At 71.5% G+C, this 220,994-nt stretch carries 196 protein-coding genes and 7 tRNA genes (1 of these 203 only partly in view); 93 read left to right on the top strand and 110 right to left on the bottom strand.

The annotated features are described in order from the left end of the window. Positions 1 to 114: 114 nt before the first annotated feature. The 3 genes from secD (at position 115) to AB0J87_RS35980 (ending at position 4,096) form a co-directional block, all read left to right on the top strand. Positions 115 to 2,328: a protein translocase subunit SecD gene (secD, locus tag AB0J87_RS35990; protein WP_363972532.1), complete on the top strand. Its 2,214-nt coding sequence runs from the start codon at positions 115 to 117 to the stop codon at positions 2,326 to 2,328. Between the two features lie 52 nt (positions 2,329 to 2,380). After that, the gene (locus AB0J87_RS35985) at positions 2,381 to 2,707 is read left to right on the top strand and encodes a hypothetical protein (RefSeq protein ID WP_350726981.1); all 327 of its coding nucleotides are present in this window, start codon (positions 2,381 to 2,383) and stop codon (positions 2,705 to 2,707) included. Between the two features lie 168 nt (positions 2,708 to 2,875). Continuing rightward, a complete protein-coding gene (locus tag AB0J87_RS35980) occupies positions 2,876 to 4,096 on the top strand; it encodes a MalY/PatB family protein (protein ID WP_363972527.1) in 1,221 nt (406 codons plus the stop codon). An 11-nt stretch (positions 4,097 to 4,107) separates the two neighbouring features. Here the strand turns inward: AB0J87_RS35980 and AB0J87_RS35975 are convergent, their stop codons facing one another. From AB0J87_RS35975 to AB0J87_RS35960, 4 genes are all read right to left on the bottom strand, one after another. Further along, a complete protein-coding gene (locus AB0J87_RS35975) occupies positions 4,108 to 6,201 on the bottom strand; it encodes a SpoIIE family protein phosphatase (RefSeq protein ID WP_363972524.1) in 2,094 nt (697 codons plus the stop codon). 228 nt (positions 6,202 to 6,429) lie between these two features. Continuing rightward, a complete protein-coding gene (locus AB0J87_RS35970; protein ID WP_363972521.1) occupies positions 6,430 to 7,044 on the bottom strand; it encodes a TetR/AcrR family transcriptional regulator in 615 nt (204 codons plus the stop codon). A gap of 124 nt (positions 7,045 to 7,168) precedes the next feature. Further along, positions 7,169 to 8,572, bottom strand: coding sequence for an L-fucose/L-arabinose isomerase family protein (locus AB0J87_RS35965; RefSeq protein WP_350726985.1), 1,404 nt, complete (start codon positions 8,570 to 8,572; stop codon positions 7,169 to 7,171). A gap of 88 nt (positions 8,573 to 8,660) precedes the next feature. Beyond that, complete coding sequence (locus AB0J87_RS35960) at positions 8,661 to 9,476, bottom strand: alpha/beta fold hydrolase (RefSeq protein WP_363972516.1); 816 nt, start codon at positions 9,474 to 9,476, stop codon at positions 8,661 to 8,663. A gap of 82 nt (positions 9,477 to 9,558) precedes the next feature. Here AB0J87_RS35960 and AB0J87_RS35955 point away from each other — a divergent pair, with 82 nt between their 5' ends. Continuing rightward, positions 9,559 to 10,155 carry a TetR/AcrR family transcriptional regulator gene (locus AB0J87_RS35955; protein ID WP_363972513.1) on the top strand — a complete coding sequence of 199 codons (597 nt, stop codon included), beginning with the start codon at positions 9,559 to 9,561 and terminating at the stop codon, positions 10,153 to 10,155. A gap of 3 nt (positions 10,156 to 10,158) precedes the next feature. Here the strand turns inward: AB0J87_RS35955 and AB0J87_RS35950 are convergent, their stop codons facing one another. From AB0J87_RS35950 to AB0J87_RS35925, 6 genes are all read right to left on the bottom strand, one after another. Beyond that, on the bottom strand, positions 10,159 to 11,637 hold the full coding sequence (locus tag AB0J87_RS35950; protein WP_363972510.1) for a S8 family serine peptidase: 1,479 nt from the start codon (positions 11,635 to 11,637) through the stop codon (positions 10,159 to 10,161). Positions 11,638 to 11,674: 37 nt separating this feature from the next. Next, entirely contained in the window at positions 11,675 to 11,923 is a 249-nt protein-coding gene (locus AB0J87_RS35945; protein WP_350726989.1) for a hypothetical protein, read from the bottom strand. Positions 11,924 to 11,996: 73 nt separating this feature from the next. Next, on the bottom strand, positions 11,997 to 13,292 hold the full coding sequence (locus AB0J87_RS35940) for a xylan 1,4-beta-xylosidase (RefSeq protein ID WP_363972506.1): 1,296 nt from the start codon (positions 13,290 to 13,292) through the stop codon (positions 11,997 to 11,999). A gap of 168 nt (positions 13,293 to 13,460) precedes the next feature. Beyond that, entirely contained in the window at positions 13,461 to 14,333 is an 873-nt protein-coding gene (locus AB0J87_RS35935) for an NAD(P)H-binding protein (protein WP_363972503.1), read from the bottom strand. 47 nt (positions 14,334 to 14,380) lie between these two features. Then, complete coding sequence (locus tag AB0J87_RS35930) at positions 14,381 to 15,256, bottom strand: hypothetical protein (protein ID WP_363972500.1); 876 nt, start codon at positions 15,254 to 15,256, stop codon at positions 14,381 to 14,383. Next, the gene (locus tag AB0J87_RS35925; RefSeq protein WP_363972497.1) at positions 15,253 to 15,801 is read right to left on the bottom strand and encodes an RNA polymerase sigma factor; all 549 of its coding nucleotides are present in this window, start codon (positions 15,799 to 15,801) and stop codon (positions 15,253 to 15,255) included. Before AB0J87_RS35925 ends, AB0J87_RS35930 begins: the two co-directional genes overlap by 4 nt. Before the next feature lie 237 nt (positions 15,802 to 16,038). Between AB0J87_RS35925 and AB0J87_RS35920 the strand changes: the two genes are divergently transcribed. The 3 genes from AB0J87_RS35920 to AB0J87_RS35910 all read left to right on the top strand — a co-directional run bounded on the left by AB0J87_RS35920 (position 16,039) and on the right by AB0J87_RS35910 (position 20,389). Next, entirely contained in the window at positions 16,039 to 17,031 is a 993-nt protein-coding gene (locus tag AB0J87_RS35920) for a sporulation protein (protein ID WP_350726994.1), read from the top strand. Positions 17,032 to 17,221: 190 nt separating this feature from the next. Beyond that, the gene (locus AB0J87_RS35915) at positions 17,222 to 18,196 is read left to right on the top strand and encodes a hypothetical protein (protein ID WP_363972493.1); all 975 of its coding nucleotides are present in this window, start codon (positions 17,222 to 17,224) and stop codon (positions 18,194 to 18,196) included. Positions 18,197 to 18,325: 129 nt separating this feature from the next. Then, a complete protein-coding gene (locus AB0J87_RS35910; protein ID WP_363972490.1) occupies positions 18,326 to 20,389 on the top strand; it encodes an alpha/beta hydrolase-fold protein in 2,064 nt (687 codons plus the stop codon). Here the strand turns inward: AB0J87_RS35910 and AB0J87_RS35905 are convergent. Both AB0J87_RS35905 and AB0J87_RS35900 read right to left on the bottom strand, forming a co-directional pair. Next, positions 20,361 to 21,839: an Nramp family divalent metal transporter gene (locus tag AB0J87_RS35905; protein WP_363972487.1), complete on the bottom strand. Its 1,479-nt coding sequence runs from the start codon at positions 21,837 to 21,839 to the stop codon at positions 20,361 to 20,363. The two genes, AB0J87_RS35910 and AB0J87_RS35905, sit on opposite strands and share 29 nt — an antisense overlap. Before the next feature lie 219 nt (positions 21,840 to 22,058). Then, positions 22,059 to 22,706 carry a nuclear transport factor 2 family protein gene (locus AB0J87_RS35900; protein ID WP_363972484.1) on the bottom strand — a complete coding sequence of 216 codons (648 nt, stop codon included), beginning with the start codon at positions 22,704 to 22,706 and terminating at the stop codon, positions 22,059 to 22,061. Between the two features lie 261 nt (positions 22,707 to 22,967). On the opposite strand from AB0J87_RS35900, the gene AB0J87_RS35895 reads away from it, so the two are divergent. Continuing rightward, entirely contained in the window at positions 22,968 to 24,221 is a 1,254-nt protein-coding gene (locus AB0J87_RS35895; RefSeq protein WP_363972481.1) for a hypothetical protein, read from the top strand. Positions 24,222 to 24,924: 703 nt separating this feature from the next. Here the strand turns inward: AB0J87_RS35895 and AB0J87_RS35890 are convergent. Next, positions 24,925 to 25,548: a VC0807 family protein gene (locus tag AB0J87_RS35890; RefSeq protein WP_363972478.1), complete on the bottom strand. Its 624-nt coding sequence runs from the start codon at positions 25,546 to 25,548 to the stop codon at positions 24,925 to 24,927. Between the two features lie 124 nt (positions 25,549 to 25,672). Between AB0J87_RS35890 and AB0J87_RS35885 the strand changes: the two genes are divergently transcribed. Next, on the top strand, positions 25,673 to 26,230 hold the full coding sequence (locus tag AB0J87_RS35885; protein ID WP_363972475.1) for a TetR/AcrR family transcriptional regulator C-terminal ligand-binding domain-containing protein: 558 nt from the start codon (positions 25,673 to 25,675) through the stop codon (positions 26,228 to 26,230). 221 nt (positions 26,231 to 26,451) lie between these two features. On the opposite strand, the gene glgC is transcribed toward AB0J87_RS35885, so the two are convergent. Then, positions 26,452 to 27,672: a glucose-1-phosphate adenylyltransferase gene (glgC, locus tag AB0J87_RS35880; RefSeq protein ID WP_363972472.1), complete on the bottom strand. Its 1,221-nt coding sequence runs from the start codon at positions 27,670 to 27,672 to the stop codon at positions 26,452 to 26,454. A gap of 198 nt (positions 27,673 to 27,870) precedes the next feature. Between glgC and glgA the strand changes: the two genes are divergently transcribed. Further along, the gene (gene glgA / locus AB0J87_RS35875; protein WP_363972470.1) at positions 27,871 to 29,043 is read left to right on the top strand and encodes a glycogen synthase; all 1,173 of its coding nucleotides are present in this window, start codon (positions 27,871 to 27,873) and stop codon (positions 29,041 to 29,043) included. Between the two features lie 94 nt (positions 29,044 to 29,137). Here glgA and AB0J87_RS35870 read toward each other — a convergent pair whose 3' ends face one another. After that, entirely contained in the window at positions 29,138 to 30,319 is a 1,182-nt protein-coding gene (locus AB0J87_RS35870; RefSeq protein WP_363972467.1) for a helix-turn-helix domain-containing protein, read from the bottom strand. A gap of 91 nt (positions 30,320 to 30,410) precedes the next feature. On the opposite strand from AB0J87_RS35870, the gene AB0J87_RS35865 reads away from it, so the two are divergent. Further along, the gene (locus AB0J87_RS35865; RefSeq protein ID WP_363972464.1) at positions 30,411 to 33,746 is read left to right on the top strand and encodes a S8 family serine peptidase; all 3,336 of its coding nucleotides are present in this window, start codon (positions 30,411 to 30,413) and stop codon (positions 33,744 to 33,746) included. Positions 33,747 to 33,794: 48 nt separating this feature from the next. Here AB0J87_RS35865 and AB0J87_RS35860 read toward each other — a convergent pair whose 3' ends face one another. Then, positions 33,795 to 34,199, bottom strand: coding sequence for a nitroreductase family deazaflavin-dependent oxidoreductase (locus AB0J87_RS35860; RefSeq protein WP_363972461.1), 405 nt, complete (start codon positions 34,197 to 34,199; stop codon positions 33,795 to 33,797). Between the two features lie 141 nt (positions 34,200 to 34,340). Between AB0J87_RS35860 and AB0J87_RS35855 the strand changes: the two genes are divergently transcribed. From AB0J87_RS35855 to AB0J87_RS35820, 8 genes are all read left to right on the top strand, one after another. Further along, positions 34,341 to 35,375 (top strand): LacI family DNA-binding transcriptional regulator, encoded by a 1,035-nt coding sequence (locus tag AB0J87_RS35855; protein WP_350727006.1) that lies wholly within the window; start codon positions 34,341 to 34,343, stop codon positions 35,373 to 35,375. A gap of 21 nt (positions 35,376 to 35,396) precedes the next feature. After that, positions 35,397 to 36,662 (top strand): sugar ABC transporter substrate-binding protein, encoded by a 1,266-nt coding sequence (locus tag AB0J87_RS35850; RefSeq protein ID WP_363972457.1) that lies wholly within the window; start codon positions 35,397 to 35,399, stop codon positions 36,660 to 36,662. A gap of 16 nt (positions 36,663 to 36,678) precedes the next feature. Further along, a complete protein-coding gene (locus AB0J87_RS35845) occupies positions 36,679 to 37,602 on the top strand; it encodes a sugar ABC transporter permease (RefSeq protein WP_363972454.1) in 924 nt (307 codons plus the stop codon). Then, positions 37,599 to 38,420 (top strand): carbohydrate ABC transporter permease, encoded by an 822-nt coding sequence (locus AB0J87_RS35840; RefSeq protein WP_363972451.1) that lies wholly within the window; start codon positions 37,599 to 37,601, stop codon positions 38,418 to 38,420. The genes AB0J87_RS35845 and AB0J87_RS35840 overlap by 4 nt, the downstream gene beginning before the upstream one ends. 11 nt (positions 38,421 to 38,431) lie before the next feature. Further along, on the top strand, positions 38,432 to 39,943 hold the full coding sequence (locus tag AB0J87_RS35835; RefSeq protein WP_363972448.1) for a glucoamylase family protein: 1,512 nt from the start codon (positions 38,432 to 38,434) through the stop codon (positions 39,941 to 39,943). Beyond that, positions 39,940 to 41,724 carry a hypothetical protein gene (locus tag AB0J87_RS35830; protein WP_363972445.1) on the top strand — a complete coding sequence of 595 codons (1,785 nt, stop codon included), beginning with the start codon at positions 39,940 to 39,942 and terminating at the stop codon, positions 41,722 to 41,724. The genes AB0J87_RS35835 and AB0J87_RS35830 overlap by 4 nt, the downstream gene beginning before the upstream one ends. Positions 41,725 to 41,804: 80 nt before the next feature. Then, a complete protein-coding gene (locus AB0J87_RS35825; protein WP_363972442.1) occupies positions 41,805 to 47,867 on the top strand; it encodes a CHAT domain-containing tetratricopeptide repeat protein in 6,063 nt (2,020 codons plus the stop codon). Positions 47,868 to 47,937: 70 nt separating this feature from the next. After that, positions 47,938 to 48,483: a helix-turn-helix domain-containing protein gene (locus AB0J87_RS35820; RefSeq protein ID WP_363972439.1), complete on the top strand. Its 546-nt coding sequence runs from the start codon at positions 47,938 to 47,940 to the stop codon at positions 48,481 to 48,483. A gap of 7 nt (positions 48,484 to 48,490) precedes the next feature. On the opposite strand, the gene AB0J87_RS35815 is transcribed toward AB0J87_RS35820, so the two are convergent. From AB0J87_RS35815 to AB0J87_RS35790, 6 genes are all read right to left on the bottom strand, one after another. After that, the gene (locus AB0J87_RS35815; RefSeq protein ID WP_363972436.1) at positions 48,491 to 48,757 is read right to left on the bottom strand and encodes a hypothetical protein; all 267 of its coding nucleotides are present in this window, start codon (positions 48,755 to 48,757) and stop codon (positions 48,491 to 48,493) included. Between the two features lie 96 nt (positions 48,758 to 48,853). Next, positions 48,854 to 49,309 carry a hypothetical protein gene (locus tag AB0J87_RS35810; protein ID WP_363972433.1) on the bottom strand — a complete coding sequence of 152 codons (456 nt, stop codon included), beginning with the start codon at positions 49,307 to 49,309 and terminating at the stop codon, positions 48,854 to 48,856. A gap of 78 nt (positions 49,310 to 49,387) precedes the next feature. After that, positions 49,388 to 49,936, bottom strand: a complete 549-nt coding sequence (locus AB0J87_RS35805; protein ID WP_363972430.1) for a GNAT family protein — start codon at positions 49,934 to 49,936, stop codon at positions 49,388 to 49,390. 43 nt (positions 49,937 to 49,979) lie between these two features. After that, the gene (locus AB0J87_RS35800; RefSeq protein WP_363972427.1) at positions 49,980 to 50,687 is read right to left on the bottom strand and encodes a hypothetical protein; all 708 of its coding nucleotides are present in this window, start codon (positions 50,685 to 50,687) and stop codon (positions 49,980 to 49,982) included. Positions 50,688 to 50,850: 163 nt separating this feature from the next. Then, the gene (locus tag AB0J87_RS35795) at positions 50,851 to 51,783 is read right to left on the bottom strand and encodes an SPFH domain-containing protein (protein ID WP_363972424.1); all 933 of its coding nucleotides are present in this window, start codon (positions 51,781 to 51,783) and stop codon (positions 50,851 to 50,853) included. An 85-nt stretch (positions 51,784 to 51,868) separates the two neighbouring features. Further along, positions 51,869 to 53,209, bottom strand: coding sequence for an MFS transporter (locus AB0J87_RS35790; protein WP_363972421.1), 1,341 nt, complete (start codon positions 53,207 to 53,209; stop codon positions 51,869 to 51,871). A 93-nt stretch (positions 53,210 to 53,302) separates the two neighbouring features. On the opposite strand from AB0J87_RS35790, the gene AB0J87_RS35785 reads away from it, so the two are divergent. From AB0J87_RS35785 to AB0J87_RS35765, 5 genes are all read left to right on the top strand, one after another. Next, positions 53,303 to 53,977, top strand: coding sequence for a GntR family transcriptional regulator (locus AB0J87_RS35785; protein WP_363972418.1), 675 nt, complete (start codon positions 53,303 to 53,305; stop codon positions 53,975 to 53,977). Positions 53,978 to 53,987: 10 nt separating this feature from the next. Beyond that, the gene (locus AB0J87_RS35780; RefSeq protein WP_363972415.1) at positions 53,988 to 54,362 is read left to right on the top strand and encodes a DUF2203 domain-containing protein; all 375 of its coding nucleotides are present in this window, start codon (positions 53,988 to 53,990) and stop codon (positions 54,360 to 54,362) included. A gap of 78 nt (positions 54,363 to 54,440) precedes the next feature. Continuing rightward, positions 54,441 to 55,442, top strand: a complete 1,002-nt coding sequence (locus AB0J87_RS35775) for a hypothetical protein (protein WP_363972411.1) — start codon at positions 54,441 to 54,443, stop codon at positions 55,440 to 55,442. A 5-nt stretch (positions 55,443 to 55,447) separates the two neighbouring features. Continuing rightward, positions 55,448 to 56,428, top strand: coding sequence for a hypothetical protein (locus AB0J87_RS35770; protein WP_363972408.1), 981 nt, complete (start codon positions 55,448 to 55,450; stop codon positions 56,426 to 56,428). A 65-nt stretch (positions 56,429 to 56,493) separates the two neighbouring features. Next, complete coding sequence (locus AB0J87_RS35765) at positions 56,494 to 57,039, top strand: CGNR zinc finger domain-containing protein (RefSeq protein ID WP_363972405.1); 546 nt, start codon at positions 56,494 to 56,496, stop codon at positions 57,037 to 57,039. Here AB0J87_RS35765 and AB0J87_RS35760 read toward each other — a convergent pair. Together AB0J87_RS35760 and AB0J87_RS35755 are read right to left on the bottom strand one after the other, a co-directional pair. Then, the gene (locus AB0J87_RS35760; RefSeq protein WP_363972402.1) at positions 57,019 to 58,326 is read right to left on the bottom strand and encodes an MFS transporter; all 1,308 of its coding nucleotides are present in this window, start codon (positions 58,324 to 58,326) and stop codon (positions 57,019 to 57,021) included. The two genes, AB0J87_RS35765 and AB0J87_RS35760, sit on opposite strands and share 21 nt — an antisense overlap. A gap of 75 nt (positions 58,327 to 58,401) precedes the next feature. Next, positions 58,402 to 59,169, bottom strand: coding sequence for a VOC family protein (locus AB0J87_RS35755; protein ID WP_350727026.1), 768 nt, complete (start codon positions 59,167 to 59,169; stop codon positions 58,402 to 58,404). A gap of 173 nt (positions 59,170 to 59,342) precedes the next feature. On the opposite strand from AB0J87_RS35755, the gene AB0J87_RS35750 reads away from it, so the two are divergent. Further along, the gene (locus tag AB0J87_RS35750; RefSeq protein ID WP_363972399.1) at positions 59,343 to 59,972 is read left to right on the top strand and encodes an alpha-ketoglutarate-dependent dioxygenase AlkB; all 630 of its coding nucleotides are present in this window, start codon (positions 59,343 to 59,345) and stop codon (positions 59,970 to 59,972) included. Between the two features lie 14 nt (positions 59,973 to 59,986). Here the strand turns inward: AB0J87_RS35750 and AB0J87_RS35745 are convergent, their stop codons facing one another. The 4 genes from AB0J87_RS35745 to AB0J87_RS35730 all read right to left on the bottom strand — a co-directional run bounded on the left by AB0J87_RS35745 (position 59,987) and on the right by AB0J87_RS35730 (position 64,129). Then, positions 59,987 to 61,048 (bottom strand): oxidoreductase, encoded by a 1,062-nt coding sequence (locus AB0J87_RS35745; protein ID WP_363972397.1) that lies wholly within the window; start codon positions 61,046 to 61,048, stop codon positions 59,987 to 59,989. Positions 61,049 to 61,105: 57 nt separating this feature from the next. Continuing rightward, positions 61,106 to 61,999 (bottom strand): D-alanyl-D-alanine carboxypeptidase family protein, encoded by an 894-nt coding sequence (locus AB0J87_RS35740; RefSeq protein WP_363972394.1) that lies wholly within the window; start codon positions 61,997 to 61,999, stop codon positions 61,106 to 61,108. Positions 62,000 to 62,096: 97 nt separating this feature from the next. After that, positions 62,097 to 63,287, bottom strand: a complete 1,191-nt coding sequence (locus AB0J87_RS35735) for a glycosyltransferase family 4 protein (RefSeq protein ID WP_363972391.1) — start codon at positions 63,285 to 63,287, stop codon at positions 62,097 to 62,099. Further along, positions 63,284 to 64,129, bottom strand: coding sequence for a sulfotransferase (locus tag AB0J87_RS35730; RefSeq protein WP_363972388.1), 846 nt, complete (start codon positions 64,127 to 64,129; stop codon positions 63,284 to 63,286). The genes AB0J87_RS35735 and AB0J87_RS35730 overlap by 4 nt, the downstream gene beginning before the upstream one ends. An 89-nt stretch (positions 64,130 to 64,218) precedes the next feature. Between AB0J87_RS35730 and AB0J87_RS35725 the strand changes: the two genes are divergently transcribed. Beyond that, positions 64,219 to 65,409, top strand: a complete 1,191-nt coding sequence (locus AB0J87_RS35725; protein WP_363972385.1) for a hypothetical protein — start codon at positions 64,219 to 64,221, stop codon at positions 65,407 to 65,409. On the opposite strand, the gene AB0J87_RS35720 is transcribed toward AB0J87_RS35725, so the two are convergent. From AB0J87_RS35720 to AB0J87_RS35710, 3 genes are all read right to left on the bottom strand, one after another. Beyond that, positions 65,403 to 66,236, bottom strand: a complete 834-nt coding sequence (locus tag AB0J87_RS35720) for a carbohydrate ABC transporter permease (protein ID WP_363972382.1) — start codon at positions 66,234 to 66,236, stop codon at positions 65,403 to 65,405. The two genes, AB0J87_RS35725 and AB0J87_RS35720, sit on opposite strands and share 7 nt — an antisense overlap. Beyond that, on the bottom strand, positions 66,233 to 67,150 hold the full coding sequence (locus AB0J87_RS35715) for a sugar ABC transporter permease (protein WP_363972379.1): 918 nt from the start codon (positions 67,148 to 67,150) through the stop codon (positions 66,233 to 66,235). Before AB0J87_RS35715 ends, AB0J87_RS35720 begins: the two co-directional genes overlap by 4 nt. Positions 67,151 to 67,214: 64 nt before the next feature. Continuing rightward, the gene (locus AB0J87_RS35710; RefSeq protein ID WP_363972376.1) at positions 67,215 to 68,549 is read right to left on the bottom strand and encodes an extracellular solute-binding protein; all 1,335 of its coding nucleotides are present in this window, start codon (positions 68,547 to 68,549) and stop codon (positions 67,215 to 67,217) included. A gap of 206 nt (positions 68,550 to 68,755) precedes the next feature. On the opposite strand from AB0J87_RS35710, the gene AB0J87_RS35705 reads away from it, so the two are divergent. Continuing rightward, positions 68,756 to 70,252, top strand: a complete 1,497-nt coding sequence (locus AB0J87_RS35705) for an alpha-N-arabinofuranosidase (RefSeq protein ID WP_363972373.1) — start codon at positions 68,756 to 68,758, stop codon at positions 70,250 to 70,252. Positions 70,253 to 70,448: 196 nt separating this feature from the next. On the opposite strand, the gene AB0J87_RS35700 is transcribed toward AB0J87_RS35705, so the two are convergent. Then, the gene (locus AB0J87_RS35700) at positions 70,449 to 71,432 is read right to left on the bottom strand and encodes a LacI family DNA-binding transcriptional regulator (protein ID WP_363972923.1); all 984 of its coding nucleotides are present in this window, start codon (positions 71,430 to 71,432) and stop codon (positions 70,449 to 70,451) included. 351 nt (positions 71,433 to 71,783) lie between these two features. Further along, positions 71,784 to 72,224: a MarR family transcriptional regulator gene (locus tag AB0J87_RS35695; RefSeq protein ID WP_363972370.1), complete on the bottom strand. Its 441-nt coding sequence runs from the start codon at positions 72,222 to 72,224 to the stop codon at positions 71,784 to 71,786. A gap of 118 nt (positions 72,225 to 72,342) precedes the next feature. Between AB0J87_RS35695 and AB0J87_RS35690 the strand changes: the two genes are divergently transcribed. The 3 genes from AB0J87_RS35690 to AB0J87_RS35680 all read left to right on the top strand — a co-directional run bounded on the left by AB0J87_RS35690 (position 72,343) and on the right by AB0J87_RS35680 (position 76,448). After that, complete coding sequence (locus AB0J87_RS35690; protein ID WP_363972367.1) at positions 72,343 to 72,849, top strand: nuclear transport factor 2 family protein; 507 nt, start codon at positions 72,343 to 72,345, stop codon at positions 72,847 to 72,849. 259 nt (positions 72,850 to 73,108) lie between these two features. Next, positions 73,109 to 74,734, top strand: a complete 1,626-nt coding sequence (locus AB0J87_RS35685) for an ABC-F family ATP-binding cassette domain-containing protein (protein ID WP_363972365.1) — start codon at positions 73,109 to 73,111, stop codon at positions 74,732 to 74,734. Further along, positions 74,727 to 76,448 (top strand): ABC-F family ATP-binding cassette domain-containing protein, encoded by a 1,722-nt coding sequence (locus tag AB0J87_RS35680; protein ID WP_363972362.1) that lies wholly within the window; start codon positions 74,727 to 74,729, stop codon positions 76,446 to 76,448. Before AB0J87_RS35685 ends, AB0J87_RS35680 begins: the two co-directional genes overlap by 8 nt. Before the next feature lie 37 nt (positions 76,449 to 76,485). On the opposite strand, the gene AB0J87_RS35675 is transcribed toward AB0J87_RS35680, so the two are convergent. Next, positions 76,486 to 77,298: an LLM class flavin-dependent oxidoreductase gene (locus tag AB0J87_RS35675; RefSeq protein WP_363972360.1), complete on the bottom strand. Its 813-nt coding sequence runs from the start codon at positions 77,296 to 77,298 to the stop codon at positions 76,486 to 76,488. Between the two features lie 476 nt (positions 77,299 to 77,774). Here AB0J87_RS35675 and AB0J87_RS35670 point away from each other — a divergent pair, with 476 nt between their 5' ends. Continuing rightward, positions 77,775 to 78,047, top strand: a complete 273-nt coding sequence (locus AB0J87_RS35670) for a hypothetical protein (protein WP_363972357.1) — start codon at positions 77,775 to 77,777, stop codon at positions 78,045 to 78,047. Positions 78,048 to 78,184: 137 nt separating this feature from the next. Here the strand turns inward: AB0J87_RS35670 and AB0J87_RS35665 are convergent. The 4 genes from AB0J87_RS35665 to AB0J87_RS35650 all read right to left on the bottom strand — a co-directional run bounded on the left by AB0J87_RS35665 (position 78,185) and on the right by AB0J87_RS35650 (position 79,123). Further along, positions 78,185 to 78,259, bottom strand: a tRNA-Val gene (locus AB0J87_RS35665). Position 78,260: 1 nt separating this feature from the next. Beyond that, positions 78,261 to 78,334, bottom strand: a tRNA-Cys gene (locus AB0J87_RS35660). A gap of 16 nt (positions 78,335 to 78,350) precedes the next feature. Continuing rightward, a tRNA-Gly gene (locus AB0J87_RS35655) sits at positions 78,351 to 78,422 on the bottom strand. Positions 78,423 to 78,487: 65 nt separating this feature from the next. Next, positions 78,488 to 79,123 (bottom strand): ACT domain-containing protein, encoded by a 636-nt coding sequence (locus AB0J87_RS35650; RefSeq protein ID WP_355198235.1) that lies wholly within the window; start codon positions 79,121 to 79,123, stop codon positions 78,488 to 78,490. A 190-nt stretch (positions 79,124 to 79,313) separates the two neighbouring features. Here AB0J87_RS35650 and dusB point away from each other — a divergent pair, with 190 nt between their 5' ends. Further along, positions 79,314 to 80,477 carry a tRNA dihydrouridine synthase DusB gene (gene dusB, locus AB0J87_RS35645; RefSeq protein WP_363972353.1) on the top strand — a complete coding sequence of 388 codons (1,164 nt, stop codon included), beginning with the start codon at positions 79,314 to 79,316 and terminating at the stop codon, positions 80,475 to 80,477. A gap of 21 nt (positions 80,478 to 80,498) precedes the next feature. On the opposite strand, the gene AB0J87_RS35640 is transcribed toward dusB, so the two are convergent. Continuing rightward, entirely contained in the window at positions 80,499 to 81,278 is a 780-nt protein-coding gene (locus AB0J87_RS35640; RefSeq protein ID WP_363972350.1) for a phytanoyl-CoA dioxygenase family protein, read from the bottom strand. A gap of 56 nt (positions 81,279 to 81,334) precedes the next feature. Between AB0J87_RS35640 and AB0J87_RS35635 the strand changes: the two genes are divergently transcribed. Then, on the top strand, positions 81,335 to 82,231 hold the full coding sequence (locus AB0J87_RS35635; RefSeq protein ID WP_363972347.1) for a helix-turn-helix domain-containing protein: 897 nt from the start codon (positions 81,335 to 81,337) through the stop codon (positions 82,229 to 82,231). A 10-nt stretch (positions 82,232 to 82,241) separates the two neighbouring features. On the opposite strand, the gene AB0J87_RS35630 is transcribed toward AB0J87_RS35635, so the two are convergent. Beyond that, positions 82,242 to 83,396 carry an ROK family protein gene (locus AB0J87_RS35630; protein ID WP_363972344.1) on the bottom strand — a complete coding sequence of 385 codons (1,155 nt, stop codon included), beginning with the start codon at positions 83,394 to 83,396 and terminating at the stop codon, positions 82,242 to 82,244. 166 nt (positions 83,397 to 83,562) lie between these two features. Here AB0J87_RS35630 and AB0J87_RS35625 point away from each other — a divergent pair, with 166 nt between their 5' ends. From AB0J87_RS35625 to AB0J87_RS35595, 7 genes are read left to right on the top strand one after another with little or no spacing between them, the layout of a single operon-like run. Beyond that, positions 83,563 to 84,864 carry a glycoside hydrolase family 36 protein gene (locus AB0J87_RS35625; RefSeq protein ID WP_363972341.1) on the top strand — a complete coding sequence of 434 codons (1,302 nt, stop codon included), beginning with the start codon at positions 83,563 to 83,565 and terminating at the stop codon, positions 84,862 to 84,864. Continuing rightward, complete coding sequence (locus AB0J87_RS35620; RefSeq protein WP_350727049.1) at positions 84,861 to 85,787, top strand: sugar ABC transporter permease; 927 nt, start codon at positions 84,861 to 84,863, stop codon at positions 85,785 to 85,787. Before AB0J87_RS35625 ends, AB0J87_RS35620 begins: the two co-directional genes overlap by 4 nt. 7 nt (positions 85,788 to 85,794) lie before the next feature. Further along, the gene (locus AB0J87_RS35615; protein WP_363972336.1) at positions 85,795 to 86,604 is read left to right on the top strand and encodes a carbohydrate ABC transporter permease; all 810 of its coding nucleotides are present in this window, start codon (positions 85,795 to 85,797) and stop codon (positions 86,602 to 86,604) included. 14 nt (positions 86,605 to 86,618) lie between these two features. Beyond that, on the top strand, positions 86,619 to 87,917 hold the full coding sequence (locus AB0J87_RS35610) for a sugar ABC transporter substrate-binding protein (RefSeq protein WP_363972333.1): 1,299 nt from the start codon (positions 86,619 to 86,621) through the stop codon (positions 87,915 to 87,917). Between the two features lie 8 nt (positions 87,918 to 87,925). After that, on the top strand, positions 87,926 to 89,470 hold the full coding sequence (locus tag AB0J87_RS35605) for an alkaline phosphatase D family protein (protein ID WP_363972330.1): 1,545 nt from the start codon (positions 87,926 to 87,928) through the stop codon (positions 89,468 to 89,470). Between the two features lie 10 nt (positions 89,471 to 89,480). Continuing rightward, entirely contained in the window at positions 89,481 to 91,430 is a 1,950-nt protein-coding gene (locus tag AB0J87_RS35600; protein WP_363972328.1) for an NPCBM/NEW2 domain-containing protein, read from the top strand. A gap of 17 nt (positions 91,431 to 91,447) precedes the next feature. Continuing rightward, complete coding sequence (locus tag AB0J87_RS35595) at positions 91,448 to 93,037, top strand: beta-N-acetylhexosaminidase (protein ID WP_363972921.1); 1,590 nt, start codon at positions 91,448 to 91,450, stop codon at positions 93,035 to 93,037. Between the two features lie 10 nt (positions 93,038 to 93,047). Here the strand turns inward: AB0J87_RS35595 and AB0J87_RS35590 are convergent, their stop codons facing one another. Continuing rightward, entirely contained in the window at positions 93,048 to 93,557 is a 510-nt protein-coding gene (locus AB0J87_RS35590; RefSeq protein WP_355198256.1) for a DUF2087 domain-containing protein, read from the bottom strand. Between the two features lie 17 nt (positions 93,558 to 93,574). Here AB0J87_RS35590 and AB0J87_RS35585 point away from each other — a divergent pair, with 17 nt between their 5' ends. Further along, positions 93,575 to 94,138: a hypothetical protein gene (locus AB0J87_RS35585; protein WP_363972324.1), complete on the top strand. Its 564-nt coding sequence runs from the start codon at positions 93,575 to 93,577 to the stop codon at positions 94,136 to 94,138. Between the two features lie 263 nt (positions 94,139 to 94,401). On the opposite strand, the gene AB0J87_RS35580 is transcribed toward AB0J87_RS35585, so the two are convergent. From AB0J87_RS35580 to AB0J87_RS35570, 3 genes are all read right to left on the bottom strand, one after another. Continuing rightward, entirely contained in the window at positions 94,402 to 96,909 is a 2,508-nt protein-coding gene (locus AB0J87_RS35580; RefSeq protein ID WP_355198584.1) for a DUF3516 domain-containing protein, read from the bottom strand. 41 nt (positions 96,910 to 96,950) lie between these two features. Continuing rightward, on the bottom strand, positions 96,951 to 97,448 hold the full coding sequence (locus AB0J87_RS35575) for an N-acetyltransferase family protein (protein WP_363972322.1): 498 nt from the start codon (positions 97,446 to 97,448) through the stop codon (positions 96,951 to 96,953). Between the two features lie 73 nt (positions 97,449 to 97,521). Continuing rightward, complete coding sequence (locus AB0J87_RS35570) at positions 97,522 to 98,793, bottom strand: acyltransferase (RefSeq protein WP_363972319.1); 1,272 nt, start codon at positions 98,791 to 98,793, stop codon at positions 97,522 to 97,524. Positions 98,794 to 99,063: 270 nt separating this feature from the next. Between AB0J87_RS35570 and AB0J87_RS35565 the strand changes: the two genes are divergently transcribed. Further along, positions 99,064 to 100,299, top strand: a complete 1,236-nt coding sequence (locus tag AB0J87_RS35565; RefSeq protein ID WP_350727057.1) for a sensor domain-containing protein — start codon at positions 99,064 to 99,066, stop codon at positions 100,297 to 100,299. Next, positions 100,290 to 100,937 (top strand): response regulator transcription factor, encoded by a 648-nt coding sequence (locus AB0J87_RS35560; protein WP_350727058.1) that lies wholly within the window; start codon positions 100,290 to 100,292, stop codon positions 100,935 to 100,937. Before AB0J87_RS35565 ends, AB0J87_RS35560 begins: the two co-directional genes overlap by 10 nt. A gap of 105 nt (positions 100,938 to 101,042) precedes the next feature. Here AB0J87_RS35560 and mihF read toward each other — a convergent pair whose 3' ends face one another. The 3 genes from mihF to AB0J87_RS35545 form a co-directional block, all read right to left on the bottom strand. Beyond that, positions 101,043 to 101,348 carry an integration host factor, actinobacterial type gene (gene mihF / locus AB0J87_RS35555; protein WP_043641121.1) on the bottom strand — a complete coding sequence of 102 codons (306 nt, stop codon included), beginning with the start codon at positions 101,346 to 101,348 and terminating at the stop codon, positions 101,043 to 101,045. A 102-nt stretch (positions 101,349 to 101,450) separates the two neighbouring features. After that, positions 101,451 to 101,855 (bottom strand): heme-binding protein, encoded by a 405-nt coding sequence (locus AB0J87_RS35550; RefSeq protein ID WP_363972314.1) that lies wholly within the window; start codon positions 101,853 to 101,855, stop codon positions 101,451 to 101,453. A gap of 119 nt (positions 101,856 to 101,974) precedes the next feature. Beyond that, positions 101,975 to 103,192, bottom strand: coding sequence for an ROK family protein (locus AB0J87_RS35545; RefSeq protein ID WP_363972311.1), 1,218 nt, complete (start codon positions 103,190 to 103,192; stop codon positions 101,975 to 101,977). 23 nt (positions 103,193 to 103,215) lie between these two features. On the opposite strand from AB0J87_RS35545, the gene AB0J87_RS35540 reads away from it, so the two are divergent. After that, positions 103,216 to 104,451: an MFS transporter gene (locus AB0J87_RS35540; RefSeq protein WP_363972308.1), complete on the top strand. Its 1,236-nt coding sequence runs from the start codon at positions 103,216 to 103,218 to the stop codon at positions 104,449 to 104,451. A 30-nt stretch (positions 104,452 to 104,481) separates the two neighbouring features. On the opposite strand, the gene AB0J87_RS35535 is transcribed toward AB0J87_RS35540, so the two are convergent. Then, positions 104,482 to 104,631, bottom strand: a complete 150-nt coding sequence (locus tag AB0J87_RS35535) for a hypothetical protein (protein ID WP_363972305.1) — start codon at positions 104,629 to 104,631, stop codon at positions 104,482 to 104,484. A gap of 296 nt (positions 104,632 to 104,927) precedes the next feature. On the opposite strand from AB0J87_RS35535, the gene AB0J87_RS35530 reads away from it, so the two are divergent. The 9 genes from AB0J87_RS35530 to rbsK are packed head-to-tail and all read left to right on the top strand — an operon-like array spanning position 104,928 to position 114,374. Next, entirely contained in the window at positions 104,928 to 105,986 is a 1,059-nt protein-coding gene (locus tag AB0J87_RS35530; protein ID WP_363972302.1) for a LacI family DNA-binding transcriptional regulator, read from the top strand. Next, positions 105,983 to 106,900: a sugar ABC transporter permease gene (locus AB0J87_RS35525; RefSeq protein ID WP_355198274.1), complete on the top strand. Its 918-nt coding sequence runs from the start codon at positions 105,983 to 105,985 to the stop codon at positions 106,898 to 106,900. Before AB0J87_RS35530 ends, AB0J87_RS35525 begins: the two co-directional genes overlap by 4 nt. After that, positions 106,900 to 107,718, top strand: coding sequence for a carbohydrate ABC transporter permease (locus tag AB0J87_RS35520; protein WP_355198276.1), 819 nt, complete (start codon positions 106,900 to 106,902; stop codon positions 107,716 to 107,718). Before AB0J87_RS35525 ends, AB0J87_RS35520 begins: the two co-directional genes overlap by 1 nt. A gap of 9 nt (positions 107,719 to 107,727) precedes the next feature. Then, positions 107,728 to 109,035, top strand: a complete 1,308-nt coding sequence (locus tag AB0J87_RS35515) for a sugar ABC transporter substrate-binding protein (protein WP_363972298.1) — start codon at positions 107,728 to 107,730, stop codon at positions 109,033 to 109,035. Then, a complete protein-coding gene (locus AB0J87_RS35510) occupies positions 109,032 to 109,991 on the top strand; it encodes an ADP-ribosylglycohydrolase family protein (RefSeq protein WP_363972295.1) in 960 nt (319 codons plus the stop codon). Before AB0J87_RS35515 ends, AB0J87_RS35510 begins: the two co-directional genes overlap by 4 nt. A gap of 6 nt (positions 109,992 to 109,997) precedes the next feature. Beyond that, positions 109,998 to 110,975, top strand: a complete 978-nt coding sequence (locus AB0J87_RS35505; protein ID WP_363972292.1) for an ADP-ribosylglycohydrolase family protein — start codon at positions 109,998 to 110,000, stop codon at positions 110,973 to 110,975. Beyond that, complete coding sequence (locus AB0J87_RS35500) at positions 110,972 to 112,111, top strand: ADP-ribosylglycohydrolase family protein (RefSeq protein WP_357735971.1); 1,140 nt, start codon at positions 110,972 to 110,974, stop codon at positions 112,109 to 112,111. Before AB0J87_RS35505 ends, AB0J87_RS35500 begins: the two co-directional genes overlap by 4 nt. Beyond that, complete coding sequence (locus tag AB0J87_RS35495; protein ID WP_363972289.1) at positions 112,108 to 113,493, top strand: ADP-ribosylglycohydrolase family protein; 1,386 nt, start codon at positions 112,108 to 112,110, stop codon at positions 113,491 to 113,493. Before AB0J87_RS35500 ends, AB0J87_RS35495 begins: the two co-directional genes overlap by 4 nt. After that, entirely contained in the window at positions 113,490 to 114,374 is an 885-nt protein-coding gene (rbsK, locus tag AB0J87_RS35490) for a ribokinase (RefSeq protein ID WP_363972286.1), read from the top strand. The genes AB0J87_RS35495 and rbsK overlap by 4 nt, the downstream gene beginning before the upstream one ends. Here rbsK and AB0J87_RS35485 read toward each other — a convergent pair. The 3 genes from AB0J87_RS35485 to AB0J87_RS35475 are packed head-to-tail and all read right to left on the bottom strand — an operon-like array spanning position 114,371 to position 116,239. Next, the gene (locus tag AB0J87_RS35485) at positions 114,371 to 114,937 is read right to left on the bottom strand and encodes a dihydrofolate reductase family protein (RefSeq protein WP_363972283.1); all 567 of its coding nucleotides are present in this window, start codon (positions 114,935 to 114,937) and stop codon (positions 114,371 to 114,373) included. The two genes, rbsK and AB0J87_RS35485, sit on opposite strands and share 4 nt — an antisense overlap. A 54-nt stretch (positions 114,938 to 114,991) precedes the next feature. Next, positions 114,992 to 115,516: an NUDIX domain-containing protein gene (locus AB0J87_RS35480; protein WP_363972280.1), complete on the bottom strand. Its 525-nt coding sequence runs from the start codon at positions 115,514 to 115,516 to the stop codon at positions 114,992 to 114,994. Positions 115,517 to 115,549: 33 nt separating this feature from the next. Further along, entirely contained in the window at positions 115,550 to 116,239 is a 690-nt protein-coding gene (locus tag AB0J87_RS35475) for an FCD domain-containing protein (RefSeq protein ID WP_363972277.1), read from the bottom strand. A gap of 54 nt (positions 116,240 to 116,293) precedes the next feature. Between AB0J87_RS35475 and AB0J87_RS35470 the strand changes: the two genes are divergently transcribed. Next, positions 116,294 to 118,015, top strand: a complete 1,722-nt coding sequence (locus tag AB0J87_RS35470; RefSeq protein ID WP_363972275.1) for a 2-isopropylmalate synthase — start codon at positions 116,294 to 116,296, stop codon at positions 118,013 to 118,015. On the opposite strand, the gene pyrF is transcribed toward AB0J87_RS35470, so the two are convergent. Continuing rightward, positions 118,016 to 118,840 (bottom strand): orotidine-5'-phosphate decarboxylase, encoded by an 825-nt coding sequence (gene pyrF, locus AB0J87_RS35465; RefSeq protein WP_363972273.1) that lies wholly within the window; start codon positions 118,838 to 118,840, stop codon positions 118,016 to 118,018. A gap of 122 nt (positions 118,841 to 118,962) precedes the next feature. On the opposite strand from pyrF, the gene AB0J87_RS35460 reads away from it, so the two are divergent. Both AB0J87_RS35460 and AB0J87_RS35455 read left to right on the top strand, forming a co-directional pair. Further along, the gene (locus AB0J87_RS35460; RefSeq protein WP_363972271.1) at positions 118,963 to 119,439 is read left to right on the top strand and encodes a DUF2283 domain-containing protein; all 477 of its coding nucleotides are present in this window, start codon (positions 118,963 to 118,965) and stop codon (positions 119,437 to 119,439) included. 21 nt (positions 119,440 to 119,460) lie between these two features. Next, positions 119,461 to 120,264: an HAD family hydrolase gene (locus AB0J87_RS35455; RefSeq protein ID WP_363972269.1), complete on the top strand. Its 804-nt coding sequence runs from the start codon at positions 119,461 to 119,463 to the stop codon at positions 120,262 to 120,264. 46 nt (positions 120,265 to 120,310) lie between these two features. On the opposite strand, the gene AB0J87_RS35450 is transcribed toward AB0J87_RS35455, so the two are convergent. From AB0J87_RS35450 to AB0J87_RS35430, 5 genes are all read right to left on the bottom strand, one after another. Further along, the gene (locus AB0J87_RS35450; RefSeq protein WP_350727078.1) at positions 120,311 to 120,562 is read right to left on the bottom strand and encodes a hypothetical protein; all 252 of its coding nucleotides are present in this window, start codon (positions 120,560 to 120,562) and stop codon (positions 120,311 to 120,313) included. Positions 120,563 to 120,575: 13 nt separating this feature from the next. Then, on the bottom strand, positions 120,576 to 121,145 hold the full coding sequence (locus AB0J87_RS35445; protein ID WP_355198303.1) for a TIGR00645 family protein: 570 nt from the start codon (positions 121,143 to 121,145) through the stop codon (positions 120,576 to 120,578). A 50-nt stretch (positions 121,146 to 121,195) separates the two neighbouring features. Further along, positions 121,196 to 121,339 carry a hypothetical protein gene (locus AB0J87_RS35440; RefSeq protein ID WP_185077192.1) on the bottom strand — a complete coding sequence of 48 codons (144 nt, stop codon included), beginning with the start codon at positions 121,337 to 121,339 and terminating at the stop codon, positions 121,196 to 121,198. A 152-nt stretch (positions 121,340 to 121,491) separates the two neighbouring features. Next, entirely contained in the window at positions 121,492 to 121,701 is a 210-nt protein-coding gene (locus AB0J87_RS35435; RefSeq protein ID WP_363972267.1) for a hypothetical protein, read from the bottom strand. A gap of 86 nt (positions 121,702 to 121,787) precedes the next feature. Continuing rightward, positions 121,788 to 122,129 carry a helix-turn-helix domain-containing protein gene (locus tag AB0J87_RS35430; protein ID WP_363972265.1) on the bottom strand — a complete coding sequence of 114 codons (342 nt, stop codon included), beginning with the start codon at positions 122,127 to 122,129 and terminating at the stop codon, positions 121,788 to 121,790. A gap of 84 nt (positions 122,130 to 122,213) precedes the next feature. Here AB0J87_RS35430 and AB0J87_RS35425 point away from each other — a divergent pair, with 84 nt between their 5' ends. Further along, positions 122,214 to 122,921 (top strand): NAD(P)-binding domain-containing protein, encoded by a 708-nt coding sequence (locus AB0J87_RS35425; protein ID WP_363972264.1) that lies wholly within the window; start codon positions 122,214 to 122,216, stop codon positions 122,919 to 122,921. A gap of 105 nt (positions 122,922 to 123,026) precedes the next feature. Beyond that, the gene (locus AB0J87_RS35420) at positions 123,027 to 123,401 is read left to right on the top strand and encodes a hypothetical protein (protein ID WP_363972262.1); all 375 of its coding nucleotides are present in this window, start codon (positions 123,027 to 123,029) and stop codon (positions 123,399 to 123,401) included. A 101-nt stretch (positions 123,402 to 123,502) separates the two neighbouring features. Here the strand turns inward: AB0J87_RS35420 and AB0J87_RS35415 are convergent, their stop codons facing one another. Beyond that, positions 123,503 to 124,162 (bottom strand): endonuclease V, encoded by a 660-nt coding sequence (locus tag AB0J87_RS35415; RefSeq protein ID WP_363972260.1) that lies wholly within the window; start codon positions 124,160 to 124,162, stop codon positions 123,503 to 123,505. 33 nt (positions 124,163 to 124,195) lie between these two features. On the opposite strand from AB0J87_RS35415, the gene AB0J87_RS35410 reads away from it, so the two are divergent. Continuing rightward, the gene (locus tag AB0J87_RS35410) at positions 124,196 to 125,560 is read left to right on the top strand and encodes a hypothetical protein (protein WP_363972258.1); all 1,365 of its coding nucleotides are present in this window, start codon (positions 124,196 to 124,198) and stop codon (positions 125,558 to 125,560) included. A 25-nt stretch (positions 125,561 to 125,585) separates the two neighbouring features. After that, a complete protein-coding gene (locus AB0J87_RS35405; RefSeq protein ID WP_355198315.1) occupies positions 125,586 to 126,326 on the top strand; it encodes a sulfite exporter TauE/SafE family protein in 741 nt (246 codons plus the stop codon). Here AB0J87_RS35405 and AB0J87_RS35400 read toward each other — a convergent pair. Genes AB0J87_RS35400 through AB0J87_RS35385 form a run of 4 tightly spaced genes read right to left on the bottom strand, consistent with a single transcriptional unit; the run spans position 126,295 to position 129,023 of the window. Next, positions 126,295 to 127,059 (bottom strand): type 1 glutamine amidotransferase, encoded by a 765-nt coding sequence (locus AB0J87_RS35400; RefSeq protein WP_363972256.1) that lies wholly within the window; start codon positions 127,057 to 127,059, stop codon positions 126,295 to 126,297. The genes AB0J87_RS35405 and AB0J87_RS35400 overlap by 32 nt on opposite strands. After that, positions 127,056 to 127,883, bottom strand: coding sequence for a bifunctional 5,10-methylenetetrahydrofolate dehydrogenase/5,10-methenyltetrahydrofolate cyclohydrolase (locus tag AB0J87_RS35395; RefSeq protein ID WP_363972254.1), 828 nt, complete (start codon positions 127,881 to 127,883; stop codon positions 127,056 to 127,058). Before AB0J87_RS35395 ends, AB0J87_RS35400 begins: the two co-directional genes overlap by 4 nt. Further along, the gene (locus AB0J87_RS35390) at positions 127,880 to 128,485 is read right to left on the bottom strand and encodes a cyclodeaminase/cyclohydrolase family protein (protein WP_363972252.1); all 606 of its coding nucleotides are present in this window, start codon (positions 128,483 to 128,485) and stop codon (positions 127,880 to 127,882) included. Before AB0J87_RS35390 ends, AB0J87_RS35395 begins: the two co-directional genes overlap by 4 nt. Before the next feature lie 28 nt (positions 128,486 to 128,513). Beyond that, positions 128,514 to 129,023 carry a hypothetical protein gene (locus AB0J87_RS35385; RefSeq protein WP_363972251.1) on the bottom strand — a complete coding sequence of 170 codons (510 nt, stop codon included), beginning with the start codon at positions 129,021 to 129,023 and terminating at the stop codon, positions 128,514 to 128,516. A 144-nt stretch (positions 129,024 to 129,167) separates the two neighbouring features. Between AB0J87_RS35385 and AB0J87_RS35380 the strand changes: the two genes are divergently transcribed. Beyond that, a complete protein-coding gene (locus tag AB0J87_RS35380; protein ID WP_363972249.1) occupies positions 129,168 to 130,091 on the top strand; it encodes a superoxide dismutase in 924 nt (307 codons plus the stop codon). A 53-nt stretch (positions 130,092 to 130,144) separates the two neighbouring features. On the opposite strand, the gene AB0J87_RS35375 is transcribed toward AB0J87_RS35380, so the two are convergent. The 13 genes from AB0J87_RS35375 to AB0J87_RS35315 all read right to left on the bottom strand — a co-directional run bounded on the left by AB0J87_RS35375 (position 130,145) and on the right by AB0J87_RS35315 (position 143,550). Continuing rightward, the gene (locus AB0J87_RS35375; protein ID WP_350727092.1) at positions 130,145 to 130,909 is read right to left on the bottom strand and encodes a chitosanase; all 765 of its coding nucleotides are present in this window, start codon (positions 130,907 to 130,909) and stop codon (positions 130,145 to 130,147) included. A gap of 88 nt (positions 130,910 to 130,997) precedes the next feature. After that, positions 130,998 to 131,600: an FMN reductase gene (locus AB0J87_RS35370; RefSeq protein WP_363972247.1), complete on the bottom strand. Its 603-nt coding sequence runs from the start codon at positions 131,598 to 131,600 to the stop codon at positions 130,998 to 131,000. Between the two features lie 24 nt (positions 131,601 to 131,624). Beyond that, positions 131,625 to 132,698, bottom strand: a complete 1,074-nt coding sequence (locus AB0J87_RS35365; protein ID WP_350727094.1) for an LLM class flavin-dependent oxidoreductase — start codon at positions 132,696 to 132,698, stop codon at positions 131,625 to 131,627. Between the two features lie 196 nt (positions 132,699 to 132,894). After that, entirely contained in the window at positions 132,895 to 133,551 is a 657-nt protein-coding gene (locus AB0J87_RS35360; RefSeq protein ID WP_363972245.1) for an epimerase, read from the bottom strand. Then, entirely contained in the window at positions 133,548 to 134,120 is a 573-nt protein-coding gene (locus AB0J87_RS35355; protein ID WP_363972243.1) for a DUF4291 domain-containing protein, read from the bottom strand. The genes AB0J87_RS35360 and AB0J87_RS35355 overlap by 4 nt, the downstream gene beginning before the upstream one ends. A gap of 41 nt (positions 134,121 to 134,161) precedes the next feature. Continuing rightward, positions 134,162 to 134,899: a helix-turn-helix domain-containing protein gene (locus AB0J87_RS35350; protein ID WP_363972241.1), complete on the bottom strand. Its 738-nt coding sequence runs from the start codon at positions 134,897 to 134,899 to the stop codon at positions 134,162 to 134,164. Between the two features lie 85 nt (positions 134,900 to 134,984). Further along, positions 134,985 to 136,106, bottom strand: a complete 1,122-nt coding sequence (rodA, locus tag AB0J87_RS35345; RefSeq protein ID WP_363972239.1) for a rod shape-determining protein RodA — start codon at positions 136,104 to 136,106, stop codon at positions 134,985 to 134,987. Continuing rightward, positions 136,103 to 137,947, bottom strand: coding sequence for a penicillin-binding protein 2 (gene mrdA / locus AB0J87_RS35340; RefSeq protein ID WP_363972237.1), 1,845 nt, complete (start codon positions 137,945 to 137,947; stop codon positions 136,103 to 136,105). The genes rodA and mrdA overlap by 4 nt, the downstream gene beginning before the upstream one ends. Further along, on the bottom strand, positions 137,940 to 138,446 hold the full coding sequence (locus AB0J87_RS35335) for a rod shape-determining protein MreD (protein WP_363972235.1): 507 nt from the start codon (positions 138,444 to 138,446) through the stop codon (positions 137,940 to 137,942). Before AB0J87_RS35335 ends, mrdA begins: the two co-directional genes overlap by 8 nt. A 3-nt stretch (positions 138,447 to 138,449) precedes the next feature. Beyond that, positions 138,450 to 139,172, bottom strand: a complete 723-nt coding sequence (gene mreC, locus AB0J87_RS35330; RefSeq protein ID WP_363972232.1) for a rod shape-determining protein MreC — start codon at positions 139,170 to 139,172, stop codon at positions 138,450 to 138,452. After that, positions 139,169 to 140,392, bottom strand: a complete 1,224-nt coding sequence (locus tag AB0J87_RS35325) for a rod shape-determining protein (protein ID WP_363972230.1) — start codon at positions 140,390 to 140,392, stop codon at positions 139,169 to 139,171. Before AB0J87_RS35325 ends, mreC begins: the two co-directional genes overlap by 4 nt. A 156-nt stretch (positions 140,393 to 140,548) precedes the next feature. Continuing rightward, positions 140,549 to 140,980 carry a nuclear transport factor 2 family protein gene (locus AB0J87_RS35320; protein WP_357736056.1) on the bottom strand — a complete coding sequence of 144 codons (432 nt, stop codon included), beginning with the start codon at positions 140,978 to 140,980 and terminating at the stop codon, positions 140,549 to 140,551. Between the two features lie 41 nt (positions 140,981 to 141,021). Then, positions 141,022 to 143,550, bottom strand: a complete 2,529-nt coding sequence (locus AB0J87_RS35315) for a hypothetical protein (protein ID WP_363972228.1) — start codon at positions 143,548 to 143,550, stop codon at positions 141,022 to 141,024. Between the two features lie 63 nt (positions 143,551 to 143,613). Between AB0J87_RS35315 and AB0J87_RS35310 the strand changes: the two genes are divergently transcribed. Further along, the gene (locus AB0J87_RS35310) at positions 143,614 to 144,081 is read left to right on the top strand and encodes a hypothetical protein (protein WP_363972226.1); all 468 of its coding nucleotides are present in this window, start codon (positions 143,614 to 143,616) and stop codon (positions 144,079 to 144,081) included. Between the two features lie 26 nt (positions 144,082 to 144,107). Here the strand turns inward: AB0J87_RS35310 and AB0J87_RS35305 are convergent, their stop codons facing one another. Genes AB0J87_RS35305 through AB0J87_RS35295 form a run of 3 tightly spaced genes read right to left on the bottom strand, consistent with a single transcriptional unit; the run spans position 144,108 to position 146,847 of the window. Further along, positions 144,108 to 144,938, bottom strand: coding sequence for an aminotransferase class IV (locus AB0J87_RS35305; RefSeq protein ID WP_363972224.1), 831 nt, complete (start codon positions 144,936 to 144,938; stop codon positions 144,108 to 144,110). Beyond that, a complete protein-coding gene (locus AB0J87_RS35300; protein WP_363972222.1) occupies positions 144,935 to 145,963 on the bottom strand; it encodes a chorismate-binding protein in 1,029 nt (342 codons plus the stop codon). The genes AB0J87_RS35305 and AB0J87_RS35300 overlap by 4 nt, the downstream gene beginning before the upstream one ends. After that, positions 145,930 to 146,847: a LysR substrate-binding domain-containing protein gene (locus AB0J87_RS35295; protein ID WP_363972220.1), complete on the bottom strand. Its 918-nt coding sequence runs from the start codon at positions 146,845 to 146,847 to the stop codon at positions 145,930 to 145,932. The genes AB0J87_RS35300 and AB0J87_RS35295 overlap by 34 nt, the downstream gene beginning before the upstream one ends. 58 nt (positions 146,848 to 146,905) lie before the next feature. On the opposite strand from AB0J87_RS35295, the gene AB0J87_RS35290 reads away from it, so the two are divergent. Further along, positions 146,906 to 148,063, top strand: coding sequence for a Rid family hydrolase (locus AB0J87_RS35290; protein ID WP_363972219.1), 1,158 nt, complete (start codon positions 146,906 to 146,908; stop codon positions 148,061 to 148,063). On the opposite strand, the gene hutH is transcribed toward AB0J87_RS35290, so the two are convergent. From hutH to AB0J87_RS35275, 3 genes are all read right to left on the bottom strand, one after another. Next, entirely contained in the window at positions 148,060 to 149,610 is a 1,551-nt protein-coding gene (gene hutH, locus AB0J87_RS35285; RefSeq protein ID WP_355198351.1) for a histidine ammonia-lyase, read from the bottom strand. The two genes, AB0J87_RS35290 and hutH, sit on opposite strands and share 4 nt — an antisense overlap. A gap of 23 nt (positions 149,611 to 149,633) precedes the next feature. Then, complete coding sequence (locus AB0J87_RS35280) at positions 149,634 to 150,341, bottom strand: metalloregulator ArsR/SmtB family transcription factor (protein ID WP_355198353.1); 708 nt, start codon at positions 150,339 to 150,341, stop codon at positions 149,634 to 149,636. Positions 150,342 to 150,465: 124 nt separating this feature from the next. Further along, positions 150,466 to 151,020, bottom strand: a complete 555-nt coding sequence (locus tag AB0J87_RS35275; RefSeq protein ID WP_363972217.1) for a hemerythrin domain-containing protein — start codon at positions 151,018 to 151,020, stop codon at positions 150,466 to 150,468. 111 nt (positions 151,021 to 151,131) lie between these two features. Here AB0J87_RS35275 and AB0J87_RS35270 point away from each other — a divergent pair, with 111 nt between their 5' ends. The 5 genes from AB0J87_RS35270 (at position 151,132) to AB0J87_RS35250 (ending at position 153,516) form a co-directional block, all read left to right on the top strand. Further along, on the top strand, positions 151,132 to 152,340 hold the full coding sequence (locus tag AB0J87_RS35270; RefSeq protein ID WP_363972215.1) for a hypothetical protein: 1,209 nt from the start codon (positions 151,132 to 151,134) through the stop codon (positions 152,338 to 152,340). 131 nt (positions 152,341 to 152,471) lie between these two features. After that, entirely contained in the window at positions 152,472 to 153,197 is a 726-nt protein-coding gene (locus AB0J87_RS35265; RefSeq protein ID WP_363972213.1) for an SDR family oxidoreductase, read from the top strand. An 81-nt stretch (positions 153,198 to 153,278) separates the two neighbouring features. Further along, positions 153,279 to 153,350: transfer RNA gene (locus AB0J87_RS35260), tRNA-Gly, on the top strand. 15 nt (positions 153,351 to 153,365) lie between these two features. Further along, a tRNA-Cys gene (locus tag AB0J87_RS35255) sits at positions 153,366 to 153,436 on the top strand. A gap of 5 nt (positions 153,437 to 153,441) precedes the next feature. After that, positions 153,442 to 153,516 (top strand) — tRNA-Val (locus tag AB0J87_RS35250). Between the two features lie 413 nt (positions 153,517 to 153,929). Here AB0J87_RS35250 and AB0J87_RS35245 read toward each other — a convergent pair. Then, positions 153,930 to 155,273, bottom strand: a complete 1,344-nt coding sequence (locus tag AB0J87_RS35245) for a hypothetical protein (protein ID WP_363972211.1) — start codon at positions 155,271 to 155,273, stop codon at positions 153,930 to 153,932. 120 nt (positions 155,274 to 155,393) lie between these two features. Here AB0J87_RS35245 and AB0J87_RS35240 point away from each other — a divergent pair, with 120 nt between their 5' ends. Next, the gene (locus AB0J87_RS35240) at positions 155,394 to 156,005 is read left to right on the top strand and encodes a DUF305 domain-containing protein (protein ID WP_363972209.1); all 612 of its coding nucleotides are present in this window, start codon (positions 155,394 to 155,396) and stop codon (positions 156,003 to 156,005) included. 4 nt (positions 156,006 to 156,009) lie between these two features. On the opposite strand, the gene AB0J87_RS35235 is transcribed toward AB0J87_RS35240, so the two are convergent. Then, positions 156,010 to 156,426 carry an SsgA family sporulation/cell division regulator gene (locus AB0J87_RS35235; protein WP_103958541.1) on the bottom strand — a complete coding sequence of 139 codons (417 nt, stop codon included), beginning with the start codon at positions 156,424 to 156,426 and terminating at the stop codon, positions 156,010 to 156,012. Positions 156,427 to 156,997: 571 nt separating this feature from the next. Between AB0J87_RS35235 and AB0J87_RS35230 the strand changes: the two genes are divergently transcribed. Then, positions 156,998 to 157,069 (top strand) — tRNA-Val (locus AB0J87_RS35230). Between the two features lie 848 nt (positions 157,070 to 157,917). Beyond that, complete coding sequence (locus AB0J87_RS35225) at positions 157,918 to 158,196, top strand: hypothetical protein (protein WP_363972207.1); 279 nt, start codon at positions 157,918 to 157,920, stop codon at positions 158,194 to 158,196. Between the two features lie 196 nt (positions 158,197 to 158,392). Here the strand turns inward: AB0J87_RS35225 and AB0J87_RS35220 are convergent, their stop codons facing one another. After that, positions 158,393 to 158,953 carry a GNAT family N-acetyltransferase gene (locus AB0J87_RS35220; protein WP_363972205.1) on the bottom strand — a complete coding sequence of 187 codons (561 nt, stop codon included), beginning with the start codon at positions 158,951 to 158,953 and terminating at the stop codon, positions 158,393 to 158,395. Positions 158,954 to 159,487: 534 nt separating this feature from the next. On the opposite strand from AB0J87_RS35220, the gene AB0J87_RS35215 reads away from it, so the two are divergent. Further along, entirely contained in the window at positions 159,488 to 161,098 is a 1,611-nt protein-coding gene (locus tag AB0J87_RS35215) for a phospholipase A2 (protein ID WP_363972203.1), read from the top strand. A gap of 214 nt (positions 161,099 to 161,312) precedes the next feature. Here AB0J87_RS35215 and AB0J87_RS35210 read toward each other — a convergent pair whose 3' ends face one another. The 3 genes from AB0J87_RS35210 to AB0J87_RS35200 all read right to left on the bottom strand — a co-directional run bounded on the left by AB0J87_RS35210 (position 161,313) and on the right by AB0J87_RS35200 (position 169,792). Continuing rightward, positions 161,313 to 162,236: a hypothetical protein gene (locus AB0J87_RS35210; protein ID WP_363972201.1), complete on the bottom strand. Its 924-nt coding sequence runs from the start codon at positions 162,234 to 162,236 to the stop codon at positions 161,313 to 161,315. 107 nt (positions 162,237 to 162,343) lie between these two features. Continuing rightward, positions 162,344 to 169,093, bottom strand: a complete 6,750-nt coding sequence (locus AB0J87_RS35205; protein ID WP_363972199.1) for an NACHT domain-containing protein — start codon at positions 169,091 to 169,093, stop codon at positions 162,344 to 162,346. A gap of 111 nt (positions 169,094 to 169,204) precedes the next feature. After that, positions 169,205 to 169,792 (bottom strand): helix-turn-helix domain-containing protein, encoded by a 588-nt coding sequence (locus AB0J87_RS35200; RefSeq protein WP_363972197.1) that lies wholly within the window; start codon positions 169,790 to 169,792, stop codon positions 169,205 to 169,207. A 180-nt stretch (positions 169,793 to 169,972) separates the two neighbouring features. Here AB0J87_RS35200 and AB0J87_RS35195 point away from each other — a divergent pair, with 180 nt between their 5' ends. Next, complete coding sequence (locus AB0J87_RS35195) at positions 169,973 to 170,872, top strand: LLM class flavin-dependent oxidoreductase (protein ID WP_363972195.1); 900 nt, start codon at positions 169,973 to 169,975, stop codon at positions 170,870 to 170,872. A gap of 2 nt (positions 170,873 to 170,874) precedes the next feature. Here AB0J87_RS35195 and AB0J87_RS35190 read toward each other — a convergent pair whose 3' ends face one another. Beyond that, positions 170,875 to 172,215: a hypothetical protein gene (locus AB0J87_RS35190; protein WP_363972193.1), complete on the bottom strand. Its 1,341-nt coding sequence runs from the start codon at positions 172,213 to 172,215 to the stop codon at positions 170,875 to 170,877. 83 nt (positions 172,216 to 172,298) lie between these two features. Further along, positions 172,299 to 172,985, bottom strand: a complete 687-nt coding sequence (locus AB0J87_RS35185; protein ID WP_363972191.1) for a sulfotransferase family protein — start codon at positions 172,983 to 172,985, stop codon at positions 172,299 to 172,301. A 97-nt stretch (positions 172,986 to 173,082) separates the two neighbouring features. Between AB0J87_RS35185 and AB0J87_RS35180 the strand changes: the two genes are divergently transcribed. The 8 genes from AB0J87_RS35180 (at position 173,083) to AB0J87_RS35145 (ending at position 182,692) form a co-directional block, all read left to right on the top strand. Beyond that, positions 173,083 to 174,612, top strand: a complete 1,530-nt coding sequence (locus AB0J87_RS35180) for an AMP-binding protein (protein WP_363972189.1) — start codon at positions 173,083 to 173,085, stop codon at positions 174,610 to 174,612. A 39-nt stretch (positions 174,613 to 174,651) separates the two neighbouring features. Further along, entirely contained in the window at positions 174,652 to 176,211 is a 1,560-nt protein-coding gene (locus AB0J87_RS35175; protein WP_363972187.1) for an NAD(P)-binding domain-containing protein, read from the top strand. Next, entirely contained in the window at positions 176,211 to 177,254 is a 1,044-nt protein-coding gene (locus AB0J87_RS35170; RefSeq protein ID WP_363972185.1) for an alpha-hydroxy acid oxidase, read from the top strand. Before AB0J87_RS35175 ends, AB0J87_RS35170 begins: the two co-directional genes overlap by 1 nt. Further along, entirely contained in the window at positions 177,248 to 178,579 is a 1,332-nt protein-coding gene (locus AB0J87_RS35165) for a cytochrome P450 (protein ID WP_363972183.1), read from the top strand. The genes AB0J87_RS35170 and AB0J87_RS35165 overlap by 7 nt, the downstream gene beginning before the upstream one ends. Beyond that, positions 178,576 to 179,892 carry a cation:proton antiporter gene (locus tag AB0J87_RS35160; RefSeq protein ID WP_363972181.1) on the top strand — a complete coding sequence of 439 codons (1,317 nt, stop codon included), beginning with the start codon at positions 178,576 to 178,578 and terminating at the stop codon, positions 179,890 to 179,892. Before AB0J87_RS35165 ends, AB0J87_RS35160 begins: the two co-directional genes overlap by 4 nt. A 93-nt stretch (positions 179,893 to 179,985) precedes the next feature. After that, complete coding sequence (locus AB0J87_RS35155) at positions 179,986 to 180,663, top strand: response regulator transcription factor (RefSeq protein ID WP_363972179.1); 678 nt, start codon at positions 179,986 to 179,988, stop codon at positions 180,661 to 180,663. Beyond that, on the top strand, positions 180,660 to 181,922 hold the full coding sequence (locus tag AB0J87_RS35150; RefSeq protein WP_363972177.1) for a HAMP domain-containing sensor histidine kinase: 1,263 nt from the start codon (positions 180,660 to 180,662) through the stop codon (positions 181,920 to 181,922). Before AB0J87_RS35155 ends, AB0J87_RS35150 begins: the two co-directional genes overlap by 4 nt. 26 nt (positions 181,923 to 181,948) lie before the next feature. Next, entirely contained in the window at positions 181,949 to 182,692 is a 744-nt protein-coding gene (locus tag AB0J87_RS35145) for an SDR family oxidoreductase (RefSeq protein WP_363972175.1), read from the top strand. Positions 182,693 to 182,716: 24 nt separating this feature from the next. Here AB0J87_RS35145 and AB0J87_RS35140 read toward each other — a convergent pair whose 3' ends face one another. From AB0J87_RS35140 to AB0J87_RS35130, 3 genes are read right to left on the bottom strand one after another with little or no spacing between them, the layout of a single operon-like run. Continuing rightward, on the bottom strand, positions 182,717 to 185,935 hold the full coding sequence (locus AB0J87_RS35140) for an AAA family ATPase (RefSeq protein WP_363972174.1): 3,219 nt from the start codon (positions 185,933 to 185,935) through the stop codon (positions 182,717 to 182,719). Then, positions 185,932 to 187,215: an oxygenase MpaB family protein gene (locus AB0J87_RS35135; RefSeq protein ID WP_363972172.1), complete on the bottom strand. Its 1,284-nt coding sequence runs from the start codon at positions 187,213 to 187,215 to the stop codon at positions 185,932 to 185,934. Before AB0J87_RS35135 ends, AB0J87_RS35140 begins: the two co-directional genes overlap by 4 nt. A gap of 23 nt (positions 187,216 to 187,238) precedes the next feature. Continuing rightward, positions 187,239 to 187,940 (bottom strand): Crp/Fnr family transcriptional regulator, encoded by a 702-nt coding sequence (locus AB0J87_RS35130; protein WP_350727134.1) that lies wholly within the window; start codon positions 187,938 to 187,940, stop codon positions 187,239 to 187,241. Between the two features lie 182 nt (positions 187,941 to 188,122). Between AB0J87_RS35130 and AB0J87_RS35125 the strand changes: the two genes are divergently transcribed. Continuing rightward, positions 188,123 to 188,695, top strand: coding sequence for an RNA polymerase sigma factor (locus AB0J87_RS35125; RefSeq protein ID WP_350727135.1), 573 nt, complete (start codon positions 188,123 to 188,125; stop codon positions 188,693 to 188,695). Position 188,696: 1 nt separating this feature from the next. On the opposite strand, the gene AB0J87_RS35120 is transcribed toward AB0J87_RS35125, so the two are convergent. From AB0J87_RS35120 to AB0J87_RS35090, 7 genes are all read right to left on the bottom strand, one after another. Continuing rightward, positions 188,697 to 189,947, bottom strand: coding sequence for a hypothetical protein (locus AB0J87_RS35120; protein WP_363972169.1), 1,251 nt, complete (start codon positions 189,945 to 189,947; stop codon positions 188,697 to 188,699). Positions 189,948 to 190,006: 59 nt separating this feature from the next. Beyond that, the gene (locus AB0J87_RS35115; protein ID WP_363972168.1) at positions 190,007 to 190,321 is read right to left on the bottom strand and encodes a hypothetical protein; all 315 of its coding nucleotides are present in this window, start codon (positions 190,319 to 190,321) and stop codon (positions 190,007 to 190,009) included. Positions 190,322 to 190,371: 50 nt separating this feature from the next. Then, complete coding sequence (locus tag AB0J87_RS35110) at positions 190,372 to 190,791, bottom strand: hypothetical protein (RefSeq protein WP_192785862.1); 420 nt, start codon at positions 190,789 to 190,791, stop codon at positions 190,372 to 190,374. Positions 190,792 to 190,896: 105 nt separating this feature from the next. Further along, the gene (locus tag AB0J87_RS35105; protein WP_363972165.1) at positions 190,897 to 192,834 is read right to left on the bottom strand and encodes a beta-galactosidase; all 1,938 of its coding nucleotides are present in this window, start codon (positions 192,832 to 192,834) and stop codon (positions 190,897 to 190,899) included. Positions 192,835 to 192,845: 11 nt separating this feature from the next. Then, on the bottom strand, positions 192,846 to 193,679 hold the full coding sequence (locus AB0J87_RS35100) for a carbohydrate ABC transporter permease (protein ID WP_350727139.1): 834 nt from the start codon (positions 193,677 to 193,679) through the stop codon (positions 192,846 to 192,848). Continuing rightward, positions 193,676 to 194,599 carry a sugar ABC transporter permease gene (locus AB0J87_RS35095; protein ID WP_363972164.1) on the bottom strand — a complete coding sequence of 308 codons (924 nt, stop codon included), beginning with the start codon at positions 194,597 to 194,599 and terminating at the stop codon, positions 193,676 to 193,678. The genes AB0J87_RS35100 and AB0J87_RS35095 overlap by 4 nt, the downstream gene beginning before the upstream one ends. A 31-nt stretch (positions 194,600 to 194,630) precedes the next feature. Then, positions 194,631 to 195,854 (bottom strand): ABC transporter substrate-binding protein, encoded by a 1,224-nt coding sequence (locus AB0J87_RS35090; protein WP_363972162.1) that lies wholly within the window; start codon positions 195,852 to 195,854, stop codon positions 194,631 to 194,633. 209 nt (positions 195,855 to 196,063) lie between these two features. On the opposite strand from AB0J87_RS35090, the gene AB0J87_RS35085 reads away from it, so the two are divergent. Next, a complete protein-coding gene (locus AB0J87_RS35085; RefSeq protein WP_363972160.1) occupies positions 196,064 to 197,200 on the top strand; it encodes an ROK family protein in 1,137 nt (378 codons plus the stop codon). Positions 197,201 to 197,208: 8 nt separating this feature from the next. On the opposite strand, the gene AB0J87_RS35080 is transcribed toward AB0J87_RS35085, so the two are convergent. Next, a complete protein-coding gene (locus AB0J87_RS35080; protein WP_363972158.1) occupies positions 197,209 to 198,372 on the bottom strand; it encodes an alpha-hydroxy acid oxidase in 1,164 nt (387 codons plus the stop codon). A gap of 93 nt (positions 198,373 to 198,465) precedes the next feature. Here AB0J87_RS35080 and AB0J87_RS35075 point away from each other — a divergent pair, with 93 nt between their 5' ends. Further along, a complete protein-coding gene (locus tag AB0J87_RS35075; protein ID WP_363972157.1) occupies positions 198,466 to 199,170 on the top strand; it encodes a metal-dependent phosphohydrolase in 705 nt (234 codons plus the stop codon). Between the two features lie 91 nt (positions 199,171 to 199,261). On the opposite strand, the gene AB0J87_RS35070 is transcribed toward AB0J87_RS35075, so the two are convergent. From AB0J87_RS35070 to AB0J87_RS35055, 4 genes are all read right to left on the bottom strand, one after another. Further along, on the bottom strand, positions 199,262 to 199,525 hold the full coding sequence (locus AB0J87_RS35070; protein ID WP_350727145.1) for a DUF4031 domain-containing protein: 264 nt from the start codon (positions 199,523 to 199,525) through the stop codon (positions 199,262 to 199,264). A gap of 114 nt (positions 199,526 to 199,639) precedes the next feature. Beyond that, positions 199,640 to 200,395: an HAD family hydrolase gene (locus AB0J87_RS35065; protein WP_363972155.1), complete on the bottom strand. Its 756-nt coding sequence runs from the start codon at positions 200,393 to 200,395 to the stop codon at positions 199,640 to 199,642. 18 nt (positions 200,396 to 200,413) lie between these two features. Beyond that, complete coding sequence (locus tag AB0J87_RS35060) at positions 200,414 to 201,583, bottom strand: cytochrome P450 (RefSeq protein ID WP_363972153.1); 1,170 nt, start codon at positions 201,581 to 201,583, stop codon at positions 200,414 to 200,416. Positions 201,584 to 201,730: 147 nt separating this feature from the next. Continuing rightward, positions 201,731 to 202,015, bottom strand: coding sequence for a hypothetical protein (locus AB0J87_RS35055; RefSeq protein ID WP_363972151.1), 285 nt, complete (start codon positions 202,013 to 202,015; stop codon positions 201,731 to 201,733). A gap of 516 nt (positions 202,016 to 202,531) precedes the next feature. Here AB0J87_RS35055 and AB0J87_RS35050 point away from each other — a divergent pair. Together AB0J87_RS35050 and AB0J87_RS35045 are read left to right on the top strand one after the other, a co-directional pair. Beyond that, complete coding sequence (locus AB0J87_RS35050) at positions 202,532 to 203,773, top strand: hypothetical protein (RefSeq protein ID WP_350727149.1); 1,242 nt, start codon at positions 202,532 to 202,534, stop codon at positions 203,771 to 203,773. A gap of 11 nt (positions 203,774 to 203,784) precedes the next feature. Beyond that, positions 203,785 to 204,477, top strand: coding sequence for a DUF2786 domain-containing protein (locus tag AB0J87_RS35045; RefSeq protein ID WP_363972149.1), 693 nt, complete (start codon positions 203,785 to 203,787; stop codon positions 204,475 to 204,477). Positions 204,478 to 204,519: 42 nt separating this feature from the next. Here AB0J87_RS35045 and pgm read toward each other — a convergent pair whose 3' ends face one another. Beyond that, on the bottom strand, positions 204,520 to 206,151 hold the full coding sequence (gene pgm, locus AB0J87_RS35040; RefSeq protein WP_363972147.1) for a phosphoglucomutase (alpha-D-glucose-1,6-bisphosphate-dependent): 1,632 nt from the start codon (positions 206,149 to 206,151) through the stop codon (positions 204,520 to 204,522). A 98-nt stretch (positions 206,152 to 206,249) separates the two neighbouring features. Between pgm and AB0J87_RS35035 the strand changes: the two genes are divergently transcribed. Genes AB0J87_RS35035 through thrS form a run of 3 tightly spaced genes read left to right on the top strand, consistent with a single transcriptional unit; the run spans position 206,250 to position 209,818 of the window. Beyond that, positions 206,250 to 207,149 (top strand): TIGR03564 family F420-dependent LLM class oxidoreductase, encoded by a 900-nt coding sequence (locus AB0J87_RS35035; protein ID WP_363972145.1) that lies wholly within the window; start codon positions 206,250 to 206,252, stop codon positions 207,147 to 207,149. A gap of 60 nt (positions 207,150 to 207,209) precedes the next feature. Beyond that, complete coding sequence (locus AB0J87_RS35030; RefSeq protein WP_363972143.1) at positions 207,210 to 207,788, top strand: glycoside hydrolase family 25 protein; 579 nt, start codon at positions 207,210 to 207,212, stop codon at positions 207,786 to 207,788. A 29-nt stretch (positions 207,789 to 207,817) separates the two neighbouring features. Then, positions 207,818 to 209,818, top strand: coding sequence for a threonine--tRNA ligase (thrS, locus tag AB0J87_RS35025; protein ID WP_363972919.1), 2,001 nt, complete (start codon positions 207,818 to 207,820; stop codon positions 209,816 to 209,818). A gap of 68 nt (positions 209,819 to 209,886) precedes the next feature. Here thrS and AB0J87_RS35020 read toward each other — a convergent pair whose 3' ends face one another. Together AB0J87_RS35020 and AB0J87_RS35015 are read right to left on the bottom strand one after the other, a co-directional pair. Beyond that, complete coding sequence (locus tag AB0J87_RS35020; RefSeq protein WP_363972141.1) at positions 209,887 to 210,609, bottom strand: PIG-L deacetylase family protein; 723 nt, start codon at positions 210,607 to 210,609, stop codon at positions 209,887 to 209,889. A 376-nt stretch (positions 210,610 to 210,985) separates the two neighbouring features. Beyond that, a complete protein-coding gene (locus tag AB0J87_RS35015) occupies positions 210,986 to 211,585 on the bottom strand; it encodes an Asp23/Gls24 family envelope stress response protein (protein WP_363972139.1) in 600 nt (199 codons plus the stop codon). A gap of 76 nt (positions 211,586 to 211,661) precedes the next feature. Between AB0J87_RS35015 and AB0J87_RS35010 the strand changes: the two genes are divergently transcribed. Then, complete coding sequence (locus tag AB0J87_RS35010) at positions 211,662 to 212,192, top strand: HIT domain-containing protein (protein WP_350727156.1); 531 nt, start codon at positions 211,662 to 211,664, stop codon at positions 212,190 to 212,192. A gap of 78 nt (positions 212,193 to 212,270) precedes the next feature. On the opposite strand, the gene AB0J87_RS35005 is transcribed toward AB0J87_RS35010, so the two are convergent. The 3 genes from AB0J87_RS35005 to AB0J87_RS34995 form a co-directional block, all read right to left on the bottom strand. Beyond that, positions 212,271 to 214,355, bottom strand: a complete 2,085-nt coding sequence (locus tag AB0J87_RS35005) for a hypothetical protein (RefSeq protein WP_363972137.1) — start codon at positions 214,353 to 214,355, stop codon at positions 212,271 to 212,273. 458 nt (positions 214,356 to 214,813) lie between these two features. Continuing rightward, positions 214,814 to 216,385 (bottom strand): family 10 glycosylhydrolase, encoded by a 1,572-nt coding sequence (locus tag AB0J87_RS35000; protein ID WP_363972135.1) that lies wholly within the window; start codon positions 216,383 to 216,385, stop codon positions 214,814 to 214,816. Positions 216,386 to 216,515: 130 nt separating this feature from the next. Next, positions 216,516 to 218,657 (bottom strand): elongation factor G-like protein EF-G2, encoded by a 2,142-nt coding sequence (locus AB0J87_RS34995; protein WP_363972133.1) that lies wholly within the window; start codon positions 218,655 to 218,657, stop codon positions 216,516 to 216,518. Positions 218,658 to 218,802: 145 nt separating this feature from the next. Here AB0J87_RS34995 and pgsA point away from each other — a divergent pair, with 145 nt between their 5' ends. The 3 genes in view from pgsA to AB0J87_RS34980 are tightly spaced (each overlapping or abutting the next) and all read left to right on the top strand, a layout consistent with a single transcriptional unit that may run on beyond the window. After that, complete coding sequence (gene pgsA, locus AB0J87_RS34990; RefSeq protein ID WP_350727160.1) at positions 218,803 to 219,426, top strand: phosphatidylinositol phosphate synthase; 624 nt, start codon at positions 218,803 to 218,805, stop codon at positions 219,424 to 219,426. Further along, positions 219,423 to 220,331: a phosphatidylinositol mannoside acyltransferase gene (locus AB0J87_RS34985; RefSeq protein WP_363972131.1), complete on the top strand. Its 909-nt coding sequence runs from the start codon at positions 219,423 to 219,425 to the stop codon at positions 220,329 to 220,331. Before pgsA ends, AB0J87_RS34985 begins: the two co-directional genes overlap by 4 nt. After that, positions 220,328 to 220,994, top strand: the 5' portion of a protein-coding gene (locus AB0J87_RS34980; RefSeq protein WP_363972129.1) for a glycosyltransferase family 4 protein. Its footprint extends 464 nt past the window's final position; 667 of the gene's 1,131 nt are visible here — the first part of the coding sequence; its start codon is at positions 220,328 to 220,330; its stop codon lies off the right edge, out of view. The genes AB0J87_RS34985 and AB0J87_RS34980 overlap by 4 nt, the downstream gene beginning before the upstream one ends.

Below are 220,994 nucleotides of genomic sequence, written 5' to 3'. Positions count from 1 at the left end.
CCGGCCGCCGACGTCCCCGCCGCCCGCCGGCCGGCGGCGGCCCCCGCGCGGGGGCCTCCCTCCACAGGGTGCTGAAGATCCCCCTTTCGCACATCTGAGCCTGTGGAGGCTTTCATGTTCCGTGCGCCTGTTTGGCGTGCGGTGACGGCCCTTGCCGTCATCGCGATCTCCTTGATCCTGGCCCTGGTCAGCGCCCCGCGCCTGGGCCTGGATCTACGCGGTGGCACCCAGCTCGTCTTCGAGACGAGGGACTCGCCCACCGTCAAGGCCGACTCGGCCGCCACCGACCGCGCCCTCGACGTGCTCCGCCAGCGGGCGGACGCGCTCGGCGTGGTCGATCCCACCCTGGTCCGCTCCGGCGAGCGGCGGATCATCGTCGAGCTGCCCGGCGTGCTCGACCCGCGGCAGGCGGCCGAGGTCATCGGCCGTACCGCGCAGCTCGCCTTCCACCCCGTCCTCGGCAACGAGGGTGACGTACGTGACGAGAACGGCGGGAAGTTGCGGCTCGGGCCCGCCGCCATCACCGGCGACGGCATCGCCGACGCCGTCCAGCAGAGCGACCCCCAGCGCGGCCCCGGCTGGTGGGTGAGCATCGACTTCCGCGACGCCGGCGCCTGGCAGCGGATGAGCGGCGCGGCGGCGTGCGAGCCGGTGGGCGATCCCAAGCGCCGGATCGCGATCGTGCTCGACAACGAGGTCATCTCCTCGCCGCCGCTCGACCCGTCGATCCCCTGCCGTACCGGCATCTCCGGCGGGAGCGCCGACATCACGGGCTCGTTCACCCACGACGAGGCCCGCGACCTGGCCGTGCTGATCAAGGGTGGCGCGCTGCCCGTGCCGCTCACCATCGTCGAGCAGCGTACGGTCGGCCCGACGCTCGGCGCGGCGGCCATCGACGCGAGCGCCAAGGCGGCGATCGCCGGGCTGGTCCTGACGGCCGCCTTCATCGTCGCGGTCTACCGGATGTCCGGGCTGCTCTCGACGCTCGCGCTCGCCTGCTACGGCCTGATCTCGTACGCGGCGCTGGTGGCGATGGGGGCGACGTTCACGCTGCCCGGGCTGGCCGGGTTCGTGCTGGCGATCGGCATGGCCATCGACGCCAACGTGCTGGTCTTCGAGCGCGCCAGGGAGGAGTACGACCAGGGGCGCGGCCGCCGCGGGCTGAAGGCGGCCCTGGACCGGGGGTTCAGGAACGCCTGGAGCGCCATCGCCGACTCCAACGTCACCACCCTCATCGCCGCGGGCCTGCTGTTCTGGCTGGCCTCGGGGCCGGTCAAGGGCTTCGGCGTGACGCTGGCCGTCGGCGTGCTGGCCTCGCTGGTCTCGGCCATGCTGATCACCCGCGTGCTCGCCCACGCCGTCATCGGCCGGGTCGGGCCGCGCCTGTCGGGCCTGGGCTCGCCGGGAGCCGTACGGACCTGGCTGACGCGCAGGAACCCCCAGCTCATGAAGGCCAGAAGGCTGTGGCTGGCGGTCGCGGGCACGCTGGTGGCGGCGGCCGTCGCCGGGCTGCTCGCCCGCGGGCTGAACTTCGGCGTGGAGTTCACCGGCGGGCGGCTCGTCGAGTTCGCCACCGCCAAGCCCCTGTCGGCCGACGCGGCGGGGCAGGCCGTCTCGCGTGCCGGGTTCCCCTCGGCGGTCGTGCAGGCCAGTGGTGACGGCGTCACCGTACGCGCCGGGCGGCTCGGCCTGGACGACGTGGCCAGGATCGAGCAGGAGCTGGAGCGGCAGGCGGGGGAGGTGACCAAGCGGAGCGAGGAGTTCGTCGGCCCGAGCCTGGGCGAGGAGCTGCGCCGCAACGCCCTCGTCGCGCTCGGCGTGGCCGTGTCCATGCAGCTGGCCTACCTGGCGATCCGGTTCAGGTGGACGTTCGGCGCGGCGGCGGTGCTGGCGCTGCTGGTGGACGTGACCGTGGTGGCGGGTATGTTCGCGTGGCTCGGCAAGCCGGTCGACGGGATCTTCCTGGCCGCGATGCTGACCATCGTCGGCTACTCGGTCAACGACAAGGTCGTGGTCTTCGACCGGGTACGCGAGCTGTGGTCGCCCCGCAGCCCGTTCGTCACGGCGGTGAACTCGGCCATCCTGCAGACCATGCCGCGCACGGTCAACACCGGCCTCGGCGCGCTGTTCATCCTGCTCGCGCTCATGGCCTTCGGCGGGGACTCCCTGCGGGACTTCGCGCTGGCGCTGGTGACCGGGATCGTGACGGGCACGCTGTCGTCCGCCTTCGTGGCCGGGCCGCTGGCCGTCTGGCTGGCCCGGTACGACCGCAAGCCGCCTCCGGGGCCGCCCGTCAAGCGCCGGCGCGTCTCCGGAGCCGTGGTTTAAGTCCTTATTTGGGGACTTGAAAGTCCTCGTATGGGGATATAGCGTGATCCGCATGTATGCGATAGTCAGGCACTACAGCGCGGACGCGAGCGCGATCACCGAGATGGTGAAGCACGTGGACCGGGAGTTCGCCGACCGCGTCCCCGAGCAGGTGGGGTCGGTCCTCTACACCGCCGTCGACACCGGCGGGGGGACCGTGATGACGATCACGATGTTCGGGGACGCGGAGGCGGCCTCCCGCGCCGAGAGCGCGGTGATCGGGGTTCAGGAGAGCCTCGGGGCCCGGTTCGGGGTGCGGGAGACCGCCGTCGAGCGGGGGGAGGTGATGGTCAGCCGCGCCACGCCGTCCGTCGTCGGACGGGTCAGGTTCGAGCCGTAGGCGCCGCTGCGACGACGGGGTCAGCGGGCTGTCCGGCTCCGTCACGATCACGCCGGCCATTCACGCTGCTTATTGCCGCATTCGGCAGGAGCCTCTGGCCGGGCCGTCGGCACTCGCCTAACCTTGCTGGTCAATCATCGAGCGGGAGAGGGCCACGAGGTGAATCGGATGAAGAGGGCAGGTTCCGAAGGGCGGGCCGATCCTCTCGTGCGGCTGTCGCTCGAACAGCTACGCGAGCGCACGAGCATGAAGTGGCGCGCGCACCCCGATGACGTGCTCCCGCTCTGGGTGGCGGAGATGGACGTGCCGCTGGCCCGTCCCATCGCCGACGCGCTGCACCGAGCGATCGACCTCGGCGACACCGGATACCCGTACGGGACCGCCTACGCCGAGGCTCTCGCGGAGTTCGCCCGCCGGCGATGGCGGTGGGACGGCCTGCGCATCGAGCACACGGCCGTCGTGCCCGACGTCATGATGGGCATCGTCGAGGTCCTCCGCCTGATCACCGGCCCCGGGGACGCGGTCGTCGTGTGCTCGCCGGTCTATCCGCCCTTCTACGCGTTCGTCACGCACGACGCGAGGAAGATCGTCGAGGCGCGGCTCGGCCCGGATCTGCGGGTCGACCTCGACACCCTGGAAGAGGCGTTCGTCCGCGCGCGGAGCCAGGGCCGTCGCGCGGCGTTCCTGATGAGCAACCCGCACAACCCGACCGGCGTCGTCCACACCCGTGATGAGTTGCAGGCGATCGCCCAGCTCGCCCGAAAGCACGGCGTCCGGGTGATATCCGATGAGATCCACGCCCCGCTCGTGTTGCCCGGAGCCACTTTCGTCCCGTTTCTCGGCATCGAAGGATCCGAGAACGGCTTCGCGCTGGCCTCCGCGTCCAAGGCCTGGAACCTCGCCGGTCTCAAAGCGGCCCTGGTCATCGCGGGCGCGGACGCCGCCGACGACCTCCGGCGCATGCCCGAGGAAGTCGGTCACGGCCCCAGCCACCTGGGCGTCATCGCGCACACCGCGGCGTTCCGCGCGGGCGGAACCTGGCTCGACGAGCTGATACTCGGCCTCGACGCGAATCGCACCCTCCTGGGTCAACTCATCGCGGAACACCTCCCTGAGGCGCGTTATCGACCGCCCGAGGGCACCTACCTCGCCTGGCTCGACTGCACCTGGCTCGGCCTGCACGAGGAGGGGCAGAGCGACGAGCTCGGCGTCGTCAGCGACGTCGCAGGACCGGCGAAGCTGTTCCTCGACCGCGCCCGCGTCGCCGTGAGCTCAGGGCACGTCTTCGGCTCCGGCGGGGCCGGCTGCGTGCGGCTCAACTTCGCCACGTCGCCGGACATCCTGCGCCAGGCGCTGTCCAGGATGGGTCGCGCCGTGCGCGAACTCTGAAGGCCGGCGCCTCACGTCCTGCAGAGGAGCACCGCGATGTCGTCCATGCGCTGCTCGGCCGTGGCCTGCTTGATGAGCGACTCGGCCAGGTCGTGCAGGGGCTGGCCGGGCGAGGGCGTGAAGCGCTCGGCCAGGTCGTCGATGGCCTCGCCGATGCTGCGGCCCGGCTCCTCGATGAGGCCGTCGGTGTAGAGGGCCAGGACGGAGCCGGGCGGCATCGGCACCTCCGTGGTGGCGTACTCGGAGTCGGGGTCCACACCGAGCAGCAGCCCGGGGGAGGAGTCGATGGCCTCGGTACGCCACCCGGGCCGGCCGAACAGCGGCGGCAGGTGCCCCGCGCTGGCCAGGCAGGCGATGCGCTTGCGCAGGTCGATGTTGACGTACAGGCAGCTGGTGAACCGGTCGGGGGACAGCTCGCTGAGCAGCCGGTTGGTGCGCGCGAGCACCTCGCCCGGGCTGGCCCCGGAGGTGGCGTGGGCGTGGATGGCGGTGCGCACCTGGCCCATGAGGGCGGCCGCGGTCACGTCGTGGCCCTGCACGTCGCCGATGACCGCCGCGGCCATGGTGTCGGTCAGGCGGATGAGGTCGTAGAAGTCCCCGCCGATGTCCATTCCCGGGGTGGCGGGCAGGTAGTGGGCGGCCAGTTCGAGGCCGGAGATCTCGGGCAGCCTGCGCGGCAGCAGGCTCTTCTGCAGGCATTGGGCGAGCTGGTGCTTGACGTCGTACAGCCGGGCCCGCTCGTACGCCTGCGCGATCAGCCCCGCGAGCGCGGTCAGCGTGGCCCGCTCGCTGGTGCAGAACTGGTGCGGCCGGTTGTAGGCGAGGACGCACGTGCCGATCGGATGGCCCGAGATGACCAGCGGCAGGAAGGCCCAGGCGGACATGTCGTCCGAGCGGACGGCACCCGGGTACGCCTTGCGCAGCTCGTCCCAGGTGGAGAAGAACGTCGGCTGGCCGGCGTCGAAGGAGTGGTTGGCCGGGTCCGGCGGGATCACGGGACGGCCGTCGAACTCCTGGATGGCCTGCGGGCTGTAGCCGCGCGAGGCGTCCACGCGCAGCCGGCCGCCCTTCGAGGTCAGGATGGCCAGGGCCTGGACGTTGTAGACGGGCATGACGTGGTCGGCCACCAGGTCGACCACCTCCTGCGCGGTCACCGCCCGCGAGAGCTTGGTCGCCAGGTACAGGACCTCGTGCAGCGCGACGTTCTGGGCCGGCCGCTCGGCTCCGGCCGCCAGGTGACCCGGGCCGCGGGCGCCGACGGCCGGCGTGATGCGCACGGTGATCCCGGACAGGCCGGGGAAGAACCGGAGCGACAGCTGGCGCCCGGCGGGGTTGCGTATCGTGAAGTGGGTGACCTGGCGGCCGACGACCGCGGCGCGGTAGGCGTCCTCGTACGCGGGGTCGTTCATCCACGGCAGCGCCTGGTCCAGGCGTTTGCCGAGCAGCTCGGACGCGGAGCTGAGCAGCAGGTCGGCGGCCGGGGCGCTGAGGAGGGTCACGCGCCCGTTCACGTCCAGCGCGCCGTGGCCCTCGGGCAGCCGGTTCAGGCAGTCGAGCGCGATCAGGTCGGGTCGCGGGTCGGCCTTGCGCTTCGGGTCCAGCACCCGGGGCCGCGGCCCCGGCTTGATCGGCTGCCCCTGCTCGGCGGCCTCCTGGAGCACCTCGGCCATCTGGCCGCTGATGTCCTCGATCCGGTCGAGCTGGCGCTGGGTCAGCCGGCTCACCCGCCCCGCCGGCCACAACAGCACGAAGCCGCCCCAGACGGTGCCGTCGGAGATGAGGGGGTGCGCAGCGGACGCGAAGTCGTACGGCACGGACAGCGCCGCCGACGGGAACTCGCGCGCCAGGCCCTCCCTGTCGGGGACCCAGACCAGCCGCTGCTCGCACACCGACGTGGCGATCGGCGCGCGGTCGTTCGTCCTGACCCTGGCCCACGCCTTGGCGATCATGGGGGGAAGCCCCAGCTGACTGTCCATCTTCAGGACGTCGCCGTCCTCGTCCAGGAGGTAGAGGTTGCCGATGTGCGCCCGTGTGCTGACGACGGCTTCGACCAGCAGCTCGTCCAGGAGGGACGAACCGGTCGTCAGGGCGCCGTTCCCCCGCACCGCCTCAGCCCGTCTCGCTCACGACGTGCGAGCGCCCGAATTGTCTGAAACCTCGCATATGGGCAGAATACACGCACGCATGTAGCAGATTGCTTACGGTGTGCCAGGGTGTAGATCTAGCGGAGGGGCGCCGCGGAAGATCTCGCTTGACGTGTTCGCGAAATGTTCGTCATGAAGCGGCCCTCCCGTTCGGAGATTCTTGAAGCCCTCTCCGCGGGGCGGCGACGATCACGCGGACAGCTTGAGCGCCCGGTCGAGCAGCTGATGCATGTGCGCGCGGAAGCGCCGCAACGTGCGGGGATCGTCGGTGTTGCGGCGCTGCCCGGTCCCGTCGAGCACCCCGCTCAGCGTGAACCCGTGGATGCACCAGATCATCGTGTACGTGGTGAACTGCGCGTCGGCGTCCGCGGGCTTGGCGATCGCGTCGATGCTGTCGATGGCGCGCTGGGTCAGCGGCTGGGCGTTGAGCGGCTCCAGATCGATGTCGCTGGCGTCGGACAGCCAGCGGTGCATCCACAGCGCGGGCACCTCCGGATGCTCGGCGCACAGGTCGATGTACCCGTCCACGAACCGGTGCAGCGCCTCCGGCCGCCGCTCGGGCGGCGTGTCCCGCAGCTCGTCGGCCCTGGCCACGATGACCTCGGACAGCACCCGGTGGGCCTCCTCCATGACCGTGAGGTAGAGCCCCCGTTTGGTGGGGAAATGCGCGCTGAGGGCCGCCGTGTCCAGCCCCGCGGCCTCCGCGATCTGCTCGGTGGAGGTGCCGTCGTAGCCGAGCGCGGCGAACAGCCTGGTCGCCGTCCGCAGGATCAACTCCCGCTCGCCGCCTTCTGGAGAGCCCATGGACGCGACCCTAGATCCGGAGCGGCATGCTGCCCGTTAATCGATCGACAAGCGGAGGTAAAAGTAGTCCCTCGAACACCCTTGCCGGGCCCCGGCGGCCCGGGCCCGGCGGGGGCGCCCGGGGTCACACCTGGATGTAGTCCGTTTCCAGCAGGTGGGCCAGGGCCTTGAGCTCGGCGCCGCGGTGGCCGGTGCCGAGGGCCCAGTGGTGGGACATGCCGGTCGCGCTCCAGTCGTCGGTCCACTCGCCGGGGTCCCGGCCGAAGTCCACGCGGGACGTCGTGTTCCCGATCTGCAGGTGCGGCCCGTCCACGGTCTCGCCCTCCGAGGCCACCAGGGCGAAGCGGCCGTCGCGGCGCTGGATGATCCCGAACGCCGTCACCGGCCCGTGCTTGACGTCGAACTCCACGGAGACGCCCCAGCCCCGCTTCCCGTGGTACACGCCGAGCCCGCGCAGCAGCGGCCTGCGGGCGCTGATGGCCAGGTGGGCGGGGCCGTCGTGGCCCATCTCGACGTGGCCCCGGTGGAAGTCCAGCGCCTGGAGCTCGGTGAACGACCCGCCCGCGCCCATCCGGTCCATGATCAGCATGGCCAGGCTGGTGCGCAGCTCGAACTCGCCGGCCGCCGGGATGCCGCGCGCGGTGAGCAGGGACGCGCCCAGGATCATCCCGGCCCCCAGCCGCTCGTGCGTCTCCCCGTCCAGGCCGCGGTGATAGTACGCCAGGCTGTCCAGCGAGAAGTCCTCCACCAGCCGGTCCAGGCCGACGGAGACGCGGCAGGCCCACTCGAGGTCGACGGCGTTGACGCTGTCGGCCAGCTCGAAGATCTTCTCGGTCTCGGCGCGCTTGGCGGCGACCTCGGCGTCGGTGACCTTCTCCACGCGTACCCGCAGGTCGTCGAACTCCAGCACCTCGACGTGCCCGCCGAAGTTCGCCGAGACGAGCGTGAGGTCGGTGGAGACGTCCAGCATGCCGGGGTAGAGGTGCCCCATCAGGCCGTGCCGGCCGTGCCGCAGGGCCGCGCGGGCCCCGGCGGCCCGCACCCAGCTCGTGATGCGGGCCCAGGCGCGCTCGTCCTCCAGGTAGCCCGACACCGACCGGAACGGGATGCCGCACCGCTGGAAGGCGTTGGCCATCTCGGGCAGCGGGCAGGCGCCGCAGTAGGCGAGCCACTGGCCGGTGTCGAACGTGGCGTGCTCCATCGACTCGGTCGGCTGCAGGTTGATCAGCAGCACGGGCGCGCCGCTGCGCTGTGCGATGGGCACGAGCATGGTGGCCGTCATGTACGTGGTGAGGAACCCGACGATGAGGTCGCAGTCCGCGGCCCGCAGCTTCTCGGCCGCGACCGCGCCCTCCTGGGCGTCGGAGATGAACCCGACGTCCACGATCTCCGCGTCCAGCTCCCGCATCCGTTCGGAGACCCGGTCGGCCGATCGCTGGAGCTGGGGGAGCAGGTCGGGGAACTGCGGCCAATATGCGCCCAGCCCGCCGGCGACCAGTCCGACACGGGTCTTCGTCTTGCTTGCCACGGTGATGCCCTCCTGAGGGGTGAAGGGTGGGTGCCGGGAGAGTTTCGGACAAAAGTATAGATCTTTTCCGAAACCTCACCATAGGGCATCAAGAGTGGAGCGTGCGGTCCAGGAAGTCCACGACCGTGCGGGCCAGGGTCAGCCGGTGATCGGACAAGGCGTGGTCGGTGGGGAAGAGGTGGTGCTCCAGCCGCGGCACCGGATACGCCTCGTAGGCCCGGACCAGCGGATGGTGGTGCGTCTCGGCGGGCGTGACGGGGTCGCGTCCCGTCCCGACGAGCAGCACGGGCCGGTCGGCCAGGCGCGGCGCGAGCGTCGCCAGGCTCCACTCCTGCCCCGCCTCCTCCATCTCGGCGACCAGCGCCGCGGCGCTGGTGCCCTGGAGCGGCAGCAGCTCGCCCTCCCAGTCCCGGAGGAACCCCTCCCGCGCCGCCGGGTCCGCCAGGCAGGCCGCCGCGCCCGCGCCCACGTCGAACGCCGCCACCGAGGCGACCGCGCGGACCGCGGGGTCGGCGGCGGCCGTCATCAACGCCGCGAACCCGCCCATGCTGTGCCCCACCACGCCCAGCCGCGCCGGATCCAGCCGGGCGTCCAGGCGTACCGACTCCACCACGCGGGCCGCGTCCTCCAGAAGGTGGTGCCATGAGTAGGTCCCGCCCACGCCCCACGACCCCCGGTAGTGGAAGACCAGCGCCGCGTAGCCGGCCCGGCGCAGCGCCTGGGCCAGGTCGAAGTTGCGCTCGTTGCCCGGGAACCCGTGCAGCAGCACCACGATCGGATGGGGTCCGGGCCCGGCCGGGAGGTGCAGGACGCCGAGCAGCCGGTGGCCGCCGCTCTCGAACGTGACCGCGGGCGTGCTGGCCGGCGGCTCGAGGGTGGCGGGAGGGTCGTACACGTCGGTCACGCGGGTCTCCGTACGTCATCGAACCGGTCGTTTCGATGTGAAACTTAGCAGAGACTTGGAACCGGCCGGTACCATCTGACGCATGCCCGTACCCAAAGGCGCGTCCCTCGACCCCGTCCAGACCCGGGCGACCATCCTGCGCGCCGCCACCGGCCTGCTGTACGAGCGCGGCCTCGACGGCATCGGCGTGGCCGAGCTGTGCGCGACCGTCGGCGCGTCCAAGGAGACCCTCTACCGGCACTTCGGCTCGAAGGACGGGCTGGTCGAGGCCGTGCTGGAGGCCCGCAGCGACCACGTCGTACGCTGGCTGCGCGAGGCCGCGGAGGCGGCCGGCGACGACCCGGCCGCTCAGCTCGCCGCGGTCTTCGACGCGCTCGCCGGCTGGTACGCCGAGCCCGCCTTCCGCGGCTGCGCGATCGTCAACGCGTCCGCCCAGTGGCACGACGGCGTCCCGCGCACCGTCGCCGCCCGGCACCTCGACCGCCACCTCGACCTGCTGACGGGAATCGCCCGCCGGGCCGGGGCCCGGCAGCCGGAGGTCCTGGGCAGGCAGTTGCTGATGCTGGTGGAGGGCGCCACCGTGCTGGCCGACCACCACGGCGAGCGCGACGCCGCCGCCACGGCCAAGCAGGCGGCCCTCGCCCTGCTGCGAGGGCAGGGCGAGGGCAGCGCCGGATAGCCGTCAGCGCGGCGGCGGGAGGGTGTGGAGGTTGCGCGGCGTGACCGAGCGGGCCAGCCGGTACGCGGCCTCCGCGTTCACGAGCCCGGACCCGGTCGGCCCGTCGTAACCGTCGGTGGCTACCTCGCCCATCGCGCTCTTGCCGTCGACCACGTCCCGCGCCGACGCCTTGAGCACGGCCTTGACCAGGCTCGGCGACAGCCCCGGCTGCGCCTGCTTGAGCAGCGCGCACACCCCGGCGATCTGCGGTGAGGCCGCGCTGGTGCCGCTGATCACGGCCCAGCCGTCGTCCTTGCCCGTGCCGTCCTTGTTCGGGTAGCCGGGTCCGGCCAGGCTCGTGTCGATCTCGTCGCCCGGCTCGACGGGCAGCATGATGTAGATGGCCCGCGGCTGCTTGCCGACCAGGCCGCACACGTCGGGCACGTGCCGCCCGGCGTAGATGAGGCTGTCGAAGCTGCTGGCGTAGTCGGAGGCCTCCATCCTGAACTCGCCGTTGGCCATCGTCTCGTCCACGAAGACGCCGCCGACCGCGATGACGTCCGGCATCATCGCCGGGAAGGCGACGTGGCCGTTGCCCGCCGAGAAGCAGACGACGATGCCGCGCTCGCGTACCGCCTCGATGACCGCCAGCTCCAGCGGGCGCAGCGCGTTCGGCAGGGAGGTGACGCCGGGCAGGTGGAAGCCCCAGCTGTTGGTCATGACCGCCGGCGACAGGTCGGAGGCCGTCTTGAAGGCGAGCGTGGGGTTGGCCCCCATCTTGACGCCGACGAAGTCGATGTCGCGGGCGCTGGCGAAGATGTTCGCGGCCTCGGCGGTGCCGTGCCCGTACTCGTCGTGCTGCACCGCGGTGGCGTCGGGAGCGAGCGTGGCGTTGTAGTTGTAGCCGTGGTGGTCGTAGAAGGGGTGCCGGTAGAAGCCCGTGTCGGGCATCGCGACCAGCACGCCGCGGCCCGTCACCCCGCGGTCGTGCACCTGGTGCGCGCGCAGGAGGAGCGCCACGTCGTCGGGCACCCGCAGGTGGTGGTAGCCGACGCGGGGCGGGATGGGGGAGGGCCCGAAGAAGCGCGGCGGGGCCTGCGGGTAGGCCCGCTCGATGTACGGCTCCAGGTCCGGCGGGATCGAGAACGGCTCGCCGCTCACGTGCGACAGATAGGACACCTGGGCGCCGGTCGTGGAGGTCACGTCCGGCGGCCGGCCGGTCAGCTCGGCCTGGCGCACCTCGACGTGGGTGCCGAACGTGCTCTCCCACAGCGACCGGGGTCCCTCGCCGCTGATGGAGTACGTGCCGACGTGCCGTACCGTGAAGCCCTTGGCCTGCAGCGCGTTCGCGGTGCGCTCGGCGAGGCCGGGGGCCGGCTTGAGCTGGTCGAGGCTCGCGGTCTGCGCCGCCGAGGATTCGGCGAACATCGAGGCGCCGCTCTCCGGCCGCAGGGCCGCTTCGAAGTAGACGGTGTCCTCACGTCGCTCGGTCATCGTGGTCATGTCGCTCCTTTGCGAGATGAGACCGGTGGACGGGTCGTCAGAGGGCGTGGAAATCGGGCGGCTCCACCCGGTGCACGGCGACCACGTCTCCGCTCAGCTCGGCGGGCACCGCCGGCTGAGGCAGGCCGAACACCCGCTCCCACACGTCCCTGGGCGCGCTGACGCTGATCGTCGTCCCGATGTGGAGCACCTTGAGGCCGAGCCGCGCCAGAGCGGCAGCCGCCTGGCGCTGCCGGCCGGGCGCCGCTTCGACCTCGGCCGAGACGATGTCACCCTCAGCGGCCATGCCCTCAGGCTCCGCCCGCGGGGCACGCCGCGACACAGGGGACGGCCCAGGGATTACCCTGGGGTTGCGACCCTCAGCGGCCGGTCCACTTGATCTCGTACGCCTTGAGCGCGTACTCCTTGCCGTCCACGGTCGTGGTCACGTCGGAGTCCGCGGTGTTGACCAGCAGCAGCTGCTGCGGCTGCGCCAGCACCCTGACCTTGGCGTCCGACGAGGTGACCTGGTCCAGCTCGGCCCCGGCGGGGAACCACTTGACGAAGTTCGCCAGCAGCCGACCGGTGTCCGTCTCGGCGCCGCTGCGCGTGTCCCACAGGCACGGCCGGCAGTCGCGGTCCTTGGCCTGCGGGTTCCAGTACAGGGCCGTGGCGGCGCCGCTGCGCGCGAACTCGATCATCGAGGCGGCCTGCACCGCGAGCCGCTTGTTCTCGGGCCAGGTGGTGCCGTCCTCGGGCACGAAGTACCACTCCGACCACCAGACCGGCAGGTCGCCGACCTTGTCCCGCAGCCACTTGGTGACCGCGCCGAACTTCGCCAGCGCCCCGAACTCGTCGGGCAGCAGCTCGTGCGCGTCCGTGGGCGAGGCGCCGTCGACCACGACGAAGTCGGCGCCCTTCTTGTTCTCGAACCAGTAGTTGAAGGCGTCCAGGACGTTCTGGTTGACGACCCCCCAGTCGCCGCGCAGCTCGGAGTCGCCGCGCTCGTTGCTGTCGAAGCCGAGGTACGGGCCGCCGACCTTGGCGTCGGGCCGGGCCCGCTTCACCGCGGCGTACACCTTGTTGTACAGCTCGGTGTAGCCCTTGTAGTCCGCGGGCTTGGAGTGGTCGCGCCAGAAGCCCTTGAACTCGTTCCAGACCATGAAGTACTTGACGTCCTTGTACCGCGTGGCCACGGCCGCCGCCAGCTTGGCGAAGTCGTCGAAGTGTTCGGGGTAGGGGGCGTCCTCCAGGTGCTCCCTCCAGGCCGACTCCTCGGTGGGGCCCTGGGGGCCGCCCTTCATCCAGTCGGGGGCGCAGCAGAGCGTGAGGACGGGGACGCCGCCGGACTCCCTCATCAGGTTGATCCGGCTGTCGAGGTCCTCCCAGAAATACTGCCCCGGGTAGGGCTCGGGGTTGAGCGCCCCGAACCCCATGATGTGCTGGTTCTGCAGCATCGGGGTCTGCGAGAGCCGTCCGGCGACGTCGCGTTCGAACTGGGGGTTGATGTTGTTGGCGCTGACACCCGTATGGGTGAAGCCCCAGCGCGGCCAGCCGTCGTCCACCTTTGGCGGCGCCTCGGGCGCCGGCTGGGACGAGGCGGGAGCCTGCTGCTGCTCCTGCTGGGCGCCCGTGGTCCCCTTCTCCGCGGGCCCGGCGGTGGAACAGCCGGTCATGGCCAGTGCCATCACGGCCGCTAAGACGCTCGCTCTGCCGAGCCTCCGCAAGATCGATCCCCCGCTAGTCGATGCCACCCGGTTCTCACCTGATCCTCGCCACTGGTATACCGTCTGTAGCGTTCCATGGGTGGCCCAAAAGGGGCACATCGGGAGCGGGGTTCACAGCTAATCGTTATCCGCGAAGAGACCGGCGTGGTCCCGCGCCCACTCGGCGAACGTCCGCGCGGGGCGGCCGAGGATCTTCGTCACCTCCTCCGTCACGGGATGGGGCCGGGAGCCGCCCCTGGCGTACCTGTCCATGAGGGCCCGTACGAACGGCTGCGGCAGGCCGTTCCCGACCATGGCCCGCTCGGCCGCCTCCGGCGGGATCTCCTGGAAGCGCAGCGGCCGGCCGATCGCCTCGCCGATGACCCGCACCATCTCCTCGTGGGTCAGCGACCGCGGGCCGGTCAGCTCGACCCGGCGCCCGGCCAGGTCGCCGGTGAGCAGCGCGCGGGCGGCCACCTCGACCAGGTCCCGGTCGTCGAGCGGCGCCTCCTGGAACGACGCGTGCACGTACCGGACGGTGTCGCCGGCGCGGATCTGGGCGCTCCAGGAGTTGACCGCGTTGGACGCGAACGATCCGGCCCGCAGGCTGGTCCAGCTCAGCCCGCTGCCGGCGGCGGCGGTCTCGGCCTCCTTGTTCCGGTCGCCGCGGTAGCGGGAGGGCTGCTGGTCGAGCGGGTCGTCGATGTTCATCGCCGACAGGGCGGCCACGCGCGTCGCGCCGCGCTCCTTGGCCAGGGCGAGCAGCTCGCCGGCCGCGTCGCCGATGGCGCGCGAGTGCAGGAAGACGGCGGTGACGCCGTCCAGGTGCCGGGCCAGAGTGCCCGGCCTGGCCGGGTCGCCCTCGACGACCTCCGCCCCGGCCGGGAGCCGCGCCCCGTGCGGGGCGCGGCTGACGGCCCGGACCTCGGCGCCTTCGGCGAGAAGCAGCTCGACCAGGGGGCGCCCGATGGCGCCGGTCGCGCCGGTCACCAGGATCGTGTTCTGTGTCATGCCCCCTGAGAGGCGGCCCGGCGTCCGGAGTGTGACATCGGATCCGGTCAGAATCCGGGCGGCGGGGTGGCCGACGGGCCCGGCACCACGTGCAGGACGATCGCGCCGTCGTTGTAGGATTCCGCCTCCGCCACCCGCCAGCCGGGATCGATGCGGGAGGCGGGCACGTCGGCCTCGAAACGAACGCCCTTTTCGTCGTTCGGCAGCGGCCAGTCGAGCTCGTAGGCCACCTTCAGGTGGTGCTCGCGCACGACGCCTGCCGCCTCGGCCGCCGAGCTTCCCCGGAGGTTCACCCCGGCCAGCGCCTCGCCCGGCCAACTGGCGTCGACGGGGAAGTCGTACTTCTCCCCGGGCTTCGCCGGGCGGCCCAGCCTGACCTCCGCGGGCCCCTTGATGTCCGCGGTGACACGGAAGGCCGTAATGCAGTCTTCGACCCGCTCAGGGCAGCTGTCCCCGGCGAACGTCGCTATTGCGTCGGGGTCGGACTTCTCGAATCCGAAGACGGAGCCTGCCGGCATTCGCGGCGAAACGGGGAACAACGTCACCGTGAGGTTGTCCAGGCCGACCTTGTGGAAGGCCTTCTCCAACTCGGCGGGATCAGGATCCCCTTCGGTGAAGTAGAAGGCGTACTCGTCGCCGACGCGGTCGATCGTCACGGCCTGGCTGGCGTACACCTGCTCGGACCGTCCGATCAGGGACGGCCCGATGACGACGGCTCCCGCCAGGGCGGCGGCCACGGCCAGGCCGAGCAGGGCGCGGCGCGGGGAGGGCATGAACCGGCGCCGGGCCTGAGCGGGTTCCAGCGCGGGTTCCAGCGCGACGATCCGGGCCAGCAGCGCGTCCGCCCCCGCGGTGGACGCCCGGCCGGTCAGGTTCTCGTCCAGCACCCTCGCCCGGCTCCTGAAGATCTGGTCGTTGTTCACCGTGCCTCCTTCTCGACGAGCGGTTGCGATGCGAAACGGGCCGGCGGCCGGGCCTGCTCCAGCGCCTTGGCGAAGCGTTTGCGGGCCCGGTGCAGGCGGATGCGGGCGGCGTTGCGGGAGCAGTCCAGCACCTGGGCGATCTCGCCGGGGTCGAGCCCCTCCCACAGGGCCAGGGCGAGCAGCTCGCGATCGGCGTCGGAGAGCATGCTCATGGCCTCGTCCACGCCGTCGTGCCCGCTCTCGGGGGAAGGAGCGGCGTAGAGGTATTCGATCTCTTCCGTGAGTTCGGTGTGCCGGGTGAGGCGGCGCCGCTCGCCGCGGCGGTGGTTGGCCAGGACCCGCCGGGCCACGCCGTACAGCCATAACCTGCCGGACTCGCCGTCCGGGAGTTCGGCGATCCGCCGCCAGGCGATCACATAGGTCTCGGCCACGACGTCGGCGGCGTCCTCCGGAGAGGAGCACCGCCGTACGGCGTAGCCGAGGATCTGCTCGTGAGTTCGCCGGTAGACCGCCTCGAACCGGGACCGGTCATCTTGTTCATTCACGCGTCGTCCTCGTCAGAGCGGGGGTTTCAATTCCTACGTGTCCGCGGCCGACGGGAGAATTTCAGCGACCGCGTCCACGCCTCCGGCGGCCTCACCCCGCGTTCCGAAGGGGTGGCTTTGGGGTAAAGCGGGGCAAAGCACCCAGAGAAGCCGGGCTCCGGAACTCCAGGGACAGCGTTGATCGTTGTGGCCAGCGGCAGACAACCCAACCCGATCTTCAACAGGGAGAACAGAGCCGTGGTCTTCAAACGGATGCTGGGAGCGTTCGGCGTCGGCGCGCCTTCGGTGGACACCGTGCTGTCCACCCCGCGGACCCAGCCGGGCGGCACGCTGCGAGGAGAGGTACGGCTCAAGGGCGGCGACTTCGACGCCGAGATCGAGCACGTCACCCTCGGCCTGGTGGCGAGGGTCGAGATCGAGCACGGCGACGGCGAGCACGGCGGGCTCGGCGAGTTCGCCAGTTCGCGGGTCTCCGGGCCGTTCACGCTGCGCAAGGGGGAGGATCGCGTCATCGGGTTCGAGCTGCCGGTGCCGTGGGAGGCGCCGATCAGCGAGATCGGCGGGCAGCCGCTGACCGGGATGGCGGTCGGCGTTCGTACGGAGCTGGCCATCGCCAAGGCCGTCGACAAGGGCGACCTCGACATGATCGCGATCGAGCCGCTGCCGTCGCAGCTGCGCATCCTGGAGGCGTTCCTGGGGCTCGGGTTCGGGTTCAGGTCGGCCGACCTGGAGGCGGGTCACCTGTACGGGGTGCACCAGCAGCTGCCGTTCTACCAGGAGATCGAGTTCTACCCGACCGGCCACTACGCCGGCCAGGTGGGCGAGGTCGAGGTGACGTTCGTGGCCGACCCCGCGGGGCTCGAGGTGGTGCTGGAGGCGGACAAGCGCGCCGGCCGCTTCTCGTCGAACGACGCCATCGGCCGCTTCCACGTCAGCCACGACGACGCGCTGCGTACCGACTGGGCGGGGGAGCTGGGCCGCTGGCTGGACGGCCTGTCGCAGTACGGGCCGGCCCATCACGGCGGGCACTACGACCCGCACCACGGCGGACACTACGACCCGCACCACCATGGCGGGCACCATGGCGGGCACCACGACGAGCACCGCGGCGGTCCGGGCTGGGGCACGGTGGCCGCCGCCGGTGCCGCGGGCGTCGTGGGTGGCCTCGTCGCGGGCGAGATCGTCGAGGAGATCTTCGAGGGGGACGACGACGAGGGCGGCGACTGGTGACCCCTTAGCGCGGCTCCTGCGGCGACCGGCACCCCCGGTCGTCGCAGGCCGCGCCGGGTGTCCAAGGCGAAGCGCTCCGTGATCGTAACCGTGCAACCGGGTTGTAAGTGGGACGAAAGCCTCGACGATAGGTTGAAGATCGTTACCCGATCGATTCCGATCTGAAGGAGCCGACGTAATCAGCACCACTATGTGGAGCGAACTGCGCATCACCTCCGCGCCGCAGCTGTCGATCTCGATCTCGCCTCACCTGACCGCGCTCGCCATGATCGCCGACGCTCTCGCGGGCCGCCGCCGCGGCCTGCCGGAGCTCTGGCGCAAGGCGATCAGCTCACGAGTCAGCCCGCAGGGGCACCAGGCGGTACGCCCACTCGCCGCCCCCGGCTACTCCGTGGTCCCCGACAGCATCGTGCCGCGTACCCCCATCGGCGGGGACATCTCCGTGCAGGCCCAGATCGGCGCCCTGCGCGACCTTCCACCCGACAACCTGATCAAGGACCTGGAGCAGGCGTTCGGCCAGGGACCGCTGCCCGCGCACTGGCGCTCGGCGGCCGAGCGGCCCGACCGCTGGATGCACGGCTACACCGCCGCCCTCGGCTCCGTCTGGAACACCACCGAGCCCGTGTGGAGGCGGGCCCGCGCGCTGCTGGACAGGGAGGTCCGGCGGGTCGGCGTCGCCGCCGTCCGCGGCGGCCCCGAACTGCTGCTCGGCGCCCTCAACAGCCGCATCATGTACGGCGAGCGCGGGCTGCTCATCGCCGACGTGGAGTCGAGCACGTTCGAGCTGGGCAATCGCAGGATCGTCCTGGTGCCGATGCTGGCGGGCAAGGACGCGGTCATCGTCAGCCTGGACCACGACGAGGCCGTCTGGATCGCCTACCCGGTGCCCGGAGCGGAGACGCTGTGGCAGCGGCCCGTCGCACCGGCGCTCGACGACTTGTCGGCGCTGGTCGGGCCGGTGCGCGCGGACCTGCTCGCCGCGATCGGGCAGCCCATGACCATGAGCATGCTGGCGGCCGGCATGCAGGTCGCGCCGAGCAGCATCACGTACCACTGCGACCGGTTGAGCGCCGCCCAGCTGATCACCAGGGAGCGGCGCGGGCGCGAGGTGTGGATCACCCGCACGCAGCGCGCGGAGGAACTGCTGGAGGTGTTCCGCCGCTGAGCCGGAGGCGCGCCGGGCCACCCGCCCGGCGCGCCCGGCCGGTAGGCGGTTGACACCGCCACACCTTCACCACGAAACTCTCCCGAAACACCGCAAGGTGCGTACTGTAAACGTTTACGGGAGCGGTTGATGCGCAAACCCCGCTGGCTCGCCGTGTTCGCCGTCCTGGCGTCACTGACCTTCCTGGCCGCTCCGGGCGAGACGGAGGTACGGGCGGGCGGCACGCTGGCCGCCGGCTCCGCCCCGTCGCGGGCACTGGGCGAGAACATCGCCTTCAACGTCTACCTGCCCACCGGCTACGACCGCGGCACCGACCGCCACCCCGTGCTCTACCTGCTCCACGGCCGGGGCGACACCATGCAGGCGTGGACCCGGGTCAAGACCCTGCTCGACGACATGATCCGTACCAGGCGCATCCCGCCCGTCATCGCCGTCATGCCGGACGCCCCCTGGAGCGAGCGTGGCAGCTGGTACGCCGACTCGCGCTACACCGGCGCCGACCTGCCGGGAAGGCCGGTCGAGACGGCCCTGACCAGGGACCTGGTGGCGTACGTGGACGCGACGTACCGTACGGCGCCCATCAGGGAGGCCCGCCTGGTCGGCGGGTACTCGATGGGCGGCGCGGGCGCGCTGCGGTTCGCGCTCGCGCACCAGGACCTGTTCAGCGCCGCCGCCGTGCTCAGCCCGGCCGTCTACACGCCGCTGCCGCCGTCCGACTCCTCCGCCCGCGACTACGGGGCGTTCGGCAAGGACGGCGAGAAGTTCTCCGACGAGGTCTACCGGGAGCTCAACTACCCGGCCCTGCTGCCGAAGCTGGATCCCGACCTGCCGGTGCGGCTGTTCGTGGCGGTCGGCGACGACGAGTACGCCAACCCGGACCCCGCCGACGCCCGCCACGACCTGGACTTCGAGTCCGCCGCCCTCTACAACGCCGCCCGGCGCTCGCCCGCGCTCTCCGCGCAGCTGCGCGTCCTGGACGGCGGCCACGACTGGACGGTGTGGGAGCCCGCCTTCGAGCAGGCCATGGCCGAGCTCGGCCCGGGCCTCAGCGTCACGCCGCCGACCGGCCTGCCCGCCCCGCTGTACGGAACGGCCGGCCCCGACTGGGCCGGGGGAGTGGCGGCCCACGCGGACGGCTCCCTGACCATCGGGTACGCGGCCGGCGGGAACGCGGTCCTCACCCGCGTCGGCGGCTGGACCAAGCAGCTCGGCACCGCGGCCGACGAGCGGTTGTACGGCGTGGCGGCCCTGCCGGACGGCGGCGTGCTGGCGGCCGGCTACACCAAGGGCGACCTGGACGGGCGGCACGCGGGCAACACCACGGACGACGCGTTCGTGGCCAGCCTCGACGCCGCCGGGGCCGTCCGCTGGATCACGCAGTTCGGCGTGCCGGGCGTGGCCGACCGCCTCTACGGCCTGGCCGCCGCGCCCGACGGCGGCGCGTACGTCGTGGGCTACACCAAGGGTGCGCTGGACGGCGCCAACGCCGGCGACAAGGACGCCATCCTCGCCCGCCTCACTCCTGGCGGCGAGGTGTCCTGGATCAGCCAGTACGGCGGCGCGGGAGAGGACAAGGCCTACGGCGTCGCCGCGGACGCCTCGAACGTCTACGTGACCGGCGGGGCCGGTGCCGCTCTACCGGGCACGACCACGCCCGGCGGCTGGCTGGCCGCGTTCGCGACGGACGGCACCAGGAAGTGGGCCGCCACTGCGGGCGGCACCGCGAGCGACCGGCTGAACGCGGTGGCCGTCACCACGACGGGCCTGGCCGTGGCCACGGGCGGCGTCGGCGGGGACGCGTACACCGCCGCCTACACCAGCCAGGGCAAGCAGCGCTGGCAGCACACCCTCGCCACCCCTCTTGCCGAGGCCGGCGCCGCCGTGGTCCCGCTCGCGGGCGGCGAGGTCGAGGTCGCCGGGTACACCCGGGGCCGGGTGAGCGTACAGGCGGGCGGCGCCGACGTCCTGACGCTGCGCCTGGACGGCAGGGGCCGGCAGCGCGCCGCGGCCCAGCTCGGCACCGCCAGGGACGACGGCGTGGACGCCTTCGCCGAGCCCAACCTGTACGCGACCGCCACCCCGTCGGGCGAGATGGCGATCACGGGCCTGACCTACGGCGTCCCGAAGGGCGGCGACGCGCCGGGCAACGGCGACGTCTTCCTCGTCAGAACGTCACCAGCGGATCCCCGATGAAGTCGGCGATGAAGTTCACGAAGAAGAAGCCGAAGAACAGGAAGTTGAGCACGAGGATGACGTAGTGCCACGGGCGCGGGCGGGCCGGGCGCGGCAGCTTGCTGTTCAGGTACATGAGCAGGAACGGATAGATCAGCGCGCCCAGGTTCGACATGTTGGCCGACCACTCCACCAGGCCGACCGGCAGCGACTGGAAGATGATGATCGAGATGAGGACCAGCAGCAGGATCATGAACGGGTAGTAGAACCAGCGCGGGTCCCCCGCGATCAGGGCGCGCAGGCGCGGGCTGGTGGCGTTCGCCGCGTCGGTCGCCACCCGTACCATCGCCTCGAAGATGCCGAGCTGGGTGGAGAAGAGGATCAGCACGCCGATCACGAGCGCGGCGTAGAAGCTCACCGGCCCGTACTGGTCGCCGAGCGCGCTGGCCACGAACGTCGGCACGTTCGCCCGGGTGGGCTTCTCTCCGGCCATCGTGACGGCCTGCGCCATGAGGATCGTGGGTAACAGCATGCCGAGGATGGCTCCGACGAAGAACACGCCCCACATGTCGGTCAGCAGCAGCCGGTACCACCTGCGCCACAGCCCCCGGTTGAGCTCGTCGTCGGGGAACGTCACGCCGCTGGCCAGGATCTCGCGCCGCTCGCCGCGCAGGCCGGAGATGTAGCCGACGCGGTAGCCCATGCCGTAGCCCTTGTCGCGGTAGTGGCCCATGACGTACCAGTTCAGGCCCGAGGCCAGCGCGGTGAACCCGGCCAGGGCGCCGAGCTGCGTCGCCGTGATCCCGGCGGGCGGGGCGGCCGGGGTGAGGAAGCCGCGGATGCCCTCCCACCACTGGCTGAACGGCACCACGAGCAGGTCGACGGCCAGGAGGGCGAGGAGGATGGTGCCGACCATCAGCCAGTTCGCCAGCTCGAGCGCGCGGCTGACGCGCTTGGCCCCCGCGGTGATCAGGAACACCAGCACGAGCAGGCCGATGGCCCACCAGCGCGGCTCGAGGTCGTCGGCCGCGGGTGGGACGCCGTGGACCAGCGCGTACACACCCTGACCCGCCGACGCGGCCCATCCGCCCGCGATGAACGCGAAGATCACGATGAGCACGGACAGCGGCACCCAGAGCGGCCACCCCGGCGGCACCCGCCCCCAGCCGACCACCGGCGTCTCGCCGGTGGCGAGGACGTACCGCGAGCACTCGACGTTGTAGAACGTCTGCAGCAGCGCCGACACGACGATGACCCAGCCGACGCCGACGAATCCGTACTGGCCCACGTTCAGGGGGCCGAGCAGCCATTCACCGCTGCCGATGGAGATGCCGAGCGCGATCAGGCTCGGACCTATGGCGTACTTGAACAGTTCCTTGGTGCCGATCTTGGAGACCTTGAAGACCTCTTCCGGCGTGGGTAGGTCGGTGACTTCGAGATCCGGTCGGCTTACTCCGAGTGGGTGCGACATCTCACTGCCTCCTGCCGCCAGGGTGATCCTCAACTTGGTCGTCTACAAGACCCAAATGCATACAGAATGCGGAATGCCGAACCACGGGGCCATCAGGGTTGTGGGGTTACCGGTCGCTGACCCCTGACCCACAAGCCCTGGTTCCTGGCCTCCAAGCCTTTGCTCTCGAAGCCCGGAGCCATAAGCCCTGGGTTCTGCTCTGAACCCCGGGGCTTGCGGTCAGGCGTACTGCAGATCGGCCCGGACGATGCGTCCGTCGGAGACCGTGAAGTCGTAGTGCGCCCGCCACCCGCCGGATCCCGCGGGGGCCCAGTGGACCAGGAGCTTCTGCCCGTTCGACCGCCGCTCGGCGATGGAGACCACCTTCAGGGTGCCGCCGATCACCTCGGCCCGCGCCCACTCGCGGATGGCGTCGTGCCCGCGGATGGGACGGGTGACGTCGACGACCACGCCGTCCGAGGCGAAGGCGGCGACCAGGGCGTCCAGGTCACGAGCGTTCACGGCGTCCACGTAGGCCCGCACCTCCCGCGCCACCCCCGCATGCCCGCCAGTGGCAGCGCTCGGCAACGCGCCCCGACCCCTGGAAGGGCTTCCGGCGTCGCCGTTGCCGGGGTCGGCCTCCGAGCCGCTCGCGGGGCAGGTAGCGGAGCCCGGCGATATGGACTCCTCGGCGGCGGGGCTCTGCGATGTGGATCGGCCGGTGGCGGGGCTGGTGGCGGGGCTGGTGGCGGGGCCGGCCGTGCGGCAGGTGCTGGGAGCGGCGGCGGGGGTGGTGGCGGGGGTGGTCCCGCAGGCGCTTGCCAGTAGTGCGCAGGCGGCGAGTGACGTCGCCACCGTCCACCGCCCGCGCAGAAGTCGCGTCGTCATGGTGGCGATGATGTGGTGCCCGAGCCCCGCAGGTCCAAGACCTGGGGCCATAACCAAAAGCTATCGCCTTTGGGAACGATCTTCCCAAGATCGACATCACCGCTCAACTGGCCGCATGTGTCGTCAGCTGAGGACATACCCGAGCGATCTTGGTTGAGGACGTCGACAAAGTGACGAGAGGTTCCGGGCGTGCCGTTACGCCGCGTTACGGTGATAACTACTTAGAGTGACAAAGTCACCACGTGATAACGGGGGGAGATCATGAAAGGTAACTTCATAGCAGCCGGAGCCGGTGGTGCGTTGATCGTCGCTGCCGCGCTTGTCGGGCTGGCCGGCCCGGCCAGTGCCGCCCAGGGCGACCTTTGCGTATCCGATGCCTGGAGCACGCTGAAGATCGACAAGTGGGGCGTGTACGCCGGTCGTCGCAATGCAGACGCCTGTGACAAGCACGACGGTTCGTCCCGTAAGCAGAAGGACGACGAGAAGCAGCACGACTTCGGTCGGGACGAGAAGGACTTCGACTCGCACGACCAGGAGAAGAAGGACTACGACTCGTACGAGCAGGACGATTCCTACGAGCAGGATGACTCCTACGAGAGCGACGAGAAGAAGGACGACTTCGACCGGTACGAGAAGGACTACGACCGGGACGAGAAGAAGGTCGACGACGAGAAGTTCGACAAGAAGAAGCACGACGAGAAGTCCTACGACTCCGACGAGTCCGAGCAGTCGTACGACTACGACCGGGACGAGCAGTCGTACGACAACGACTGGTCCGAGAAGAAGGTCGACGACCAGAAGAAGCGCGACAAGAAGTTCGACTACGCCGATTACGACGAGAAGGCGTACGACAGCGACCGGTACGAGAAGGATTACGACTCCTACGACCGGGACGAGAAGGACTACGACAGCGACCGGTACGAGAAGGACTACGACTCCTACGACCGGGACGAGAAGAAGTTCGACGACGAGAAGAAGTTCGACAACGACCGGCAGGAGTGGGACTCCGACTCCTACGACCGGGACGAGAAGGACTACGACAGCGACCGGTACGAGCAGGACTACGACCGGGACGAGAAGAAGTTCGACGACAAGAAGAAGCACGACGAGAAGTCCTACGACTCCGACGAGTCCGAGCAGTCGTACGACTACGACCGCGACGAGCAGAACTACGACGATTCCTACGAATCCTCGCGTGACGAGAAGCAGCGCAACGACGGGTTCGAGAAGAAGAAGAACGACTACGACGACGAGAAGTACGACTCCTACGACAACGAGAAGAAGTACGACTCTTACGACGACGAGAAGTACGAGTCCGACGACGACGAGAAGTCTTACGACTCCTACGACGACGACCGGAACGAGAAGAAGCACGGCAAGAGGCACGACGACAACGACGACGACCACAAGCATCACCACCACTGGGGTTGGCCCTACAAGTGGGACAACACCCACGGTTGGTGGCCTTGGAACGGTGACTGGGGCTACTACTGGCCTTGGGGCGCTCGCTACTGACGGACAGTTTGATTCGGGCTCTCGGGGACGCGTCGCGGCGCGCCCCGGGACCCCACCCCGCCGCACATCCCCACCCCTGTGAACCGATCTCCGCAGCCGGGTGCCAGATCTTCGCACTCAGCGCTTGATGGGAATGTGCGCCCCTCCTCACACTTGTCCGCGCCACTGCTCGCGCAGTCGGACGTGGCAACCCTCCCCCCTGCACGGCCAGGCAAAGGGCGCTGCTCGCGCTGCCGGATGTGGCGCCTTCCGACCCCTGTACGGTTTGGGCAAGTGCATTCAGATGCCGTTTCCTCCGACGCCTGTGCGGCCAGGCGAAGAACGCTGCTCGCGCGGTCGGACGTGACGTCTTCCGCCCTCTGCGCGCTGAGTGAAGTGCAGCCAGGTGCTACGCCCTTCGGCGTTTCTGTGGCCGTGGGAAGGGTGCTGCTGCCCGTGTATTCGGATGTGACGTCTTCCGGCCTCGTGCGGCGGGCGACGTGCATTCGGGCGCCATATCTTCCGATCCCTGGTGCGTCCGGGCAGGGAGGGCTCTGTGCGGGCGGGGCGGAGGGTTGGGTGGGGCCAGCGTCCTGCGCGGGCGGGCGGATGGAGGGTCGGGTGGGAGTGCCCTGTGCGGGCGGGCGCGGGGAGGGTCTCCTGTGAAGCGGGGAGGGTCCTGTGGGCGGGCGGAGGTGTCGTGTGGGCGGGGTGGAGGGTGAGGTTATGTGGTTTGGTGGTGGGCTGTGGCGGCTTGTTCGCCGCGGCGGCCGTACCAGGCGCTCCATACCGCCACCAGCGTCAGCGTGCCGATCAGCAGGGCCGACGACAGGCCCGCCATGATGTCCACCGGGAGCAGGTAGATCAGCGGGATCCGCACCACCGACTCGGTCACCAGGGCCGCGGCCCAGGTCAGCGTCATGACCATGTACACGCGCCGGAACTTCGGGTCCGCCTGGTAGAGCACGTCCCAGCGGGCCGCGGTGGCCGCGTCGTCGGCGCCGAAGCGTTTGGCCATCCCGTACGCCGCCGGGTGGCCCGCCACGCAGGTGGCCACCAGGACGACCGCCATCACGCCGGTGGTGACGGACTTGACGGCGAGCATGAAGCGTTCGTCGCCGGTGAGGAAGGCGAGTGCGAGCCCGAGGCCGAAGATCAGGCACATGAAGGCGGCGAAGCCGTCCAGTCGGCGTTCCCGGATCCCGACGTGGGCGGCGCGCACGAAGCCGGTCAGGGAGGCGCCCAGCAGGGCGAGGTGCTCGTTCACGCCGAGGGCGCGTAAGGCGTAGTACGCGGCGACCGGAGGCAGGACGTCCCACAGGGCGACCTTGATCAGAGAACGGTTCACGTGCGGCTCCTTTCGTCGGAGCGCCGGCGGATGTGTCCGCTCGCCCCCTTAACGCGAAGAATTTCACTTCAAGGTAAACACGGTGGAAGTCCTAATGCAAGAGGTCTCGCGTTAAGGTGGGTGCATGCAACCCGCACGACGGCCCGGTGGCCGCAGCGCGAAGGTCCGCGCGGCCGTCCATGACGCGGTCATCGACCTGTTGCGCGAGGAGGACTGGGACACGCTGAGCATCGCCCGGGTGGCCGAGCGATCAGGGGTTCACCAGGCGACGATCTACCGCCGCTGGGGGACGCTGCCCGCGCTGGTCGACGACGCGGTGACCGAGCAGCTCGCGAAGGGCTCGCCGGTGCCCGACACGGGCTCGCTGCGCGGCGACCTGGAGGCGTACGCGATGCAGGCGGCGGCCGATGTGGCCGGTCCGCTGGGCCACCTGTACGTGCGGGCGGCCCAGGTCAGCACGCGCAGTGAGGACTACCAGACGTTCATGGCGGAGCGGGCTGTGCAGCTCGAGGCGATGCTGACGCGGGCGCGGGAGCGTGGCGAAGATCCGCCTGGACTGCTGGAGCTCATGGAGGTGGTGCTCGCCCCGATCTACTACCACGCGATCTTCTTCAACCGGCCGATCGGGCCCGAGCACGCCAGGACGTACGTGGACCGGTTGCTCAGACTGCGGGCCGGTTAGGTGGGCGACTGCCAAGGCTGCGGGCTGGGTGGGCGCTCAGGTGGTCAGGTGGTGGGCTGGATGGGCGTGCGTAGGCTGGCTGCTCGGCCCGTGGGTCGGCTAAGACTGCGGGTCGGGTCGCAGGCTGCTTGGGCTGTGGGCTGCTTGGGCGCGCGTGACCGGCCGGCGTAGGTTGCCGGCCGGGTGGTGTGCGTGGGGTGGCTCGGGTGTGGGCCGGGTGGTCAGCGGTCGACGATCTCGTTCTTGCCGATCACCACAACCCCTCCCCTGGTCAGGGCGAACCGGGTGCGGTCGTAGTCGAGGTCGAAGCCGATCCTGGCGCCGTCGGGGATCACGACGTTCTTGTCGATGATCGCCTTGCGGATGACGGCGCCCCGGCCGACCTTGACGTTCTCCATCAGTACGGAGTCCTCCACCAGCGAGTGCGAGTGGAGCACGACCTTGGGCGACAGGATGGACCGGATCGCCGTGCCGCCGGAGACGATCACGCCGGGCGACACCAGCGAGTCGATGGCCCGCCCCACCCGGTCTCCGTCGTTGTGCACGAACTTGGCCGGGGGCAGCGGATCGTGGCCGGTGAAGATCGGCCACTTGTCGTTGTAGAGATTGAAGACGGGATGCGCCGAGATGAGGTCCATGTGGGCCTCGTAGTACGCGTCGAGCGTCCCCACGTCGCGCCAGTAGCCGCGGTCGCGCTCGCTGGAGCCCGGCACGATGTTGTTCTTGAAGTCGTAGACGTCGGCCCCGCCCGACTTGACGAGCATCGGGATGATGTTGCCGCCCAGGTCGTGCTTGCTGGTCGGGTCGAGCGCGTCCTCCCGCAGCGCGTCGATCATCGACTGGGTCTTGAACACGTAGTTGCCCATCGACGCGTACACCTCGTCGGGGGAGTCCGCCAGCCCCACCGCGTCCTTCGGCTTCTCCCTGAACGCCACGATCCTGCGCCCCTGCGGATCGGTCTCGATCACGCCGAACTGGTCGGCCAGCGACAGCGGCTGCCTGATCGCCGCCACCGTCACGTCGGCGCCCGAGTCCTCGTGCTGCTCGACCATCTGACGCGGATCCATCCGGTAGATGTGGTCCGCCCCGAACACGATCACGTGCTCGGGCATCTCGTCATAGATCAGGTTCAGGTTCTGGAACAGCGCGTCCGCGGACCCCGAGAACCACCGCGGGCCGAGCCGCTGCTGCGCGGGCACGGGCGTCACGTAGTTGCCGAGCATCGCCGACAGCCGCCAGGTGCGCGAGACGTGCCGGTCAAGACTGTGGTTCTTGTACTGGGTCAGTACGACGATCTTCAAGAAGCCGCCGTTCGCCAGGTTGGACAGGACGAAATCGACGAGCCTGTATATCCCCCCGAACGGCACCGCCGGTTTCGCCCGATCCGCCGTGAGCGGCATGAGCCTCTTGCCCTCTCCACCTGCCAGCACAACCGCAAGCACCCTCCGGGACCTCATGCCCAGGACGCTACCCTCAAATGGCCGATCTATCGACGAATCCCGGCATGGAGACCTCCCTTCGTGTCCAGATTTGTTGCGCAATGGACGTCGGGAGATCGTCGAGCCGCTCAGGTTGACCTCTGGCGCGAAACTCGCTGCTTGTGGTGGCCCGCCGGCCGCGGCCCACCATAAGGTCGTCTCATGCGTGTTGATCTGCTCAGCCGGGAGTACCCGCCCGAGGTGTACGGCGGGGCCGGGGTGCACATGGAATACCTGGCCAGGGAGCTGCGGAAGCTGGCCGACGTACGCGTGCGCTGCTTCGGAGCCGACCGCACCGAGTCCGGCGTCTCGGCCTACCGGGTGCCCGAGGGACTGGCGGCCGCCAACGCCGCGCTGCAGGTGCTCGGCGTGGACCTGGAGATGGCCGCCGCGTGCGAGGGCGCGGACGTCGTCCACTCGCACACCTGGTACGCCAACTTCGCCGGGCATGTCGCGAAGATGCTGCACGGCATCCCGCACGTGATCACCACGCACAGCCTGGAGCCGCTGCGGCCGTGGAAGGCCGAGCAGCTCGGCGGCGGCTACACGATCTCGTCGTGGGCCGAGCGCACCGCCCTGGCGAGCGCGGACGCGGTCATCGCGGTGTCGGAGGGGATGCGCCGCGACGTGCTGTCGGCCTACCCCGAGATCCCGCCGGACAGGGTCAGCGTCATCCACAACGGCATCGACACCGCCGAGTACGCCCCCGATCGCGACCTCGACGTGCTGGAGAAGCACGGGGTGGACCCGCACCGCCCGTACGTCGTCTTCGTGGGCCGCATCACCCGGCAGAAGGGCCTGGTCCACCTCCTGCGCGCGGCGCGGTCCTTCGACCGGGACGCCCAGCTCGTGCTGTGCGCGGGCGCGCCGGACACGCCGGAGATCGCGGCGGAGGTCACCGAGCTGGTACGCGGCCTCGACCGCGGCGGGGTGTTCTGGATCCAGGAGATGCTGCCCAAGCCCGAGGTCATCCAGCTGCTGACGCACGCGACGGTGTTCGTGTGCCCGTCGGTGTACGAGCCCATGGGGATCGTGAACCTGGAGGCGATGGCCTGCGAGACGGCCGTGGTGGCGACGGCCACCGGCGGCATCCCCGAGGTGGTGGCCGACGGGGAGACGGGCCTGCTCGTCCCGATCTCCCAGGGGCCTGACGGCACGCCGTACGATCCCGACCGGTTCGCCGCCGACCTGGCCGAGCGCGTCAACGCGCTGCTGCGGGACCCGGCGCGGGCCAAGGCGCTCGGGGTGGCGGGGCGGGCCAGGGCCGTCGAGCACTTCTCCTGGGAACGCATCGCCCACCGCACCATGGATCTTTACGCGACCCTCCGGCCCTGAGGCCCCACGAGGGTTCTGGTGGGGTTGCGGCCGTGGGTTGCTACGTCACGCCGGCCGGCCGGGATGAGGGGAGCGGGACGCGCCGCCCCTGATCTCACACCAGGCCGCGGCGGCTGGCCTGGGCGCCGGCTTGGAAGCGGGTCTCCGCGTTGAGCTCGTCCAGGAGATGACGCAGCCGGCGGCGTAGGGTGCGGGGGCTGGTGCCGAGCTGGCGGGCGATGGCGTCGTCCTTGAGCCCGGCCGCGAGCAGCGCCAGGAGCCTGCGGTCCTCCAGGCTGAGTGCACCGGCCGCAGGGCTGAGGGCACCGGCCGCAGGACTGAGCGTCCCCGCGGCAGGGCCGGGCGCACCCGCAGTACGGCCGAGCGCCCCCTGCGCAGGACTGGGCGCCCCCTGCGCAGGACTGGGCGTTCCCTCCGCAGGGCTGAGCGGTCCGGCCTCAGGGTCGAGGTCGGCGACCGGTGATCCGGGATCGGTCATCTCCAGCCGCGAATCACCGAGCTCCTGCCACAGCTCCGGCCGTACCGGAAGCGCCTCCCGCCACATCCGCTCGAACAGCTCCACCAACGCCATCACCATGGTGGACCCCGTGATCAGCACGCCGCGCGTCAACGGCGAGTCCATCTGCAGAGGCATGACCGCCCGCCACCGGTCGACGATCGCCATCTTGAACGGCAGCTCCGGCAGGACCCGCGCCTCCTCACCAGCCTTGATGAGGTTGCCCACCTCGTCGAGCGCCCCCGTGTGGTCGAAGGCCTCCGGCACGTAGATGGTCCGGTAGCGGACGCCGCTGCGGAGCAGGCCGGTCTGGAGCGGGTTGTGGTAGTCCAGCACGTACGGGGGCCGGTCGAAGGTCAGCACCTCCTCCTTGGCCTCCTGCTGCAACCGTACGTACCACCGGGCCTGCTCCTCGGGCCCGGCCAGGACCTCCAGCTGACCGCCCTCATCCGTCCCCTGGCCGACCGTGCGGAAGGCGGCCTCCAGCTCGTCGGCGGTGTCGGTGAGCCGGTCGAGCTCGCCCTGCATGCCGCGCACCAGCGAGCGGATCGCGGCGCCCGGGTTCGTCGCCGTCCAGCGGGGCGAGCGTCCCCACAGGCGGCTGACCATCCCCTTGGCGCGCAGCCGGCTCAGGGACGACTGGATGCGCCCCGCGCTCTCGCCGCTGCGCCTGACCAGCTCCTGCACGGTGATGCCGGGACTGGCCAGCACCCCGCGATAGACCCGCTCGTCGAAGGCGCTGATGCCCACGACCTCCAGCGCCCGCCCCTCCTCAAGCATGCCCACGATCTTGGCCAATTCCGGCAGTTGCCGCAATAGGCCACACCAACCACCTTGTCAGCAAATTTCACTGACAATTAGAAATCGGGATGTGCTTCAAAGAACCGCCCTTCTGGGCGTCGTGGTAACGGCCCTGATCGCCGCCGCCACGCCGGCCCAGGCGGCCCCCACCCCCGCCCCCTCCGCCAAGGCGACCGCCCAGCCGGACAAGCCGTCCGGACCGCCCAAGACGATCACCCTCATCACCGGCGACAAGGTCACCCTCCGCGAGCTCCCCGACAAGCAGACCCAGCTCGACGTCAAGCCCGGCCCCGGCAGGGAGAAGGTCACGTTCGTGCACCGTCGGGGCAAGGACGGGCTCAGCATCGTCCCCACGGACGCGATGCCCCTTCTGGCCGCCGGCCGCCTCGACCCCCGGCTGTTCAACGTCACCCGGCTCGCCGCGCTCGGCTACGACGACGCCGCCAGCCCGGCGCTCCCGCTGATCACGACGTACCCGGACCAGGCCGGCGCCGCCACGCTGCGCGCCGCGGGCGGGCGCCCGCTGCCCGCGATCAACGGCGTGGCGCAGAGCGAGCCCCGCACCGGCGCGGGCACGCTGTGGAAGTCCCTGACCGGGCAGGCCAGGACGGCCGCGGCCGTGCCCGAGAAGATCTGGCTGGACGGCAAGGCCAAGCTCTCCCTCGACGTCAGCGTCCCGCACATCGGCGCGCCCCAGGCCTGGGCGGCCGGCCACACCGGCAAGGACGTGCCCGTCGCGGTCCTCGACTCCGGGTACGACCCCGGCCACCCCGACCTCCAGGGCCTGGTCACCAAGACCCAGAACTTCACCGACGAGCCCGACGTCCGCGACCTCAACGGCCACGGCACCCACGTCGCCGCCACCATCGCCGGCTCCGGCGCCGCCTCGGGCGGCAGGTACAAGGGCGTCGCCCCCGGCGCCAAGCTGCTCATCGGCAAGGTCTGCGTGCAGAGCGGCTTCTGCCCCGACTCGGCCATCATCGAGGCCATGACCTGGGCGGCCGAGAACGGCGCCCGCGTCGCCAACCTCAGCCTCGGCGAGGCCGACTCCATCGGCGTGGACCCCGTGGAGCAGGCCGTCAACAGCCTGTCGGAGAAGTACGGCACGCTGTTCGTCATCGCCTCGGGCAACGACGGCCCCCAGACGGTCGGCTCCCCGAGCACCGCGGACCGCGCGCTCTCCGTCGGCGCCTCCTACCGCGACGACGACACGGTCGCCCAGTTCAGCAGCACGGGCCCGCGCGTGGGCGACGCCGCGGTCAAGCCCGACCTGATCGCGCCGGGCGTGGCGATCGTCGCCGCGCGCGCCGCGGGCACGGGCCTGGGCTCGCCGATCGACGACTCGTACACCGAGCTGAGCGGCACCTCCATGGCCACCCCGCACGTGGCCGGAGCCGCCGCGATCGTCGCCGGGCAGCACCCCGACTGGAAGGCCGACCGGATCAAGTCGGCGCTCATGGCCTCCACCGCGCCCGGTGACGAGCTGGGCGCCTACGTCCAGGGCTCCGGCCGCGTGGACGTCGCCCGCGCCGTCACCCAGCAGATCACCGCCGAGCCCGCCAGCCTGAACCTGGGCGAGATCGAGCTGCCCAGCCCCGCGCCCCGGGAGCAGACGCTCACCTACCGCAACGACGGCGACGCCGCCGTCCGGCTGGACCTCAGCGTGATCGCCAAGGACGGCGAGGGCGCGACGGTGACGCCGTTCAAGCTCGGCGCCCCGGCCGTGGAGGTGCCCGCGCACGGCACCGCCCAGGTCAAGGTGACCGCCCAGCCGGGCCCGATCGGCATGTTCAGCGGCACGGTCATCGCCAGGAACGCCGACGTCACCGTCCGCACCGGCATCGGCATGCGGGTCGAGCCGGAGAAGCGCTCGCTCAAGCTGACCTTCACCGGCACCGACGGGCGGCCCGCGCAGGCCGCGTTCGCCGGCGTGATCGACCTCGAGGCCAAGGAACAGGTCAACTACGACATCGCCGGCGGCACGCTGGACCTCAGGCTCCAGAAGGGCCACCGCTACACCGTCGTCACCCTCATGATGGACAGCGACGGCACCATGGTGATGGCCGCCGACCCGGAGTTCACGCTCGACGCCGACCGCACCGTCGCCGCCGAGGCCCGCAAGGCCCGCCCGGTGACCGTCCGCACGGAGGAGCCCACCGCGCGGCTGGCCGTCGGCATGCTCGGCATGCTCCAGCTCGCCGAGGGCGTGCAGGCCATGGGCGTGGACGTCGACCTGGCCGGCATGTGGGGCGCGGAGCGCGTCGAGGGCATCAAGGCCATCCCGACGGCCCGCACCGTGAGCAAGAACTTCGCCTTCTACCGGTGGACGCAGTGGGCCAAGCCGAAGGCCGACGGCAGCTATGACGACAGCCCGTACTTCTACCACCTGATGAAGGCCGAGCCGCGCATCCCCGCCGACCCCGGCTACCAGCCGCGCCGCCGTGACCTCGCCGAGGTCACCTCCACGTACGCCACGCAGCAGGACGCCAAGTTCGGCGAGCGCTTCGCCCTGCCGGTGCTGTACGGCAAGGAGCTGGCCTGGATGCCGTACGGCCAGGTCTCGCGCTTCTCGCTGCCGTTCCGCAGGACCGAGTACTACACGCCCGCCGACACCGGCTGGTACCCGTCCTTCATCCAGTACCAGACGCCGCCGGACGGCTGGGACGACGTCGACCAGTTCTTCTTCGGCGACATCACCTCCTACCGGGCCGGCACGAAGACCACCGACCGCTGGAACGCCGGTGTCTTCGCGGCCGCGCTCAACCCCGACGGCGACTACAACTGGCGTGACGAGAACCTGATGCAGTTCTCGGCCGGGCTGTTCGAGGACAGCACGCCGGACCACGTCTCCTACGGCGACTACATCGCCCCGCAGGCCAAGGTCTACCGCGACGGCAAGGAGATCTACGCCGCCGACTACCTGCCGGGCTCGGTCGACGTGCCCGCCGAGACGAAGGCGAGCGAATACCGGCTGACCATGACCGCCGACCGCGAGGCGAAGCAGACCAAGGTGTCCACGCGGGTCAGCGCCGAGTGGCGGTTCAGGTCGAAGTCGGCCGAGCCGGGCAAGCGCCAGGTGCTGCCGCTGCTGACCGTCAAGATCGCCCCTGAGCTGGACGATCGCAACCGGGCGGCGGTGGGTCTCATGAGCATCCCGCTGAGCGTCCAGCGCCAGGACGGCTCGCCCGACCTGCCGCTCCGCAAGCTCACGGTGGACATCTCCTACGACGACGGCCGCACCTGGCTGCCCACGCTCGTGCACCCGGCGGGCAACGGCACGTGGGCCGCGCAGACGTGGCACCCGGTCAGCGCGCGCGGCGGGTTCGCATCGCTGCGCGTCAACGCCGCCGACACCGGCGGCAACGGCTTCACCGAGACCGTCATCAGGGCCTACCAGCTCAGATGACGTGATGGAAGCCCCGTCGCGCCCCGACCGGGTGCGGCGGGGCACCCGTCATTTGACGCGTTCGAGCACGACGACCGGGATGTCGCGGTCGGTCTTCTTCTGGTATTCGTCGTAGTCCGGCCAGGTGCGGGCCATCAGCTCCCAGAGCTCCGGCTTCTCCTCCTTCGAGGCCGTACGGGCTCGGGCCGTGAACTTGTCGCCCTTGACCTGCACCTCCACCTCAGGGTTGGCCAGGATGTTCTTGTACCACTCGGGGTGGTCGGGATCCCCGCCCTTGGACGCGACGACCACATAGTCGTCGCCGTGCTTCTGATAGATGAGTGGCGTCGTGTAGGAGCGTCCGGACCTGCGGCCCTTCGTGGTGAGGAGGAGGACTGTCGTGTTGTTCCAGTCGTGTCCCTCCTCGCCGTTGGTCTCCTGATAACGCTGTACGTGTTCCTTGCCGTAGAGCATGATCCACGACTACCCATCGAGGGCGTGACCTCACCGTTACTCGCCGGGGTCTGTACGAGAAGTTAACAACCCTGGCAGGATGCATGTGTGTAAGCGCTTACAGTCCATAGTGGAAGCGCTTACACAACAGGGAGACGCTCGATGGACGTGACCATCTACGAGGTGGCCCAGCGGGCCGGCGTGTCGATCGCGACCGTGTCCCGGGCGCTGCGCGGCACCGGCCCGGTCGCGGCCAGGACGCGCGAGAAGGTGCTCAAGGCGGTCGAGGAGCTCAACTTCACGCCCAGCCGCCTCGGGGTGAGCCTGGCCGAGGGCCGCCACGCCGCCAACGGCATCGTCTTCCCCGACCTCGCGGGCCCCTACTACACCGAGGTCCTGCTCGGCTACGAGGAGGTCGCCTCCGAGCTGGGGCGCTCCGTCGTCATCCTGTCCACCAAGGGGCGCACGCGGGTCAACGACCTGGTCAAGGACCTCGCCGGGCGGGTCGACGGCATGCTGATCTTCGGTCACACCGTCCCCGAGCCGCTGGTCGCCGAGCTGGTGCGGCTCGGCATGCGGCTGGTGTTCATCTCGCGCGACCCGCTGACCGGCGCCGACACGCTGCGCAGCGAGAACCGGGCCTCGGCGGGAGAGCTGGCCGCCCACCTGGCCGGGCACGGCTACGAGCGCTTCGCCTTCCTCGGCGCGCCCATGGCCAGCCAGGACGACGTGGACGAGCGCTGGCAGGGCGTGCGGGCGGTGCTCGGCGGCGCGATCGAGGCCGTGGACACGCGCCACTACACCGTCGAGTGCGGCTTCGAGGCCGCCAGGGACCTGCTCAAAGGCAAGGGCAGGCCCGAGGCGATCATCTGCTCCGACGACGAGGTGGCGCTGGGCGCGCTGCTGGCCGCCGAGGAGCTGGGCCTGAGCGTGCCCGGCGACCTGGCCGTGACCGGCTGGGACGACATCATGGCCGCCCGCCACGCCCGCCCGGCGCTGACCACCGTACGCCAGCCCATGCGCGAGCTCGGCGCCCGCGCCGCCCGCGCGCTCGACGAGCTGATCACCCGCGCCCGCGACCTGCCCCGCCACCAGAGCCTGCCCACCGAGCTGGTGGTCCGCTCCAGCTGCGGCGACCACCCCGAGACGTCACCGAGCCCTGACCGCCGAGCCGGAGATCCGTTCCGGCCGCGGTGACCAACCCCCAGGAGGTAGTCCGTGAACACCACCACCCGGCGCGCCGCGGGAGGCGTGCTGGCCCTCGCGATCCTGGCGGCCGGCTGCGGCCGCAGCGCAGACAGAACTCCTGAGCAGGCACAGAACGTCACGACCGGCAAGATCACGGGGGAGGTCACGGTCTGGGCGATGGGCGAGGAGGGCAAGGCGCTCGGCGCGTTCGTCAAGGACTTCGAGGCCGCCAACCCGGGCGTGAAGGTCAACGTCACGGCCATCGGCTGGGACGTGGCGCACGACAAGATCACCGCGGCCATCGCGGGCAGCGCCACGCCGGACGTGAGCATGGTCGGCTCCACCTGGTCGGGCGAGCTGGCCAAGACCGGCGCGCTGGAGCCGACCCCCGGCAATCTGGTCGACAAGTCCGTGTTCTTCCCCGGCGCCTGGCAGACGGTCGACGTCAACGGCACGGCGTACGGGGTGCCGTGGTACGTCGAGACCCGCGTCCTCTACTACCGCACCGACCAGGCGAAGAAGGCCGGCGTGGAGCCGCCGAAGACGTGGGAGGAGTTCACCGCGTTCGCCAAGGCGCTCAAGGAGAAGGGCGGTGCCAAGAACGGCTTCAACCAGAGCTACACGCAGGGCGCCTCCTGGCAGGAGGTGCTGCCGCTCATCTGGCAGGCGGGCGGCGAGATCGTCAAGGACGGCAAGTACACGTTCGACACCCCCGAGGCGCTCACGGCGCTCAAGCAGTACGCGTCGCTGTTCACCCAGAAGCTCGCCCCCAACAACACCCCGGAGGGCGCCTTCCCGCAGAGCTTCATCAAGGGCGAGGTCGGCGGCTTCTTCTCCGGCCCGTGGATGGTCGGCGTGCTGAACAACGACGGCGGTCCCGGCTTCAAGGACCAGTTCGACGTCGCGCCCTACCCCAAGGGGCCGGTCTCGGCGACCAGCTTCCTCGGCGGGTCCGACATGGTGGTCTTCAAGAAGGCCAAGAACCGCGACGCGGCCTGGAAGTTCATCCAGTGGCTGAGCGAGCCGAAGGTCCAGGCCAAGTGGTACACGACGGTGAAGTCACTGCCCGCGGTCGCGGCGGCCTGGCAGGAGCCGGAGCTGACCGCCGACAAGCAGCTCGCGGTCTTCGGCGAGCAGCTCAAGGACGCCAAGACGCCGCCGCCGTTCCCGACGTGGGAGCAGGTGGCCAGGGTGCTGGAGACCGAGCTGGAGAAGCTGGCCCGGGGCGCGCAGACGCCCGAGCAGACGCTCAAGGCGATCCAGTCGCAGGCCGACACGATCGGCACCGGTCTGTGAACAGGAGGGAGGGCCCATGAGCGTGGCGGTCCCCGCTCGCCGGGTGGCGCCGATCAGGCTCAGGGGCACGTTACGCCAGACCGGCATCGGCTGGATCTTCATCCTGCCGTTCGTGGTGCTGTTCGCGGTCTTCTACCTGGGCCCGCTGCTGGTCGGCATCGGCATGAGCTTCACCGACATGCGCAGCACCGACGTGAGCGACCCGCTCGCCGTCAACGTGGTCGGGGTCGACAACTACCTGCGGCTCATGAACGACGGCGCCATGCGCAAGGCGGCGCTCAACACCGTGGTCTTCGTGGTCACCGCGCTGCCGCTGACCATCGGGCTCGGGCTGGCCGCGGCCGTGCTGCTCAACTCGGGGATCGCCCGGCTGCCGGCCGCGTTCTTCCGGCTCGGCTACTACCTGCCGAACATCACCAGCATCATCGGCATCGCCGTGGCCTGGAAGTTCCTGCTGGAGCCGGAGGCCGGGCTGGTCAACCGGCTGCTGGAGCTGGTGGGCGTCCAGGGCCCCAACTGGCTGCAGAGCACGTCCACCGCCCTGCCGTCGATCATCGTGATGACGGCCTGGCGCAGCTTCGGCTTCAACATGGTCGTGCTGCTGGCCGCGCTGCAGAGCATCCCGAGGGAGCTGTACGAGGCCGCCGAGGTGGACGGCGCCGGACGCTGGGCCCGCTTCCGCGCGGTCACCGTCCCCTCCCTGCGGCCCGTGCTGCTCTTCTGCACCGTCTACAGCTCGGTCGGCTTCATGCAGTTTCTCGAAGAGCCGCTGGTCATGACCAGGGGAGGCCCGCTCGACTCCACGCTGTCGGCCTCGCTGGCCATCTTCGGCCAGTTCGGGGTCGGCAACTACGGCTACGCGGGGGCCGCCTCGTCCGTGCTGTTCGTGGTGATCGTGGCGCTGGCCGTACTGCAACTGAGGCTGGGGAGGCGCAGATGAGCCGGACCCGCCGCCAGCGCGCGGTCGTCTACCTGGGGCTGAGCCTGGGGCTGGCGCTGGTCGCCGGGCCGTTCCTGTGGACGGCGCTCAGCGCGGTCAAGCCGGAGCGGGAGATCAGGCGCGACCCGCCGACGTTCTGGCCGGAGACGTTCACGCTGGACAACTTCGCGGAGCTGTTCCAGCGGGTGAACATCGGCAACGCCTTCGCCAACAGCATGCTCATCGCGCTCGCGCTGGTCGCCACCAACCTGCTGTTCTGCTCCATGGTCGGGTACGCCTTCGCCAAGCTGTCCTTCCGCGGCAAGAACCTCGCCTTCGGCCTGGTGCTGGTGCAGCTCGCGATCCCGGCGATCGTGCTCGTGGTGCCGCAGTTCGTGCTGATCGCGAAGCTCGGCATGGTCAACACGTTCATCGGGATCATCCTGCCGACCGTGGTGACGCCGCTCGGCGTGTTCATGATGCGGCAGTTCATCGCCGACCTGCCGGACGAGCTGATCCACGCGGCCAGGGTGGACGGCGCGGGAGAGTTCCGGATCTTCTTCACGATCATCCTGCCGCTGTGCGGGCCGCCGCTGGCCACGCTGGGGCTGATCACGTTCCTCGGCTCGTGGAACAACTTCCTGTGGCCGGCCGTGGTCGCACAGAGCGAGAACATGTACACCCTCCCGGTCGCGCTCAACATCCTGAACGGGCACGAGGCCACCCACTACAACCTGCTGGTCGCCGGGTCGGTCGTGGTGATCGCGCCGATCCTGTTCCTGTTCGTCTTCCTGCAGCGCTTCTTCATCCAGGGCATCGCCACCACCGGCCTCAAGTAGAGGAGCCCCCCATGCGCAAGACAGTCCTGTCCGGTGTGTTCGTGCTGGCCCTGACGGTGCCGGCCACCCCCGCCCTCGCCGACGCCTCCGCGAACGCCACCCTGCTCCGTTACGCCAAGGACACCTGGCGGTCGATGGCCGCCATGGTGGAGCCGGCCACCGGCCTGCCCGCCGACAAGGTGACCGGCGACCTCGCGACCAGGGCGAAGGTCACCTCGCCCACCAACATCGGCACGTACCTGTGGAGCACCCTCGCCGCCCGCGACCTGCGCCTGATCAGCGGTGGGGACGCCGTCGCCAGGATCGGCCGGGTGATCAAGGCGCTGGAGGGACTTGAGCGGAACACGCCCACCGGCCAGTTCTACAACTGGTACGATCCCGGCACCCTCCAGTTGATCCACACCTGGCCGGAGACCGGCGATCCGGTGCGCCTGTTCGCCTCCAGCGTGGACAACGGCTGGCTGGCCGCGGCCCTGATGATGGTCCGCAACGCGACCCCGCAATACTCCGCCCGCGCCAACCGTCTGCTGACCTCCATGAACTTCGCCTCCTACTACGACCCCGCCGCCCGCCCCGACGCGGGCACCGGCCTGATCCGCGGGGGCTTCTGGCCCGAGCCGCCCGACGGCTGCCACGTCGCGAGCGACTACGCCGGCACCGGCACGACCGTCTACTCGACCTGCCACCACTACGGCGCGCCCGCCGAGACCCGCATCGGCCAGTACGTGGGCATCGCGCTCGGCCAGCTCCCGCGCGAGAGCTACTTCGGCCCGTACCGCACCTTCCCCGACAACGGCTGCGACTTCGGCTGGCAGGACCAGAAGCCGGTCGGCTCGTGGAAGAAGTACCTGGGCGTGAACGTCTGGGAGGGCACGTACGCCTACCGAGGCATGCGCTACGTCCCCAACTGGGGCGGCTCCATGTTCGAGGCCCTCATGCCGGACCTCGTGGTCCCCGAGGCGAAGTGGGCGCCCAAGAGCTGGGGCCGCAACCACCCGGTGTTCGTGCGCGCCCAGATCGAGCACGGCATGAACGAGGCCAAGTACGGCTACTGGGGCTTCTCGCCGTCCAACGACCCGCACGGCGGCTACCGCGAGTACGGCGTGGACCCGCTCGGCATGGACGAGCCCGGCTACACCACCGACCGCGAGCGCACCAGCACCGACCCCGGCTACGAGGGCTGCCGCCCGGCCAAGCCGGAGCCCACGGCCTACGGCGACGGCGTCGTGACGCCGCACGCCAGCTTCCTGGCGCTGCCGTACGCGAAGGACGCGGCCATCGACAACCTGGACAAGCTCCGCCGGAACTTCGACGCCTACGGCCCCGGCGGCTTCTACGACGCCGTCGCCGTCCGCTCGGGGGCCGTGTCCAAGTGGTACCTGGCACTCGACCAGGGCATGGTGATGGCCGCCCTGGGCAACGTGCTCACCGGCGGCGACCTGCACCGCTATTTCGCGGGCTCGGGCGTGGAGGCCAAGCTGCGCCCGGTAATGGAAATCGAGGAATGGAACGTCACTTCATGAACATGGCTGCCCACCGCGACTGGCAGGAGCGCATCGGCCAGGAGTCCGGTGCGATCACCCCGGCCTCCCGGCCCGAGCTGCCGGCCCCGACGGGCCTGTCGGCGGTCCCGGGAGCGGGCCAGGTGACGCTGACCTGGGACGCCGTGCCCGGGGCCATCGGCTACGTGGTGCACCGGGACGGGTCGCCGGCCACGCCGCCGGACGTGGACGTGCCCGCCGTCCCGTCCTGCCGGTACGTGGACACCGGACACGGAGCGGCGTCCTACCAGGTGGCCGCCGTCGCCGCCGTGGACCACGCCGGCCCGCTGTCCGAGCCCGTCCAGGCCGCTCCGCTCGAAGGGCCGGCCGGGCTGTCGGTCCACGTGGACGCGGGGCGGGTGACCCGCGAGCTGCCGCGCCCGTGGGCGTACATGGTGGGGTCGGAGCACCTGTCGCACCTGCTGAGCACCGACGAGAGCGGCGGCCGGCCCATCGGCGAGGAGCTGGCCGAGGCGCTGCGCGTCATGCGTGACGAGCTCGGCGTCCAGACGGTCAGGGCCCACGCCATCCTCTGCGACGACCTGGGCGTCTACCGCGAGGTCGACGGTCAGGCGGTCTACGACTTCAGCCGCGTGGACGAGGTCTACGACAAGGTCGTGGCGCTGGGCCTGCGGCCGATCGTGGAGCTCAGCTACATGCCGCGCGACCTGGCCGCCGACCCCTCCAGGACCGTCTTCGGCTACGACGCCGTCGTCTCGCCGCCGAAGGACTTCGAGGCGTGGAGCGACCTGGTCAGGGCGCTCGTGGAGCACCTGGCCGAGCGGTACGGGATCCACGAGCTGATCGACCACTGGGCCTTCGAGGTCTGGAACGAGCCGAACCTGGCCGTCTTCTGGACCGGCACGCCCGAGGAGTACTTCCTGCTCTACGACGTCACCGCCGCGGCCGTGAAGAACGTGCACCCGGACCTGCGCGTCGGCGGCCCCGCCTCGGCGGCCGACGGCTGGGTGGAGGAGCTGCTCGCGCACGTCGAGGAGTCGGGCGCGGCGCTCGACTTCGTCTCCAGCCACACCTACGGCAACGCGCCGCTCGACTGGCGTCCCGTCCTGGCCAGGTACGGCGTGGACGTCCCCGTCTGGTGGACCGAATGGGGGCCCACGCCCACCCACTTCCACGGCATCGGCGACGGGCCGTTCGGGGCGGCGTTCCTGCTGCACGGCATGAAGTCGGCCGCCGGCCGGATCGCCGCGCTGTCGCACTGGGTGGCCTCCGACCACTTCGAGGAGCTGGGCCGGCCGCCGCGGCTGTTCCACGGCGGGTTCGGCCTGCTGACGGTCGGCAACCTGCGCAAGCCCCGCTTCCACGCGCTCACCCTGGCCTCCCGGCTGGGCGACGCGGAGCTGGCCGCCACGCTCGACGGCGACGTGGCCGGCGTCGAGGCGTGGGCGGCCCGGCACGAGGACGGCAGGATCGGCGTGCTGGTCTGGAACGGCACCCTCAACCACGCCCAGGCCGACGGCGCCCCCGAGCTCACCCGTACGGTGTCCCTGACCGTCGACGGGCTCGCCGGCAGGGAGTACACGGTCACCCACCACCGCATCGACCGCGACCACTCCAACGTGCAGGCGGCCTGGCAGGCGATGGGCGGCGGCGACTGGCCGGCGGACGAGCAGTGGGACAAACTTCGCGCCGCCAACACCCTGGACGAGCTGACCTCTCCGGCCACGGTCGCCGGGAGCACGGTCACCCTCGAGTTCGATCTGCCCATGCCGGGCGTGTCCTTCATCGAGCTGACACCGTAAAGAGCGATACCGTACGGGGCGATGTGGAGGTCTGAGGCACGGTTCTGTACGGGCGCGCACGCCGGTGAGAGCCTGTGCCCATGACCGAACCGGCTCGGGCGCTGGCCGCCCGCATCGAGCGGTTCGAGCAGGCCGCGGATCCCGGCCTGATCTGGGATCCCGCGGCGCTGGTCGAGGCCGAGCAGGCGATGCGGGCGTGCGCCGGCGACCGGACCGACGCCGTCACCTGGCGCCTGATCGGCATGCTCCACCTGGCCCGCTACCGGCTGGACCAGCGGTTCACGCAGGACGCGGCGGTGGCGGGCACGTACTTCGCCGCCGTCGCCGTGGTCGATCCGGCGCGGCTCCCGGAGCGGCTGCGCGGCTCGAACGTGCCCCCCGGCGACTCGGCCGACACGTGGGCGGGGCTCGTCGAAGAGGTGTTCCAGCACGTGGACCCGTCGGCGTACCCGCACGTGGGGCTGCTGATCCACGCCCTCGTGCGGCGCGCCATGGCGCGGCCCACGCCGGAGGTGGCCGATCGGCTCGGCGAGCTGCTGTTGCGGCAGTCGACGGGCTCGCCCGACCCCGCGTGGGCGCCCGGCGCGCTGGCGCTGCTCGGTGACGGGCTGGTACGGCTGTTCGGGGCCACGGGGGAGCTGGAGGTCGTCGACGACGCCGTGCACGTGCTGTTCAGGGCGGCGCTGGCCGAGCCGGCGTACGTGGACGAGCTGGGCACGGCGCTCGGGCTGGCGGCGTTCGGCGACGAGGAGCTGGCCGGGGCGTACGTGGCGGCCGCGCAGGCGCCGCCGGCCGGCCAGGACCGGTCGCAGGCGCTGCTGGCGCTGGTGGAGCTCACCTGGGCACGCTCGACCGGGTCGTACGCCGACCGCGACCTGCTGGCGTTCATCCGGGTCGGGCAGTGCGCGCTGGACTTCTGGCACGAGAAGTGGGCCCATCCCGGCGTGCTGGCGCCGTACGCGGCCGGGCTGGTCGAGTGGTTCGTCGTCACGGGGGACGAGCGCTCGCTCGAGGCCGGGACGGAGATGCTGGAGGCCCTGCACATCACGCCCGGCGAGACGGCGCGCGGGCTCGGCGCCGACCCCGTCGTGCGGCTCGGGCTGCTGGGAGACCGCCGCTGGAACCGGTACGGCGTCACCGGCGACTCCGACGACCTGGAGACCGCCATCGAGGTCATGCGCGAGGCGGCCGGCCAGGCTCCGCGCGGGCACCCCGACCGCGCCAGGCTGCTCGCCAACCTGGCGAACGCGCTGCTCAGGCGGGCCGTCGTGACCTGCGGGGACCCCGCGGAGCCGATCGCGGCCGCGCGCGCCGCGCTCGCGGCCCACGGGGAGCGGGACCCGGCCAGGCCCAGGGTCCTGATGCTGCTGGGCCAGGCGCTCAAGCTCGACCTCGACGCCGGGCACGCCGACGAGGCGATCGCCGCGTTACGCGAGGCGCTGGCGGCCGGTGAGCGATTGTCGCCGCGGGCGGAGGCGTACGGGCTCGTCTCGGAGGTGCTGCGCTGGCGGGCCGCGCACTCGGGACGGGTGGAGGACCTGAACGAGGCGGTGGCGTCCGCGCGCCAGGGTCTGGAGGTGGCCGTGAAGTCCGCCCAGGACCCGGCGCCCGCGCAGCGGGTGCTGTGCGGGGCGCTGCTGGCGCGCTTCTCGGCGCAGGGCGACCCGGGGGACCTGGGGGAGGTGCTCGAACTCGCCAGGGAAGGGGACCCGGAGCTGCTGTCGCAGCTCGGCGCGGCCCTCGACGGGACGCCGGTGCCGGACGAGCGGCTCGCGGGGGTCGCGACCGAGCTGGCGCTGGCCACGCGGAACGACGAGGTCACGGTCGAGCTGCTGCGTTACGCCGAGCGGCAGGCCGAATCGCCCGGCGAGTTCCTGCTGGAGTCCGGGCTGCGGCTGGCCTCGCTCGGGCGGCTGCGGGTGGCCTGCGCCGTGCTGGGGCGTTCGGCGGAGGCGTTCGGCTCCGGCTTCGAGGAGGGGGCTCGGACGGCGTACGCGCTGGCCGAGCAGGGGCGCGCGTACCAGGAGCTGGGCGAGCTGGGCTCGGCGCTGGAGTCGTTCGCGCGGTCGGCGGCCGGCTACGGCTTGCTGGGCGAGGTCCGGGCCGAGGCGCTCCAGCTCGGCAGCATGGGCGTCGTGCTGCTCAGAGCCGGCGACCCCGTCCGCGCGCTCGAACACCACCACCGCGCCATCGCCCTGTGCGAGAGCGCCGGGCTGGCGGCGGAGGAGGCGGCCCAGCAGGGGCACGCGGCCGAGGCGTTCCTGGCCGCCGGCGACCCGGACGGCGCCGTGGCCTGCGCGGTCCAGGCCCGTGAGCTCTATCGGGAGCTGGGCGAGACCGTGCCGGCCGCCATGGCGCTCGTCCACGCCGCCCGGGCGGCCGTCGACCAGGACGACCTCACCGCGGCCGCGGAACGCATGGCCGCCTGCGCCATCGAGCTGGAGGCCGCCGGGGCGTGGGAGGACGCGTGCCGGGCGCTCGACGCGCATGCCGTCCTGCTGGTGGAGCGCGGTCACCCCGGGCAGGCCGCCGCCTGCGAGACCCGGCTGGTGGAGATCGTGCGGCGCAGGGGCGAGCGGCGCGAGCCCGCCGACGAGTGGTACCGCATCGCGGGGCGCCGCCGGGGCCGTGGTGACTCCGACGGTGCCCGGACGGCCTTCGGGCTGGCCGAGCGCGAGTACGAGTCGCTCGGCCACTACGACGGGGCCGCCTCGGCGCGCTACAACCTGGGCGCGCTCTCGTACGCGGAAGGGGATCCAGAGCGGGCGCTGGAGGAGTTCGGGGCGGCGGCGGAGGCGTTCGCCAGGCTGCGTGCCCCGGTCAAGGAGGCGTCCGCGCTGACCATGCGCGCCTCCTGCCTGACCGCGCTCGACCGCTACGACGACGCGCCGGCCGCTCTGGAGCGGGCGCTGGAGCTGGCCGCCACCGAGGGGGACGCGGGGGCCGTCCTCGTCGCCGTGCTGGGGCGGGTGGCGCTGGACCTGCGGCTCGGCTCGTGGGACGAGGCGGCGGAACGGCTGAACTCGGCCCTGGGGCTGTCGGCCGGGGACCCGCTCAAGGAGGCGGTCGTCCGCGACCGGCTGGCCGCGCTGGCGGCCCGTACCGGGGACCTGGACGCGCAGGTGGAGGCGCTGGAGTTGGCGGTGGCCGGATTCCACGCCGGCGACCAGCCCCGGCTGGCGGCGCTCACCTCGATCAAGCTCGGCTTCGCGCTGGAGGAACGCGGCGAGTTCCGCCGCGCCCGAGCCGCCCTCGAAGCCGGCCTCGCCACCCTCACCCCACCACCCGCGCCTCCCGACCGACCCGCGCTTTTCGACCGGCCCGCATCCTTCGACCCGCCCACACCCCTGGGCCCGGCGTCGTCCGGCGGCTCGGGGGAGCGCGGCGGCTCCGCGCAGTCCGGCGGAGCGTTTGAGCTCATCGCGGTCATGGGCGGGGGCCTGGACGCGGAGCTGCTGTCGCGCCTGGCCCGCATCCAGCTCACGCTCGGCGAGGCGACCCGCGGCCACGCGACCCTGAACCAGGCGATCAGAGCGGCGGACGGCGACCGGGCCGAACGGCTGGAGACCTGGCTCCGCATCGAGGAGGCGGAGGCCGCCGGCGACCTGGAGACCGCCCGAGCCCTCGCCGAGCAGACGCTCGCCGCGAACCCCGTCAACGGCCGCCCCCTCGCCTCCGACTACCACTCGTTCCTGCTGGTCAAGCTCTCCTCCTTCTGCCGGGCGCTGGGGGACCTGGAGGCCGCCCGCGCGTACGCCGCCCGCGGCTACGAGCTGCGCGACGCCCTCGTGATCGACCACCTGCGCAACCTCGGCGCGGCGGCCCGGGACCTGGGCCGCCTGGACGAGGCCGCCGGCCACCTCACCGAGGCGGTCGCCCTGGCCCGCGACTCGGACGCCGCGCTCCCCGCGGACCTCGTCCAGGCGCTCGACCTGCTCGGTCGCGTCCGCGCCGATCAGGCCCGCTGGGCGGAGGCCGCACGCGCCTTCGACGAGGGGCTGGAGCTGCTGTCCTCGCCGGTCTGGCGCGCGCTGCGGGCCCCGTTGCTGGCCGGACGGGGCGCGCTCCACCTCAAGCTGGGCGAGCTGGCGGAGGCCGAGGCCCTCTACCGGCAGTCCATCGCGATCGTGGAGGAAGCGGGTTCCCGTACGGACCTCGCCGACAGCTACGCCGACCTGAGCCTGGTGTGCGCGCTGCGGGACTCGACGGACCAGGCCAGGCTCTTCGCCGAGAGGGCCCTGGACATCGAGCACGCCCGCGGCCGGACCCGTGGCGTGGTTCTGGCGCTCATCCTGCTCGCCCGCCTCGAGGACTCCTCCCGCGCCGAGGTCGACCTGGCGGAGGCCGCGGCCCTGGCCCAGGAGATCGGATATCCGGCAGGAGAGGCGCTCGCCCTCGGCCGGCTCGGTGCGCTGTACGTGGCCACCACCTCGTACGCCCGCGCCCACCGGCACCTGTCGGAGGCGATCGGGCTGCTGGAGGAGCTCGGACACGAGCTGGAGCTGGGGATCGCCCTGCACAACCGCTCCGTCGCCGCCGAGCATCTGGGGGACCTGCCGAGCGCGCTCGCCGACGCCGAACGGGCCTGCGACCTGGGCCACGCCTCCGGTCGCGACCGCGCGATCCGGCTCGCGGTACGCCTGGGCCGCGGCCTGGCCGCCTGGCGGCACCTGGAGCACGCCAAGGCCCACACCCTGACCACCCACCTCGGCCACCGCCGCTGGCCAGGGCAGGCGGGGCGTTGGTCCGAGCCCGTGGGGGATGGTGATGACGACCGGTTCGGCGCGGTGAGGGGTGGTGGCGAGCGCTGGTCCGAGCCGGCGCGTCAGGGTGAGGAGTCCTGGCCCTGGACGGTCGAGGACCGGCCGACCGCCGCCGACCTCAGCCATCGGCGCTGGCCCGTGCCCGACGGCGTGCCCCCGGAGCTCGTGGAGGCGGAGCGGCGCGGACTCGACACCACGCGGACGCTCAGGTCGGCCGCTGGGAACACCCGGGACCCGTCGGAAGCCGCGACGCTGCTCGGACGCGCCCGCACCGCCGAGGCCGAGGTGGAGGCGCTGTGGCGGCGGATGGAACCCCTCGCCCCTGGCTACGTCGCCCTGCACCGGGACCCGCCGCTCGACCAGCTCCACCTCGACGCCCTCGTCACCCCAGAAGGCAGCCCGGGCAGCGGGATCGCCGTGGTCGGCTTCCACGTCGGCGAGGAGAGCGTGACGGTGCTCGCGCACCGCACCGGCTGGTCCGAGCCGCGCGCCTTCCCCACCACCGTCGGCCACGACCTGCTGGCCGACTTCACCGCCACCACCGTCGGCCGCCGTCCCGGGCTGCTGGACATCGAGGCGCGCCGCCACCGCGCGGCCGTCTGGCGCCGCCTGGCCGACCTCCTGCTGTCAGACGTCCTCGACGCGCTCGGCGACGACCTGGACCACCTGTACCTGGTCCCGCACGCCGAGCTGCACCGGGTCCCGCTCCACGCGCTGGCCCCGGACGGCCGCTCGCTCCTCGAACGCGCCCTCGTGACCTACGCCCCCTCCGTCGCCGCCCTGACCCGCCTCACCCGGCGGGGCCCCGCGACGGGCACCCGGTCACTGGTGCTCGGGTACACCCCGGATCCCGAACCCGAGGCCCGCGGCGCGCTCGAAGCGGCGGCGCGGGACGCCGGCGCCCTGCTGGACGTCCCGCCCCACACCGGTCCGGCCGCCACCGCGACCCGGCTCCCCGGCACCTGGGACGTGGTGCAGCTGTCGTGCCCGGGCGTGTTCGACCCGGACGACCCGTTCGGCTCGGGCATCGGGCTCGCCGACGGCCTCCTGACCGGCAGGCGGCTCATGAGCATGGCCGTGGACGCCCGGCTCGTCGTCCTCGGCTCCCACGAACGCGACCCCACGCCGGGTGGCGGCGACGACGTGGCCGCCCTGGCCCACGCGTTCCTCCAGGCGGGCGCCAGGTCCGTGCTCCTCCCGCTCTGGCCGGTCTCCGACGAGGTCACCAGGGCCCTGATGCGCGACGTCCACACCAGGCTGCGCTCCGGCATGGGCCCGGCACGGGCGCTGCGGGAGGCCGTACTGGAGCTGCGCGACCTCTACGGCCCCGCCGAGCCCGACCTGTGGGCCCCGTACGTCCTGGTGGGCCTGCCCTCCTGACGAGCGGGCGAGCAGCCTCTACGGTGGGACGCAGCAGAACGCGAGGGGGACGATGGACAGCCGGCGGCCGATGCGTGCCGACGCGCGGCGCAACAGGGAGCGGATCCTCCAGACCGCCCGGGAGGCCTTCGCCACCGAGGGCCTGGCCGTGTCGCTCGACGAGATCGCGCGCCGGACCGGGGTCGGCCCCGGCACCGTCCACCGCCACTTCCCGGCCAAGGAGGCGCTGGTCGAGGCGGTGCTCGCCGACCGCCTCGGCGGGCTCGCCGAGCAGGCCCGCCAGGCCGTCCAGGCGGATCAGGGCGGGTCGGCGTTCTTCCCGTTCCTGCTCGGCCTGATCGGTGAGGCCCGCGCCAAGCAGGACCTCGCCGACGCGCTCGCCAGGGCGGAGGTCGATCTGTCGGAGCTCACCCAGCGACTCGCGCTGGACCTGCGCCGGGCCTTCGCCGAGTTGCTCGCGCGGGCCCAGGAGGCCGGCACCGTCCGGGCGGACGTGGACGCCGAGGACGTGCAGGCCGTCGTCGTCGCGGCGATCACCGCCGAGCGGCATCGCGCCGACCCCGAACGGCCGGGGCGTATCGCCGCTGTGGTGCTCGACTGCCTGCTGGTCGCGTAGGACCGGCTCAGTCGCCCAGCCATTTCGAGTCCGGCATGAGCGTGGCCGCGACCAGGTAGCCGAAGAAGCCGATGGCCAGGCCCACCGCGTACGCTCCGAAGACCTCGGGGGTGCCCACCAGCGCGGTCACCGCCCCACCGCCCACAGCGGCCAGCACTGGAGCCAGCACCGCCGCGAGGTCGGACAGGCCTGCCGCGCCCTGCCTGCGGCGCAGCGTCCCGTACGTGATCCAGCCGATCACCAGCCCGAAGCAGATCGCGCCGAGCACGGCCATGCGAGGACCTCCTCGTGGTCAGCCGCAACCGTGTCGCGCGGCGGCGGCCCGTGGGTCTGATAGCCGTTCACGATCGCACGAGGCGCGCCCGCCTGGCTAGAGGTAGCTCCTGGTCGCGCTCACCAGATCGGGGGTGGCGTCGCGGGTGTCGAAGTAGAGGGCGGAATCGGGGGTGCGCTCGCGGACGTCCTGGTCGCGGATCGCGAACACGGCCGGGACCACCCCCACGTCGCCGTAGCGGCCGGTGACGGCCTCGCCGATCGCCCGGCGTACGTCGCCGACCACGTCACGCGAGGTGTGGCCGGGACCGGAGGCGGCGAGATAGCCCAGCATGCCCGCGAAGCGCAGCTCCGCCTCGGCCGCCGGGCGCTGCTCGGGCAGCACGGGACGGTCCAGCCAGAACACCTTGCCCGCGAGGAACGCCTCGTAGTCGTCGCCCTCGTGGCGGAGCACGCGCGCCGTCTCGGCGAGCAACTCCCCGAACTCGGCCAGCTCCGACTCGGGCGGCAGATCCGTGGTGACGAACAGGGGCACGATCAGCGCGTCGAGCATTGGACTATCCCTCCGTGAGGAGGCTCATCGTAGGACCCGCGACCGACAATCCCGGGTCACGCCACTCTCCGTGGCGGTCTAGCGTTCGGTCCACTCGTCCTGTAACGCCGAGTGCACGATCGAGTCGCGCCACCCGTTCGGCGTGTGCACGTGGTGCCGGATGCGGCCTTCCTCGACCATCCCGGCGGTCAGCATGGCGAGCTGGGCGGGTAAGTTCGCCGGGGAGCGGGCGCCCCAGACGCGGTGCAGCCCGAGCTGCTTGAAGCCGAACGACAGTAACAAGCGCACGAGGTCCGTGCCGACCCCGCGTCCCCACTGGTCGGGGTGGAGGCCGAAGCCGATCTCGGCGCTGTGCGGGTGGTCGGCCTCGATGTGCAGGCGGGCCACCCCGATCACGTCGCGGCGGGCCGTGTCGATCACGGCCAGCACGTACAGGCGGCGTGGTTCGGTCGCGGCCGCCTCCTGGGCCTGGGCGACGAGCCCCGCCACCTCGGCCAGGCTGCGGGGCGCGAACGGCATGTGCTGCGTGGCCGTGGTGTCGCCGTAGACCGCGTGCAGCGCGGTCACGTCGGCCTCCGCGACGTCACGGAGGCCGAGCCGTTCGCCGTTGTACACCACCCGCCGCATTTGCAGACGGTAACGCGATTCCTGTGATCTCTACAAGCCCATGTCAAGTGGCGAGTTGACTCCCGTAAGCCCGCGCCACAAGCTCGGCGACGGCGCTGTGCGCGCCGAGCGGCTCCGCGTGCCCGGCATTGATCGAGGCGGCGGCCTGCTCGACGATCCCCGTGGAGGCCTCGTGGCCGATCATGCAGGGAGCGATGGCCAGGCGCTCGGCGCCCGCCGCGCGCAGCCGCTGGGCCGCCATCGCGATGCCCGGCTCGCTGTCGAGCGAGGCCGAGACGACCGGCAGCGTGAGCCTGGAGGCCAGGAGCACCGCCGTGGCCTGCACCGCGTGCACCGCGCGCTCCCCGCCCACCGTGGCCATGATGACGGCGTCCACGGGGCTGGAGACGTTCAGCAGCCGTACGCGGTCGGCCCTGGCCAGGCCGCGCTCGGCGAGCCTGATGTGCAGGGCCTCGGCCAGCAGCGGGTGCGGGCCGAGCGCCTCGGTGACGACGGCGCCGCTGCCGCCGGCCGCGACCGCCTTGCCGATCTCAGCCAGGACGACCGGATCGTCCCAGGTGAGCAGCGGCACGATGACGGCGTCGCGGCCGGAGGGCAGGGAGTCCGCCAGGTCGGTGACGCTCGTCAGCCGCACCTCGATCTGCGGGTGGTCGAGGCGGACCACGGCCGCGATCTCTTCGGCCACGCCGGCCGCCGCGCCGGGGGTGGCGAGCACGAGCATGGGGGCGTCCGGCGGCAGGGACGTGGGCACGGGACGGCGGTGGCGACCGCCGCCCGGCCGGGGGGAACGTTCACGTACAGGCAGGCTCACAGCCGCGCAGTTTATGCGTATTAGGTGGAGGTTGCTCTGTGAATAGGTGGCGATTCCGTCACAACCCAGACGCTGCGCGCAAAAAGAGTCAACCACATCTTGACTACCGCGACGGAACCACGACCGACTGGGGATTCCCGGGGGCGTACACCGTGATGCCCTGCGGCAGCGATTTGAGCTTCTCGATCTCCGCGCACGCCGGGCACTTGTCGTAACCGTCCTGCCTTGCCCGGTTCGCGTCCGCCTCCGCCTTGGCCTGGGCGACCTTCGCCTGCGCCTCGGAGACGGCCGCCGAGGCGGCCAGCGAGCGGTCCACGGCCTGCTGCACCTCGCCCGGCAGCGTCACCTTGGCCAGCGTGAAGCGCAGCCCGGTGAGGAAGTCGCCGCCGAGCGTGGCCGGCAGGTCGCGGGTCAGCGAGGCGTCGACCGCGTTCTGGACCTTGACGATGTTGGCGTTGCTGTCCTGCGGCTTGAGCGTGGAGCTCTCCAGCAGCGAGCAGGACGGCACGAGCTCGGCGCAGCGCATGGCGCCGATCTGGCCGCGCAGCGCGTTGTCGATCACGGGGCGGACCGCCTGGCCGAAGAACGCCGACCAGCCCTCGTCGCCGTCCCACGCGTAGAGCGAGCGGTCGTCCTGGGCGCGGAAGGTGCGGGTGCCGTACTTGTCGTCGAACGTCTTCAGCGTCTGATGGTCCAGGTTGAGCGTGAAGTAGAGGGTGCCTTCGATGCCGAGGTTCACCCCGTCGCTGCTGGGCACCGTCACCACGTCCACGCCGAGCGTCGTGGCCCGCTTGGGGTCGGCGGTGATCGTGTAGAAGCGCTGCTGCGCCGGGTAGAGGTGGGTGGACGACCACATGCCGGTCCAGGTCAGGCCGGAGCCGGGGTTGATCACCTGGCGTACCTGGTTGTCGTCGAGCGGGCCGCCGTCGCGGATGACGGCCACCTCGCCGCCGCCGGTGCTCTCCAGGCCCCCCAGGCCCCCGATGAGCAGGGGGACGGCGATGAGCGCGGCGATGACGATCAGGGCGATTCTCATCAGTACCCCTTCCGCGCGGGCGGCGTTGGCAGCCGCCGCCCGCGGCTTCTCGCGGCGTTTTCCGGCTGAGCTCAGAGCTTCCGGCTCAGGCGAAGGGTCCCACCTGGCCGGGCAGGGAGGCTTTGGCCTTGGAGCCGGGGTCGGGCTGCGCGGCCAGGTCGAGATCGCGGGTCTCCGGGGCGATGGCCAGGCCCAGGGTCGTGACCGCCAGGGCGACCACCACGTAGATCGACACCGCGACCGTGGTCTGGTACGTGTCGAACAAGCTGAGGGCGATGATCGGGGCCAGGGCGCCGCCGACGATGCCCGCCACCTGATAGCCCATGGAGGCGCCGCTGTAGCGCAGCCGCGTGCTGAACAGCTCGGCGATGAAGGCCGCCTGCGGCCCGTACATGGCGGCGTGGGTGACGAGCGCGACCACGGCGGCCAGCGCGATCAGCGGGAACGATCTGGTGTCGAGCAGCGGGAAGAACGCGAACGCCCACACCGCCGCGCCCACCACGCCCGCGAAGTACACCGGCCGCCGCCCGAACCGGTCCGACAGCGCGCCGGCCAGCGGGATCAGCACGAGCTGCAGCGCCGACCCGATCAGCACCGCGTTGAGCGCGTACGAACGCGGCAGCTTCAGCACCGTGGTGAGGTAGACGATGATGTACGCGGTGAACGTGTAGAAGGCCACGTCCACCCCGATCCGCGCGGTGAAGGCGGACAGCAGGGCCCGCGGGTGCGTACGCAGCACCTCCAGCAGCGGCATCTCCGCCTTGGCGCCCTGCTCCTTGACCTGGGCGAACAGCGGCGACTCGGTCACCCGCAGCCGCACCCACAGGCCCACGAACACCAGCACGCCCGACAGCAGGAACGGCACCCGCCAGCCCCACGACAGGAACGCCGCGTCGGACAGCGTGAACGACAGGAGCGTCAGCAGCCCGGTGGCCAGCACGTATCCGGCGGGCACGCCGACCTGCGGCCAGCTCGCGTTGAAGCCGCGCCGCCGCCCGTCGCCGTGCTCCAGCGACATGATCACCGCGCCGCCCCACTCGCCGCCGAGCCCCAGGCCCTGCACGAACCGGAGCGCCGCCAGCAGGATCGGCGCGAGCACGCCCGCGCTCGCGTAGCCGGGCAGCACGCCGATGAGGAACGTCGAGACGCCCATCACCAGGAGCGTCACCACCAGCACGGTCTTGCGCCCCGCCCGGTCGCCGAAGTGGCCGAACACGACGCCGCCGAGCGGCCGGGCGACGAACGCCACGGCGTTGGTGGTCAGCGACGCCAGCGTCGCGTTGAACGGGTCGAGCGCGGGGAAGAACAGCTTGGGGAAGACCAGGGTCGCCGCGGTGGTGTAGAGGAAGAAGTCGTACCACTCCAGCGACGTTCCGATCAGGCTGGCGAGGATCACCCGCCGGGTCTGTTGCGCGGAGCCTGTCATTCGATCGCTCCTTGTTCGTCTAGGGGGTCCTCTTCAACATAAGAATCGTTGAACAATTCGACAAGAGGTTTGCTCCATGATTCGCTGTCAAATGTGGATAACGTGGTTGCCGATCTCGCTCAGGACCGCCCCAGGCTGGGCCGCAGCAGCACCGCGGAACGGGTGGCCGACATCCTGCGCGACCGCATCAGCGAGGGCTTCTTCCGTCCTGGGCAGCGGCTGTCGGAGGAGTCGATCTCGGAAGGGCTCGGCGTGTCGCGCAACACGCTGCGCGAGGCGTTCCGGCTGCTCGGCCACGAGCGGCTGCTCGACCACAAGCTCAACAGGGGCGTGTTCGTCCGGCTCCCGTCCGCCGAGGACGTCGCCGACCTCTACCGCGTGCGCCGCGTGCTCGAAGGGGCGGCCGTACGGCGCGGCCCGGCCCCCGAGGCGCTGGCCGTGATCAAGGAGGCCGTGCTCGACGCCGAGCGCGCCGCCGAACAGGACGACTGGCAGGGCGTCGGCACCGCCAACATCCGCTTCCACCAGGCGCTCGTCTCGCTGAACGAGAGCCCCAGGATCGACGAGGCCATGCGCCAGCTCCTGGCCGAGCTGCGGCTGGTCTTCCACGTGATGGAGAACCCGCGGGCCTTCCACGAGCCGTTCGTCGACCGCAACCGGACCCTGCTCGGGCTCCTCGAGTCGGGGCGGCCCAAGAAGGCCGCCGCGTACCTCGACGACTATCTCGACCACGCCGAACGGCTGCTCATCGAGGCGTACACGCCGTAACGTCTGTGGCATGGACCGGATCTTCACCCTTGACGAGGCCCGCGAGCTGCTTCCCGGCGTCATGCGTGACGCCCGCGAGGTGATCGCCGCCCGCGCCGACCTGGCCGAGATCGACTTCGACCGGCGGGCCACGGGGAGCTCCCCGCTCGGCGGGCTGCCCGAGATCAAGGGGCTGCAGGCCCGCATCGAGGAGATCCTCAGCGGGTGGAACGAGCGGGGCATCGAGGTTAAGGGCATCGCGCCGGTGCTGGTCGACTTTCCCGCCGTGATCGACGGGGTGTCGGTGCGGCTGTGCTGGATCGAGGGCGAGCCGGAGCTCGCCTGGTACCACCGTACGGAGCTCGGCTTCGCGGGCCGCCGCCCGCTGGACCCCCGGAGGGAGTGAGCCGCAGCCGTGGCCGATCTGTGACCAACCGGTCACGTCAAGCGGGTGTCTAACGGGGTGAGCGAAAGGATCACACCGATGAGGCACCCCTCAGCGACCGCGGCCCTGCTGGCGTCGGCGGTCATCGGCGGACTGGGGCTCTCGCCCGGCGCCGCCCACGCCCAGTCGAAGTCCCCGGAGGCCCGCGCCGCCTGGGTCAAGACCTGCACCCACAAGAAGGACGACCTCGACTACCCCTGCGGTCACTGGCAGCTGATCATGCGCGACGGCCGCAAGGTCGCCGTGCCCGGCGCGGCCACCTCACAGATCGATGCCAAGGGCAACGAGGTCCACGACACCGTCACGTTCGCCATCAGCGCCGACGGCCGCGTGATGGCGTACGAGCGCAAGAGCGACCACCGCCTGGTCGTCCAGCCGATCGCCGGCGGCCCGGCCAGGACGCTGCCCAAGGCCGCGGTCCCCAAGGGCGTCGGCACCTCCGACATCGGCGTCTACCTGTCGCCCAAGGGCGACACGGTCGTGATCGACTACGGCGACGAGCCCGTCCGCCTGCCCGCCAAGGTCATCACGGTCGCGACCGGCAAGATCACGACACTGCCCCTCGGAGAGGGCATGGGCGGGTTCAGCGGCGACGGCGACGAGGTGCTGACCAAGCGCTATCTGAGCGACAACACGCTCCGCCTGACCGCGCGCCGGCTCGGCGGCGCCTCGGTCAAGGCGACCCCGCCCCAGCTCGTCGCGAACGCCCCCACGCTCGCCCTGGCCCCCGACGGCCGGACGGTGGCCGTGTTCACCTCGGGCAACGCCGACACGAAGAAGCCGCCGAGGGTGCGGACCTACGACCTGGCGACCGGGCAGCTGTCCGGCGGCGCCGACCTGCCGCTCTCGCCCGGCGTGCCGCCGGACCTCGCCTGGTGGGGGCCGGACGGCCTGCTCCACGCGGTGGTGGAGAGCGGTGACGTCGGGGAGACGGCGGTGATACGGGAGCTCACCGTCGATCCCGACTCCGGGGCGCTCAACCGGACCGGCCGATACACGATCAGCAAGACCAGGTACGCCTATGTGAAGGCGGGGGAGTGAACGACATGAAAGCCAAGATCTTCGCGGTCCTCGCGGCCGCCGTCGTCGCGGTGCCGGGGGGCGTCGCGTACGCGGAGCCGCACGCGCACGCGCAGGCACATCGGGGGCACGACAGCGTCCGGTACGCCGCCATCAAGAGCTGCGGCAAGGACGGGGACGCCAAGCCGTGCGGCGACTGGCGGCTCGTCATGCACGACGGCAGCCAGAGCATGCTGCACGACGCCCAGACGGTCGCGCTCGACGTGAAGGGCAAGAAGCTCGTCTACGCCTCGGCGCCCATCGCGGTCAGCGGCAACGGCCAGCGGATCGCGTACCTCACCAAGACCGGCAAACTGGCGGTGCGCACGCTCGGGGGCGGCGTCAAGCTGTTCGCCAAGGGCGCGCTGCCCCGGGTGGACCAGAACAACATCACCCTGCGCCTGTCCGACGACGGCGCCCGGCTGGCCGCCGTCATCTCCGGCGAGAAGGTCCAGAGCACGCGCGTGTTCGACACCGCCACCGGCGGCCGGCTCGGCTCCGTGCCGGGCAACCTGACCGTGCTGGGCTTCAGCGGCGACGGGGACGAGGTGCTCACCAGCGCCGACGGCGACGAGGGCGTCACCGACCTGGCCGTCTACAGCGACACCGGCGAGCAGCTCGTACGCGGCACGCCGCCGCAGGTCGTGTCGTCCAACTCGCCGCAGGCGCTGTCCGCCGACGGCCGCACGGTCGCGGCCCTCGTGGCGGGGAACAAGCCGCAGCTCGTCCTGTACGACATGCAGAGCGACCAGGTCGTCGGCCGTAAGAAGCTCAACCTGCCGGCCGGGGACGTCGACATGGTCGACTGGACCGGGGACACCCAGGTGACCGTCCACCTGGTCCAGTACCAGGAGAGCGGCAACAAGATGACCATCGTCCAGATCGACACCGAGACGGGCGCGGTCAAGGTCCGGGACCGGTATCGGATGCTGAAGGGCATGTTCGTCTTCGCGGCGTGCGGCGGCTGACGCGGCGCGGGGCCCGGGGAGGCGGCGGGGATTCCCCGGGCCCGCACTGGCATAACCTTCTCGAGGTGGAGGTTCACTCGACCAAGGCGATGGCCGCCAGGGCCGTCGACCTGTGCGTCGCACTGCTGCACGAACGGCCGTCCGTCGAGTCGGTGTCGCGGGTCCTGCGCGACCACGGGGAGAGCGGGGACCTCGACCTCGGCGAGGCCGACGTGACGGCGATGCGGGCGGCGGCGGCGCGGCTGCGCGAGGTCCTGGGCGCGGCCACCGTGAGCGAGGCGGCCGACCTGCTCAACCGGCTGCTCGCCGGATCGGCCCGAGCGCCCAGACTCACCAGCCACGGGGGCACGACGAGCTGGCACGTGCACGTCGACAGCGGGGACGACGCGCCGTGGGGGGAGTGGTTCCTGGCGTCGTCGGCGATGGCGCTGGCGGTGCTGCTGGCCGACCATCAGCGCATTCCGGGCGGGCTGTGCGCCTCTCGGGGGTGCGGGCGGCCGTACCTGGACCTCAGGGGCGGCAGCCCGCGACGCTACTGCAGCACCCGCTGCGCCACCCGCGAACGCGTCGCCGCCCACCGCTCCCGCACCTCACCGCCCGCCTCGGGCTGAGCGCGACGCTTCTCCCGGGGATCCCTTGTCGCGGCGCCCGGCCGTGAGTACGGCCACGGCGACGGCCTGCAGCACAGCCCCCGCCACCAGGGTCGAGCTCGCCGAGTACGCCGCCAGCGGTCCGGCCAGCGCGGACCCGATCGCGAACGAGGTGATCTTCAGGCTGGCCCCCGTGGTGAACACCTGGCTGCGCAGGCGGGCCGGCGCCTCGCGGTGCCGTACCGAGAACAACGCGGTGAGCTGCGGCCCCTCGCCCGCTCCCGCCACCGCCGCGGCGACCACCGCAGCCCAGAACGTCCCGGCCCCGGCCGCCAGCGCCATCCCCGCGCCGAGCACCGCCGTCCCCCGGACCAGGACGCGGTCCCACCGCCGCACCCGGCCCCACGCGGCGATCACCGCGTTCGCGGCCAGCCCGGACGCGGCGGTGACGGCCAGCAGCAGCGCGCCGTGGCCGCTCTCACCGGTGAGCTCGGCGCCGCGGACGGGAGCGGACACGACCAGCATGGCCAGGCCGCAGCACGAGACCGCGGACCCGGCCGTCGCCCGGCGCAACGTCGCGTTCCGCCAGATGACGGCGAACCCCTCGATCAGCTCCACCCGAATCGCCCGCCCGCGACCGGCCGCGCCACCGTCGCCGGGCGAGCCGGGCGAGCCGGGTGCGGCGGGTGCGGCGGGTGCGGCGGGGTGAGCGCACACGGTGGCGGGCGAGGCGGGTACGGCGGCGGGTGCGGCCGAACGGGCCCGTACGGGAGGCAGGCTCCAGGCGGCCGGCAGCGCGGCGACGAGCAGTCCGGCGCACACCAGGACCGTCGCGGTGCCTCCGCCCGCGCTCGCCACCAGCCCCACCACGGCGGGACCGGCCAGCCCGGCCACGTTGTAACTCATGGAGTCGAGCGCGTTGGCCCTGCTCAGGCGTTCGGGACCGGCCACCCGGGGCAGCTGCGCCGTCCAGCCGCCGGTCAGCGCGGGCCCCAGCAGCCCGGCCACGACCGCCACGCCGATCAGGGCCGCGTCCGGCACCCGGCCCAGCCCGTACAGGACCAGCAGGAGCCCGGTCGCGTACCCGAGGAGGCAGCACGCGAGCAGCCGCCCCGGCCGCCGTGCCCGGTCGAGCAGCACCCCGAGCAGCGGCCCTCCGAACGCGGCCGAGACGGTCAGCCCCGCCAGCAGCCAGGACGCCGTCAGGGGAGACCCGGTGACGGCCAGCCCGGCGACCAGGAGCGCGGGCCCGGACATCTCGTCCCCGGTGCGCGCGGCCACCGCACCGGCCATGTAACGGTATAACACGGTGAAGACGTTACAGGACGGCGAGCGCGAGGCGGCCCGGCCCGTGCGCCGCGCGGACCGGGCCTGTGGCCGGGGTCAGGCCGAGCTGGTGATGACCGCGAAGCGGGCGCCGTAGGGGTCGGCGAGGAAGGCCATGCGCCCGACTTCCTCCACGTCCGTCGCGGGAGCCCGCAGCGTGCCGCCGAGCTGCTGCGCCAGCGCCGCCGTGGCGTCGCAGTCGGGCACCTCGAAGTACGGCAGCCAGTGCGGGCTGTCACCGGGCTGGAGCTGGACGATCCCGGCCATCGCCGAGGCCTCACCGCCGTCGGCGGGTGAGATGACGGGGTAGGAGATGTCGCCCATCGGCAGGTCCTCGACGCGCCAGCCGAAGACCGACTGGTAGAAGGCCCGGATGCCGGCGGGGTCGGGGGTGTAGAGCTCGATCCAGCCGAGCGAGCCAGGCTTGGTGACCATGCCGAGCCCCTTCGTCCGGCCCGGCTGCCACACCGCGAACGCGGCCCCCGTGGGGTCGGCGAAGACCGCCATGCGGCCCTGGCCCTCGACGTCGCTCGGCGGGAAGAGCACCGTGCCGCCCGCCTGCTCGATCGTCTTGGCGATCACGTCGACGTCGGGCACCTGGAAGTACGTCAGCCACGCCGGGGTCCAGCCCTCCTGCGTCACCTCGCTGATCCCGGCGACCGTCTTGCCGTCGACCTGGCAGAAGCGATACTGCATGTACTCGGGGCCCAGCGTGACGGACTCCCAGCCGAACAGCCCCGTGTAGAAGACGTTCGCCGCCTCCGCGTCGGGGGTGTTGACCTCGATCCAGCAGGGGGCTCCCGGCAGGTAATCGGTGGTGAGCATGGCCTGCTCCTTCGTGTGACGAAGCGATGGGTGGCCTCTTCGCCTCACGGTGCGGGCTGAGGGCGGCGATGCCACTCGTATCCGGCGATTGCCAGCCTCGCACGACCCCTCGGCAAAGGCGAGCCGACACCCCAGTCGAATGCGTGTTTGAACAAAGGCATACACTTGATCGCATGACAGCCTCGTTCCAAGCATCTCTGCTCGGCCTCGACGAGGAGCTCGGGGTCGGGCCGCTCGGCGTCACGGTCCGCAGGACACACCTCGACCACGGCGCCTGGATCGACCTGCGGCCGGGCTGGCTCACGGGGGCCGACACGCTGTTCGAGCGGCTGGCCGGGACGGTGCCGTGGCGGGCGGAGCGGCGGCGCATGTACGACCGGGTGGTGGACGTGCCGCGGCTGCTGAAGTTCTACGACGAGGACGAGACCCTGCCGGATCCGGTGCTCGAGGACTGCCGCCGGGCCCTCGACGATCACTACGGTGCGGAGCTGGGGGAGCCGTTCCGTACGGCGGGGCTCTGCTTCTACCGCGATGGCCGCGACAGCGTGGCCTGGCACGGCGACACGATCGGGCGGGGGAGCACCGAGGACACCATGGTGGCGATCATCTCGGTCGGCACCCCCCGCCCGCTCCTGCTCCGGCCCCGTGGCGGAGGGCCGTCCATCCGGCGGGATCTGGGGCACGGGGATCTGATCGTGATGGGCGGGAGTTGCCAGCGCACGTGGGAGCACGCGATCCCGAAGACCTCCCGCCCGGCGGGGCCGCGCATCAGCATCCAGTTCCGCCCCCGCGGCGTACGCTGACACCGCCTACGCGGTTATCGGAGGGTCAGACGGGCGAGGCGGCCCTGGTCGCCGGAGGCCCAGCAGGAGAGGTCGCGGGTGCAGGACACCGTGTCGAACGATCCGTTGTCGAAGGTCTCCCAGGCGCGCCCGCCCGACCACGTCACGTCGCTGCCCGAAGGCCCCACCGCGATGGCGGCGAACGGCAGGTGGGGGAGCCACGCCACGCCGGAGCGGTAGGCGGGCGGCGGGGTGGTGGCGGGTTGCCAGGTGGTGGCGCCGTCCCGGGTGAGGGCGGCGGCGCTGGGGGAAGGCTGGTCGGGGCGGTAGTCGCCGCCGACCGCGAGGCCGTGGTGACGGTCGCGGAAGGCCAGGCCGAAGACGCCGCGGGCCGGGTCGCCCGCGGGGATCGGGGTGTCGGAGACCGTCCAGGTGCGTCCGCGGTCGCCCGAGTGGAACACCCGTGACCGCTCCGCCCCGCCGCTGGCCAGCCAGGCGTCCCGGCCGCCCGCGGTGACCAGGCACTGGCCGCTCGCCGCGAACCCCGCCTCGCCCGTCAGCGCCTGCGGCATCCCGTCGGCCGGCAGCACCCGCCAGCTCCGCCCGCCGTCGTCCGTGGCCAGGATCCGGAACCTGCCGTCCACCGGGTCGCTCATGGCCAGCCCGTGCCGCCGGTCGAAGAAGGCCAGGCAGTCGTAGAAGGCCCGGGGCTCGTCGTTCCTGAACGTCTCCGTCCACGTGCGCCCGCCGTCCTCCGTCCGGTAGACGCGCGAGTCCGTACCCTCCCCGATCGACAGCGCCACGGCCCTGCGCTCGTCGAACGCCTCGATGTCGCGGAACTGGAGCGCGGAGGTGTCGGGCGGGGAGACGTTCTGCCAGCTCCGCCCGCCGTCGACGGTCCTCAGCACGGTGCCGCCCGAGCCCGAGGCCCACACCACGTCCCGGCTGACGGGCGACAGGCCGCGCAGGCGCGCGGTCACCCCGGTCTCCTTGAGCTCCCAGCCGAGCTTGGGGGTTCCGGCGTGGGCGGCGGGGACCGGGGCGGCGAGTACGGCGGCGGCGGCTGACAGCGCACTCAACGCGATTCGAAGCTTCATGTCGGGCAAACTAGTCCAAAGGATCAACACCGTCCATGGTGTCCGCCCGGGCTTCGGTCAGGCGGACTCGCGGGCCGCACCCCAGGACAGCAGCGCCTCCGCCGTGTCGAAGCGGCGGCTGGAGTCCGACTCGCCGAGCAGCACGCCCACCAGCGTGTGGCCGCGCTTCTCGCCCGCGAACGCCAGCGTGAACCCGGCCGCCCGGGTGAACCCGGTCTTCAGCCCGATCGCGCCCGGTGTCCCGAGCATCTTGTTGGTGTTGCGCCAGCTGTACGAGCGGTGCTCGGAGGTGGCGTCCAGCGAGTGGTACCGGGTCCCGGCCACTTCCTTGATCAGCGGCACCTGCACGGCCTTGGCCGCCAGCATGCTCTGGTCGCGGGCGGTGGAGTAGCCGTCCCCGCCGCGCTTGGGCAGGCCGTCGGCGTTGACGTACTCGGTGTCGTTCATGCCCAGCTCGCGGGCCGTGGCGTTCATCTTGCCGACGAAGCCGCCGACGCCGGGGCCGTAGGTGCGGGCGAGCGCGTGGGCGGCGTCCGCGCCGGAGGGGAGCATGAGGCCGTACAGGAGCTCGCCGACGGTGAGGCGGTCGCCGGGCCGCAGGTCGGCGGTGGTGCCGCCGCCGTCCTCCGCGTACTGGACGTCCTCCCGCTTGACCTGCACCACGTCCGTGGGCTTGGCGGTCTTCAGGACGACGTACGCGGTCATCATCTTGGTGACGCTGGCGATCGGGAGGCGGTCGTCGGCGTTCTTGCTGAACAGTTCCTTGCCGGACGAGACGTCCATCAGGTAGGCGGCGCTGCCGTACACCGAGGGCGCGTCCTGCTGGACGGCGTGGACGGGTCCAGCGGCGGGCGCGGCGGCGGGGGCGCTGGCGTGTGCGGGTGCGGTGAGCCCCGTGACCAGGGCAAGGGCACCTGCCGCAGCGGCCAGGTGGGCTTTCCGGATACGCATCGCTCCAGATTGCCGCGCCCTTTGAGATGCTTTTGCCGAAATGGGTGATATTTCGTGACAAAGGGCGCGGAAAGCCCGGCCATGTCGAAGGAATCGGTCAGGTAAATCTTTTCCCGGACGTCCAGAAGTTGTCGGCCACGCGCTCACCCGCCAGCAACTCCGAGAACAAATCCTCCCACAATGGCATCACCAATTCAGGCGCGTACGCACGCGACGCTTTGTGCGCCGCCTTCCCCATCCGCACCCGCAGTTCCCGGTCACCCATGACCCGGCTCAGCGCGGCGGCCAGCGCGTCCACGTCCCGCGGCGGCACGAGCACGCCGTCCACCCCGTCCGTCAGCACGTCCCGGGGCCCGGTCGGGCAGTCGAAGGCGACCACGGGCAGCGCGTGCGTCATGGCCTCGATCATCACCATCGGCAGGCCCTCGAACCGGGAGCTCAGCGCGTACACGGAGGACTCCGCCAGCTCCCTGTCCAGCCGGTCGGTGCGCCCGGCCAGCGACACGTGCTCGCCCAGCCCGAACCCGTCGATGAGCCCCTGCAACTGGCCCTTGCGCGGCCCGGTGCCGAAGATGCGCAACCGCCATTCCGGATGCTCCCGCACCACCTGCGCGAAGGCCGTGATGAGCAGGTCGAACCCCTTCTGCGGCACCAGCCGCCCGGCCGCGACCACGACGGGATTGACCTGCTGGGAACGTTCCTGGTCGGCCTGATGGACCGCGTTCGGGATCTGCACGATGGGGGTCGAGGGCAGCAGGCGCTGGTACTCGAGGCGGTTGGTGCGCGTCAGCACGGTGACCGCGTCGAACCGGCCGTAGTGGCGGGCGATCTCCCTGCGGATGGTGTCGGGGTACGCTGACAGGTTCATGTGCTCCTGGGCGACCCTGACGACGTCCTTGGCGGCGCGGCGGGCGGCGATCAGGTTCAGGGCGGGCCTGGTGGTCACGAGGACGCCGTCGCGCAGGCCGGAGACGTACTCCATCGCCGCCCACTCCACCCGCTCGGTGAAGTAGTCGGCCGCGAACTCGCCCCTCGGCACGATCTTGCCGCGTACCTTTCGCCAGGCCCGGCGCCCGAACGAGTCCGGCGCCCTGCCGCCGCGCTGGTCCACCAGCGCGGTGATCCCGACCCGCGGGTCGAGCGCGAACTGGGGGGTGTCGCGCCGCCGCACCAGGCTGACCAGCTCGACGTCGTGGCCCGCGGCGGCCATCGCGTTGGCCTGGTTGACGACGGTGCGGATGGTGCCGCCCATGCCGTACGCGTGCAGCATGAGGTAGCGGATCTTCACGTGAGGTACCCCCAGGTCCGGCACATGGGTTTCAGCGCGTCCGGGACCTGGTCCGCGGAGGGGAGCTCCCGCGCGGGCTGCACGGCGCCGGAGCGGATCTTGTCGCGCCAGTCCCCGAGGCCCTTCTCCAGGACGGACTGCTTCCCGTAGGCGAGCATCCCCGCTTCCCACTCCAGGCCCAGGAAGTCGCAGATCTCGCGGGTCACCTTCTCCGGGTCGGCGCTCAGCTCCTCGTACCTGACGGTCAGGCCGGGCAGGGCTGACCTGGCCCGTTGCACGGCCTTCATGTACCGCAGCGCGTCCAGCGCGGCCTCCTCGGGGGTGCGCCTGTCGGGGCTGGCCTCGTGCCAGGACGCGGCGATCGAGGCGGGGTGGCGGAGCAGGAAGACGAAGCGCGCGTCGGGCCAGCAGGCGGCGATGCGCTGGTAGGCGAAGGCGTTCGCGGGGGTCTTGTCCACGATGAACCGTTTGCCGCTGCGTACCAGCTCCCGGTGCAGGACGCGGTCCCACAGCAGATGCTCCAGATCGGCCTGGTTGTGCCCGAGGGCCGCCATCGCCTTGGCCGCCAGGCTCGTGTCGAACTGCACGCGGAGGCGGCGTACGTGCAGCTCGTGAGGGGCGTGCAGGGCGGAGTGGGCGTTCAGAATCGCGCGCAGGAGCGTCGAACCGGACCGCACGGGGGACAGGAGGAACACGGGGGAGTCGAGCAACCGGTCGGTCGCCGGATCCGCGGGCGGTCTGATCTCGGGAACGGGCTGGGGAGGAGCCGCTTTTCCTACACGTTCGATCTGGAATCCGGTGAACCTGACCAGCGCTTTGTTCATTTTGCGCTGCCAGTTCATGCCGAGGGAGACTACCCATCGTTCCTGGCAATTCCCTGGCAACGGTAAACGGCGGACGTAATCTGATATTTACCGATACGCTCGCGCGCGTGGACGATCTCGATCGCGTTTCCTGGGGCAAGCTGAAGCACGCCTACGGCCGGGCCACGGACGTGCCCGGCCAGATTCGGGCGCTCGCGTCCGCCGACGAAGGCGAGCGCCAGAAAGCCATGTCGGCGCTCTACGGCAACATTTTCCACCAGGGCACGCGCTTCCCGGCCACCCCGCACGCGGTGCCGTTCCTGGCCCGCCTGGCCGCCGACCCCGCCACGCCCGACCGCGAGCTGATCCTCCATCTGCTCGCCTCCCTGGCCCTCGGCTACGAGGAGGGCCACCTGCCGGAAGGCGTCGGCATCGCGCGCTGGCGCGAGGAGAGCGCGGGCGTGCAGTCCAGGAGCAAGGAGGAGGCCGACGCCCACCTCGAGCAGTGGGTGGCCGAGGCGCCGAACGACGCCGTCCGCAGGGACCGGGCCTACGTCCGGCAGACGTACGACCACAAGCTGGAGCGCATGTTCGACGCCGCCATGCTGGCCTCCTACGACGCCGTCAGGGAGAACCTGCCGATCTCCCTCCTGGCCGACGGGGATCCGCACGTCAGGACGGCCGCGGCGTACCTCGTGAGCTGGTTCCCGGAGGAGGCGGACACCACCGGGCCCGCGCTCGCCGGCCTCGTCGAGGCCGACGCCGAGCCGGTCACGGTCGCGACGGCGATGTTCGCGCTCTCCCTGCTGCCCTGGCCGACAGAGGCGTCGGCAGGGGCGCCGGCAGGGGCGCCGGCAGGGGCGATCGAGCCCGGGCTCGGCCACGCCGACGGCCTCGTGCGCGACGCCGCCGCGCTGGCGCTGGTCAACCTGTACGGCGAGGACGCGCCCCCGAAAGCTCGCGACGCCGTCGTCAGGCTGCTCACCGCCACCGGCGACACCCCGCTCCCGTACGCCGAGGGCGACCTGGCCACGCTGGCCGCCCGCGTCAGCAAGCGACGCCTGCCCGGTGAGGCGCCCGCCAGGGCCCAGGCCCTCATCGCCCGCCTGGCGGCCGCCAAGCCCGTGGACGCCTTCCCGATCGCGGGCGACCTCCTGGAGACCGTCGCGGACGCGCCGGAGCTACGGCGCGCCGCCCTCACGGCCATCGCCGACCTGAGTGACGACGCGTGGAGCTGGATCAACCTCCAGGAGGTGCTGCGCGCCCACGGCGTCCCGGACGACCGGGACGCCCTGCGGGAGCACCTGCGGGATCACTGACCGGCCAGGCCGGTGTGGGCGACGCCGCGTACGATCTGCCGCTGGAAGAGCACGAACACCACCAGCAGCGGCAGCCCGGCCAGCACGACCGAGGCCATGATCTGCGCGTACCGCAGCCCGAACGTCCCCTGCACCACGTTGGCCAGCCCGACGGGCAGCGTCATCGTGTTCGGGTCGGTGGAGACCAGGAACGGCCAGAGGAAGTTGTTCCAGGTCGTGATGAACGTGAAGATCGACACGGCGGCCAGCACCGGGCGCGACAGCGGCAGCACGATCGTGAAGAACACCCGCCACCGCCCGGCCCCGTCCACGAAGGCCGCCTGTTCCAGCTCCGGCGGCACGTCCTGGAAGAACTTGAACAGCACGTACACGATCAGCGGCGCCGCCACCTGCGGCAGGATGATCGCCCACCAGGTGTCGACCAGCCCGAGCGCCACCATCTCCGCGAACAGCGGCGCGATCAGCACGTGCGGCGGCACCATGATCCCGGCCAGGATCACCGCGAGCAGCACCCGCTGCCCCTTGAACTGCGTGCGCGCGAACCCGTAGGCCGCCATCGCCGAGAACAGCACGGTCAGGAACGTGACGATCACCGCGGTGACGGTCGAGTTGATCGCCCACTTGACGATGCCGCCGGTGCCCAGGACCAGCCGGTACGAGTCCAGCGTGATCTCGCTGCCGAACCACTGCAGCGGGACCTTCGTGGTCTCGGTCTCCGGCTTGAGCGAGGTGGCGATCGCCCAGGCGATGGGCGCGAGCCAGACGACCGCCAGGGCCAGGGCGACCACCAGCAGGACGAACTGGCTGAAGCTGAACCGCTTGGTCATGACGAGACCTCCGTCCGCTTGCGGAACAGCCGCAGCTGCGCCAGGGAGACGATGACGATCAGGACGAACAGGATGTACGAGACGGCCGAGGCGTAGCCGGTGCGGTAGCCGGTGAAGCCGACGTCGTAGGCGTACTCGATGATCGGCCTGGTGGAGTCCTGCGGCCCGCCGGCGGTCATCAGGTAGATCTGGTCGAACACCTTCAGCGACGCCAGCAGTTGCAGCACCACGATGAGCGCGGTCGTGCGGCCGAGCAGCGGCAGGGTGATCGAGCGCAGCCTGTCCCAGGCCGAGGCTCCGTCGATGGCGGCGGCCTCGTACAGGTGCTGCGGGATCGACTGCAGCGCGGCCAGGTAGAGCAGGAAGTTGAAGCCGACCGTCCACCAGACCGTGGTCAGCACCATCGACCACATGGCGACCGACGGGTCGCCCAGCCACAGCGTGTCGGTGCCGAGCGTGCCGTTGAGCAGGCCGTAGTCGGGCGGGTAGATCATCTGCAGCCACAGCAGCGACACGACGGCGGACGGCAGCAGGAACGGCCCGAAGAACGACAGCCGCCACAGCCACTGCACGAACCGCAGGTGGTGCACCAGCAGCGCGAACCCGAGGCCGAGCAGCACCAGCGGGACCGTGCTCAGCACGGTGAACACCAGCGTGTTCCACAGCGAGTGCCACATGCGCGGGTCGGCGAACGCCTCGGCGTAGTTGGCGAACCCGACCAGGTGGTTGTTGCCGCCCGCGATGTTCACGCTCGACAGGCTCATCCGGAAGCCGAGCACCGTCGGCCAAACCAGGAAGGCCAGGTAGATCAGCAGGAACGGCGCCACGAACAGCAGCCCGTGCTGCGTCCAGCCACGCCGGACCTTCGCCTGGGCGACGGGGGCGGCGGTCGCGCGGGCCGCGACGGTGGTCATGCGCCCTCCTTCGTCGGTCGCACGACCAAGGTGCCGTGTTCATTGGTGACCTCGACAAACCCGGTCATTGGCGCTCCTCGGCGGGGAAGGGGTTCGGGGCGGACAGCAGCCGGTCGAGCGCCGCCTTGGCCGCGGCCAGGCCCTCCTCCGGCGTGTGGTCCCCGGTGATGACCGGGGAGAAGGCCTGCCCGAACTCGAGCCACAGCCGCGACGCCGACCCGGTGAACCACACCTGCGGGTCGAGCGCGACGTCGGTGATGACCGAGCGGTACTCCGACTGCGGCTGGAGAGACAGGTACTCGGGCTCCTCCAGCGCCGGCAGGTACGCGGGCACGTGCCCGGCGACCGCCCAGTCCGCGCTGTTCTTGACCAGGTAGGCGATGAACCGGTACGTGGCCCGCTCCACCTCGGGGTCCCGGTTGCGCTGGTGCGGCAGCACGAACGAGTGGCAGTCGGCCTGCGCCGCCCCCGAGCCGAACACGTTGGGGAACCGGGTCATGCTGAACGGCGTCTTGCGCTCCTTGAGGCCGGTGGTCTCCCAGTCGCCGTTCCACAGGAACGCGGCCTGGCCGTTGGTGAAGTTGGCCACCGAAGCCCCGTAGTCGGTGCGCCGGTCGCACAGCCCCTCCTCCCCGAGCCGGCGCATGAACCGCAGCACCTCGAGCGCCTTGGCGTCGTCGATGGCGATCTTGGTGCCGTCGTCCGACAGCAGCGTGCCGCCGCTCTGCGGGTAGAGCGAGTACCACACGCGCCAGGGGCCCACGGTGCCGATGCCGAGCGCGTCGTAGGCCAGCGGGGGCTTGCCGCCCATCACCTCCTTGGCCTTGTTGAGCGCCGCGACCAGCTCGTCCACGCCCGTCGTGGGCTTCAGCTTGCCGTCGGGGCCGAGCAGCCCGGCCTTCCCGCAGATGTCGGTGTTGTAGTACTGCACCATCGGGTGGGCGTCGAACGGGATCGCGTACAGCACCCCGTCGAGGTGGGCACGCTCCCAGATGGGCGGGCTGAAATCGGCGGCCCGCAGGCCGGCCTCCTCCAGCAGCTTCACGTTGATGGGGTCGAGGATCTGCCCCGCGCCGATCCCGGCCAGGCGGGCCAGGTGGAAGGTGGCCAGATCGGGGGAACGGCCGCCGGAGCCGGCCATCGCGATCTTCGTGTAGTACGGCTCGCCCCAGGCGAGCACGTTCTCCTCGACGAAGACGTCCGGGTTGTCCTTGGCGAACGCCTGGACCATCTTGTTCATGATGATCCCGTCGCTCGCGCCGAGGAAGTGCCAGTACTGGACCCGGGTCTGGGACGAGCCGAGCCCGACGGGGATGGCGCATCCGGCGGCGGCGGCGCCGGCGAGTGCGAGGCTTCCGCCGAGAAGCAGGCGGCGGGAGATGTGAGGGGGATCTTGCACGGTGGCCTCTCCTGCGAGCTGTCGCTTTCCGCTGAGGTCGGGGGCCGTTTGTTTCGTTGGGGTTACCCGAGTGTTAGCGGTAACAACCGGCGTGTCAAGTCCCCTCCCTGACCAGCGCCACCTGGTGGTGCACCCCTTGACCGGCCTCCTTGTTATCGCTAACAATCTGGATCACGTAACGCCCGCGAAACCCAGGAGATCTCTCCGTGCACCAGGCAAAACTCACGCTCGATCCCGCGTTCAAGGTCGCCCCGGTCCGGCGGCGCACCTTCGGCACGTTCGTCGAACACCTCGGGCGCTGCGTCTACACCGGCATCTACGAGCCGGGCCACCCGTCGGCCGACGAGGACGGCTTCCGCGGCGACGTGCTCGACCTGACCAGGGAGCTGGGGGTGTCGACGGTCCGCTACCCGGGCGGCAACTTCGTCTCCGGCTACCGCTGGGAGGACGGCGTCGGCCCCGTCGATCGGCGCCCCCGCCGGCTGGACCTGGCCTGGCACAGCACCGAGACGAACGAGGTCGGCGTGGACGAGTTCGTCCGCTGGTGCCGCAAGGCCGGCGTCGAGCCCATGATGGCGCTCAACCTCGGCACCCGCGGCATCGAGGCGGCCCTCGACCTGCTGGAGTACTGCAACCACCCGTCCGGCACCGCGCTGTCCGACCAGCGCATCGCCAACGGCTCCAAGGAGCCGCACGGGATCAGGATGTGGTGCCTGGGCAACGAGATGGACGGCCCCTGGCAGACCGGGCACAAGACCGCCCACGAGTACGGCCGGCTCGCCGCCGAGACCGCCCGCGCCATGCGCATGGTGGACCCGTCCCTGGAACTGGTCGCCTGCGGCAGCTCCAGCTCCAGCATGCCGACCTTCGGCGCGTGGGAGGCCACGGTGCTGGAGGAGGCGTACGACGTGGTGGACTACATCTCCTGCCACGCGTACTACGAGGAGAAGGACGGCGACCTGGGCAGCTTCCTGGCCTGCTCGACCGACATGGAGTACTTCATCCGCTCGGTCGTGGCCACCGCCGACTCCGTCGGCGCCAGGCTGAAGTCGCGCAAGCGGATCGACCTCTCCTTCGACGAGTGGAACGTCTGGTACCTGTCGCGCTTCCAGAACGCCGCGCCGCCCGCCGACTGGCCGATCGCGCCGAGGCTGCTGGAGGACCACTACCACCTGGCCGACGCCGTCGCCTTCGGCGGCCTGCTGATCACCCTGCTGCGCAACAGCGACCGGGTCACGGCCGCGTCGCTGGCCCAGCTCGTCAACGTCATCGCACCCATCGTGACCGAGCCCGGCGGGCGGGCGTGGCGCCAGACCACCTTCCACCCGTTCGCGCAGGCGTCCCGGCTCGCGGCCGGCGACGTGCTGCGGGTGGAGCCGGTGTCGCCGTCGTACGAGACGGCGCAGTTCGGCGAGGTGCCGCTGCTGCACGCGGTGGCCACGCACTCGGAGGAGGGCACGACGCTGTTCGCCGTCAACCGCTCCACCGACGGGCCGCTCTCCCTGGAGATCGACACCCGGGCGCTCGGCGGCGCCCGCATCGTCGAGGCCACGACCCTGACGGACCCGGACGTCTACGCCCGCAACACGGCCGACGACCCGGACCGGATCGCGCCCCGGGCCAACCCGGACGTGGAGCAGGACCCGGCCCGCGTGCTCCTGCCCCCGGTCTCCTGGAACGTGATCCGCCTGGCCCGCCCGTAACCACCACGCCACCGGGCTGACCACTGGCGCTCAGCCCGGCACCTTCGCGGGGCTGACCGCTCATGCTCGGCCCCGCACCTTCCCGAGGCTGACCGCCGATGCTCGGCCCGGCACCTGCGCCGGGCTGAGCACGGGACCACGCCGCAGACTTCACCGGCGGACCCTCGCCTCGGACGCCTCCGGTCCTTGCCGCCTCCTACGCCTCCGGGGCCGGGGCGGTGCTCTCCCTCACGACCAGCTCGGGCTCCACCAGCCGCCGCGCGTCGACCGACGCTCCCGCCATCCGGTCCAGCAGCAGGTGGAAGGCGTGCCGGCCCACCTCGTGGAAGTCCTGGCGTACGGTCGTCAGCGGCGGCCAGAAGTAGGCCGACTCGGGGATGTCGTCGAACCCGACCACGCTCACGTCCTCCGGCACCCGCCGCCCGGCCTCACGCAGGGCGCGCAGCACGCCGAGCGCCATCTGGTCGTTGGCCGCGAACACGGCGGTGACCTCCGGATTCGGGGCCAGCTGCTGCCCGAGCTGGTAGCCGGAACGCGAGCTCCAATCACCCCGCAGCACGTCGGGCACCGGCCGGTCGGCGGACTCCAGCACGCCCTGCCACCCCTCGATGCGCCCGTTCGCGTCGAGCCAGTCGGCGGGCCCGGCCACGTGCCACACCGTGCGATGGCCGAGGCTGAGCAGGTGCCGGGTGGCCCTGGCGGCGCCCGTACGCTGATCGACCTTGGCCACGGGCACGGGGATGTCGTCCCCGGCGTCGACCGCGACCACGGGCATCTCGGCCGGCAGATGCCGCAGCCCGTCGGCGGCCGACTCGTGCGGCGCGACGATGATCACGCCGTCCACGGCCTGGTCGCGCAGCCGTTCCACGCCCTCCTCCATCGACTTACGGCTGAGCGAGGGCAGGCTGGCGATGCTCACGTTGAACCCGGCGTTCCTGGCGGCCTGCTCGATGCAGTAGAGCGTGGAGGCGGGCCCGTACAGGGTGGTGTCGATGCTCACCACCCCGAGCACCCCGGACCGCCCGGTGACGAGCTGGCGCGCGGCCTGGTTGGGCCGGTAGTCGAGCTCCTGTACGGCGGCGAGCACGCGCGCCCTGGTCTCGGCCCGCACCCGATCCGGCGCGTTGAGCACGCGCGACACGGTCATGGCCGAGACTCCGGCGAGCACGGCTACGTCCATGAGCACCGCAGGCCTGCCGTCCCTGGATCTCACGGAGGCTCACCCCCTTGCCGATAACGCTAACAGCCGCCGACCCCGAACGCGCGGACCATTATCACCGCCCGACCCGCCTCCAGAAAAGCACGGCCTTCCACGACGGGGCCGCTCCGCACCCGGGATTCCAGCCAGCGCCTCCCAGGGGGCCTGCCGCCCCCTCCGACCCCCGAAAACCTCCGCTCGTCGGGCCCCCGATACGTGGGTGCCGAGCGGGCCTGCTGGAGCCCGCCCGGATACCCCGCTCGCCACCCCCGTGGGAGCGCGTCCCGATCCCGACGGAGATTGCGCTGAGCACCACTCAGGGACGGCGCTGTTTCAGGCGCCTTCGACGATGTTCCACAGCATGCTGTGGAACTTGGCATGCTCGGAAGCCGGGATGGCGGCGAGGCGTTCGCTGATGGCCGCGTCGCGGGCCACGGCGACCTGGTTCTTCACCTCGACGCCCCTCGGCGTGGCCGCCGGAATGCGGACGCGCCGGTCGCGTTCGGAGACGTTGCGGATGATCAGGCCGTCCTTCTCCAAGCGGTCGATGATGGCCACCAGCGTCGTCTTGTCGATGTCGAGCTCGCGGGCGATCTCGAGCTGAGTGCGTTGCGAGCCGTCGCTGACCAGGGCGAGGACGAGCCAGTCCCGCAGGTCGGCGAGGCCGGCCGCGCGCGACACCCTGTTGAAGGCCTCCTTGAGCGCCTCGGCGGCGCGATGGGCCAGCCAGGTCAGGTCTTCGGCCGGCACGGAGCGGTCACTGTCTCGGGGCACGAGCGGATACTATCGCATGCTCCTCGGATAGTCCTGTCTCATATCGTCTTGCTTCGGATAATCCATCACCGTATGGTTGAGCACTCGGAGACCGCCCTCAACGGCTGGGAGAACGCGCATGGCCACCGACCTCGGAGCCCGGATCCGCCGGCTCGAAGACCGCGTCGAGATCGTCGAGCAGGTCACCAAGTACGCGATCAGCGTCGATCGCCGTGACTGGGAGCTGTTCGCCGCCTGTTTCACCGACCCCGTGTACACCGACTACTCCGAACTGGGCAGCCCGGCCGGAAGCTTCGCCCGCGACGAGGTCGTCCGCCGCATCAGCGAGGCCCTCGACGGGTTCACCGCCACGCAGCACATCAGCCCGAACCATGTCGTCGAATTCGACCCGGACGATCCCGACCGGGCGATCTGCCACTCCGCCATGTACGCGCAGCACCTCCTCGAAGGGGCCGAGGGCGGCGACTTCTACCTGCTGCGCGGCTCGTACACCAACCACATGCTCCGCACCCCGGACGGCTGGCGCATCGAGCGCATCGTCCAGCACGTCGGCTGGGCCGACGGCAACCGCGGCGCGGTCGCGGAAGCCGTGGCCCGGACCCGGGCGAAGAGGAGCAGGGGATAGCCGTGGCCCGGTCCCGAGCGAAAGGGACCAGGGATAGCCGGCGCCCAGCGGGTGCTATGGTGTGAAACGCTCGTGATCAGAAGCTAGGAGACCAGACGTGGCAGGTGACGACGACATCTCCGGGTGATACCGGAGATTGACCGGCCCCGGCAGGCGCACATGACCGCCGCCGATGTGGCCCTCGTCGTCATTCCCGAACCCCTGTCCCCTTTACCGGGCGGCTTCGGCGCGCCCGCGTTCTCTCACGAGGTCTTCTCGCATGTCCGACGCGTTCATCATCTGCTCCAGCCTGTCCTTCTCCTGGCCTGACGACACGCCCGTCTTCAGCGACCTGTCCTTCACCGTGGGCGGCGGCCGTACGGGCCTCGTCGCCCCCAACGGCGCGGGCAAGAGCACGCTGCTCAAGCTGATCGCCGGCGAGTACCGGCCCGGAGGCGGGAGCGTGTCCGTCAGCGGGCTGCTCGGTTACCTGCCGCAGAGCCTGCCCCTCACCGGCGACCTGACCGTGGCCGAGGTTCTCGGCATCGCCCCGGTGATCGCCGCGCTGGACGCCATCGAGTCGGGCGACGCCAGTGAGGAGCACTTCACCACGATCGGCAACGACTGGGACATCGAGGAGCGCACCCGCGCCCAGCTCGACCGGCTCGGGCTCGGCGATCTCGTGTTCGACCGCACGTTGCGGACGCTGAGCGGCGGCCAGGTCGTCTCGCTCGGCCTGGCCGCGCAGCTGCTCAGGCGGCCCGACGTCCTGCTGCTCGACGAGCCGACGAACAACCTCGACCTCGCCGCCCGCCGCCGGCTCTACGACGTGCTCGGCGACTGGAACGGCTGCCTGCTCGTGGTCAGCCACGACCGGGCCCTGCTCGACCGGATGGACCGCATCGCCGAGCTCGACCGGGGCGAGGTGCGCTTCTACGGCGGCGACTTCACCGCGTACGAGGAGGCCGTACGCGGTGAGCAGGAGGCCGCCGAGCGGAACGTGCGCAGCGCCGAGCAGGAGCTCAAGCGCGAGAAGCGGGAGATGCAACAGGCCCGCGAGCGCGCCGACCGCCGGGCGAGCAACGCCGCCCGCAACCTCAAGAGCGCCGGGCTGCCGCGCATCTTCGCCGGGAACATGAAGCGGGGCGCCCAGGAGTCGGCCGGGCGGGCGGGCCAGATGCACGCCGCCCGCGTCAGCGACGCCAAGGCCAGGCTCGACGAGGCCGGGCGGGCGCTGCGCGACGACCAGAAGATCACGCTGGAGCTGCCGGGCACGAACGTGCCCGCCGGGCGCACGGTGTTCCACGGCGAGCACCTGCAGGCCCGTGGCCTGTTCGCCGAGCCGGGTGTCGACCTGACGGTCCGCGGGCCCGAGCGCATCGCGCTGACCGGCCCCAACGGCGCGGGCAAGTCGACCCTGCTACGCCTGATCAGCGGCGACCTGGCGCCCGACGGCGGCACGACCAGGCGGGCCGACGGCCGGGTCGCCTACCTGTCGCAGCGGCTCGACCTGCTCGACGTCGAGCGCACCGTGGCCGAGAACCTGGCCGCGTTCGCCCCCCGCATGCCGGAGGCGGAGCGGATGAACCTGCTCGCCCGCTTCCTGTTCCGCGGTGCCCGCGCCCACCTGCCGGTGGGCGTGCTGTCGGGCGGCGAACGGCTGCGCGCCACGCTGGCCTGCGTGCTCTGCGCCGATCCGGCTCCGCAACTCCTGCTGCTCGACGAGCCCACCAACAACCTCGACCTGGTCAGCGTGGGGCAGCTGGAAAGCGCGCTCGGCTCGTACGAGGGGGCGTTCGTGGTGGTCAGCCACGACGAGCGGTTCCTGGCGGAGATCGGGGTGGAGCGCCGGCTGGAGCTGTCCGGCGGCCGGCTGCTGGAGACCGGAGGGCCCATCGGTGAGTGACGCGCTGCTCGCCCGCGACCTCGTACGGACGCTGGGCACGCGGCGCGTGCTCGACGGCGTCACCCTCACCGCCGCCCCCGGCCGCCGGATCGGGCTGATCGGCGAGAACGGCGCGGGCAAGTCCACCTTGCTGCGGCTGCTGGCGGGGGTGGACCAGCCCGACTCCGGCGCCGTCGTCCGCCCCGCCGACCTCGGCTTCCTGCACCAGGAGCTGCCGTTCGACGGCGATGCCACGGTCGCCGACGTGCTCGACGACGCCCTGCGCGAGGCGCGCGCCGACCTGGCCGAGCTCGACCGGCTCACCCGGGCGCTCGCCGGGGCCCCGGACGACGCCGCTCTGCTCGAAGCGTACGGGGCCCGGCTCGACCAGGCGCAACAGCGCGAGTCCTGGGACGCCGACCGACGCGCGGAGATCGTCCTCGACCGGCTCGGCCTGGGTGGCGTGCCGCGTTCCCGTTCGCTCGCGTCCCTGTCGGGCGGGCAGCGCGGGCGGCTGGCCCTGGCGGCGCTGCTCATCAGGCGGCCCGCGGCACTCCTGCTGGACGAGCCCACCAACCACCTGGACGACGCCGCCGCGGTGTTCGTGGAGGAGCAGCTGCGCGGCATGTCCGGGGTCGTGGTCGTGGCCAGCCACGACCGGGCATTCCTGGACGCGGTCTGCACGGACCTGATCGACCTCGACCCCGCGGTGGACGGGCCCGTCCGGTACGGGGGCGGGTACGGCGCGTACCTGGCCGAGAAGCGGGCCGAGCGGGAGCGTTGGGAGCAGCGGCACGTGGAGGAGCAGGCCGAGCTCGGCGAGCTGCGCCGGTCCGTCGCGGTGACGGCGCGGCGGGTGGCGCTGGACGGGCTGCGGCGCGACAACGAGAAGATGGGGTACGGGCACCGTGGTGGGCGCGTGCAGAGCCAGATCTCGCGCAGGGTACGCAACGCCGCCCGGCGGCTGGCCGAGCTGGAACGCGACCAGGTCCCCGCCCCACCGCCGCCACTCCGTTTCCACCCTCCGGCCCTGGCCTCCCACGCGCCGGACGACGCCACTCCCGCCCTGAGCACCTCGGCGCCCGAGGACGCCACTCCCGCCCTGAGCACCCCCGCGCCCGAGGACGCCGCACCCGACGTGCCGGAGAACGTCGCTCCCCACGCGCCCCTGCTGTCGTTGCGGGACGTGCGGGTGTCGGGACGGCTCGCGATCGACCGGCTCGACGTGTCGCCAGGGGAGCGCCTGCTGGTCACCGGGCCGAACGGTGCGGGCAAGTCGACGCTCCTGGCAGTACTGGCCGGCCGGCTCGACGCGGAGGGCGAGGTGCGGCGGCGGCGCGGCCTGACCGTCGGGCTGCTGGCCCAGGACACCGTGTTCGAGCGGCCGGACCGCACGGTGCGGGAGACGTACGAGCTGGCACTGGGAGCGGAGCGCGCCGAGGCCGTGACGCTGCGCTCCCTCGGCCTGATCGGCCGGCGGGACGTGGACCTGCGGGTGGGCGAGCTGTCCGTCGGCCAGCGCCGGCGGCTCGCGCTGGCGCTGCTGGTGGCGGACCCGCCGGAGGTGCTCCTGCTCGACGAGCCCACGAACCACCTCTCGCCCCGCCTCTCCGACGAACTGGAGGAGGCGATGGGCTCGGCGGGACCCGGCGCGATAGTGATCGCCAGCCACGACCGGTGGTTGCGGGCACGCTGGCAGGGCCGCCACGTCCGGCTTCACCACCGTGACAGGTGACGCCGGCACCGGCCTGGAGGCGCGAATGACAAAGGCCTCAGCCCACGTGCGGCGGCCCCGCCTTGACGCGCTCCACGAGTTGCTCCATGGAGCCCCGATATCCGTGGAGGTGCTCCAGCCACCAGGTGGCGCCCGCGTCGGCGTAAGCCTTCACCGAGGAGCCAGGCTCGCTGACCCCGATGATCGCCACGTCGAAACCCGAGGCTGAAGGCCGGTGCCGGAGCACCTCTCCGACCTGAACGGCGAGCGAGTCCGGCGACAGCGTCATGCGGCACTCCTGGTCGTCGCCGCCGACGATCCACCCGTCCCAGCGAGCGGCCCGGCGAAGAGCGCCCGGAGCCGAGCCGCCGACCCACACCGGGACCCGGGGGCGCTGGAGGGGCAGCGGCGACAGGCGTACCCCGTCGATCGTGTAGTGGGCGCCCCGGTGGTGCACCTCGGCGCCGGACCAGAGCGAGGAGATGACCTCCAGCGCCTCGTCGAGCACGTGCCCACCGGGCCGGGACGAGCCGAATGCGGTGAACTCGGCGGTCACTCCGCCCAGCCCGGCACCCAGGATCGCCCGGCCGCCGCTCAGCCGATCGAAAGTGGCCACGGTGTGAGCCAGCGTTTCCGGACGGTGCCGGGCCACGGCGGTCACCGCGGTGCCCAACCGGACACGGGAGGTTTCCTGGGCCGCGGCGGCCAGCACCACCCACGGGTCGGCCGATGGCGTCCCCCAGGCGAAGGCAAGGTGATCCCACACCACCACGGCATCCCATCCGGCGGCCTCGGCCTCCCGAGCCAGATGAACCAAGCGCGATGGCTCTGCGAGCTCACCGAGGATCGCGATGTCGATGCCGTAACGCATAGGCCCACCCAAGCACGCGGCACCGACGTTTCAGGACGACGTCGAGGGCGGGATTCCGTTGCCGAGGAGGCTCGGCAGGGCTGGCCGATCACGTCGACCTGAGCTGCGACGTCAGGTGTAACCGGCTCGGGAGGGCTGTTCTTGGCGCTCACCGCCTCAACGGTGAACTCGTCGTAGTCCATGGGACGGATGGGCGGAAGCGTTCGCGGCTGGGCTGATCTGATCAGGGAGGTATCGAAGCCGTCGGGCCATGCGTTACCTCCTCATGGCGCTTCGGAGCACTTGCTCAGTTCGGAGCGGACGGTTAGTGTTTTTTGGCGAAGCGATCCAGAGTGATGTGCTGCGGGGATGGTCACTCAGGGCCGACGAAGCGGCTGGATCATCCGCGATGCCCGTGCTGGCGGACACGCGGTCATGGGGGGAAGACGCGCAAGCGTCTGGGAAGTGACCCAACGGACCGTGGACCGGGATCGCAGATGATCGTTCTAAACGCAACCTGGCAGCGAGTGGCGCTCGGCGCGCTCTTGGTTCTTCTCCTCATCCCGCTTGTCACCATAATGGCGCCGGCGTTGCCCATCCTGATCTGGCGGTCGGAGGGGCGTGAGTTCGTTCTTGCCCTGTTCGACAAGGTCACGGAACTTGCACGGGCGCTCGTCCCACGGGATGACGGCAACGACGAAGCCGTCGAAGGTGAGGGCCTCAAGGTCGCTCCGGCCGATCAAAAGAGCGTCGAGCCGACAGCGAGCTGAGCGTGATGGAGCGGTCGTAGTGGATGAAGCTGGGCCAGACGTCAGCACCGGTGCTGACGGCAACCATGATCAACCGAGGACAACAAGAAGCCCCAGACTCTCGGCATGTGCCGTGAGCTGGGGCTTAACTCTTGAACTGGTGGACGATACTGGGATTGAACCAGTGACCTCTTCCGTGTCAGGGAAGCGCTCTCCCGCTGAGCTAATCGTCCGTGGAGGTGGCGACGGGATTTGAACCCGTGTGGACGGCTTTGCAGGCCGCTGCCTCGCCTCTCGGCCACGCCACCGAGTCGAATCTCTCCGAGCGGAAGACGGGATTCGAACCCGCGACCCTCACCTTGGCAAGGTGATGCTCTACCACTGAGCCACTTCCGCGTTGCTGCCTCGACAACTCTAGCGCGTTCGCCGACCGGATGGTTACGCGTAGCGGTGGAGTGCGCCTATTTGCGGAGCTGGCGGGCCACGCTCCGCTCGGTGGCGGGCAGGCTGAGGAAGATCTCCAGGATGCGGGTGAGCCGGTGGACCTCGATGCGGTGGAAGGCGGGGCCTTCCGAGCGGGCCAGGAGGAGGGAGAGGGCCAGAGGCGGCAGCGGGGCGTGGATGACGTGCAGCCCCTCCTCCAGGGTGACGGCCGTCGGGCGGGACGGGGTCTCCTCCGGGACGATCAGGTCTTTCGGGGCGCGCCAGCTGGCGTACAGGACGCGCCGCTCGGCGGTCGTGGCGGCCCAGTCGGCGCTGAACAGGACCGGGAGCGAGTCGACGAGCGTGGTGAGCGCGCGGTCACCCGCCGTGGTGATGTACTTGAGAATCTCCAGCTCAGGGTACGTGCCTGGAGCCTCCCGCGTGGTCCAGATGCCCTCGACCGCCACGCCCTCCACCGTCTCCAGGCTCTTGACCAGCGACTGCCTGGGCGTGCTCTCCGCGCAGAAGACCGTGATGTCGTCAACGGCCTGGCCGGCGCCCCGGTCGAGCACGGTCACCTGCGTGATGTCGGCCCCCGACGCCCCCAGGACCTTGGTCACCTGTGCGAGCGAACCCGGCTTGTCGGGCAGCGCCACCCGTACGCGAAGAAGCATCCGTCCTCTCTCCGCTCAAGATGCGAATAACAACGTCTCTGATCAGCTTAGCCATCCTGCGTCAGGCATACCCGGCTGGGATCGTTGCCCACCTGGGCGGGGAGGCGTGGGCGCTCACCCTGAGTGACCATGAGATTACCAGGCTTTGGCCTGTGCGGGTAGAACGTGTGAGCGATGCGCGGGTGGCAACGTGACGTTTACGAATACCGGTTACGACCTGACCTGCGCTACAACTGACGGAGTGAAGATTGGGCCGATTGGGGTTTGGCCGCCCGTGGTGCTGGCGCCGATGGCGGGCATCACGAACGCGCCGTTCCGGGTGCTGTGCAGGGAGCAGGGCGCGGGCCTGTTCGTCTGCGAGATGATCACGACGCGCGCGCTGGTCGAGCGTAACCCGAAGACGCTGCGGATGATCAGGTTCGCGGAGTCGGAGCGGCCCAGGAGCATCCAGCTGTACGGGGTGGATCCCGACATCGTGGGGCGGGCGGTCAAGATGATCGCCGAGGAGGACCTGGCCGATCACGTCGACCTGAACTTCGGCTGCCCGGTGCCCAAGGTGACCAGGCGCGGGGGCGGGTCCGCGCTGCCGTACAAGAGGAATCTGCTGCGGCGGATCCTGCGGGAGGCGGTGGCCAACGCGGGGTCGTTGCCCGTCACGATGAAGATGCGCAAGGGGATCGACGACGATCACCTGACGTATCTCGACGCGGGGCGGATCGCGGCCGAGGAGGGCGTCGCGGCGATCGCGCTGCACGCCCGCACGGCCAAGCAGCATTACGGGGGAGTGGCCGACTGGGAGGCCATCGCCCGGCTGAAGGAGGCCGTGCCGGAGATTCCCGTGCTGGGCAACGGCGACATCTGGTGCGCCGACGACGCCCTGCGCATGGTGGCGCGCACCGGGTGCGACGGCGTGGTGGTCGGGCGGGGCTGCCTGGGGCGGCCGTGGCTGTTCAAGGACCTGGAGAACGCGTTCAACGGCAGCCCCGAGCGGGCCCGGCCCACGCTCGGCGAGGTCGCCGAGGTGATGGCCAGGCACGCCGAAGGGCTGACCGAGTGCTTCGACATCGAGCGGTACGCGGTCGCCGACTTCCGCAAGCACGTCGGGTGGTATCTGAAGGGGTTCACGGTCGGGAGCGAGCTGCGACGGGAGCTGGCCACGGCCGAGTCGCTCGACGGGCTGCGCGAGGGGCTGGCGAAGCTGGAGCACGACCAGCCGTGGCCGCCGAACACCGACACGCCTCGCGGGAAGTCGGGTGAGCGGACCAAGGTGCTGCTGCCGGACGGGTGGCTGGACGACCCCTGGGACTGCGTGATCCCCGAAGGCGACGCGGAGTCCGACATCTCCGGCGGTTGACCTCTTCCGCGGGTACGCGGCTTAGTGGGGGCCGGTGATCTCGGTGCCGCAGGGGCCGCCGCCCACGGACGTCTCCAGCCGGACGGGTTCGCCCGACATCGTGAGCGTCGGGTAGTACTCGGCGATCCGCTCGGCCGAGCGGCCCACGTAATGGCAGATGAAGCTGCGCCTGAAGCGGTCGGCCGTGCTGTTCGGCTCCGAGCCGTGCACCAGGCTGCCGTTGAAGAACAGCACGTCCCCGGGCTCCATGTCCACCGGCACCTTCGTCAGGCCGGGCGGCGGCGGCACGTACTCCCTGGTGAAGGAGATGTCCTGGTCCGCCTCCTCCGGGCAGAACAGGTCCATGAGGTGCGTCCCCGGCACGACCTCGAGGCCGCCGTTGGCCCGGTCCACCTTGTCGAGCGCCACCCATGCGGCCACGCACGTGCCCGGCTCGACCCGGAGGTAGAAGTTGTCCTGGTGCAACGCCTGGCCCCTGGCGCCCGGCGGCTTGAAGTAGAACATGCTCTGGGCTGCTATCGGCTCCTCTCCTAGGATGTCGCGGAGAATCGCGGCGATGCGCGTGTCGAGCAGATACCGCAGGGCCAGGTCGTTCACCTGGTGAGGGTGCATGATCCGCGGGTAGTCACGGAGGATGTCGTACGGCCGGCCGGGTTCCTGCGGCTGCGGCGCGAAGTGACCCGGGATCGGCCCCTTGGCGTGCAGCGCCATGAACGCGTCGCGCAGCTCGGCCACCTCTTCCGGGGCGAGGAGACCGGGCACCAGCAAGTACCCCTGATCGTGGAAGTCGTTGAGCCTCATGTTTCCCACGCTAGAGACCGGGATCGTGGAACGGTATGCCTGTGACCGCTGAGGACATGTCTGTTCCTGCTGCCGAGCTGACGATCGTCGGCCACTACGACAATGCGCCCGGGTACGCCACCCGCCGTCCCGCCGGGTCGCCGAGCTGGCTGCTGCTGTGGACGGAGGCGGGGGCGGGGTTCGTGGCGCAGGGCGGCGCGTCGTTCGAGGTCCGGGCGGGGGACCTGGCGGTGCTCGGGTCCGGGGTGTCGCAGTACTACCGGGTGCTGCCGGGCGCGGGGCGGTGGCGGTTCTGGTGGGTGCACTTCCAGCCCCGGCCCTCGTGGGCGGCCTGGCTGGGGCCGTTCGCCCGGGGCGACGGGTGCCATCTGGTCGGGGGCGTGCCGGTGGGCGTGCGCGGGCGGATGGGGCTGGCGTTCGAGCGCGCGCTCCAGGACGCCCGGTGGGTGCCGGCCGCGCCCCTGCCCGACGTGTACCCGCCCGTGGCGGCTTCCGCCGAGGCGCGGCTGCCCGCCGTCGTCCTGTCGGGGCCGGTGCGTGAGCTGGTGCTGGGGGCCGTCGAGGAGGCGATCGTCCTGGCCACCGCTTCCGCCCGGCCCGAGGGGGCGCGGCGGCCGGACGAGGGCGACGAGCGGGTACGCCGGGCGCTCGCGCTCATCGCCGCCGAGCCCGGAGCGGCGCACTCGGTCGCCTCGCTGGCGCGTGCCGTCGCGCTCTCGCCGTCCCGCTTCGCCCACCTGTTCGCCGCCGAGACCGGGCGCAGCCCGATGCGGGCGGTCCGCGAGGCGCGGGTACGGCACGCCGCGAGCCTGCTGGAGGTGACGGACCTGGACGTGGGGCAGGTGGCGGCGGCGTCCGGCTTCGTCAGCCCGTTCCACTTCAGCCGGGCCTTCAGCCGCGAGTACGGCCTGCCACCCCGCGACTACCGCGCCCGCCGCCGCCCGCCCTCCTGACCCAAGGGCGTCAGCGGGTGAACGGGAGGGGGCCTCTGTCGGGGGTGAAGAGCTGGTCGTCGAGGTGGTCGACCGCGTAGTCGATGGCCCCCACCACCACGCACTCGTCCCCCAGCGTCGACGCCCGCACCTCCGGCATCCGCATGCACGTACGCTCCAACCGCTCCCGCAGCCGCCCCAGCAGCACGTCGGAGGAGCGGGAGAAGCCGCCGCCCAGCACCACCATCTGCGGGTCCAGGATGAGCACCATCGCGGCCGTGCCCACCGCGAGGTCGTCCACGTACCGCTCGACGGCGGCGAGCGCCACCGGGTCCCCGTTGCGGGCGGCGGCCAGCGTCCAGCCGGCCGCGTCCTCGGGCGGCGTGCCCTCGGGGAGGGACGGGCAGGTGTTGAGGTGCTCGGCGGGGTCGTACCAGCGGGCCTCGGGCAGCATGGAGATCTCCCCGGCCGCCGCCCCGAACCCCCTGTGCACCTTCCCGCCGATGATCAACCCGGCTCCCATGCGCCGGCCGACGTGCATGAACACCACGTCCCTGGCGCCCTTGGCCACCCCGCGCCGGGTCTCGGCCATGGCGGCCAGGCGGCTGTCGTTCTCGATGAGGATCTGGCAGGGGAACATCTCGCGCAGCTTGCCCGCGAGGTCGAGGTCGCGCCAGGCGGGCACGGCGGCCGAGTAGATGACGCGCCCCTCGACGTCGATCACGCCGACCGTGCCGACCGAGATCATCCACAGGTCGGAGACCGACGTACGGCTGAGCGCCAGGCAGCCGGAGACGGCGCGTTCGATCGCCGCCAGGCGCTCCTCGATCGGGTCGTCGGGCAGCACCGGCTGCCGGGTCTCGGCGAGGATCTCGCCGTCCAGGTCGGACAGGGCGGCGCGGATGTTGTGACCCCCTATGTCCACCCCGACCAGGTAGCCGCTGTCGGCGCGGAAGCGGTAGCGGCGGGCCGGCCGGCCCATCGTGCCGGGGCTCGGCGGCACCTCCTCCACCCAGCCCAGGCCCATGAGCTCGTCGGTGACCTCCTTCATGGACGGCCGGGACAGGCCGGTGCGCTCGGCGAGCGCCGACAGGGTGAGCGGCCCCGCCCTGCGCAGCTCCCGGATGGCCGTCAGCGAGTTGAGCTGCCGCAGCCGGGACAGGTCGCCGCCGCGAACGTCCGCCATCGCCGTCCTTAAGTAGGTCTCCTCTGTAACCAGAGATTATGCCAGCGATTGACGGCTGTACGCGCCGCCTCCACCTCCTGTTATTGCGGCAAAAATCCGTCATTGACCCCGCCGGAGCGCCGGTGCTACTAATGAAGCGCTCCTTCGTAAGTCGAGAGGATTGAGGATGTCGTTCGAAGACATCGGCGAGATCAGGTGCGGCCCTGGCGAGGCGCGGGTGTTCGAGCACGGCTGGCAGTCGTGGAGCCCCACCGGCGCGTACCGCCTGACGGACGCTCCGCCCCGGCCCGCCGACGAGACCATCCAGATCCTCGCCTACCGCCCCGAGACCCCCATCCCCCGGGGGGTGTTCCAGGGCGAAGGGCTGCTGGCCGTCGAGCCGGGCGACGGCTCCGTCGAGCTCTGGTCCGCGCCGAGCCCCCTCCAGGTGCCCTCGATCAGGGCGCGTGAAGAGGGCGGCCGTCTGGTGATCTCCGCCGACGGCCCGGTACGCCACCACCGCGCCGAAGGCGGCCTGGACCAGGCCCTGCGCGACTGGGCGGACACCATGACGGAGAAGCGGACGTTCCCAGCCGTCCCGCCCATGTGGTGCACCTGGTACGGCTACTGGGACAAGGTCACCGACGCCGACGTCATCGAGAACCTCCAGCGCTCCGAACGCCTCGGCCTGGGCGCCGACATGTTCCTCGTCGACGACGGCTACGAGGCCGAGATCGGCGACTGGCTGGAGGGACGGCCGGAGTTCGGCTCGCTGGCGCGGGCCGTGGACGCCGTCACGGGCGCCGGGCGGCGGGCCGGGATCTGGACCGCGCCGTTCCTTGTCGGCCACCGCAGCCGGATCTTCCGCGAGCACCCCGACTGGCTGGTCAGGGACGCGTACGCCGGGCGCATGTGGGACCAGGAGCTGGCCGTGCTCGACGTCACCAACCCGGAGGCGGCCGAGCATCTCGTGAACGTCTTCCGCACGTTCAGCGCCATGGGCATCAGCCACTTCAAGCTCGACTTCATCTACGCGGGAGCCCTCGCGGGCGGGCGGCACGAGGACCTCGACCCGATCGCCGCGTACCGGCGGGGCCTGGAGCTGATCCGCCGGGGCGCGGGCGCGGACGCCACCCTGCACGGGTGCGGCGCGCCCATGCTGCCCAGCATCGGCCTGGTCGACGTCATGCGGGTCAGCCCGGACATCGCGCCGACCCTGCAGCCCAAGTCCGGTGACATCAGCCAGCCGTCCCAGCTCGGCGCCCGGCTCACCGGCGCGGCCCGCGAGTTCCTGCACGCCCGCTGGTGGGTGAACGACCCCGACTGCATCATCCTGCGCCCCGAGGTGGAGGCGCGGGAGGAGTGGGCCGCGCACATCGCCGGCACGGGCGGCCTGCGCGGGTCGAGCGACCCGATCGCGGCGCTGGACGACTGGGGCCTGGAGACGACCAGGCGCCTCATGGTCCCGACGGCGACGGACCCCTCGTGACCACCCACATCGCGCGGAGCAGCCTGGTGGCGGACGTCAAGGTGGCCAAGAGGCGGGGGAGCGGCTGGCACGCCTACCTCTTCGTCGCCCCCAGCCTCTTCGGGGTGATCGCGTTCCTCCTGCTGCCGATGCTCATCGTGCTCGTTCTCAGCCTCTTCGACTGGGAGCTGCTCTCGTCCCCCGAGTTCGTCGGGCTGGACAACTACCGCCGCCTGGCGGGGGACGGGCAGGCGTGGCACTCGCTCGGGGTGACGGTCGCGTACGTGCTGCTGTGCATCCCGCTCCAGACCGTGCTCGCCCTGGCCCTCGCCATGCTGCTCAACCAGCGTGTCAAGGGCGTCAGGTTCTACCGCTCGCTCTTCGTGGTCCCCTGGATGGCCACGCCCATCGTCCTCGCCCTGATCTGGAACTGGATCTTCGACCCCCGCGAGGGCGCCATCAACAGCGCGCTCGCGCTCGTCGGCGTCACCGGCCCCGACTGGCTGTCCGACCCCGCGTGGGCGCTGCCCGCCGTCGCGCTGGTCAGCGTCTGGCAGTACACCGGCTACAACATGCTGTTCTTCCTGGCCGGCCTGCAGGGCATCCCGAAGGAGCTGCACGACGCGGCCGAGACCGACGGCGCGACCCCGGCCCAGCGGTTCTGGCGGGTCACGCTGCCGCTGCTCAACCCCACGATGTTCTTCGTCAGCGTGACGAACCTGATCGGCGCCTTCCAGGTGTTCGACACGGTGTTCGCGATGACGGACGGCGGCCCCAGCCACACCACCGAGGTGCTGAACTTCCGGATCTACCAGACCGCGTTCAAGGAGTTCGACTTCGGCTACGCGGCCACGCTGTCGACGCTGCTCTTCCTGATCATCTTCCTGGTGACGATGGCGCAGGTCAGGTTCTTCGGCAAGCGCACCACCTACGACCTGAGCTGAGAGACTCGTGGCCAAGCGAATTTTCCTGTACGCCGTGCTCGCCATCGGTGCGTTCGTCTCCGTCTTCCCATACCTGCTCGTGGTCCTGACCGCGTTCAAGACGCAGGGGCAGCTCAGCGAGACGGCCCCGTGGCTGCCGGGGCTGCCGCCGACCACGGACAACCTGACGAAGATGCTGGCCGGCGACTTCCCCCGCTACCTGCTCAACACGGCCGTGATGACGGCGCTGCTGACGGCCGGGCAGCTGGTGTTCACCACGTTCGCCGCGTACGCGTTCGCCCGGCTCCGGTTCAGGGGCAGGGACGCGCTGTTCTGGCTGTTCGTGGCCACGATGATGGTGCCCAGCGCCGTCACCATGATCCCGCTGTTCCTGATCATGCGGCAGCTGGACCTGGTCAACACCTGGTACGGCCTGCTCGCCCCGTACGTGCTCGGCACCCCGTACGGGATCTTCCTGATGCGGCAGTTCTTCAAGACCCTGCCCGCCGGCCTGGAGGAGGCGGCGCGGATCGACGGGGCGGGCCCGCTGACGATCCTGCTGCGCGTCATGCTCCCGCTCTGCCGTCCGGCGCTCGGCACGCTGGCGATCATCACCGTGATCTCGTCCTGGAACAGCTTCCTCTGGCCGCTGATCATCACCAGCGGCGACGACACCAAGGTCATCACGGTGGCCATCGCCACGCTCAAGCAGGGCATCGGCGTCGACTACAACCTCATGATGGCCGGCAGCCTGATCGCGCTGGTCCCGATGGTGGCCATCTTCATCTTCTTCCAGAAGCACATCGTCAGATCCGTGGTCCTCACAGGTCTCAAGTAAGAAGAGGTCAGCGAATGTTGCGCAACCCCCCGATTCGCTGGGCGCTGCTCGGCGCCGCCCTGCTCGCCCTCACCTCCTGCGGCTCGGGCGGCGGAGGCGGGTCCGATCAGGTCACGTTGACGTACCGGCTCTGGGACGACCAGCAGAAGGTCGGCTACGAGAAAGTCATGGCGGCCTTCGAGAAGGCCAACCCCGGCATCCACGTCAACATCGAGCTGCTGCCGTACGACCAGTACTGGACGAAGCTCACCGCCGACGTCGTCGCGGGCACCGCGCCGGACGTCTTCTGGATGACCCCCACCCAGTTCCCCGAGTACGTCACCAAGGGCGTCCTGTCGCCGGTCCAGGTCGACGCGTCGAAGTACCACCAGACCGTCGTCGGCTCCTTCACCTACGAGAACAAGCTCTACGGCGTCCCGAAGGACTGGGGCATCGTCGGCCTGCTCTACAACAAGGACCTGTTCAAGCAGGCCGGCGTCGAGATGCCCGACAAGCTGACCTGGGCCAAGGACGGCACCGGCACCCTGCTCGACACCGCGCGCAAGCTCACCGTGGACGAGGCCGGCAAGCACCCCGGCGACGCGGGCTTCGACCCCGCCAAGGTCAAGACGTACGGCTTCGCCTCCTGGAACCACTACCAGACGCAGTGGATGAACTGGGTCAGCTCCAACGGCGGCAAGCTCGTCGACAAGCCCTTCGGCAAGTACGCCTTCAACGACCCGGCGTCGGTCGAGGCGCTGCAGTTCGGCGTGGACCTGGTCAACAAGCACCACGTCGCCCCGCCCGCCACCCAGACGAACCCGCCCACCGGCAAGATCACCGACATGTTCAAGGCGGGCAAGGTCGCGATGTTCCCCGCCAACAACGCGCTGCTGCCGTTCGTGGCGCCGGAGGCCACGTTCGAGATGGGCATCGCGGCCATGCCCGAGGGGCCGCAGGGCCGCTCCGTCAACCTGAACGGCCTGGCCGAGGCCGTCTACGCCAAGAGCAAGCACCCCAAGGAGGCCATGAAGCTGGCCGAATACCTCGGCACCCAGGAGCCGCAGAAGATGATGGCCGACGGCGGCTACGTCTTCCCCGCGCTCAACGGCCTCAGCCAGGGCTACGTCGACTACTGGAAGGCCAAGAAGATCGACGTCGCGCCCTTCGAGCAGGAATCCACGGGCTCGACCTTCCCGCTGCCGGTCACCACCGGCTTCACCGGCTTCGAGACCAAGCTCAACCAGATCTTCAACGAGATGTACCTCGGCAAGCTCACCCCCAAGGCCGCCGCCGACCAGGCCGTGGCCGAAGGCAACGCCACCGTCAAGTAAGGACCCCCATGATCACCCGGCGTTCACTGTTCGCCGGGGGCGCGAGCCTGGGCATTTCCGCCGCACTGGGTGCCGAACCCGTGCGCGCGGCCGTCCGGCGCGCCCCTCTCTCCGACCCCTTCCAGCTCGGCGTCGCCTCCGGCGAGCCCACGCCCGGCGGCGTGGTCCTGTGGACCCGGCTCGCCATGAACCCGGTCGCCCTCGACGGCCTCGGCGGCATGCCGGCCCGCCCGGTGCCGGTCCAGTGGCAGCTCGCCAAGGACGAGAACTTCCGGCACGTCGTACGGAGCGGCGCCGAGGTGGCCCGCACCGACGCGGCCCACAGCGTGCACGTCGAGCTCGACGGCCTCCAGCCGGGCGCCGAGTACTTCTACCGCTTCAAGGCCGAGGGCGAGCTCAGCCCCGTCGGCCGCACCCTCACCGCCCCCGCCCCCGGCACCCGCAGCCGCGCCCTGAACCTGTCGTTCACCTCCTGCGCCGACTACCAGGTGGGCTGGTTCACGCCGTACCGCAGGATGGCCGAGGACCAGCCCGACCTGATCGCCTTCCTCGGCGACTACATCTACGAGTACGGCGACTACAAGTACCCGGTCCGCGACCAGGCCGGCGGCGAGTGCTTCGACCTGGCCGGATACCGGTTACGCCACGCCCAGCACAAGGCCGACCCCGAGTCGCAGCTGGCCCACGCCATCGCCCCCTGGGTCGTGGTGTGGGACGACCACGACATCGAGAACGCCTGGGCCGGCGACGTGCCCGAGCAGCCCGACCCGCCGTTCCTCGCCCGCCGGGCCGCCGCCTTCCAGGCGTACTACGAGAACATGCCGCTGCGCCGGGCCCAGAAGCCGAACGGGTCGGCGCTCAAGCTCTACCGCAGCATCCGCTGGGGCGCGGTGGCCAACCTGCACCTGCTCGACACCCGCCAGTACCGCGACCTGTACGCGTGCACCGGCAAGAGCGGCACCGTCGGCCCCGACTGCCTCGACCGCCTGGAGCCGAACCGCACGATCCTGGGCCGCGACCAGGAGGCCTGGCTGGACGGCGAGCTGAAGGGCTCGCGCGCCACCTGGGACCTGCTCGGCCAGCAGGTCTTCCTCATGGAGATGGACTGGACGAACGGCGAGGGCAAGGGCTACTCGAACGAGGGCTGGGACGGTTACGTCGCCTCCCGCAACCGTCTGACGGCCGCCATCGACACCTACAAGCGCAACGCCGTCGTGCTCACCGGGGACGTGCACAGCCACTGGGCCGGCGAGGTCAAGCGGGACTACCAGGACCCGGAGTCGAAGTCCGTGGCCGTCGAGCTGGTCACCACGTCGGTGACGAGCGCCGGCAACGGCCTGGACGAATACCCCAACACGCAGGTGCTGCTCAACGAGAACCCGCACGTGAAGTTCTTCAACGGCCGCCGGGGCTACGTGCGCGCCAAGCTCACCCAGCAGGAGATGAAGGTCGACTTCCGGTCGCTGTCACGCGTCACCGAGCCGTACGCCCCCGCCTACACCTCCGGCTCCTTCGCCATCGAGCCGGGCGCCGCCAGACTCAACCCCGCCTGACAGGACTCCCATGCGCATCCTCACGGCCGCCGCCACGGCGGCCCTCCTCGCCATGCCCTTCGTGCCGTTAGCCGGCACCTTGGCCGGCACCGCCGAAGCGGCGGCCGGCCCGCCGATGGGCTGGAGCAGCCGCTCGCTCGGCTGCTCGGTCTCCGAGTCGTCGGTACGCAAGGCCGCCGACGCCCTCGTGCCCCTCGTCCCGCTCGGCTACCGGTACGTCATCGTCGACGACTGCTGGCTGGCCGCGCAGCGCGCGGGCGGCGCCCTCGCCCCCGATGCCACCCGCTTCCCCGGCGGCGTCAAGGCCCTGGCCGACTACGTCCACGGCAAGGGCATGAAGCTGGGGCTCAGCCTGTCGGCCGGCACCAAGGCGTGCTCCGGCGGCGGCCCCGGCTCGTACAAGAGCGAGGCCGCCGACGCCGAGCAGCTCAAGGGCTGGGGCGTCGACTACGTCAAGTACGACTGGTGCAACATCCCGGCCGCCGACTTCCCCGGCCAGAACGTGCAGCAGATCGCCCAGATCCTCTACCCCCGCATGCGCCAGGCCCTCGGCGCGGACGTCGTGTTCGCCATGAACAACGAGGACGGCAGCACCGTGCCATGGCTCTGGGGCAAGGGCGCGGGCGCCACCACCTGGCGGACGAACGTCTACAACCGCCCCATCCCCGACACCTACGCCACGATGGTGGACATCTGGGAGACCAACCAGCTCAGGGCCGAGTACGCGGGCCCGGGCAGCTGGGCCGACCCCGACCTGATCCAGGCCGGGCGCGGCGGGATGACCGAGGCCGAGTACCGCGCCCAGTTCACCCTCTGGGCCGTCGGCGCCGCGCCGCTGATCCTGCAGGCCGACCCGGCCGCCGCGCCGCCCTCGGTCGTGGCCAACCCCAAGGTCGTCGCCGTCGACCAGGACTCGCTGGGCGTCCACGGCACGTTCGTCAAGACCGACGGCTGGTACCACGTGCTGTCCAAGCCGCTGGCCAACGGCGACCGGGCCATCGCGCTGTTCAACGAGAGCGACCGGGCGGCCACCATCGCGACCCGGCTCGGCGGCTCGCGCTACCGGGTCGAGGAGCTGTGGAGCGGCGCGGTCGCCTCGTCCAAGGGCGAGCTGTCGGCCCAGGTCCCCGCGCACGGAGCGCTGCTCTACCGGGTGAGCGAGAGCCGCGAGCAGGCGCCGCCGCTCGTGACGTTCGAGGCCGACCCGGCCGCGTTCCTCGGCGACGACCGGCCCTCGGTGCTGGAGCCGGGCAAGGCCGGCGAGATCGTCACCCGGGTCACCAACACCGGGGCCACCGCGCGGCTGCGTGACGTCGAGGTCGCGGCCCGCGTACCGGACGGGTGGCAGGTCGCCGCGCGCACGCCCGCCAGGGCGAGCCGGCTCGACGGCGGCGAGACGCTCACCGTGAAGTGGGCCGTCACCCCGCCCGCCGGCGCGACACCGGGGAACTACGAGCTCACCTTCACCCAGGGCGCCCAGACCGCCGTGGCCGTCGTGACGGTCGCGACGCCGCCGGGCCCGGGGCGGACCTCCCTCAGCGACGTGGCCTGGACCAGCGCCAAGAACTACTTCGGCCCGGTCGAGAAGGACACCAGCAACGGTGACAAGGCGGCCGGCGACGGCAAGCCGATCACCATCGAGGGCGTCACCTACGCCAAGGGCCTCGGCGCCCACGCGCCCGCCGAGATCGAGTACTACCTCGCCGGGCGCTGCTCCACCGTCGAGTTCCAGGCCGGGATCGACGACGAGGTCGGCGCGGCGGGCTCGGCCGACTTCGAGGTCTGGGCCGACGGCGGCCGGGTCGCCCACTCGGGCGTGCTCACCGGCGCCATGCCCGCCCGCAAGGTCACCGCGTCCGTCGAGGGCGCCAGATATGTCCGGCTGGTCGCGACCAACGGAGGCGACAACGCGACCTCCGACCACGCCGACTTCGCCGACGCCGCCATCACCTGTAAGTAAGGAGTCTACCTTTGTTGATCGTTCCCAAGCCCGTCAAGCACGAGCCCAGGCCAGGGGCGTTCGTTCTCGACCGCGAGACCTCGCTCGCCGCCGACCCGGCGCTCGGCGAGGTGGCCGCCTGGCTGCGCGGCGAGCTCGCCCCCGTCACCGGTGGCGAGCTGCTGCCGGGGGGCTCGGGAACGATCACCCTGGCGCTCGGCGACCTGCCGCCGGAGGCGTACCGGCTGACCGTCGGCGCCACGGTGGAGATCGTCGCGGGCGGCCCCGCCGGGGCCTTCTACGGGGCGCAGACGTTCAGGCAGTTGCTGCCGCCCGCCACCTACAGGAAGGCCGGGGGCGGCCCCTTCGAGGTGCCCGGCGCGTACGTCGAGGACGCGCCCAGGTTCGGATGGCGCGGGGCCCTCCTCGACGTCGCCCGGCACTTCATGGTCAAGCGGGACGTGCTCCGCTTCATCGACCTGCTGGCCCTGCACAAGCTGAACGTCCTGCACCTGCACCTCACCGACGACCAGGGCTGGCGGGTCGAGATCCGCCGCTACCCGAGGCTGACCGAGGCCGGCTCCTGGCGCAAGGAGAGCCAGACCGGCTGGGACGGCCCGATGGACGGCCGCCCGCACGGCGGCCACTACACCCAGGACGACATCAGGGAGATCGTCGCCTATGCGGCCGCGCGGCACGTGACGGTGGTCCCCGAGATCGACCTGCCCGGCCACACCCAGGCCGCCATCGCCGCCTACCCGGAGCTGGGCAACCTGGACGCTCCCCTGGAGGTGCGCACCACCTGGGGCGTCGGCCACAACGTGGTCAACGTCGAGGACAGCACGATCAAGTTCTTCCAGAACGTGCTGGACGAGGTGCTCGACCTGTTCCCCAGCCCGTACATCGTGCTGGGCGGCGACGAGTGCCGCAAGGACCAGTGGCGGGCCAGCCCCGCGGCGCAGCGGCGCATCGCCGAGCTGGGGCTGCGGGACGAGGAGGAGCTGCAGAGCTGGTTCATCCACCAGTTCGACGCCTACCTGACGGCGCGCGGCCGCAGGCTCGTCGGCTGGGACGAGATCCTGGAGGGCGGCCTCGCGCCCGGTGCGGTGGTCGCGTCCTGGCGCGGCGAGCTGGGCGCGGTGACCGCCGCCAGAAGGGGCCACGACGTGATCAACTGCTCGAACACGAGCCTCTACCTGGACTACCGGCAGGGGCCGGGGGAGGAGGAGCCGGTCCCGTTCGGGACGGTGCTGGCGCTGGAGGACGTCTACGCCTTCGAGCCCGTGCCCGCCGACCTGCGCGGCGAACCGGCGGCCGACCGCGTGCTGGGCGCGCAGTGCTGCCTGTGGACGGAGCTGATCGACTCCGCCCGGCACGCGGACTACATGGCCTTCCCCCGGCTCACGGCCTTCTCCGAGACGGTGTGGAGCTCTCCCGAGCGCGACCTGGCCGACTTCCGCACGCGGCTGGCGGCGCACCTGCCCCGCCTGGAGGCGATCGGCGTGGAGTACCGGCACGAGGAGGGGCCGCTGCCCTGGCAGACCCGGCCCGGCGTGCCGGGCCGGCCGGAGGACCCGGAGCGCTGGCAGGCCAAACTCGACGCCTGGACCAGCAACCTGCGCCGCTAGACCTCTGCTGTCAGACCTCTACGGTGCCGATGTCCACGTGCCCGCCGCTGCGCCAGTAGACGTTGCCCTCCCTGGAGAGCAGCCCCTCGTCCACCAGGTAGCGGCGCAGCGCCGCGTAGTCGTCGTGGAAGGCCCGCAACGTCACGTTGACGTCCTTCTCCGGGTAGCGCACGCCCGGCTCGAACAGCGTGGCGATGTAGCGCAGCACCACGAGCCGCTTGTCGCGGCGCATCCCCATGGTCGTCAGCCGCCCGTCCACCAGGAACGTGCGCAGCACCCGCTCATCGGCGCTCAGCGCCTGCGCCGGCTCGGCCCGCGCCCGCAGCAGCTCCCTGAACCGCTCGGGCGCGGCCCGCCACTTGCCGCTCTCGTCACACGTCGCCAGGCCGCCGCCGGCGAGCTTGTGCAGTGCCTTGGGGGACAGGCCATCGGTCTCGCCCAGCACCAGGGAGGCGAAGGTCCGTAACGTGTCGTCCTGATAGAGCAGCCCGAGCACGCGCCTGAGTTCTTCGTCGTTCACCCCTACCATTTTGTCGCATGATCCCAGCGCTGTTAGTCGCGGTCTCGCTCGCCATCCCGAACAACTTCCTGCTGTACGAGAAGGCCGCCGCCACGAAGGACGACAACCCCGAGACGAGCTGGACGGCCAGCGGCAAGAGGTCCGCCGCCCTGGTCGTCAACCCGTGCCAGAAGGCCAAGCTCGCCCAGTCGGGCCGCGCCCAGGCCAGGACGCTCACCTACACCGCAGTGCCCGATTACTCCAAGTCCGAGCAGGTGATCCTCTACGTGACGGCCGAGGGCGCGGGCAAGGCGCTGCGCGACCTGGAGGCCGCCGTACGCGCCTGCTCCAGGTCCGGCTACCGCTACTCCGCCACCGCGATGGACCTCGGCGACGAGGGGCTGAAGGTCACCGGCCAGGCCTACCAGGGCAAGAAGGCCGCCGTCGGCGGCGAGCGGGCCATCGTGACCCGCCGCGGGAACGCCTTGATCCTCTACACCGTGGCCGGCGAATGGGGCAAGCCCGCAAAGGCCGACTTCAAGCAGCAGGCCAGCGACACCAAGCGCATGCTCGCCAAGGTCTGCACCATCGCCGACTGTTGATTGCGAGAAATGTCTCGATCTTGGGACATTGTCATGACACGACCCCGACGTTCCACCGAGGACACTTGATCCGACAGGCGTGTGCCGGGGCGCCCTTGCCAGTCCGTTCCGGCACACGGCTTGTCATTTTCTGGGGCTGCATTGGGCTTCGGGGGCAGCCCCAGCGCAGCTTCCCGGCTTGTTCAGAGCCGGTTGAGGCCGAGTCCGCCTCAGAGCCGGTTGAGGCCGAGCCCGCCTCAGAGCCGGTTGAGGCCGAGTCCGCCTCAGAGCCGGGTGAGGCCGGTCACGTGCAGGACCGCGCGGCCCTCCTCGTCGGAGGCCGCCAGATCCACCTGGGCGTCGATGCCCCAGTCACCGTCGCCGGCCGGATCCTTGATCGTCTGCCGGACCTTCCAGAGCCCGCTCTCCTCCTCGATCCGCAGCAGCGCGGGCCCGCGCGCGTCGGCGTCGGTGAAGATCTCCTCGTGGTCGGCATAGTACGCGTCCAGCGCCGCGCCCCAGTCGACGTCGGGAGCCAGCTCCTCCAGCTCCTCCTCCTTCTCGATGGCGCACAGCTCCACCAGCCGGAACATCGCGTTGCGCACCAGCACGCGGAAGGCCCGCGGGTTGGCCGTGACCGGCCGCACCTTGGCCTCCAGCTGGTCCTTCTGCTCCAGCGCCTCGGCCGGGTTGGTGAGCTTCTCCCACTCGTCGATCAGCGAGGAGTCGACCTGGCGGACCAGCTCGCCGAGCCACTCGATCAGATCGACCAGATCGTCGGTCTTGAGGTGCTCGGGCACCGTACGCGACAGCGTCCGGTAGGCGTCGGCCAGATAGCGCAGCACCGTGCCCTCGGACCTGGTCAGCTCGTAGAACTGGATGTAGTCGCTGAACGTCATCGCCCGCTCGAACATGTCGCGGATGACGGACTTGGGGCTGACCGTGTAGTCGCCCACCCACGGATGCCCGCGCCGGTAGGTCTCGTAGGCCCCGAGCAGCAGGTCCTCCAGCGGCATCGGGTACATGACCTCGGCCAGCTGCTCCATGCGCTCTTCGTACTCGATGCCGTCGGCCTTCATCTGCGCGACCGCCTCGCCGCGCGCCTTCTTCAGCTGCGCCGACAGGATCTGCCGCGGGTCGTCGAGGATCGACTCCACGATCGAGACGATGTCCAGCGCGTACGACGGCGACTCGCGGTCGAGCAGGTCGAACGCGGCCAGCGCGAACGTGGACAGCGCCTGGTTGAGCGCGAAGTCCTCCTGCAGGTCGATCGTCAGCCTGGCCCGGCGGCCCTGCTCGTCAGGCTCGGCGAACTGCTCCACGATGCCGCCCGCCAGCAGCGACCGGTAGATCGCGATGGCCTGGCTGATGTGCCGCCGCTGCCACTTGCGGTCCTCGTGGTTGTCGGTCAGCAGGTGCTTCATCGCCTGGAAGCAGTCGCCCGGCCGGTTGATGACCGCGAGCAGCATCGCGTTGCTGACCTTGAAGCGGGAGTTGAGCGGCTCCGGCTCGGCCTCCTGGAGCTTCTGGAACGTCTCCTCGCTCCAGCCCACGAACCCCTCCGGCGGCTTCTTGCGCGCGTAGCCGCGCCGCCGCTTGGGGTCGTCGCCGATCTTGGCCAGGGCCTTGGCGTTCTCGATGTCGTGCTCGGGGGCCTGGCAGGCGACGTAGCCGATGGTGTCGAACCCGGCCCGGCCCGCCCGGCCCGCGATCTGGTGGAACTCGCGGGCGCGCAGCCGCCGCACCTTGTTGCCGTCGTACTTGGACAGCGCCGTGAACAGCACCGTCCTGATCGGCACGTTGACGCCGACGCCGAGGGTGTCGGTGCCGCAGATGACCTTCAGCAGCCCCGCCTGGGCCAGCCGCTCCACCAGGCGCCGGTACTTCGGCAGCATCCCCGCGTGGTGCACGCCGATGCCGTGGCGCACCAGCCGGGACAGCGCCCGCCCGAACCGCGTCGTGAAGCGGAAGCCCCCGATCATCGTGGCGATGGCCTCCTTCTCGGCCTTCGTCGCCATGTTGATGGACATCAGGGCCTGCGCCCGCTCCATCGCCGCCGCCTGCGTGAAGTGCACGACGTAGACCGGCGCCTGCCCGGTCTTGAGCATCTCCTCCAGGGTCTCGTGCAGGGGCGTCATCCGGTAGGAGTAGATCAGCGGCACCGGGCGCTCGGCGTGCTTGACCACGGACGTCGGCCGGCCGGTGCGCCTGGTCAGGTCGCGCTCGAACATCGAGACGTCGCCGAGCGTGGCCGACATGAGGATGAACTGCACGTTGGGCAGCTCCAGAATCGGCACCTGCCACGCCCACCCGCGGTCGGGCTCGGCGTAGAAGTGGAACTCGTCCATGACGACCTGGCCGATGTCGGCCCCGGCGCCGTCGCGCAGGGCCACGTTCGCCAGGATCTCGGCCGTGCAGCAGATGATCGGCGCGCCCGGGTTGACGCTGGCGTCGCCGGTCATCATGCCGACGTTCTCGGTGCCGAAGATCGCGCACAGGTCGAAGAACTTCTCCGACACCAGCGCCTTGATCGGTGCGGTGTAGAAGGTGCGCTGGTCGCGCGTCAGCGCCGCGAAGTGGGCGCCCGCGGCCACCAGCGACTTGCCCGACCCGGTCGGGGTGGCCAGGATCAGGTTGCTGCCGGAGACGACCTCGATGAGCGCCTCCTCCTGAGCGGGATAGAGAGTGAGCCCCCGCTCGGAGTTCCACTGGACGAACGCGTCGAAGATCGCGTCCGGGTCGGCGTCGATGTCTTCGGGCAGGCGGTCAACGAGTAGGCTCACGCTCTCTATCCTGCCGAAGTTTGCCGTGTGGTCGAACCGGCAGGGGCCCTTTATCGCAAGTCGAGCTGAAGCAGCACGGTGTCGATCCAGCGTCCGTGCTTGAATCCGACCGCCCGCAGCCGCCCGGCCTCCTCGAATCCGAACGCCTTGTGCAGCCGGGCCGACGCCGGGTCGCCCGAGTCCGCGATCACCGCGATCATCTGGCGGGCGGGGGTCTCGCCGGTCTTCTTGATCAGCTCGGCGAGGAGCAGCTTCCCGAGCCCCCGTCCGGTGAAGGCGGGCGCCAGGTAGATCGTGTCCTCGACCGTGTGCCGGTAGGCCGGCTTGGGGCGGTACTGGGCGACGTAGGCGTACCCGGCGACCGCGCCGTCCACCTCGGCCACCAGGAACGGCAGCCCCGCGCCCGCGATGCCGTCGGCCTTGGCCCGCCACTGGCCGATGTCGAGCGGCGTCTCGTCGAACGTGGCCACGCCGCCGGTCACGTAGTGGGCGTAGATGTCGGCGACGGCGGGCAGATCGGCTTCGGCAAGGGCGCGGATACTCGTCATGGCTCACATTCTGCGCAACGGCGTGTGACGGCGGTGTTTCGCGATCCTCACCCGTGCCCTGACGCCCGTGCCTTCAGGTCCGTGCCCGCGGCGCCGTCAGCAGCAGCCCGCCGAGCAGGGCGAGCACCGCGAGGAACGGCCCGCCGCCGGGCGCGAACCCGCCCACCGTCAGCGTCAGCACCCCGCCGCCGATCAGCACGACCGAGGCGAGCGTGCCGCCCCATCCGCCCTTCCCGTACGGCAGCGCGGGCGGCGTCTCGAACCTGTGGAACCCCTTCAGCAGCGGCCACATGACCAGGCACAGCAGCCCGAACCAGATCGGCCACCCGGCCAGCCAGAACGCGCTTCCGGGCCGCGGCGTGTCGATCCCCAGCAGGACCACCACCACGCCGGTCACCGCGAACAGGGCCGGCATGTGCCAGAGGTACACGGTCATGATCCTGGGGCTAGCCCAGGCCAGCAGGCGGCCGGTGCGCAGCCGGAGCAGCCACGGCCGCAGCAGGGTGACCAGGCCGATCTGGCCGATCCCGACGGCCAGCATGGCCAGGGTGGGCGGGGCCATGTTCGACACCTCGGCGCCCGGCAGGCCGATCATGCTGCCCGGGTAGGGGCCGTAGGCCACCAGCAGGGCCGCGGCCCCGTATCCGCCGATCGCCAGCGCCCACGGGCGCCGCAGCCGGCCCTCGGCGTAGAAGAAGCCGAGCTGGTGCACCGCCAGCCAGACGAACACGATGTTCAGGTAGCCCAGCGACTCGAACCCGGTCGAGAAGCGCACCACGTCCGTCAGCACCGCCCCGGCCGCCAGCGCCGCGGGGACGCGCAGGCCGTACCGCTCGTGCAGGCGCAGCGCGTACGGGGTGGCCGTGACGGCGATCAGGTAGACGGCCAGGAACCACAGGAGCTGGCCGGTCAGCCGCGCGCCCGTCTCCAGCGGCTGCGGCGGCACCCCCAGCGTGAGCAGCACGTGGGGGAGCGGGATCCACACCGCCGCCAGCGGCAGCAGCGGCCAGGCCAGCCGGCGCAGCCTCGTGGCCAGCCACCGCTGCGCGCCCTTGTCCGCCCGGGCGAAGCTGATCGCGTTCGCCGCGCCGCCCGCGAAGAACACCAGCGGCATGACCTGGCTGATCCACGTCACCACCCACACGCCGGGCGTCGAGAGCGCGTTCCCCGTGGTCAGCCGGCCGCCGTCATAGGTCAGCACCGGGATCGTCCAGTGCTGGAACACGATGAGCGCCATGCCGAAGACACGCAGCAGGTCGATGAACGGGTCCCGCACCGCCGTGCGGGTGCCCGCGCGGGACGGCGCCGCGGGAGCGGCGGTGGGGCGGTCCAGCAGGACGGTCATGGGGGAGCCTCGATTCGCACGGAGCGGTGAGCCTGGGGCGGAGAGCGGTAGCTTGCGTGACCAGCGGAGCCCCGTGCGAGCGCGACCAACAGGCACGAGGAGATGAATCAAGGCTCCCGTCGGGGGCGTCCGCGCACATTGCCGCTCACCACCGTCTTGCGGTGGAGATCACGTGACCCTCCGGGGTAGGGCTGGCCCTACCCTCAGACACCCGTACACCCGCTCGTGCCGGTGACCGCCACGCCATACGGTGATTCCATGCGCTCCCGGATGAGGCGTGTCCTTCTCGACACCCGTTACACGCTCGTCGGCTTCCCCACGGCCGTCATCGGCTTCGTGATCATGCTCGCCGGCTTCGCGGCCGGCCTGGGCACGGCGATCGTGTGGCTGGGCGTGCCGCTGCTGGCCGGCACGCTGCTGGCCGCCCGGGGCTTCGCCGACGCGGAGCGCGGCTGGCTGGCCGACGTGCTGGACCGCCCGCCCGTACGGCCCCGCTACAAGCCCGCGCCGCCCGGAGCGGGCCGCTTCCGCCGGGCCGTCAACCCGCTGACCAGCGGGCAGTCCTGGCTGGACCTGCTGCACGGCATCATCAACCTGCCGTTCGCCATCCTGTCGTTCGTGCTCACCGTGGTGTTCTGGGCGCTCCCGCTGGCGGGCCTGACCTACCCGGTGTACGGCATCATCACCTCGCGCATCCCCGGCAACGTGGAGCTGCCCGAGCTGCTCGGCCTGGGCGACGGCTACGGCGTCAACTCGATCTTCTACGTCTCCCTCGGCCTGGTCTTCGCCCTGATCATGCCGTTCGCCGTGCGCGGCTCCGCGCTGCTGCGTGCCGGGCTCGGCCGGGCCCTGCTGACCGGCGTGGCCGAGCTGCAGGAGCGCATCGACGACCTGGCCCAGGGCCGCGCCGCCGCCGTCTCCGCCGAGGCCAACGCGCTGCGCAAGCTGGAGCGCGACATCCACGACGGCCCGCAGCAGCGGCTGGTCTCGCTGGCCATGGAGCTGTCCAGGGCGCAGCGGCAGATGGCCAAGGACCCCGAGGCGGCGCAGGCCACGATCAAGTCGGCCATCTCCGCCACCCGCGAGACGCTCGACGAGCTGCGCGCGCTCTCGCGCGGCATCGCGCCGCCCATCCTGTCCGACCGCGGCCTCGCGCCCGCGCTGGCGGCCCTGGCCGGGCGCTGCACGGTCCCCGTCGATCTCGACGTGCAGACCGCCGAGCGCTACCAGGCGGCGGTGGAGAACGCCCTCTACTTCGTCTGCGCCGAGACCCTCACCAACGTGGCCAAACACAGCCGCGCCACCAGTTGCGCGATCCAGCTGGTCCGCATCGGCGACATCCTCATGCTCACGATCGGGGATGATGGGGTCGGCGGCGCGCACGTCGCCAAGGGACACGGTCTCGCCGGGCTGGCCGACCGGCTCCGCGCCGTCGACGGGGAGCTGAGCGTGCAGTCGCCGGACGGCGGGCCGACAGTGATCGTGGCGGAGGTGCCGTGCGGGTAGTCGTGGCCGATGACGCGGTTCTGATCAGGGAGGGCCTGGTCAGGTTGCTGGAGGAGTTCGGCTGCGAGGTGGTCGCGACCGTCGGTGACGGCGACGCCCTCGTGCTGGCGATCGCCGAGCACAGGCCGGACGTGTCGGTGGTCGACGTGCGCATGCCGCCGTCGTTCACCGACGAAGGGCTCAAGGCGGCCGTGGAGGCGCGGCGCAGGGTGCCCGGGGCGCCCGTGCTGATCCTTTCGCAGTACGTCGAGGTCTCCTACGCCGACGACCTGCTCGCCGACGCCAGGGGCGCGGTGGGTTACCTGCTGAAGGACCGGGTCGTCGACGTGGACGAGTTCCTGGAGGGCCTGCGGCGGGTGGCCGCGGGCGGGACGGTGTTCGATCCGCAGGTGGTGTCCCAGTTGATGGTGCGCAGACGTAAGGACGATCCGCTGGCGCAGCTGACGCCGCGGGAGCGCGAGGTGCTCGGGCTGATGGCCGAGGGGAAGTCCAATCCGGCCATCGGACGGCAGCTCGTGATCAGTGACGGGGCCGTGGAGAAGCACATCAGGAGCATCTTCAACAAGCTCGGCCTCTACGCGGAGGACAGCGACCAGCATCGCCGGGTGCTCGCCGTCCTGACCTACCTGCGTTCCTGATCGTCCCACCGGTCGAGAGCCGGTCCGGGGGAGGGGGCGAGGGGGGTGTCGAGGGGTGGTGGCCGGTCCGCGCGGCGTCGCGCGCGGACCTGGCCGCTCGGGGGATTAGCCGAGCGCGTCGACCAGCTTCTTGCGCTGCTGGGCGCCCAGGCCGCCGAGGCGACGCTTCTCGTCGACGCCCGCCTCCTCCATCAGCGCGGTGGCCTTGGCCGGGCCGACGCCCTTGACGGCGCGCAGGGCCTGCGACACCTTGATCTTCTTCGCGATGTCGTCGTCGCGCTCGAGCAGCTGGGCGAACGTCAGCTCGCCGGCCTTGACCTTGGCGAGCAGGGCGGTGCGGGCCGCACGCGCCTCGGCGGCCTTGGCCAGAGCCGCCTGACGCTGCTCGGGGGTGAGAGTGGGAAGTGCCATCTCGGTTCTCTCCTCGGGGAGTTTACGTTCGGGCTTCTGTTACCCGTGGTGCAGTGGCTAATCATGGCGGATACCAGCGGTTCGTGTTGCGAAAAGCGCCGCTCAACGTGTCCGCCAGACCTCCGCGGCCGCTTCCGCGCACACCACGTCCTGCGTGATCGTGCCTCCGCTGACGCCTAAGCCGCCGACCACGCGTGCTCCCCCACCGTAGTCCGCCCAGAGCGGGATGCCGCCTCCGACGCAGACGTAATCATGCCTGGGCAGGCCGTACAGGTCGCCTCCCGGAGCCGTCCGCACGGCCAGCTCCGCGGTGGGTCTGCGCAGGGCCACCGAGGTGTACGCCTTGCCCTGCGCGAGACCAGGCCCCGCGATCTCCGCACCCTCCATACGCTGGAAAGACACCAGATGTCCGCCCTCGTCGACGACCGCCACGGAGATCACCGCGCCTTCGCGGATCGCCCGCCTGACGGCGGCCTCGGTCATGCGGAGCGCGAGCTCGAGATTCACGCGTGCTTCCCTCGGATCGCCGGGGTCATGATGGGTCTTCCTCTCATGCGTACAGTCCTTGGCCGGGCGCGGCAAGATCGCTGGCATGGCTCGGAAGGGGGGAGGGAGCCGGAGGGGCTTCATCCCTTCAGCGTGGAATTCATCACATTCTGCCGCTCGGGCGTGTCGCGACCCTGGTCAGGCCGGTTTTCCCGCCACATTTCGACACACTCCGGCGTGAGGAACGCGTCGAACACCGACTCCATCGCCCCCACCAGCGCCCCGCGCCAGCCCAGCGCCGAGCCCTCGATCCTGGGCGGGTGGTCGCGACGGATGGCCATGAGGCGGGGCTCGCAGGCCGCGAGGAGCGCCTTCCCGGCGCGCTCGCGCAGCTCCACGCCGTGGCCCGAGAGGGTCACGACCTCGGGGTCGTGGGCGTTGACGAGTGCCGCGATGCCGCGTCCGAGCGCTCTGGCGTTGGCCGCGACCGCCTCCTCGCTGGTGGCCAGCACCCGCTCGGCCTGGGCGCGCCCCTTGCCGCCGCCGTGGGCGAGGCCGACGTGGCGGAGCAGGGCGTTCGTGCCGACGTCCATGCTCCAGCAGCCGATCGCGCCACATGGGCAGGGGCGGTCGCCGCCGGTCAGCGGCATGTGACCGAACTCGGCCCCCGCGCCGCTCGCCCCGCCCAGCGGCCGCCCGTCCACGACGAGCACGCCGCCGAGGTCGAAGTCCACGTGCAGGTGCAGGCCCACCTGGACGCCCCGCAGCCGCCCCCTGCGCGCCTCGGCCAGCGCCGCGAACGCGGTGTCGTTGCCCACGACGGGCGCCGGGACGTCCGGGCCGAGCAGGCGAGGGACGTCGACCGACCGCCAGCCCAGGTGGGCGATGTCCACCAGGCCGCCGTGCCGGACCGGACCCGCGAAGGCCACCCCGAGGCCCACCACCCGGTGCCCGAGGCGGCGCCGGTGGGCGGCGACGGCCTCGCCCAGGGGTCTCAGGACGCCTTCGGGGGTGCCGTCGTGCGGGCGCAGGTCAAGCGTCTCCGTCCGGCCGCCGAGCTCGCAGGCCGCCAGCTCCCAGGCGTCCTCCCGTACGTCGACGGCCAGGGCGAGCGGGCCGCGCGGATGCGACCCCGGCACCTGCGTCGGGCGTCCCCGGGCGTGCTCCCTGGCGGGCTCCTCGTGCAGCAGTTCGTCCTCGGCGAGCCCGGCCACCAGCACCGACGCCGTCCCTCGCGCCAGGCGCAGGTCGCGGGTCAGCTGCGACCTGGTGCGGGTGGCCCCGCAGTCGTGTACGGCGCGCAGCAGCCGGACCCGGTTGTGCGCGCGAAGCTCGCCACTCGTCGTAGCACCGATCACGGACCACAGTTTATGCTCTAGCCGTGAACAAAAGCCTCATTGACGCCAGACGTGCTCGTGCCGGAGTGTTCGGATTCTTCTTCCTCGCCGGGTTCGTGATGGGTTTGTGGGCCGCCGGGCTCCCGTCCCTGAACGACCGGCTCGGCCTCGGCCCCGCCAGGCTGGGCAGCGTCCTGCTGCTGATCTCGGGTGGCGCCCTGGTGTCGATGCTGGTGGCGGGGCCGCTGGTGGACAGATGGTCCAGCCGCCGGGTGTGCTGGTTCGCCGGTCCCTTCTCGGGGCTGGTGCTCCTCGGCCCCGCCCTCGCGTCCTCGTACTGGGCTCTGGCGGTGCTCGCGGTGCTGTTCGGGATCGGGCTCGGGGTGACCGAGGTCGCCATGAACGCCCACTCCGTCGAGGTCGAACGCCGCTACGGCCGCCCGATCATCTCGGCCTTCCACGGCACGTGGAGCCTGGGCGGGGCGGCCGGCGGCGGGCTCACCTCGCTCGCGCTGCAGACCGGCGTGGACGCGCAGTGGCTGCTCATCGTGGCGGCGCTGGTCGTGCCCCTCCTGTACGTGCCGGCGGCCCGCCTCCTGCTCCCCGACCCGCCCGCCCACGCCACCGCGTCGGAGACCGGCGCCTCCTCCGGCTCGTCGCTGGGCTGGGGCCTGATCGCCCTGCTCGGCCTGGCCGCCTTCGCGGCGCACCTGAGCGAGGGCGCCGCCATCGACTGGGCCGCCCTGCACGCCCGGTGGGTGCTGGACACGGATCCGGCCATGGCGCCGCTGGCGTACACGATCTTCTCGGTGGCCATGACCACCGTCCGCCTGCTCGGCGACCCCATCCGCGCCCGGCTCGGCTCGGTGCGCACCATCCAGCTCGCGGGTGTGTTCGCCACGGCCGGCTACATCCTGGTCCTGGTGTCGCCCGTGGCGGGAGGCGTCCTCCAGATTGTCTGCGCCTGGACCGGCTGGGCACTGGCGGGCGTCGGGCTGGCCACGGTGATCCCGGTCCTCTTCAGCGCGGTCGGGGCCGCCGGGGGCCGCGTCGGCCGCGCCCTCGCCATGGTGACCGCCTTCGGCTACAGCGGCCTTCTCCTGGGGCCCGCCGTCCTGGGCTACGTGGCGGAGGCCTCGTCCCTGCCGGTCGCCTTGATCATCCCGGCGGTCCTCGCCGCCGTCGTCGCCCTCAGCGGCGCCCCCGCCATCCGCACCCTGACCCACCTCCCCACCTCAACACCCCACCCTGACCCCACCCCGGCCCCTGCTCACGACTGACCCCGCGCACGGCGGGTACGACGGGGCGCCTCACAGCGGCTCCCGGTCCCCGCCGTCCACCGGACGCCGGGTGGGCGAGGTGCGGGCAGTGGTGCTCGGCGGCACGGCGCTGAACCGGCGCGTGACGGCGGTGGCGCGTGTGGAGAGCGCGTCCTGGTGGCCTGTGGTCGCCGTCGGCACGGCCGCGCGCCGGGGGCCGGGTCGGCGGGGTGCGGGGCGGTGGAGTTCGGCGCAACGCGCACGGCGCTCAACCGGTGCGCGACGGCGGCGGGCCGGCCGGCGGCGGGCCTGGAGGGGGCGCGTCTCGGCGGCTTGTGGTCGCCATGGTCGCGTGGGAAACTGCGGAAAGTGGGTTTGACCTGGTGTTATGCGATCGTGACTTGACCTGCAAGTTACGCGCATATTTCATGTCCCAAACACCGTAAACGTTTACAGCACCTAGATCGTAAACGTTTACAGGACATGGAAGGACAGCCTTGGCCGACGGACCCACGATCAACACGATCGCCGAGCGCGCCGGTGTCTCGATCGCCTCCGTCTCGCGGGTGCTGAACGGCCTGCCGACCAGGCAGGAGACCGTGCGCAAGGTGATGGCCGCCGCCGACGAGCTCGGCTACGTGCGCAACGCCGTGGCCAGGTCGCTCAAGTCGCGCCGCACCCACCAGGTCGCCTTCGCCATGGCCGACGTCGGCAACCCCGCCTACCTGGCCATGCTCCGCCAGATCCAGCCCGTGCTGAAGGCCGCCGGGTACCGGCTCGTGCTGCACTCCACCGACGCCGTCGTGGCCGACGAGATCGACGTGCTGCACAGCCTGGGCGAGCGGTACGTGGACGGGCTGATCATGAGCCCGCTGCGGGTCACCGAGGCGCATCTGCAGATGCTGGCCGCCGCCCGCACCCCCGTCGTGATCATCGGCTCGGTGCCCGAGGGCACCCGCGTGGACAACGTACGGGCCGACTCGCGGACCGGTGTCAGGCTGGCGATCGATCACCTGTACGCGCTCGGCCGCCGCCGGATCGCCATGGTCAACGGCCCGCTGGACACCGTCCCCGGCGCCGCCCGCGGGGCCGCGTACCGGGAGGCGCTCCAGGACCTGGGCCTGCCCTACGACGAGAACCTCGTGCAGATCGGCGACTTCTACCGCGCGGAAGGGGGCCGGGCGGTGGCGGAGCTGCTCGCCAGGGTTCCCGACGTGGACGCGCTGATGTGCGCCAACGACCTGATCGCGCTCGGCGCGCTCGACGTGCTGCGCGCGGCCGGTCGGCGGGTGCCGGAGGACGTGGCGGTGGTCGGCATGGACGACACCGACCTGGCCGCCGCCTCCTGGCCGTCGCTGACCAGCGTCTCGCTGGGGTCCGCCGAGCGCGGCAAGGCCGCCGCCGAGCTGCTGCTCGAACGGCTGCAGGGAGGCGATCGCGAGCCGAGGCTGGTCACCGTGCCGCCCGAGCTCGTGGTCCGCGCCTCCACCGCCGGACACGAGCCCGGACACGAGCCCGGATACGAGCACCGTACGGACGAAAGGGGAGAGGCGTGACGGCGACCGTGACGAGACCGGCGCCGCCGCGCGGGACGCGGCGTGCCAAGCGCCGCCGGATCTCGCGCCAGACGCGCGAGATGTGGCTGCTCATGCTGCCCGCCCTGGTGCCGGTGGCGCTGTTCAGCGTGGGCCCGCTGCTGTACGGCATCGGCCTGGCGTTCACCGACGCCCGCAACACCCGCAACCACCAGACGAGCTTCGTCGGCCTGGAGAACTTCGGCGAGCTGCTGACCGCCCCCGACTTCTGGGCCTCGTTCAAGATCGGCGCGATCTGGGCCGTCTCCGTGACCGTGCTGCAGTTCCTGGCCGCGCTCGGCCTGGCGCTGCTGCTCAACGAGAACCTGCGGTTCCGCGGCGTGGCCCGGGTGCTGGCGGTGGTGCCGTGGGCGATGCCGCCGGTGGTCATCGGCCTGATGTGGAAGCTCGTCTACCACCCCGACGCGGGCATTCTGAACGCCCTGCTGGGCACGGACATCAACTGGCTGGCCGACTTCTCGCTCGCGCTGCCGGCGATCATCGTGGTCGGCATCTGGACCGGCATGCCGCAGACCACGGTGGTCCTGCTGGCGGGCCTGCAGGGCATCCCGAAGGAGCTCTACGAGGCGGGCGAGGTGGACGGCGCCACCCGCTGGCGGCGGTTCTGGAACATCACGCTGCCGCAACTGCGGCCGGTGATCGTGGCGATCACCTCGCTCGACTTCGTGTGGAACATCAACCAGTTCGGCCTGGTCTACGTGCTCACGCAGGGCGGGCCGGGCGGGCAGACGCGGCTGCCGATGCTGTTCGCGTACGAGGAGGCGTTCAGGTACCGGATGGCCGGTTACGCCTCGATGCTCGGCCTGACCATGGCGATCATCGTGCTGGCCGTGCTGGCGCTCTACCTGGGACGCCAGATGAGGGAGACCAAGTGATGAGGCGCTTCTCGCAGTACGCGGCGCTGGTCGCGTACATCGTCTTCCTGGCGTTCCCGCTGGTCTGGCTGCTGTCGACGGCGCTGAAGACGCCGCGGGAGATGGCCCTGGCCGACCCCACGTGGATCCCGCGCGACCCGACGCTGGCCAACTTCGCCGACGCGTTCGGCGAGCAGGACCTGGTGGGCGCGGGGCTGCGCAGCCTGGTCGTGGCGCTGTTCAGCAGCGTGATCACGGTGCTGATCTCGCTGCCGGCCTCCTACGCGATGGCGCGCTACCGCAGCCTGCTCAACCGGATCGCCATCGGGTGGGTGCTGGTCAGCCAGGTGTTCCCGTTCATCCTGATCATCATTCCGCTCTTCATGATCCTGCGCGATCTGGACCTGGTGAACACGCTGCCCGGCCTGGTGGTCGTGCACGTGACCTTCACGCTGCCGTTCGCGCTGTGGATGCTGCAGGGGTACGTGCGCTCGGTGCCGCGTGAACTGGAGGAGGCCGCGGCCGTGGACGGCGCGACCCGGCTGCGCTCGATCGTGAGCGTGGTCGCGCCGCTGCTGGCGCCGGGCGTGGTGGCCACGCTGCTGTTCTCGTTCATCTCGTCGTGGAACGAGTTCATGTTCGCGCTCGTGGTCCTGCAGAACCCCGATGTCATGACACTCCCGCTCACTCTGGTGCGGTTCACCGGTCCTGAGGGGGTGGCCAGGCTCGGCCCGCTGGCCGCGGCGTCGCTCATGGCGACGATCCCGAGCCTGATCTTCTTCGCAATCATTCAGCGGCGACTGAAGTCCGGCCTGATGGCCGGCGCCGTGAAGGGCTAGGAGGCTCACATGCGAATCACGTCCGCTCTGGCGGCTGCGGCGATCCTCACGCTGGCCGCCGCGTGCGGCGGGGGAGGCGGCGGCACGCAGTCGTCGTCCGCCCCCAACGAGCCAGTAAAGATCAATTTCCTCAGCCTGGCGTGGCAGAAGGAATCCGTCGCCGCGAACAAGCAGCTCGTGGACGAGTGGAACAAGGCCAACCCCAACATCCAGGTCACCTACGTCCAGGGCAGCTGGGACAACGTCAACGACCAGCTCGTCACCCAGTTCGCCGGCGGCACGGCGCCGGACGTCATCCACAACGACTCGCCCGCGCTGTCCGGCTTCGCCTCCGACGGCTACCTGCTGGACCTGAAGGACAAGCTGCCCGCCGAGCTCAAGAGCGACATTCCGCAGCCCGCCTGGGACACCGTCACCTTCGACGACGGCAAGGGCCAGCAGGGCGTGTACGGCGTGCCGTTCCTCCAGGAGTCGCAGGTCATCATCGCCAACAAGAAGCTGCTCGACGCCTCCGGCGCGCGCGTCCCGACGGCCGACAACCCTTGGACGTGGGACGAGTTCTCGGCCGCGGCCAAGAAGATGACCAAGGGCGGCAACTTCGGCGTGGCCTGGCCGATGAAGTCGCCGGTCAACAAGACGCTCAACCTGGCGCTCAACTTCGGCGGCACGTTCTTCCAGACGGCCGACGGCAAGACCACGGTCAAGGTCGGACCCGAGGAGCGCGAGGTGCTCCAGCGCATCCACGACCAGCTCTACAAGGACAAGTCCGCCGACCCGGCCGCGCTCGGCCAGGGCACCGCGGACCCGCTGCCGGCCTTCTACAAGGGCAAGTTCGCGCTGCTGCCCGCCGGCGTCTACCTGCGCCAGCAGGTCGCCGAGCAGGCTCCGCAGGGCTTCGAGTGGGTCACGCTCCCCGCGCCGAAGGGCACGAGCGCCCAGCAGGGCGCGGTCTCGCAGACGCTGTCGATCGCGCAGGACAGCAAGCACGCGGACGAGGCCATGAAGTTCATCGCCTTCTTCCTGAACGGCGCGAACCAGGCCAAGCTCGCCAAGGGTGACTGGCTCCTGCCGACCTCCCAGGCGGCCGCCGCCGACCCGGCGATGACCACCAAGGAGAACGGCTGGGACGTGGCCACCGCCTCCGCCAAGAACCTCGTCGTGGCGCCGTTCCTCAAGGTGAACGGGTTCGACGAGTGGAAGACCAAGGTGGCCACGCCGACGCTGCAGGAGTACTTCGCCAATAAGATCACCATTGACCAGGCGGCCTCGAAGCTGGTCGAGGACGGCAACAAGGTGTTGGAGCGGTACCAGCGGTGATTTATCGGGATAAAGCCCGTGGGTGTCTCCTCGGCCTCGCGGCCGGGGACGCCCTCGGGGCCCCGGCCGAGAACCTGTCGCCGTCGGAGATCCGGCGGCGGTGGGGCCGGCTCACGGAGATCGAGGGCGGCGGGACCGACGACACGGAGTACGCCATCTTCGCCGCCTCGCTCCTGGTGCGGCACGGGCACGCGCTGACCTCCGCCGACGTGGCGCAGGCGTACCGGCGGGAGATCATCCCGCGGATCGCCGGGCCCATGCGCGGAGCCGGGTTCTCCGAGCTGGGCACTATCGAAGCGCTTCGCCGCGGGCTGGAGCCGCCGCTGACAGGGCTGGTGCACTCGCACGGCTGGTCGGACGGGCTCGCGATGCGCGCGGCGCCGTACGGGCTGTTCTGCCCGGGCGATCCCGCGGAAGCGGCCCGGCTGGTGGAGCAGGACGGGCTGGTCAGCGGGTCCGGCGAGGGCATCCTGGGCGGCCGCGCGGTCGCCGGGGCCGTGGCCGCCGCGATGGGCGAGGCCTCGGCCCAGGACGTCGTACGGGCGGCGCTGTCGGTGATCCCCGCCGACTCGTGGACGGCCCGCAACGTCGTACGGGCCTGCGCGACCCTGCCCACCACGGACGAAGAGGCGCTCGTCGAGGCGCTGCACGAGGCCGTGGTCGTCAGGCACTACCCCTGGACCGACGTCGCCCCCGAGGCCGTGGCGCTGGCGCTGGCGGCCGTGCTGGCCGGGGACGGCGACGTCGAGGCGTCCGTGACGTTCGGGGTGAGCCTGGGCAGGGACGCCGACACGATCGGCGCCATCGCCGGGGCGATCGCCGGGGCCATGCGCGGCGAGGGCGGCGTGCCCGAGCGGTGGGCGGCCAGGATCGGACCCGTGACAGGCAAATGCCTGCCCGTCGTGGCCGGAAAACACGTACTGGACGTCGCCGACGAACTGGCGGGAGGACTGTAGATCACGATGTCGGGGGACAGAATCAGAGGGGCCTTCGCCGGGCTCGCCGTCGGTGACGCCGCCGGATGGCCGGCGGCCAGGCACCGGGCGGCCCTGCACGCCCCCTGGAGCAGACGCCTGCACAGAGAGCTGGACGCCTTCGCGGAGGAGCACGAGGTCACCACGCTGCCGGTCCCGTTCGCGCTCAACCAGCCCACGGCCCCGCTGGCCGTAGGCCCGTCCGACGACGCCGAATGGCTCGCCTGGACGGCGCTCACGATCGACCGTCCGAGAGCCGAGGCGTTCAGGGAGCTGCGCCGGGACGGCGTCAGAGGGCGGATCTCGGTGGCCACCGCGCTCGACAACCTCGCCAAGGGCGTCGAGCCGCCCGCGTCCGGGCACGACAACCCGCACCATTTCGACGACGCCGCCGCCGTCAGGGCCGTGGCGTTCGGGGTCCTGGGACGGGACCCCACGCAGGACGCCCAGGTGACGAACGCGTACGACGGCGTCCTGGGCGCCGTGGCCATGGCCGCCGCCGTGGCCGAGGCCGTGCGGTCGGGATCGGTGGCCGGGGCGGTGGAGGCGGCGCTGGCCGTGCTGCCCGAGGACACTGCCATCGGCCACAACGCCCGCGCGGCGCTGGCCGTCACGCGCAAGGCGGGCGACCCGTTCGCGGCCGTGCCCGCGCTGGACGCCGCGCTGCTCGACCACGTCTACAGCTACGGCGTCGGCGCCGCGCAGACCGTGCCGGTGGCGCTGGCGCTGGCCGAGGCGGCGGGCGGCGAGCTCACGCGGGCGGTGCCCGCGGCCGCCTGCCTGGCCGCGCTGGCCGACTCGGCGCCCGCGCTGACCGGCGCGCTCGCGGGCGCGTGCCGTGGATTGGAGGCGATCCCGGAGGGGTGGATCGCGTCGGCCCGCACGCTGGCCGGTTGTTGCCTGCCTGATCTGGCGGGCCGGGATCTGATCCAGCTATCGACAGGACTATCGGAGGGAATCGCATGACGCCGCTTGAAGACAGGGCCACTGGCTGCGTGGCGGGGGCGGCGGTCGGTGACGCGCTGGGCGGCGCCACCGAGGGCTGGACCCCCGAGCAGATCGTCGAGAGGTACGGGGGCCGCGTCGAGGGCATCGTGCCGCCGTTCAACGAGGACTGGCGCAACGCCCGTCCCATCGCCCCGTACCACAAGGGCGACGGCCACATCACGGACGACACGTTGATGACGCACGCCCTGATCCGCGTGTACGAGAAGGCCGGCGGGCACCTGACCGCGTACTCGATGGCCGAGCACCTGGTGCCCGAGCTGATGGGCGAACGGCGCTGGATCCCCGAGCTGGAGGCCGAGGCGCTGCCGCTGCAGCGGATCTTCCTGGCCGAGAAGTGGATCGTGGCCAGGCTCCACTACGGGCACGTGGACCCGCGCGAGGCCGGCGTCGGCAACATCGTCAACTGCGGCGCCGCCATGTACGTCGCCCCCGTCGGCATCGTGAACGCCGCCGACCCCGACGCCGCCTACGCCGAGGCCGTCGACCTGGCCGGGGCGCACCAGTCCAGCTACGGCCGGGAGGCCGCCGGGGTGATGGCCGCCGCCGTGGCCGAGGCCATGCGACCGGGCGCCACCGCGGACTCCGTGATCGCGGCCTGCCTGCGCCTGGCCAAGGACGGCACGAGGGCCGCCATCGAGTCCGTCTGCGAGGCCGCCGCCGGGCTGGGGCACTGGGACGGGTCGTTCGAGACGCTGCGCGCCGCCATGCGGCCCTACGACACGGTCGCCGACACCTACCGCGACCAGGGGCTGGGGGCGCGGCGGCCGAGCCGGGTGCACAGCATCGAGGAGCTGCCGCTGGCGCTCGGGTTCCTGGTGATCGCCAAGGGCGACTACCGCGAGACCGTGCTGGGCGGTGTCAACTACGGGCGCGACGCCGACTCGATCGCGTCCATGGGCGGGGCCATCGCGGGCGCTCTCGGGGGGCTGTCCGCGGTGCCGTCGCAGTGGGTCTCGCAGGTGGGGGCGGCCAGCCGTACGGACCTGGTGGCCCCCGGGCTCGCGATCGCGGAGGTGGCGCGCCGGGTGCACGCCGACGACCTGGTACGGCGCCGCGGCCACGAGGCCGCCTTCGCCGACCTCGACCGCCGGTGATCCGGCTCACCTGGGTCCAGCCGGAGGACCTGATCGGGCACGAACTCCGCCAGGCCGCCGAGGACGGCCGGGCCACCGGCCCCGACGCGGAGCGCGTTCGGGAGATCGCGGCCCGCTGGCACGCGGCCGGCGGCCACGACGCGCCCCCGCGCGCCGGGGCCTCCGAGCCGGGCGCGGCCCGGCTGCGGGACCTGGCCGGAGAGCTGCTGGACGAGCTGGCCGCCGTCCCGTCCCCGCTGCCCGAGCCCTCGGACCTGGCGGGCATCGTCGCCGCCTGCCCGTCCTGGCCGGGCACAGCCCCGGGAGCGGCCCGGGGAGCGGCCCGGGGAGCGGCCTCGCGAGCGGTCGTGGATCCGGCGCGGGTGCTGGGCGCGTGGCAGGGGAGGGCGGCCGGGTGCGTGCTCGGCAAGCCCGTGGAGAAGATCCCGCGCGAGGGCATCAGGCAGATCGCCGAGGCCACCGGCAACTGGCCCATCCACGGCTGGTTCACCGCCAAGGGGCTCCCGGACGACGTCGCCCGCCGCTGGCCGTGGAACCGGCGCAGCGCCGTCAACTCCCTGGCCGAGAACATCGACGGCATCCCCGAGGACGACGACCTCAACTACCCGCTGCTGGCCCTGTCCGTCCTGGAGCGCCACGGACGCGGCTTCACCACGGACGACGTGGCCAAGCTGTGGCTGGACGAGCTCCCCGCCGGCCGTACGTTCACCGCCGAGCGGGTCGCGTACCGCAACCTCCTGGACGGCGTCGAGCCGCCCGCCACGGCCACCCGCCGCAACCCGTTCAGGGAGTGGATCGGCGCCCTGATCAGGGCCGACGTGTACGGCTGGAGCAACCCGGGCGACCCCGCCACGGCGGCGGAGCACGCCTGGCGCGACGCCCGCCTGACCCACACCGCGAACGGGATCTACGGGGCGATGTTCGTGGCCGCCATGTGCGCGGCCGCCCTGGTCGCCACCTCGCCCGAGGAGGTCGTACGGGCGGGCCTGTCGGTGGTGCCGGAGCGCTCGCGCCTGCACGAGGCGGTACGCCTGGCCGTCGCGGACGCCGCCCGCGAGGACGACTTCGAGCGGGTCGTCGACCTCCTGCACGAACGCCATGGCGGCCTGCACTGGGTGCACACCATCAACAACGCCGCCCTCGTCGCCGCCACGCTGATCCACGGCCGCGGCGACTTCACCGCCACGATCGCCGGAGCGGTGGCCGGCGGCTGGGACACCGACTCCGCCGGGGCCACGGCCGGCTCCGTCACGGGCGCGCTGAACGGCGGCGTGCCGGACCGCTGGCGGATGCGGGACAGCCTGGCCAGCAGCCTGACCGGGTACGACGGGGTGGGGCTGGCCGCGCTGGCCGCCCGCACACAGGAGATGATGGGGCCATGATCTCGGTTTTTGGCAGCGCCAACATGGACCTCGTCGCGTACGTCTCCGAGGCCCCCAAGCGGGGCGAGACGGTCACCGGGCACCGGTTCCGCACCGTGCCCGGCGGCAAGGGCGCCAACCAGGCCATCGCCGCCGCCCGCGCGGGCGCGCACGTGGCCTTCCTCGGGGCGGTGGGCGACGACGGGTTCGGGGTGGAGATGCGCGACACGCTGCAGGAGGCCGGAATCGACGTACGCGGCCTGCGCGAGGTGCCCGGGCCCAGCGGCATCGCGCACATCGTGGTGGACGACGAGGGCGGCAACTCGATCATCGTCGTCCCCGGCGCGAACGGCACCATCGCCGGCCCTTCGGGCGAGGACCTGGCCGCCATCGCCCGCTCGGACGCGCTGCTGCTCCAGCTCGAACTGCCCATGGAAGCCGTCGTGGCGGCCGCGCAGGCCGCCCAGGTCTCCGGCGTGCATGTCTACCTGACCCCGGCCCCCGCCCGGCCGCTGCCGGACGAGCTCCTCGACGCGGTCACCACGATCGTCCCGAACGAGCACGAGGCCGCCGCCATCACCGGCGCCGCCGGCCCGGACGCCGCCCTCGACGCGCTGCTGGAGCGGGTCGAGGAGGTGCTGATCACGCTGGGCTCCGAGGGCGCGCTGTACGGGTCGCGCTCGGGGGAGCGGCTGCGGGTGCCCGCTGTGAAGGTGGAGGCCGTGGACACGACCGCGGCGGGCGACACCTTCGTGGGCGCGTTCGCCGTGGCCAGGTCGGAGGGGATGAGCGTGGCCGACGCGCTGGGCTTCGCGTCCACGGCCGCGGCGCTGTCGGTGCAGCGGGAGGGGGCCAGCACGTCCATGCCGACCCGCCACGAGATCGAGGCCGCCCTGCCTTAGCCCTCGGCCCGCTCGTAGCGCAGCAGCGCCACCCCGGCGTCGAACGTGCGCGTCTCCACCAGGCGCAGGCCGGTCCGCTCCTTGAAGGGCGGGAACAGCGGCCGGCCGCCGCCGAGGACGACCGGGTGCACCATGATGTGATATTCGTCGATCAGCCCCAGCTCGGTGAGCGCGCCGGCCAGCCGGGAGCCGCCGTTCAGCAGGAGGTCCTTGCCGGGCCCGCTCTTCAGCTCGGCGACCTCCTTGGCGAGGTCCCCGGAGATGATCCGGGCGTCCCAGCCGGCCTCCTGCAGCGTGGTGGAGAAGACGACCTTCGGGGTGCTGCGCCAGACGGGGGCGAACTTGAGGTCGTGCGGGTCGTCCGAGATCGACTCCGCGTCGGGCCAGTAGCTGGACATCATCTCCCAGACGACGCGCCCGTACAGGAAGGTGCCGACGCGGGCGTGGACCTCGTCCCCGTACGCCGACAGCTCCGGCCCCATCGTCGGCCAGTCGAACTCCCCGTTCGGGCCCTCGATGTGGCCGTCTACGGAGGTGTGGACCCAGTAGATGAGCTTGCTCATGGTGTGCTCCTTCGCGTTGTGCTCATGACTGGGTCGGAGCCGCCCGCGCGTTCTTCACATCCCTTCCGAAGATTTTCTCTCCTGCGTCCAGAGAAGCCTCACGGGGGCCTGGGGCCGTACGCCGGCCAGGAGATCGGGCAGCAGCGCGGCCAGCCCGGGCGGGAACACGCGCTCCTCGGTGGCGGCCAGCTCGTCCGCGCGCCACCAGCGGTGGCCGAGCTTGAACTCCTCCGTCTCGTACTCCTCCAGCGCCGTGGGGGTGACGGTCGCGGACAGCACGCGGGCGAAGAAGTACGTGTGCACGGTGTAGAAGTGGCGGCCCAGGTTGGACCACGCGCCTTCGTTCACAGCCACGGGGTCGCCGAGGTCGGCGGCGCCGAGCACGTGGCCGGTCTCCTCCAGCGCCTCGCGCGCCGCCGCCTGCGCCGGCGACTCGCCCGGCTCCAGGCCGCCGCCGGGCAGGTGCCAGGCAGGCTCCTTCGGCCACGGGTCCGGCGGGATGAAACGGAGCAGCAGGACGCGGTCGTCGGGGGCGGCCAGGATGACGCGGGCCGCGGGGCGCTGCGTGCGGATGGTCACGGTCGAACCGTAACGAACGGGGGCTGCGCGGGGCTACGAGTCGTGCAGGTGGGCGAGCGTCTGCTCCAGCTCCGCCTGCAGGATCGCGCCCGCCGCGTCCCCGTCCCCGTCCCGGACGGCGGCCACCAGCTCCGCGTGCGTGTCGTGCCCGGGATTGCGATCGTGCGCGCGCAGCCCCAGCACCTCCACCAGGCCGATCAGCCCCTCGCGCAACGCCGGCGCGAACTCGGCGAACAGGTCCGTCAGCACCGGGTTGCCGGCCGCCGCGACGACCGCCGCGTGCAGGGCGATGTCGGCGTCCACGAACGCCGCGTCGTCCTGCGCCGCCGCCCGCGCCCGCGCCGCCAGCGCCTCCTCCAGCGCCGCGACGTCCTCCTCGGTACGCCGCTGCGCGGCCATCCGGGCGGCCTGCGTCTCGACCATCATGCGCACCTCGTAGACGTCCGTGATGGCGGCCCGGCGCAGCCGGGCGGGCCAGTCCTCGGCGATGTCCGTGGCGATCACGAACACCCCGGAGCCCTGCCGGGCCTGCACGAGCCCGGCCCCCGCCAGCGCGCGCAGCGCCTCCCGGACGGTCGAGCGCCCCACTCCCAGCGCCTTGGCCAGCGCGTTCTCGCCGGGCAGGCGGGTGCCCACGGGCCATTCGCCCTGCGTGATCTGCTCGCGCAGGTGCTGGGTGGCCTGCTCGACGAGCGGGCTGGGACGGAGGGAGCCGAGCGGCATCGAACGAACCTCTCAGGTTGTCTGAGGACCTGTGTTGTGATTAGTGTAGCCGCCATGACGCCGTCCGTGTACGCCTGGAACCGTCAACGTCCCAGCACCATGCCCTACCACCGCTACCGGCCCGCCCACGAGCGCGTCGAGGTGCCGCTCACCGAGCGCGACTGGCCGTCCGCGCGCATCACGCGGGCCCCGCTCTGGGTGCCCGTGGACCTGCGCGACGGCAACCAGGCGCTGGCCGAGCCGATGGACCCGGCCCGCAAGCGCCGGATGTTCGACCTGCTGACGGGCATGGGGTTCAAGGAGATCGAGGTCGGCTACCCCTCCTCCAGTCAGCTCGACTTCGACTTCGTCCGCCACCTGGCCGAGCCCGGCGTCGTGCCGGAGGACGTGACCGTGGTCGTCTTCACGGCCGCCAGGCAGGACCTGATCGAGCGGACGTTCGCCGCCATCGAGGGCCTGCCCCGCGCGGTCGTGCACCTCTACACCGCCACCGCCCCCACCTGGCGGAACGTGGTGCTCGGCCACGACAGGAACGAGCTGCGCGGCCTGATCATGGACGCCGCCGGGCACATCGCCCGGCTCGCGGACGGCCTCGACGTGCGCTTCCAGTTCTCGCCGGAGGTGTTCAACCTCACCGAGCCCGACTACGTGCTGGAGGTCTGCAACGACCTGACGGCCCTGTGGGACGCCGCGTCGGACCGCCCGGTGATCCACAACCTGCCCGCGACGGTCGAGGTGGCCACCCCCAACGTGTACGCCGACCAGATCGAGTACATGCACCGCCACCTCGACCGCAGGGACGCGGTGATCCTCTCGGTGCACCCGCACAACGACCGCGGCACCGGCGTGGCCTGCGCCGAGCTGGCCGTGCTGGCCGGCGCCCAGCGGGTGGAGGGCTGCCTGTTCGGCAACGGCGAGCGGACCGGCAACGTGGACCTGGTGACCCTCGCGCTCAACCTGCACACCCAGGGCGTGGACCCCATGCTCGACCTGTCCGACATCGACGAGATCCGCCGGGTCGTGGAGCACTGCAACCGGCTGCCCGTGCCCGAGCGCCACCCGTACGCGGGAGACCTCGTCCACACCGCCTTCTCCGGCACCCACCAGGACGCCATCGGCAAGGGCCTGGCCCACCACGCCAAGCGGGCCGCCGAGCTGGGCGTGCCGCCGGAGCAGGCGCCGTGGGAGGTGCCGTACCTGCCCATCGACCCCGCCGACGTGGGCCGCGGCTACCAGGCGGTCATCCGGGTCAACAGTCAGTCGGGCAAGGGCGGCATCGCCTACCTCCTGCGCACCCGCTACGGGCTGGAGCTGCCCCGCCGCCTGCAGATCGACTTCTCCTCGGTCGTGCAGCGGGCCACCGACGGCAGCGGCGAGGAGATCACGGCCGAGCAGCTGTGGGAGCTCTTCCACGCCACCTATCTGGCCCCGGGGGAGACCGGCGCGCTGGCCGAGTGGAGCACGAGGGAGACGGCGCCGGGGGTGCACGAGTTCGAGGGCACGCTGACGTCGGGGCGCCGGCTGCGCGGCACCGGCAACGGGCCGCTGTCCGCGCTGACCGCCGCGCTCGGCGACGACGGGATCGACGTGGACATCCTCCACTTCGCCGAGCACGCCCTGGACCCGGGCCGGGGCAGCCTCGCGATCGCCTACGTGGAGGCCCGCGTCGACGGCGTCACCAGCTGGGGCGCGGCCCAGGACACCTCGGTCCTGACCGCCTCGGCGCACGCCGTGCTGGCCGCCGTCAACCGCGTGCTGGCCTCCGTGCCGGCCTGATCAGGTCGTGGTGGTGATCTTCGCGTCCAGGTGGGCCGCGCACTCGTCGCGGAAGTAGAGCGTACGGGAGCGCAGCCGCTTGGGGTCGGCCAGGACCGCCCGGGAGACCGAGGGCACGACGGCGTGCCGTACGGAGGCGAACAGCCGCGCCACGTCGGCGGGAGAGGCTCCCTGGGCGCCCAGCCCCGGCGCGAGGATGGGGCCGTTGAGGTCGTCCAGCGAGTGCTCCAGCTCGGGCAGCGTGGCCCCCATCACGACCCCGATGGGCCCCAGCGGCTCGTGCCCGGCGTTCGCTGCGGCGACCCCGGCCAGCACCTGGTCGGCCACGAGCCGCTGCAGCGGGGCCGCCTCCGGGTTGGAGGTGCGGGCCAGCACGAAGACGCCGGCGTCGTTGGCCAGGGCCGACAGGATCGCGCCCTCCAGCGACCCGAACCCGAGGTACGGGCTCAGCGTCACGGCATCGGCGGCCAGCGGGCTGCCCCGGTCGAGGTAGGCCTCGGCGTAGGCGGCCATCGTGCTGTCGATGTCGCCCCGCTTGACGTCGAGGAGCACCAGCGTCCCGGCCTCGCGCAGGTCGGCGATGGTGCGTTCCAGCACCGCGATGCCGCGGCTGCCCCAGCGCTCGTAGAAGGCGGACTGCGGCTTGACCAGGGCCGCCACGTCGCCGACAGCCTCGACGACCGTGCGGCTGAAGCGTTCCAGACCGGCGGGCGAGTCGTCGAGCCCCCAGGCGTGCAGCAGCGCCGGGCTCGGATCGATGCCCACACAGAGCGGCCCGCACTCGTCGAGCCTGGCTCGAAGGCGCGTCCCGAATGACTCGTTCATTTCAAGGGCCCCCTTATGACCGTACGCAGCCTAGCTTGCGGCGGCCGTGGCCAGGAATGCTTACTTCGGCGCCGGTATGGGATCGGGCCTTCAAGTGGCTTTCCGGGGGTAGATCAGGCTATATGTACGAGATCGCCCATCGGGTGCTGGTGCTGCGTACCGATCCGCCGCGTGATGTCACCGTCACGGTCGGCGTTCCTTACGAAGAGCCGACGGGGGACTGGTCGTGCCCGTACCGGATCGACGGGCTCGACGGGTGGGAGCACGAGCGGAAGGTCACCGGGGTCGACTCGCTGGAGGCGATCGAGCTGGCCCTGGCCATGCTGCGGGCGGCGCTGGCGGGCTCGCACGAGGCCAAGGAGGGGCTGCTGAGCTGGGACGAGGCGCCGTCGGGGCAGCGGCCGCAGACGGTGTACGTGAGCTTGGACAAGCTCCGAGATATCGCCTATATCGCGATGAAGCACGAAATAGCGCCAGAAGAGGTTGTAAGTCAGGTTGAAGTGGCGAATGTCGTTCTTGATTTCGGCGACGCCGGGCAACTCCTCGGCCTGGAGATCTCGAACGCGGCCGGGCGGCTCCCGTCCGAGATGCGGATCTGAAAGATCGGCATAATCGGCACCATGAGCGCCGGCATCCTCCCCCGCCTTGTGGCCACCGACCTCGACGGCACCCTCCTCAACTCCTCACGTGCCATCACCCCTCGCACCCGAGAGGCCCTTCAGGCCGCCCGCGCGGCCGGGGCCGAGATCGTCTTCGTCACCGCCAGGCCGCCGCGCGGCATCCGCGCGATCGCCGAGCAGGCGGGCGTCACGGGCGTCGCGATCTGCAGCAACGGCGCGATCGTGTACGACCTGGCCACCGACGCGGTCGTCACCAGCCATCTCCTGGACCGGACGGCGGCGAACAAGGTCGCGCAGGCCCTGGCCGCGGCCCTGCCCGGGGTCGGCCTGGCCGTCGAGACGGGCCGGGGCGTGCTCGCCGAGGCCGCCTACACCAGGCGCATCGTGGAGGACCTGGCCTACCTCCGCGAGGTGAGCTCTGTCTTCGACGGCGACGACCCCATCATCAAGCTGCTCGCCCAGTCGCAGACCAGCACGGCGGACGAGATGATCGCGGCCGTCATGGCGGGGATCGAGGGGCTGGCCGAGGTCACGCACTCCGGCGGGACCGGGCTCCTGGAGATCAGCGCTGCCGGGGTGACGAAGGCGAGCACGCTCGACGTGCTGTGCCGGGAGCGGGGGATCGCGCCCGGCGAGGTGGTGGCCTTCGGCGACATGCCGAACGACCTGGCCGTGCTCGCCTACGCGGGCGCAGGGTACGCCATGGCCAACGCGCACCACCTGGTGCTGGCCGCGGTCGAGCGCCGCACGCTGTCCAACGACGAGGACGGCGTGGCCGCGGTGCTGGAGGAGCTGTACGGCTGAGGATTCGTACGTGCCCGCCCGCCCCCGCAGGCGGGCACGTACGGTGTCAGGCGTCGTCGTCCGACACCCGCGAGGCGCCCTTGCAGGTGGTGGGCGACTTGCCGAGCAGTGGGAGCAGCGACCCGCAGGTGCTCACGGGCAGCGACACCGGCTCGATGATCTCGTCGTTGAAGATGGTCACGTTGCCGATCAGCGGCGGGGGACCGCTCGGCCTGGCGGCCTCGCCCTCGGCGTGCGCGGCGCCCGCGAGCGAGCACACGAACACCGCGATCGTCACGATGACGGCCGGCCGCCTCACCGGAGCGCCCCGGCTAGGCGGCGACCCGTTCCTGCTTCAGGGTCGACTGCCGCTCGCCCCCGTTCGTCTCGGCGTCGCGCCGCGCGCCCGCCATGATGCGGTCGATCAGCGCCAGCGTCAGCGCCGAGACCACGAAGGTCAGGTGGATCAGCGTTTTCCACAGCAGCTCCCGGTCGGTGATGGTCGGTCTGGACGCGTTGATGAAGATCTGCAGGAGGTGGACGGACGAGATGCCGATGATCGCCATGGCCAGCTTGACCTTCAGCACGTTGGCGTTGACGTGGGAAAGCCATTGGGGCTGGTCGGGGTGCCCGTCGATGCGTATTCGGGAGACGAACGTCTCGTAGCCGCCGATGATGACCATGATGAGCAGATTGGAGACCATGACTACGTCCACGAGGCCGAGGACGATCAGCATGACGGTGGTCTCCGGTGGTGAGCCGCCGAAGCCGAGCTCGATCAGATGGAGCAACTCCAGCATGAACCGCCACGTGTACACGATCTGGGCGAGGATCAGCCCCATGTAGAGCGGCGCCTGAATCCACCGGCTGAGGAACATGAAGTAGCCGACATAACCAGACATGGTCCGTGACTCCGGTGGAGGGTCGGCCACGGGCACCTGCGCGAGCCGCACTAGGACGTGAAGACGTTGACGTGCTGGACCCAGGTCTCGACGCGCACGATGGGCGGGTCGGTGGTGAGCTTGTCGAAAGCGATGGAGGGTAGGGCGCCCGCCAGCGCGAGTGCGGCGACGGCGGTCAGGACGCGGACCTTCAAAGGATCTCCTAGCTGCTCTGCGCTATCGGATGGACTGGGCTTGCGCTGCAGGGGGAACTGATCGGGCCACCGTGGCGGGCGGCGCGGCCGGCTTCGCCGCGCCGCCTGCCCGGATAACCGGATCGGCCGGGGACGTGCCCAGGCTGAGCCGGTCAGGGCTGCAAGCAGCTCACGGCCGGGACCTCGGCCGGCACGGCCGGGGCGGTCGGGTCGATCAGCGTCGTGGCGCCGGCGCCGGCCTCGGCCAGGCAGGGGACCAGGGCGAGAGGATCCACCACGGCGTAGGAGGCCGGGGCGGAGAGCAGGGTCAGGCCACCGGCGAGGGCCGCGACGGCGGCGATCCTACGGGGGGAGAAAAGCATAGAACCTCCTGGGAGACGGTAATGAACAACCGTCGTCTAGCTACCCAGGGTAGTGATCCAGTAACGCTCCGTATATTAGAAAGCTCTCACGTCTCCCAGCGGTCCTGCGCGGCCATGACCTCGTCGGCGTGGTCGTGCGCCCACGCCCCGAACGCCTCGATCGGGGCGAGGAGCGTGCGGCCGAGGTCGGTCAGCTCGTACTCGACGCGGGGCGGGGCCTCCGCGTACGTGCGGCGCGTGACCAGGCCGTTGAACTCCAGGCGGCGCAGCGTCTCGGTGAGGACCTTGGTGCTGATGCCGCCGATCTCCTCGCGCAGCCGCCCCGGCCGGCGCGGGCCGTGGCGCAGCGCCCACAGGACGACCGCGTTCCAGGTGTTGGCCAGCAGGTCGAAGGCCAGCCGGGCCTGGCAGTCGGCGATGAACCCCAACGAGGCCTCCGTTAGTCACCAAATGGTGTGTGACGGGCTTTCTACAGTCCTTCTACTTACCAGTTCATACGACGGAGGACGAACATGCGTATCGGGATCCTGGGGGCGGGCGGCATGGCGGACGCCCTGGGCACGCAGTGGGCCAGGGCGGGGCACGAGGTGATGATCAGCGGCAGGGACGCGTCCGCGAGCGCGGCCCGGGCCGCGACGATGACGGCCGAGGCGGCCCGCACGTCGGCCGAGGTGGCGGGCGCGCGGGCCGAGGTGGCGGGCGCGGCGGCGGCGGGTGCGCGGGGCGAGGTGGTGGGCGTGCGGGCCGGGAGTTGGGCGGAGGCGGCGGCGTTCGGGGAGGTCGTGATGGTGGCCGTCAGGCAGGCGGGGCTGGCCGGCGTGCTCGAGTCCGCCGGCGGCGCGCTGCGCGGCAAGCCCGTCATCGACGTGGCCAACGCCGAGGGCCCGTACGACCCCGCCCGCCCCATCGCCCCGCTGATCCGCGACCTCACGGGAGGGCACGTGGTGAAGGCGTTCAACCTGTGCCACGTGGACGTGTGGCGGTTGACACCGCCGGTGTTCGACGGCAGGCCGCTGGCGGTGCCGCTGTGCGGTGACGACCCGGCCGCCCTGGCAGCGGTGCGAACGCTGGTCGCCGACCTCGGCTGCACCCCGGTGGACGGCGGCGGGCTCGACCGGGCCGTGCTGCTGGAGGCGACGGCCGCGTTCATGATCGGGCTCTGGTTCGGCGGCGCCGACGCCCAGGCCGTGCTCCCCCCGGTGGCCTATTCGGGCGTCTGAGCCGTACGACCGGCGGTGTATCGGGGATGACGACGAGCGGCGGATGCCCTCCGGCGGGCCCGGCAAGATCCTGGAGACCTCAAACCAGGTCGAAGGAGAGATCCAGTGGTAACCCAGGTCGCCAAGGGGAACGGGTACGTGACCGCGTTCAAGGCCGTGGTCGTCCTCAACACGCTGTCCGTCCTGGCGCAGGCCGTGACGGCGGGGCAGCTGATGAGCGGGGGAGGGGCGGGCTCGCACGGCATGGGGGCGTTCGCCGTGCACGTGCTGGGGCTGCTGCAGCTCGTCGCGGCCGTCCTGCTGTGGCGGCCCGGCCGGGGCCCGGGCTGGCCCGCGCTGGTCGGCCTGACGGTGCTGCTGCTCGGCTTCGTCCAGTCCGCGCTGGGCGGGTCGGGCGTGCTGGCGGTGCACGTACCGCTCGGGATGACGCTTTTCGGGCTCAGCGTCTGGCTCCTCGTCTGGGCCTGGCGCCCGCGATGACGGCGGGGGTCAGCCGGGCTGGTGGGTTCGGGCATCAGCCCGGGTGAGGGCCGGTGGGTTCGGGCATCAGCCCGGCTGAGGGCCGGTGGTCGGCGCGGGCATCAGCCGGGGTGGCGGGCCAGGTGGTCGGCGCGGCGGATCGGGTCGGGGAGGCGGTAGCGCGGGGCGAGCCGCAGGACCTGGTCGGTGACCGTGTCCAGGGAGATGCGGTGGCCCTGGGAGACGTACACCGGCTTGATCTCCCGCTGCGTGCGCAGCGCGCGGCCGACGACGGCGCCCTCGTGGACGATCGGCGCCCAGTCGCCCCGCTCCGGCCCCGGCGGCTCGTGCGTGCCGACGAAGGGCGTCTTGCCCACGCCGAGCGCGGACAGGCCGGTCAGCACGCCCAGGTGGCAGGCCAGGCCGAAGCCGCGCGGGTGCGCCAGCCCGTACCCGTCGCAGACCAGCAGGTCGGGCGTCACCGTGAGCCGTTCGAGCGCCTCCACCAGGGCGGGCAGCTCCCGGAAGGCGAACAGCCCCGGCACGTACGGGAACGCCACCCGCCCGCGCACCGTCACCTCCTCCACCGTCGCCATCGTGCCGGCGTCGAGGACGACCACGGCGGCCGTGAGGTCGTCGTCGCCGTGATAGTGCACGTCCAGGCCCGCGACCAGGGAGAAGTCGGCGGGGCCGGTGAGCTCGACGCGTCCGCGGAGCCGGTCCTGGACGGCCTCGGCCGCGGCGGTGGTGGTGGGCCATGGGTGAAGCTGCTGTACCTGCACCCGGCCTAAGCTAGTACGCGTAGGGTCAGGCTCATGATCGAGGTGCTGGTGGTCGTCGGCCCCGGCGTGGTGGCCGACGCGGGGTTGCTGGAGGAGATCGCGGCCCGCGAGTTCGCCGCCGCGGGGGTCTCCGGGACGCTCGTCCACGCCCGCGACGCCTCTCACGTCCTCTCACTGCTGTCGTCGCCGTCCTCGCCGGAGGGGGCGGGCGGTGTGGTCGTGCTGCCGGGGCCCTCGGCCGAGGTGCGCTCGCTGATCGGGCGGGACCTCGGGGCGGTGGTCTGGGTGGACGTCGAGCGCGCCGACGGGGTGACGGCCGGGGAGGGCGCCACCCACCTGCACGGGCGCGGCGTCGGCGGGCTGGCCTGGGGGATCCGCCATGCCGTGCACCGGGTACGGCATCCGTCGCGGCGGATCGCGTACGGGCCGCTGCCGGAGCAATGGGGCGAGCTGTACCTTCCGGACGCGGACGAGCCGCCCGTGGTGATGCTGATCCACGGCGGGTACTGGCGGTCGATCTGGGCGGCCGACATCATGGGGCCGCTCTGCGCCGACCTGGTCGGGCGCGGGCTCGCGGTGTGGAACCTCGAATACCGGCGGCCGGATCTGCACGGCTGGGACGCGACGACGGCGGACGTGGCGGCGGGACTGTCCGCCCTCGCGACGGCGCACGCCGCGCCGCACGGCTCGGACGCGCTCCCGCCGGACGCGCTCCCGCCGGACGCGCTCCCGCCGGACCTGCTCCCCTCGGGCGCGCTTCCGGCGGGCGTCGATCGGACGGTGGCGCTGGACCTCACCCGGGTGACCGTCGCCGGCCACTCGGCAGGCGCCCAACTCGCCCTCCGCGCGGTTGCGGACGCGGTGGCCGGCGAGGCGTCCGCCACCGGCGGCGCCCAAGCGGCGGCGGGTGAGGCTCACGCACCGGATGCTCGCGAGGCCGGTGGGGCTCACGCGGTGGACAGGGCTCGCGGGGACGGTGGGGCTTGCGCGGACGGTGGGGCTCGTGCGGTGGGTGGGGTGCGGGTGGTGATGGTGGTGTCGCTCGCCGGGGTGCTCGATCTTGTGGAAGGCGACCGGCGGTGGGTCGGGACCGGCGCCGTCGGAGCCGCCCTGGGCGGGCGCGCACCCGAAGGCCAGGTGGCGGTGCCGCCGTACGCGGACGCCTCGCCGTTGCTCCGGCTCCCGCTCGGTGTACGCCAGCTCGTCGTCCAAGGCGCCGCCGACGACCTGGACCTGGTCGACTTCAGCCGCCGCTACGCCCGCGCGGCCGAGGAGGCCGGCGACGAGGTGACCTACCTCGAAATGCCCGGCGACCACTTCGACGTCATCAACCCCGCCACCCCGATCTGGCAGGCCACCGCCCGAGCGCTGGCGGGAGGCCCCGCCTCAAGGGGATAAAACGGACAACAACTAACATAACCGGGTGATCGTCGGAGAAACGCTCGGCCTGCTCGGAGCCGGGGTGGCGGCCGGAGTGGTGAGCACGGTGGTCAGCCTCGCCTCGATCGTCTCCTACCCGGCGCTCCTGGCGTTCGGCCTGCCCCCGCTCACCGCGAACGTCACCAACACCGTCGCCCTCGTCTTCACCGGCATCGGCGCCGCCGCCGGATCGCGGCCGGAGCTGGCCGGGGAGGGCGCCCGGGTGCTCAAACTCGGCCCCGTGGCCGCGGTCGGCGGCGCGACCGGCGCGTTGCTGCTGCTGGTCACCCCGGCCAGGACGTTCGAGCTGATCGCGCCCTGGCTGATCGCGATGGCCTCGCTGCTGCTGGTCAGGCCGCCGTCGGGGCGGGCGCACGGCGAGCACGGCGTGCTGGGGCGGGTGGCGCTGTTCGCCGTGACGATCTACACGGGGTATTTCGGCGCGGCCGGAGGGCTGATGGTGTTCGCCGTGCTGGCCCTCATGTTCGACCACCCGGCGGCCAAGCTGAACGCCATGAAGAACGTGATGTCCGGGCTGGCGAACGCGGTGGCCGCGCTCGGGTTCGCGCTGTTCGGGCCGGTGAACTGGGCCGCCGCGGCGCCGCTGGCGGCCGGGTTTCTGCTCGGGGGGTGGATCGGGCCCAGGATCGCGCGCCGGCTGCCGGGCAACAGCCTGCGCTACCTGGCGGCCGCCTGCGGGCTGGCGGTGGCGGTCAAGCTCGGCTGGGACTCGTACGCGCGCTGACCCCCTCGGGCGCCCCAATGGAGAGCCCAGTGGAGAGCCCGGTGGAGAGCCCGGTGGTGAGCGCGGCGAAGCGGGTGGTGACCCGGTGCCAGATCGGCGTGGAGACCGGCTCGTCCGCCACCGCCCGCGCGTAGACCTCCTCGGGGTCGAACCCGTCCGGCGACCACTCGCGGATGCGCGCGGGCAGCACCTCGGGATGGAACTGCACGCCCCAGGCCCGCTCGCCCACCCGGAACGCCTGGTACGGGCAGGCGCCCGTCTCCGCCAGCCAGACGGCCCCGCTGGGCAGCCGGGTGACCGCGTCCTTGTGGTGCTCGATCGCGGGCACCACCTCCGGCAGCCCGTGGAACAGCGGATCGCCCGCGGCCTCGGGCCGGATCGTGAGGGGGAGGCTGCCGTTCTCCGGCGCGCCGGTGTCGGCGGTCACCTCGCCGCCCGCGACCTCCGCGAGCAGTTGCCCGCCCAGGCAGATGCCGAAGAAGGGCACGCCCTCCTCCAGTGCCTGCCCCGCCAGCCGCCGGGCGTCGGCCAGCCACGGCGCCCGGTCGTCCTCGCCGGGCAGGTAGCCGCCGCCGAGCATGATCATGGCCGCGTGGTCGAGGCGGCCGGGCAGGGGAGCGCCCTCGTGGGCGAGGACGACGTCGAGCTTCAGCCCGGCCTCCTCCAGCCAGCCGCCCAGCCGGCTGGGGCCGCCGCTCCTGCTGTTCTGGACGATCAGGATCTGTTCGTTCACGGGAGGTTCGCCGCCCTGGCCGTGTGGCGCAGCAGCAGCGCGGTCGTCACCGGGCCGACCCCGCCCGGGACGGGCGTGAGCGCGCCCGCGACCTCCGACACCGCGTCGAAGTCCACGTCGCCGACCAGCCCGCCGTCGTCCGTGGGGTTGGTGCCGACGTCGATCACCACCGCGCCCGGCGCCACGTGCCCGGCGCCGATCAGCCCGGCGCGGCCCACGGCCGCGACCAGCACCTCGGCGGTAGTGGTGACCGAGGCCAGGTCCCGAGTGCGCGAGTGGCAGACGGTCACCGTGGCGTTCCGGTCGAGCAGCAGGTGGGCCAGCGGCTTGCCCACCACGGTCGAACGCCCGACCACCACCGCCCGCCGGCCCTCCAGCTCCACCTCGTAGTGGTCGAGCAGCGCCATCACGGCCGCAGCCGTGGCGGGCGGGAACGCGGGCAGCCCGGCGGCGAGCCGGCCCAGCGAGAGCGGGTTGGCGCCGTCGACGTCCTTGCGCGGGTCGATGGCCGCGGCCAGCCGCTGCGCGGAGGCGCCCGCGGGCAGCGGGGTCTGCAGCATGAGCCCGTGGACGTTGGCGTCGGCGCTGAGCTTGGTCAGCGTCTCGCCGATCCGCTCGGGCGCGGCCTCGGGCCCGAGATCGACGAGGTCGCAGGCGATGCCCACGCCGGCCGCCGCCTTGGCGATCGACCTGACGTACCACAGGCTCGCCTCGTCGTCCGTCGCCACCACCACGGCCAGCCGCGGCTGCGGGCCCGCCGCGGCCTCGGCCTCCGTCTGGGCCCTGATGGCGGCGGCCAGCTCTTTCCCGGTCAGGGTTCTCACGGGTTGATCTCCTCGCGTACTTCGGCGGTCACCCAGTCTGCCCTGGCCACGGCCGCGTCCACACCGTGGACACGGGCTTTCAGCTCCTCGCGTATCCGCTCGTCCTTGATGCCCGACAGGTTGACCTCGACGTTGATCCGGGCGGTGGTGAGCGCGGCGCGGGCGGCCTCCGCGGCGGCGGCGACGTCGGTGACGACGTTGCGGTTGCAGATCGGCAGCAGCACCTCGCACAGCTCGACCACCCGCGTGGCGGTCTCGACCACCCTGGCGGGCGGCTCGGCGGCGCCGGCCAGCGCCCGGGCGATGGCGGCGCTGCGCTCCTCGCCCTTGGGCAGCCGGTACGCGTTCGTGACCGCGGTGAACGCCGCCGCGTCCGCCTCGGCCAGCCGCAGCGCGCGGACCCGCAGGGTGTCGGTCTCCCCGATCACACCGACGACGGTCTCGGCGTGGCCGGCGTACTTCTCCCCGGTCGTGTAGCGGGCGACCATGCCGAGCAGCGCGGCGCCCTGGGCCGCGTGCAGGGCGGCCGTGGCGCCGCCGCCCGGCGCCGGCACTCTGTCGGCCAGCTCGGTCAGGAAGTCGACGATCTTTGAGTCGCGCATGGCGGCATTCTGTCAGGCCACGCGTCCCTCATTCCCGATGCATCGGCCGCGTGGCGTCCTCCGGTCCGCTGTACGACGCGTACGGCGAGGGCGCGGGCCCGTACTCGGGCTCGTAGACGGCCTGCTTCCCCGAGGACCGCCACCGCGACGGGAACAGCGAGACGATCACCAGCGCCACCCCCAGGAACAGCAGCACCCCCGAATCCGCCACCGTTCGGAACCCCTGCTCCATGACGTTCGGCAGCCAGTGGTCGGGCAGCACCCGCACGCCCCGCAGCTCCACGATGGGAAGGACGCCGAGCGCGGTGAAAGCCAGGCCGCCGAGCAGCGAGGCGATCGGCGACAGCCGCGAGCCGGCCAGGAACGCGAACGCGATCCCCGACGCCACGATCGCGGACAGCCCGAGCCAGGACAGCTCGAACGCCGACTGGAATCTGAGCAGGTGGTCGCCGATGCCGTACCAGAGGCTCGCGGCGATGATCGGAGGGAGGAGCAGCCCCGCGACCACTCCCAGAACATGACGGGCACCGTTTGACATGTCTAAACCCCGTTTGTTCGCTTGTGCCCCAACCTACCGCGCGATCCCACGGCGTGCGGGTGGCCTTCCCCCCTTGCTGAAAGCTCCCTGTGAAGGCTGCCTTCAGGCTTTGCCCGGGCGGCGGGCGCGGGCATCGTGGGCCGCATGAGATCCGCGATCCTGAAGACCGCACTCAGCACCCTCGTCGTGGTCCTGCTCAGCGGCGTGCCCGCGCAGGCCACTGTGCAAGCCACTGGGAAGCCCGACACGTTCGCGCTGCCGAACGGGTTCCAGCCGGAGGGCATCGCGATCGGGCCTGGCCCGTACGCCTACTTCGGCTCCCGGGCGAGCGGTGACATCTACCGGGCCGACCTGCGGACCGGCGAGGGGTCCGTCATCAGCAAGGGCCCGGGCACGCCCTCGCTCGGGCTCAAGACCGACGGGCGCGGGCGGCTGTTCGTGGCCGGAGGCGCCGGCGGCGACGCCCGCGTGATCGATCTGCGTACCGGCGAGGTCGTCAAGTCGTACAAGCTGACCGCCGACCCGGCGTTCGTCAACGACGTCATCCTCACCAGGGGCGCGGCGTACTTCACCGACTCCCGCAACCCCGTCCTGTACAAGCTGGAGCTCGGGCGCGGCGGCGCGCTGCCCGGCGAGGCCGTCAAGATCCCGCTGTCCGGCGCCATCCAGTACACGACCGGCAACAACGCCAACGGCATCGCCCCCAGCCCCGACCGGGAGTCGCTGCTGATCGTCCAGTCGAACACCGGCAAGCTGTTCGAGGTCGACCCGTCCTCCGGGGTCACCACGGAGGTGGACCTGGGCGGCGAGTCGCTCGTCAACGGCGACGGCCTGCTGCTGGAGGGGCGGACCCTGTACGCGGTGCAGAACCGCCTGAACGCGATCGCCGTCGTCAACCTGACGCGCGACGGCGCATCCGGAAAAGTCGTGAAACGGCTGACCGATCCGCGGTTCGACATCCCGACGACGGTCGCCGCCTCCGGCAAACGCCTCTACCTGCCCAACGCCCGCTTCACGACGACCCCGGCCCCCGACACGCCGTACTCGGTGGTCGCCGTCAAGCGCTGACAGCCCGGGACGGGCAGGGGGCCGGGCAGGGGGCCGCCCTGCCCGTCCGGGCCCTACTTCTTGATCGTGTAGCTGTCGCCGTAGACCTTCCAGGTCAGCGGCGGGTTCAGGTCGAGGTTGCCGTTCTTGAGGAAGACGCGCTGCATCGTGTCCACGCGCGTCGTGTCCTCGTGCGCCTCCTCCGCCTTCATCGCCGCCTTCCTGGCGTCCAGGAACGCGTTCAGGTACGTCACCTCGTTCCCGCCCTGCGCGGGCGGCTTGGCCTTGGCCAGGGCCGACTTCCTGATGCCGCCGAAGCTCAGCTTGTCGCTGCCCGGCCCGTGCATGACCATGGCGTCGTAGTAGACGAACTGGCCGAGCGCGCGCAGCCCGTCCTGCTTGGCCTGGTTGACGGCCGGGTTGAAGTACACGCGGTCGCGCTCGTCGTTCTGGGCCTGCTGGAAGACGGTGTCCTTGGCGGCCGTCTTCCAGTCCTTGGTGAAGTTCGGGTCGAGGCCCTTGTGGGAGGCGCTGCCGTTCACCTTGCGCAGGGCCGGGAGGTATTTGGCGAGGACGTTGCCGGGCTTGCGCTCGGCGTAGAGCTCGACTAACTCCAGCATGTCGCCGGTGCCCGAGCAGAAGCCGATGATCCCCGCCGTGTAGCCGCGGTCGTCGTCGATGTCCTCGATGTAGCCGTACTGGGCTTTCCAGTCGAGCGAGGAGTTCTCCGCGCTGGACACCAGCTGCATGGCGATGTCCTTCTTGTGCGGGTCATCGAGGTCGGCCGGGCCGGTGCCGGTGACGGCGAGGGAGAGGGTCAGGAGTGTGGCGGTCAGCACATGAGCCCCTGGAGGAGAGGGAGGTTAGGAAAGCTTCCTAACGAACCATACTCCGATAAGTCAACCTACGGGGCTCATGTTGTGAAAACTAACCCAAGGGCCGCAACGCGGCCAGCTGCTGCTCGAACGGGACGACCTCCTCCTCGGCCTCGGCCTTGGGCCTGCGGTGCAGCAGCAGGTCGGCCAGCTCCTCGGCGGCGCGGGCGATGCGCGGGCCGAGGCCGTCCGTGAAGGCGTCGGCCGCGCCGCCCCAGTCCTCCGAGGCCGCGTACACGGCGGTGGGGATGACGACGGCGCGCAGGTAGGCGAAGAGCGGGCGCAGCGCGTGCTCCAGCGCCAGCGAGTGCCGGGCCGTGCCGCCGGTGGCGGCGATCAGCGCGGGCTTGCCCGCCAGCGCCCCGTCGTCGATCACGTCGAAGAAGGACTTGAACAGGCCGCTGTACGAGCCGCTGAAGATCGGCGTGACCGCGATGAGCCCGTCGGCCTCCGTCACCGCCTCGATCGCCTCGCGCAGCCGGGCGTTCGGGAAGCCGGTCACGAAGTTGTTCGCGATGTCCACGGCGAGGTCGCGCAGCTCGATCACGCGTACCTCGGCCGGAGCCTGGCGCGTGACGGCCTCCGTCAGGCGGTCGGCGAGCAGGCGGCTGGAGGAGGGCTGGGTCAGCCCCGCTGTGACGACGGCGAGCTTCATCTGGTCGATCTCCTTTCCGATGGGTCAGGCGGTGGCGGGGACGCGGGCCGCGTGGGTGGGCCCGTCCGGGACCTCGGCGGGGCGGTCCTTGGCGAACTCCTTGCGCAGCACCGGCACGACCTCCTCGCCGAGGATGTCGAGCTGCTCCAGCACGGTCTTCAGCGGCAGGCCCGCGTGGTCCATCAGGAACAGCTGGCGCTGGTAGTCGCCGAAGTAGTCCCTGAACTCGAGGGTCCTGTCGATGACCTGCTGCGGGCTGCCCACGGTGAGCGGCGTCTCCGCCATGAACTCCTCCAGCGACGGCCCGTGGCCGTACACGGGGGCGACGTCGAAGTACGGGCGGAACTCGCGCACCGCGTCCTGCGAGTTCTTGCGCATGAACACCTGGCCGCCCAGGCCCACGACGGCCTGCTCCGCGGTGCCGTGGCCGTAGTGCGCGTAGCGCTGGCGGTAGAGGTGGATCAGGCGCATGAAGTGCTCCTTCGGCCAGAAGATGTTGTTGGCGAAGAAGCCGTCGCCGTAGTAGGCGGCCTGCTCGGCGATCTCGGGGCTGCGGATCGAGCCGTGCCACACGAACGGCGGCACTCCGTCCAGCGGGCGCGGCGTCGAGGTGAAGCCCTGCAGCGGGGTGCGGAAGCGCCCCTCCCAGTCGACGACGTCCTCGTGCCACAGCTTGTGCAGCAGGGAGTAGTTCTCGATGGCCAGCGGGATGCCCTGCCTGATGTCCTGGCCGAACCACGGGTAGACGGGCCCGGTGTTGCCCCGGCCCAGCATGAGGTCCACCCGGCCGTCCGCCAGGTGCTGCAGCATGGCGAAGTCCTCGGCGATCTTCACGGGGTCGTTGGTCGTGATCAACGTGGTGGCGGTGGACAGGATCAGGCGCTCCGTCTTGGCCGCGATATAGCCGAGCATGGTGGTCGGCGAGGACGGCACGAAGGGCGGGTTGTGGTGCTCGCCGGTCGCGAACACGTCGAGCCCGACCTCCTCGGCCTTGAGCGCGATCGCCACCATCGCCTTGATCCGCTCGTGCTCCGTCGGCGTCCTGTCCGTGGTGGGGTCAGTGGTGACGTCGCCCACACTGAAGATTCCGAACTGCACTTTAGTCACCATCCATGACTGTTGAACTTTTGACGGCTACGGTAGCGCACAACCCCGCTGAGATATTCCACCATGGTGTGCACCAGTGCGCGGAACCTCCAGCCGGATCACGACAGGCTGGAGTTCGACATCGCCTTCGGCGCGGCATTCCGGGTCCACCGGTACGAGGCGCCCAGGGACGGGGGCGGCTGAGCGACTAGGCGGCCAGCGCGTTGATGTCGGACGGGCCGAGGATGCGCTTGGGCGCGCCGCGCTCGGCGACCGCGATCATGGCCCGTCCGATGCGCTCCGTCGTGGTGACCGCCGACGCGAACAGCCGCCGCAGGATCGGGTAGAGCGGCCGCGTCACCACATAGGCCAGCCGGTAGACCCGGGTCCGCGACGTGACGCCGTGCATCGGCTGGATGTAGCCGGGCCGGAACATGTAAGCCTCGAAGGGCAGCTCCAGCAGCGCGTTCTCGGTCGCGCCCTTCACCCTGGCCCACATCGAGCGCCCCTGGGCGTCGGTGCCGGCGCCCGACACGTACACGAACGTCGAGCCGGGGTTGAGCCGGGCCAGCGTGCGGCCCGCGGACAGGGTGACGTCGTAGGTGATCCGCCGGTAGTCCGGCTCGTTCATGCCCGCCGACGAGACCCCGAGGCAGAAGAAGCAGGCGTCGTAGCCGGCCAGCTCGGCCTCGATCGGGGCGAGGTCGAGCAGGTCGCGGTGGGTGATCTCGCGCAGCTTGCCGTGGACGACCCCCGTCGGGGCGCGCCCGACGGTGAGCACGGCGTCCACCCGGTCGTCGAGCAGGCATTCCCTGAGCACCCCGCGCCCGATCATTCCGGTCGCCCCGAACAGGATCACCCTCATGCCCCGATTGTCTCTCGGATCTCGTCGGGCAGGGGATAGGGCCGCTCCGCGGGCAGCAGGCCGCTCACGTCCGCACGCGCCACGACCGCCGCGCGCACCTCCCGTACCCGGTCGGTGATGTCAATGATCGCCAGCGTCCACTCGTCGACGTAGCGCCGCACGGCCTCGCCGGACAGCCCGACCTGGATCGACCGGTACGGCAGCGCCTGGTGCCGCACCCCGCGCTCGGGATCCCACTGGATCCGCACCGGACTGCGCCGCATCCGGTCCGACCACCCGGGGCGGCGGTCGTCATGGCTCAGGCACGAGTGCGCCAGCGCCCACTCGAACCCCTCCCGCGACAGCGAAATGGCCAGCACCCGCTCCTGGCCGGGCTTGGTCGCCCACCCGCACCGGTACATCATCCACAGGAACGACGGCTTGATCCACGTCATCCGCTCGCGCTTGAACGGCGCCACGAACCGCTGCGCCGCCACGGCGGGCCCGGCGATGGCGGCGTCGTAGGCCTGGTAGACGGTGATCGACTCCTCGGTGTAGGCGGCACGGATCTGCCGGTAGGGCATGTTCATGCGGCCCAGCCTGGCGAAGAGCCGCACCGGAGGGCAACGGATTATGGCCCCGCCAGGTCCCGGACCGCGAGCGCCAGGTGGGCGGTGGCGGGCGTCGGGACGGTCAGGCCGCGGGCCGAGATGCCGATCGCCCACTGCGTCCCCGGCACGACCGCGCTCGCGCACGCCACATCCTCCCTGAACTGCCCGTGCTCCTCCACCACCTGCCCGGGCCGCAGCCCCGCCAGCTCCTCCTCCAGCTCCTCCACGCTCGAAGGGGTCACGGAGGTGAAGCGCTGCATGCCGTGCCCGGTGAGCACGCCGCGCCGGACATGCGGCGGGAGGGACAGCAGCAGCGCCTTGCCGAGCGCGGTGGCGTGCGGCGCCGTCTCCAGGCCCGCCTGCAGGTCCTCCAGCCACGGCGAGCGCGGCCCCTCCGCCACCTCCACCACCATCAGGCGATCGTCGGCGAGCTGGGCCAGGTAGGCGGTGTGGCCGGAGGCGTCGGCCAGGTGCCGCAGCACCTCCGAGGCGCGCGGCGGCCGCTCGAACGACTCCAGCATCTCGTGGAACCGCTCGGCCACCTGCGAGCCCGGCAGGTAGTCGCCGTCGGGCAGCCGGTGCAGGTAGCCCTCGTAGCAGAGGGTTCGGACGAGGTGGTACGACGTGGACAGGTTCAGGCCACATCGGCGGGCGATGACCTTGACCGACAGCGGCCGGTCGGCACGCGAGACCTCTTCCAGCACGCGGAGCGCGCGGGAGACGCTGCGGATCAGGTCGCTGGGTTCTTCCCCGGTCATCCATATAGCATGCCGCCGCGTCGGCTTCTCCGCCCTTACGCGAAGGACCGAGCTTGCAGCCGTTCGGCGGCCGTGACGGCTCCCGCTACGGCTCCATGGCCTTGGTCCGGTGCACGGCCTGAAGCAGCCCGATGGCCACCAGCCCGGCGACCGTGGCCGAGCCGCCGTAGGAGACGAACGGCAGCGGCACGCCCACGATCGGTACGAGGCCCACGGTCATGCCCACGTTCACGAACGTCTGGAACGCGATCCACGACACCAGCGCACCGGCCAGCACGGTCCCGTAAGGGGAGTCGCCGCGCCGGGCGATGGCCAGCCCGCGCCACAGCAGCGCGCCCACGCACAGCACGATGAGCGCCGCGCCGACGAACCCGAGCTCCTCACCCGCGACGGTGAAGATGAAGTCCGTGTGCTGCTCGGGCACGAAGTGCCCGGCGGTCTGCTCGCCGTTGAACAGTCCCTTGCCGTAGAGGCCGCCCGACCCGATGGCGATGCGCGCCTGGGCGGCGTTGTACCCCACGCCGCCCGGGTCGGACGCGGGGTCGGCCAGCACGAGCAGCCGTTCGATCTGGTACGGCCGCACCAGCCCCAGCTTCCAGGCCGCCACGCCCGCCCCCACCGCCCCGGCGAAGAGCACCAGCAGCCACCGCTTGGGCGCCCCCGACACCAGCAGCGCCCCGGTCACCATGGCCGCGAACACCAGCATCGTCCCCAGGTCCGGCTGCAGCGCGATCAGCCCGATCGGCACCGCGGCCAGCACCAGCGCCAGCACCACCCCGCCGAACCCGGGCCGCCGCTGCCCGTCGCGCAGCTCGCCGAGCGGCACCGCGAAGGCCAGCGCCAGCGCCACCTTCGCGAACTCCGACGGCTGGAACCGCACCCCCGGGGCCGGCGCGATCCACGAGTGCGCCCCGTTCACCCGCACGCCCAGCGGGGTCAGCACGCCCGCCAGCGAGACCAGGGCCAGCACGTACACCACCGGCACGTACGCCCGCAGCACCCGCAGGTCGACCCGCGAGACCAGCCACATGAGCGCCAGCCCGAGCCCGACGCCGACCGCCTGCCGCACCAGCAGCGAGTGGTCGCCCTCCATCCGCGTGGCCGACCACACCAGCAGCAGGCCCACAGCCGAAAGGGCCAGCGCCAGCAGCGTCAGGATCCGATCGGGCGCGGCCAGCGTCGGCGCCCACACGAGACGCGACCTCATCGCCTCTCCCTCAGCCCCAGGATCCCTTCCCAGATGTCCCGGGCGGCCGGCGCCGCGCCCTCCGCGCCCCGGCCGCCCTCCGACAGCACGACCACCACGGTGTAGGCCGGATCGGGGGCGAAAGAGGCGAACCAGGAGGTGTCCCGCCGCCCGAACGACTCCGCCGTGCCGGTCTTCCCGGCCACCGCGATCCGGTCGAACGGGAACTTCTCGAAGGCACCCCGCGCCGTCCCCGACCGGGGCACCTGGCTCAGCGCCTGCCTGATGAACCGCAGCGTCTCGCCGGAGGCGGGCAGCCGCCCCGCCACCGGCGGCTGGATCGTCCGCACGGTGCTCCCGTCGGGCCGCACGACCCGCAGGCCCACGCGCGGGCTGTACAGCGTGCCGCCGTTGGCGACGGCCGCGTACGCCCGCGCCAGCTGCAGCGGCGTCACCAGCACGCCGCCCTGCCCGATGGCGAAGTTGGCCGCGTCGCCGCCCCGCCACGCGCCGCCGCCCCGGCAGTTCTCCCCGGCGACGGCCGTCAGGTACGCGGCCCGCCCCCGGTCGGCCAGCTCCGGGTAGCCCTTGACCGCGCGCCGGCAGCTCTCCTCGCGCGTCGCCTGCCAGTACGCCTTCTTCGACGCCGGGTCGGGCACCGCGCCCGCCGCCTCGCCCGGCAGGTCGACGCCCGTCGGCCGGCCGAACCCGAACCCGCGGGCGGTCCTCTGCATGACGTCCGACCCGCGCTCCCAGAGCTGGTCGGCGAGCCGGTAGAAGATCGTGTCGCACGACTCCACCAGCGCCTCGCGCATGGTCATCCGGCCGAGGTCCGCGCTCGCGAAGTTCCTGAACAGGCGGTTGCCGACGGTGTAGCCGCTCGGGCAGTCGTACGTGGCGCCGAGCCCGTACCCGGCGGCCGCGGCGGCGGCCACCGAGGCGACCTTCCACGTGGAGCCCGGCGCCCACTCGCCCTGCACGGCCCGCGACAGCAGGGGCAGCGCCTTGTACTCGCGGGCCGTCACGCCGTCGGTCCACACGCCCGGGTCGTACGAGGGCCGTCCCGCCAGCGCGACCACCCGCCCGGTCTCCGACTCCATCACCACCGCCGCGCCCGACGAACCGCCGCTGCTCGACAGGGCCCGGCTCAGCGCCTGCTCGGCGATGGTCTGGATGCGGGAGTCGATGCTGGTCACGAGCGTGTCGCCGGGAACGGGCGGGTCCAGGCGGATGACCCGGGTGACCCGGCCGGTGTTGTCCACGGCCACCTCCCGCCGTCCCGCCCTGCCGGCCAGTTCCTTGTCGTACACGCCTTCGAGGCCGTCGCGGCCCTTCGCGCCCTGCACGTACCCGAGCGTGTGCGCCGCCGCCGCGCCGAACGGGTAGATCCGGACGGGCCGCAGCTCCGTGCGTACCCCGGGGAAGTCCTGCTGCCGCTCGCTGATCCGCAGCGCCGTGACGCCCTCGGCGACGGGGATCGGCTCGTACGGCGAGCCCTGCCAGCACGGCTGCGCCACCCGCGGCCCGCACGGCCGCACCTTCTCCGCCAGCTGCCGGTACGGCTGCCGCAGCGCCTTCCCCAGCCGGTTGAGCACCGCCGCGCCGCCGTCGGGCTGGTGGGCCAGCTCGACGGCGTCCACCGTGACCACCGGCCTGGTGTTGTTCGTCACCAGCGGCCGTCCGGCCACGTCGAGGATCTGGCCCCTCGTCGGCGGCAGCGACACGGTCCTGATCCGCACCTCGGCTGCCGCCTGCGCGTACCGCGCGCCTCCGGCCACCTGCAGCTGCCACAGCCGCCCCACCAGCGTGAGCATCATCGCCGCGACGACCAGCCGCAGCACGAACAGCCTGGCCCTAGACACGGCGCGGCTCCGCCGCCGAACGGCCGGGCACCGGCCAGGGGTCCCTCGGCCTGCGCCGCGCCCGCGCCGCGCCGACCGCCGCACCCACCGCCGCGCCGAGCGCCACCGTCCAGCCCAGCGTCCGTGGCAGCTCGGGGACGACCCCCGTCCAAGAGGCGTCCCCGAGCGCCACGGCGGCCGCTGCCTGCAGCAGGACGCCCATGGCGGCGCCCGCCGCGGCCACCGGGAACGGCCTGCCCTCGCGCCAGTGGCCGACCAGCAGGCCCACGATCGACAGCACCAGCGCCGTCCGGCCCACCGTGCCGTCGGCGGGTGGCGTCACGTCGGCGGCCAGCCCGGCCACCAGCCCCGCCACGCACCCCCACACCGGCCCCCGGGCCAGCGCCAGCCACACCACGGCCAGCGTCACCAGGTCAGGACCGCCCCAGGGCGACCGGTTGACCAGCAGCACCTGCAGCAGCGGAGCCGCGAACACCAACACCAACACCACCAGCCCCACGGCTCACCGTCCTGGGTCGGGGACGACGACCGAGACGAGGTCGAGCGCGGACAGGCGGGCCGCGGGCCGCACCAGCGCCGTGCGGGTGGCCGCGCCCGAGACCTTCTCGATCGCGCTGACCGTGCCGATGGCCAGCCCGGCCACGTACGGCCGCCCGCCCGCCGAGCCGAGCGTCACCACCCGGTCGCCCACCTTCACGGGCGCGTCCGGGTCGAACAGGCTCAGCCGCAGGCTCCCGTCACCCGGCACGCCCGTGACCAGGCCGAGCTCGCCCGAGCCCGCCATGCGCGCGCCCACGGACGACCCCGCGTCCGTGATCAGCGACACCGTGGCCGTCGCCGGACCCGCCCAGGTGACCTTGCCGACCAGGCCGTCGGCGTTCAGCACCGTCACGTCGCGCACGACGCCCGCCCCGGTCCCGGCGTCGATGGTGACCCGCTGCCCCTGCCCGAACCCCACCACGTGCGCGGCCACGCCCCGCGCGCTCGCCCCGGGCCGTTGCCGGGCCGCCAGCAGGTCGGCCCGCAGCTGCGCGTTCTCGCGCTCCAGCAGCCGCACCCGCTGCTCGCCGCCGAAGGATCTGGTGACCGCGCCGATCGCGTTCTCCAGCGTGCCGAACACGGCCGATCCCGCCGCCCGCAGCGGGGCCAGGGGCGTCAGCGTACGGTCGATCACGACGGTCAGGACGGCGGCGGCGAGCACGAGCAGGACGAACGCCCGCTTCACCGACGGGACCGATCGGGCAGCAGCACGTCACGCATGGCCGGGAAACGTTCGACGCAGCGGCCCGCGCCCAGCGCCACCGAGTAGAGCGGCTTGTCCACGACCCGGATCGGCATGCCGGTGGCCGCGCCCATCCGGTCGGCCAGGCCGCGTAACAGGGCGCCGCCGCCGGTCAGCACGATCCCGTTGTCCAGCAGGTCGCCCGCGAGTTCGGCCGGGCACTGGTCGAGCGTGGCCTGCACGGCGTCGATGATGGCCTGGACCTGGTCCTCGATGGCCTCGCTGATCTGCTCGGAGGTGATGGTGGTGGTCTTCGGCAGCCCGCTGACCAGGTCGCGGCCGCGTACCGGGGCCGAGGTCTTCGGATCGAGCTGCCGCGGCCCGGTCGCGGGCGCCGCGTCGAGCTGCCTGGTCCTGGACCTGAACGGGTTCCAGCGGTGCGGGGCGGGCGGCGGCTCCGGCTCCGCCTCCTCCACGATGACCGCCGTACCCTGCCCGTCGGCGAGGGGGACGCCGACCCGGTGCCTGCCGGGGACGGGGTCGGCGTCGTGCACGGGAGCGGCCCTGACCATGCCCAGGTCGATCTTCAGCCGTTCGGCCGTGCGCTCGCCCAGCAGCAGCGCGTGCTCCTTCTTGGTGTGGGTGATGATCGCCTCGTCCAGCTCGTCGCCGCCCACCCGCAGCGACTTCGCGACCACGACGCCGCTCATGGAGACGATGGCGACCTCCGTGGTGCCGCCGCCGATGTCGACCACCATGTTGCCGGTGGCCTCGCCGACCTTCAGCCCGGCGCCGATCGCCGCGGCCATCGGCTCCTCGATGATGTGCACCCGGCGAGCCCCCGCCTCGTAGGCGGCCTCCTTGACCGCCCGCTGCTCGATGGAGGTGGTGCCGCTCGGGACCGCCACGACGATGCGCGGCTTGGCCAGGAACCTGCTCGGGTGCGCCCTCTGGATGAACATCCGCAGCATCCGCTCGGCCGCGTCCAGATCCGCGATCACGCCGTCCTTGAGCGGCCTGATCGTGGCGATGTGCGGGGGAGTACGGCCCATCATCCGCTTGGCCGCCCTGCCCACGGCCACGACGGTGTTCTTGTGCAGGTTGATCGCGATGACGGAGGGCTCGTGCAGGACGATGCCCTTCCTGCGGACGTAGACGAGAGTGTTGGCCGTACCGAGATCGACGGCTATGTCGTGACCGAGAAGACCCAATGCGAATGCCATGTGCCGCACAGCCTTTCGACCGGAAGGGCAGGGGGACTGCTGCCCGCACTCGCGCTGCCCTGACGGTTTTGACCACAAACGTCTTAACTCTGTACCGGCCCCCGTCCCCGCAGCTCAGCCGGTGTGCCGGGCCGGGTGGCGAGCACGGGAACCGGATCAGCGGGCGGTGCGCCAGGCCTGCTCCTCGACCAGCTCGACGCTGCGCCACCCGCCGGAGGTGCGCCGCAGGCGATGGTGGTACCAGCCGCCGCCGTGCAGGAAGCCCTCGGTGTCCGCGGTGACCATGTCCCTGGTGGGGGCGAGGGTGTCGGTGAAGGGGGCGCTCACGCGCGCCTCGCCGTCCTGGAAGTCGATGGTCGGGGCCCCGATGAGGTGCAGCCGCCCCGGCCAGTGCGGCAGCACCTCGGCGAGCCAGGCCTTGACCTCGTCCCGGGTGCCCCTGATGCCGCCGGTGGCGCGGTAGTCGATCACCGCGTCCGGGCTGAACACCTCGTCGAGCAGGTCCCACTGGCCGGAGTCGATGGCGCGGGTGTAGCGGGCCAGCAGTCCGGTGATTTCGAGTCGATCGGCGATCTCCTGCGTGTCCATGGGGTGATCGTCGCGCTGTGCGCGCTCGTTGGCCAGATCATTCAGCGGCGCAGCAGCCCGGCCAGCCGCTCGCGTGAGGCCCGTACGGTGAACGGCTCGCAGGCCGGGCAGAAGTAGCCGCGGCCGAACGTGAACTCCACGGCGCCGCCCGTGGCCAGGTTGACCAGCACGCGCTCGTTGTCCACGCTCACGGTGCGCGGGTTCTGCGGCGGCGGCATGAGCGGGCGCAGCGCCCCGGCCAGCCGCCGACGGCCCGCCGGGGTGAGCACGGCCGGGGTGAAGATCTCCTGTACGGCGAGCGCCCGGCCCAGGGCCCGGTCGTAGTTGACGGCCCGCCCGGCGTCCCCCGCCATCATGTAGCGGACGGAGATCACGTCGGCGTCGTCGCGCACGACGACGTACGTGGCCGTGACGAGCCCGGTGGCCGCGGGATCGGCCCGCAGGCTTCGCGACGTGCGTTCGACGGCCTCGCGTACGGGCTCGGCGAGCGCCGCGTTGATCCGCGCCGCGTCGGCGCCCTGGGCCCGCGGGTAGGAGACGTCGATCGTGAGCCTCGGGCGCTGCTCCCGCCAGGCGACAGGGCCGATCGCGACCCGCTCGCGGGCCGGGCCGCCCTGCACGGCCGGCGCCGCCGCCACGAGCACCAGCAGCGCCGCGCCGTACAGGAGGATCTTCCGCCGCAGCGGCACCACCAGCGCCGCGGCCACGAGCGGCCCGGCGACGAGGCCCGTCTGCAGCCCGGTGACCGGGTCGAACAGGCCGGCCAGCCCGCCGGCGAGCACCGACAGCCCCCAGACGGCCAGCAACGGGGCCGCGCGGCGCTCCTTCGTGTTCAGCCGGGCGAAGCCGAGGTAGACCAGCCCGGCGAGGAGCAGCACGTAGAGCGCGCCGGTCAGGTTCTCCAGCGGCGGCCGGGTCACGCACAGCACCGGCACGGCCAGGAACGGCGCGTCGGCCCGCCCCACGGGCGGTCCCACGCCGAACCCCTGGAACGCCCCCGCCCCCACGGCGATCACCAGCGCCGCCCCGCCCGCCCGCGCCGCGGCCAGGCCGCGCTCCCGGCGGCTCGGCACGTGCGGGCGCACCTGCTCCTTCCAGGCCCGGTACCGCTCACGCAGCTTGGCCCAGCCCTCCTCGCCCGCCAGCTCGACAATGCGTACGAACCTGGTCAGGCCGACCTGCGAATGCACGATGAACAGCAGCGCCCCGAACACCGGCACCACGAACCCGGTGAACGCGGCGGCCTCCCGGGCGGGCGCGACGTCCAGCGGCCGCTCGCCGGTGACCGCGTGGCCGATCACGCTGCCGAGGTTCCAGGCCAGCGCGGTGGCCAGCGCGAGCGCACCCGTCAGCAGCAGGTAGTCAGAGGCGGGGAAAAGCCGTACGAGCTGCCCCCGGATCGCGACGTACACCAGCGCCGCCGCCGTCACCCCGAACACGGCCACCACCGCCCACACCCACACCACCACGGTCCCGCCCAGCGCCGGATCGGGCGGGGCGAGCAGCGCGAGCGCCCGCAGCGGCGCGGGCGTCCCCTCGTCGAACGTCCGCCGCGTCAGCAGCGGGAACCTCGAGGTGACGGCCAGGCAGAAGTACGTCAGCGCGAGCGCCGCCCCGGCCACCAGCAGGCTCCACCGCCGATCGGGCCGCACGGGATCGGGCGCCGCGGCCGGGCGCTCCCTGGCCGGAACGACCGTCTGGATCCCGATGGCGGCCGCCGCGAGCAGCAACGGGGGCACGGCGACCTGGGCGGGATGGGCGATCAGCGCCGCCCCGAGGTCGCGGAGGTACTCCGCCGCCCAGGCCCAGTCCAGCGGGTCGGCGAGCAGCAGCTCCCGCATGCCGCGGTCGATCGCGACGACGGCCGCGTACACGACCGGGGCGGCGGTCAGCGCGATCCACGCCAGGACGAACGCCCGCCCCGGCCGCCCCTCGACCGGTAATCGCCGCCGCAGCACGCCCTCCAGCGACCCGGCCGCGACGGCGGCGAGCACCACGGCCACCTGGTCGAAGTAGTTCAGCGAGAGCGGCAGCCAGGCGAGCAGCTCCTGCCGCCCGAGGAAGGCGCTCCACACCACCGACCACCCGGCGACCAGGCCCGGCAGCACCCAGCCACGCGGCCGGAACGCCGACGTGCCCTGCTTCGCGGGCCCGGCTGGCGCCGCCCGGGTGACGGCTAGCACCAGCACTGCGGCGAGCAGCGCCGTCGCCATCCCCCAGGAGGCGGCGTACGTCAGGTGCTCCCGAAAGGGCACACCTCGCAGCCGCGCCCACATCAGCACGGCCAGCACCCCCGCGGGACCGCCGGCGAGCCCCCAGCAGACCAGCACCCCCAGCCGCGACCCGCCGAACCCGGCCCACCGGAACGCGAGATACGCCCCGCCGGTCAGCGCGACCGAGAAGGCCACCAGCACCGCCGCCGTGCCCCCGCCCGTCCCGGGGAAGACCAGGACGCCGCCGAAGGCCCGGCCGAGCGGGAATCCGCCCACGGGCGGCAGGGCGGACCCGCCTGAGACGGCGAGCGCGCAGACCACGGCCGCGAGCAGGAAGATACGGGTCGTCTTCGCCACACCTCGTCCTCTGCCCGAGCCGGGTCGGATGCCGCCGCCCGGTGACGGGGAAGTGTCTCACCGGTGAGCGCCACCCGCTGCCGGGTTCGCGGCTACGGCTTCTTCCCCGGCGAGGGCATCGGGGAGTGGAACGAGTCGTCCGACCGCATCGTCCTGGCCCAGGGGCACCACCTGTGCGGCCTGGCCGATCGGCACGGCGGCGACATCGGCGCGCCCGCCGTACGGGACGCGCCCCATGCGTCGCTGCTGCCGGCGCTGGCCTCGCTCTGCCCCTCCGTGGCGCGCTGGGAGGCGGCGCAGGAGAAGCAGCGGCAGGAGGAAGCGGCCGCGTACGTCGCCGGGAAGGAGCGGGCCTGCGCCCGGCACCGGACCCACCGCCCCAGGATCAAGCCGGTCCGCCAGCGGCGCGCCACGATGTTCACCGAGTTCTGGACCGTCGGGGGGTGGGAGGACGGCTCCGAGGGCCGCGTTCCCGACCTGGTCGAGAACCTGGTCGGGAGCGAGCAGAAGGAGCCGGTCGTCCACCGGTGACGCCCGGCACCCCCGCCCCTCGCGGCCTACGGGTTGAGGTCGGCGGCGGAACGCTCGGCGAAGATCCGCATGGCCTTGGTGGTGATCGGGCCGGGAGCGATCGGCAGCTCGGTTTCGTCGACGAGCCTGATCGGCTGGATGTCGCGGGTCGTCGAGGTCAGGAACGCCTCCTCGGCCTCGTACAGCGCCGACAGCGGCACGTCGGTCTCCTCCCCGCCGCACCATTCGAGCACCAGCGCCCTGGTCACCCCGGCCAGGGGGCCGGCCTCGAGGGTGGGGGTGAGCAGGCGGCCGTCGCGGACGATGAAGATGTTGGAGCCGGTGCCCTCGCAGAGGTCGCCCGCCAGGTTGCCGAAGATGGCCTCGCCGCCCCCGCGCTTCTTGGCGAACAGCAGGGCCTTGGCGTTGTCGCCGTACGAGGTGCTCTTGACCCCGGACAGGGCGCCGCGCTCGTTGCGGGGCCAGGGGACGACGGTGACGTTGGCGGTGGCCGGGAACGGCTTCTGCTCGTCCACGATGACGACGGAGGTGGTGCCCTGGTCGCCGCGGTCGGAGCCGAGGGGGCCGGGGCCACTGGTGTAGGTGACGCGGATGCGGCCGAGCGCCCACGCGGGCGCGACGGCCAGGAGCTTGCCGATGCCGTCGGCGATGGCGTCGACGTCGGGCTCGGGCAGGTCCATGCGCTGGGCGGAGAGCGTGAGCCGGTCGAGGTGACGGGTGAGCGCGAACGACCGGCCGTTCACGATCTTGATGGTCTCGAAGACGCCGTCGCCGACCATGAGTCCGTGGTCGAACACCGATACGGTGGCCTGCGCGGGGTCGATCAGCTCGCCGTTGACCCAGACAGGGATGTTCATGTAGTTCCTCCTGTGGATGCCAGTGCGATGAGCCTGGCTGCTTTGAGCTCGGTCTCGAGCCATTCGCGCCTGGGGTCGCTGCCCCAGGTGATGCCCGCTCCCGTGCCGAATCGGAGCTCGCCTTTGCCGTGAGCCAACGGCGAGATCCAGAATGTTCTGATGCCCACGGCCAGCGCCGCCCGGCGGCGGTCGGCGTCGACCCAGCCCACAGCCCCACAGTACGGCCCCCGGGGTGCAGGTTCGAGCTCGTTGATGATGCGCAGAGCCGACGACTTGGGCGCGCCCGTGACAGATCCGGGCGGGAAAGTCGCGGCGAAGAGCTCGGGCCAGCCCGCCCCCGGCGCCAGTCTGGCCCGGACGGTGGAGACGAGATGGACGAGCCCCGGGTGCTCCTCGACGGCGCAGAGCGACGGCACCTCGACCGAGCCGACCGCCGCGACCCTGCCGAGGTCGTTGCGGACGAGGTCGACGATCATGACGTTCTCGGCGTAGTCCTTGTCGAGGAGGTCGTCCGCGGTCGCGCCGGTGCCCTTGATGGGCCTGGACTCCACCACGTCGCCGTCACGCGACAGGTAGAGCTCGGGCGATGCGGACACCACGCTCAGGCCGGGCACCCGGATGACGCCCGCGTACGGCGCGGGGTTGCCCGCGGCCAGCCGGGCGGCCAGGGCGAGCGGGTCGGCGTCGGCCGGGACGGGGGCCGTCAGGATCCGGCAGAGGTTCGCCTGGTAGACCTCGCCCCGCTCGATGTAGCCGCGGATGGCGCGCACGCCCCGCTCGTAGGCGGCCTGATCGAGCGAACTGCGCCACTGGTCGGGCCGGGGCCCGTGCCAGGGGCGGGCGGGAGCGGGCAGGGGAGACTCGCGCACCCGGTCGAACCGGGCACACGTCACCTTGCCCTCGTAGTCGACGACGACAGCCCACCAGCCCTCGCCGTCGAGCGCGGCCAGGTCGGAGGTCACGTCACGCAACCCGGTCGCGTACACGTGACCTAAGTGGGCGAAACCGTCGTACACATTCTCCATTCTCCCAGCATTTCGACGAGCTCCAGCGCGGCCGGCAGCGGCGCCTCGGGCAGGGCCGCGTACACCTTCCGCGCGGGCGCCATCCCCCGCAGCGGGCGCAGCACCAGATCCCCCGGTACGGCCCGCGCCGCCAGCTCCGGCACCAGCGTCACCCCGAGCCCGGCGGCGACGAAGCCGAACTTGCCCGTCCACTCGGCCACCCGCAGCCCGCTGCGCGGCGTGAACCCGGCCGCCGCGCACGCGGTCACCAGCAGGGTCGGCTGGCCGCGCGGGGCGGCCTCGATCCACGTCTCCTCCGCCAGGTCCCGCAGGTCCACGTCGGCCTCGGCGGCCAGGCGGTGGCCGCCGGGCAGCGCGACCAGCAGCCGGTCCTCGCGCAGCGGCACCGTACGGACGCCCTCGGCGGACAGCCCGGCCGGGTAGTCGCTGATCACGGCCACGTCGAGGGCGCCCCCGCGCAGCCGGTCCATCAGCCGCGAGGTCAGCCCCTCGATCAGCCGCAGCTCGACGTCGGGCCGCCGCTCGGCGAACCGTTTCAGCGTGCCGGGCACCAGATCCACGTTCGCCGTGGCGAACGCGCCCACCCGCAGCGTCCCGCCCCGGCCGGTGTGGATGGCGGCCAGCTCCTCGCCCGCGCGTTCGAGCCGGTCGAGCACGGCCGTGGCATGCCGGTGCAGCGCCTTCCCCGCCGGGGTCAGGCGCACCCCGCGCGGCAGGCGCTCGAAGAGCGGCCCGCCGGTGGCGCGCTCCAGCGCGGCGACGCGGCGGGAGACCGCCGACTGGGTGTAGCCGAGCAACTCGGCGGCGGCCGTGAAGGAGCCGCTCACGGCGACCTCGTGGAACAGCCGCAGCGCTCCCGGGTCCAAGGCATTCAGATCTCGCATGGCTGATATGCAATCTAGTCGGTGGTGGAATACCTCGCATCCAGGTTGACTGTGGCGCATGATTGCTTTTCTCGGACAGGGACGCATGGGCGTCCCCATGGCCCGGCGGCTGACCCAGGCCGGGCACAAGGTGGCGACGTGGCGGCGCGGGAGCGGCGTGACCGCGGCGGAGGCGGTGGACGGGGCCGAGCTGGTCATCACCATGCTCAGCGACCCGGCCGCGGTGCGGGAGGTGCTGACGGCGGCGCTGCCGGGGCTGCGGCCCGGCGCGACGGTGGTGGAGATGTCCACGATCGGCCCGGAGGCGGTGCGCGAGCTGCGCGCGCTGCTGCCGGCCGAGGTGGGCCTGGTGGACGCGCCGGTGCTGGGCAGCGTGGGCCCCGCGGCCGACGGCACGCTGACCGTGCTGGCCGGCGGTGACGTGTCGGGCTGCCGCGAGGTGCTGTCGGTGTTCGGGTCGGTGCGGGAGGTCGGGCCGCTGGGCGCGGGCGCGGCCATGAAGATCGCCGTCATGAACGCGATCGTGCCCGCCCAGGTGCTGCTGGCGGAGACGTTCGCGTACGGCGAGGCGCACGGCGTGGACCGTGGCGCGCTGGCCGACGTGCTGTCGGGCACCCCGCTGGGCACGCTGGCGGAGCGGCTGCGCGTGCCGTCCGCCGAGACCCGCTACTCGCTGGGGCACGCGACCAAGGACCTGGAGCTGGGAGCCTGGGAGGGCGCCTCCATGGCCGGCGCCGCCCGGGCCAGGCTGCAGGAGGCGCGGGCGGCCGGGCTGGGGGAGCGCGACCTGACGGCGATCGCCGAGCACGTCGGCGGGGGGACCACCCACCGTGCGGTGCCGCTGAACCTGTCCACGATCCCCGCCACGAACGGCCGCTACTCGCACGCCGTACGCGTCGGCGACATGCTCTACGTCTCCGGCCAGGCCGCCTTCGACGAGCAGGGGAACATCGTCGGCGAAGGATCCATGGCCGCCCAGTCCGAGCACATCTTCCAGGTGATCTCGCGCATCCTGGCCGACCAGGGGGCGGCGTTCGAGGACATCGCGTTCATCCGGACGTACGTGACGGACATGGACCAGCTCCTCGACTACGGGCGGGTCCGCGCGAAGTACATCACCGGCACGCCCCCGGCCAGCACCACCGTGGAGGTGTCCAGGTTGTTCCGGCCGGGGCTGCTGCTGGAGGTGGACCTGATCGTCGCAATCCCCGGCTAATTCAGGGGACCGGTGACCGACTCCGCCGCCGCGACCACGCCGCCCTCGGCGACCAGGCGTACGGCGGACTCGATCTCCGGCGCGAGGAACCGGTCGGGCCCGGGGGCGGGCACGGTCTCGCGCAGCGCCTTGACGACGGCCGCGGTCGCGGGCGCGGGCTCCAAAGGGGCGCGCAGGTCGAGCGCGCGGGCGGCGGTGAGCACCTCGACCGCCAGCACGCGGGTGAGCCCGTCCACCGACCTGCGCAGCTTGCGCGCCGCCGACCAGCCCATGGACACGTGGTCCTCCTGCATGGCCGAGCTGGGGATCGAGTCCACGCTGGCGGGTACGGCCAGGCGCTTCATCTCGGAGACGATGGCCGCCTGGGTGTACTGGGCGATCATGTGACCCGAGTCCACGCCGGGGTCGTGGGCCAGGAAGGCGGGCAGGCCGTGGTTGCGGGCCACGTCCAGGAACCGGTCGGTACGCCGTTCCGACATCGAGGCCAGGTCGGCGGCCACCACGGCCAGGAAGTCCAGGACGTACCCGATCGGCGCGCCGTGGAAGTTGCCGTTGGACTCGACGCGGCCGTCGGCCAGCACGGCGGGGTTGTCGACGGCGCTGGCCAGCTCCCATCCGGCAACGGTGGCGGCGTGCGCGATCGTGTCGCGGGCGGCACCGGCGACCTGGGGGGCGCAGCGCAGCGAGTAGGCGTCCTGGACGCGGGTGCAGGACTCCGGGTCGCGGTGGCTGGCCATGATGCCGGACTCGCGCAGGACCTTGGTCATGTTGGCGGCGGACAGGGCCTGGCCGGGGTGCGGCCTGAGCGCCTGCAGCTCCGGCATGAACACCCGGTCGGTGCCCAGCAGCGCCTCCACGCTCATCGCGGCGCTGACGTCGGCGGTCCTGACGAGCGCCGTGAGGTCGTGGATGGCCAGGATGAGCATGCCGAGCATGCCGTCCGTGCCGTTGATGAGCGCCAGGCCCTCCTTGGCGGCCAGCTCGACGGGGTCGATGTGGGCCTGCTTGAGCGCCTCGCCGGCGGGCTGGAGGTTCCCGGAGCCGTCGCGTACGACGCCCTCGCCCATCAGCGTGAGCGCGACGTGCGCCAGCGGCGCGAGGTCGCCCGAACAGCCGAGGCTGCCGTACTCGTGCACGACCGGCGTGATGCCCGCGCTGATCAGCGCGGCCAGGGTCTTGGCCGTGGTGGGCCTGATGCCGGTGTGGCCGGTGGCGAGCGTGTGCAGGCGCAGCAGCATGAGCGCGCGCACGACCTCGGTCTCGACCTCGGGGCCGCTGCCCGCCGCGTGGGAGCGCACCAGCGAGCGCTGGAGCTGGGCGCGCAGCGCCGGGTCGATGTGGCGGGTGGCCAGGGCTCCGAAGCCCGTCGAGATGCCGTACGCGGGCGTCGGGCTCTCGGCCAGCTCGTCCACCCGCTGGCGGGCGGCCGAGATGGCGGCCAGGGCGTCGTCGGTGAGCTGTACGGGGGCGCCGTGGCGGGCCACCCGGATGACGTCGTCGAAGGTCAAGGGCTCGGGGCCGACGTTCACGACCTCGTTGTCGCGCATGGGGCGTTCTCTCTCGCTGCTCGCTAGGTAACCGGCGTACCCGATGTTAGCTCCTTACTTGGGAACAATGCGGACAGCCCCTCCCTGCCCTCGTCGGTGAGGACCACCGCTCTGGGCACCTTGCCGCGCCGGTACCAGTCCCGTTCGAACAGCACCTCGGTGATCGCCGCCCCCAGCGCCCCGCCCAGATGCGACCTGCGCTCGGTCCAGTCCAGGCACTCGGGCGCGAACCGCCTCCTCGACCTGCGCGCGCCGTCCACGTCCACGCCGATGCCGGCCAGCAGCCGCTCTCCCGCCTCGGTCAGGTCCTGCGCAGCGTAGTAGCCGCCCTCGGCGAGCCGGTCGAGCAGCCCCACCCCGGCGCGTCCCGCGAGGTGGTCGTAGCAGGTGCGGGCCTCCTCCAGCATCCTGGCCTGCCTGGACTGGCGCAGGGACCGTACGGGCGGGCGGGCGCTGACCCTGGCCAGCACCTCCAGCACCTCGGCCACGTCGTGCCCGGCCAGGCGGTAGTAGCGGTGGCGGCCCTGGCGTACGACGTCGACCAGCCGCCCGTCGAGCAGCCTGGACAGGTGGGCGCTCGCCGTGGCGGCGCTGACCCCGGCCACCCTGGCCAGCTCTCCCGCCGCCAGGGCCCGCCCGTCGAGGAGGGCGGTCAGCATGGCCGCCCTGGTCGGGTCCGCGATGAGCGCGGCGACGGGCGCTATGTCGGCGTCGCGAGCGATGTACTCCATGCGTACGACGCTAGTACGGCGACATTTCGACGCGCGTCGAAGGGTCACGCCGCGCTTGCCGAGCACCTTGCGACGTGCGTCGAGGGTCGGCCGCGCTCGCCGCCTCGCGACGTGCGCAGAAAGGTCAGCCGCGTTTGCCGAGCGCCTTGCGGATCAGGTCCCGTGCCCGCTCCATCAGCGCGATCGGCGTGCCCACCAGGACGTTCTTGGTGGCGCTCTCCGTGCCGGGGTGCGGGCGCTGCGGGGCGAGGCTCTCGGCCGCCCGCACCGCCGCGGCCATGGCCCGCCGCTCGACCGCGGAGGTCTTCGCGCGCAGCTTGACGAACTCGTACCGTTCCTCGCTGCGGGCGTGCGCCGCCACGGCCAGGCGCAGCTCACCGAGCCGCTCCCAGAACTGCGGATGGTCCACTCCGCCCTTGTGAAGGTCGAGGAGGAGCTGTTTGGCGCGGTTCTCCTCGGTCAGGCGGTCGCCCACGACGCCCTGCCCGTTGTCGAGCTTCCTGCGCGCGTACGGATGGACGATCTCCTCCTCGGCGGTCTCGTGCACGGACAACATCCGCGTGAGACGGTCGAAGGCCTCCTCCACCTTGTCCGGCGGCGCCTGCTCCACCTCGTCGAACAGGTCCCTGATCTGGCTGTGCTGGATCACCAGCAAATCGATGACATCTTGTTCACCCACGCCCGCGCCCTACCCGAGCCTCCGGCGGACACGCGCTTCCTTACCGAACGCAGGCCGTCAGAGGACCGAAAGCGGAGGTTGCCGCATTTCGCCCCGGGTAAGCGCAGCGACATGGCCTTCGACCCACTGCAGGAGCGGGGTATCCCGCTGGACGACCAGCTGCGCCACTGGAACGAGCTGAACGTCACGCCGATCGACCCCGACCACACCGACCCCTACACGCGCTGCCGCATCATCACCATGAACGCGATCGAGACGGAGGCGATCCTCTTCAGCCACCAGCTCGCCCGCCACTGTCCCGACACCGAGATCAGGCAGCAACTGGCGCGGGTGCGCTACATCGAGGCGCAGCAGCAGAAAGTGGTCAACTGGCTGCTGTCGGGGCTGTCGTCGGTGCTGGAGACCACGATCGCCTACGAGCAGGCGGCGGTGGACCTGACGGCGTGGGCGGCGCGGCTGGAGCCGGACGACTATCTGAAGCAGGCCTACCAGTTCGGCCTGCTGGAGCACCTCGACCACCTCTACCGGTACGCGAACCTGTACGAGATGATCGAGCACCGCGCGGCCGAGAAGATCGTGGGCCGGGTGACCGAGGTGATGCCGGGGCGGCCGACGCACCTGCAGCACCGGGATCCGGTGGACAACGTGCGCGAGCCGTACGACCGGGGGACGACGGAGCCGCTGTCGCGGCTGCACGCGCTGACCGTCATGGCGGTCGAGCAGCAGATCATGAACTTCTCCATGAACGCCGGCCCCATGTGCCTGGAGCCCGCGGCCCGCCGGCTCTACCAGGAGATCGGGCTGGTGGAGGAGGGGCACCTCACCCACTACGAGTCGCTGGCCGACGGGGGCGAGAGCTGGTGGGAGCGGCTGCTCAACCACGAGTACAACGAGTGCTACCTGTACTACTCGTGCATGGAGACCGAGTCGGATCCCCGGGTGAAGGGCATCTGGGAGCTGCACCTCAACATGGAGCTGGAGCACCTGCGGCTGGCGGCCGAGCTGTTCCGGCGGTTCGACGGGCGCGATCCCGACCAGGTGCTGGCCCAGGCGTGCCCGCCGCCGATGACGTTCGAGCCGAACAAGGCCTACCTCCGCGACCTGCTCGCCACCCAGGCCGACCGCACGACGCTGGGCACCGGGTACGTGCTGGAGGAGCACGAGCGGTTCCGGAGGATGCGGCAGGCGCTGGCGGACGGGGAACGGCCGCCTTCCGAACGCGTCATCGAGGGCAACCGCGCCGTTTCCGGCCGGGACTACCGCCTGGAGACGGAGGCACCGTACTCGACGGGCGTGTCCGGCGGCCCGCGAGGCCGCTAGAACCCGTCCTACGGCGCTCACGTCACCAGCGCTCGTCACCAGTGCTCGTCACCAGTGCTCGTCACCAGTGCTCGTCACCAGTGCTCGTCACCAGTGCTCGTCACCAGGGCCCGTCGCTAGAGTCGGGTCTCATGACAGCAGTCGCCCTCATGACCGGCGCGTCGCGCGGCCTCGGTGCCGTGATCGCGCGCCGGCTGGCCGCCGACGGCCTGGCCGTCGCCGTCAACTACAGCCGGGACACCGCCGGAGCCACGAAGGTGGTGGACGAGATCCGCGCCGCGGGCGGCGTCGCGGAGGCGTTCGCCGCCGACGTCACGCACGGGCCCGACGTGTCGTCCCTGGTGGCCGACGTCGCCGAGCGCCTGGGCCCGGTCCACGTCCTGGTGGTCAACGCGACCGGCCCGCAGCCGTCCATCGCACTGGAGGACCTCACCTGGCAGGCGCAACTCGACCAGCTCGAGTTCTTCGTCAAGAGCCCGACACTGCTGGTGCAGGCGGTACTGCCGGGCATGAAGGAACACGGCGGCGGACGCGTCATCCAGATCGGTTCGGACATCGTGGACCGCAAGCTTCCCAGCATGTCCGCCTACATCGCGGCAAAGAGCGCCCAGCACGCCATGACCGAGGTCTGGGCCCGCGAGCTGGGCCCGTACGGCATCACGGTCAACGTCGTCGCCCCCGGCTGGATCCCGGTGGAACGGCATGCGGGCCTCGACGAGAGCGGTTACCTCGCGGAGGTGCCTCTGGGCCGCATGGGCACACCTGATGACGTCGCGGCGGCCGTCTCGTTCCTCACCTCGGAGGGCGGCGCGTTCGTCACGGGCCAGCGCATCACCGTCAACGGGGGCCACACGTGACCTGCGTGAGCGTAATCCAGTTTGGGTACTCGGCCAGGATTCGCTAGAGTTCTCTCGTCGCCCCGGTTAAACGGGGCGGATGCGGAAGTGGCTCAGTGGTAGAGCATCACCTTGCCAAGGTGAGGGTCGCGGGTTCGAATCCCGTCTTCCGCTCGGAGCTTCCGGCTCGGTGGCGTGGCCGAGAGGCGAGGCAGCGGCCTGCAAAGCCGTCCACACGGGTTCAAATCCCGTCGCCACCTCACAAGGACGATTAGCTCAGCGGGAGAGCGCTTCCCTGACACGGAAGAGGTCACTGGTTCAATCCCAGTATCGTCCACCATGCTGAAAGCCCCAGCCCACGGCACTCGCCGGGACTGGGGCTTCTTGCTGTGCGGACCTGACCAGACAACTCCCGCCAGCACCCAACCGCCTTCACCAAGTGCCGACCGACCGCTCTGCCACCCTCGCCCGGCGGGCGACCGCCCAGCCCACCGCCCTAACGGGGGAGCGCGCCTGCCACCCTCACCCGGCGGCGACCGCCCAGCCCGCCACCCTCACGCGGTAGCGACCGAGCAGCCCGCCACCTCCACCTGACGGCGACCGACCAGCCCGCCACCGCCACCCGGCCCGGTGCCGGGCCGAACGCCCGTCACTCTCACCCGCTGAGTTGCCCCAGGGCCGGGTGAGCCGCGCCCCAGCCTGAATAGGCCGGGGCACGACCCGGAATGGCGGCCGGCCGGCCAGCCCTCAGCCTCAGTACGACTTCTGAGTCTGGACGTTGAAATCGTCCATCTTGACCTTCTTGGCCGGATCGGTGAGGGGATCGTTGATCTCCAGGACGTCCAGCCCCTCCATGATGTCGCTGGAGTAGATGTACCCGTTGTAGTAATACGCCGACCAGGACCCGGCGATGCCACCGCCCGGGAACGGCCCGCGTTCGAAGAAGCCGATCTCCTTGGGGTTGGCCGAGTCGGTGAAGTCCCAGACCGACACCCCGCCCTGGTACCACGACTGCACCATGACGTCCTTGCCCGGAACCGGGATCAGGGAGCCGTTGTGGGCCACGCAGTTCTCGTTCTCCTGCTGATTCCGGGGGATCTTGAAGTATCCGCGCCGCTCCAGCTTGCCGTTCACGATGTCGTACACGGCGTCCGCGCCCTTAGTGCGCGGCGTGTTGCTGTCGCACGTGGCCTGGCCGCCGCCGCCCAGCTCGTCGCTGAACACGACCTTCGTGGCATCGTTGTTGAACGTCGCCGAGTGCCAGATCTGGAAGTTCTCCGTGTCGGTGATCTGCTGGAGGACCTTCGGATTGACCGGGTCGGAGATGTCGAGGAGCACGCCGTCGCCGAAGCAGGCGGCCGCGGCCAGCTTCTTCTCGGGGTACGCGGTGATGTCGTGGCAGCCGGAGGCGAGATCGGAGTGCTGCCGCTCAGGGAAGATATCCGGCTTCGCCACGATTTTTGCTGACTGAGGCGACTTTGTGGGGATCTCTACGATCTGGATGAGTTCGTGGGGCGGGGGGCAGGTCTTCGACTCGGGCTCGGGGCCGGGCGAGGAGACGTACACGTAGAGCGTTTCCCCGGCGGGGACCATCGTGTGCGTGTGCGAGCCGCAGTCGGTCCTGACCGCGCTGAGGTACTTGGGGCTCTTCTTGTCGCTGATGTCGAAGATCCGCAACCCCTCCCAGTCGCGGCTGTCCTCGCTGGAGTCGCACCCTTCGCCGCTGCGCGGCTCGTCGATCGACAGGATGAGCAGGTCGCCGTACACCGAGACGTCGTTCTGCTGGGCCGGGCAGGACACCGTGCTCACCAGCTGAGGTTTGGTCGGGTTGCTGATGTCGTAGATCGCGAACCCGCCGAAGTTTCCCACGAACGCGTAATCGCCCTGGAACGCCAGGTCCGTGTTGATGTCGTCCCGGCCGTTCAGTGGAGCGGGCCGGCGCATCTGGGCGACGAGCTTGACGTTGTCGCTCGTCATCACGTCACCGGTGGGGGACGGCTTGCCGGCTGGAGCGCTGGTCTCCTGCGTGGAGGTGTCGGGCGTTGAGGCCCCGGACGCCGTCTGCCCCGCCGCGCAGGCGGAGGTTAACAGCAGCACCGTACACAACAACGCTCCGCGCAACTTGGCAGAGATCAACGCGCATTCCCCTTTGTCTCGTAGTTCACTATGGAAGCTATGCCAGTGGGTACGCGCACGCGTGCGGTCTTCATCACAGTTGTGACCACAATCGCCCTTGCCGCCTGCTCTCAGGAGCCCGCCGGTCCTTCCCCCGTGGGCACGGGGGCGCCGGTGATCGTGCCGGGGAATCCGGGGGCCCCGGGCCGTACCGCGACGCCGGGGGAGCGGGTCGGGCAGACGCCCAGACCGACGGTGGCCTCGGACGTGCGCTTCGCCGAGGCCATGATCCCCCACCACCGCCAGGCCCTGGAGATGACCTCACTGGTGAACGACCGTACGACCACGGAGACCATCCGCGCGTTCGCCCGCCAGATCACCGCCGCCCAGACCCCGGAGATCAAGGCCATGACGGGCTGGCTGGCCGAGCTCGGCCGCTCCGCCCCGGACGGTCACACGCACACCCAGGCGGCGGGGTACGGCATGGCGACGCCAGAGGAGCTGAACGCGCTGCGCGCCACGAAGGGAGCGGCCTTCGACCGCATGTTCCTGCAGCTGATGACCAGGCACCACGAGGGAGCGGTCAAGATGGCGGGGGAGGAGCTGGCCACCGGCCGGGACCAGCGCATGCGATTGATGGCGAAGGACGTGTACTCGGGTCAGAGCATCGAGGTCGCCCGCATGCGCAAAGTCCTGGAAACGCTGCCTGGCTAGGGTGTCAGGAGGGCCAGAGCATGTTGGTCAGCTCGGCGTCGAGGTCCATGTAGTCCGTCTCACGGCCCGCGGGGACCTTCTCGTACGTACGGTGGAGGAACTCGGTGAGCGGGGCCAGCGGCACCTCGAAGAGCGCCTGCCCGAACGGGGACGTGAGACTGATGTGCAGCGTGCGCTCGCCATCGGCACGCGCGGGCCACACCTGCACGTCGCCGTCGCCGACACGCCTCACGATGCCCACAGTGAGCAGTTCGCGAGCAAAGATCCACTCGACCGGCTCGTCATTCCCCACGTGGAAGGCCATGCGTATGGCGTAAGGATCGTCGGCTGTGTAACTCAGTCCGGCGAGCAGGGGGACGGTAGTACGGTCGGGGACCACAAGCCGAAGGCCAAGCTCGGCGGAGACGGTGGTGCTGTTCATCGTCAGCCAAACCTTTTCGTCGTAGGTCCCCTCTTCGGGGCTTTCACTGCTCTGACGGACTTCGTCCTGAGCTATGACGCGGAACGAAGAAACCTGTAGGAAAGATTCCGCTCCAGGGGCCTTCTGTAACGCACATCACAGCTGGACATTTAGGCATCTACCAGGCTAAACGTGATCAAATCGGGTCGTATTTACGAGGGTTTTGCGTGTTGTGGAGCCTGTCCCGCCGCGCCGACCATGAACGTTTCTCACCAAAAGATCGCGATCGGTGCCTTACGGAACAGGACGATGGTATGCCACCGACCCACCCCGCCGGTGGGCAACCGCCGCGTTTCACCTGAATCCCTCCCACGGCCCCGTCGTCGTCACCCCGGAACCTCCCCCGATCCTCCCCGGAGCAACCCCAGAGCAACCGCGGAGCCACCTGCGAACCACCTCGCATCCACCTCGCATCCACCTCGCATCCACCCCGCATCCACCCCGGACCCACCGCCCGGTCGCTTCGCTTCGCCAGCAGGTGCCAGAGTGCGGTATGGTTTTCCCCGTCGGCACCGCAAGGAGCCAACAGGGCGGGCGATTAGCTCAGCGGGAGAGCGCTTCGTTCACACCGAAGAGGTCACTGGTTCGATCCCAGTATCGCCCACCGAGATCAAGGGCCACATCCCAACATGGGAGTGGCCCTTTTGATCTTCCAGGTGACTCACTGAGTGACTGCCCCGTTCCACGGTCGTCACTGGGGAAGGTCCGATCCGTGACGATCGCGCCGTTCTGGTGCACGGGTGTGATCTGAAGACGGTAGACCTTCTCGGTGACTGCCGGCCCTCCGGTATGCCTGATCAACCGGGCATGTTCTCGATCGGGACGCCGTCCGCTGACAACAGCGAGACGAAGCTGTGTTGCATCTCCCGGGGTGTCCAATCGGCACCGACCAGACCGGCTCGGACGATCACTCGCCGCACTCCCGACGGACGTTGCCTGCGCTTATCTTGGTGCCGTTTCGGGTGGTGAACACCAGGTGAGCCTGACCGTCCCGGCCCGGCACGTTTCCACGGCTGCTCTGATGCTCCCATGGAGCGACCAAGGCTGAACACTGTGGTGAGGGAGTCAAGGCGGCCCCGAAGGGGCCGCACGCGCCCCCGAAGGGGCCGCACGCGCCGCGGTCTCGGCACGCCGCCGCCTCCGGTTGGCGCTCCCGGCAGACGGCTAAAGCACCGCCCGGCTGGCGCTGATGAGCTGAGGGGCCGCCGCCCTTAACTCCATCACGACCCCGACACCGGCACGCGTCCGGGCAGGTCCGCGGCTGGCCCGCTGCCTCCGTGGGTGGGACGACGGCAGACGGGCAGGCCAAGAAACGGGTCATGTGCCACTGAATTTGGCCCGGTTAGTGTCAACGACACCTTGACGCTCTGCCGTAGCGCAAAGAGCCGGGCTCGGCTCCGCGTCTCTCGCTGATCGATGGAATGGCAGGCGAGGGATCTACACTCGCTCGCTATGACGCGATTATTCGATCGTATGGGTCTCTTTTCTCTGATCGTCGCCTGCCTCGCCATGTTCGCCGGTGGCCCGCTGAGAGCGAAGTGGGGGGCGCCGAACTGGACGGTGCTGGCTCTCGGGATCATTGCGGTAGCGCTGGCATGGCCTGGGGTGCGAAGGAAGGCCACGATCTCCACGGTGTCCAACCGCAGCATGTCAGTGGCGGGACTGGTGCTGGGGACGATGGCGATCGGCCTCGGCACACTGCTGCTGGCGCTGGACATCCTTTGGCCGTGATTGGCTGAGAGCCTGAAAAGGAGCCAGGTTGGGAGCCACGTGAGGTGAACCAACATGAGCGAGCCTGAACTCGATTGACCGGCCCGACCTCACCGGTGCGCGGGAGGAAACCGGCCACGAGTGGCAGGTGACGGGCTGGGAAACACCTGAAATCCTGGGTCTCCTGGTCTGAGGGCCGCTGGGTTGGATGCTGAGATCAGCTTTGGAACAGGGACAGGGGAGCGGTGCAGAGGGTCTGTTCGGCGCCGAACGCCTCGTACGTACTGATGGGGCGGAAGCCGAGGCGGGCGGCGAGTTTCAGAGATCGCTTGTTCGCGGTCTGGGTGGCGAGCACGACCGGCTGGTCGGGGAGTTCGCCGGCCGCGGTGCGCAATGCGGCCGTTGCGGCCTCGAACGCGAACCCCGCGCCCCATGCGCTGCGCCGCAGTAGATAGCCCAGTTCCAGTTCCTCGCCATCCTCGGTGACATGCCTGGGGCGGTCGGTCGGCCGGTGGGCGAGCATCAATGTTCCGATAAGTCGGTTCGTCGTGTTGTCGGCGATGACATAGTTGCCAGGGCTGGATGTCGCGTCGGCGGTCATGGCTGCGTCGAAGTGCTGCTCGACGTCACTCCGAGGCCGGGGACCACCGAGGTAGGCCTGAACCTCGGGATCGGTCATGAGCTCGATGAATTCTTCACGGTCGGCAGCGTGTGCTTTGCGAAGCAGGAGTCGTTCCGAAGGGATTTCCGTGGCAGATAGCGTCCGCAATTGGCTCATAGGCCCAGGATCCTAGAACACGGGACCGGCGATGGTGGCCTTGTCCGGGGCTGCCGCACTCGCCCATGACCGTGGCGTTGACGCGCACCTGCCGGCCTCCAGGACGTTGCCACCGGTTCGCATTGTGCGCATCAGTCAGCGGGGGCCCGGTGGTAATGGCTGGGAATCCGACGATGTTGCTCTCGACCTGCCGAGGCGCCTCGGAGGCAGATGATCTACGAGTTGTTCGCGAGGGGCTTCGGTGGCCATGGCGTCGCGGCGGTCGGATTTGACGCGATCTTGTATTCGCGAATTACTGAATGCGCCTTCGGGTCATTATTGTCGACGGCTCCACAGTGTCGCCATAAGCTCGCCATAAATTCGCCATGGAGCCCATCGACCTGCATGAATGCGTGAATGAATCGCATCCAAGACATAGCTTCACAGGCGATTTGAACATTGTTCCATGGAATTGTCTAGCTCTTGCCAGGTGATTTACCGACCCTTACTCTCCAGGTGATCAAATCACTTTCTCCTTTCACCTGGAGGCACCCCTTGCGCCGATTAGCGCTCCCCGTCGCCGTCTCGGCGATGCTCCTCCCCTTCCTCTTCCCGGACGTGGTCTCCGCCGCCGCGCTCGACGACCCACCACCGGCGAACGTTCAGGAGATCGGCCCCGGCCAGTACTCCTCGGACACCAAGACCTTCAAGCTCACCGAGCTGGACGTGTCCGCGGGCGCGATCAGCCGCAGGCACGGCGTGGTGCTGGCCGCCGACGATCTGGCCAGGCCGCAGTCCGCTCCGGCGACCCGGCCCGAGCTGGGCGTCTTCGGGCCGGGCTGGCAGGCCGAGTTCGCCGGCGGAGAGATCAACCGGAAACTCGAGAACCAGAACGGCACCATCGTCGTCACGGAGCTCGATGAGGGGACGTCGACCAGCTATCCCCTGAAGAGCAGCGTCTCCTTCCCCGACGGCGGCGGCGTCCAGACATACGAGGCCGCCGGCGGGTCCAAGATCACCGAGACCACCAAGTGGGACGCCGTCATCGGGGCGATGCGTACCACGACGGTCGAGACGCTCGTGACGGATCCGGGCCCCGTGGAGGCGGGCGACGACACCTTCGCCACCGCCGACGGCACCCCCATCAGCACCGGCGACCTCCAGCTCACCTACACCTGGGCCCGGCCGGCCGGGGCGCCGAGCGCCGATCCCTGGCGGGTGACCGATGTGGGCAGCACCGCCTTCGGCAAGTCCACGATCGCCTACGACGCCCAGGGCCGCGTCAGCGCGGTGAAGGAGCCGGCCGGCGCCGCGACCCCCGCAACCGTCACCAGGTTCACCTACGCCACGGCCACCACGGCCACCGGCACCTCCAACGGCGACTACACGGGCCGGCTCAAGGAGATCGCGGTCACCTACGGAACCGAGGCGCCGCAGATCGAGGCGAGCTACGCCTACGACCTGAACGGCCTGCTGCGCACCGCGAGCGATCCCAGCGTCGGCGCCGTCCAGGGGACCTACGCCTACGACTCGGTGGGGCGCCTGTCGTCGATCGAGTCCGTCACCAGCGGCGGCTGGCAGCTGTCGTTCCCGGCAGGCGTCGCCGCTCCCCAGGTGGTCGCCACCGGCACGGACATGCCGGCCAACGGCGGGCCGACCGAGGGCGCGGCCGGGCTCGACGACCCGAACGCCACCGAGCCGCCGGCCAGTGACTTCCTGCCGGACGGCGTGGATCCCCCGCAGTCCTACCCGAAGAAGTGCAACACTGCCGTCACCTGGATGTGGTACACGAAGTCGGGCTGCTCGGCCTGGGCATGGCACGGCGGCAAATGGCGGAAGCCCGACTGGAAGCGGACCGCCAGCGGCTTCAAGGTCCGGGGCATCTACTACGACCACTGCACGAAGTCTCCGGACAAGCCCCACAATTTCGATATGCGACCGGCCTGTGACTCCCACGACTACGGGTACGGCCTGATCGCCAACCAGAAGAAGAAGTACAAGTACTACCTCGACAACACGCGTACGCGAAAGCTGGACGTGGACAACCGGTTCTACATCACCATGCGCGACAAGGTATGCGGGGGTTACTTCATCCTGGTGCGGCCCGACTGCAGGGCATGGGCATGGACGTACTACCAGTTCGTCAAGAAGTACGGCAACCCGTGAGAACGGCCTGAGCTCGGAGTTCCTTCGGCGGTGCATGAAGTCGGTTGCACCTGGGGGCGCACAGGCGGGGCCGGCCGGTCGCGATGTCGACGGCGTGGCCATGTAGGGGAGGGCGGCGATCGGGTGATGGTCGCCCTCTCCTTGTCCTGCCAGGCGGTGGTGGAGGGAGAACAGCGGAGCTCGTCTCCACGCCCAGGCGATTACGGCGCGTTCCTCACTTGCGGCGCTCGGGGGCGCTGAGGACGTCGGCGAGGTCGTCCACCGCGAGTCCCCGGCCCGGCTTCGCCTGGGGCGCGGTGATCGTCATGGGCTTGTCCCAGTTCCGGTACTGCGTGGCCAGGTGCCCCCGCAGGATCCGGTCGTGTCCGAGCCCCGGGACCTCGGGCCGCGGGTGCGCGTAGAAGCGCCAGCCGACCCGGTACGGCCATCCGCGGTCGTCGTACATGTACGTCCATGTCACCTCAGACGTCCCGAGGGTCGCGGTCCCCGCCGCCTCGCGGAAGCTGGGGGAGACGCGATAGAGCTCCTTGAGCTTGATCGTCCCGGTCAGGTTGTAGATCCGCTGCTTGCGGCCGGTGGTGTGATCCGTGGTCCAGGGCCCGACGGTCTTGCGGGTCTTGGTGGCCAGCAGCTTGCGCAGTGTGGCCGGCTCCAGGACGTTGATGAACTGGTCGCCGTACGCGGCCGCGGCGCCGCTGGCCCGGCCGGTGCGCACCCAGGTCTTCGCCCGCGGCGCGAGCTGGTACTGCCAGCCGCCCACGCTGATGGTGCGCAGCGTCCCCACCGTGGCGAGCACGCCGGCGAAGTAAGGGTCCTTGGGCGCCTCCTCCACCATCAGCTCCTTGCTGCTCACGCTGAGCTGCCGGGTGTGCTCCGAGGCGATCACGCCGGCCCGGCCCAGCTTGACCTTGCTGGTTCCGCGCAGTCCCATGCCGCTTCCGATGAAGGTTCGCCGGCCGTTCAGCTGCACCTCCTTGGACAGGTCCGTGGAGGCCTGGCCGTAGAACTCGGCCGTCGCGCCGGCGCCGCGGACGAGCAGCGAACGCAGGGCCGCCACCGGGTCGGGTTCGGCTGTCTGGGCGTGGGCGGTGGTGGGAGCGGCGGTGACAAGGGCCAAGGTGACGATGAGGGGGTGCATGTCGTACATCCAGGTGGTGACTGAAGATCAAATGTGGTTGGAGTGAATCTAGCGTGCGGGTGTGACAGGTCGCTTCTGCCGCCCGCCGAACGACCGGGTGCGGCGCCTCATGTGCCGGGAGCTCCCCGGAGAGGGTGGTCCAGCGGGACCTGACGGACCGACGGCAGGTACGGGTCGAGCTCGCCAGGCTCGAATCGGCGCATCCCGACGACGAACCAGAACTGCCCGGCCACCTCGCCCATCTGCTTGTAGCGCCCGTCGGGCGTCAGCGCGACCCAGCCGTCCGGCAGGCCGAGCAGGGTGGCACGCCGTGCCGGGGCCGTGCCGGGACCGACGTCCCACAGGATGACGCCGCCGTCGTCGCCGGCGCTGGCCAGGAGATCGCCCGACGGTGCGAAGGCCACCGAGACCACGCGCCGGGTGTGCCCGGTCAGGGTGTGCAGCCGGCGGCCCGTCTCAGGATCCCAAAGGTGTACGGCGAGGTCGTCGCCGGCTGTGGCGAGCAACGACCCGTCGGGGCTGAAAGCGGCTGCCCACAACCGGCCGGTCCCCTCCCGGAGCACGTTGAGGCACTCCCCGGTGGACACGTCCCAGACGCGGGCCGTGCCGTCGTGGCCGGCACTGGCCAGCCGGTCGCCCGACGGGTGGAAGGCCACCGCGTGGACGCGGTCGTCGTGGCCGATCAGCTGGACCCGCAGCGTGCCGGTCTCGGCGTCCCACAGCCGTACGCGACGGTCGTCGCAGCCGGTGGTGACGAGCCGCCCGTCGGGGCTGAACGCGATGGCGCGCACCCGCCCGAGGTGGTCCGTCAGCTCGGCCGCCAGCCGCCCGGTCGGGTGGTGCCAGATCCTGACGCTGTCCTCGTCGTCGGCGATGGCCAGCATGCTCCCGTCAGGGCTGAACGCCTCGGCCCACACCTGGTCGGTGCTGGCGTTGAGCTCGCGCTCGTGCTCACCCGTGGCGGCGTTCCAGAAGTGCACGCCGCCGTCGTTGGTGGAGGTGGCCAGCAGCGGGCCGGCGGGGGAGAACGCCGCGGAGACGAGCCGGTCGGAGGCGCCGGTGAACTGCCGCAGCTGCCGCCCGGTCCACGGCTCCCACACGCGTACGACGCCGTCGTTGCCGCCGGTCGCCAGCATCGAGCCGTCGGCGCTGAACCGTACTGTGGAGATCCGCCGCCCGTGCCCGCGCAGGATGCGCCGGCTCCGGCCGGTGAGCGCGTCCCACAGGCGCACCGTGCCGTCGTTGCCGCTGGTGGCGAGCTGCCGGCCGTCGGGCCGGAAGGCGAACGGCCACACCGAGGTATGGTGCCCCGTCAGTTCCACCTGCTCACCGTCGAGCCGCTGGAGCCGCACCACCCCGCGTGCGTCCCCGCTGGCCAGCACGTGCCCGTCGGGGCTGAACAGCACCTGGTGGACAGCGGTGTCGTGACCCGGCAGGGCTCTGCGAGGAGTGCCGTCGGCCACGTCCCACAGCCGTACCGCGCCCGTGGCGTCTCCTGAGGCCAGCAGCCGCCCGTTGGGGTCGAAGGACAGCGTGCGGACCGGGCCCGCGTGGCCGGGGAGCTCCCGTACGAGCGAGCCTTCGTGCGGGTCCCACAGGCGGATCAGGCCCGTGGCGTACCCGGCTGCCAGCAGGCGGCCGTCCGGGCTGGGCGCCAGCCGATGCACCGCGCCGCCGTGGCCGGCGAGCTCGTGCCGCACCCGGCCGGAGGCCAACTCCCAGACCCTGATCGCGCCGGTGGCGTCGCCGGTCGCCAGCAGATCGCCGGCGAACGCGGCGGTGTGGAGCGGAGAGGAGTGGCCGGGCAGGGTCGCCACCGTTTCCCCTGTGCGCACCGACCACACGCGCAGCACCCCGTCGGCGCCGCCGGCCATCACCCGCTCACCGGATGGGCTGAGCACCACCGGCCAGACGCCTTCCGGGTGCCCGGTGAGCACGTGCAGGCACTCGCCGGTGGCGGGGTCCCACAGGCGGATCGTGCCGTCGTCGGCGCCGGTGACCAGCGTGCCGGAGGCGTACGCGGTCTTGTGGACGCGTCCCCGGTGCCCGTACAGGGTGCGCAGCGGCAAGCCGGTGGCGGTGTCGCAGATGAGCACGCCGCCGTCGTCGCTGCCCACGGCCAGGGTGTTGCCGTCGGGGTGGTAGGCGATCGGCTCGGGCAGGCGGCCGCTCTCGTGGCGATGGTCATACGGCACGCCGAGCAGCGCCGGCGCCACCTCGACGGCCACCGGCCGGCCCGGCGCGATCGCGGCGCCGCGCAGGGCGGGGTCGTCGGCCAGCGCCGGTGAGAGGGTCACGGCGATCAGTGCCGCGCGGTCCCAGCGGCTGCCCTCGGTCGCGATGTCGCGCAGGTCGGCCCGGGCCAGCCTGGCCCGGGTCAGGTCCGCTCCACGCAGGTCGGCCCCGGTCAGTACGGCCTCGTCCAGCCGCGCACCCACGAGCCGGGCGTCCCGCAGCACCGCCCGCGCCAGGTTGGTCCCCACGAGCCGGGCGTCGGTGAGATCCGCCCCGCTCAGGTCGACGCCGGAGAGATCCCGGTACGACAGGTCCTCGCCGGTCAGCCGGGCCCCCCGTAGATCGGGGCCGGCGGGCAACCGCAGCCGGCCGGCGATCTTCATCGCGTTGGCCCGCGAGACGTCGTCGGCACCCGCGTCGGCCAGCGTCTCCGTCACCCACGACCGCAGCCACCGCACGTCCGCCAGGTCGCACAGGAAGTCCACGGTCAGCGTCGACAAGTGCCGGCGCGGCAGCGGCGCGGGATCGCCCAGGGCGACATGCCGGGCGATCAGCCACTCCATAACCGAGGAATGGATGAACCCGAACATCCCCTCCTCGGTCCGCACCAGCAGGCTGCCCGACCCCACCGCGTGCGCCGCCTGCGCGGCCGACAGCCGCCCGTCGGCGAGCGATGTCAGCGTCTCGCCGATCTCGGTCAGCTCGTCCAGGTCCAGCAGCGACTTCCCGGACTCCCACAGCCGCAGCGCCAGCGCCGTCACCGCCTGCCACAGCTCCTCGGTGCTCAGCACCGCCGCCGAGCCCGGCACCCCGGCCCGCCGCTCCTCGAAGGCCAGCCACGAGGTCAGGATCTCCTCGTACAGCCCTGCCGGGCTGATCGCGCCGCCCGTCGTCGCCACCGTGCGCAGCCGATCGCCGGGCAGGTCGGCGACGAAGCTGAGCATGCGCGGGTTCTGGGCCAGGCCCAGCAGATCCGAGATGCCGCCGATCAGCGCGAACCGGTCGTCGGCGGCCTGCTCGTCGCCGTACCTGTTGAGCAGGTACGCCCGCACCTGGGTGGGGGTGAAGTCCTCCACGGCCAGCACCCGGCGCTGCGGCAGCATGCCCACCATCTCGCCCAGCGCGGTGAGGACCTGATGGTGCGACCTGAAGTGCTGCGTACGGCTGGTGACCACGATCTTGGCCTTGTCCTGGGCCGCGGCGAGCAGCGTGGTCAGGTGGTCGGCCGCCCGGTCGTAGGTGACCCGCGTCACCAGCTCGTCGAAGCCGTCGAAGAGCAGCACGATCCGCCCCTGGCGCAGCATGTAGTGGAACGCCTTGAGATCGATGAACCGCTCGTGGTGCGCGGCGAGGTGCGCCGCCACCAGGGAGTCCATCGACTGGGCCTTTTCCAGGAAGCGCAGCTCGATGAAGACCGGCGTCAGGTGCGGCAGCTCGGCCGGGATGCGCCGGGCCAGCTCGCGAAGTGCGAACGTCTTGCCCCGGCCGAAGTCGCCCAGCACCAGCATGAACCGTCCGTGGTCGGCGGCCAGCAGCCGCATCAGCTCCTCGGCCAGGTCCTCCTGTACGCCCGGCTGGGGACGGTCCAGCTCCCTGAACCGCTGGGGTACGTACAGGTCGGGCGGGTAGCGCCGGTCGGAGCGCAGCCGCCTGGTCTGCTCGGCCACGTAGTCCGACAGGTCGAGCAGGCCCTGGAATTCGATGAAGCTGCGCAGCCTGAGCCCTCTGCGCGTGGCGTAGTCGCGCACCGCCGTGGCCGGCGCGGGCCCCTGGTAGACCAGTTCGGATCCCGGGCCTGGCACGGCGGCGTGCACATGCCGCAGGAACGCCTCCACGTCGGGTTCGGTGACCCGGCCCAGATGAGCGCCGATGAGGTACTGGCGGACGAACCCGTTCTCGGGGACGGTCATCAGCAGGTACGGGGGGTGAGCCGGCACCGTGCGGATCTGGGCGTGTTCGTACCGGGCCTCGCACACCTCGGCGACCCGGTCCAGCAGGCTCGCCCCGTCGGCCGGCTCCGCCACCGGCAGCGGTACGTCGAGCATCGCTTCGGCGGATGGTGTTCGAGGTGGGGGGAAGGCGCCGTGCCAGATGGAGTGGTCGCCGGGTGGCTCGTTCTCCACCCAGTCGCCGGCGATCGGCTGCGGCGTCGAGCCGTTCAGGTCGAGCCGCAGCTCGATGTCCCATTCGCTGTCCCATTCGCCGTTCTGGAGCGCGACGATGTCCGCCTGCACCAGGTTGATCAGGCTCGCCCATTCGCCGGCCGCGCACTGCGAGCGCCACAGCAGGGTGTGGCGCCGCCACTCGGTGAGCGGGTCCTCGTGCCCCGGGAGCAACGCGCCGGCCCTGAGGACTGCCAGGCAGGCCAGCGCGATCACCAGCAGGTTGGCGGAGTAGTAGGCGTGGCGCTGCGGGAGGCCGGCCGTGCGCGGGCGGTAGTTCGGGTACGGCACGCTCAACCGCGTGTCCAACCGGCGGCTCAGCCACATGACGAGCTCGCCCCAGCGGTTCTCCGCGCCCTTCGCCTCGGCCAGCTCCCGCAGGAAGGAGACGACGGTGGTACGGGACGACAGCGCCGACCATGACAGCAGGGCCTGCAACAGCCCGTCGTCGACCTCGGTCACCACCAGGCCCGACTGCTTGACGGCCAGGTCACCCAGCAGGGTGGAGATGAGCCGGGCGGTGAGATACTCGCCGAAGGTCGCGTGCAGGAACTCGTAGGTCTGCACCACGTCGTGGTCGCGGGTGGCCTGTGCGCGATGGAGGAAGAAGAACTTCGCGATGGCGAGTTCCCCGGCCGTGAGCGGAGTGGCGAAGGTGCCGGTGCGCACCTGCGCGGGAAACTCCAGTCCCGACAGATCGTGGTCCAGTTCGGCCGTGGTCACCCACTGGCGGCCCCGGTTCAACATCGCGAACGCGACGTACGACAGGTGCAGCATCTCGCGTTCGAGCAGGAACGGAACCTGGTCCTCGGGATAGGCCTTCTCCAGCTCCCGCTCCACGAATCTGCGCATCAGCCGTTCGTAGAGCTCCGTCTGCCGGAACTCCGCCGCGTCCTTGCTCAGCGCGTTCCCGTCGGCGTCATACAGCGCGAGCATCAGCAGGAGCAGCGGTTGCTCCGCCAGGGCTCGCTGGGCGAGCGCGACGTCCAGAGCGAGCGGCCTGATCCTCTGCCGTACGAAGTAGGCGTCGTTCCTGGCGTTCCAGGCGGTCAGCCAGCGGTCGATCTGCGCCTCGTTGAACGGTTCGAGCCTGGCGACCACGGTGCCGGGGACGAACGCGGCCCGATCCGCGACGGCCGTACGCGAGGTGATGACGACCGCGACCGCCCGACCGGCATCGGCCTCGCGCCGCTGGAACCGGGCCACCTTCTCGAGGTAGTCCGACTGGCGCACCCCCGTCGCCTGCAGCAGTTCGTCGAAGCCGTCGAGCAGGACCACGGGCAGGACGCCCTCGGCGCTCCTGGCCAGAGCGGGCCACTCCAGCCGCTCACCGCTGAGCCGGTAGACGGCCTGCTCGATCTGCTCCTGGATGTCGGCGTTCGCCGCCACGTCCCGCAACGGCACCCGGACCGGCAGGTACCGTCCCTCCGGCAGCCGGGCGGCCAGGACCTTGGTCAGCAGGGACTTGCCCGCGCCGGGCTGGCCGAGGATGACGAACGGCACCTCGCTCGCCGTCGACCGGGTGAGAAAGCCGGCGAGGAACCGCGGCAGGTCATCGCGGACCTCCAGGTCGTCCCACCACGCTTCGAGGCTGGGGTCGGCGGGGTGGCGCACCTCGCTCGTACGGAAGCGAGGCGTCACATAGGCCTCCTCGACGGTCGGCAACCGTACGGCGGCGGCCGTCTCGTCCTGTCCCCTCGTCGCCGCCAGCGGTTCCTTCAGAGCCGTGCGGTGCAGCCTGCTCAGGGTGGTCAGCTGGGCCGGGAGGGCGGCGCCCGAGGTGACCAGGGACAGCAACCGCTCGAGCTCCGCCAGGCCTGCTCTCGTCGCCTGATGCTCGATCATCCCCGCCCACAGCGCGAACTCCGGGACGTCGAGCGCCAGCCTCCGGTACCGGTCCTCGTAATGCCGGACGGCCGTCTCCGGCAGCTTCCGCTCGAGTTGGGCGACGACCTTCTCCCGCTCGGACGGACCGAGCCCGTCCCAGACCTTCAGTCTCATGACGAACGACCGCAGGCGATGACCGTACGTCTCGTAGAACTCGAGGACGGCTCGCTTGGCCTGCTCGAAAGGAAGGTACGGCGAAGGACGGGGGAGGCCACGCGACAGGTCGATGCCCGAATGCCCGGCCAGCTTCGCCTGCTCTTCCCTGCTCATCCGCAGGTCCTGCGAGCTGAACGGCAGATCGAGGGAGTCGACCGCCTCGAAGAACGCCGTGATGACCAGGATCGTGTGCGCGGCCTCCATGCGTTCGGTACGGCTGTGCCATTCGCGGCCGGTGCGCCACTCGCGCCACCGGCCGAGGAGGGTGTTGCCCACCTGCACGAACTGCTGTTTGGCGTCGATCACGTCCCAGAGTCCGAGCGTGCCGATGCTGAGCAGCAGGTCGATCTTCTCGACCGCCGGATCGGCGCCGCCCAGGAGCCGAACGGCGTCGGCGTACCGGTAGTCCTTCGCCATGTCCACGATCCTCTATCGCGGCGGGGAGCGTGTGAATCAGTTTGTTCACTTCGGGGGGCGGAAGACCGGCTCGTCCGGCATCCGGAACGCTGATCCGCGGCCTCGCCGACCCTAGCGGTGCGGCAGGCGCAGTCCTGCGATGAGGAGCTCGACCAGCCGGCGTGCGTCGTAGCGGGGATCGTTGTCGGCGCCGATGCAGAGGTTGCCGACGCCGCGCATGAGCTCGTAGGCGTCCACGTCGGAGCGGATCTCGCCGGCGGCGGCCGCGGCTTCGAGGAGCTGGGCGCACGCGGGCACGAGCCGGTCGAGGAAATAGGCGTGCAGCGTGTCGAAGCCGGCGTCGTCCGACCGCAGCACGGCGGCCAGCCCGTGCTTGGTGACCAGGAAGTCGACGAACAGGTTGATCCATCGCCCCAGTGCGGCGTGCGGGGTCGCGCCGCTCGCCAGCAGGGTCGGAGCGGCCTCGGCGCAGGCCTCGACCTGGTGCCGGTAGACGGCGATGATGAGGTCCGCCCGCGTCGGGAAGTGGCGGTAGATCGTGGCCACCCCGACTCCCGCCCTGGCCGCGACGTCGCGCACGGGCGCTTCGACGCCCGAGGTCACGAAGACCGCCGCGGCGGCGTCGAGCAGCGTCCTCTCGTTGCGCCGGGCGTCGGCCCGCTTGCGCGGGGCCGCCCGCCCCGTGCCGCCCTCGTCCACCGTGCCGCTTCCTCCGCTGCCGAGCTTGCCAAAACGGAACCGCGTTCCTTATCGTAATCGGAACTAGGTTCCGATTGCTCATGATGCCAGAGCAGAGCTCTGGTCACCAAGTCAGGCGCGGCCAGGAAGCACCGCGCTGAACCGTGTTCCGATTGAACGACCGAAAGGATCAGCGGCCCGATGTTGCACACCTCCCGGCCCCGCTTCGGGATCATGACCGCCCCGTCGCAGGTCGACTACCAGGACGTCCTGCGGGTCTGGCGCGAGGCGGACACGATCCCGGAGATCGAGCACGCATGGTTGTTCGATCATCTCCTGCCCATCTTCGGCGACCCCGACGGGACGACGTACGAAGGCTGGACCCTGCTCTCGGCTCTGGCCGCGCAGACCCGGCGGCTGCGCCTCGGCCTGCTCGTGACCAGCAACCGCTTCCGGCCGCCCGCGCTGCTGGCCAAGATCGCCGCGACCGTCGACATCGTCTCCGGCGGACGGCTCGACTTCGGCATCGGCGCCGGCTCGCGGCCCGGCTGGCCCTCGGCCCGGCGCGAGTACGACGCACACGGCCTGCCCTTCCACGACGCCGCGCACGCCGTGGGGAGCCTCGCCGAGGCGTGCACGGTGATCCGGCGGCTGTGGACCGAGGACGAACCGTTCGACTTCCACGGCACCTACGTCCGGCTCACCGGGGCGTTCTGCAACCCCAAACCCGTCCAGCGCCCTCACCCGCCCATCCTCATCGGCGGGCGCTCGGGCCCGACGCTGCGCGTGGCCGCCGAGCACGCCGACCTGTGGAACATCCCCGGCGGCGACATCGACGACGTCGTCCGCCGCAGCCGGCTGCTGGACCGCTACTGCACCGAGCTCGGCCGCGACCCCGCCTCGATCATCCGCTCGATCCACCTGCCGGTCTCCTACGACCAGCCCGACATCACCCGGGACGCGATCGGCGAGGCGCTCGACGCCGGCTTCCGGCACATCGTCCTCGGACTGTCGGCGCCCTACCCCGCCGGCGTCGCGCGGTGGGTCGCCGACGAGCTCATCACCACGTCGGCCCGAGCCGCCGCCGAGTTCAGTCGCTGAGTTCAGTCGCTGAGCAGGCCACGGGCGCGCAGGTCGGACAGGAGGTCCGGCGGCAGGGCCGGGCAGCGGCTCACGGTGACCTCCTTGAGTGACGGGAAGCCGCCGACCTCTCCCAGGTCGCTCAGCGAGCCGCAGTCGTAGAGGTGCAGGGTGCGCAGGGAGAGCAGGCCCTCGAGCCCGTCCAGGGTGGTCAGGCGTCCGGTGCAGGCGACGTAGAGCTCCTCCAGGTTCAGCAGCCCCGCGAACGGGCTGAGGTCGGAGAGGTGGTCCAGCCCCTGAAGGGTCAAGGTGCGCAGGGCGGGCATGCGCGCGAGCGCGGAGAAGTCCGTCATGAGGTCGGTGTAGGCCAGGTACACCTCGCTGACCGACGGGTGCCCTTCGAGCCCGTCGAGCGAGGTGAGCTTGGTGAAGCTCTCGACGGTGATCCCGGCCAGGGCGGGCAGCCGCGACAGCGGGCGCAGGTCGGGGAGTGGCGCGCTGGGCAGGCCGAGGTTCGTCAGGCGGGGGTGGTGGCCGAGGCCGTCGAGGCTCTTCAGCTTCGTGCAGCCGCTGAGATACGCCCGTTCGAGCGCGGGCATGGCGGCGATGCCGTCCAGGCTGGTCAGGCGTGCGCAGTGCATGTGCAGATCGGTCACGGAGTCGAGGCCGTACAGACCGTCGATGCTTGTGATCTTGGTACGGCTCACGTCCAGTTCGGTCAGCCAGCGCAGCCCGGACAGCGGCCGGATGTCCTCGATGAACCGGCAGTTGTCGAGACCGAGCCAGTCCAGGTACGGGAACGCCTCGCCGAACCCCTCGACACTGGTCACCCCGCTGCTGCGCAGGCTGAGACGGCGCAGGTTGCGCAGGCCGAGCAGCGGGGAGACGTCGGACACCGCGGGGGAACTGGTGACCTCGAGCACCTCAAGGCCGATGAGCCCGGCGAGCGGCCGCAGGTCGCTGACGGCCGCGCAGCCGTCCAGCTTGAGCTCGCGCAGCTCGGTCAGCGCGGCGAGCTCGGAGAGGTCGGTGAGGCCCTTGCAGTGGTCCAGGACCAGCGTCCGCAGGATCGTCAGGTGGCGCAGCCCGGTGAGCGAGTCACGCCGGCGCAGCTCCAGCTCGGTACGGCCCTCGTCGTCGAAGGCGGGGGCGAGCAGGTGCTCGGCGAAGGCGTCGGGGTCGAGCGCCTGGGGCCACAGCCTGAGCAGCTTCTCGGACGACGGCTCGGCGATCTCCGCGAACTCCGCGGCCAGCGCGAGCGCGTCGCCCTCCCCGCGCAGCGCGAGCTCACGCAGGATTTTCCAGGCACGTTCCGGGGACGCGGACGCCAGTTTGGCGCGGTAGTCGGAAAGGTCCAGGTTCATGCCATGCCACCCTACGCATTCGCGATCTTCCTGGATGGCGTTCGGGAACACTCGGCCGATCGTGCGGGCGAGCCGGGGCGCCGTCAGCGGCCGCGCACGATCAGCCGAAGGAGCCGGCGCGGCCGTTTCGCGCGGAACGCAGCCCGCTCGTTGACCTGCGGGAACGGCATCTCCGGCACGGGCACGCCGAGGAACCCGCACAGCGGCTCCCACCCGTCCCGCACCTCGAACACCAGCAGCCGCTCCGCCGGGATCGCCGCCCGCACCTCGGCCGCGTGCCGTTCGTAGACGTCGAGGACGTGGTCGCGGTCGTCGATGCGGCCGCCGAAGACGCGGTCCATGACGGTCGCCCTGGCCATGCGCGGGTAGAGGGCGAAGTCCGGCGCGCGGCGGGCCACCAGCCAGCGGGTCACCCGGCGGCGCAGGGGGAGCCGGCGCTCCTCCAGGGCGCTGCGGAAGATGGTCTCGCTGACGCTGTCGTACCAGCGGGCGGGGTCGCGGACGGTCAGGACGACCTTGGCGTCCGGGTAGTGCTCGGCCAGCTCGCGCCAGTACGCGGAGGCGGGCCAGTCGAGCGCCGACCGGAAGCCGGTGAACAGCGCGTCCCAGTCGCGGGAGCGGCCCTCCCCGACGTCGAGCCACTGCCGGACGCGGTACGGCTCCGCGATGACCGTCGACATGTGGTAGCAGGGGCCGAAGCCCAGGATCTCGAGGGCCGCCTTGAGCGACCGCGTGCCCGTGCGCCCGAAGCCCGCGCCGATCACTTTCACGTCGCGCTCACCACCTGCACGTCTCTGATGGGTCTCTGATCTGTGCCGTCTAATGTCGCGATAAATCCGGAAATATGAAAGCACGGAGGAGGCACAGATGCCCTTCCCGCAGCCTCTGCTCGACGCGCTGTGCGACGCCCCGGATCGACCGGCCTTCGAGCACGGCGACAGGACGCTCTCCAGGGGCGAGCTGCTGGAGCTGATCCGGCGGCTGGCGGGCGCGATGCGCGCCGCGGGCCTGGGCCCGGGGCGGGCGGTCGCGGTGCGCACGGCCGTCACGCCGGAGGCGTTCGCCGCCCACATGGCCGCGCACACGCTGGGCTGCCGGGTCGTCGGCATCCGGCCCGGCTATCCGGAGGGGCAGCTCGCCCACGTGCTGGGGATGGAGATCGACGCCCTGCTCGTGGACCCCGCGACCGCGACCCCCGACCTGCGCCGCGCCGCGGCCCGTCACCTCCCCAACCGGCCGACGCTGTCCCTGAGCCCCTGTACGGGCGCCGGCGACCTGCTGGCGCACCCCGACGACGGACGGCCGCTGACCGTGACCGCCCGCCCCGACGACGTGGCGGCCCTGACCTTCACCAGCGGCAGCACCGGCCGCCCGAAGGGGTGCGCGATCACGTATCGGGCGCTCGGTGAGCACTGGGCGTGGCAGCCGCGCGTGTGGTCGCCCGTCGCGGCCGGGCTCGCCGGGGCCTTCGAGCGGTACCTGCTGTTCGGCACGCTGGCCAGCATGGTCGTGATGGAGTTCGTGGCGCCGTGCCTGCTCGGCGGCGGCACGGCGGTGATCCCGGAGGACGACGGGCGGCCGATGTTCCCGTACGCGATCGAGCGCCACCGGATCACCGGCTCGATCATCACCGTGCCCCGGCTCTTCCAGATGCTGAAATTTCTGGACAAGGTGGATGTGAGCAGCTTGCGGGCGCTGATGGTCTCGGGGTCGCCCATCAGCGCGCGGCGGCTGGCCGAGGCCGTCGAGAAGCTGGGCCCGGTCGTCTACCAGGGCTACGGCCAGACCGAGGCGGGCAACATCGCCATGCTCACCCCCGACCACATCGCCGCCGGCGTGCTGGAGCCCGTCGGCCGCCCGCATCCCGGGGTCGAGATCAGCGTGCGCGACGAGCACGACCGCGAGCTGCCCCCGGGCGTGACGGGCGAGATCTACTTACGCAGCCCGTACCTGATGCGGGGCTACTGGCGCGAGGAGGAGGAGACCCGCGAGACCCTGAAGGACGGCTGGCTGCGCACCCGCGACCTCGGCCACGTGGACGGGGACGGCTTCCTCCACCTGGCCGGCCGCTCCCGCGACGTGATCATGGTCAACGCCATGGTGGTGTACGCCGGCCCGATCGAGCGCGCGCTGACCGATCATCCCGGCGTGGACGAGGCGTACGTGGTGGGCGCCCCGGACGAGGACACGGGCGAGGCCGTGCACGCGTTCGTCGTCCCGGCCGCGGGCCGGACCCCGGACCGGGGCGCGCTGAGGGCACTGGTACGCGCGCGGCTCGGCGAGGACAGCGTTCCCCAGACGATCACGATCGTCCCCGCTGTCCCCCTCGCCACCAGCGGCAAGCCCGACAAACGCGCCCTCTCTGAGCAAATTCTGAGAATTGCCCGCCAACACTGAGGTTGTCCGTTCAATCACCTCGTTGTGACGGAGGCTTCAGTGCCGGACAAGACCCTGGACTACCTGGTGATCGGCGCGGGCCCCGCGGGTTTGCAGCTGGGGTATTTCCTGCACGAGCAGGGGCGGGACTACCTGATCCTCGAGGCGGGTCCCGCGCCGGGCCAGTTCTTCCGCACCCACCCGCGCCATCGCACGCTGATCTCGATCAACAAGAAGTACACCGGATGGGACGACCCCGAGCTCAACCTCCGGATGGACTGGAACTCGCTGCTGTCCGACGACCCCGACCTGCTGTTCACCCGTTACAGCGACCGGTATTTCCCGCACGCCGACGACATGGTCCGCTACCTGACCGACTTCGCCCAGAAGCGCGGCCTGCGCGTCGCCTACGACTCCCGGGTGGTCCGCGTGGACCGGCCCGGCTCCGTGTTCCGGGTGACGGACGAGACCGGGCGCACGTACGAGGCGAAGCGGGTCATCGTCGCGACCGGCGTCACCAAGCCCAACATCCCGCCCATCGCGGGCATCGAGACGGCCGACCTGTACGGCACCCACTCCACCGACCCGGCCGACTACGTCAACCAGCGCGTGCTCGTCATCGGCAAGGGCAACTCGGCCTTCGAGACGGCCGACAACCTGATGGAGACCGCCGCGGTCATCCACGTGGCGGGGCCGCGCTCGGTCCGCATGGCCTGGCGCACCCATTACGTCGGCCACCTGCGGGCGGTCAACAACGGCCTGCTGGACACCTACCAGCTCAAGTCCCAGAACGCGATCCTCGACGGCGACGTCAAGCGCGTCGAGCGCAGGCCGGACGGCACGTACCTGGTGACGGTCTCCTTCGTCCGGGTCGACGAGGTCACCAAGGACATCCCGTACGACAGCGTGATCCTCTGCACCGGCTTCCGCTTCGACGGCTCGATCTTCGGCGACGACTGCCGCCCCGAGCTGGTGATCAACGACAGGTTTCCGTCGCTCACCCCGGCCTACGAGTCCGTCAACGTGCCGGACCTCTACTTCGCCGGCACGATCACCCAGTCGCGCGACTTCAAGCACGGCACCAGCGGCTTCATCCACGGCTTCCGGTACGGCGTGCGCGCGCTGCACCGCGTCCTGGAGTCCCGCCACCACGGCGTGCCCTGGCCCGCCACGGTGCTGCCCGCCGACCCGGCGGCGCTCGCGGCGGCGGTCATCGAACGGGTCAACCGCACCTCGGCGCTGTGGCAGCAGTTCGGGCTGCTGGCCGACGTCATCGTGCCCGACGGGGACACCGCCCGTTACCTGGAGGAGCTGCCGTACGACCTGCAGGGCCCGCCGATCGGCGACCGCGGCCACTTCGCGATCACCCTGGACTACGGGCCCGATCATGACAAGATCGACCCCTTCGACGTCGAGGTGGGCCGGATCCGCCAGAGCGACTCGGTCCGGGCGCACGAGGGCCACTACCTCCACCCCGTCGTCCGCCATCACGTGCCCGGTCAGCCCCCGGTCACCCACCACATCACCGAGAACCTCGAGAACGAGTGGACCTCCAAGGAGATCCACGTCGAGCCCCTCCGGGCCTTCTTCGCCGCGCGGCTGACGTCCGTACCGGTCTGATGGAGCGGTGGAGCCTGCGCGAGTTCGAGGCCGAGGCCCGCGCCCGCCTCGACCCCGCGCACTACGACTACTTCGCCGGCGGGGCCGATGACGAGGTCACCGTGCGCGCGAACGAGGCCGCGTTCGCCCGGATCGGGCTGCTGCCCAGGGTGCTGCGCGGCGCGGCCAAGCTGCAGACCGGCCTCACCCTGCTCGGCAGCCGCGCCGCCATGCCCGTGCTGGTGGCGCCGACCGCGTTCCACCGCCTCGCCGACCCGGAGGGCGAGCGGGCCACCGCCCGCGCGGCGGCCGCCGCCGAGACGATCATGATCGTCAGCATGGCCGCCACCGTCGCGATCGAGGAGGTGGCGGACGCCGCGCCCGGCGCCGAGCTCTGGTTCCAGCTGTACGTGCAGCCGGACCTGGCCTTCACCGAGACCGTCGTGCGCCGCGCCGAGGCGGCCGGCTGCAGGGCGCTGGTCGTCACCGTGGACTCGCCCGTGCTCGGCCGGCGCGAGCGGGACCTGCGCAACGACTTCCACGACCTGCCCGAACACCTGTGCTGCGAGAACCTGCGCGACGGCGACCGGGTTCGCCCGATCCTCATGTCGCCCGAGCTGTCGTGGGAGCACCTCGACCGGCTCCGGGAGATGACCGCGCTGCCGATCGTGGTCAAGGGCGTCACGCATCCAGGCGACGCCCGGATCGCGCTCGACCACGGCGTTTCGGCGATCATGGTCTCGAACCACGGCGGGCGGCAGCTCGACACCGTACCCGCCTCGATCGACCTGCTGCCGGACATCGCCGCGGCCGTCGGCGGGGCCGTGCCCGTGCTGCTGGACGGCGGGATCCGGCGCGGCACGGACGTGCTGAAGGCGCTGGCGCTCGGCGCCGCGGCGGTCGCCGTCGGCCGCCCGGTGATCTGGGGGCTGGCCGCGGACGGCGAGCGGGGAGTGGCCCGCGTGCTCGGCCGGTTGCGCGCGGAGGTCGAGCACGCGCTCACGCTGTGCGGCTGCGCGTCGATCGGCGACCTCGACCCGGGCATGGTGCGACGGCCATGCTGATCATTGGGCTGATCATCCTGGCCCTGGCCCTGGCGTTTGTGGCGAGCCTGCCGTGGTGGCTGCCGGCGAGGGTCGTGGCGCTGCGCGTACGCGTCTTCAACCGGATCAACGGGGACGAGGGCATCCCCGTCCCCGGCGACCTCGTGGGCGTCGACCGCTTCAGGGAGGTCTACTCGCACCCGGCCGCCGGTGGTCGCAGCAGGGGCGCCGCGCTGTCGGACCTGTTCTGGTACTGGCTGTCGCCCGGCCCCGAGATGCACCAGGAGCACCTGGAGGCGGGCGAGCGGTACGACGCGGTGGCCAAGGCGACGCGCGGGCTGCTCGCCGTGCCGCGCGACGAGGCCGAGGAGCTCACGCGCCGCTGCGCCGCCCGCACGCTGGCGGACGCGCGGGGGCCGGTGCGGCTGCGCGACCTGACGATGCCGCTGTGGGCCGAGTTCTCCTACGAGCTGGTGTTCGCCGAGCCGTGCCCGCGCGAGGCCCGCGACCTGATCGTGGGCAACGCGAACGACGTGGTCACCTCGCTCAAGTGCACCGGCCTGCGGCACATGGAACGCCGCCACCGCCTGACCCGCTACCTGCTCGGCCGCCTGTCACGCGTGCGGATCCCGCTCCCCGCCGGCCTGTCACCCCAGGAGCAGGCGTTCTACCTCCAGGGCGCCTTCTTCAACACCGCCGTCGTCCAGCTGTCGGAGGCCATGGCACACCTGCTCATGGTCCTCGCGCAGCATCCGGACGTGCAGGAGCGGGCCCGCACGGGGGACGACCGCTACCTCGACCAGGTGATCTCCGAGACGCTGCGGCTCTACCCGCTCTTCGGCATCGCCCACCGCATCACCACCGGCGAGATCCCGCTCGGCGAGCGCACCGCGATCCCGGCCGGGTCGGTGCTCTGCTTCGACTATCCCGAGTTCCACCGCGCCGGGTTCGCCGATCCGGACCGCTTCGACCCGGGCCGCTTCGACCGGCCCGTCAAGGAGCTCAACCACATCCCGTTCGGCGTCGCCGCCAACCGGCCCTGCCCGGCCTGGCGGCTGGCGCCGATCGCGATGCGGGTCGCGGCGCGGGAGATCCTGCACCGCCACGCCCTGCACTCCTCGGCCGCCCACACCCGGTCCCTGCCGAACCGGGGGCCGTGCCTGCTCACCCCGCCGCACGCGTCCCTGCCCCGCGCCGCGCTCGTCCTCATGCGGGTCCGCGACCGCTGGGAGGACGTCTGGCGCAGCCTCGTGCAACTCGTCCTCGGCACGTACATGGTCTGGGACGCCCGCCGGCAACGGCTCTGCGAGATCCACTTCGATCAACCAGCGGAGAACCGAACATGACCGTACTGGCCCACGTCACGTCTCCCGATCCGAACCTCGCCCTCATACTCAAGGTCCTGCCCGCCCTCGTCGTGATCCTGATCGTCGCGGCGATCTGCGGCCGGCTGGCGCAACTGGTGATGCAGCCGCGCGTGCTCGGCGAGATGGTCGCCGGCGTGCTCCTGGGGCCGACGTTCTTCGGCTGGCTCTTCCCCGACGCGCAGGCGGCCCTGTTCCCGAAGGACGTCAGGCCGGTCCTGTACGTGCTGAGCACCATCGGCCTGACGCTCTACATGTTCCTGGTCGGGGCGGGGCTCGACCACAGCGGGCGCACGCCCGGCGAGGTCCGCAAGGCGTCCGCGCTGGCCGTCTCGGGGATCGTCCCCTCGCTGCTGCTCGGCTTCGGCGCGGGCCTCCTCCTGTACGACCTGCTCTCGCTGCCGGACGTCAGCCCCTTCCAGTTCGCCCTGTTCGTCGGCGGGGCGCTGTCGCTGACCGCGTTCCCCATGCTGGCCAGGATCCTGTACGAGCGCGGCCTGGAGAATGCCCCGGTCGGCCGGCTCACCCTCATCGCCGCCTCCATCGACGACGCCCTGGCCTGGTGCATCCTGGCCGTCCTGTCGGCCATGCACCTCGGCACCGGCGCCGGCGACGCGCTGCCCACCATCGGCCTGACCGCGCTGTTCGCCGTCGTGATGCTCAAGGTGGTCGCCCCCCTGCTGCGCCCCCTGGGCGCGACCGTGGCCCGCACCGGCCGCCTCGGCGCCACCGGAATGTACGTCGTCATCCTCGTGCCGCTGACGGCCGGCTGGCTGACGGACTGGATCGGCGTCTACTCGGTCTTCGGCGGCTTCCTCGCCGGCCTGGCCATGCCCCGCGACCCCAAGTTCCGCGAGGCGCTGCACGGCCGGATGATGGAGATCGTCTCGACGCTGCTGCTGCCCACGTTCTTCACCTTCTCGGGGCTGAACACCCACCTCGGGGGCATCGCGGGCGGCGCCATGCTGCTGGCGTTCGGGCTGATCCTGCTCGCCGGGTTCGCCGGCAAGTACTTCGGGTGCGCGCTGGCGATGCGGGGGATGGGGTTCGGCTGGCGGGAGTCGTACGCGGTGGGGGCGCTCATGAACGCCCGCGGCCTGATGATCCTCATCTTCATCAACATCGGCCTGGCCCAGGGCATGATCAACCAGGAGCTCTTCGCGATGCTGGTGCTCGTGGCCATCCTCACCACGGCCGGCGCGCTGCCCCTCTACAAGCTGGCGCTGCCCGAGCGCCTCGAGACCCGGACCAAGGTTGCGGAAGTTTCGGAGCTGGTCAGGACCAATCCATCGTGATCGCGCAGGTGAACCGTGGTGCGCCTGGTTCTCGATCAACCAATGCCCGAGTGGACCTGGTAATCCTCCTGGGCGTGGTGTATCCGTGGTCTGGTGGCTGGAACACCGGGTACAGCCCGTCGGCTGCTGGTCATCGAGGATGACCGCGAACTGGGGCGCATGCTCGTCGACCTGTTCACCGAGGAGGGATACACGGTCGATCTGGCTCTGGAGGGGCAGCGCGGGCTGCATCTGGGGCTGAGCCGCTCGTACGACGTGCTGATCATCGATCGCGGCCTGCCGTCGCTCGACGGCATCGACCTCATGCGGCGGCTGCGGCGGCAGGCGGTCACCACCCCCGTGCTGGTGCTGACCGCCTTCGGCTCGGTCGCCGACCGGGTCGCCGGGCTGGACGCGGGCGCGGAGGATTACCTGGTCAAGCCGTTCGAGATCGACGAGCTGCTGGCCAGGGTGCGGGCCCTGCACCGCAGGAACCTCGACCAGGCCACGCTGCTGCCGCTCGGCGCGGGCTGGCTGGACTCCGAGTCGCACATCGTCCGGCTGCCGAGCGGGGAGCAGATCGAGCTGTCGGGGCAGGAGTGCCGGCTGCTCAGCGCCCTGGCGGCGCGCCCGCGGCAGGTGCACACCCGCACGTCGCTCCGGCAGCGGGTCTTCGACGGCGCCAAGAAGGAATCGATCGTGGACACGTACGTCTACTACCTGCGCAACAAGCTGGGATCAGGGGTCGTGTACACCGTGCGGGGCGTGGGCTACCGCCTGGGTGAGTTATGAGCCCGGCAGGGTCGGGATCGGAGCTCGAGCGGCGGCTGCTGAAGCGGGCCCGCCGGCGCCTCACCGCGCAGGTGGCCGGCGCGATCTCCCTGGTCCTGGCCCTGGCCGGGGTGCTGGTCTACTGCGTCATGCTGCACCAGCAGGCCGACTCCGCCCGGCGCGACCTGACCGCCGCCGTGCAGCGCGCCCCCATCGCCCACCCTCCCCCCTGCGTCTGGCTCTACCTGCTGCGGCCCGACGGCACCGTGGAGAGCTCCCCGGGCGCGCCGCAGGCGCTGCCGGTACGCGCGCCCATGGACCAGGTCGCCACCGGGCTGCCGCCCAGGGTCGAGGAGGTCCGGGTGGACGGGCACGCGTACCTCATCCGCACCCAGCGGCGCGGCGTCGACACCTTCCAGGCGGCGCTGGACCTGCGCTACCAGGAAGCCGAACGCCAGCGGCTGCTGCGCACGCTCGGCGGCGCGGAGATCGGCGGCCTGCTGGCCGCGCTGCTGGTGGGCCAGGTCATCTCCCGCCGCGCCATCGCGCCGCTCGGCGAGGCCCTGGCGCGCCAGCGCCGCTTCGCCGCCGACGTCAGCCACGAGCTGCGCAGCCCGCTGACCCGCCTGCACACCCGCGCCCAGCTCCTGTCCCGCCGGCTGCGGGGCGGCACGGACCCGATCCTGCTCATCGACGAGGTGGACCAGCTCGTGACCGGCACCAGGCAGCTGGGCGAGGTGGTCGAGGACCTGCTCCAGTCGGCCCGGTTCCAGCAGTCGCGCCGCCCGTTCGCGCCCGTCGACCTCGCGATGCTGGCCTCCGAGCTGGCCGTGGCCGAGGGCGCCCGCGCGGCGGCCAAGGGGGTGACGATCGAGGTCCGGTGCGAGGGGCCGGGCGATCACGTGGTGCGCGGCGTGGAGTCCGCGCTGCGCCGCGTGGTCTCGGCCCTGCTGGACAACGCCCTGGGCCACACGCGCACGGGCGGCCACATCTGGGTGATCCTGTCCCGGGACCGCGACCTGGTCCGGCTGACCGTGCGCGACGACGGGGTGGGCTTCGACCCGGCGCACGCCGAACGCCTCTTCGCCCGGTTCGTGGGGGGCGGCTTCGGGCTGGGGCTGGCACTCGTACGGGAGGTGGTGGAGGGCCACCACGGCACCATCACCGCGGACGGCCGCCCGGGCGCCGGCGCCACCTTCACCGTCAGCCTGCCCGCCGGCCCCGCCGCCGCCCCGCCCCTGTGGGCGCCACCGGCCCGCGAGCCCGAACGCCGCCTCTGATCGGACACCTGCTAGCGTGCGGCGACATGAGCGGGCGTGGAGTTCTTGTCACAGGTGCGTCGAGGGGTATCGGGCGGGCGGTCGCGGCGGCCTTCGCCGCGCAGGGCGACCGGGTCGCGATCCATCACCGGGACTCCGCGAAGGAGGCGCAGGACCTGCTGGCGGAGCTGCCCGGCCCGGGACACACGATCGTGCGGGGCGACCTGGCCGATCCCGAGGCGGTGCGCGGCATGGTGGACGCGGCGGCCGACGCCCTGGGCGGCATCGACGTGCTGGTCAACAACGCCGCCACCTACTTCCACCATCCCCTGACGGAGCTGTCGTACGAGGAGTGGCAGAGCGCCTGGCGGCGCACGCTCGACATCAATCTGGTGGGGACGGCCAACGTCATCTGGTGCGCCGTCCAGCACATGCCCGCCGGCGGCCGCGTGATCAACGTCTCCTCGCGCGGCGCCTTCCGCGGCGAGCCGGACAGCCCCGCCTACGGGGCGAGCAAGGCGGGGCTGAACGCGCTGGGCCAGTCGCTGGCCGTGGCGCTCGCCCCGCGCGGGATCGCGGTGGCGGCCGTGGCGCCCGGCTTCGTCGAGACGGACATGACGACCGAGTACCTCACGGGGCCCGGGGGAGACGCGATCCGGGCGCAGAGCCCGTTCGGGCGGGTGGCGCGGCCGGAGGAGATCGCGGCGGCCGTCCTCTACCTGGCCTCCCCGGCCGCCGAATGGGCCAGCGGCGCCGTGCTCGACCTCAACGGCGCCTCCTACCTGCGCTGACCCCCTCGGCCGAGTAAAGCCAGGTCAGGACAGCCGCCGCTCCAGCAGGATCGCGCCGCGGCCCGGCAGCAGCGAGGCGCACCACTTGCGCAGGTCGGCCGGCTTCGGCCCGCTCACCTCGCCACCGTCCAGCAGGTCGGCCCAGTCGAGCAGCGACTCCGCCAGCATGAGCGGCACCCCCCGCCGCTCGTGCATCTCGGCCGCGGCCTCGAAGTGCTCGGCCGCCCGCTGCGGTGAGCCCGTCGCGATGCACAGGTGCGCCAGGTAGTGGTGCCCGCAGTGGTGGGCCACCGCGCCGTGGCCGAACGTCTGCCCGTCGGAGGCCAGCGAGCCGTACAGCTGCTCGGCCAGCTCCGCCCGCCCCAGGCGGGAGGCGGCCACGGCGAGGTTGTCCAGGGCGGGCCGGTGGGCCATGTTGCGGGGCGGCGTGGCGCCGCCGTCGGCCAGGATGCGGTCGAGCAGGGGCGCGGCCTCCTCGTCGGCCATCTCGCACAGATACCGCAGGATCGCGTGCACCGGGTCGACGCGCGGCGCCTGGGCGGCACGGCGATAGCGGTCGCGCAGCTCCCACAGCCGCCCCTGCAGCCGCCGGATCTCGGCGATCTGCGACGAGTAGATGGCCACGGCCTCCAGGCGGCGGCCGATCTCCGAGCCCAGCCGCAGGGCCGCCTGCGCCTCCGACTCGGCCTGCGCCAGGTCGCCCTGCATCAGCGTCAGGCCGGCCCTGGAGTAGCCGATCAGCCAGTTGAGGTGCGGCTGGGCCAGCCGGCGCGCCAGCTCGTCCGCCTCGCCGAGCAGCATCGCGGCCCTGGTCACGTCGCCGCCGTCGAGCACCGGGGGAGTGCGCTGCACGTACGCGTGGAACAGCGCCAGGTCGTCGCCCGTGCGGCGGGCCGCCTCCAGCATCTCGTCGCCGTCGCGGTGGCGCTGGTGCAGCGGGTCGGCGGGGATGATCGTCAGGCTGCGCTGCCCCAGCACGCTGGCGAGCGTGCGCGGATCGCCCGACTTGCGAGCCAGGGCCACGGCCTCGTCGCTCAGCGCGAAGCGCCGCTCGCCGTCGGGCGCCCAGATGAGCTCGGAGGCGAGCTGGGCCGCCAGCAGCGCCCGGGTGCTCAGGTCGGTGGAGTCGACCAGCCTGCGCGCCTCGGTCAGCAGCGCGATGCGCTGCTGGTCGGGCGCCGCCGAGATGGTGGAGAAGCCCCGGTCGCCGCCCAGCGCCGCGATCACGATCAGGTCGGAGCGCTCGCACTGCCTGGCCAGGTCGGCCGCCCGCACGAGGGTCTGCCTGGCGTCGGGGTCGCCGGCCAGCCACATGGCCCGGCCGCACTCGACCAGCAGCTCCGCGCGCCGCTCCAGCGTGGCGCCGGGGAAGTCCGCCAGCAGGTCGAGCACCCGCTGGTACCAGGTGACCGCCTCGCGGTGCGCCAGCCCGGCCAGCGCGTACTGCGCCGCGTGCACGGCCGCGTCCGCCGCCGCGCTGACCCGGACCGGGTCGCGGCCGTGCCCGGCGGCGGCCAGCAGGTGGGTGGCCACGACGTACGGCCGGGTCTCCATGGCACGCGGGTCGGTCCGGCACAGCGCGTCGGCGACCTTGCCGTGCAGCAGCCCCGCCCGCGGCGCGGACAGCTTGGCGTAGAGGGCGGTCCTGGTCAGCTCGTGGGAGAACCGGCAGGACCCGCCGTCCGACATGGTCACCAGGCCGGCGCCCATGGCCTCCTCCACCGCGGCCACGAACCGGGCCTCGTCGAGCCCCAGCCCCGCCCGCAGCTCGGCCGACTCCATGCGCTCGCCGACGGCCAGCAGGTTGACCAGGTCTCTGGCGTCCGGGTGGAGCTGCGAGAGCCGGGCCATGACCATCCGCGTCACCGAGTCGGGCACGGTCAGCCCGTCGAGCTCCTTGCCCGCGGCCAGCTCCCTGACCACCTCGCTGACCAGGAACGCGTTGCCGCCGGTGATCCGGTGCAGCAGCTCGGAGTCGCCGCCGCCGCGCACCTCCGCCAGCGCGTGGGAGACCTCGTCCAGCCCGAAGGAGGGCACCTCGATCGTGCGGCTGTCGGCCGTCAGCTTGTGCAGCTCCGGCAGGGCCGACTCGGCCGGCGAGCCGACAGGCAGGGGCCGCGAGGTGGCCAGGACCAGCAGCGGCAGCGCCTCGGCGTCCCACATGAGGGCGTTGAGCATCTGCAGCGACTCCAGCGTCGCCCACTGCAGGTCGTCGATCACCAGCAGCACCGGCCGCACGGTGGTCAGGCGCTCGATCAGCGTGCGGGCCGCCGCCATCAGCTGGTAGCGCTCGGACACGGGCTCGGTGGCCGGCGGCACCTCCAGCGACAGCGGGGGAGCGGCCAGCGAGGGCGCCAGGCGGACGAGCTGGCCGCACTGCTGGTCGACCCCGGCGCGCAGCAGCAGCGCGGGCGAGGTGCGGGCCAGCCGCTCCACCGCCCCGGCGATCGGCTCGTACGCCCGCCGCGCCGGATCCGTGCACCGCCCGGCCAGCACCGTGAACTGCCGCTTGAGCGCCCGCCGGGCCACCTCCGAGGCCAGCCGCGTCTTGCCGACTCCCGAGTCGCCCTGGAGGATCACCAGCCCGCTGCCGAACTCGGCCGCCGCCAGCTCCCCGTCGAGCGTCCGCAGCTGCTCGTCCCGGCCGACGAACGGCAGCACGTGACCGTCCTCCAGCCAGGGGGCCAGCCCGGCGACCTGGTGGTGGTCGGCGCTCTGCCAGTGCAGCTCGTACGTGTGCAGCGGCTCGCGCAGCCCCTTGCCCGGCAGCCGCCCCAGGTCCTTGAACTCGTGCCGGCTGCGCCCCTGCGCCAGCCGCCGCACCAGGTCGGTGCAGAGCACCTGGCCGCCCTCCGCGATGGCGACCAGCCGGGCCGCCTCGACGGTCGGCAGCCCGCTGACGTCGTCGTGGCCCCAGCACACGTCGCCGGCGGCGAGCGCGGCCCTGATGGAGATCTTGTCCGGGGCGCGCTCGTTCTCGTCGGCCACCGCCTGCTGCACCGCGATGACCGCGTCGAGCCCGGCCGTGGCCGAGTCGAAGACGGCCATCAGCCCGTCGCCCAGGCTCTTGGTGAACGTCGAGCCGCTGGCCGTCACCACCGAGCGCAGCAGCTGGTAGAGGCGGCGGAAGACCACGTTGGCGCGTTCCTCGCCCAGCCTGATGCGCATGGCGGTGGAGCTGACCACGTCGGTGAACAGGATGGTCGCCGTGGTCAGCGTGCCGGGCGGGTGGGGAGCGGTCATGTGGGCCGCTCCTTCAGCCTCCGCGCGGGCGCGCGTACCTTCCGGCGGACCGTGCGGCGGAGCTCGCGCGTCTTCACGGCGGAGCGCGACTGCTTGATCCGCCAGGCGCCGGCCAGGTCCCCGGGGATCCGGAAGGCCGCCTGCCCGTCGGAGTGGCGGTCGATCAGGGCGACCACGATCTGCCGCCCGAGCCTGCGCACCAGCCAGCGGACGACGCCGTCCACCGGCCCGGCCAGCGCCGCGTGCCGGTTCGCCGCCCGGCCGGCCGCGAACAGCGCGGTGAACCACCAGGCGGGCTTGGGCACGCCCAGCAGCTCGGGCACCCGGTCGGCGCCGTACTTGGCGTCGCGGAAGACCCAGTGCACCAGGCTGCGCGGCAGCTTGCGCCACCCCAGGTGCATGAACTCCTCCATCTCCTCCAGCAGCCTGGCCATCAGCCGGCGGCCCTCGTCGCTGGACTCGTACAGGCGGCCCAGGCGCTCGCTGACCGGCTCGACGTCCTCGAGCGTGAGAGGCCGGTCACGGCAGGCCTCCACGCCCATGAGATGGCCGAACACGCTCCACGTGTAGAGGTGGGCCGCACGCTGCTCCGCGGAGAGCGTCACGCCCATACTCTCCAGAGCCTCCCATGTCACCACAGAGAAGTCGAAGATGGTGGCCAGCAGGAGCTCCTGGTTGACCGGGGGGCCGAACCGCGCGGTGTCCCAGTGGTCAGCGAAACGCTCGTTGACCAGGGCGCGGACGAAGGAGTGCAGGATCCGCAGGCCGAGCGCCGTGGTGTGCCCGGGGCGGCCGGGCTCCAGGCTGTTGGTGGCCTTCAGGCCCATCACGTCGACCAGCATCTGCCCGGTCTCGGCCACCCGGCGGGTGAGGCTGTGCGTGGCCAGCCGGGACACGTTGGCCAGCACCTTGGCGCTGGACACCTCCACGTACGCCATGGGCAGGCACTTGCAGAAGAGCGCGGCCGACTGGTAGAGCCCGTAGTCGGCGAAGACGGCCTGCCCCCTGGCCAGCAGTTCGCGGTCGTCGCCCCAGTCGGGCAGGTCCGCGGCGAAGTCGATGGCCGCGAAGATCGCGGAGGCGGGCGGCTCGCCCGACGGCGCCCTGGCCTCCCGCTTGGCCGCCGCCAGCTCCTGGATCACCGCCTTCACCAGCTCCAGGGGCCCGCTCCCCGCGGGCTGGGCGTCCAGGTACTCGGCCACGACCTTGTCGATGTCCGGGTCCGCCTGCTGTCGCAGCTGTCGGAATCTCTCTTCAGGCCAGCGTTCGTGATCGTTCATCTACCCCGTACTCCAGATTTCGGTCAGAGGCCGCCCCGTTTCCGCAGGGCGGCGACGTCCAGCAGCGTGATCGCCCGGCCTTTGACGGCGATGAGGTTTCTCGCCACGAGGGACTGCAGCGCCCGGTTGACCGCCGGCCGCGACGCGCCGATGAGCGCGGCGAGGTCGGACTGGGTCAACCCGGGCAGATCCACCACCCCGTCGTCGTGGCCGTGCTTGTCGGCCAGTTGCAGCAGCAGCTTGGCCAGCCGCCCGCCCAGGTCGAGGAAGGCCAGGTCGGCCGCCTGGTCGGTGAGCCTGCGCACCATGTGGCCGAGCATGCGCAGGAACTCGTCGGCCAGCCCCGGATGCTCCCGCATCAGCTCCAGGAGCCGTGCCCTGGGCAGCGCGAACACCCAGGCGGGGCGGACCGTCACGATCGACGCCGAGCGCGGTGAGTTGTCCAGCAGCGCCAGCTCGCCGAAGGTGTCGCCGCGGCTCAGCATGTTGAGCACGATCTCGTCGCCGTGCTCGGTCGTGAACACCACCTTCACCAGGCCGTCCAGCACCACGTAGAGGGACTCTCCCGGATCCCCCTGGTGGATGATGATCTGGCCGGCCCGGTAGCGCCTCGCCATCCCGGCCCGCGCCGTGCTCTCGATGCCGCTCTCTCCGAGTACGCGGAACAGCGGGATCTCCGCCAGCACGGAGGCCACCGGCTGGACATCGCTCGGGAACCCGCTCATGCAAGAACTTTAAGCCGCATCCCGCGCACGAACAGCCGACGGTCCTGGATGTCCAGATTGTGATGAGGAACACATCGTGACTGTCACGCGCGAGACAGCCCCTGGCGATCACTCGGCGCACCGTTGGGGTGCCGGGCGGTAATGGCGACCCCCCGAGTGCCCGGCCCGGCAGGGAGATCGACATGTACCTGGACACCATCGAAAGACCCGATACCGCCACCCTCGTCTCGGCCGCCCAGGACGGCGACGCCATGGCGTGGGAGCGGCTGATCGAAGAGTTCAGCCCCATGCTCAAGGCCCGCGTCCGCCGGTTCAGGCTCAGCCACGAGGACGCCCAGGACGTGCTCCAGACGACCTGGCTGCTGGCCTGGCAGAACCTCAGGAGCGTGGAGGACGGCCAGCGCATGGCGGGCTGGCTGGCCACCATCGCCTTCCGCGAGTGCCTGAAGCTCACCAAGCGGACGAAGGAGATCTGCACCCCTGACCTCGACACCCTGGGCAGCACGGACGACGTGGACAGGGAGCTGGCCAGGATCTGGCTGGCCGGCACGCTCGACGAGCTCGTCGAGGAGCTGCCGGCAGCGCAGCGGGTCCTGTTCAGAGCGCTCACGGAAACCTCCGAGCCGCACTACGTGGACGTGGCGCGCAGGCTGGGCAGGCCGGTCGGGAGCATCGGGCCCACCCGAGCCCGCACGTTCGCGAAGCTCCGCGGGCTCCTGCAAGCCCGCGAGATCACCAGGGACTTCCTCGACTGACTCACTTCGCCGACGGGTCGAGCTGGATCGCCTCCAGGAACGGCTCGAAGTCGAAGTGCGCCATCTCGAACGCGTCCGGGTCGCTCTCCGCCGGATACTCGTAGACCTTGCGCCCGCCCCGGGCGAGCATCATGTTGACGGCCTGCGGCACCAGCCCGTGCTCCATCTCCCGGGCGAGGCCGTCGGCGACGTCCTTGGCGAAGGGCAGGTCGTAGAGGGCGCCCACGTGCTGGTAGACGCGGAAGTAGCTGACGATGAAGCGCATGCGGTCGCGGTAGGACACCCAGTCGGCCACCCCGGCCGTGGACGCCTCCTGGTCGGCCGTGATGAACTCCTCGGCCAGCTTGCGGACCTTCTCGTTCTGGATCGGCGCCCAGACCCGCTCCATGTCCACGCCCTCCGGCGCGGTCAGCGCCCGGCCCACCTTGATGTCGCTGAGCGGCGTCTGCACGGCGAACAGGTGGCGGGTGTAGAGCGAGGACCACTTCCCCTCCAGCCAGCGCGTCAGCCACGGCTGGTCCTCGTGCCGCGCGGCGTACAGGCGGAACCTCGGGAATCGGCGCCGGGTCACCAGCGAGCGCAGCGACCGCCACGACACCCGCGTCAGCCACCGCACCGGCCGGTAGAGCACCAGCTCGAGGGCCTTCTGCGCGCGGGCCTGCTCGTAGGCGGACAGCGCCACGCAGGCGCCGAACATCAGCTCGGCGCGGGCCTCGGGGTCGGCGGTCTGCTTGGCCTCGACCAGGAGCTGCGCGGCGTCCTTCAGGTAGCGGGGGTCGGCCTCGGCCAGCAGGTCCGTCAGGAACGCCGGCGGGCTCGGCGTCAGATCCGACTCCGGGCTGACCCTGAGGAAACGGTCGGGCGAATCGTTCCACAGGTTGACCGCGAGGCTGGCGGTCTCCAGGAAGATGGCCCGGTTGGCGAGCGCGAGCCCGAGCTGGTAGCTGGGCCCGAGCAGGGTGAGCAGGACGGCCCTGAACACCCTCCTGAACCGGTGGGGCACCCGCATCTTGCGACCGAAGTCCAGGATGAACGGGGAGTCGGGGCTGAGGTCGAGGCTCTCTCCGACGGCCTTGGACGTCCAGGTGGCGTAGCAGTACCAGTTGTTCGCGTCCTTGCCCAGGTGCTGGGCGAGGTCCCCGGCGACGCGGTGGTAGCTGTAGGCGATGACCATCGCTTCGAGTGCCGGGCTCCGGTCCTTGTAAGCGGCGATGCGCAGCACGTCGTCCGCGGTCATCGGAGTGTCGGACATGGGGTCTCCCGTTAGTTCGCCTCGAGGAGATAAGAGCGTCTCCAGCGGCGTCAGATACGTCAGGCGGCCGGTCTTTCCCCCGTGGCCGCCAGCCAGGAGCGTAGGGCGCGTGACTTACGGCGGGCTTGCAGGACGCCGGTCGGCCGCATCAAGGCCCCCGGCGGCAGGAAGCGCAGCCGGAAGCGGCGGCCGGCGCAGGTGAGGTCGACGCGCAGGGGCCGCCAGCTCGCCCGGATGTCGGCGCGGGCCAGGGTGAAGACCGTCTCCTCGTTCGTCACGTAGGACAGCAGGCGGTCGGTGGCGATGAGCGCGCCCATCGCCACGGGACCAGGCCGGCCTTGATCCCACCACACGGGGTTGAGCACCAGAGACATGGCGGCTCCGTCCACGGCCGTCCCGGGCGGGCCGCCCGGGACGGCGGCCCTCATTCCTTGACCACAATCTTGCTGATCACCACGAACCCGCCGAGCGCCCCCGCGGTGCCGGCGGCGGTCGTGGTGGTGAGGTTGACCACCAGGTCATACGTGCCGGGGGAGAGCTGACCCCGCATCGGGACGGAGGCGGTGTATCTGCCCGAGCCAGGCGTGAAGGTCAGTTCGACAGGGGGTGAGGGGTGCCTGGTCTCACCGCCGCCCAGCAGGTCGGCGATGATCTCCAAGTTCCAGCGGCCCGCCAGCCAGTCGATGAGCTCGCCGGCGACCTCCCAGCTCACGTCCACGGTCCAGCCCTCGTTACGGTGCACGACGTTCGTGGGTTGCGCGCCGGGATCGACAACCTGGCCGTGGAGAACGCCGGCGAGTTGCTCGGCCGGTACTTTCATCACCTGGAATTCTCCGGTTGCCATTCCGTTCTCCTTTCCGGTGGGAACGTCGTCCCCGTGTGAAGGAGCAGAGCGGCAGCCGAGGCGGCGAAATACCTGTCCGTTCTGTCAATAAATGCCGGGCATTGGTCAGACTCCGGCGATCATGATCAGGTCGCCGGGGCCCGCCGTGACGACGCTCTCGCCGTTGAGGGACACGCGCGCCGCGACCGCGGACGACAGGTAGCCGTTGACGCCCTTCACCACCAGATCGCCCAGCCCGCCGCCGGTCAGCCGCAGCACGGCCGCGCCGCCGTCCGCGGCGGCGATCTCGACGGTCCCGTACGGCGTCCGGACCCCGATCGGGCCCCGGTTGCCGGCCTGGACGAGCACGATCAGGTAGTGGACGTCCCGGTCCGGATGGCTGCGCAGGAAGGCGTCGGCGGTGCCGTACAGGACGAGGGAGCCGTCTTCGCCCGCGTCCACGTCCGGGGGCGGCGCGGACGGCGTGAGCAGGGCGCACGGCGCGAGGTTCTCGTCCAGTTCGGGGACGGGCCCGTCCACCAGCACCCGGCCGCCGGCGGCGGCGTAGTCGGCGAGCAGCCGCTGCACGCTCCGGTGCATGAACGGGCCGCCGGGCACGGTCACGGACCGGTACGCGCCCAGCTCCCCGGCCGTCGTGTCCTCCAGGTCGACCAGCGCGTAGTCCAGGCCGCGCTCGCGCATCCGCTCGTGGAAGGCCCGCAGCGCCCGTCCGCAAACCGGTCCATCGGCACCCGAAAGTGCCGCGATCCCGGCGTACGGCAGGTAGAGGCCGAACGCGTCGCGCGCCGTGCCCGCGCACTCCAGGAACTCCGCTCCGTGCGCGGCGAAGAAGTCCGCCAGCGCCCGCACCACCGGAGCCTTGCCGGTGGGAGAGCCGTCGGCGTCGATCGGCGCGCAGTCCGGGTACGGCCCTTCGTGCGCCGCGTCGAGCTCCGGCGCCCAGCCCGAGGTGGAGACCCCGGTGTAGACGTTGAACCCGGTCGCGCCCGCCGCCATGGCCAGCAGCGACTGGTGGAAGCTGGTCGCGCCGTCGATGTAGGCGGGGTCGTAGAGGCGGGAGAAGCCCCAGTTCTCCTCCAGGTTCGGGCCGGGGGCGAGCTTGGCGGCGATCACGTAGCGGGCCTGGGCGTCGCGGTCGGCCGACACCACGCCCATCCAGTTGGTGAAGCCGTACGAGATGCCGCCCCACAGCCGCGGCCTGACCCTGGCCAGCCAGTCGTCCAGCTCGGGGACGGTCGGCGGGTTCAGGTTCACGAAGACGGGCAGGCCGGAGCCGACGGCCTGGGCCCAGACGCGGTAGACCTCGGCCAGGTATTCGGCGTGGAAGCGGCCCCAGTCGGCCCGCGCGAGCAGCCCGCCGGCCCTGGGCGGCGGCTCGACCTCGGCCCAGTCCGCGTGCGCCGTCGCGTGCGCCGCGTTGTACGCCTCCGGCGTCCCGTACCAGGACCGCAGCCGGTCCCGGTAGAACGCCAGCCCCGACGGGCTGTAGTCGTAGGCGGTCAGCGGCAGCGCCCCGCTGGTGTAGATGCCCTCGTTCGCGATCTGCAGCGCGATCACCGGAGCCGCGCCGGCCAGCACCTCCTTGCCCACGGCCGACAGCCACTGCGTGGCCCTGGTCAGGAACGCGGCGCCGAGCGGCGCGGGCAGCGGCCGGGAGACGGAGCCGTCCGACCAGAGGGACGGCTTCCCCTCGGCGTCGAGCAGCGGCTCGATCGACGGGTCGGCGTCCGGGTCGACCCAGTCGGGCAGCCCGCCGTAGCCCACCTCGGCATGGATGAACGGGCCCGGCTTGGCGATCACCCGCAGCCCCAGCTCGGCGCAGAGCGCGAGGAAGCCGACGACGTCCCTGGCCGGGTGGGTGGCCCCGGTGAAGTCGGGGGCCAGGCCCGGCTCCGGCTGGTGGTGCCGCCAGGGCAGGTAGCAGGTGACCACCTCGATCCCGAGCTCGTCCCGCACGGCCCGCAGCCGGTCGGCCCAGACGGCCGGGTCGTCGCGGTAGTAGGGGTAGTCGGCGGTGACCAGCACCCGGCCGTCGATGAGCACTCTCTTCCTCCTCAGGCTTTGAGACCGGTGAACGCGATGCCCTGCAGGATGCGGCGCTGGAAGACGATCAGCACGGCGATCACCGGCAGGACGGCGAGCGTGGCGCCGGCCATGATGTAGTACGCCCGCCCGCCGTCGGGGCTGGCGACGAGCTGCTGCAACGCCAGCGGCAGCGTGTACAGCTCGGGGTCGTTGGTGACGACCAGCGGCCAGACCAGGTCGTTCCAGTGGAACAGGAAGCTGGTGATGGTCACGACCGCCAGCACCGGCTTCGACAGCGGCAGCACGATCCGCCAGAAGATCTGCATGCGGCCCGCGCCGTCGATGAGCGCGGCCTCCTCCAGCTCGGCCGGGATCGACAGGAAGAACTGCCGCAGCAGGAAGATGTCCAGGACGGAGGCGATGTTCGGGACGATGAGCCCCCATCCGGAGTCGAACATGCCGAGCGCCTGCGTGACGTGGATGCGCGGCACCAGCAGCGTGATCGCGGGCACCATCATGCCGCCCAGCATGATCACGAACAGCCGGTCGCGGCCCGGGAACGGGATCCGCGCGAACGCGTACGCGGCCAGCGCGTCCACCAGCAGCTTGGCCGGCACCAGGATCGCGCACACCCAGACGCTGTTGACGAACGCGTTCCCGAGCCCGCCGACGTCCAGCACGTAGTCGTAGTTGTCCAGCGTCGCCGCCCACTCGCCGGTCTTCTTGTCGAGCGGCAGCAGGTTGGGCACCTTGCTGTAGATGTCCTGCCCGTGCTTGACCGAGGTGGCCAGCATCCACAGGAACGGCACCACCGACACGGCCGCCAGCAGCACCAGCGCCACGTAAAAGGGGGCCTTCCTCATGCCGCCTCCTGCTTGACGAACCTGAACTGCAGCGCGGTCACGATCATGATGAAGACGAGCAGGATGAACGACATCGCGCAGGCCGCCCCCATGGCGTCGTAGCGGAAGGCGAACAGGTAGAGGTGGAGCACGTACGTCAGGCCCGACTGCTCGGGGCCGCCGGTGACGCTGCGCCCGTTGCCGGAGAAGATCACGTACACCAGGCCGAACACCTGCAGCGCCGCGATCACCCCCGTCACCAGCAGGTAGAACGTGGTGGGCCGGAGCATCGGGAAGGTCACCCGCCAGAACCGCTGCCAGGGGCCGGCCCCGTCGATGACCGCGGCCTCCGTGATCGCGCCGGGGATGCCCTTCAGACCGGCCAGATAGATGATCATCGAGATGCCGCACTGCCAGGCCGCGATGAACGCCAGCGCCGGGATGACCAGCTCGGGGGTGTTGAGCCAGTTCTGCCCCGGGATGCCGAACAGGCCGAGCACCGCGTTGATCAGGCCGTACTGGGGGTCGTAGAGCCAGCGCCAGATCGCGCCGACCGCCGCCTCGGCCGTGACGACCGGCAGGAACAGCAGCAGCCTGAACAGGTTCGCCCCGCGCCGGATCGCGTTCAGCAGCAGCGCCTGCGCCAGCGCGGAGACCAGGGTCAGCGGGACGGCGATGAGCGTGTACTGCAGCGTGACGCCGACCGACTTCCAGAAGTGCGGGAATTTCACGTCGTCGAAGAGCAGGTCGGCGTAGTTCGCCAGGCCCACCCAGGCGGCGTCGGAGCGCAGGTTCCAGTCCGTGAAGCTGTAGTAGAGCGCCGACAGTGCCGGATAAAGCAGGAAGATCAGGAAATAGGCGAGCGCGGGGGTGACCAGGAGCCAGCCGATGAGCCGGTCGCGGCGGCGGGCCGACGGCCGCCGCCGCGATCTGGTCGCCACCTGCGCTTCCGCCAGTGCGGGTGCCGCCACGTCAGCCGTTCCAGCCGAGCAGGGAGCGCGTCTTGCCCGCCGCGTCGGTCAGGGCCTGCTGCGCGGTGACCTTGCCGGTCAGCGCCGACTCGATCGCCGGGGCGATGATCTCGTCGTTGACCTGGATCCACTGCGGCACCGCGGGCCGGGCGTGCGCCACCTTGAGCTGCTCGAGGAAGGCCGCCTGCTCGGGGCCGCCCGCGACCACCTGCGCCTTGAGGTTGACGGGGAAGCCGCCGAACGCGTCCGCGACCGCGCCGTTGTTGGTCTCGTTCGCCAGGAAGGCCAGCCACTTCCACGCCAGGTCGGCGTTCTTGCTGGAGGAGAAGACGACGGAGTCCTCGCCGCCGATGTTGCCGGCCGGCTCGGTCTTGTACGGCAGCGGCGCCACGCCGAAGTCGAGGTCGGGGAACTGCTCGTGGATCGTCGGCACGTCCCAGGGTCCGGAGATCGTCATGGCGGCCAGGCCGTTCTCGAAGGGTTTGTCCGAGTCGGTGATCTGGCGCGGCGACGACTTCACCAGGTCCACCCAGAGCTGCAGCGCCTCCACCGCGGGCGGCTGGTCGAACAGCACCTTCTTGCCCGCGTCGTCCACCATCTGGCCGCCCGCGCCGTGCACGACGCCGGGGAGGATCCAGGCGCCGTACCCGTCGCCCTTGGGGACGTTCATGCCGGCCACCTTGGCGTCGGCGGCGTGCACCCGGGCGGCGGTCTGCTTCAGCTCGTCCCAGGTCTTGGGCGGGGTCGGGACCAGCTTCTTGTTGTAGAAGAGCGCGACCGTGGTCTGGTCCTGCGGGAGGCCGTAGAGCTTGCCGTTCGCGCGGTTGGTGTCGAGCGCGCCCTTGTAGAAGCCGGCCTCGTCGATCAGGCCGGCGGGGGCCTCCTTGATCGTGCCGTCCAGGGCGTACTTGGAGACCAGGGGCTGGTCGAGTATGCCCGCGTCCGGCGCGCTCTTGCTGGCCACGGCGCTGCCGAGCTTGGTGTTGTAGTCGTCCTTGGGGATCTTGACGAGCTTCACCGTGACGCCGGGGTTGGCCTTCTCGAAGTCCTTGCGGACCTTCTCGATGACCTGTCCGGCCTGCGGGGTGCGGTCCTGGTACATCCAGAACGTCAGCGTCTTGTCCGCGTCGCCGCTGCCGCCGCCGCTGCCGCAGGCGGCCAGCCCGGTCGCGAGCGCCGCCGCGAGTGCCATCGCGATGGGGCCTCGCACGAGTCCTCGGCTCATAGTCATCTCCTCATCGGGGGGATGGCCAGACCATAATCTAAGCCTTGAAAAAAGTCAGGAGCAGACCGGAAACGCTTCGGTAACAGCGGGTTCATGGCGATTTCAGCTGGTGAACTACCATGGCGAGGCGATCGCGGGAGAGGCGGGGGACGAGGATGGGCACGTCAGGGCGCAGGACCGTACGGGATCTTCGCAGGGGGAACCGGGCGATGCTCCTGCGCGCGCTCTACTTCGGCGGCCCGGCCACCCGCAACGACCTGTCGGCCGCGACCGGGCTGAGCCCGGCCACGGTCAGCACCATGACCGGCGACCTGCTCTCCGAGAACGTCGTCGTCGAGGCCGGCCAGGTCGACTCCGACGGCGGCCGGCCCCGCGTGGTGCTCAGGGTCAACCCCGCCTACGGGTACGCCGTCGGCGTGGACGTGGGGGAGACGCAGGTCAGCGTCGAGCTGTTCGACCTGGAGATGACCAAGCTCGCCAGGGCCCACTACGCGGTCCGCTCGGCCCGGCACGACCCCGAACTGGTCGCCCGGCACATCCTGGCCGGCGTCGACACGGTGATCGCCGAGAGCGAGGTGCCGGCCGAACGGGTGCTCGGTGTCGGCGTCGGCGTGCCCGGCATCGTCGAGCCGGGGCCGGACGCGCTGGTGCGGGCCAAGACGTTCGGCTGGGAGGCGGTGCCGTTGGGAGCGCTCCTACGCGCGGGCACGTCGCTGCCGCTGTTCGTCGACAACGGCGCCAAGACCATGGGGCAGGCCGAGCTCTGGTTCGGGTCGGGGAAGGGCACCCGCGACGCGATCATCGTGCTGATGGGCTCGGGCGTCGGCGGCACGGTCGTGACCGACGGGCAGATCTACCGGGGCGCGGGCAAGGCCGCCGGCGAGGTCGGGCACCTGAAGCTGGTCGCGGGCGGGCGGGCCTGCCGGTGCGGGGCGCGCGGCTGCCTGGAGGCGTACCTGGGGGCCGAGGCGATCCTCGACCGCGGGGGCGTCGTGGCCGACTCCGCCGACGAGGAGGCCGCGCTGGCCCGGCTGCTCGACGAGGGCTCCCCGGTCATTGCCGAGAGCGTCGAACTGCTGGGCGTAGGCCTGTCGAGCCTGGTCCACCTGTTCAACCCCGAGCGCATCGTCATCGGCGGCTGGGCGGGGCTCATGCTGGGCGGGCGGATGCTGGCGGAGATCAGGGCGGCGACCGCGGCCAACACGCAGGCCCAGCCGTTCCAGCCGGAGACGATCGTGCTGGGCCGGCTCGGCCCCGACGCCGTGGCGCTGGGCGCGGCGACGCTGGTGCTGGAGCCGTTCTTCCAGGGGGCGGCGTTCCAAGGGGCCGTCAGCACCATCGCCTAGGGCTTCGATCAAGCCCTGATGTGCACCATGTCGGGGGTGAGGCCGTCGATCCCGCCGGCGCCGAGCAGCTGAAGGGTGCGTACGAGCTCCGCGCGCAGCAGGTCCAGCGCCCGCCGCACCCCGGCCTCGCCGCCCGCCATCAGGCCGTACAGGTAGGCCCGGCCGATGAAGCAGGCCCGCGCGCCGAGCGCGACCGCGGCGGCGACGTCGGCCCCGTTGCGGACGCCTCCGTCCAGGAACACCTCCGTGCGATCACCCACGGCGGCCACGACCTGGGGCAGCAGCTCCAGCGGCGTGGCGGCGCGGTCGAGCTGCCGCCCGCCGTGGTTGGACACCACCAGGCCGTCCACCCCGAGGGCGGTCAGGTCCTTGGCGTCGTCCACCCGCTGCACGCCCTTGACCAGCAGCCGTCCCTGCCACGCCGAGCGGATCCACTCCAGGTCGTCCATGGTCACCGAGGGGTCGAACATCAGGTTGGTGAGCCCGGGCAGGTCGTCGGGGGCGCCCTCGATGGTGGCGAACCTCAGCGGCTCGCTGGTGAGGAAGTCGAACCACCACGCCGGGTGCCGCAGCGCCTGCAGCGCGCTGCGCCAGCGCAGGGACGGCGGGACCGTCAGGCCGTGCCGCACGTCGCGCAGCCGCGCCCCCGCCACCGGCACGTCGACGGTCACGACCAGCACGTCCATGCCCGCCTCGCGGGCCAGGGCGAGCGTCTCCAGGTTGCGCGCGCGGTCGCGGACCACGTACAGCTGGAACCAGTTCCACCCGCCGGGCGCGGCGGCGGCCACATCGGCGGCCGTCGTGGTGCCCATGGTGGACAGCGTGTAGGGGACGCCCGCGCGCTCGGCCGCCCTGGCCACGGCCCGCTCGCCCTCGCGGTGCATCATCCGGGTGAACCCGGTGGGCCCGAGCACGACCGGCATCGCGACCCGCCTGCCCAGGATCTCGACCGCGGTCGGGGCCCGCGACACATCGCGCAGGACCCGCGGGCTGAACTCCACCCGCCGGAACGCCTCCACCGCCCTGGCCATCGACAGCTCGCCCTCGGCCGCGCCGTCCACGTAGTCGAACACCATGTGCGGGGCGCGTTTCCTGGCGAGCAGCCGGAGATCGGCGATGTCGGCGGCGTCGGCCACCCGGCGCGCCCTGGACAGCCGCGGGCGGCCAGGCACGACGGCCCGCAGCTCCCGCCACCAGGGCAGGCGCCGGGGTTCCTTCGCGTTCCCGTCGATGTCTTGGACGTTACCAAAAGGTACGGTGAGTCCGTGATCGACGACTCGACGGCTCCCACCGGGGACTCGGCGGCCTCTGGGCGGGACCGGGCGGTGCCGGAGGGGGACCCGGCGGTGCTCGCGGGGGACTGGGCGGTGCTCGTGGGGGACTCGCCCGCGTCCCTCGCCACGGGGGCCGAGCTGATCGCCCGCTGGTCCGAGCCGCACCGCCGCTACCACACCCTCGACCACCTGGCCGCCGTGCTCGCCGGGATCGCCCAGCTCGCGGCCACGGCGGACGACCTGACCGCCGTGCGCCTGGCCGCCTGGTTCCACGACGCCGTCTACGACGGGCGGCCGGGCCTGGACGAGGAGCGCAGCGCCCAGCTCGCGCAGTCCAGGCTGCCGAGGTGCGGGGTGCCCGCCGCACGGGTCGCGGAAGTGATCAGGCTGGTACGCCTCACCGCCGCCCACGACACGCTGGCCGACGGGGACCGCGACGGCGCCGTCCTGTGCGACGCCGACCTGGCCGTGCTCGGGCTGCCCGGATACGACGACTACGCGGGGCGGATCCGGCAGGAGTACGCCCACGTGCCCGACGACCTGTTCAGGGCGGGACGGGCCGAGGTGCTGCGCCGCCTGCTGGCCGTACCGCGCCTCTACCGGACCGAACGCGCCCGCGAGCTGTGGGAGGAGCGGGCACGGTCGAACATGACACGCGAGCTGGCCTCGCTCACGCCAGGCCACGACGTGTCGTAGCAGGGGCCCGGCCGGCGACGCTTGCGGCACTGGCGACGGGTCGTCGTGGGAGCCGGGTCAGTGGCGCTCGCGGCTGTTGACGGGAGCCGGGTCAGCGGCGCTTGCGGCGGCGCAGGCCGGACTCGATCAGCCGCAGGAGCAGCTCGCGCGAGGTGACCGCCTCGGCCCCCAGCTCCACCGCCCTGGCATGCACGGTCTCCGGCACGTCGTAGTGGTCCCGGTCGAAGGCCCGCTCCGGCACCCCCAGCCGCGAGGCGAAGTCGTGCAACTCCTCCAGCGAGCGGTCGCTGACCAGATGCGACCACATCAGGCCGCGCGGCCCGGGCCAGTTGGGCGGGTCGATGAGAACGGTCACGCCGTCAAGGGTAGAGCCGCTCCCACCGACCCGCGCTCACGCCGTCGGGACGGGATCCCCCGGCCCGGATCACGCCTTCGGGAAGGGATCCGGGGTGGGATCACCTGACCTGGGTCACGCCATCGTGGGCGGGACCCGGCCGCGGACCGCCAGCTCGCCCAGGTCGGACACCACGACCTCGGCCCCCGCCGCGCGCAGCTCCGCCGCCTCGGCCCCGTCCCTGGCCACCGCGACGACCAGCCCGAACCCGCCCTTCTCGCCCGCCTCCACCCCGGGCAGCGCCGCGTCCACCACCGCGGCCCTGACAACGGGCAGCGCCAGCCGGCGCGCCGCCTCCAGGAAGAGGGCGGGGTCGGGCTTGCCTGGCAGGTTCATCAAGGCCGCGTCGTTGCCGTCCACCACCAGGTCGAACAGGTGCAGCACACCGGCCGACGTGACCAGCTTGCGACCGTGCAGGCTGGCGGAGACGGCCGCCGTACGCGCGCCCCGCTGCCGCAGCTCGTGCAGGAGCGAGACCGTGGACGGGAACGCGGCGACCCCGTACTTCTCCACCTGGGCCATGAAGATCTGGTCCTTGGCCAGGCCGAGCCCGTGCACGGTGGCCGCGCCGGGCTCGTCGTCGGGCGAACCCTCGGGCACCGTGATGCCGCGTGCCTCGAGGAAGGTGCGGATGCCGTCGAGTCGCGGGCGGCCGTCCACGTAACGCAGATAGTCGTCCCGGATGTCGAACGGTGTCGAGTGGCCGCGCAGAAACGCGTCGAAGACGTGCTTCCAGGCGGCCGCGTGCCCCCGAGCAGTGTCGGTGACCACGCCGTCGGTGTCGAACAGGACGGCGCTGATCGTGGTCAGATCGATGACAGGCTCGTTCACATTGCGAACGTAACCGCTCTACCAGGCGACGGGTAGCTCTTTGACGCCGTACACGATGGCGAGTTCCCTGAACGGCACCTCGCCCGCGACGTGCAGCCCCGGGAAGCGGCGCAGCAGCGCGGGGAAGGCGATGCGCATCTCCATCTGCGCCAGCGGCGCGCCGATGCAGCGGTGGATGCCGTGGCCGAACGCCATGTGCGAGCCCGCCGTCTCCCTGCCGGGCCGCACCCGGTCCATGTCCTCGCCCAGGGCGGGGTCGCGGTTGGCGCCGGTGAGCGAGCAGAGCACCATCTCGCCCTTCTTGATCTGTACGCCGTGCAGCTCCAGATCGTCGCGGGCGAACCGGGGGAAGGCCACCTGCACGACCGTCATGTAGCGCAGCAGCTCTTCGACGACGTCGTTGATGTAGCCGTCGACCTCGCGGACCTTGGCGGCCTCCTCGGGGTTCTGCAACAGCCACAGGGTGCCGAGGGCGAGCATGCTGGTGCTGGTGTCGTGGCCGCCGGTCAGCAGCCCGTCGGCCATGCTGGCGAGCGTACGGTCGTCGAGCTCGTCACCGTGCTGGCGCAGCAGCTGGCCGAGCAGCCCCTCGCCGGGATTCTGCCGCTCCCGGGCGACCAGGTCGGTCAGATAGGCCATGGCGTCGTTGATCGCCTGCAGCGACGCCTCCGGCCCGGCCGTGAAGTCGAACCGGTCCTTGCTGATCTTCACGAAGTCGGCGCGTTCCTCGTACGGGACGCCCAGCAGTTCGCACACCACCAGCGACGGGATCGGCAGCGCGAACTCCTCCACCAGGTCCACGGGGGAGCCCTTGGCCTCGATGCGGTCCAGGTGCTCCTCGACCATCGCCTCGATGCGCGGCTCCAGCCTGCGCAGGCGGTGCATGGTGAACTCGGGCGTCAGGTACTTGCGCAGCCGCGTGTGCTCGGGCGGGTCGCGGAAGCCCAGGCCGCCCGGGTCCTCCTGGTTGGAGCCCAGGCCGATCACCCCGGCGAAGTCGTTGCTGAAGCGTTCGTGGTCGCTCAGGACGCCGCGTACGTCCTCCCAGCGGGTGACGAGGTAGACGGTCTGGCTGCCGGGGATCTCCATGGGGAAGACCGGATGCTCGGCCCGGATCCGTCCGAGCTCGCCCACGGGGTCGAAGCCTTCGCGCATGAACTGGACGAGGGGGAACTCATTGTCTGACATCGATATCCGTCCTGCTGGGATACATCACGCCATCTTGGGATAAATCCCTCCGTAGATGGTCCCACCCGGAGCGGCGGATGTTGCCCTCCGAAAGGACGAATTTCCCCTCCCCCTCGCGGCCCCCACCGCCTCCCTCACAGGACCGTCCTACGCATCCTGACCAGCCAGAACCCCGGTCACCTCACGGGGCGGGGGCTCGGTCCGGTCGCGGGCGTACAGGAGCTGCTCGGGCAACGGGGCCTCGGCCGACAACGCCGGCGGAGCGGGCTTGGGCTTGCGCGGCTCGCGCACCCCACCCTCGCCACCCTCCGACGGGTCGTCGAACGGGAAATCCCTCTCGCCGGGCCAGTGCGGCTCGCCGGGCCCGTATCCGGGCATCCAGGCGGGTGCGCCGCTGGGAAGAGCGCGGCGTCTGCGTGATCGCTTGCTCACAATCCCCTCCTCGCGGCCCATTGTGCGCCCACCCCCGCCCCACGACCACCCCCACTCCACGCCTCTATCCCCAACGTCACCCCACCTCCCGGTCGGAACGCCGCTCCGGTCCGGTGTGCCACTTCGCCCCTAGCGCCGTTGCGCGCTCTCCGGCCTCCGTGCGTCGTTGCGCTCCGGCCCGCATGTCACTCGCCCATACGCCGTCGCGCTCTGGCCCATATGCCGCTCGCCCGTGCGCCCCCTTCGGTCCCCGCGCCGCGTGCGGTCCGGGGACGTTCCGGGGCGCTTGGGCGGGGTGTAGTTACGCTCCGCGTGTTGTTGCGCCGTTGGACCGCGCCACCCGGAGGGAAACCCGCCCGGGCGACACGCCCGGCCGGGCGTGGGGGAAGTTGTCGGAACTGCAGTGAAACAGGGGCAAAATGGGGCGGCAGATGGCGTTTGGCGTACAAGATGGCGACATTCTGCGATGATCTCGTCGCATAGAGCCGGAGTTTGAGCCCCCACGGATAGTGACAGATGCCGACATTTGAGGAAATAGCAGCCTTCGTCACCGAGAAGCCGCTCGCCACCGCCGTCATCGCGTTGCTGAGCCTGGCCGGGCTGGCGCTGGCGTTCCTGGTGCTGAGGATCGCCTGGCGGGCCACCGCCTGGCTGGTCTCCCGGTACGTCGCCGCCCGTCCCATCGAGGACGTGCTGACCATCGTCGCCGCCTCCATCGCCACCGGCGTGTCCGCGCAGGGCATGTGGCGCTTCTCCGGCGACGTGCTCGGCCTGGACGGGCCGCTGCGGCTGCTGCTGTTCGCGTTCATCGAGGTCGCGATCATCACGAGCGCGGTGCGGGCCCGCCGCAACATGCGCGAGAACTTCTCCGCCGGCATCGACGGCATCGCCGTGTGGGCGCTGACCTGCCTGACCGCCGTACTGTCCAGCATGGACGCGCGCAGCCTGCCCGAGGCGGTGTTCAGGCTCGCCGCGCCGCTGGTCGCCGCCTGGCTCTGGGAGCGCGGCATGGCCATCGAGCGGCACCGCATCCGTGGCACCGGCCGCATCAACTGGCGTCTGACGCCCGAGCGGCTTCTGGTCCGGGTCGGGCTGGCCGAGGTCAGCGACCGTACGGCGAGCGAGGTCGACGCCCACCGCCGGCTGACCAGGGTCGCGCTGGCCGCCAAGCGGGCCAAGGCGCTGCGCGACAACGGGGCCTCCGAGCGCAAGATGCGCGTGGCGCTGGCCAAGCTCGACAAGGCCATGGACCAGGCCGTCGAGCACACCGGGCTGGCGGTGAACCAGGCCCGCCAGGAGGCGCTGCTGGCCCAGATCGCCGCCCTCTACAACACCACCGCCCTCATCGACGCCGCCCCCCGCGTGCCGTGGGAGCCCGAGCCCGAGCAGCAGCCGGTTCCCGCCCGCCCGGCGCTGCCGCCCGCGCTGGCCGAGCTCGTCGAGGAGGAGGACGAGGACATCGAGGTGCTCGACACCACCCCGCAGGTCGTCGACACCGCCCAGCGGGCCGCGCTGATGCGCCAGGCCCGCGCGTTCTGGGACCGCCAGATCGCCAAGGGCATCGTGCCGCGTACGGTGGACATCGCCCACGAGATCGGCATCTCGCTGGCCACGGCGCGCGAGTATCGTGCCCTGTGGAAGCTCGAGCCGCAGGCGCACGCCCTCATCGAGGCGCTGTTCCAGCAGCACGGCATCGTCGACACGGGTGCCTTCCCCGCCATCGCGGACGACGGGCGGGTGCTGACCACCAAGTTGTAGGGGGAGCGCGGTTGCGGGAGCGCACGCTCGAGCGCGTCAGGAAACTCCTGGCCAAGGCCGAACGCACCGACAACGAGCACGAGCGGGCGACGTTCATGGCGGCCGCGTCGGCGTTGATGGCCAAGCACGGCATCGACTCGCTCCCCCCGGCGGGCACCCGGCAGACGCCCGGCGACCGGGTCGTCACCCTGCCCAACCCCTGGGCCAGGGAGAAGGCCCGGCTGGTCAGCCTGGTCGCGCAGGCCGTGCGCTGCCGCCCCCTGCTCATCGGGCGGGGCGAGGGCGGGCAGCGGGTGCACGTGTTCGGGTTCGCGGCCGATCTGGAGCGGGCCGACCTGCTGGCCACGTCGTTGCTGCTGCAGATGGCGAGCGGGCTGGCGCGGGTGCGGGTGCCCGACGGCGTGACCGCCGTGCGGGCGTACCGGCGGTCGTGGCTGCTGGGGTTCACGGACGAGGTGTACCGGCTGCTGTGCGTGGCCGAGGCACAGGCGGAGCAGGCCAGTACGGGCGCCGAGCTCGTCCTGGCCGACCGCCGGGCCGAGGTGGAACGGGCGGTGTCCGCCCACTATCCGGACATCCGGGTGAGCGTGCCCAGGACGAGCGGCACGGGCTACCGGGACGGCGTGGCCGCCGGACGCCGCGCCGACCTCGGCCGTACCGGAATGACCACCGACACCGCCCCCGAGCTGGCCCCCGGCCGCTGACCCCGCCCGGACGCCGAACTGCCCGGACACTGACCCGAGCGGTCAGCCGAGGGCGTCGGAGACCAGCGAGCGGGCCTCCTCCTGCACCTTGGCCAGGTGGTCGGGGCCGCGGAAGGACTCGGCGTAGATCTTGTAGACGTCCTCCGTCCCCGACGGCCGCGCCGCGAACCAGGCGCTCTCCGTCGAGACCTTGACCCCGCCGAGTTCGGCCCCGTTGCCGGGCGCCGTGGTCTGGACGGCGGTGATCGGCTCGCCCGCCAGCGACGACGCCTTCACCTGCGCGGCCGAGAGCCTTCCGAGCACCGCCTTCTCCTCGCGCGTGGCGGGGGCGTCGACCCGGGCGTACGCGGGCTCCCCGAACCGCTCGACCAGCCCCCGGTAGTGCGCGCTCGGCGACTTGCCGGTGACGGCCTGGATCTCGGAGGCCAGCAGCGCCAGGATGATCCCGTCCTTGTCCGTGGACCAGACGGACCCGTCGCGCCGCAGGAACGACGCTCCCGCGCTCTCCTCGCCCCCGAACCCCAGCGACCCGTCCAGCAGGCCCGGGACGAACCACTTGAACCCGACCGGCACCTCGTACAGCCGCCGCCCCATGGACTCCACGACCCGGTCGATGATCCCGCTGCTGACCATCGTCTTGCCCACCCCGGCGGCCGTGGGCCAGCCGTCGCGGTGCGTGTAGAGGTAGGAGACGGCGACGGCGAGGTAGTGGTTGGGGTTGAGCAGGCCGCCGTCGGGGGTGACGACGCCGTGCCGGTCTGCGTCGGCATCGTTTCCGGTGGAAATGTCGTACTTATCGCGATTGGCGATGAGAGAGGCCATCGCGTACGGCGACGAGCAGTCCATCCGGATCTTCCCGTCCCAGTCGAGCGTCATGAACCGCCACGTCGGATCCACCAGCGGATTGACCACGGTCAGGTCGAGCCGGTGCCGCTCCGCGATCTCCCCCCAGTACGCCACGCTCGCCCCGCCCAGCGGATCGGCCCCGATGCGCACCCCGCCCGCCCGGATCGCGTCCAGGTCCACCACGGACGGCAGGTCGTCCACGTACATCCCGAGGAAGTCGTAACGCCCCGCCGCCTCCAGAGCCTTCGTGTACGAGACCCGCAGCACGCTCTCCAGCCCGGCGGCCAGCAGCCGGTTGGCGCGGTCCTGGATCCACGTGGTCGCGTCGGTGTCGGCGGGACCCCCGTGCGGCGGGTTGTACTTGAACCCGCCGTCGCCCGGCGGGTTGTGCGACGGCGTGATCACGATGCCGTCGGCGAGCCCGGTGGTGCGGCCGTGGTTGTGCCGCAGGATGGCGTGCGAGACGGACGGGGTCGGCGTGTAGCCGTCGCGGGAGTCGATCAGCACCTGGACCCCGTTGGCGACCAGGACCTCCAGCGCGGACACCCGCGCGGGCTCCGACAGCGCGTGCGTGTCGACGCCGAGGAACAGCGGCCCGTCGGTGCCCTGCATCCGCCGGTACTCGCAGATGGCCTGCGTGGTGGCCAGGATGTGGTCCTCGTTGAACGCCGTCCTCAGCGACGACCCCCGGTGCCCCGACGTGCCGAACGCCACCCGCTGCCCCGGGTCGCCGGGATCGGGATGCAGCGCGTAATAGGAGGTCACGAGCCTGTCGACGGCCACGAGGTCGGCGGGCTGGGCTGGCTGTCCTGCGCGTTCGTGCGTCATGTAGGCCACTTTACAAATCCGCCTCCGGCCGGAGGATGGGCGCGGCCGGGTGTGGGAAGGTACAGTTCCGTCGATTACTAGAACGGAGTTCGGTTCCTATGCGATTCGGTTATTACCTGACAGAGCCCAAAGGAGACGACCCGATCGGCGGGTTGCGCGCCCAGATCGCCCAGGCGGCGGAGGACGGCTTCACCTCGGCCTGGCTCTCCAACATCTTCGGCCTCGACGCCCTCACCGCCCTGGCCGCCGCCGGGGGCCAGGTGCCCGGCATCGAGCTCGGCACCGCCGTCGTCCCGACCTACCCGCGCCACCCGGCCGTGCTGGCGCAGCAGGCCATGACCACCAACGCCGCGCTCGGCGGGCGCCTCGCGCTCGGCATCGGCCTGTCGCACCAGATGGTCATCGAGGGCATGTACGGCCACAGCTTCGAGCGCCCGTACCGGCACATGTCGGAATACCTGGACATCCTGCTCCCGCTCAGCCGGGGCGAGCACGTCAAGTACGAGGGCGAGACGCTCAAGGCCGACCTGCGGCTCACCACGCCCGGCGGCGGCTTCCCGGTGCTCGTCGCCGCGCTCGGCCCGCGCATGCTCAAGCTGGCCGGCACCGTGGCCGACGGCACCGTCCTGTGGATGACGGGCCCCAAGACGGTCGCCCAGCACGTGGCGCCCACCATCACCACGGCCGCCGCCGAGGCGGGCCGCGAGGCGCCCAGGATCGTCTGCGCGCTGCCGATCTGCGTCACCGACGACCCCGCCGCCGCCGTCGCTCGCGCGAACGAGATCTTCGCTGTCTACGGACACCTCCCCTCATATCGTGCGATGCTCGACAGGGAAGGCGCGGCCACTCCGGGAGACGTCGCCATCGTGGGCGACGAGGACGCGGTGCTGGCCAAGCTCGACGTCCTGCGGGAAGCCGGTGTGACCGACTTCGTGGGCTCGGTGTTCGCGAGCAGGGAACGCACGCGGGCGCTGCTGATCGGCGCGGCGAAGGGCTGACCCCAAGACATCTCCATAATTCTCCGGCGGGGTGAAGATCGCTTGCTGCATGGCGTTGATGTGTCCGACTGGCAGGGGCCCGTCGACTGGGCCAGCCACGCGGCGGACGGGGTGACCTTCGCGTTCGCCAAGGCCACCGAGGGCGGCGACTTCACCGACAAGCTGTTCGAACGCAACTGGACCGGCATGCGCGAGAGCCGGATCGTCCGCGGCGCGTACCACCGCGCCAGGCCCGGGGGCGACCCGATCGAGCAGGCGCGCCACTTCCTGGCCGCGATCGACGCGGCGGGCGGGTTACGCGCCGGCGACCTGGTGGCCCTCGGCCTGGAGACCGATGACGGCCTGCGCCCCGAGCAGGTCGCCCGCCACGCGCGCCGCTGGTGCCACCACGTCGAGCGGCACGGCGGCGCGCGGCCGTTCGTCCACACCTTCCGGGCGTTCGCGCGTGGCGGACACTGCGCGGGCCTGGGCGAGTACCCGTTATGGATCGCCGCCCCCGACAAGCCGCGCGGGGAACCCGCGGTGCCGCCACCCTGGCGCGACTGGGCCGTACATCAGTACGCCCAGAGCCCGCTCGACCGCAACGTGTTCCACGGGACGCGGCAAGCGCTGACAAATATTGGGTTTGACCCGCGATAGCATCGGTGTTCACCATCGAAGCAGCTCCGGTGCCGAGCGCCGGGGCGCGATCCAAGGGAGTCACCGTGTCAGCCGAGCTACGCATCACCCTCGCCGGAGCCGAGCGTGTGGTCGCGGCCGGCACGACGGCCGGAGAGGCCCTCGAGGCCGACGGCCGCTCGGTCATCGCGGCCCGGGTCAACGGCGAGCTCCGTGACCTGGCGCAGCCGCTGTCCGAGGGTGACGCGGTCGAGCCGGTCGAGGTCTCCAGCGAGGACGGCCGGGCCATCGTCCGCCACTCCACCGCCCACGTCATGGCGCAGGCGGTGCAGGAGCTGTTCCCCGAGGCCAAGCTGGGCATCGGGCCGCCCGTGGACAACGGGTTCTACTACGACTTCGACGTCGCCCAGGCCTTTCACCCCGACGATCTCAAGCGCATCGAGAAGCGCATGCGGGAGATCGTCAAGCAGGGGCAGCTGTTCTCCCGCCGGCCCGTCTCCGACGACGAGGCGCGCGAGGAGCTGGCGGCGGAGCCGTACAAGCTGGAGTTGATCGGGCTCAAGGGCGGCGCCGCCGACGAGGAGTCGGTCGAGGTGGGGGCCGGGCAGCTCACCATCTACGACAACCTCGACCCCAAGACCGGCGAGCTGCAGTGGAAGGACCTGTGCCGCGGCCCGCACGTGCCGTCCACCCGGTCGATCCCGGCGTTCAAGCTCATGCGCTCGGGCGGCGCCTACTGGCGCGGCAGCGAGAAGAACCCGCAGCTCCAGCGCATCTACGGCACCGCCTGGGAGTCCCGCGAGAAGCAGGACGACTACCTCAAGCTGCTGGAGGAGGCCGAGAAGCGCGACCACCGCAAGCTGGGTGTCGAGCTCGACCTGTTCAGCTTCCCGCCGGAGCTGGGCAGCGGCCTGCCGATCTTCCATCCCAAGGGCGGGATCATCCGCAAGGAGATGGAAGACTACATGCGCCGGCGGCAGGCGGAGGCGGGCTACGAGTTCGTCAACACGCCGCACATCACCAAGTCGTCGCTGTTCGAGACCTCGGGGCACCTGCCGTGGTATGCCGACGACATGTTCCCGGCGTTCGAGCTGGAGGGCATCGAATACCGGGTCAAGCCGATGAACTGCCCGATGCACAACCTGATCTTCCGGGCGCGCGGGCGGTCCTACCGCGAGCTGCCGCTGCGGCTGTGCGAGTTCGGCTCGGTCTACCGCTACGAGAAGTCGGGCGTGGTCCACGGCCTGACCCGGGTGCGCGGCATGACGCAGGACGACGCGCACATCTACACCACCCGGGAGCAGATGGCCGATGAGATCAAGTCGCTGCTGAGGTTCGTGCTCAGCGTGCTGCGCGACTTCGGCCTGCCCGAGTTCTACCTGGAGCTGTCGACCCGCGACGAGTCCGACAAGTTCATCGGCGAGCTCGCCGAGTGGGACGAGGCGACCGAGGCGCTGCGCCAGGTGGCCACCGAGTCGGGGCTGGACCTGGTCGACGACCCGGGCGGCGCGGCCTTCTACGGCCCGAAGATCTCCGTTCAGGCCAAGGACGCGATCGGGCGCACCTGGCAGCTGTCCACCATCCAGCTCGACCTCAACCAGCCCAAGCGCTTCGGCCTCGAATACCAGGCGGCCGATGGCAGCCGGCAGACTCCGGTCATGATCCACCGGGCGCTGTTCGGCTCCGTCGAGCGCTTCCTCGGCGTGCTCACCGAGCACTACGCGGGCGCCTTCCCCCCCTGGCTCTCGCCGGTGCAGGTGACGGGCATCCCGATCGCCGACGCGCACGTGCCCTACCTGCAGGACGTCGCCAAGAAGCTGCGCGAGCGCGGCATCCGGATCGAGGTCGACGCCTCCGACGACCGGATGCAGAAGAAGATCCGCAACGCGCAGAAGGCCAAGGTGCCCTTCATGCTGCTGGCCGGTGACGACGACATCGCCAACGGCGCGGTGTCGTTCCGCTACCGGAACGGCGAGCAGAAGAACGGCGTCCCGATCGAGGAGGCCGTGGCGGAGATCGTCAACACCGTGGAGCGGCGCGTCCAGGTCTGACGCGATGACGAGAACGGCGGAGTCTCACGGCTCCGCCGTTTTTCGTCGTCCGGCCTCAGGCTCGGGGGTCATCGGGTGAACAGGCGGAAAGTGATGGCGGGGCGGCCGCCGAAGCGCTCGGCCGCCTGGTGGGCGAAGCCTTCGATGAGGTCGCGGGCGTACGACTCGGGGTCCTGATCGGTGAGCGCCTCGATGTAGGCGCGGTGCTCGACGAGCGAGCGCACGCCGCGCTCCAGGCCGTCGGTGACGTCCACGGCGTGGGTGGGGGAGTCGGTGCCCGCGACGGCGACCCAGCGGACGCCGTTCCAGGGCTTTGCCTCCGTATCCGGAAATATCCACCTATTTCCCGCGTCCCCGGCGGCGTCCAGGACGGCGCGGCCCACGGCCCGGTGGTCGGGAGTGTTCCAGTACGTTCCGCCCCAGGTGTCGTCCGGGTTCAGGGTGATCACCAGCTCGGGGCGGTGCCTGCGGATGGCGGCGGCGATGTCCTTCCTGAGCGCGGTGCCGTACTCGATCACCCCGTCGGCGTGGTCGAGGAACTCCACGCTCGTCACCCCGACGACGGCCGCGCTGGCCCGCTCCTCCCGTTCCCGCACCGGCCCGGCCTCGGCCGGGACGAGCGTGTCGATGCCCGCCTCGCCCCTGGAGACGATCAGGTACGCGACCTCGCGGCCCTGGTCGGTCCAGGTGGCGATGGCGGCGGCGCAGCCGTACTCGAGGTCGTCGGGGTGCGCCACGATGGCGAGGGCGCGCTGCCAGTCGTCGGGCACGGGCTCCAGTTGCTCGGTCATGGCCCACACCCTAAAGGCGCGCCTGCGCGGGCGTTGGCTTCACGCGGTGCCCCGGCCGTCCCTCGAAGCCCGGGGATCGTGGCCTTCGGGTGCATGCGCACCGAAGGGATGGCCGCTCGGACGGCACCCGCCCCGGACGAGGACACCGCCGCCTGAGGCGCAACTGGACGCGCCCCGGCCACCGGGCCGCCTTCGGGATCGGGCCGCCTGAGGCGCAGTTGGACGCGCCTCCGGCGCCGGGCCGCCCTTTGGGGGCCGGGGGCTGCCGCAGGCGCCGGGTCGCTCCGCGAGGGCCGGTGCTCAGGAACGCCCGATCCCCCGAGGGCGCGGCTGACGGGCTCAAGGGGCGGCGGAGGGAGACGGGGGCGGAGGGGTGTCAGAGGGGGGAGGGGTGAGTGTCGCCGTCGGAGGTGTCGCGGAGGGGGCGGCGGGGCTCGCCCGGGAGGCGGACGTCGTCGACCGTCACGTTGACCTCCGCGACCCGCATCCCGAGCATGTGGCTGACGCTCCTGGCCACGTTCGTCTTGACCTCGGAGGCCACCTCCATCACCACATGCCCGTACTCCACCACGATGGTCACGCTCACGGCCACCGTACGGTCCTGGATCTGCGCGCTGACCCCCTGGTTGGCGCGCCGGGAGCCGATGCCGATGCGGTCGCGTACGGACTCGAAGGCCCGCGCCAGGTCGCCGCCCAGGTCGGCGACCCCGGTCACCTCGAGAGCCGCCAGGGCGGCGACCTTCTCGACCACCTCGTCGGCGACCTTGATCCGGCCCTTGACGACGGCGCCGAAGGAGGGCGCCTCCGAGGGCTGCACGCCGGTGAGGGCGGAGCTCACGTCTTCGACCGGGTCAGGAGCGGGGGCCGTGGCCGGGTCGGGGGTGTCGGCGGACGGGGTGTCGGCGGACGGGGTGGAGTGGGCGGTCGGCAGGGAGTCGTGCTCGGCTAAGTCGTGCTCGGCTAAAGCGTCGCTCATCGCGGCCTCCTGTAGGCGATGCTTGGGATTGTGCCGGAAGAGCGGGCCGTTTGTCCGTGGTCCTATGCTGCTAGGTATGCACGATCAGGCAGGGGCAGGGTCCCCCGACAACTTCGAGCGTCTGTGGACCCCGCATCGCATGGCCTACATCAAGGGCGAGAACAAACCGACGGGCAGCGGCCCCGATGACGGGTGCCCGTTCGACGCGATTCCCAAGATGAGCGACGAGGACGGCCTGATCGTCGCCCGGGGCGAGACGGTCTACGCCGTGCTCAACCTGTACCCGTACAACTCCGGCCACCTGATGGTGGTCCCCTACCGGCACGTGTCCGACTACGACGAGCTGGTGCCGGCCGAGCTGGTCGAGCTGGGGGAGTTCACGCAGAAGTCGCTGCGCGCGCTGCGCAAGGCCAGCGGCGCGCAGGGTTTCAACGTCGGCATGAACCTCGGCCACGTCGCCGGCGCCGGCATCGCCGCCCACCTGCACCAGCACGTGGTGCCCAGGTGGGGTGGCGACACGAACTTCATGCCGGTCGTGGGCCAGACCAAGGTCCTGCCGCAGCTGCTCCGCGACACCCGCCAGCTGCTCGCCGACGCCTGGGACTGACCCGCTCTGGGGCAGCGCCTGGTGTCCGGACGTTCGTGGCCGCTTCCGGGAGGCGGCGCTACTCCGTTCGGTGCTGCGTTACTTCGTCGCGGTCGCTAAGTCCGACGACACGGGGCCGGTGACCGGCTCGCGGTCGCGCCGGAGCGCGCCGATGCCGGTGGCCAGCAGCAGAGGTACGGCCAGCGCCAGGGCCATGGACAGCACGGCCGCGCCCGAATCGTTGACGAGCATCCCGACCACGCCGCTCACGAGCGTGCCGATCAGCCCGGCGCGCAGCGCGGGGGAGTGCTCGAACGCGGCGGGCACCACCCCGGCCGACGCCTGTTCGGGCCGCAGGATCGCGTAGACGAGGAACGCGGCGGCCGCGATCACGATCGGCATGAGGTTGGGGCTGAGCAGGGTGGCCAGCATGGCCTGCAGCTTGCGCAGGATGACGTCGAACGCCTCACCGCTCAGCACCTGCCCCACGAACCTGCCCAGGTGCGTCTGCTCGTCCGCCGGCTTCAGGTAGTTGAGCCAGGCGAACGTCATCACGATCAACCCGCCGGCCACCAGGAACGCGCCCAGCTTCACCAGCGAGACCCGCTTGCCCGCCAGGAGCAGCGCGGTCACCGCGATGCCCGGCACGAACGCGATCACGCCGCCGAAGTCGCTGCCCATCCCGGAGCCGCCGAGCACCATCGCGAACGTCCCCAGCAGCACGATCGCGGCCAGCCCCACCTTGCCCGGCCACCGGTGCGCGATCACCGTGGTGGCCAGCAGGGTGCCGGTGGCCAGGAGCGCGAACGGGATGTTCCCCAGGCCGTAGTAGCGGGCCCCGACGTCCGCGCTGTAGCCCATGATGCTGTTGAGCTGCAACGTCGTACCGGTCAGCAGGTCGCCCGCCAGCGTGAGCGCGGTGATCCCGGCCACCACCGCCAGCGGGCCCAGCGGCCATCGCTGCCACGGCCCCGCGAACGCCACCGCCGTGACGACCGCCGCCCACCCGAGCACCCCGGCCACCAGCTGCGGCAGGCTCGACCAGGGCAGCAGGTTGACCAGGTAGCTGGAGACGGGCAGGGAGGCGAGGGCGACGGCCGCGAAACGTACCGGTGCCAGGCCCTTGCGGCGGCGCAGCAGCAGGAACGCGACCACGTAGAACAGCACCTGCAGCACGGCCACGACCGTGAAGTAGATGCCCTTGATCGAGCGGATGGCCTGCGCGGTGGCGTCGGCCCGCTGGAGCTGTTCGAACGTCGCGCCCGGCCCGCCGACCTGCAGCGGGACGCCTATCACGGTGCTCGGGACCGGCACCCCGAGCTTGGTCAGGATCGTGGAGGTCAGGTCGGGCAGGATCGAGATGTCCTCGCGCCGGGTGGAGGCCGCGCCGAGCAGGTGGCCCTGCGCGCCGGGCTCGCGCAGCGCGGCCACCCGCAGGTGGGGTACGGAGCCGTGGTCGGACAGGCCTGCGAGCAGCACCGTCGTGTCGGCGGGCAGGACCGACAGCAGCGCGCCCGCCTTGGCGTCGGCCATCCGCAGCGCGTCACGCCGCTCGGCGGCGCTGAGCTGGTCGGGCACCTTGGGCAGCTTGCCGCCGGCCAGGTAGGGGCTGACGAGGTCGTCCACGTCCATGGCGATCATCCGGCACCGTTCGAGATCGGGCGTGCCGACCTGGAGCGGGGAGGAGTGGTACTCCTGGACCGCGCCCTGCCGGTCGGCCAGGCCCAGCGCGGCGCCGGGGCCGATGGCGATCGAGCACTGCCCGGCGGCCTTGAGCGACTCGCCCAGCGTGCCCGCGTTGCGCTGCCCGGCCACGTCGAGGAGGTAGCGGTAGTCGGGGATGACCGCGCCCGCGCCCTGCTGCTCGGGCATGGGGGGCGCGCCGCAGCTGTACCCGGCCGCCGACCTGGTGCCCGCCGACACGGTCAGCCAGCCGTCGTAGGGGCAGGTCACCCCGCCGACGGTACGAATGGACAGCGAGCCGATCGCGCTGGATCTGGCCAGCTCCCACAGGTTGGGGGAGTCCGACTGGGTGATGTCGTTCCAGTGCAGGCCGGACACGCCGATGAGCGCGACCCGGCCCGCGCTCGCGTCCTTCGTGGCCTGGGCCGGGCCGGTGAACAGTCCCTGGCCGAGCAGGACCTGCCCGACCAGCACGGCCAGCACGGCCAGCGTGCGCCTCATCCCGATGACCTTCCGTGATCGAATGATTCCGTGGCACGGTAGAGCAAGGTCATGTTCCGGCGCCACCGGACCCGACTACCCTCTCATGCGGTGCATGTATCACGTGCGCCGTTTCATTCGGGTGAGCTTTTCCCGCTCTGGGCGGTTGTGGTGGGCGCCGTGCGTGTTGCGCCGGGCTCCGCCGTACGACGTCTCGCCGTTGCGGCGCGGTTTGGGCGGCTGCCGGGGACGAGGTGTTGAGGGCGTCCCCGGCGTGACGCGCATTCGGTGTGGCACGTCCCCGGTGTGGCGCGCACTCGACGGCATGCGGGTTCCGGCGTGGTGCGGGGCCGATGTGGTGTGCTCTCCGCGTGGTGCGGGCCCAGGGCGGCGCGGGCCCGGTGTGGTGCGGGCCCAGGGCGGCGCGGGCCCGGTGTGGTGCGGCCCCGCGTGGCGCGCTTTCCGCGTGGGTGGCGGCGTCAGGGGGCCGGGGTCTTGACCTTGGTGGTCTTGCTTTCGTGGCCGAGCCGGTCCACGGCCGTGACCGCGTAGGTCCCGTCCGGCGCGGCCGTGAACGACGGGCTCGTCACGACGGCGACCAGGTTGCGGGCGTCCGTGCCGTGGCAGTCCTTGCCGGACTTCGGCACCTGGTACACCGCGTACGTCCGCGCCCCCTGGGACGGCTTCCAGGACAGCTGGGTGCCGTTGGCCTTGAGCCCGGCGGGGGCGGGAGGGGCGGAGCCGCCGCGTTCCTTGATCAAGGGCAGCAGGGCGGGGCGGGAGTAGTGGTTCTTGGCGACGCGGTCCACGGACCCGAGAGGGTTGTCCAGGAAGTTCTTGGCGCTGAAGTAGACCTCGCCCTTGACCTGCTTGTGGTCACGGTTGACGCCCACCTCGGCGGCCAGCTCGCCGGGCTTCGTCCAGGCCCGGTCGTCCTTGGCGCCCACCCGGTAGAGCCCCTGGCCGATGTACAGCTGCACGTCCGTGCCCTTGACCTCGTCGGACCACCAGGCCGCCAGCGTGTCGTAGTCGGCCAGCTTGTGGCCGCGCGGCCAGTAGAGCTGCGGGAGCACGTAGTCGACGGTGCCCGACTTGATCCAGGCGCGCGCGTCCGCATAAATCGAGTCGTACGCGGACATGCCCGAAGTGTCCGAGCCGGTCGGGTCGTTCGACTTGTTGCGCCAGATGCCGAAGGGGCTGATCCCGAACTTGACGTACCCCTTGGCGTCGTGGACGGCCTTGTCCACCTGGGCGACGAGCGTGTTGACGTTGTCGCGCCGCCAGGCGGCGAGCTTCTTGCCGTCGCCGTACTTCGCGAACGCCGCCGCGTCGTCGAACTTCTGCCCCGCCGCCGGATACGGGTAGAAGTAGTCGTCGAAGTGCACCCCGTCGATGTCGTACCGGGACACCACGTCCGTGATGACCTTGGTCACGTGGTCGCGGACGGCGGGCAGGCCGGGGTTGTAGTAGAGGCGGCCGCCGTACTTGATCGTCCAGTCGGGGTGCTTGCGCGCCGGATGCCCGGCGGGCAGCTTGGCGGTGCTGTCGCCGTAGGAGGCGCGGTACGGGTTGAACCAGGCGTGGAACTCCATGCCGCGCTTGTGCGCCTCGTCGATGAGGAACGGCAGCGGATCCCAGCCGGGATCCTTGCCGGCCGTGCCCGTCAGATATTGGGTCCAGGGCTCCAGCGACGACTTGTACAGCGCGTCGGAGGCGGGCCGGACCTGGACGAAGACCGCGTTGAGGTTGCGCTTGGCGGCGCCGTCGAGGATCTTGACGTACTCGGCCCGCTGCCGGTCGGGCGAGAGCCCGGTCTTGGAGGGCCAGTCGATGTTCTGGGTGGTGGCGATCCACACCCCGCGCAGCTCGCGCTTGGGATAGCGGGCGTCGGCCTTGCAGGCCGCGGCGGATGCGTCGGGTGCGGCGGCGACGGCCGTCTTCTTCTTGGTCGCTGCTGGGCTCTCCCCGGCCCCGGGGCCGAACACGTAGGCGGCGGAGGTGGTGACGACCGCGAGAGCAGCAGCGGCTAGGAGTGGGCGTCCAGTTCGCATAATGCCACCCAGTGTGGCAGTTGCTCCGGCATGCTCGGTACGAAAAAAAGAAATCGACTCGTGATGCTTCTGTGACAAAAGTAAACGGCTGGGCCGGGAGGGAGCAAAGCCCTCCCGGCTCTGTCCAGCCTCAGTCCGCGGTGACTGCCACTTTGCTCGCGAGGTTCGGCGGAAGGGGCTCGTAGCGCAGGAAGGCCCGCTGGAACGTCCCGGTGCCGTGCGACATGGATCTCAGGTCGATGGCGTACCGGGTGATCTCCAGCTCGGGCACCTCGGCCTTGACCAGCGTACGACCCGTGCCGACGGGCTCCGTGCCGAGCACCCGCCCGCGCCGCGACGACAGGTCGGACATCACCGACCCCACGTAGTCGTCGGCGACGAGCACCGACAGCTCGTCCACCGGCTCCAGCAGCAGCGTCGGCACCTTCGCCGCCGCCTCCTTCAGCGCGAGCTGGCCGGCGATCTGGAAGGCCATGTCGGAGGAGTCGACCGAGTGCGCCTTGCCGTCGTACAGGGTGACGCGCACGTCCACCATCGGGTAGCCGGCCACGACGCCCCGCTCCATCTGGGCCCGCACGCCCTTCTCCACCGACGGGATGAACTGCCGCGGCACGACGCCGCCCACGATCTTGTCCACGAACTCGAACCCGCCGCCCGACGGCAGCGGCTCGACCTCGAGGTGGCAGATCGCGTACTGGCCGTGGCCGCCGGTCTGCTTGACGTTGCGGCCCATCGCCTGGCACTTGCCGCCGAACGTCTCGCGCAGCGGCACCCGCAGGTCGACCCGCTCGACCTCGACGCCGTGGCGCTTGGCCAGGCGGTCGAGCAGCACGTCGGTGTGCGCCTCGCCCATGCACCACAGGACGAGCTGCCTGGTCTCGGCGTTGTTCTCCAGCCGCAGGGTCGGGTCCTCGGCCACCAGCCGGGCCAGGGCCTGCGACAGCTTGTCCTCGTCGGCCTTCGACTTGGCCCTGATCGCCACCGGCAGGAGCGGGTCGGGCATGGCCCAGGCGGTCATCAGGAGCGGCTGCTCGACCTCGGACAGGGTGTCACCGGTCTCGGCCCGCGACAGCTTGGCCACCGCGATGATGTCGCCCGCGACGCCCTTGGCCGCGGGACGCTGCTGCTTGCCCAGCGGGCAGGTCAGGGTGCCGATGCGCTCGTCCACGTCGTGGTCCTCGTGCCCGCGGTCGGCCAGGCCGTGCCCGGACACGTGCACGGTCATGTCGGGGCGCAACGTGCCCGAGAAGACGCGTACGAGGCTGATGCGGCCCACGTACGGGTCGCTGGTGGTCTTGACGACCTCGGCCACGAGCGGGCCGTCGGGGTCGCAGGCGATGTTCTTGACCGGCTTGCCCGACAGGTCGGTGATCTCGGGCAGCGGGTGTTCGAGGGGCGAGGGGAAGCCCTGGGTCATGATCTCGAGGATCTCCGGCGCGCCGACGCCGAGCCCGCTGCACAGCACCGGGTAGAAGCTGCCGCGCGCGACGGCCTTCTCCAGGTCCTCCACCAGGACCTTGGTGTCGATGGGCTCGCCTTCGAGATAGCGCTCCATGAGCGATTCGTCTTCGCTCTCCTGGATGATCCCCTCGATCAGCTCGCCACGGCGCTCCTCGATCTGCGCCGCGTAGTCCGGGCCGGGCTCCTTCTCCGTGCGGGTGCCCGTGGCGTAGTTGTAGAACTTCTGCGACAGCAGCCCGATCAGGCCGTTCACGTGGCCGTTGGTGATGACGGGCAGGTAAAGGGGCGCGACGCCGTCGCCGAAGACGTCCTGACACGTCACGAGGACCTCGTCGAAGTCGGCCCGCTGGTGGTCGATCTTGGTGATCACCACCGCCCGCGGCATGCCGACCTGGGCGCACTCCTCCCACAGCATCTGGGTGAGGCCGTCGATCCCCTCGGAGGCGGAGACCACGAACAGCGCGGCGTCCGCCGCGCGCAGTCCCGCGCGCAGGTCGCCCACGAAATCGGCGTAACCGGGGGTGTCGAGAAGGTTGATCTTGATGCCGTTGTGCACCAGCGGCGCCACGGCGAGGTTGACCGACCGCTGCTGACGGACCTCCACCTCGTCGAAGTCGCTGACCGTGTTGCCGTCCTCCACCCGGCCGGCGCGCTGGACGGTGCCGGTCGCGGCCAGCAGCTGCTCGGCGAGGGTCGTCTTACCCGCTCCTGAGTGGCCGACCAGCACGACATTGCGTATCGCATCCGCCCTGTCGGCCGTGGGTGCCCTGCCCGCGGCTCCCGCAGCGCCACCGGTGTTCTTCTCTGCCACAACAGCCTCCCACGTCGCCGGATGTTCCAACGACCGCGCCCCAGCGGAGGGTGTCTGGAAACCGCATGGACGCGGTGTGTTCACCAAATACCCCTGTGGCGGATATCACAAGGGGGGTGGGGCAAAGAAAGTTGTCAGGCGTTCCATGGCCTACGATCGGACCGCGATGCTCAAACTCCTGCGCCCGGCCATGACCCGGATACTCACCCCGCTGGGCAGGGCCCTCGTCGGCCGCGGGATCGGCCCGAACGCCGTCACGGCGATCGGCACCCTCGGCACGGTCGTGTCCGCCCTGCTCTTCTTCCCCCTGGGTCAGCTGACCTGGGGCGCTCTCGCGATCACCGTCTTCGTGCTGTTCGACCTGCTCGACGGCGTGGTGGCGAGGCTCGGCGGGAAGGGCGGCTCCACCTGGGGCGCGTTCCTCGACTCGACGTTCGACAGGGTGGCCGACGCGGCCATCTTCGCCGGGCTGATCCTCTACTTCATCTCCAAGCACGACACGCTCATGGCGGCCGTGACGCTGGTGTGCCTGATCGCGGGCTCCCTGGTGTCGTACGCCAAGGCCAGGGCGGAGGGGCTCGGGCTCACGGCCGACGTCGGGCTGGCCGAGCGGCCCGAGCGGCTGGTCGTCGCGCTCGTCGCGGCCTGTTTCGCGGGGCTCGGCGTTCCGTACATTCTTCCCGTGGGCATGTGGCTGCTCGCCGCGGCCAGCGTGTTCACCGTGGGGCAGCGCGTGGTGGCCGTCCACCGGCAGACGAGGGAGAGATGAGCGACAAGGCGTCCTTCGGTGATCGTGTCGTGGCCGCGGGGTTCGCGGCGGGCTGGAAGCTCGTGCCGCTGCTGCCCGAGCGCCCGACGGCCGCGGTCTTCCGCTTCCTGGCCGACCGGATCTGGAGCAGGCGGGGCAAGTCCGTACGCCGCCTGGAGTCCAACCTGGCCAGGGTGACCGGGCTCGACGCGGGCAGCCGCGAGATGCGCGAGCTCAGCAGGGCCGGCATGCGCTCGTACTTCCGCTACTTCCACGAGATCTTCCGGCTGCCGTCGATGAGCGTCGAGGAGATCGTGCGGCGCAGCCACACCATCGGGGCCGAGCACGTCCACACCAACGTGGCGGCCGGGCGGGGCGTGGTGCTGGCGCTGCCCCACATGGGCAACTGGGACCAGGCGGGGGCGTGGCTGGTGGGCATCGGCCATCCCTTCACGACGGTGGCCGAACGGCTCAAGCCGGAGTCGCTGTTCCGCCGGTACGTGGCCTTCCGCGAAGGGCTCGGCATGGAGGTGCTGCCGCTGACCGGCGGCGACGGGCACAACTTCGGCACGCTGGCCACCCGCGTGCGCAAGGGCGGCGTCGTGTGCCTGCCCGCCGAGCGCGACCTGACCAAGGGCGGCGTCGAGGTGCGCTTCTTCGGCGCGGCCACCAAGGTTCCCGCCGGGCCGCCGCTGCTGGCCGTGCAGACGGGGGCCGCGCTGCTCCCGGCCATCCTCTACAACGTCGGCGACGACTGGGGCATCCACATCCACGAGGAGGTCCCGGTCCCGGCCGAGGGCACCCGGCAGGAGAAGGTCGCGGCGGTGGCGCAGGGGCTGACCGACGTGTTCGAGAAGGGCATCTCCGAGCACCCGGAGGACTGGCACATGTTGCAGCGGCTCTGGCTGGAAGACCTCGCGCGATGAGGATCGGCATCGTCTGCCCCTACTCGTGGGACATGCCGGGCGGGGTCAAGCAGCACATCGACGACCTGGCCCAGGCGCTGATCGCGCAGGGGCACGAGGTGTCGGTGATCGCGCCGGCGGCCGACGACGACGAGCTGCCCCCGTACGTGACGGGCGCGGGCCGGGCGGTGCCGGTGCCGTACAACGGGTCGGTGGCCAGGATGTCGTTCGGCTTCCTGTCGGCCGCGCGCGTGCGGCGGTGGGTGCGTACGGGCGGGTTCGACGTGCTGCACATCCACGAGCCGCTGATCCCGAGCCTGGGCGTGCTGGCCTGCTGGGCGGCCAGGGGGCCGATCGTGGCCACGTTCCACGCCTCGTTCACGCGCTCGCGGGCCATCGCGGTGGCCGAGCCGTTGCTGCGCAGCGCGCTGGAGAAGCTGATGGGCCGCATCGCGGTCTCCGACGCGGCCCGCAAGAGCCTGGTCGAGCAGTTCGGCGGCGACGCCGTGCTGATCCCCAACGGCGTCACCGTCTCCCGCTACACCGACGCCGAGCCGCTCGACGGCTGGGGTCCCGACGGCGCCACGGTCGGCTTCCTCGGCCGGATGGACGAGGAGCGCAAGGGCCTGCCGATCCTGCTCGACGCGTTCAGGACCCTCGCGGCCGAGCGGCCGGGCCTGAAGC

It is taken from the genome of Nonomuraea sp. NPDC049625 (assembly GCF_040675285.1).
GTDB classification, from domain to species: domain Bacteria; phylum Actinomycetota; class Actinomycetes; order Streptosporangiales; family Streptosporangiaceae; genus Nonomuraea; species Nonomuraea angiospora_A.
The sequence above is the reverse complement of the archived record's forward strand: the minus strand, read 5'-3'. Positions and strand labels throughout refer to the sequence as shown.

Coding starts and splice junctions, on each gene's coding strand:
- AB0J87_RS35905 (WP_363972487.1), bottom strand. CDS start 21,839: ATGTCGCACCCACTCGGAGTAAGCCGACCGGATCTCGAAGTCACCGAC.
- AB0J87_RS35855 (WP_350727006.1), top strand. CDS start 34,341: ATGGACGTGACCATCTACGAGGTGGCCCAGCGGGCCGGCGTGTCGATC.
- AB0J87_RS35160 (WP_363972181.1), top strand. CDS start 178,576: ATGACCGTACTGGCCCACGTCACGTCTCCCGATCCGAACCTCGCCCTC.
- AB0J87_RS35295 (WP_363972220.1), bottom strand. CDS start 146,847: ATGCGAGATCTGAATGCCTTGGACCCGGGAGCGCTGCGGCTGTTCCAC.
- AB0J87_RS35225 (WP_363972207.1), top strand. CDS start 157,918: ATGACGCGATTATTCGATCGTATGGGTCTCTTTTCTCTGATCGTCGCC.
- AB0J87_RS35135 (WP_363972172.1), bottom strand. CDS start 187,215: ATGAACGATCACGAACGCTGGCCTGAAGAGAGATTCCGACAGCTGCGA.
- AB0J87_RS35985 (WP_350726981.1), top strand. CDS start 2,381: ATGTATGCGATAGTCAGGCACTACAGCGCGGACGCGAGCGCGATCACC.
- AB0J87_RS35740 (WP_363972394.1), bottom strand. CDS start 61,999: ATGCGTATCCGGAAAGCCCACCTGGCCGCTGCGGCAGGTGCCCTTGCC.
- AB0J87_RS35815 (WP_363972436.1), bottom strand. CDS start 48,757: ATGGCCGTGCTCGGCGCGATCTGCTTCGGGCTGGTGATCGGCTGGATC.
- AB0J87_RS35640 (WP_363972350.1), bottom strand. CDS start 81,278: ATGAGGCTCAACGACTTCCACGATCAGGGGTACTTGCTGGTGCCCGGT.
- AB0J87_RS35935 (WP_363972503.1), bottom strand. CDS start 14,333: ATGACACAGAACACGATCCTGGTGACCGGCGCGACCGGCGCCATCGGG.
- AB0J87_RS35210 (WP_363972201.1), bottom strand. CDS start 162,236: ATGCACCCCCTCATCGTCACCTTGGCCCTTGTCACCGCCGCTCCCACC.
- AB0J87_RS35350 (WP_363972241.1), bottom strand. CDS start 134,899: ATGACCGGGGAAGAACCCAGCGACCTGATCCGCAGCGTCTCCCGCGCG.
- AB0J87_RS35955 (WP_363972513.1), top strand. CDS start 9,559: ATGCCCGTACCCAAAGGCGCGTCCCTCGACCCCGTCCAGACCCGGGCG.
- pgm (WP_363972147.1), bottom strand. CDS start 206,151: ATGACGCACGAACGCGCAGGACAGCCAGCCCAGCCCGCCGACCTCGTG.
- AB0J87_RS35090 (WP_363972162.1), bottom strand. CDS start 195,854: ATGAGCCGAGGACTCGTGCGAGGCCCCATCGCGATGGCACTCGCGGCG.
- AB0J87_RS35745 (WP_363972397.1), bottom strand. CDS start 61,048: ATGAAGCTTCGAATCGCGTTGAGTGCGCTGTCAGCCGCCGCCGCCGTA.
- mihF (WP_043641121.1), bottom strand. CDS start 101,348: ATGGCACTTCCCACTCTCACCCCCGAGCAGCGTCAGGCGGCTCTGGCC.
- AB0J87_RS35675 (WP_363972360.1), bottom strand. CDS start 77,298: ATGCGTTACGGCATCGACATCGCGATCCTCGGTGAGCTCGCAGAGCCA.
- AB0J87_RS35605 (WP_363972330.1), top strand. CDS start 87,926: ATGATCACCCGGCGTTCACTGTTCGCCGGGGGCGCGAGCCTGGGCATT.
- secD (WP_363972532.1), top strand. CDS start 115: ATGTTCCGTGCGCCTGTTTGGCGTGCGGTGACGGCCCTTGCCGTCATC.
- AB0J87_RS35945 (WP_350726989.1), bottom strand. CDS start 11,923: ATGGCCGCTGAGGGTGACATCGTCTCGGCCGAGGTCGAAGCGGCGCCC.
- AB0J87_RS35120 (WP_363972169.1), bottom strand. CDS start 189,947: ATGTCCGACACTCCGATGACCGCGGACGACGTGCTGCGCATCGCCGCT.
- AB0J87_RS35325 (WP_363972230.1), bottom strand. CDS start 140,392: ATGGCATTCGCATTGGGTCTTCTCGGTCACGACATAGCCGTCGATCTC.
- AB0J87_RS35020 (WP_363972141.1), bottom strand. CDS start 210,609: ATGACCGAGCAACTGGAGCCCGTGCCCGACGACTGGCAGCGCGCCCTC.
- AB0J87_RS35110 (WP_192785862.1), bottom strand. CDS start 190,791: ATGGCAACCGGAGAATTCCAGGTGATGAAAGTACCGGCCGAGCAACTC.
- AB0J87_RS35585 (WP_363972324.1), top strand. CDS start 93,575: ATGATCCCAGCGCTGTTAGTCGCGGTCTCGCTCGCCATCCCGAACAAC.
- AB0J87_RS35035 (WP_363972145.1), top strand. CDS start 206,250: ATGCGATTCGGTTATTACCTGACAGAGCCCAAAGGAGACGACCCGATC.
- AB0J87_RS35435 (WP_363972267.1), bottom strand. CDS start 121,701: ATGCTTTTCTCCCCCCGTAGGATCGCCGCCGTCGCGGCCCTCGCCGGT.
- AB0J87_RS35825 (WP_363972442.1), top strand. CDS start 41,805: ATGACCGAACCGGCTCGGGCGCTGGCCGCCCGCATCGAGCGGTTCGAG.
- AB0J87_RS35830 (WP_363972445.1), top strand. CDS start 39,940: ATGAACATGGCTGCCCACCGCGACTGGCAGGAGCGCATCGGCCAGGAG.
- AB0J87_RS35630 (WP_363972344.1), bottom strand. CDS start 83,396: ATGGCGGACGTTCGCGGCGGCGACCTGTCCCGGCTGCGGCAGCTCAAC.
- AB0J87_RS35100 (WP_350727139.1), bottom strand. CDS start 193,679: ATGAGGAAGGCCCCCTTTTACGTGGCGCTGGTGCTGCTGGCGGCCGTG.
- AB0J87_RS35170 (WP_363972185.1), top strand. CDS start 176,211: ATGGAGCGGTGGAGCCTGCGCGAGTTCGAGGCCGAGGCCCGCGCCCGC.
- AB0J87_RS35060 (WP_363972153.1), bottom strand. CDS start 201,583: ATGTCAGACAATGAGTTCCCCCTCGTCCAGTTCATGCGCGAAGGCTTC.
- AB0J87_RS35690 (WP_363972367.1), top strand. CDS start 72,343: ATGGCCACCGACCTCGGAGCCCGGATCCGCCGGCTCGAAGACCGCGTC.
- hutH (WP_355198351.1), bottom strand. CDS start 149,610: ATGCGCGACAACGAGGTCGTGAACGTCGGCCCCGAGCCCTTGACCTTC.
- AB0J87_RS35845 (WP_363972454.1), top strand. CDS start 36,679: ATGAGCGTGGCGGTCCCCGCTCGCCGGGTGGCGCCGATCAGGCTCAGG.
- AB0J87_RS35485 (WP_363972283.1), bottom strand. CDS start 114,937: ATGAGCAAGCTCATCTACTGGGTCCACACCTCCGTAGACGGCCACATC.
- AB0J87_RS35190 (WP_363972193.1), bottom strand. CDS start 172,215: ATGAACCTGGACCTTTCCGACTACCGCGCCAAACTGGCGTCCGCGTCC.
- AB0J87_RS35320 (WP_357736056.1), bottom strand. CDS start 140,980: ATGGACACGCAGGAGATCGCCGATCGACTCGAAATCACCGGACTGCTG.
- AB0J87_RS35290 (WP_363972219.1), top strand. CDS start 146,906: ATGATTGCTTTTCTCGGACAGGGACGCATGGGCGTCCCCATGGCCCGG.
- AB0J87_RS35390 (WP_363972252.1), bottom strand. CDS start 128,485: ATGCGCGACTCAAAGATCGTCGACTTCCTGACCGAGCTGGCCGACAGA.
- AB0J87_RS35770 (WP_363972408.1), top strand. CDS start 55,448: ATGAAAGCCAAGATCTTCGCGGTCCTCGCGGCCGCCGTCGTCGCGGTG.
- AB0J87_RS35650 (WP_355198235.1), bottom strand. CDS start 79,123: ATGCTTCTTCGCGTACGGGTGGCGCTGCCCGACAAGCCGGGTTCGCTC.
- AB0J87_RS35195 (WP_363972195.1), top strand. CDS start 169,973: ATGTTGCACACCTCCCGGCCCCGCTTCGGGATCATGACCGCCCCGTCG.
- pyrF (WP_363972273.1), bottom strand. CDS start 118,840: ATGAACGAGTCATTCGGGACGCGCCTTCGAGCCAGGCTCGACGAGTGC.
- glgA (WP_363972470.1), top strand. CDS start 27,871: ATGCGTGTTGATCTGCTCAGCCGGGAGTACCCGCCCGAGGTGTACGGC.
- pgsA (WP_350727160.1), top strand. CDS start 218,803: ATGGCCTACGATCGGACCGCGATGCTCAAACTCCTGCGCCCGGCCATG.
- AB0J87_RS35205 (WP_363972199.1), bottom strand. CDS start 169,093: ATGGCGAAGGACTACCGGTACGCCGACGCCGTTCGGCTCCTGGGCGGC.
- AB0J87_RS35720 (WP_363972382.1), bottom strand. CDS start 66,236: ATGACCAAGCGGTTCAGCTTCAGCCAGTTCGTCCTGCTGGTGGTCGCC.
- AB0J87_RS35625 (WP_363972341.1), top strand. CDS start 83,563: ATGTCGTTCGAAGACATCGGCGAGATCAGGTGCGGCCCTGGCGAGGCG.
- AB0J87_RS35140 (WP_363972174.1), bottom strand. CDS start 185,935: ATGACCGCTCCCCACCCGCCCGGCACGCTGACCACGGCGACCATCCTG.
- AB0J87_RS35700 (WP_363972923.1), bottom strand. CDS start 71,432: ATGGACGTAGCCGTGCTCGCCGGAGTCTCGGCCATGACCGTGTCGCGC.
- AB0J87_RS35300 (WP_363972222.1), bottom strand. CDS start 145,963: ATGGAGAATGTGTACGACGGTTTCGCCCACTTAGGTCACGTGTACGCG.
- AB0J87_RS35915 (WP_363972493.1), top strand. CDS start 17,222: ATGTGGAGCGAACTGCGCATCACCTCCGCGCCGCAGCTGTCGATCTCG.
- AB0J87_RS35810 (WP_363972433.1), bottom strand. CDS start 49,309: ATGCTCGACGCGCTGATCGTGCCCCTGTTCGTCACCACGGATCTGCCG.
- AB0J87_RS35470 (WP_363972275.1), top strand. CDS start 116,294: ATGACGCCGTCCGTGTACGCCTGGAACCGTCAACGTCCCAGCACCATG.
- AB0J87_RS35910 (WP_363972490.1), top strand. CDS start 18,326: ATGCGCAAACCCCGCTGGCTCGCCGTGTTCGCCGTCCTGGCGTCACTG.
- AB0J87_RS35835 (WP_363972448.1), top strand. CDS start 38,432: ATGCGCAAGACAGTCCTGTCCGGTGTGTTCGTGCTGGCCCTGACGGTG.
- AB0J87_RS35280 (WP_355198353.1), bottom strand. CDS start 150,341: ATGGAGTACATCGCTCGCGACGCCGACATAGCGCCCGTCGCCGCGCTC.
- AB0J87_RS35220 (WP_363972205.1), bottom strand. CDS start 158,953: ATGAGCCAATTGCGGACGCTATCTGCCACGGAAATCCCTTCGGAACGA.
- AB0J87_RS35475 (WP_363972277.1), bottom strand. CDS start 116,239: ATGCCGCTCGGCTCCCTCCGTCCCAGCCCGCTCGTCGAGCAGGCCACC.
- AB0J87_RS35425 (WP_363972264.1), top strand. CDS start 122,214: ATGCGTATCGGGATCCTGGGGGCGGGCGGCATGGCGGACGCCCTGGGC.
- AB0J87_RS35715 (WP_363972379.1), bottom strand. CDS start 67,150: ATGACCACCGTCGCGGCCCGCGCGACCGCCGCCCCCGTCGCCCAGGCG.
- AB0J87_RS35610 (WP_363972333.1), top strand. CDS start 86,619: ATGTTGCGCAACCCCCCGATTCGCTGGGCGCTGCTCGGCGCCGCCCTG.
- AB0J87_RS35870 (WP_363972467.1), bottom strand. CDS start 30,319: ATGCTTGAGGAGGGGCGGGCGCTGGAGGTCGTGGGCATCAGCGCCTTC.
- AB0J87_RS35790 (WP_363972421.1), bottom strand. CDS start 53,209: ATGACAGGCTCCGCGCAACAGACCCGGCGGGTGATCCTCGCCAGCCTG.
- AB0J87_RS35805 (WP_363972430.1), bottom strand. CDS start 49,936: ATGCGGCGGGTGGTGTACAACGGCGAACGGCTCGGCCTCCGTGACGTC.
- AB0J87_RS35885 (WP_363972475.1), top strand. CDS start 25,673: ATGCAACCCGCACGACGGCCCGGTGGCCGCAGCGCGAAGGTCCGCGCG.
- AB0J87_RS34985 (WP_363972131.1), top strand. CDS start 219,423: ATGAGCGACAAGGCGTCCTTCGGTGATCGTGTCGTGGCCGCGGGGTTC.
- AB0J87_RS35670 (WP_363972357.1), top strand. CDS start 77,775: ATGATCGTTCTAAACGCAACCTGGCAGCGAGTGGCGCTCGGCGCGCTC.
- AB0J87_RS35265 (WP_363972213.1), top strand. CDS start 152,472: ATGACAGCAGTCGCCCTCATGACCGGCGCGTCGCGCGGCCTCGGTGCC.
- AB0J87_RS35385 (WP_363972251.1), bottom strand. CDS start 129,023: ATGTCAAACGGTGCCCGTCATGTTCTGGGAGTGGTCGCGGGGCTGCTC.
- AB0J87_RS35795 (WP_363972424.1), bottom strand. CDS start 51,783: ATGAGAATCGCCCTGATCGTCATCGCCGCGCTCATCGCCGTCCCCCTG.
- AB0J87_RS35130 (WP_350727134.1), bottom strand. CDS start 187,940: ATGAGCGGGTTCCCGAGCGATGTCCAGCCGGTGGCCTCCGTGCTGGCG.
- AB0J87_RS35895 (WP_363972481.1), top strand. CDS start 22,968: ATGAAAGGTAACTTCATAGCAGCCGGAGCCGGTGGTGCGTTGATCGTC.
- AB0J87_RS35410 (WP_363972258.1), top strand. CDS start 124,196: ATGATCGAGGTGCTGGTGGTCGTCGGCCCCGGCGTGGTGGCCGACGCG.
- AB0J87_RS35950 (WP_363972510.1), bottom strand. CDS start 11,637: ATGACCACGATGACCGAGCGACGTGAGGACACCGTCTACTTCGAAGCG.
- AB0J87_RS35775 (WP_363972411.1), top strand. CDS start 54,441: ATGAGGCACCCCTCAGCGACCGCGGCCCTGCTGGCGTCGGCGGTCATC.
- AB0J87_RS35355 (WP_363972243.1), bottom strand. CDS start 134,120: ATGAACATGCCCTACCGGCAGATCCGTGCCGCCTACACCGAGGAGTCG.
- AB0J87_RS35900 (WP_363972484.1), bottom strand. CDS start 22,706: ATGACGACGCGACTTCTGCGCGGGCGGTGGACGGTGGCGACGTCACTC.
- AB0J87_RS35515 (WP_363972298.1), top strand. CDS start 107,728: ATGCGAATCACGTCCGCTCTGGCGGCTGCGGCGATCCTCACGCTGGCC.
- AB0J87_RS35015 (WP_363972139.1), bottom strand. CDS start 211,585: ATGAGCGACGCTTTAGCCGAGCACGACTTAGCCGAGCACGACTCCCTG.
- AB0J87_RS35050 (WP_350727149.1), top strand. CDS start 202,532: ATGCCGACATTTGAGGAAATAGCAGCCTTCGTCACCGAGAAGCCGCTC.
- AB0J87_RS35565 (WP_350727057.1), top strand. CDS start 99,064: ATGAGGCGTGTCCTTCTCGACACCCGTTACACGCTCGTCGGCTTCCCC.
- AB0J87_RS35305 (WP_363972224.1), bottom strand. CDS start 144,938: ATGAACATCCCTGTCTGGGTCAACGGCGAGCTGATCGACCCCGCGCAG.
- AB0J87_RS35150 (WP_363972177.1), top strand. CDS start 180,660: ATGAGCCCGGCAGGGTCGGGATCGGAGCTCGAGCGGCGGCTGCTGAAG.
- rbsK (WP_363972286.1), top strand. CDS start 113,490: ATGATCTCGGTTTTTGGCAGCGCCAACATGGACCTCGTCGCGTACGTC.
- AB0J87_RS35125 (WP_350727135.1), top strand. CDS start 188,123: ATGTACCTGGACACCATCGAAAGACCCGATACCGCCACCCTCGTCTCG.
- AB0J87_RS35145 (WP_363972175.1), top strand. CDS start 181,949: ATGAGCGGGCGTGGAGTTCTTGTCACAGGTGCGTCGAGGGGTATCGGG.
- AB0J87_RS35570 (WP_363972319.1), bottom strand. CDS start 98,793: ATGACCGTCCTGCTGGACCGCCCCACCGCCGCTCCCGCGGCGCCGTCC.
- AB0J87_RS35445 (WP_355198303.1), bottom strand. CDS start 121,145: ATGTCTGGTTATGTCGGCTACTTCATGTTCCTCAGCCGGTGGATTCAG.
- AB0J87_RS35730 (WP_363972388.1), bottom strand. CDS start 64,129: ATGAACTGGCAGCGCAAAATGAACAAAGCGCTGGTCAGGTTCACCGGA.
- AB0J87_RS35370 (WP_363972247.1), bottom strand. CDS start 131,600: ATGAAGCTCGCCGTCGTCACAGCGGGGCTGACCCAGCCCTCCTCCAGC.
- AB0J87_RS35980 (WP_363972527.1), top strand. CDS start 2,876: ATGAAGAGGGCAGGTTCCGAAGGGCGGGCCGATCCTCTCGTGCGGCTG.
- AB0J87_RS35360 (WP_363972245.1), bottom strand. CDS start 133,551: ATGAGGGTGATCCTGTTCGGGGCGACCGGAATGATCGGGCGCGGGGTG.
- AB0J87_RS35820 (WP_363972439.1), top strand. CDS start 47,938: ATGCGTGCCGACGCGCGGCGCAACAGGGAGCGGATCCTCCAGACCGCC.
- AB0J87_RS35860 (WP_363972461.1), bottom strand. CDS start 34,199: ATGCTCTACGGCAAGGAACACGTACAGCGTTATCAGGAGACCAACGGC.
- AB0J87_RS35000 (WP_363972135.1), bottom strand. CDS start 216,385: ATGCGAACTGGACGCCCACTCCTAGCCGCTGCTGCTCTCGCGGTCGTC.
- AB0J87_RS35685 (WP_363972365.1), top strand. CDS start 73,109: ATGTCCGACGCGTTCATCATCTGCTCCAGCCTGTCCTTCTCCTGGCCT.
- AB0J87_RS35460 (WP_363972271.1), top strand. CDS start 118,963: ATGTACGAGATCGCCCATCGGGTGCTGGTGCTGCGTACCGATCCGCCG.
- AB0J87_RS35455 (WP_363972269.1), top strand. CDS start 119,461: ATGAGCGCCGGCATCCTCCCCCGCCTTGTGGCCACCGACCTCGACGGC.
- AB0J87_RS35840 (WP_363972451.1), top strand. CDS start 37,599: ATGAGCCGGACCCGCCGCCAGCGCGCGGTCGTCTACCTGGGGCTGAGC.
- AB0J87_RS35500 (WP_357735971.1), top strand. CDS start 110,972: ATGACGCCGCTTGAAGACAGGGCCACTGGCTGCGTGGCGGGGGCGGCG.
- rodA (WP_363972239.1), bottom strand. CDS start 136,106: ATGAGGTCGCGTCTCGTGTGGGCGCCGACGCTGGCCGCGCCCGATCGG.
- AB0J87_RS35755 (WP_350727026.1), bottom strand. CDS start 59,169: ATGCTCACCACCGATTACCTGCCGGGAGCCCCCTGCTGGATCGAGGTC.
- AB0J87_RS35940 (WP_363972506.1), bottom strand. CDS start 13,292: ATGACCGGCTGTTCCACCGCCGGGCCCGCGGAGAAGGGGACCACGGGC.
- AB0J87_RS35600 (WP_363972328.1), top strand. CDS start 89,481: ATGCGCATCCTCACGGCCGCCGCCACGGCGGCCCTCCTCGCCATGCCC.
- AB0J87_RS35235 (WP_103958541.1), bottom strand. CDS start 156,426: ATGAACAGCACCACCGTCTCCGCCGAGCTTGGCCTTCGGCTTGTGGTC.
- AB0J87_RS35505 (WP_363972292.1), top strand. CDS start 109,998: ATGTCGGGGGACAGAATCAGAGGGGCCTTCGCCGGGCTCGCCGTCGGT.
- AB0J87_RS35085 (WP_363972160.1), top strand. CDS start 196,064: ATGCTCCTGCGCGCGCTCTACTTCGGCGGCCCGGCCACCCGCAACGAC.
- AB0J87_RS35010 (WP_350727156.1), top strand. CDS start 211,662: ATGCACGATCAGGCAGGGGCAGGGTCCCCCGACAACTTCGAGCGTCTG.
- AB0J87_RS35750 (WP_363972399.1), top strand. CDS start 59,343: ATGACAGCCTCGTTCCAAGCATCTCTGCTCGGCCTCGACGAGGAGCTC.
- AB0J87_RS35380 (WP_363972249.1), top strand. CDS start 129,168: ATGAGATCCGCGATCCTGAAGACCGCACTCAGCACCCTCGTCGTGGTC.
- AB0J87_RS35115 (WP_363972168.1), bottom strand. CDS start 190,321: ATGTCTCTGGTGCTCAACCCCGTGTGGTGGGATCAAGGCCGGCCTGGT.
- AB0J87_RS35005 (WP_363972137.1), bottom strand. CDS start 214,355: ATGAGGCGCACGCTGGCCGTGCTGGCCGTGCTGGTCGGGCAGGTCCTG.
- AB0J87_RS35780 (WP_363972415.1), top strand. CDS start 53,988: ATGGACCGGATCTTCACCCTTGACGAGGCCCGCGAGCTGCTTCCCGGC.
- AB0J87_RS35635 (WP_363972347.1), top strand. CDS start 81,335: ATGTCTGTTCCTGCTGCCGAGCTGACGATCGTCGGCCACTACGACAAT.
- AB0J87_RS35270 (WP_363972215.1), top strand. CDS start 151,132: ATGGCCTTCGACCCACTGCAGGAGCGGGGTATCCCGCTGGACGACCAG.
- AB0J87_RS35520 (WP_355198276.1), top strand. CDS start 106,900: ATGAGGCGCTTCTCGCAGTACGCGGCGCTGGTCGCGTACATCGTCTTC.
- AB0J87_RS35970 (WP_363972521.1), bottom strand. CDS start 7,044: ATGGGCTCTCCAGAAGGCGGCGAGCGGGAGTTGATCCTGCGGACGGCG.
- AB0J87_RS35165 (WP_363972183.1), top strand. CDS start 177,248: ATGCTGATCATTGGGCTGATCATCCTGGCCCTGGCCCTGGCGTTTGTG.
- AB0J87_RS35575 (WP_363972322.1), bottom strand. CDS start 97,448: ATGACGAGTATCCGCGCCCTTGCCGAAGCCGATCTGCCCGCCGTCGCC.
- AB0J87_RS35180 (WP_363972189.1), top strand. CDS start 173,083: ATGCCCTTCCCGCAGCCTCTGCTCGACGCGCTGTGCGACGCCCCGGAT.